The organism is Providencia rettgeri, from assembly GCF_041075285.1.
GTDB lineage: Bacteria > Pseudomonadota > Gammaproteobacteria > Enterobacterales > Enterobacteriaceae > Providencia > Providencia rettgeri_G.
Genome location: NZ_CP163512.1, coordinates 2881520 through 3112205 on the forward strand (window position 1 = coordinate 2881520; position 230686 = coordinate 3112205).

Genomic DNA, 230686 nt, shown 5'->3' on the forward strand with positions numbered 1-230686 from the left:
ACTCTTCGCTGTATTATGCTCTTGCTGTTCAAGCACAGCTCCCAAAGTGAAATGCCCTATGGCACTGATGGCATAAAGACCTGTTTTTAACGAAAAGCCACTGTCGAGCAAAAATTTCAGCTGTGCTTCGACCGTTGAATATTGGTCAATGCCGGGTCGAGTCCCTAAATGTACTTTTGCTCCATCACGGTAACTCAACAATGCTCTGCGAAAACTCAATGCATTATTGCGTAAAAAATCCTGCCAAGATTCACCTTCACGCGGTAAAGAGTGGTCATGAAATCGCTCCATCATTTCTATCGCTAACAGATCCAATAGTGTCCGTTTATTTTTTACATGCCAATAGAGTGTAGGTTGCTCCACACCAAGCTTTTGAGCCAGTTTGCGTGTCGTCAAACCATCAATCCCCACCTCATTTAATAACTCAAGTGCCGCATCAACGATGGTTTTTTTATCAAGTCGAGCCATAGGTCCTCCTTATTTTTACTCTTGACACTCTATCATTGATAGGGATACATTCCAACTCTATCAGTGATAGAGAAGCTAATTATGAATAAATCCGCAATTATCGCCTTAACCATTACGACCCTTGATGCCATAGGTATTGGGTTGATCATGCCTGTACTCCCCGCATTGTTGCGCGAATATGTATCGGTTGAAAATTTAGCAAATCATTATGGTATTCTGCTGGCACTGTACGCTGTCATGCAGGTATTTTTCGCTCCGGTATTAGGAAAATGGTCAGATAAGTTTGGTCGTCGTCCGATATTATTGCTCTCCTTAGCTGGTGCGGTGATCGATTACACCTTGCTCGCTTTTTCCAGCACATTATGGATGCTTTATTTAGGGCGATTAATTTCAGGGATCACTGGCGCAACGGGAGCAGTTGCCGCCTCTGTTATCGCAGATAATACCGAGCCCAATGAGCGTACCTTGTGGTTTGGTCGTCTTGGTGCAGCGTTTGGTCTCGGCCTTATCGCCGGACCGATGATCGGTGGCTTTGCAGGTGAGTATTCCCCGCATATGCCGTTTATCATTGCTGCCATCTTAAACGCAGGGACTTTTATTGGCGTCTTTTTGATTTTTAAGGATCAGCAACTTCAAAGTAAACATGAAAATACGCATGATGCACCTTCGATATCCACCTCTTTTTTACAAGTGGCAAAGCCTATCGCACTGCTAATATTTGTCTTTTTTATGGCTCAACTGATAGGCCAAATCCCCGCAACAACTTGGGTACTATTTACCGAAAGCCGTTTTCAATGGGGTAGCATGGAGGTCGGGCTCTCTTTAGCAGGACTCGGTGTGATGCATGCGTTATTTCAAGCATTCGTTACTGGAGTAATTACCAAAAAGTTCAGCGAAAAGACCACCATTATTGTCGGTTTCATTGCAGATGGCAGCGCATTTTTAATTTTATCGCTACTCACTCAAGGATGGATGATTTACCCAACCCTTATCTTACTGGCAGGAGGTAGCATTGCCCTGCCTGCACTTCAAGGATTAATGTCAGCTCAAGTAAGTCATGAAAATCAGGGGAAATTGCAGGGCGTTCTCGTCAGTTTAACCAATGCGACAGGGGTTATTGGTCCATTATTATTTAGCTTTATTTTTGGCCAAACATTGGCGATTTGGGATGGCTGGGTGTGGATAATAGGTGCACTGATGTATGTTTTATTAACGGTTATTTATTTAACTTTTTATAGAGATGCTAAACGAGTAGAAAAGAAAGCAAAATTATTGACGAGCTAAATTTTAGACTATGGTATTTAAATGCTATGATATCCCCATCAGATTTGCTTTTGGAACATGATGTTAAGAGACATTTCAATGACAAAACAACCTAAAAAGCCAAGAACCAAGCCTGCAGAAGAAAGACTTGATGACTTGATGAATGCGGCGGAAAAACTCTTTCTTTCTAAAGGCTTTGTAAATACCACCGTCAGTGAAATTGTTCAATTTGCTGATGTGGCAAAAGGAACCTTTTATCATTATTTTCAATCTAAAAATGATATTATGGAAGCCCTACGTACTCGCTATATGGATTGGTATTTAGGTTATATTCAAACTGCTTTAGATAGCCAAGCAAGTGCCTGTGAGAAATTAAAAGCATGGTGCGAAAATAGCGTCAAATACTATGTTGAAAAGCAAAATATTCACGACATGTTATTTCACGATGAATACCATGGGCGTGTCAATGACCATGAAATCAGGGCCATCGAACAAATCAAATCCATCTTAATGCTTGGTGAAAAAAACCAAGAGTGGCCGGTTTTACCGCCTGAACTGATGGCAACAATGATTTATCATTCGATGCATGCCGCGGTTGATAACTTAGCGAATAGCACGGAATACAATCAACATAATCTAGGCGAAATTCTTTACCAACGCTTTAGCCAACTTCTAAAATAAGTTTGCCATCCATGCAGCGATACCTCGCTGCATTTCTAATATTATGTTCTTCGCTTATCTATTTTTATCTTTAAAGATCAAATTGTTATTTAATTCTTTTTGATAAACTCAATATCCCCCCTTAAATAAAAATGATTATATTGGTCGACGGCTGGTTTACTATCTGTGCTAGGGGCTGTTTATCTTTGATGATTAATTTTTCTTCGAATTAAAGCCATTTTAGGCAAGGCGAGAGGTTCGCCGCGAGTGAACTCGGCAAAAGCCTCTCAACGCAGCATTAAATGAGTGAGACATGCTTTAATCAAACACTGCGAGCACAGCTGTCTAAACGGATGTATTGACCGTCACTTCCAACGAAAATAATGATGATTGGCCCAGAAGATATACCAATAAAAGCCTATCTACCTCAACAAAATGCTCAGCCACCTTATAAGAATCGCCGCACGTTGTTTCGCTAATTAAACGCTAACAGATGGATACCTTACCTTCTGAATCAACCAAGCCTTATGCTATAGCGCAGATGTAGATGCCTTTTGCCTTAACCATACTAGATTGCACAAAAGCACCACCGTCGGCGGTCGAACAACATAGATTTTGTAGCGGACCTTATTACTCTAAAAATAATCCACATCCCCTCATTCAATTAATTGAGCGAGGGGATAAATGGAAAAAAGACTAAGTATGAGCAGGATTTGGTAAAAAATAAGAAATAAAATACGATAATCCACAAACAGCAATAAATGCCCCAACATAAACTAAGTGATATTGGCTGAGGTAGCTGACAATTAAAGGTGTTATCCCCCCAAGAGAAGCCGAAGCACCGTTGTAACCAATGCCTAAAATAGCTGCCTGACCATTTGACTTACTCATAAGAACCGCTGATAAATTGCACAGTATCATTGCTGAATAAACGGACATTAGCAGTTGGGCTATTAACACAAGTAATAGGTTATTCATTTGTAATATGAAATAAAGCGGTGCAGAGCAAAGAACCATTAACATGACGCCCATATTAAAAACCTGCTTAGCTGAACTATATTTATCCGTTAGCCAGCCACATATTAACATGAGCATTAACAGCAAACCTGACGATAAGATTGCATAAAAACTTTTTATTTCCTCAATCTTTAATTGCTCTGTAATCAATGAAGTAGATAAATTCTGCGAATAAAATGTGACTGTTCCTGGGATAGTAAACACAAATACCCAGAAAATACTCTGCCAGATTATTGTTTTTTTAACGGTATGAGTTACTTGATGATTTGGTAGTTTAATCCTAAACCAAAAACTGATTAATATATTCCCAACACCGATAAGTAAGGGGATACGCCACCCTATTGATTGCATCATTTCTTCACTCATGGTGTTTTTTAGTAAAAGGACAACGCCAAGAGAGACAACAACACCAAATAAAGAACTGGCAACGATAATAGAGGAAACCTTAGCTTGCTCTCTCGTATGTGCATCTTTAAATAAGTAGGTAATTAATGATGGAAACTCCCCTGCAAAACTAAATGATAATGCGAGTTGTAAAATTAATATTGCAAATGGCGTATAGTTACCTAATAATTCAATAGGTAATAATGCCATCATTAGAGTTGCTATCCCTGTAATAAAGCTAGTTAAGATTAAAGCTGATTTTTTCCCCGAAATATCAGCATAGCGACCTATAATATAACCACCTATTGGACGTATTAAAAAACGTAATGCAAAAATTCCCCAAACCATTTCTGTTGCTTGTGTATAACCCAACTTTGTTAATTCAGCACTTAAATAGGTCGATATCGCTGCAAAAACTGCAATATCATAATACTCCAGCGCATTCCCAGCGACTGCGCCAAATCTGAATTTCCATTTCATGTTATTTCCTTTATCTATCCCTGAAACTAACCGATTTAAATTAAGGATAACTAACAAGAGTTTCTAAGCATGCCAAGGTAATACCGTTTTCCTTTAATGCACTAAACAACCCGCTAGAAGATGTATGAGGACACGCGAGTTTCTCTTTAATTCGTTGAATTCTTTTATGCTCACAAGCTTCTGAACAACCTTGAATATAACTAATTTCTTTAACTTTACAATGAGATAACAACAACCGTATAGTAATAATTTCCTTTCGAGTAAAGCGAATATTCCCAAAACGCATATATTGATGTATATCCAAAATTTCCGTTTCTTGATTGCTTATAATAGGGCTATTTACTTTTGAAATTTCAATATTTTCCCGTAATGGCAAGTAATTATCGTCACTTTGTTTCCATACCCCATGCGTATAATCAGCAATTATAGGACGACATTTACATATAGCCATCATATCTTTTATCGATATTTTTCTTTTTGAGTTAATTGAAGTAATTTCATATACACTGCCATACTTTGCACAGAAATCTACTTTAACTTCGCTTTTGTTCGTTTTTGTCAATGTATCCATATATACTTTTGAATAATTACTCCAATATTGGATACCAGAAGATAATCTTTCACTAATTAATTTATCCAAATCCGCATCCCAATAAACTAACAACCATTCATAGTTACTTGATGAAATACTAATTTGCTTATTTAAAATATCAATTCTAGAAAAAGATAAATCAATATCATTCCAATCAAAATAGTTAGAAAATGTATTATTCAGCCCTGAACACATATCTTCTAAATATTTACTCTCAACATTCATAATAATTCCTTTTAATTTAATTAAATATTTAACCAAAAACACAAACAAAGAGGAAACATATTTAACACAAGATAAAAAACAATAAAAGTATAATTTAATAGGAGTATTAAAATTAAGAAATAAAAAATAGAATAAAAATAACTCGATGCAGAACATAAATAATTTAATAAATAACTATTGGAGATAAAATGAAAAAAGATTGGCACCCTGCGGATATTATTGCGGCAATAAAGAAAAAAGGATCTTCCCTTTCAGAATTATCACGACAAGCAGGCTTAAATTCATCGACACTCAATAATGCACTTTCAAGGCGATGGCCAAAAGGAGAAAGGATTATTGCTGAATTTTTAGGCGTCGCCCCTACAGAAATCTGGCCCTCTCGTTATCACAGACACAAACAAGAGGACTAAGCTTTCATATGCCTATCGCTGTTCAGCATAAAGCCATAAAGGCGGATAGCTATTGAACTTATCCGCCTATTTTATATTGAATGACTAACTCGATACTTTAAGGCCAATTAACCCTGTAATAATCAAGGCAAGGCTTAATAAGCGGAACATATTGGCAGATTCACCGAGGAAAATAATCCCAACAATTGCTGTGCCGACAGCGCCAATGCCTGTCCAAATTGCGTAAGCCGTTCCCACAGGTAAGTCACGCATCGCGTAAGCAAGTAACCCCATGCTGGCAATAATCGCGATAATCGTAATAATGCTGGGTGTTAAACGTGTAAAACCATGGGTATATTTTAACCCTACAGCCCAAACAACTTCGAGTAAACCTGCAAATAAAAGGACGATCCATGCCATGGTCGTAGCTCCCGTTACTAACTCGGGGTCGTCCCCATAATTGAATGACGTGATCCAGGTCGTCCTGAATACGTGTGATGAGAACCTCATTATAAACATTCGCTAGCACGGACTCAAGCAACAAAAAATAACAAATAAGCGTAAATTAGCGATCTTATTTAACCTATTTATGCTGTTTTTTGCTAATAAGCATCATTACCATCGCACTAAACAGTATGCAGAGGTAAAGTAGGAAATCCTATCAGGCCTATTCATCGAGAAAATAGCATGAGTTTCAAAGATATATTACTTGCCCTTTGCGTAGTGATTATTTGGGGCGTTAATTTCGTGATTATTAAGCTCGGTGTGACCGCGCTTCCCCCATTACTCCTCGGAGCGTTACGCTTTGTTTTTGTTGCCTTCCCTGCCATTTTTATTTTTAAGCGGCCTAAAATTCCGTTCAAATTATTATTATTGTATGGGTTAACCATCAGCTTTGGTCAATTTGCTTTTTTATTCTGTGCTATCCGCGTTGGTATGCCTGCGGGGATCACATCGGTGATCTTACAATCTCAAGCCTTTTTCACGTTATTACTAGGCGCTATGATTTTAAAAGAAACACTACAACCGACCCACTTTATTGGTATGTTTATTGCCATTGCAGGGTTAACAGTATTAGCAAATGGAGCCACTAGCGGAGGATTGGATGACATCCCATTACTTGGCTTAGCCTTTACATTAATAGCAGGCTTATCTTGGGCTTGTGGAAATATTACCAATAGAATCATCATGCAAAATCAAGGTGTTGAAAAGTGTAGTGCGCTATCTTTAGTCAGTTGGAGCGCTCTGATCCCCATCATCCCTTTCTTGATCAGTTCTTGGCTTCTAGAAGGTGAAGATGCAATTGTGGGTGGGTTATCTGGTTTCAATTGGTCTGTGCTTGGTGTGATTTTATACTTGGCTTATTTATCCACTTTTGTTGGTTACGGCCTGTGGGGTATATTGCTCGGCCGCTATGAAGCATGGCGTGTTGCGCCCTTTTCATTATTAGTCCCAGTGTTCGGCCTAAGCAGTAGTGCATTATTCCTTGGAGAACACATTAACGGAATACAAATTGCTGGTTTAATTTTAATCATGTTTGGTCTCATTACGACGCTTTTTGGTAAAAAAATTATTCAACGCCTAAGACATATTTAAGATAATTCATTTGATTACCGAAGGTTTTCAACTTTCGGTATTCACAACTACCGTTATCCCTTTCTCTATTATCCATTATTTCCCATCAGAGATTTATGCCATGCAAATGCCAAAATAAAGATAATTAACCAACTTAACAACTATTTGTTAGCTTAAAACCAAATAAAATCCAATAAATGATATTGAATTAGTGATATTCGCAGCAATTATTGAATTTATCTCAAATTTCAATTGGGTGTCTCGTTTTAGCTACTTTTTCTTTAGCCTAACTATGGCTATATCTTCCTCAGTTTTATTTAAATAAATAACGGATATCATTCATTGAACAGATGGGGATGGCTATGGGTAAACAATTTATTTGGATTGTGCTCGCTCTGCTCGGTGCTTTTTCACTCGGTTATATCGCCTTATATCGTGGGGAGCAGATCAATGCACTGTGGATTGTGGTTGCAGCGGTGTGTATCTACCTGATTGCGTATCGCTATTACGGGCTATTTATTGCCAAAAAAGTTCTACAGGTTGACGAAACACGTATGACACCCGCAATTCGTCATAATGATGGATTGGATTACGTTCCAACCGATAAAAAGATATTATTTGGTCATCACTTTGCGGCCATTGCAGGTGCTGGTCCTTTAGTTGGTCCTGTTCTTGCAGCACAAATGGGTTATCTCCCTGGTATGCTATGGCTCCTTGCTGGGGTGGTATTAGCGGGTGCCGTACAAGACTTTATGGTGCTGTTTGTTTCTACCCGCCGTGATGGTCGATCACTTGGCGAGTTAGTGAAAGAAGAAATGGGCAACACTGCGGGTGTGATAGCATTAATTGCCTGCTTTATGATTATGGTGATCATCTTAGCCGTACTTGCGATGATTGTCGTCAAAGCCTTAACTCATAGTCCTTGGGGGACTTATACCGTCGCTTTCACTATCCCATTGGCGATTTTTATGGGGCTTTATACCCGTTATATACGCCCAGGTCGCATTGGTGAGGTCTCTATTATCGGGCTAATATTCCTTGTTTTTGCCATTATTTCCGGTGGATGGGTTGCCGAAAGCGAAACATGGGCACCCTATTTTGATTACACGGGTGTGCAATTAACGTGGATGCTTGTAGGCTATGGCTTTATTGCGGCTGTACTCCCTGTTTGGCTGTTACTCGCGCCACGTGACTACCTCTCCACCTTCTTAAAAATCGGGACAATTATTGGTCTTGCAATTGGTATTTTAATTTTAAATCCTAACCTGCAAATGCCATCACTGACGAAATATATTGATGGTACAGGCCCTGTTTGGGCTGGCGATTTGTTCCCATTCTTATTTATTACTATTGCCTGTGGTGCCGTTTCGGGTTTCCACGCACTGATTTCTTCAGGTACGACGCCGAAAATGTTAGCGAATGAAAACCAAGCTTGCTTTATCGGTTATGGCGGTATGTTAATGGAATCATTTGTTGCCATCATGGCATTAGTCGCCGCTTGTGTGATTGATCCTGGTGTATATTTCGCCATGAACAGTCCAATGGCAATGCTAGCCCCCGCAGGCACACAAGATGTCGTCGCATCTGCTGCACAAGTGGTGAGTAGTTGGGGCTTCCAAATCACTCCTGAGGTGCTCAACACCATTGCCAATGAGGTAGGGGAAACCAGTATTATCTCCCGTGCTGGTGGTGCACCAACACTTGCGGTTGGAATGGCTTATATTCTCCATGGCGCCCTTGGCGGCCTGATGAATGTTGCTTTCTGGTATCACTTTGCCATTTTATTTGAAGCCTTGTTTATCTTAACCGCCGTTGATGCAGGAACGCGTGCCGCGCGCTTTATGTTACAAGACTTACTCGGTGTCGTATCACCTTCATTAAAACGTACCGATTCACTTCCAGCAAACCTAATTGCAACGGCGCTGTGTGTGCTCGCATGGGGATATTTCCTTCACCAAGGTGTTGTGGATCCACTCGGCGGTATTAATACTTTATGGCCACTGTTTGGTATCGCAAACCAAATGCTGGCAGGTATGGCATTGATGCTGTGTGCTGTGGTACTGTTCAAAATGAAGCGTCAAAAGTATGCATGGGTTGCACTCGTCCCAACGGCTTGGTTATTGATTTGTACCATGACCGCTGGCTGGGAAAAGACCTTCAGTGAAGATGCCCGCGTTGGTTTCTTAGCTGTCGCGAATAAATTCCAAGCGATGATTGATAGTGGCAATATTCCAGCACAATATACGGAATCTCAGCTCACGCAGCTGATTTTCAATAACCGTTTAGATGCTGGCTTAACGATTTTCTTTATGATTGTCGTGGTGTTACTGGCTCTATTCTCCATCCGCACTGCGTTGAAAGCATTAAAATCTGACCAACCAACGGCGAGTGAAGTGCCTTACGAACCAATGCCAGCTAACTATGAAGAGATTGTGGCGAACACCCGCCATCATTGATTTCAGCGGAAAAGCTTTTCATTGTTTTGGGTACATGTTCTTTTTCCAAAATAATTCACGTTGGAGCAAGGCGGCAAAGAAGAGAATCCCTAGTAGCATACACCTGTATGTGACTAGGGTTAGCGAATGAAGCCAACGCAGCAACCGCGTGGAGTATGAAGGAGAAACTAGGAGCATACATAAGTATGTAACTTGGGTAGCCGAGAGCAGTCAATAACGCTGTAGCGCGAAATAAGAAGGAGAAAAAAATGTTTGGGAACTTAGGGAAAGCGGCGAAGTATCTAGGCCAAGCGGCTAAAATGATGGTCGGCGTCCCTGACTATGACAATTACGTCGCCCATATGCAGCGGACTCACCCTGATCAACCCCCCATGACTTACGAGGAGTTTTTTAAAGAACGCCAAGATGCGCGTTATGGAGGAAAAGGTGGGTTTAAGTGCTGTTAGTCCTTAAAAATATGCAAAAAAAAGCCGTGGCACTCGACCACGGCTTTTTATTTTTAACCATTCAGTATAGGATACGCCGTTATTTTACACGTGCGACATATTCCCCTGAACGAGTATCAACACGGATAACTTCACCGATCTGAACAAACAGAGGAACCTTAACGACTGCGCCAGTGCTCAGTGTTGCAGGTTTTCCGCCGGTACCTGCGGTATCACCTTTCAGACCTGGATCCGTATCGGTGATTTCTAACTCAACAAAGTTAGGTGGAGTTACCGCGATAGGACGACCGTCCCACAGTGTTAAGATACATTCTGCTTGGTCAACTAACCATTTCGCGTTATCGCCAACGGTTTTTTCATCCGCTGCTAACTGTTCGAAAGTTTCGTTGTTCATGAAATGCCAGAACTCACCGTCGTTGTACAGGTAAGTTAAGTTCATATCCATGACATCTGCACCTTCAACAGAATCAGTAGATTTAAAGGTTTTTTCCAACAGTTTGTTAGAAATCAGTTTGCGAATACGCACACGTGCGAACGCTTGACCTTTACCTGGTTTTACGAATTCGCTTTCTAAAACGACACAAGGCTCGCCATCTAACATGATTTTAAGACCTGAGCGGAATTCATTGGTACTATAAGTAGCCATGGTGATCCTCTAATTTATAAACTAAAAATGGCATAGCCAAAAAATGGTCGATATTGTAACTCAAAATACCTCATCCAGAGAAGTCTGGATACAACAACTTGCTGAAGCAATCACTAATCCAGATGAATTGCTGCAAATACTTAACTTGGAAAATCATCTTGATTCGCAAGAAGGTCGTGAAGCACGTAAATTATTTCCATTACGTGTCCCAATGCCATTTATCTCACGAATGAAAAAAGGCGATCCACTAGACCCGCTGTTATTGCAAGTATTAACCGCAAAAGCCGAGTTTGATGTACATCCTGGTTTTTCTACTGACCCGCTGGAAGAGCAGGATAATGAGATCCCAAGCTTACTGCATAAATACCACAACCGCGCATTACTGCTCGTTAAAGGTGGCTGTGCAGTAAACTGTCGCTACTGTTTTCGCCGGCATTTTCCTTATGAAGATAACAAAGGAAATAAAAATAACTGGTTGATGGCTGTGGATTATATAAAAAACCACACCGAACTCAATGAAATCATCTTCTCAGGTGGTGATCCGTTAATGGCAAAAGACCATGAACTCGATTGGTTGATAAGCCAACTGGAAGCTATTCCCCATATCCACCGCTTGAGAATTCATACTCGTTTGCCTGTTGTGATCCCTGAGCGGATCACCGATGCATTGTGCGAAAGATTAGCACGCTCACGCTTGCAAGTCGTTATGGTAACGCATATCAACCACGCTAATGAAATTGATGAAGCATTAACGAAATCAATGCAAAAGCTCAAAAAAGCGGGTGTCACATTATTAAATCAAAGCGTTTTACTACGACAAGTGAATGATAACGTGACTGCGCTGATGAATTTGAGTAATGCCTTGTTTGATGCGGGTATTCTGCCCTACTACTTACATGTTTTAGACAAAGTGCAAGGCGCTGCCCACTTTTTAGTCAGCGACATGGAAGCAAGGCAATTGATACAACAATTATTAAGCAAGGTATCCGGATATCTCGTACCTAAGCTTGCACGGGAAATTGGTGGAGAACCCAGCAAAACATTGCTCGATCTCAACTTAAGGCAGAGCTAATCAGCAAAATGCCCAAATAAAGATTATTTGGGCATTGCTAATTCATTTTAGGGGCACTTATAGACTTGACCAACCATTTTACTATCTAGCGGGATAAAGCTAGAGAGCACGGTTTCACTCGGGCTGGTTGCACCAAAAATCACATTTCCGCCCATGTCAGCCGCTTTATTACGCAAATCATTCGCTGCACTGCGCATAGAACTGGATTCATTGTTTACACCGCTCAACCAGTTGCTTTGTGTCCCTACAACCTGACCGAGAAGTTGACAATCACTTCCAGGTTGATTCTCAACAAAACGAACTTGTGAGCCTGCCGCAGTCAAGTTAGTTGACGTTGAACAACCCGCTAAAAGCAGTAATGCAGCAGCACCAAGCAAGACTTTAATTCGCATGTTTTCCCTCATTTTTCATTGTGTTTTTGCAGCTGGTTTGAAATTCATTAGCCCTAATACGGTATATCACAAATAGCTAAGAGGTGATCCACACACTGCGTCACAATTGCCGCACATCACCAGTCGCATAGAGTCTATCACAAATTAACCGAGAACCTGCTTTATTCTTTGCTAATTCAAACCATTTTACCTTACGTTAAATATAACCCGCTAAGCAATGCTGACGCAAAAATAAATCATATATCGCATCAATTGTATATTGATTTGGTTCACTAAATATTGATTGAAGCCGAAAAAAAACCGACACGATAAGATAAACTCACCGTGCCGGTCTTATTCAGGCTAAGTCACGAGTTATCGTGATTAAGCGTGATGTCGCCAAATGGCTTACATCATGCCGCCCATTCCACCCATGCCGCCCATACCAGCAGCACCTAAATCAGGGGTATCTGATTTTGGCAGATCTGTGATCATCGCTTCAGTGGTGATCATGAGGCCTGCGATAGACGCTGCAAATTGCAGAGCAGAACGTGTAACTTTAGTTGGATCCAAGATACCCATGTCGATCATGTCGCCATAAGTGTCTGTTGCTGCGTTGTAACCTTCGTTACCTTTAGACGCTTTAACATTGTTAACCACGACAGATGCTTCTTCACCTGCGTTAGTCACGATTTGACGCATTGGCGCTTCCATCGCACGCAGAGCAACACGGATACCCACGTTTTGTTCTTCGTTATCGCCAACCAGTGATTCCAGTTTCGCGGCAACGCGAACCAGTGCAGTACCACCACCCGCAACAACACCTTCTTCAACCGCTGCGCGAGTTGCATGCAGAGCATCGTCAACACGAGCACGTTTTTCTTTCATTTCAACTTCAGTTGCTGCACCGACTTTAATTACCGCAACACCGCCAGCTAATTTCGCTACGCGCTCTTGCAGTTTTTCACGGTCATAATCTGAAGACGATTCTTCAATTTGTTGACGAATTTGAGCAACACGACCTGCGATCGCATCTTCTTCACCAATACCATCAATGATAGTGGTGGTGTCTTTGTTGATCACAATGCGTTTCGCTTGACCTAAATCTTCTAGTGTTGTTTTTTCTAACTCCATACCGATCTCTTCAGAGATAACAGTACCGTTAGTCAGAATGGCGATATCTTGCAACATTGCTTTACGACGATCACCGAAGCCCGGTGCTTTAACTGCTGCAACTTTAACGATACCACGCATGGTGTTAACCACTAAGGTTGCCAGCGCTTCACCTTCAACATCTTCTGCAATGATCAGTAATGGTTTACTTGCTTTCGCAACGCCTTCCAATACTGGCAGTAATTCACGGATGTTAGAGACTTTTTTGTCAACTAACAGGATGAATGGATTTTCGAGTTCAACAGCACCAGTTTCTGGTTTGTTGATGAAGTAAGGAGACAGGTAACCGCGGTCAAACTGCATACCTTCAACCACATCCAGTTCATCTTCCAGACCGGTACCTTCTTCTACGGTGATAACGCCTTCTTTACCGACTTTATCCATTGCTTCTGCAATTAAACGACCTACAGTTTCATCGGAGTTTGCAGAAATAGTCCCCACTTGTGCAATCGCTTTAGTATCTGAACATGGAACAGACAGTGCTTTCAGTTCTTCAACTGCAGCAACGACGGCTTTATCAATACCACGTTTCAGATCCATTGGGTTCATACCCGCAGCAACCGCTTTTAAGCCTTCAGTAATGATAGCTTGAGCTAAAACTGTTGCTGTTGTTGTACCGTCACCCGCAGCATCGTTTGCTTTAGAGGCAACTTCTTTGACCATCTGAGCACCCATGTTTTCGAATCTATCTTCTAATTCGATTTCACGTGCAACAGAAACACCATCTTTAGTGATAACTGGTGAACCAAAAGATTTGTCTAAAACAACATTACGGCCTTTAGGACCTAAGGTTACTTTAACTGCGTCTGCCAGAATATTCACACCACGAAGCATTTTCGTACGTGCATCACTACCAAATTTAACGTCTTTAGCTGCCATTGTCTCTTTCCTTCAAATTCTTTTCGTTCGTTGAGAAGTTTTAAGTGAAAATTACGCTTCAACAATTGCCAAAATGTCGCTTTCGGACATGATCAGGACTTCTTCATTGTCGATTTTTTCAGCTTTCACGCCATAACCGTCGTTAAAAATAACGATATCGCCAACTTTCACATCCAGCGCTTTGATTTCGCCATTTTCGAGGATGCGACCTTGGCCTACTGCCAGAACTTCACCACGCGTTGATTTGCCTGCCGCAGTACCGGTCAGGACAATGCCCCCCGCGGATTTAGATTCGACTTCTTTACGTTTAACGATAACACGGTCATGCAATGGACGAATTTTCATTAATAGTTCTCCTATAAATAAAGTCCACACTAGGTAAAAGGACGATACCAGCATGTCTTAAATAAACTAGTACCATGTTTGAGCAGATTGGGGCTAGGCGAAAGGACTTCAAGGGGGGGAGATAAAAATTTTTTCATTTTTATCTCCCTGCAAATAAAAGGGATTTACGGTTTTGAGCGATCGTCTTTATCTGATATATCTGATTTCTCTGTGTTATCAATGGTAAAAGACGGATCATCCTGCTTACGTTGGAATTCGCCTTCAAATGTATTACCGTTTTGATATCCACCATTTCTCGACTGATTAAAACCCGCACCTGGTTGGTAAAAACGAATATGCGGAATTAATCGCATAACGATAAGTTTTTGTACTGGAGGAAGTAGTAATAATAAACCAATAAAATCAGTGAAAAATCCGGGGACGATTAATAAAAAACCGGCTAAAACGAGTGCAACACTTTTGATCATTTCTGCCGCAGGGCTCTCACCAGACGCTAATTTTTGTTGAATTTGCAAAACGTTTTTCATGCCTTGGTTTTTCACCAAAGACACACCTAAACAGGATGTTAGCACCACCAAAATCAGTGTCATCAAAACACCCACTTCGGAAGCCACCCTCACGAAAATGACGGACTCAATGTAAACAAGAATACCTATCAGAATTAGTGGTAACCAGCGCACAAGTTCTCCTTTATTTCAATAAGCTATCGACTATTTTACGCCCCTCGGAAAACCTTTGTGAACTGCATCTAAGAGACAACTATCAATATTCGCTTTTTTCTTTAGTATAGCCATAATAATTGGGGCAAAGATATCGCTTTTCAACTCACGGATTTTTTTGATTAATCCGACTTAACTGTGATGAATATCACACAACGCGAAATCTGTTGCATAAATCAAACTATATAGTGATCTAGATTCAAGGCATTGTTTCATTAAAAGCATATCATCTACCCATAAATCAGTAGATCATAATGCTGATAACGTAGTAAAAGGTGTTAATTGCTTGTAAAGTTTTATTTTACAATATTAATCTCCTGTGAAGTTTTGTTTTTACGATATATGGATTTTTATAAGCGCATACATAAACGGACAGTAACTGTAATCTAATTAAGAAGGTTCTCATGTCAAACAATACTCGTATCGAAGAAGACCTGTTAGGTAAAAAAGAAGTTCCAGCTGATGCCTATTATGGTGTTCATACTCTGCGTGCGATTGAAAACTTTTATATCAGTGACCGCACTATTAACGATGTCCCAGAATTTATTCGTGGCATGGTTATGGTTAAAAAAGCGGCTGCTTTAGCCAACAAAGAACTAAAAACGATCCCACGCAATATTGCAGAAACCATTATTAAAGCCTGTGATATTGTGTTGAATGAAGGCAAGTGCATGGATCAGTTCCCTGTTGACGTATTCCAAGGTGGTGCGGGCACATCACTGAATATGAATACCAACGAGGTCCTTGCAAACATCGGTCTTGAACTGATGGGCCATAAAAAGGGTGAGTATGAATTCTTAAATCCTAATGACCACCTAAATAAAAGCCAATCCACTAACGATGCATACCCTACAGGGTTCCGTATCGCAGTGTACAACTCTGTACTGAAGTTAATTGAATCTGTTGAATACCTGAAAAAAGGCTTTGAAGCTAAAGCTGAAGAATACAAAGACATTCTGAAAATGGGACGTACCCAATTACAGGATGCCGTCCCAATGACCGTCGGCCAAGAATTCCATGCTTTCGCTACCCTTCTGAAAGAAGAAGAGAAAAACCTGAAACGCAGCATTGAATTACTGCTCGAAGTTAACTTAGGTGCAACTGCTATCGGTACTGGTCTCAACACAGCGCCTGGTTATTCTGAGCTAGCCGTTAAGAAATTAGCAGAAGTGACTGGCTTACCATGCGTTCCCGCTGAAGACTTAATCGAAGCAACCTCTGACTGTGGGGCTTACATCACTGTTCACGCGGGCTTAAAACGTCTGGCGATGAAACTGTCTAAAATCTGTAACGACTTACGCCTGTTATCTTCTGGTCCTCGTGCAGGTCTTAAAGAAATCAACTTACCTGAGTTACAAGCCGGTTCTTCTATCATGCCAGCGAAAGTTAACCCTGTTATTCCAGAAGTGGTTAATCAAGCTTGTTTCAAAGTTATCGGTAACGATATCTGCGTCACAATGGCAGCAGAAGCGGGTCAATTACAGTTAAACGTAATGGAGCCTGCAATTGGTCAAGCGATGTTCGAATCTATCTCACTGATGAACAACGCATGTCGCAACCTGCAAGAAAAATGCATTAGCGGCATTACCGTGAATAAAGAAATCTGCGAAGCGTTTGTATTTAACTCAATCGGTATCGTCACTTACTTGAACCCATTCATTGGTCACCACAACGGCGACATCGTAGGTAAAATTTGCGCAGAAACAGGTAAGAGCGTACGTGAAGTTGTTCTTGAACGCGGTTTACTGACCGAAGCAGAGCTGGACGATATTTTCTCTGTTGAGAACTTAAAACACCCAGCTTATAAAGCAAAACGTTTTGATGACTAAAATTTTATGTTTATCATAAATAATACTTAAAAATAAAGGCACGCCTCTCATCAGAAAGCGTGCCTTTTTTGATTCATGCACACACAAATAATTAACATAACAGTTTCATAATTTTAATTTTCATTTTGTCGAGGAGTAAACACTATGTTAGCCGTAGAATTTATTATTGTTCTGCTGGCCATTTTTTTGGGGGCCCGTCTTGGTGGGATAGGTATCGGTTTTGCCGGTGGCCTTGGTGTACTGGTACTCGCTGCAATTGGCGTGAAACCAGGGACTATTCCATTTGACGTTATCTCCATTATCATGGCTGTTATCGCCGCTATCTCTGCAATGCAAATTGCTGGCGGTTTAGATTATTTAGTTGCTCAAACAGAAAAATTACTGCGCCGCAATCCTAAATACATCACCATCCTTGCACCTATCGTGACCTATTTCCTGACGCTATTTGCAGGTACAGGTAATATCTCATTAGCAACGCTACCCGTTATTGCAGAAGTGGCAAAAGAACAAGGTGTGAAACCTTGTCGTCCACTGTCTACAGCGGTCGTTGCAGCTCAGATAGGTATCACTGCCTCGCCAATTTCCGCTGCGGTTGTGTATATGGCATCAGTCATGGAAAACCCTGCGATGGTTGGTGCTGGAAACACAGTTAGCTATATCACGCTGTTAGGTATTTTATTACCCGCTACCTTCTTAGCTATCATTCTGATGTCTTTCATTATCTCTTGGACATTCAATTCAAAACTGTCTGATGACCCAATCTACCAGAAACGTTTAGCTGAAGGCCTTGTTGAATTGCGCGGTAGCCAAGCAAAAGAGATCAAGGCAGGTGCTAAATCGTCTGTACTGTTGTTCCTACTCGGCGTTATTGGCGTCGTTTGTTACGCAATTATCAACAGCCCAAGTTTAGGCATTGTTGAAACACCGCTGATGAACACCACCAACGCAATTTTGATTATCATGTTAACCGTAGCAACGTTAATCACTATTCTGTGCCGTGTAAACACTGATGCTATCTTGAATTCAAGTACCTTTAAAGCAGGTATGAGCGCATGTATTTGTATCTTAGGTGTCGCTTGGTTAGGTGATACTTTCGTACAGCATAACATCGACTGGATTAAAGAAACTGCGGGTGACCTGATCCACGAGCATTCATGGATGTTAGCCGTTATTTTCTTCTTCTGTTCTGCGCTGTTATATTCTCAAGCAGCAACAGCCAAAGCACTGATGCCAATGGCTTTAGCACTCAATGTTAGCCCATTAACCGCTATCGCTTCATTCTCAGCCGTATCTGGTCTGTTCATTCTGCCTACTTACCCAACTCTGGTTGCGGCAGTACAAATGGATGACACAGGGACTACGCGCATTGGTAAATTTGTCTTTAACCACCCATTCTTTATTCCGGGAACCATTGCCGTTGCACTAGCAGTTACATTTGGCTTCCTATTCGGTGGAATGATCCTCTAGTACTGTGTAAAGCCTGATTTATAGCTTGAAAACCCGTGGCATGGTTCACGGGTTTTTATGTTTAAATGTCATTTTTAATTATCACTACTATCATGATAATTAATATTAAGCCTAAAAAATAAACTGCCTATATTATTTCTTTTCACACATTCAATTTAATAATTTTCGTAAAATATATTAATTATAGCCTTCCAATATCTATTCAATATCCACATTTCACGCTATATAAGAAGAATAAAAAAACCAAATTTGTCCAATGAAACATTTATATTAATAATGTCTATATAAGTGTAACAAGCAATGAATATATTGATTAAAAACCAGCTAAATAACACGAGCTTTTCCTAAAAAAAACAAAAGAAATATATCTTCAAAGAACCGCAATACTTAGAATATAACACCAAGTTAAATAGTCAAAAGCAATAGCTTTGCAATAAAAACCCAAAATAGAGGCACTTAAAACTCTTTTTATGAGTACAACGAATAGGTGTTATCTATTGATCAACTAAAATCAATCCGCAATAAATATTGGTAATAACGCGCTCATCCTTGTTTAATAAATATCAAAAATGCCGTCATGGCTTTTTTGCCATCTTTAAATCGATACTTAAGATATAAAATAAAGCCATTAGTTTAATAACTAACCTTAAAAACATCAATTTATTTGGAGGAGGAATGTTAAATACTCAGAGAAATAACAGTACCGATATTTCTAGTTATATTGGAACCTATTTAAAACAGCGTAGAAAAGCGGTTGGTTTAACCGGAGCGCAGCTTGCTTCACGATTAAGTATTAGTCAACAGCAAGTGTCGCGTTATGAAAGAGGCAAAAACGCCATTACCATACAGGGGCTATTGGAGATTTTACAAGCTCTTGAACTCAGAAAACATGATGTCGATGACTTTATGAAAAAAATATTTCAGTTCTACTATATCGATGTTGCGTTAGAAGCGAAGTTGATTAATTAAGGTTCTAATCTAAATTTGAAGTAATCCATTCATTTAGATTCAGGGGGGATTATTCCCCCTCCTGTTTTTTTCATTTTTAAGATCATTATGTTACATAAAAAAAATAGTAATTTTGCGAGCTACGTACCTTCCCGGCAAATCCCTTGCTTACATAGTAAAGCGCTATAATTCAGCATTGATCATTGCTATGATGGAAAAAATAGACCTCATGGTGATGGAGTTGATTATGCCTATTCAGCGCGAAACGATTTTAAATCATGCTTTAAACCAATTGGAAATTCAGGGTTTATCCGCATCTACAGAAAATTTACTCAGTGAAATTGAGTCTGATTTTTCGGCTATTCGCCAATTTTGGCCTGATGATGAAGCTCTCATTTATGATTGCTTACGTTTCCATGGGCAGCAAATTGAAATATGGCAGCGCCAAACTCTGCTAGATGAGTCTTTAAGCCCACAACAAAAATTAATGGCACGCTACCAACAATTATCAGAGAAAGTGAGCGAAGGTCGATTCCCGGGTTGCTTATTTATCTCCGCATGTAATTATTACCCAGATCCCGAGCATCCAATCCACCAGCTTAGCCGTTTGCAAAAAGATAACTCGTTTAACTTCACGAAAGATCTACTGGATGAACTAGATATTGAGGATTCTGAGCTTGTTGCCAACCAAATGGAACTCGTTCTTGAAGGGTGTTTAAATCGATTATTGATCCAACGTGATATAAAGGATGTCGAAACAGCTCAACACCTTTCTGAAGATATTTTGACGATTGCGTTATGCCGTAAAAAAGGGGCATTAAGCTAAAAAAGCCCCATTCGTGCGTTAAACAGCCATCTTTTGTTGAAAAAGAAAACACTCAGCAAAAAAAAGCGTTTTTTTATTAAAAACTCATTGACGCAAACAGCTATATACGGTTTAATGCGCCCCGTTGCCCGGATAGCTCAGTCGGTAGAGCAGGGGATTGAAAATCCCCGTGTCCTTGGTTCGATTCCGAGTCCGGGCACCACGCATTTATAACCCTCGCTTCGGCGGGGGTTTTTGCTTTTTAACGCTTTAAAACCCTTTCATTTTGTTCTTATCGCTTTATTACTTTATTAAGAAAAATCCATAACTTAACACTTTGAGACTATTTGCCCTATTTTCGCATCTATTTACAAGTATTATCGCTCCACGACTTTATATCGATATAATTAATGGATGAAAAATGGAACAGAAACCATACTCTAATAAATGGCAAAAGCGCTTTGAATTTTTTGATACCCATGGAGCCCCCGATACCCCTGCGTATAAAGACGCATTAAAAGCAGAATCATTCGGCGGACGGATCCTGATTAGTATGAACTTTTTTGCTTTTTTCTTTGGCATTATTTATTTTTTAATTCTCGGGTTATGGAAAAAAGGTTTAGTGTTATTGGGGATATCTATTGGTTTGGGTATCGTTCTTAATATCATTGATTTTATGATTGGTGGAACCATTCCTAACGGGGTTTATTCTGGGCTATCTATCGGTATCTCAGCACTTTGGGCGATGATTGCCAACTATGCATACTATCTAAAAGAAACCAAAGGGCTTGATGGCTGGAACCCGTTTGAAGGGATCCGTATGGTGTAACGCTAAAACATCACTACAAAATGGTTAATAAAAACCCCCAGTAATTGTTTTCCAACTATTGGGGGCCACTGTGGATTAAACCACTTTTTCTATATCAAGTAATCTTTAACTTCCTGGCGTAAAATATATTGGTGAGCCTGGACCAACAGGAATACCTAAAACAAATACCCAAACAATAAAGAATAATGACCAACCGATCAGGAAAATGATCGAATATGGTAGCATCATCGAAACTAACGTTCCGATACCTGCATCTTTTTTATATTTCACCACTATTGCCATAATCAAACCAAAATAGCTCATCATTGGCGTTATGATATTGGTAACGGAATCCCCAATTCGATATGCCGCCTGAATAGTTTCTGGGGCATAACCTGCGAGCATCAACATTGGGACAAAAATAGGCGCGGTCACCGCCCATTGTGCCGATGCAGAACCAATCATTAAATTAATAAATGCACAAATCAGAATAAAGCCAATAAACAATACACCACCATGCAGATCGATACTGTTTAAAAAATTGGCACCTTTTACAGCAATAACTTGACCAATGTTTGTCCAGTTAAAAAATGCAACAAATTGAGCTGCAAAGAAAATAATAACCAGATATAAGCCTAACGTGCTCATCGATGCAGCCATCGCATCAACGATGTCTTTATCGGAACGCATGCTTTTGGCAATAAACCCATAAACAATACCGGGGATCGCAAAAAAGATAAAAATAAAGACAACAATCCCTTTTAAGAATGGCGAATTACTGACTAATCCCGTTTCTTGATTACGCAAAATACCATTTTCAGGTATCACCATCAGCGCTAAAATCGCGGCTAATCCCCAGAATGTCACTGATGCCCAAAATAACGCTTTTTTCTCTAATGACGTTAACTCTGCGGAAGCCCGCAAGTTATCTTCGTCAGCATCGACACCTCCACCGGTGTATGGCCCTAGCTGTGGTTCTACGATTTTTTCAGTAATAAAATAACCTAAAATGGTAATTAAAAAGGTACTGGCGAACATAAAGTACCAGTTCGCTTCTGCGCCAACGATATAAGTTGGGTCAATAATTTGAGCCGCTTGTTGTGTGATCCCTGAAAGTAATGGGTCGACAGTACCTAATAATAAGTTTGCAGAATACCCCCCGGATACCCCAGCAAATGCAGCTGCAAGGCCTGCTAATGGATGACGACCTAAAGAATGAAAGATAATCGCCGCTAAGGGAATTAATACAACGTAACCAAGCTCTGAGGCAGTATTTGACATAATACCTGCAAATACAATTGCTGCTGTGGTTAATTTACGTGGCGCTTTAATCACCACTAAACGCATTGCCGCGGAAAGTAGTCCAGCGCGTTCTGCAATCCCTACCCCAAGTAAAGCGACCAACACGGTACCCAGAGGCGCAAAGCCAGTAAAGTTGGTCACGATATTGGCAAGAATTTTACGGATACCTTCGGCATCTAGTAAGCTAACTATATGAATAATACCGTCTTCTGCCCGTCCTTTAGCCCCTTCTGGACGAGGATCAACAACACTAACCCCAAAGTACTGACCAATTGCTGAGGAAACTAATAAAATAGCAATCAAAATAATAAACAAAATAACAGGATGTGGCAGAGCATTTCCTAACCACTCAACCGTTCGCAAAAAACGGCTTCCTTCTTGTTTCTTTAATTCCATATTTTCTCCTTATAAACAAGAAAAATGGACATTACACAATGTTTTTATTTTTTGCTATTTACAAATAGATAACTAGAAAACAACAAAATTCATGCAAACTGGACATAAAATTCAGCACAATAATAAATAAAACAATCTATTTAGATATTAATTTCATATATTTAATTAAAGACAAGCATTAAATCCAGATTTAAAACTAAAAATTATTTTCCATAAATGTGCTCAATATAACAATTTTCACATTATTTAGAGTAGGTTTTCACTATTTATCACTAAAAAAACTTCAACTTTTAGCCACTTCACCCTACAAAAATAGTTAACCCTCTATTTGTTAATGCTCGATAAAACCTTGGTAATTATTCGAAATAAATATCTATAACAAGCATAATATCGCGCATTTTGATCAGTACATAGGCAAGGTTATAATAGGTTAAAATGCGTTTTTGGAGTCACAATTATGTCTGTTATCGATCTCTGGGCGGAACGCCATATCCAAGAGGCTTTAAATAAAGGCGAATTGTCACAGCTTAATGGTGAAGGCAAACCGCTACATCTTGAGGATGATAGCTTAGTTCCCCCTGAGCTCAGGGCGGGATATCGTCTATTAAAAAATTCAGGGTATTTGCCCGCAGAATTACAGCAAAGAAAAGATGCGTTAACGCTTAGTCATCTACTTCAGGGGCTTTCGGTTGAAGACCCGAATTATGCCAATGTGAGTAAGCAGCTAGCATTACTCGAATTAAAATTAAGGCAAGCTGGTATCAGTACCGATTTTTTACGGGGTGAGTACTCTCAAGCCATTTCAACACAGATCACAAAGCAGACAAAATAGCATTAACGAGGTAGTGTAGCTTGCGTTCGATATTCCAGAGGGGTTTTGCCATAGTATTTTTTAAATGCATGGCTAAATGCAGAATGAGAATCATAACCCACGCAAAGGGCTATGGTTTCGATACTGCTATTGGTGAGTAATAAACTCCCTGCGGCTTCCATTCGTTTTTGTTGAATGAATTGCATTGCAGTTAAGTGTGTTTCTCCCTTAATTTTTCGTTGTAGCGTGCTGACTGACATACAAAAAGCAAATGCCATATCTTCACAACTAATTGGCAAGTGTAGCCGGGTCTCAATCCACTGAGAAACCGCATCTATCCACTTACTTTCTGGTTTTAATTGCGCGAGTAATAAACGCGCCACCGCAAAATTATTTTCTGGCGCTTGCGGAAAGCTTTGCAACCAATGGAGTAGACCAATGGCAGAAGGCGTTAACGCAAACTGCGTCATTTTTTCGTCCAATGCCCACTGTGCCGTGTCTGGCATCTCTAATACATAGTTTTGATTACCCTCTTTCCCACTAAACGCATGGCTCACACTGGGTGGGATCACGATCCCCTTCCCTGCATTTAATTGGAAATGCTGCCGATGCATGTTGATTTCCATTTGCCCAGATAACGACAATACGACTTGCCACTGCCCATCATGTTGATGAGAAATCACTTCGTCAGAATATTGTCGAAAATGCAATTCAGGTAAGCGCAAAGGGTAACTCCTATTCACTGATTGAATAAAAGTATACCACTTTTTGAAGGGGCGATCTTAATCGCTGTATTTAACCGTTTAACAAGTTGATTTAGCTTATTTTCATACTGGAATAAGGCTAAATATCACGTGATAAATTAGTCATGTTATCGTTAGGTGTAACCCTCAAAGAACAGACAATTATGTCGGTGAGCACAGCCAACATCGCGATAACATGAATTATGACAAGTATTAAGCTAAACGCGCACCATTAGGGAGAGGTAAATTGAATTCAGCAAGCACAATCGCCCCTTTCTCGTCTGGTGCCCCCGTAATTAGCACCTCGGATTTAATCCCTGCGATACGTTTGGCTGCAAAATTACACACACACAAAATACGTTTACCAATTAAACTTTCAGGCGTGTAGTTTACTGTAATTTGTGCACTGGAGCATTTGATGCCTAATTCACCAAGGTCAACCTCCATCACATACGCAGGCTTCTTGGCTTTGCTGTTCAATTCCGCACTAATAATGGTACCAACACGCATTTCAACACGAGTAAAATCATCCCATTCAATAATTTGCATATTTTCATTCCTAAACTCATTCACTATTGAGCATTAAACTAGCATAGGACAGACAAAAGCCATTATCGCCAAGCAATCATTTTATATTGAGAAAAAATCAATCGACTTAGGTAACCTGCAAAAAATAGCCCTCAATAAAAAACAATTGAAGGCCAACAATGAACGAGATAAAGAAGCAAATAAAACTTACATGGTTGAGAATGTATTCATAATAATCCCACCTGAGATAATTAACCCCATGGCAAATACAGCTGGGAAGTCAGGTTTTTGTTTATATAAAATCATGGAAACTAACGTCACACCAACAATACCAAATCCACACCATAATGAATAAGCAACACCTACAGGAATATACCCCATTGCACGGGTAAGTGCGAAATAACATAAACAATAGGCAATAATGACTAAGATGGATGGTCCTAATTTACTAAAGCTATTGGTTTTTTTTATCATTGAAGTTCCGGTTATTTCAGAACCAATAGAAAGTGCTAACCATAAAAATCCAGTAAACATGATGTTTCCCCTTAAATTTTAATTAATGAACGGCTTTATTATTGGCGGATAACAGTGACTCTTTTGTTTCTTGTTTTGGTTTATCGCTCTCTTCTTCATCTGCCCCCATTTTGGAGAACAGATTCATGATCACAATACCACTTGCAATCACAACCATACCAATTATGGCCGCTGTATCAGGATGTTGCCCATAAAATAACATCCCAAGGGTAGATACCATGAGGATCCCGGTTCCTGACCATGTGGCATACGCTAAGCCAACAGGGATATATTTAACTGCTCGTGAAAGTGAGTAATAGCAAATAACATACAATACGACAATTAATGCCAATAGTAAGGATTTTGTAATTCCTTCACTATTATCAAACATTTTCAATGTAGAGGTTGCTGAGGTTTCTGAAATAATAACCGCCAGCATCCAAAGCCATGATTTTGCTTTAGGGGACATAGATAATACTCCTACAATAAATAGATAAATTAAAATTAATTAATTTTGATATTTTATTTCTTTAAAGACTTTAAATAATCGATAGCTGAATCTGTTAATTTATTATCATTCGCAATATACCCTCCAGGGTTTTTCATTACTTCATTTAAAGTAATGTAGCGACTTTCATGATGGTTATTTTTAGGTTCCATTTTTTGACTAAATTTATTTTTTAATAACTTATCTTCTATTTCATTTAATGTATTAAATTGCACACCCAATGAAATTAATTTCGTCATATTTTCTTTAATAAGATTGTTATATTGGTTATTTTTATCTAAACCTAGAATTTGGTTGAGTTCACTTTCAGGGCAACAATGGTTTTTTAGTGCGAATACAGGTATATCTTTCGCAAGAGCATGCAAAATAAGTTGGCTTTCTTCCCTGGTAAATAAACCGTTGGCGACCTCCCCAACTACCTTAGCATCAATAAATGGCAAAAATACGCAGTGATAGTTTCCTAACGCACTTAATTGCAACGTGTCTTTATTTAAAATGGTTCCCAATGTTGACCACTGTGCGAAATAAGGGGTCGTTGACATTGATTGGGTGGCATAGAACGAAAAAGATACCAATGAAAATTGCGTTAGCCTTTGATAAATCGCCTGTTGGTAACCTTCTACAGGGGATAACACCACAAGAACCCGTTGGTTTAACTGCCGTAGAACTTGTTCAATTATCTGCTCAATCTGTTTTTCGTTCACCTTGCCACCATCCCTTAACCGACAATAAATACGCTGTCATTATTGCGCAGACCCGCTGCATTGGCTTCGTCCGTATCAATATGAAATTCAAGGGAAAACCGTTCATCCACACGAATAACAACTTCATCAAATACTAAACGGCGTTCACCTTCAGTACGAATATTGACCGTCTGACCATTCACCACATTTAATGCTCTGGCATCTATCGTGTTCATATGAATATGTCTTTGCGCGCAAATAACTTGAGATACAAGATTGACATGCCCCGCAGGACCTATCAGTAATGCACTGCCTGAATTGGTTAAATCCCCAGATTCTCTTACAGGCGCTTTAATGCCTAAGGCAAAACAATCGGCTTTTGACACTTCTAGCTGGCTTTTGGGGCGTACAGGGCCTAAAACTCTCACTTTATTGATTGAGCCTTTTGGCCCAACGACCATCACGCATTCTTTCGCGGCAAATTGCCCAGGTTGCTTGAGATCTTTAAACGGTGTGAGCTGATAGCCTTGACCAAATAGGGCTTCGACATCCTGCTGCGAAAGGTGCACATGGCGATTAGAAACCCCTACAGGGATCGCAATCGCTGATTGCATTTCGTTTACTGGGTTGTATGTTGAAAGGCGAGACAGTATTTTGCCCATCAGTTGCTCATTGATCATGACTTTTTACCTTTTCGCAGATCGTTTTTCGACTCTTTAACGCTATTTTCCGTCACTGCTGGCTCAGCTTTTGTCTCAGCCATTGGCTTTTGTTGTGGCACTTCAACATGTTCAATGCTTTTTGCTAACTCGCCCTTTTGGCTTTTCACCGTTAGCAATTTTGTAATTACACTTTCTTCAGGGCGTGCAATCACTAATGAGCCGACCAATAATGAGTTGTTGGCGATGACAGCAATACCGTGATCGACGGCAGTACGCACTGCACTGATCTCGCCTTGAAAACAAACGGATACCAAACCTGAACCAATTTTCCGATAACCGACAATTTCTACACTAGCCGCTTTACACGCTGCATCAGCAGCCTGTATAGCGGATGTCAGTCCCCGAGTTTCAATCACACCTAAACTTTTCATCTGTCTCTCCTACTTAGTGACGGACCAGTCGAATATCAAAATCAAACTGTTTAAAAAACGCTTCCAATTGGTCTAGCTCTTGGGCGCTATAGGTTGGGTCTTGTTTCACTGGGTAAATCATGTCTAATTTGTCATATTTACCTCGCCCCAACTGGTGATAAGGTAGAATATCAATCCGTTTTACGTTACCGCGTTTGGATAGCGCCATTGCGTATTCAATAGCCCCCGTGATCGCATCGTACGAATCGTTATAACCGCGAACCAAAGGCATCCGCACGACCACATTTGCACCTAGCTCAATGAGCCTTTCAAGGTTTCGGCGTACATTTTCGTTACCAATGCCAAAAATATTTTTATGCTGCGCACTATCAATGTGTTTGATGTCATACAAAAATAAGTCGACGACTTCAGCGAGCTTTTCATAATTTGCTAATGATGTTGTACCTTGGGTTTCGACTGCGGTATTGATCATCATTTTTTTACATTCACGTAGCAGTTCAACGGCGAAATCGGTTTGCAGGCTCATTTCCCCGCCCCCAATCGTGACACCTCCACCAGAAGAAATATAAAAATCATAATCCTGCATAATGATTTCCATCATTTCAGCGACCGTGACATCTTTGCCCATAATGTCTAGCGCTCCACCAATACACACCTCTTCACACTTACGGCAACCAATACAATCAATGCTGCGATTAACACGGTGAATTTGTTCACCATGATCATGGGTTGTCATGTAATGGATACCCGTTGGACAAACATCAACACACTTACCACAATTGACGCATTTATCATGGGAGAACATCACTTGAAACTGGCTGCTTAACCCTTCAGGGTTTGCACACCAAGGACAGCGAATATTGCACCCTTTAAGAAAGATCAGCGTGCGGATACCATCGCCGTCATAAATGGAATATTTTTGGATATTAAATATCCGACCTTTAATATCTGCCGCGCTCATCATCGCACCTCAAAACCACGAAAAGATGTATTGTTTTTATTTTGAAATGGCAGGTATGGCGTCATACCTGCCAATATCGGTTTAGAACTTCTCAATCACGGTACGGCTGATAATTTCGTCTTGAACTTCTTTGCACAGTTCAACGAAGTAAGCACTGTAACCAGCAACCCTAACGATTAAATCACGATATTTTTCAGGCTCTTGCTGTGCTTTTTTCAGCATTTCATTATCAACATAGCTAAATTGCATTTGCCCGTTACCTAAAATAGAGGCGGTTCTTAGCAATGTAATTAAGCCGTGGCGGCCTTCAGGGGTATCCAACAAGCCTTTTAAGAACTTGAAGTTATGCACCATACCGATGTTCATTGTTTCTACATTCATCTTACTGATGGATTTAATGATGGCGGTTGGCCCTTGTTTATCCGCACCTTGCGTTGGGCTGATACCATCAGATAATGGCATCCATGCTAAACGCCCGTTGGCACTCGCTGCGGTTAGTTCACCGATTGGTGTATTATTCGAAATCGATAAAGTTCCGTGACTGAATGTGGAATACAACATCTTGTATTTACGGCATTCACGCTCTGTCCACTCAGTAATATCCAGCGCATATTGGTCAACATAGTTGTCATCGTTACCAAATTTTGGTGCATTCAAGCAGTCGCGACGTAGTTCGTCATAACCTTCAAAGTTAGCTAACAGACCGTCACGCACTTGCTCAAGGGTGTAGCGCTTATCTTCATAAACCAGTTTGCGAATTGCTGCCATAGAGTCGACGTAAGTCGCAAGACCAGAGAAAATCAATCCTGGACCGTGGTTAACCATCGCCCCACCTGCCGCAACGTCCTTCCCTTTTTCCATACAGCCTTCCACCAGCAAGGACATTAATGGTTTTGGCGCAACGTCACGGTGTACGCGTTGGCTGATCACCGTACCCACGGCGGATAAGCGGATAATATGAGCAATTTGCTCTTTTACTGCCCGATCAAAATCTTCAAATGTTCTCAGTTCACGAAGATCCCCCGTATCTAAGCCTTGGTAGCTATCGAATAGCACCATACGACCACGGTTTAATACAAACTCAATGGCAATTGGCCATTGTGTGTAACCTGTTGATGTCCATTGATAAATTCGGCCTGATTTTTGTGGTTCAACACAGCCCATCAAGCAGTAGTCCCGTGCATCTTCAAAATCAAAACCTTTGCGTAGCATCATTTTGATATGGGAATCATCGAAGTGGCAGGCAGGGAACCCCATACCGGCTTTTACAACATCGACAATTTTTTCCATGTATTTTTGTGGTGATTGGTTATGAATACGGCAAGCCAGTGATGGCTGGTACACTTTAACGAAGCGCACAGCGTCCATAATTAAATAGGTCAGGTCATTACAAGCATCGCCGCCTGAACGTTTTTGCCCGCCGACCGTTAAGTTGATAAACGGCTGATAACCTGCGAAATATTTCGCACCTAACTCACTGGACATCCACATTAACTCAGCACATTTGATGATAAACGCCTGCATCATTTCTAAAGCTTGGTCTTGCGTTAAGCGACCTGTTTTGATGTCATTTTCATACATTGGCAAGCAGTATTGGTCGAGACGACCTAAAGATAGTCCCGTTTGGTTTTCTTCAATTTCAAACAAGGATTCTACTGTCCAAATGCTTTGCAGTGCTTCTTGCAAGGTTACTGGCGGGTTGGCAGGCACATTTTGGTTTACTTGTGCAATAGTCAGTAACTCTTCACGGCGTTTATGATCCGTTTCTTTTGCTGCCAATTCACGCGCATGTTCTGCAATGCGGTGTGCGTAAGCCACAACACCTTCACATGTTTCAATGGAGGCTTTATAGAAATAGATACGGTCGATATCATCCGGGTTTTCCATGCTGAGCTCAGCCAGTTTCGCCTGAGCATCTGCTTTAATGCCATTCATACCTTTGGTAAATAGCAAGACGTCATAACCTGGGCAAGTGTCACCACCACCGTTAATTTGGTGATACGACAAGTCACTGACAAATGTTTCACCGCTAAACTCCCACACACCTGCTTCACGGTATTGGGCTTCACAGATTTCATCTAATGAGCGACCTTTCCAGAATGGTGCTATCTCTTCACGGATCACTTTTTTGTCTTCTTCAGAGATAACAAATGGGTCTTGTGGACGAGTGCTCATGGTGTCAAGTTCATCGACTACCCAACGCCATGCGATATCAGGGGAGAACGCACCTGCACGTGGTTTACCACATGGATGTCCAACAATTAACTCTTCTGGTTGAATTAAGATAGGTGCCGTTTCACATGCGCGGCGAAATGCTTTTGCACGTAATAAAATAGGCGGTAAACCAGGATTATTTTTAACAACTTCCGTAAACGCTAATGCGCGGTAAATAGAGACGCTTGGGCGCGCTTCCAAATAACGGTTACGCAGGCGTTGTAAACGAGGCGTCAGCCCTTCCATAACGTTGAATTCAGCCTCAGCGTGTGCAGATGGTGCAACATAACTGGCATTCGGCGCAGAATATTGCGGCTGGGTACTGACTTGGCCACAATATAAGCGTACTTTTAAGCTATTATTAACGGCCATGATATTTTCATGCGCCGATAACATCATGGCGGATAATTCGTTAATGCAGACTCGAGGGTCGGTTAAATACACGCCACCTTTTAATGCATCAAACATTGGGTAACCATCCACCATTTTTGTCGAGCGCACTTCGGAAAGTTCAGCCAATTTCAGCCATAAACTTTCAACCACTTCATACGCTTGTGCAGGGGTTAAACGACCTTGTTCAATATCCCGTTGGTAGAATGGATAAACCGCTTTGTCAAAGCCCATTGGATTAACTGCGTAGCTGCCATTTTCTAGATGTAAAATAAGCTGTAATAAGTAAAACGCTTGGCAAGCTTCTTTAAAGGTTTGTGCAGGTTTAGCGGGTACATTACGTAAAATCGCCGCACTTTCTTGCAGTTCTAACCGACGATACTGGTTTGATTCAACCGCGGCCATACTTTCGGCTTTAGAGGCAAGGGATTGCGCAAAGTGAATAGCAGCATCACATGCATAAATTGCAGCTCGGCAATTATTTGCCTCATCAATACTATTGCGACTGACTGCGCTGCCGATGTTTCTGACTCGGTTTTCCAGTTGAGATTTAATTTCTAAAAAACCGATATTCAGCACCGCTAAATAGTCAGGGGAATCCACTGTACTGTCCCCGGCTAAGAATGTGTAAATGCTGTTACTGTGAATTTCGTTTTCAGTGAAAAAAATTGCACCACGTGGTGTCGACGATTGGCTACCAATAATCAATTCATCTTGCGCAATAAATACAGGAAAATGGCGAATAAATTCATAAAAACGTTGAGCTGGTTTAATTGCCTGCGGTGCACCTGAAAGCTGGCTTTCCAGTGCTTCTAAAATATTGGCGCGTTCAGTAATAATTGAGCTATTGCGGGCAGTTAAGCGTTCAGCCAGCATTTTTACGCGTGGGGTCAGAGCATATTTAGTCATGTTAGCTTATCCTGATGTTCGTTCTAGTTTGTTGTTCATCACCTAACAGCATTTGCTGTTAAAAAGATTGCCGATATAGCGTTTCAAGTTGCACTTGGTTCACATCCCGTGGATTGGTCGGAGTGCAACTATCACGCAGTGCTTGCCCAACCATTTCCCCTAAACGGGCGTTAAAATCGGTTTCACAAATCCCTGTAGCTTGAATGCCTTTTGGCATATTCATTTCATCTTTCAACACGTTGATTGCCATAATTAGGCTTTCAACACCTTCTCGTACGTTAGAAGCAGGTAAATTCAAGCACTTCGCAAGGTGCGCATAACGCTTCGCCGCATCACTATCACAACGCCCCTCTAACTCGGCATTAAATGCCACTACGTGCGTCATCAATAGGGCATTGGCACGACCATGAGGAATATGAAATACACCACCTAATGCATGGGCTAAGCTATGTGTGATCCCCAAAGACGCATTGGTAAATGCCATTCCTGCAATGCAAGAGGCGTTATGCATTTTTTCGCGAGCAAGTAAGTTGCCGCCTTCGCGGTAACAGTCAATCAAATGACCAAAAACCAGCTGCACGGCTTTTTCTGCTAGCGCATCAGAAAAATCAGATGCAGTACGGGAAACGTAAGCTTCTAATGCATGGCAAAGCACATCCATGCCCGTATCCGCAGTAATTGAAGCAGGCACGGATTTCACTAAAACAGGGTCAAGGATCGCCACATCGGGCAACATAAACTCATCCACTAACACCAGCTTTTCAGAGTGAGATTTAATCACTGAAAAGCTGGTGACTTCAGAGCCTGTACCGCTAGTCGTTGGGATCGCAATAAACTGCGGTTTTGCCCGATTGGCGTCGTTTTTCGTGTGCCATAAGGAGTAAATAATGGCTTTCGCCGCATCAATCACTGAGCCACCACCCAAGGCAATCACCACATCGGGGTATTGCACATCCATGACTTTCATGCCTTTTACGATGGCTGAAATATCCGGATCAGGCAGAACATCGTCATACATTGAAAAAGCAATGCCTGAACGAGTTAATCGACGAGTCACTTCATCGGCTAGGCCAAATTTCACCATGGCTTTATCGGTGACGATAAATACCTGCTGAGCCTGCATTTGTGAGATAAAATCCAGTGCGTTAGCACCGAATTGGACTCGCGGTTTAATGAGAAATTGATTCATGCTGTTCTTTACTCCTTGGTATAAACCTTCTCGACAATAGCAACCACTGACATGGCCTTGTATTTGTCTTTGTTCAACGCAAAGTACGCTTCTGCTAACACAATGTCGTTGATACCGGCACCGACGCTGTCTACCGCCACATACGTTCGGTCTTTCAACGGTTCAAGGTCATCCCCTAGCGCTGCAACCATCAGTAAGTTGCTTCCACTAAGCTCTTGGCATTTCTGCGTTGCGACAACATGTCCGATTACTTTTGCCAAAATCATGGTTTATACCGCCTTATTTCAATGAGTTACTTATTTAGGCGACCGAGAACGGCCTTGATAATTTGCTCAACGTTTTCCTCGGTGATATCACCTTGGGACACAAGGGCTTCCGTCATTGCCGCCGGACTAAAACGGTCATCTGCCGAGTTAGAAACCGGTGAAGATGCCGCGACAGGTTGGCGGAAACGATCATCATCTAAAATGCTGATTTGCGATTGATTCCCCCCTATTGATGCTGCCGGTTGAGCAACTGCACACGCCTTCGCAGGTTGCCTTAAATCATCAATAGAACGCACGCCATAGCCCACTTTACGAATGTTTAGCAAGTTCATTGGCCCGACGTTATCTGAACTCGAGCCCCCCCCCACTGCACCGCAACCTAACGTTAATGCCGGTGTAATATTGGTTGTTGCCCCAATACCACCTAGTGCCGCAGGGGTATTTATCAAAATGCGGTTAACGGGTTTTTCAAGAGAGAATTGGCGGATCACATCTTCATTTTGCGTGTGGATCACCAAGGTGTGGCCTAACCCTTCGTTAGTCAGCAAATCCACAACACGATGGCAGGCAGATTGCCAATCTTCTTCAATATACATCCCTAAAATTGGGCAGAGTTTTTCACGTGAATACGGGTTTTTAGGTGAGACGGTTTCCTGTAAGGCAATAAGAACGCGCGTATTGGCAGGTACCGAAAATCCTGCTCGCTGACTCAAAGTAATAGCATCTTTTCCAACCACTTCAGGGTTGATGGTGCCGTTTGCCCGCAGTAACATTGATGCCATGCGCGCCGCTTCGTCTTCATTCATAAAGTAAGCGCCTTGTGCGAGCAACTCGCGATGCACTTCGTTATAAATGCAACGTTCAACAATAATCGATTGTTCAGACGCACAAATCACACCGTTATCAAACGTTTTGCTGGTGATAATGTCATTCACCGCTTGTTTGATATTGGCACTACGTTCAATAAAGGCAGGACCATTTCCTGGACCACCACTAATTGTCGGCGTACCCGATGCATACGCTGCACGCACCATGCCTTCCCCACCCGTGGCTAAAATTAAGGAAACATCTTTGCTGTGCATCAACTCTTTAGTCGCTTCGAGAGTCAACATCGTGATGCCATCAACGATCCCGGCTGGAGCCCCCGCTTCTAATGCCGCTTTTTTCACAATATCTAACGTGCGCAAGCTACAAGCTTTAGCATTGGGATGAGGGGAGAAGACAATTGCGTTACCTGCTTTTAAGGCAATCAACGTTTTGTAGATGATGGTAGATGTCGGGTTTGTCGATGGCACCAGTGCCGTGATCACCCCTAAAGGAACCCCCACATCCATGACTTTGTTGATCTTGTCATCATTAATGATGCCAACGGTTTTCAGATCTTTTATGTACTCATAAACACGCATTGAAGCGAAGGTATTTTTCAGGACTTTATCTTGCCACTTACCAAAACCAGTCTCTTCATTGGCCATTTTCGCCAGCTCTTCAGCGTGAAGGGCGGATTCAATAGCGATGTGTTTAACGATACTGTCGATTTTTTCCTGCGAAAACGTCGCAAATACCTTCTGCGCTTGTTTCGCATTTCTCACTAGCTCTCTTGCCAGTTGTCTGGATTGCAGATCTTTATCTAATGCAACCATGTCTTCCCCCGTATCGGAGTCAAAATTAACTCATTAACTTGTGGTTTTATTGACTGATTAGCCAACAACTTAGGCTTTGTGCTGCTGCGCAATTTTGCCGATATCGTTATGTGGTCTTGCGATCACCCGTGATGTCACGACAGTACCAACACGTTTTGCCGCTTCAACGCCGGACTCTACCGCTGCGTTAACCGCACCGACGTCGCCTTTGACCATCGCAGTCACCAGCCCTGAACCGACATTTTCATAACCAATCAGTTCTACATTGGCGGCTTTGCACATGGCATCAGCGGCTTCAATACAGGCCACTAAACCTTTGGTTTCGATTAACCCAAGTGCTTCTTTCATAAGTGATTTCCTTTTTATTCCGAGACTTTATACTGGGCGACGATTTTCTGAATATCGCTGTGAGGACGTGCAATAACCAGAGATGTCACAACCGTGCCAATACGAGACGCTGATTCAACCCCTGAATCGACCGCGGCTTTTACCGCACCGACATCCCCTTTCACCATTGCTGTCACTAAACCTGACCCAACATTTTCATAACCAATCAGTACAACATTTGCGGCTTTACACATTGAGTCAGCCGCTTCAATACAGGCAACTAACCCTTGAGTTTCGATAAGACCTAATGCGTCACCCATGTTTTTTCCTCCGGAAAAAGTTATGCCTTATGTTTAATCACGATTTTGTTGATATCGTTATGTGGACGAGCAATAACGAGCGATGTCACGACTTCGCCAACACGCTGAGCAGATTCAACACCTGAATCAACCGCTGCTTTGACTGCGCCAACGTCACCTTTGACCATTGCTGTCACGAGGCCTGAGCCCACATTTTCATAACCGATTAGCTCAACATTTGCGGCTTTACACATGGCATCCGCCGCTTCGATGCAAGCCACCAAACCTTTAGTTTCGATAAGACCTAATGCATCACCCATTGTTATTTCCTCCGAGAAGCCTTCTTTATTTTTCTTTACCGCGCTCTTTAAGTTGATGTGTCCGAATACATGTTTCTTGAAGAACCGAGGTAATCATTTGCGCCAACAGTATCTGCGCGGTGATTAATTGAACGCAGCCTTTGGCTTCAAATTCACTATAGAGTCGAAAAATAAAAACAAAATATAAATTGGCAAAAGGAAGATATTCAGAATATTAAACTAATATTTATATTAAAATGATGGTTCATTTATATAACTATGCTGGAAAAATAAAAAATTCACGTATCTATCTGGTGAATAAAAAGCAGCAAAATTAGCTTAGGTATTAATCAAGGGAGATTGTTAACAAGATATTATTAAGCTGATACCGAGGGGTAATTTACGCGATCATAACTGTGGAATGGCTCACTGGTTTATAAGCTTTACTCGCAAATGAAGATCATCTTTTACATTTAACGCCAAGAAAAATAGACTTAACCGAAGCAAGAAGTTCACCGGATAATCGTGCACGAATAACGTTAAAGGTACAGATCACTTGAGGCAATTTTAGAGCCCAAAGAAGGAGAGAAGAGCTAAAGAATAGACAGGATAATAGGCGTCTTTTTACACACTAAGGCTCTATTCAATTAATCAAATTTGCTACCTGGCTTTAATGTGCAGATATAGAGCGGGGAGTTTATTGAACTTAATAGCAATGCTTTATCATTTAGCTTTTGAGCGTTAAGAAATAAGCCATCATGGCTATCTGACATCTCCCGCATAAAGTAGTCAAAAATTACATCAGGAGATTCATCAATGGAAGAGGCGCTCGATTCCCATTGGCTAATATTATAATGGCGTTCCGTTGGGGAAATGCGTTTAGTCGTATAATTAAATTTCACATAGCGCTGTAGATACAACCATCCCGCTTTAGAATCTGTATAACCTTCAACAACAATAGAGCCTTTGCCATTCCCCCCAAAATTAAAATGAATATTGCCATTGACGTTTTCGTCTTTCATATTTTCAAAACGCATGATGCCTTTGGTAGAGCACACCATTAAGCCATCTTGCTTATTGGAAAATAAAATGGATTGCGTGTAAATCACCACCACAATGAAAAGCAACGCACTCAGTAAACATAACACTTTTCCGGGTATTTTCATGATGGCTTCCAAGAATAATAAAAATAATTATCACAATAGCTAAATGGATTGTCTTCATTTACCGCGCAATGGGCTAAAAATACGCGACCGAGTCCATTGGTTTGCAATTTATCCCCATAAAAGAAAACGAATCGCTCTTTTTCAACACCGGCCAGATTTAAATTATTTCTTACCTTGTCAAAATTTTGCACGTAATTTTGCGCAACAGTGGCGTTGATCATTTTTTCATTTGAAAGCACATCACAATTAGCATGTTCTAGCACGGTCATATTAATCGGTTGGGATGGCTGGTTAGATAAATAAGCCATGACTAATAATAAGATAGAGCACAACAACAATGCGCCACTGGCAAAATACCAACACATTTCTTTTTTGGCTTTCGTTACTGGTTTAGGAGGGTTTACCGGAGAAGTCGTTGCTAATTTAGGTTCAGTTAAGGGGGGATTAACGGAGACAGGTTCAATAGCGGGCGATAATACAACTGCGGCATCCTCTATTTCACTCAAGCTTTTAATCAATTCTGCGGGGTGCGTTTTAGCCGCATTCAGCCTTTCTAACGTCACTTCTGAATTAAATTCTAATCGCCCTCTCGCCACCGTAACAATAATATTTTCAATACCATACTGACGAAATGCTTTTCGTAATAAACTCAAATATTGGTTCAAATTACTATTGGATGAGACTAACCCATTATCATCCCACACCGCTTTTAATACCTCATCACGGGATACCACCCCCCGATTTTGGATAAAATAGTAGAGTAGTGCATTGGCGGTAATAGACAATTGTGTATCCACTTCGTCTTCTTTTAAAGATAAAGTGCCATCAGCTGCATCATATATAATGAAAGCATTGATTTTATATTTCACTGTCGCCCCATGTTTTTATTATATAATGACGGTGTTTTTCGGTATTTACGTATCGGTATTAAGGTAATTTTTCAAACGAAATTGCCGTTAAACGGCTGATAATGGCATCACGCTCTTGTTTCGATAACGTTTCTCCCTCCGTTAATGAGGATAACCACAAACCATCCGCCCCATACCGCACCAGCGCCCCTAAATAGCTATTATCGAACTCATCTCCTTTTGCTAAGTGACCCAGTACCCAATCACGCCAACATTTGCGCAATACGGGCTCATTTGGCATTGCTAAAGATAGTAATGCGAGTTGGAAACTTTCATCTGACGCTTTAAGCTCGCTGATATAGTGCAAATACGCACGGGAAAAACGGCCATAAGCATTAGGATCGTTTTCCATGATGAGGCTAATGCGCTCATCCATAATGCTCAGTAATTGCAAAAATAGTGCATGGATAAGTTCTTGCTTGCTCGGGAAATGGTGCATCAGTCCCCCTTTGCTGACACCCGCTTCCCGCGCGACCGCATTAAGCGATAACGCAGAAATCCCTTCCCTACCCGCAATAATTCGAGCCGCTTTGAGTAACTCCACTTGGAGTTTAATAGGATCTTTTTTTCTGTGTTGCGCTGTTTTGTTCATGCAATGGATGATACCGACCAGTCGGTATGTTTCATTTTGACCAAAATCAAGTAACCCTAATTTGTTCAAGGTTAAATCAAAATAGTGGAAGAGGACTCACAATATCCATTTGAGATAAGCCACAAATCTATAATTTATTTGAATTTTTCAAATAAATTATAGGTATTTTAATTTTCCAGTTTTGGCTAATTGAAAATTGAGCTTATTTTTACACCTATACGGGTTATGATGTTTAATAATGGGTGTAAAATAACATTCTGACAAAGTACCAATTATTTGCCATATTTGTGACTAACCGTCGATAAAAGAGGTTTTACCATGTCAAAACAATATAATATTGGTGTTATTGTGGGTAGCTTACGTGCGGATTCTTACAACTTAATCGTCGCTAAAGCTATAACTAAGTTATTTCCCGCCAATTTTTCATTCAACTTTATCAACATTGGCGACCTTCCTCTCTACAATCAAGATGCTGACCAAAATGTACCCCCTACCGTCGCCAATTTTAAATCTCAAATTAAAGCCTGTGATGGCATTATTTTTGCCACCCCTGAGTACAATCGTTCTATCCCCGGCGTGCTAAAAAATGCCATTGACCAAGGCTCACGTCCTTGGGGAGATAACTCATGGAATGGGATTCCGGCAGGAGTGTTAGGTGTCTCTATTGGGAATATCAGTACGGCAGTTGCCCAACAGCATCTGCGCAATAGCCTCGCCTTTTTAAATATGCCTACCATGAACCAACCTGAGTGCTACCTCAAATGGTATGACGGCATGGTGGATGAGCAAGGCAATATTTCACCGAAAAGTAAAGATTTCTTACAGCCGTGGGCGGATACTTTTGTTCAGTTTGTGGCACATAATGCGGTGAATAAATAAGCCTATCATGTCCCCCCGCTGGGTCACTGAGCTTGGCGGGGTCAGTTTTGGTGTGTGAAGGAGTAGTTGTTTCAGTATACTGCTAGGGGTTGTTTATCTTTACCGCTAAAAAAGGTCAAAAAGCAATCCAAAAAATGGATAAATGCATCCGTCGTGCTAACTGACGACGATTTGAATCAAATAATTTACCTAAACGCTGACCCCACGAGTTCGATTAAAGCACATTTCATTCATTTGATGCTACGTTGAGAGGCTCTTGCCTTGCAACGAACGCAGAGCTACTCCATAAATATTGAACACAGCGCATCCTATTTAGACGGTCTAAAATTGATTGCCTTTGAACTAAATTGATAACACAAAGAAAAAATAAGTATTTTAGGCTAGGTAATTTAACTTATTAAAAATAGAACTACTGTTACCATTCAAATTAAATGAAACATTTTGACACACCTTAAGTCAAAAGCGATAACTGAAAATAAAATTGCAACCAATTGAAAATAAAGTACTAATATATTAAAAAAAGATAGTTTTATGACACTAAGGTATTGATTCACTCACATCTTGATTACCAGTTGTTAAAAAATGTAAAACTTAGAATTTTATTCTTTTTTACACGTCAAAATATAACTTTAAAAGACTAAATCACTAGCAAATAAAGATGGTCTTAAATGGTTTACCCTGCTTAAACCCGTCCATTGCTAGATTTATTATTTTACATTACTCACCATAAGAGTTTAATCCGATATTTTCACTTATCACTCTATATTTGCGTTATTTGATTTTATAAAAAACGTCACGTATATTAGCTGGAAGATAACGGAGTGAAATTATTTCCTTATATAATGTTTTCACCAATCCTTCGTATTCACCTAAATACGATTTTTATTAAGTGATGCAGTTTGGAAGGAATGTATACAATGATAGAAATAGATGATAAAAACCCTTCTCATAAAAGGGGAATAACTATTTATACAAAAGCTGTGGGATATGAAATTTATTTATTACGAAAACGTCGTTTACTCAGTGGAAAAGAACTAGCTAATTTGCTCAATATTTCACAACAACAAGTGTCTCGTTATGAACGAGGAATCTGTAACATCACGATAGATATGCTAATACAAGTTTTAAGTGTACTAAAGATGCCTATCCAAGATTTTTTAGAGCGAGCAATCAGTCGAGTTTCCATCATGAAATTTAAACTAAGCAGTGTTGATAGCAAAGATATCTCATTGCTAAAAAATAAATTTATGGAATAGATATATCTCCTTTGACTTTTACCACAAGTATATTCAAAAACATAACCAGTTGATTTTAAATAACCAATAATATTAATCATTAACCCATATTAAAATAATTGATGCAATCCATTCATATTAATAAATATAAATTTTATTAATGTGATGAGTTGCGTTTTAAACATGCTTTATGTCAAAAATACAATGAAGTATTAATTTGGGATAAAGGTAATATTCTCTTTATAAAAAAAGAGAATAACCCCTTTATATCTAAGAAATAGAATAAAGGAAATTAGTAATCTTTAAATTGAATGTTTATAACTGACACAATCTAAATTCGACTTAGATGAATAGATAATATTGAGCGTTATATGCATATATATATCTATTGCAAAACTGCGACATGGAATATGACCTTTATATCATCAATTTAATTATTTAACTTTATAAAAATAGGAATCTTAATTATGTCATTTAAAACAACGGCACTTTCTACTGCATTATTTATGGGTCTGTCTGCAGTAAGTCTAAATACATTGGCAGCACCTTCTGCGGAAGTCACTTTGCAAGGCATTCTGACCAACACAACCTGTGACGTCACCATTAATGGCGGTAAGTCCGTTTTAAACGTAGGGGTTTTAAAAACGTCTGTTGGTGAAACGGACTCTGACTTCTCAGCGGTAAACGCAATGTCCTCTAAAACAGTGGATATGCCAGTGACTTTAGTCGGTTGTGCTGAGGGTGAAGAAGGTAACTTAATCATTCAAGGGATCACCTCTGTAGGTAACAACCAACAGGACGTCTTTGTAGCGACAGATTCACAAACTGTTGGTTTCAAGATCGAAGATAAAGACGGTAATACCATCACCAACGGTAATGGTGCAAAAGTTGAAATTGGTGCAGGTAAAACCGCTGCGCAATACACCTTCAAAGTCGGTATGGCGACAACAACAGATGCTCCAAAGGCCGGCTCTTACAGCGCTCCAATCTTAGTAGCTTATATCGTTGACTAATTCGCTTTAGTTAACTTTATCAATATAGGTAAGACAGCATCACCGTCTTACCTCATTTTTATTATGAATGATATGAGGATAGACAAATGCGAAATAACCGATTTATGCAAGGGATCTGCGGTGGCTTGCTATTGCTATCTGCCTCATCGATAGCAGGGATCGCTATCGACACTACTCGAATTATCTTTTCAGAAAGTGATAACGCCACCGGAAAAAGTGTGGGGATCACCAGCTCGAACCAATCTCTCACGCCTTATTTGGTCAAAGCACAAATTTTGCTTAACCCTTATGGAGAGCAAGGAGAAACCCCTTTTGTGGTGACACCATCCTTATTCCGCTTAGAAAAAGGGTCGACCAATCAAGTTCGCATAATGAAAAACAGTGTGGCACTGCCTCAAGACAAAGAATCTATTTTTTATTTTCGCACCGTCGCGATGCCGACCAGCGAAAAAGGGCTGAATACGCCACAAAATAATATTGATGGCGCAGTGCAAGTATCCACGGGTAACGTCATTAAGCTGTTCTATCGCCCTAATAACTTGGGAATGACTCAGCAACATGCAATGAAATCACTGACATTTTCGAGGGTGAATAATGGGGTTAAAGTGTCCAATCCTTCCCCGTATTACATCACCTTAGACAGCGTAAAAATTGCTAATAAACCCGTTTCTCTAAGCGCGACCAAGGGAAATAACATGATTGCCCCATTTAGCAGCATCACCTACTCCCATGTTCAACAGCAAGGCTCGGTTGAATGGAGGGCCATCAATGACTACGGTGGGAAGGATAAGTTTTATGCGCAAATTCAATAAATTACCCATTGTTTTGTTTGCAATATTACTGAATGGGTGGCAAGTCGCACAGGCAGAAAATACCGAGATAAAAGCACGTATTACAGATGATGTAGGGTGCGAGATCCGCATTCCCAATTCATTGCAATTTACGCCTAAGCGGACATCCGATTTTACCGGTGCCATTACCACCCATGAAATTAAATCATTAAAAGCGCAATTTATCTGTGTGGATAAAACCGGAAATCTAACACCTAAAATTACATTACAGGGAAATACCCCCTATAACGAAAGGACCATTTTCCTAGACGGTACCCCAAACAGTACGGGGTTTATGTTACGTCTCAGTGATGGCACGCCGCTCTCCCTGAGTGATTTTTATGACACAAGCAAAGCCTTTAAACGGGGTGAACAGATTGCCTTAACGCCCTTGACTAAAGATAACGCTCATCAAACCGAAGAGACCTTTCTGGTGGGGTTAGTGGGACCCGTGGATGGGGAGGCTATTCCTGGTGAATTTTCAGCGTCTTTAACATTTAACCTTATTTTTCAGTAACCCCTAAAAATAGGAACGCACCATGATATTGACTAAAAAGTCACTCTATTCCCTACTCATCCCAACCGTATTCTGTGCGGCAAGCTTGGGGCAATCTGCGATGGCAGCAACAACAGCGACCACTAAAATCAGCGCCAGCATCGTCGGCGGTGGCTGCCAAATTAGCGCGCCTCCGACCGTTGCTATTCGTAATGGGGATCTGATCCCTGCGGAAGATATCACCGAGACAAGTGATATCAGCGAAACCTTTGATCTCACCATTGCTGACTGTAAAGGTTACGGGTTAACACCCTCGATAACCATCGAAGGGGACACCGACAATACCTCAGGAAAAGCGCTGTTTGTGAGCGCCGGCAGCACCAGCACAGGCTACGGCATTTTATTGTCAACAGAAGGCAATACTAACTTCAACGAGAATAAAAACCTCGCAACAGATAAAAAAATCACAGCACTAGCCACCAAAGAATGGAGCAAAACCTTTGCCAGCACATTGGATGGAACCATTCCACTGAAAGCAACCGTCAGTTGCGGAAGCTGTACCGCCGATGACTTACAAGGTGGCGAGTTAACAGCCTCTTTAACGTTTAATTTTTTCTACAACTGATCCCGTGCCTATTGGCTGGCATTCGCAATAATTTGATTTCTAAGGCTGTTAATAACAATGATACGAAAATTTTCTTTCTTTAGCGTAATTGTAGGGTTGCTATTTCCAGTCGGTGAATTACAGGCGGGAAGTACCTCAACGACACTCTCATTTTCAGCCTTTTTTTATGGTGGCAGTTGTGATGTAAAGGTGCCAAGTACTATCACTTATAATAATGGAGCGCCATTACCTGACGATGCCATTCCAAACAATAAACAAAATAGTCAATTCACCTTAACCCTATCCGGCTGTCAGGGCTATTTTTTAACACCAAGAATTGCGGTCCAAGGAAATACCTTCACGGCGGATAACAACGAGCAACTCTATGCCGATGCTTCCAGTACCACAAAAGGCTATGGAATTAGGTTATCCACGCCCGGAAATGCGGTTTTTAATGCAAATGACAACACAGCGAAATTGGGGAATGAGGTTATTACCATCAAAACATGGCCATCTGCTGGAACCAGTGATGTGGCGAGATTAAATAGCGCACTCAATTTTAATGCCGTTCTTGCCTGCGGCACCTGTACTGCAAGTGACAATTTACAAAATGGTGAACTCACTGCAACCGTCACGTTTAGTTTCTTATATGACTAGTTGGGTAATCAGTATGTTTTCGACTCGTTTTTCTTACTATCACACTCTTATTATTTTATTGATATGCGGTGGTTTTTCTGTCTTGGCTTCTGCAACCGAAGGCGGTCTACGATTAGCCCAAACTCGTCTTGTATTCGATGCAGGCAACGTAAATACAAAGATTGCCATAAAAAACAGCAGTCCACAGGTTTATTTGATCAAAGCGGATGTTATGAATACGCCTGATGGAAATGTACAAAGACCAGCACCGCCTTTTATTGTGACACCACCGATCTCTCGCTTAGAGAAAGAGAGCCAAAACACGTTATTAATTGTTCGTAATGGTACGGCTGAGCTCCCAACAGACAGAGAGTCGGTGTTTTATTTAAGTTTATTAGCTATCCCTTCCACCACAAAAGTCAACGCACCGGAAGGTGAAATGACCAGTGCTCAAGTTGCTGTAGGGATCCGTAATGTCATCAAACTGTTTTATCGCCCTAAAGGGTTACCGATAAATGTTGAAACGGCCTCAAGCCAACTGACGTTTCGCCATCAAGGTCAACAGCTCGAAGTCCGTAACCCAACGCCGTACTACATAACGTTGGCGCAATTGAGTGTTAATCAGCACCCTATTGATGTACGCGAACTTGGGCCTATGATTGCGCCCTTCTCCACACAAACTTACCCCGTAAAAGGGAACGCCACGCACGCAGAGTGGCGAGTCATTACCGATTATGGGGATATGAGCACTGTGTATCAGAGAACTATTCAATCAGGAGCTATCAGCGATGAACAACAGTAATTTATTAAAGATTAAAAAATCTGTGCTATATCGCTTGGTTAGCGGGGGCGCTTTATTGATGGCACTATTTAGCCAGCCTGCGTTGGCAAATAACATCCAAGATCAAATCAACGGGCTAACACTGCATTCTACGCGTATTGTTTACCCTCATGATGCCAAAAATGGGGTGACTTATACCATCACCAATAATACAACGATGCCTTATTTGTTGCAGGCACGCCTATTACCTTGGAAAGGAAATTCATCAAACCAAGAAACTAATGCTAATACAGACTCAGTCGGTGAAGACCAGACGGCATTTATTGCATTGCCACCGTTACAACGTTTCGAACCGGGCGAAACGCTCACATTACGTATTCTGCAAAAACACAATTTACTCACGCAAGATAAAGAGTCGATTGCCCTGTTGTCACTGACTGCTATCCCCGCGCAGTCAAAAGAGGCGGCTGAAGGCGCGCAAATGGTTCTTGCCGTACAAAATAACTTGAAGCTGTTTTATCGCCCAGCAGGATTACCAGAGCATAATCTCGACAATATCGCCGAACAGCTGCAATTTCAGCGTACGAAAAACACGCTAACCCTGAAAAACCCGACGCCATTTTATGTCACGTTAGCGTCACTGTCGGTGGGGAAGAACGCCCTGAATTTAAGTTCCTCACGCATGATCCCCCCCTTTGGGGAGGCGCAATGGTCCCTTGATGCCAGCCATGTCGCAAACGACATTCATTGGCAGCTCATGGAAGACGATGGCGGAACTGACAAAATGAGAACACGCCGACTCTCAGCAATGTAACCACAACCGACAGATAAACACATTCACCCGATGCACATTGGCAACGGGGGGATTCTTGCGTTTGCAAGATTAAGGAATACCATGAAAAAAGCTCATATTATTGCTGAAAATCAGCCAAAACTACCTTTTTTCCGTTATCACCCGCTAGCGTGTGTATTGCTATTTGCGGTCACCCCGACCCTTGCAGAAGATTACTTCGATCCCAGTTTTTTAGGTGTGGCGGGTGAAAATACTGATGTGGATTTATCTGCATTTTCACAAGTAGGAGGGGTCGCCGAAGGTGAATACACCGTTTCAGTGTTTGTTAACCAACAGGACGTCGGGCAATTCACACTTAATTTTATCAAAAATGCCCACGGTGAAATCGCACCGGAATTAACCCCTGAACAGCTCGACACGTTTGGTGTCAATGTGCCACAGATCCCTGTACTGAAAGACCTACCGAAAGGCGAATTTATCTCAGATTTAGGTGAACTGATCCCACAAGCGACAGTCCGCTTAGACTTATCACGCTTACGGTTAGATATCAGCGTGCCACAAGTCGCAATGCAATCTCTCGTTAGTCGCAATGCCGATCCATCATTATGGGATGATGGTATTCCTGCACTCATGGCAAACTATAACGTCAGTGCAGGTCGCACCACGAGCCGCTATGATCACGGTAAAAAAAACCAAAATACCAACGTCTTTGCCTCTGCACGATTAGGGGCTAATGCGGGACCGTGGCGCTTGCGCAGTAACCTCACCCATTCCCGTTTCGAATACAGTGGGGGTTATAACCAATCCGCCACGACGAATACGCAAACCTATTTTTCCAATACCACGCTATCACGGGATATTCGTGCATTGCGTTCCACCCTATTAATGGGTGAAAGCAGTACGGGCAGTGATGTGTTTGATGGCGTGCCCTTTAAGGGCGTGCAGTTGACCTCCAACGAACAAATGTTACCGAGCCAATTACGCGGCTATGCCCCTGCCATTAGCGGCGTTGCTAACAGTAATGCCCGTGTCACTATCCGACAAAATGGTAACATCGTGTATGAAGCCTATGTGGCACCCGGGCCTTTTTATATCAATGATATCCAACAAGCGGGGTTATCGGGGGATTATGACGTCACCGTGACAGAAGCCAATGGCGCTGAACGCCAATTTGTGGTGCCCTACTCATCTTTACCCGTGATGCTGCGCCCCGGCGGCTGGAAATATGAGGTGGCATCCGGTCGTTATAATGGCAACTTGACCACCCGTTCACGCCGCTCTGACTTTATTCTCGGCACCGCCGTCTATGGGCTGCATAACGATATCACGGTGTATGGCGGCACCTTGCTGGCGAAAGATTATCAATCACTGAGTACGGGAACTGGGGTCTCTTTAGGGGATTTCGGCGCCGTCTCCACTGACGTGACTCACTCATCGGCTAAATTTATCTATTCCAACCAAGTTGCCAGCACCAGCGAGCGAAAAACCGGGCAATCTTACCGTATCCGTTATTCAAAAAGCTTAATGGCAACAGGCACCTCGGTGGATTTAACCGCATTACGTTACTCCACTGAACATTTCTATAATTTCAGTGAATTTAACAGCCAAGGCTATCGCCTTGAAGATGGCCTCAGCCCGTGGACTTTGCAGCGTCGCCGTAGCAGTTTCCAAACTCAACTTAGCCAACAGATGAAACAGTATGGTTCACTGCATTTTCGCGCTAACCGCGATGACTATTGGGGAAGCAGCCGAACACTCACGGGCTTGTCCATGGGCTACAGCAACAGTTTTAAAGGGATCAGCTACAGTGTTAACTACAATATCGACCGCGTAAAAGACAGCCGCAACAATTGGCCGGAAAACCGCCAGCTGTCCTTTAACTTAAGCGTGCCGTTTAGTGTGTTTACTCAAAACCGCGATTTGCAGTCGATTTATGCTACTTACTCCATGAGCCATGACCAAAATGGACGTACACAACATAACAGCGGTCTCAGTGGCAACATGCTGGATGGCAAACTGTCTTATAGCGCGTCACAAAGCTGGGGAAATCAAGGGCAAATTGCCAACACCAACCTGAATATGGGTTACCAAGGTGACAAAGGCAGTATCAGTACAGGTTATAGCTATAGCAATAACTCTCAGTCTATCAATATGAGTGCCAGCGGTGGTGCCTTACTTCACTCCGAAGGGCTGACCTTAAGCCGCTCGATGGGGGATTCCGTTGCCTTGGTCAGTGCACCGGGTGCCGAGGGTGTTAGCGTCAATGGCGGAACCGCCGTGACCGATTGGCGAGGCTACGCCGTGGCGCCTTATCTCTCCGACTATAACAAAAACAGCATTGGCTTAGACCCAAGTACATTGCCTGAAAACGTCGATTTGCCGCAATCCAATACCAACGTTTACCCAACCAAAGGTGCGGTGGTGAAAGCCGATTTCCGTACCCGCATCGGCTACCAAGTGTTAATGACCTTAAAACAGGGTGCCAAATATGTGCCATTTGGGGCGATTGCCACCTTAATTTCGGATAACAGCGCTGAAAATATCAGCAGTATTGTTGGGGATGCAGGGCAGGTGTACCTCACCGGTTTACCAGAAACAGGAGAGCTGTTAGTGAAGTGGGGAGAGGCTGCGGCGCAGCAGTGTCAGGTCAATTTTGATTTACGCCATGTTAACGTCTCTGCGGATATGCCCATCCGCCAAGCTTCTTATCGCTGTGTCAGTGGTCAACAGCACGCTCAGCCTGTGGTATCGAACACGCCAGAAACGGCGCAGCAAATCACCATGCCGATGAAAAATAGCGAGCCATTAGCTCAAACACCAAAGAAAACGCGTTGGTTACAGTCACCAGCAGGAGAAAAATAATGAAACTGAACAATCAAAAACGTTGGAAAAAAACCTATTTAGTCACGATAGGCTTCGCGATATATAGCGTATTGACAGCGGTGAGTTACAGTGCGTTTCCTTCTGGGATAGTGTTTAAGGAATCAGGAAAAATAGTGTGGGAAAGTGATGCTATCACTGAAACAGAGACTCCCTACTATAGTGGAACTGCTGGTTATGTTGTTCATGGAAGAGTGCTGTCCTATGTTTCTGATAGTTACTGGGGGGTTGTAGATGGCTACCATGGTGTGGTCCTAGCCCCTGGTATAATACTCACTTTTTCAGGGATGTCTTACGCAGCTTCTGCCAGTTACAACGTTAGAATTGATTACCAATATAAGGCAGAACCCAAAGTATCCAGTACACAAAATGATTATAAGGTTACCAAAGATGATGGAATATATAAGTATAGTGGTAGATTAAATGATAGTGTGTTTTATCGTAACATTTCCGGAAACAACCGATATCAGACTAGTAAATTAAAGGCTGCACTCTATATTAGTAACTCTGTGAAATCTGGGACTTACTCATTCCCAGGAAATACTTATTTTGAAGTGGGAGAAATGCGTGTTTATCCCGCTGGGAGTATTGCTTTTACCTTAGCCCCACCAATCGAATGCACTATCAATACCCCACCTAAAATTGATTTTGGCAAGGTGAATATTTGGGAGTGGGAAGGGAATACTTCTGGCACGCCTGGGGGAGTTCGTAAGGATATTTTAGGGGTAGTTGATGGGAATTTTACGATCAACTGCACTGGCAATACAGATGCTCATGCCACCGCAAAATTGACGCTTAAGGGGGCTACTCAGGGGTATACAAATGACTTGAAGATGACGATGGATGATACCGGTGAAGTTGCTCCTGCAACCGTACGAGCATCGATCAAATCCATAAAACCACCCTGTGATAATGGTGGTATTAATTTTGCTCCATCAAAAACGAACGCCCTCGCAAATATCGTTGATATAGATGAGCTCACCGTTGGTTCACATCAAATCCCTTACCGTTTTAGCCTTTGCGCTCTAGGTCAAGGTTTTAAATCTGGCGCGGCGTCTGCCACAGCCACCGTCACCATTGATTGGGAATAACGCGTCTAACGGCTTAGTGGTTTTCACCACAAACCACTAAGCCTTTATCACTCTACGATGAGAATGCCATGATAGCCACTCACCGCCACCGTTTGTTCACATTATTGCTAATGGGGATTTCGCTTCTGTTATGCCGCCCCGCACTGTCAGCAACACCATCGACCTCCCTTGAGCAAATTCACGACCTCGGCGTGCAATCCATCAATGGCGATGGCGTCCCTGTTGACCTCGCTAAAGGGCGTTACTATATTCAGCAATCCGCTTTGCAGGGCTATCCCCTCGGTCAGTACCATTTGGGGATTCTGTTTTTCACGGGTGAAGGCGGTCCTCAAAACTCAGCCTGTGCAATGTGGTGGCTGGAAAAAGCCATCGCCGCGAATAATGACGTTCGTGAAATGGCACAGCAAGCGTTAAATGAGATACGGGAAGATATCACTGCCACAACAGAAGTGGCTGATGAACAACGTTGCCAACAATATTCGTACAACTTAATCAGCTTACCAATTACCGAGCCAGTTAACGCTGAACCGCAAGTTAACGTTATTGAACTCTCCGACAAGGGAAATCAGGCACTACTCGAGGCATTAAACAACCATAAGCCACACCTGCTTTATACCCACATTTGGACATTACAAAGCGAACTGGCTAAGATATGGCAACCTATTGCCGAGCACCGTGAACGCCTGATGCTCGCCGCGGCACATAAAGCCCATATTCAGCAAAAAGCTGCCCCCGTAATCGATGAAGCGGAGTCTGATGCCCCCTCTGAAGTGATCATTACTCTTGTATTACCGCCGTCAGAACAAAAAGGTGAAACTGAACAAGTAGAATCGATGCCAGTCGATATGCCTAGCAAGCCGATAGAAGTCACGATCCCCGCGACAAAAAATGCCTCTGTGCATACTAATTTAGGTGGCGACATTCGCTCAGCGCCACCTCGCCATTACACATTACAATTAGGCAGCGCTGGCAGCCCTGAAGGGCTTGAAGCACAAGCTCGTCGATATAAATTACGTAATTATTTGGTCTATGAAACAGTGAGAAATAACCGCCAATGGTATGTTTTAGTGTACGGCGAATACCCAACAATCCGCGCGGCAAAACATGCCATACAAGTCTTACCTTCTACATTTCAACGCGATAAACCATGGGTGCGCAGCATACAGCAGGTTCAATCTGAACTGAACTAATGTACCGACTGTTAGGTAAGTGGACCTCACTTACCTAACCTATTCGTCTCAAAAATAATCACAACAATATGTTCATGCGTAATGGTCGGGGTAGGGTTATCCCAAAGACAGATACCCCCCCACACAAGGGGCATGGGGATATCTTATTTATCATTATCAGCAAGTTTTCATCAAACTTATCAAGCTGATAAAAGCCCTTTTATCAAAACATATACGATCAGCAAACCATTAACGACCGGCTTTTAGTTTTTGGAAATACTCCTCATACAGAACATTGGCATTGCCAACATCGCTTTGCCATTCGCCTTTTTTCAATACCTCTTCACTCGGGTAAAGTGAGGGGTCATTGGCAATCTCAGCAGGTAGCATCTTCTTAGCCGCCAAATTCGGTGTTGGATAGCCAATGGACTGTGCAACTTGTGCCGCGATTTCAGGGCGCAGCAAGAAGTTAATCAGTTTATGGGCACCTTCAACGTTTTTTGCATTGGCAGGAATAGCTAAGCTGTCCATCCAGAAAATGCCGCCTTCTTTTGGCCACACCACTTCAATTGGTAAGCCTGCTTGCCTTGCAACAAACGCAGAACCATTCCATAGCATTCCCACATCCACTTCCCCTTCAATAAACGGCGTAGCGGGGTTATCCGAGTTAAAGGCTAAGATATTCGGACGCAGTTTTTGCAGCTCTTTATAGGCTTCTTCAATTTGTTTCGGATCCGTGGTATTGCCTGAATAGCCCAGTTTGTTTAACGCGACTTGGAACACTTCCCGAGCATCATCCATCATCAGTAGGCTATTTTTATATTCCGGTTTCCAAAAATCGGCCCATGAGGTTACTGAGCTTGGGTCAACAGCTTCACCATTAATACCGATCCCTGTGGCACCCCAAATATAAGGCACGGAATAGTCGTTATTTGGGTCAAATTCTTTGTGAATTAAATTCGGATCGAGGTTTTTAAAGTTGCTCAATTTACTTTGATCAATCTTTTGCAGCATCCCTTCTTTGCTCATTTTGGCAATAAAGTAAGTGGATGGCACCACCAAATCATAAGCCCCTTCTTTATAGGTTTTCAATTTGGTGTACATGCTTTCGTTGGATTCATAGGTGGAGTAAATCACCTTGATGCCCGTTTCTTTGGTAAATTGCTCTAATAAACCTGGGGGAACATATTCTGTCCAGTTATAGAAATACAGTACGTCTTTGTTATCGTCAGCGGCAGTTGCCGTGCCAATACTTGCAGCCATTAAACCCGCTGCCAGTAGATAGGACCATTTTTTCATGACTGAGTTTCCCTCAATAACGTGTTTTTATCCCCGCCTGCATCAAGCCGTAACTTGCATGATTTAGGGTCGATATCTTATAGGCTCAATTGGAGCCCACCCTCTCGCCTTATGGCACTTAAAAAGCACAGCAAAAATGCTGTGCCATCCTATCAGTTGTTACTTCACTTTTTTGGCGTATTTATCTCGCATCACCCACTGGCTTAAACAGACCAGCACCAGTGACATAATCAGTAGCACCGTGGCCAATGCATTTACTTCGGGGGACACCCCCACTTTGACCATTGAGTAAATTTTTAACGGTAAAATTTCATAACTTGGCCCAGTGACAAACGACGATACCACGACATCATCCATCGATAATGTAAAGCTGAGCAGCCAACCCGCCACTATCGCGGGGAGTGCTAATGGCAGGATGATTTTACGTAAAATGGTAAATTCACCAGCACCAAGATCACGTGCAGCTTCTAACATTTTCACATCAAAGTCTTTTAATCTTGCATACACCGTTACCACCACAAAAGGCAGGCAGAAGGTAATGTGCGAAAATAGCAGCGACCAGAAACCCAGTGAAACGCCCAAGATCATAAACAGCACCAGTAAGGATATTGCCATCACGATATCAGGAGACATCATCACCACAAACAGCATTCCCCCCACAAAAGGCTTGCCCCGAAAGCGGTAACGAAATAGCGCAACTGCAGTTAATGTGCCAATCACCGTGGCAAACGTAGCGGATAATACCGCCATGGTTAATGAGTGCCCCGCCGCTTCTAATAAGCTGTCATTATTGCTTAAAAGTTCATACCATTTTGTTGAAAACCCTTGCCACTGAATACCAAAACGCGATTCATTGAAGGAGTTAACAATCAAAATGATGATTGGAATATAAAGATACGCATAGACGATGGCCATAAAGCCACCCCGCAAAGTACGCCCGATCATTCTTCATACGCCTTTTTATTCAAAAGCTTAGCTGCTCGGTAATACACATACAGCAATAACCCCATCATCACCGTGAGGAAAATACTGGTTGCTGCCCCAAATGGCCAATCGCGAATATTAAGAAACTGACTTTTAATCACGTTACCAATTAACAGGTTTTTCGCGCCGCCCATTAAGTCAGCGACATAAAATAGCCCCATTGCGGGTAATAGCACCAATAAGCACCCAGCAATAATACCCGGCATCGTTAATGGAATGATGATTTTCACAAAGGTCTGAAATTTATTGGCACCGAGATCTCTGGCGGCTTCTAAATACGATTTATCCAATTTCTCAATACTGGAATACAGTGGCATTACCATAAAAGGTAATAGGATATAAATCAGCCCCAGTACCACCGCTTCAGGGGTATACATTAAGCGCATTGGTTTATCGATAATGCCAATCCACAGCAAAAAATCATTCAGATAGCCTTTGGTACTTAAAAAGACTTTCAAGCCATAAATACGGATCAGCGAGTTCGTCCAAAACGGGACAATCAGCAAAAACAGCATCAGCGGCTGAAGGCGTTTGGGTAACTTCGCCAAAATAAAGGCGAATGGATAGCCGATCACGAGGCAAAAGAAAGTGGCGATCAGTGCCATATTGAGTGAATGCAGCATCACTTCCGCATACATTGGGTCGGATAAACGAATGTAGTTATCCCATGTGAAGATCAGATCCACTAAGTTGGTATCACTCCGCGTCAGGAAACTAGCCCCAATGATCATGATATTTGGCAAGAAAACAAACAACACCAACCAAGCGACAATCCCAGTGATGATCACATTTTGCAAGATTTTGTGTTTACGAATGATCATCCAGAACCACCTCCCAGCTTTCCACCCAAGTTACAGCAACTTTTTGATCCAAGGAGTGGTCAACATCGGGGTCGTCTTCATTAAAGAATTCGCTCACCATGACAATTTTGCCGTCTTCCATCTCAACCACAGAATCCAAAGTCATGCCTTTGTAGTTACGTTCACGCACATAACCGATCAGCCCTGGATGATTTTCTGTATCATTCACCTCTTCCACACGTAAGTCTTCAGGGCGTAAAAGCACACTAACATGCTGCCCCTCTTTGACGGAAAGCTCAGTGAAAATATCGCATTCATGACCTTCAACATTGGCACGAATACGTTTGTCATCAATGCGATACAACACTTTCGCATCAAAAATATTAATTTCACCAATAAACTGAGCAACAAACAGATTTTTAGGCTCCTCATAAATTTCACGAGGTGTACCATCTTGCTCAATTTTCCCTTCACGCATGACGATGATCCTGTCAGACATGGCTAAGGCTTCTTCTTGGTCGTGGGTAACAAAAATAAAAGTAATTCCCAGCTTCCGTTGAAGGGCTTTGAGTTCATTCTGCATTTGTTTGCGTAGTTTGTAATCCAGCGCAGACAACGATTCATCCAGTAATAAGACTTTCGGGCGATTTACCACGGCACGGGCGATTGCCACGCGCTGTTGCTGCCCACCTGAGAGTTGATTTGGCCTTCGCTGTGCAAAATCTTCCAATTGCACCATACGCAATGCCTGATCAACCCGCTTTTGAATATCGGCTGTGGGCGTTTTTTGCATACGCAAGCCAAAAGCGACGTTGTCATACACCGTCATATGAGGAAAGAGTGCATAGCTTTGGAATACGGTATTAACGAAACGTTGTTCCGCAGGAATATCCGTAATATCTTGACCATCAAGAATAATTTGACCTTCATCGACATCTTCAAGGCCCGCAATAAGACGTAAAACCGTCGTTTTGCCGCAACCAGAAGGCCCCAGAATAGTCAAAAACTCACCATTTCGAATGGTTAAGTCAAGTTCAGAAATAATTTGTTTGCCATCAAAACCTTTATTCAAAGATTTTAATTCGACGAGTGGTGTCAGAGAGGTTGTCTCAGTCATTTATAATACACTCTATCCCTAGGAATAATGCAGATAGAACCGCCACCGTTAAAGACTGTATAAGCTTATCGGAGATATACTCTTCATCCTTCCCCAGCAAAGCCCAAAACCAGTAGCGCCATTTTTCAAATTCATTGAGCCCTGCATGATAAACACTGTTTTTATAAATTGAAAGCCATTTTCGACACTTCGTTTGCCTTTCATTATGAATTTACAATAAATAAAACTGTTTTTTGATAAAAATAAGCAACATAGCGATATATATTGTCACTTTGCTTTTATCTATAGGTTTCGCTGATACACTAAATCATAAGACTTAAGCAAAATATTATAAAATTCACAGAGTTAACCGCTTTTACATTATTCAATTAATTAATTTGAAAAATAATTTTTTCTTAAAACCCAATATAATAAATATATCTTGATACACTTCGACTGAATATTTTCCTGTTTAAAAACAAGATATCAAAAAACTGAATCGTTTAAATTCAAAATTTATTTACAAAGATGATATCATTCAAAAACAGATCATCCCTAACGGGGGAACAATAAGTCAATTTGCCATCAAATATATTTTTATGTGATTTATCTCTAATTTTTTCGGGGAAATGATTTTTATTTCGATAACTTTAATCAATATCATGTTATCAATCGCATCCCTTTGAATATAATGGCCAAATTGGTATAATCCCAACCTAATTTGTGACTTTTCGTGATTGCTTTTGTAGTTTTGTTTCATTATTACACTTATACGTTTTACTTTGTTCCTTTGTACTGAATTTATTAAAGAATAAACATAAGCCTACGGGTGATTATTTTCGGATCTTCCACTGAAATTAATATGTGAGTGAGCAAAATGGCCAATAAAGAGTTTTTTTATCAAGAACCTTATCCTCTATCTGAGGATAAAACTGAATATATCCAAGTTTCTGATAAATATGTTTCTGTCGAGCAATTTGCCGGAAAACCAATTTTAAAAATTGAACCTGAAGCCCTAACACTACTTGCTGAACGTGCGATTTATGAATCACAGTTTTTTCTAAGAGCCGCCCACCAAAAGCAAGTTGCGGCTATCTTGCATGATCCAGAAGCCAGTGAAAACGATAAATACGTGGCATTACAATTGTTGCGTAACGCTGAAATTTCAGCAAAAGGTATCTTACCAAACTGCCAAGATACAGGAACGGTTGCGGTTGTTGGGAAAAAAGGCCAGCAAGTTTGGACGGACTGTGATGATGAAGAGTATCTCTCTCGCGGAATTTATAACGTCTTCCAACAGGAAAACCTACGCTTTTCTCAAAATGCCCCCCTTGATATGTTTAACGAGGTGAATACAGGCACCAACCTACCTGCACAGTTTGATATTTTTGCCACCAAAGGTGATGAATACCACTTCCTGTTCGTCAATAAAGGTGGTGGCTCTGCCAATAAATCTGCGCTTTATCAAGAAACCAAAGCAACACTAACCCCCGCTAAATTAAAAAATTTCTTAATTGAAAAAATGCGCAATCTGGGAACAACCGCATGCCCACCTTATCATATTGCCTTTGTTATTGGTGGAACTTCGGCAGAAACCACTCTGAAAATAGCTAAACTGGCCTCTGCAAAATACTATGACAATTTACCGACTACTGGTAATGAGTATGGTCGTGCTTTCCGTGATATTGAGCTAGAAAATGAGTTATTAGAAGCCTCACGTCACCTTGGCTTTGGCGCACAATTTGGCGGTAAATATTTTGCTCACGATGTCCGCGTTGTGCGTTTACCTCGCCATGGTGCTTCTTGCCCAATTGGCTTAGCCATTTCCTGTTCTGCTGACCGTAATATCAAGGCGAAAATCACCAAAGATGGTTTATGGCTTGAGAAAATGGAGCACAACCCAGCGCAATATATCCCTGAATCGATGCGTACTCAAACAGAGGGTAAAGTGGTGCATATCGATCTTAACCGCCCAATGAAAGATATTTTAGCGGAGTTAAGTAAACACCCTGTGTCAACCCGTGTATCCCTGAGTGGTCCACTTATCATCGCCCGTGATATCGCACATACCAAGCTAAAAGAGCGTTTAGATAACGGCGAAGAATTACCACAATACTTCAAAGATCATATGGTGTATTACGCGGGGCCGGCGAAGAAACCGGAAGATATGGTATCAGGCTCGTTAGGCCCCACTACGGGTAACCGTATGGATCCTTATGTTGATCTGTTCCAATCTCACGGTGGCAGTATGTTGATGCTGGCGAAAGGTAACCGTACTCAAGCCGTGACAGATGCCTGTAAAAAGCACGGAGGTTTCTATTTAGGTAGTATTGGGGGATCTGCGGCGATCTTAGCGCAAGAATATGTTAAGAGCCTCAATTGCTTAGAATATCCAGAGCTGGGCATGGAAGCGATTTGGAAAATGGAAGTGGAAGGGTTACCAGCCTTTATCCTTGTTGATGACAAAGGCAATAATTTCTTTGAACAAGTTCAAAATGAAACTTGCCAAAAATGCATCAAATAAAGTGAATAAACGGAACTTTCACTGATACATTGACAGTTAAACGCAAAAGAGCAGACATTTAGCCTGCTCTTTTTGTTATGTTCACGCTATCACTCAATAATAGTTAATACGAACAATCGTTGATGCTTTAAATCCGCCTGTCTTTACTGTTCCTGTTTTCTTAACGGTTGCACTGTAATCTCGGGTTACAGACGTACTGCCTTGCGGTAAATTCCCGAAAAATTGGAAGTAATTAAATCTAACGTTATTGTTTTTATCATCCTGAATCGTTAAGTTTGTGCCATTTTTTAAATCAATTGCATATTCACCATTTAATGAGTCAGTGGTTTCAAAATTAACATTCATGGAAAAGTTATCAAGACAGCCTCTTTTTACCGCTTGAACTTGAAAGTCTTTTTTAAACTCTTTACCTTGATTAAGCTCTGTGACCATCAACTGGCCAAAGTCTATTTGCTGAGATTCAGGGAAAACCTTAATATCAGCGCCACATTTTAAAAAGCGGATCCCTTGAAGCCCTGAAATAGAATAGCGCAGGTTTTTAGCACCAGGGGTGATATTAAGCCCTCCGCTTCCATCAAATTGGAAAACAGTAAATTGGTCATCCCCCATATAATGTCCAGATGGCGGTACATTCCCCGTGACTTTAATGTATAACGTAAAAGTCACAGTGACGGTCACATTTTGCTTACCGCTAATCGGTGGTGTGCCTAAGCTAACTCTTTGTTTGTTATTTTCAAGTTGCTCCCCTTGATAGTTAGCCCCAAGCAACAAGCCTGTCCCTAGCTTTTGCGACGTTGGGTTAAAATACATATGAACAACGTCAATCTTATTCCCTAATACGTTATCGCAAAATACCGTTACGGTCATCGGGTCAGATTGCCAAATCACTGTTCCCGGAGGAATATCAGCAGGAATAGCAAGCTGCCCTACTGGGACCGGGGGTTTAATCACAACCCCAGATCCTTTTTCCACACAGTCTAAAGCAAATACTTTCGGGCTCATAAAAACAAATAAGAATAAAAAGTAGACACCATATTGCTTAAAAAATTTGTGTATCATGATTTATACACCTTTATATGTAAGTAATATTTAAGGTAATTTGCGTCTTAATATTACCTACTGTTAATTCACTTCTTGGACGATAACTTTCCAACATGGAATAGATAACAATCTGTTGATTATCATCAAAATAGATTGGGTAGTTACGATATTCCCCATTCGGGATGGTATTACCTTGTTTATCCAACAACCGAATACCATAACCGTCTAAAATTGTTTTACCGCCAAATAAATTACGGTCAGTACTCTCCGTCGGTTCAGATATAAACATGATCCTAACAACTGGATCTCTATCATCACGATCCCGCTTCGGAAATAGGCAATCATCAAACTTAAGTTTGATCTCATGTTTAGGACTTCTGTCGCCAATGTGATTAAAATAATTAAGGGAAATTGAGCCTAATTCAATATTTTGGTCAAGGGATGAAAATGTGATTTTACACGGCAATGCCACTACTTTGCCGGTAAAATTGAGATCCCCTCGCATCATACTGCTGTCTGCATAAACATGACACCCAAACAGGGATAGCATGAAGAGGCATATTGAAAGGCAACAATTTCTCATCTCTAACGTCCTATTGGTTTTCTTTTGATAACTGACATATCGATGCTGAACACTGATAGGTCAACATTTTCATTCCACCGTAATCATCCATATACCCTGCATAAAGTTGGCTGAAATTTGCACTCGGCACAGAAACACTTTCTTTTGATAATGGCGCAACCATGGCACTATCAAAACCAGGAAAATTATTCTTATTATTGTTACTTAGATACCCTAATGTGATGTAATATTTCGTTGGGTTTTCAATAAGTAATTGTCCTCCCGTATGAGTGAACTTTAATTGTTTCGCCCAAACTTTATCGCTGTTGTTTTCAATTTGAGGTGGTCGATAAAACATTTTTAAACGGCTCTGGATTGCAATTTGCACCACATTTTCTTTATCGGAAACAGGGGGAATTTCACGGACATTTAAATAGAATAACGATTCTCTATCTTGGGGAAGTGCATCAATCCCTTCGGTTTTAATAATTTTAATTTGGTTTTTAGCATTCGGTTCAACGCGCTGCATTGGCGGCAATACCGTAAAAGGCTCTGAAACCTTATTCCCCTTTGCATCTTCCATCCATGATTGCGCCAGATACGGCATTGTTTTACTTTGGTTATTAATAACCAAACTAATGGATTTATCTTTACCCGGAAAAACAATACGAGTGCGGTCAATATTGATTGCCGCAGAGGCAACTTGCATGCCGACAAAGACGAATGAAATCCCGAGGGAAACAGCATACTTTTTACTCATACATCATTCCTTATTGGCAAGGGATCAAGACTTTACCTTGATGTTTTTCACTAATATTCGGTAAGTTCAAGCGACATTGACTTTCACCATTCGCCCACTTAACGATGTAGCTCTCTTCAGGAGCTACCCCAGTCAAATAAGCAACACCACTGTCCGCAATAATGCCCACTTCTCTGCCTGTATTGATTTCAATAACGCTCGTCCCCAGTGGAGGGTAATTTCCGTTATTCAAACGGATCATGGCTAAAATACGCTTTCCTTGGTTTGCTTTTATTTTTTGATAACCGATTGAGCCTTCCGTTAATGTCTTAGCAATGATGTTGTCATTGATATCAACATCATCTGGCAAGCTATTCATATCAATGTACACATCTGAATTTGAAAAGCTGTTCAAGCTTGTTGCTACACCAATTCCAAAGCGATTTGTCACTGACTCGCCATTATCAATGGAAATACCCGCAACGTTATCGCTATCAACCATGACACGTGGCTCATTATTTGTGCCGTTACGGTGCAGAGCAGCACCGTATTTAGTGGCTGTCATAGAGCCATACCAACTGCCCCCCAATGCACGATAAGAGTTCACATTTTCCGTAGCATTCACGTTTAATACCCCATAAGGCGTGGAACGTTGATAACTACCACTAATATTAGGCTCAGCACGACCAAGTTCATGTTGATCCCCCCCAACGCGCATACTCCAATAATTATTTTGCTCATTAGGGCTATAATAGGCGACAGATTGTCCAAAATTATGGCCGTTATCCGCATATTGAGCGTCATAACTGACCGATCCCCCATTTTCTAACGGCACTGACAAAGATAGATAGATTTGGTTGTCATCGGTTTCTTCGTATTTAATTTTATTCAGTGACAATGTGGCTGAAATATTTCTAATCTGACCAATACGAAACAGTTTACTGAGACTCATCCCAAAGCTTGTTGTCGACTCACTGTTCCAAAATTGATGGTGAGAAGCATTAAAATAAATCGTTAAATCCAATGGGCTGACATATTGGTTAAAAGAGGCGGTATACACGTTCTTGTCACGTCTGAAATTAAGGATGCCATTTGCCGCGTCAATGTATTGCGGCATGGTTAAAAATTCTTTTTCAGAGAATTTGTATCCCGCAAAAGTCACTTGTGAATTGGTGGATTCAAAACGTTTTGAATAATTCAAACGATAACTGTTACCTGAATAAGAGCCTAAATGGTTTAAATCTGCATGGGTGCGTGTAATATCAAGGGATATTGCCCCAAACACATTCATATTCTGTCCAATACCCAAGTTTACAGCTTGGTAGTTATTATTATCGACCGTGGCAATTAGTCCCCCGAAAAGGGAGGTATTGCCAAATAACCCATATGACATTTCGCCAGCAATAAACCGTGGCTCAACTTTTTGCGAACGTCCAAATGGGTCAGATTGCCCTACCGTCAGTTTATAGAGAAGCTGCCCTTGGCGCGTTAAAAATGGCAATGATGCAGCGGTGACTTGATACGTCGTTTTCGAACCATCTTCTTCCTCGATAGTGACATCTAATGTCCCTTGTACGGCCTCTGTAATATCTTGAATATTAAAGGGTCCTGGTGCGACCTTGGTTTGCTTAATCACGCGCCCATTTTGTGAAACAATCACCACCGCATTGGTTTTGGCAATCCCCGTCACCTGCGGTGCATAGCCTCGTAATGACGGTGGAAGCATACGATTATCGCTAAATATCGATGCACCAATAAAACGGAAACTATCAAATAAATCTGTTTTTAAATACGATTGTCCAAGTAAAACTTTAGCGCCCATTTCAGGTAATGCGCGAAATGCATAAATCTGAGTCCAATCGAATCGCTTATTGGTTTTGCCGTGAGAACGATTATATTGGTATTGGTAATCAGCACGAAAACGCCAAGCCCCCAAGTTGACTCCAGCAGTACCATTACTGCTGCCACTGAATGTATCACTGGTATTTTTAGGGGATGTGTAATTTAAAAACAGGTTATAATCAAAAATTACGCCTGCAATGCCATTTTCCCATTGAGATGGGGGAACCCAGTATGGGTCGTCGTATTCTAACCAAGCTTGGGGAATAGAAAATAAAATATTCTGATTTTCTTTATCAAATCGATAATTAATATCTAATTTTTTAGGTAGTTCAATACACTGGTTATTATTTTGCAGAAGTTCTTCCTTAATCTTCTTTTTTAATGCAAAAATATTGACCATCTCCGGAGTAATACAGAGTATTGATTTATCTTTACTCTCTTCAATAAATTTAATTAAATGCTGGCCCGCTAATTTTCTACCATTAAGTGTAATATCCGTCAGATACTCCCCTGCTGGAATAAAATCAGGATTTGAAAACTGACTTAAATCAATATTATCTCTATCTTTTGCATCAATAATGTTCATATTAAATTCGACTGCATTGGACATTCCTGAAAAAGAAAATGCCAATACCATCGAAAGTAATATTTTATTCATTCTAAATTGAGGCAATAAAGACATTATGTTCCCTGTCAAAAAGATAAAAATAAAAAGGGAAAATAACAGGCGTTTATCTGCCTGTTATTTAAAGTATGATTAGAGGTAATTTAAAGCATAAGTCGCTTGAGAAATGATGCTACCTGTTTCTACTTTATCACCATTTGCTTCGACTCTAGCACTAAATACTAACTTGTTAGGGCCATCAGCTAATGGCAGATCAACACTGGTATCACCAACTTTCATTGTTGAGCCATCAGCGTTCATTAGGCGAACACCAACACCTCTAGATGTCCCCGTATTCGCTAACAGTTCTTTTGCTGTTGAGTCTGGAGTCCCTGTGAAGGTAACCTTAACTTTGCTAACGGCAGGGAAAACAACTTGGTCTGAAGCATCTTTAACTTCACCCAAATCACAGTTCTCTAATTGAATACTGTATTGAACGCTTTGGCTAAATTTATTACCAGTTTCTAATACTTTATTAGCAACTTGGCCAAGATCAACGTTAATTGTACCATCACCTGGGATTGAGCAAGGTGCGTTGATAACTTTACCCGTGAAGTTAATAATACCGCTACCTTGATCTACTGTTGCAGCATTTGCAAAACCGAATGAAGAAGCGATAATTGAAGCTAATGCAATCTTAGTTAATTTCATTTATTTTTTCCTATAAAAAGACGACAGTTCTACCAATCACCTAATAAAAACAATTATTAAGCTGATATGCTTTTGCTGAGGGTGTAATGCATATATATCCACTCTTATATTTAATAAATAAGATAGCTTTTTTCGTTTAATTTATGTTAATTTGACTTTATTATTAACTTACTTTTTATATTATCTGTAAGTAGAATACTCTTAATGAGTTTTTAATTACTTTCTTTATTTAAGAATACATCATCGATAAAAAAACAAATCATCTCTGTTTCTAGGGCATTAGCTAATAGATGTAAACTCTCTATATTAATGTTGCACTCCCCTCTTTCATAGCGCGAGATCTGTTGCTGACTCACACCGATAAGCTTTGCAAGCTCAATGCCAGAAAGCCCTAAATGCTTTCTTCTTTTTCTTATTTCTCTACCTACAATACGGTTTACATTTATCATCAACTATAGCCCAATAAACTTAGAATATTAAACGGCTAAACTATATAACAGATCAAAAAGCTTTAGCATATCAAAATTTATTTTTTGGAATGCAAATTAAAATATAGCAAATCAGAAACAACACGGAATTTGAGTTAATTATAATTTTCAGAATATAAAAGTAAAACTGTTTCTAACGATCAATAAAATTGATTAAAATCAGCTAAACCTATCAAAATTAAAACATTTTAATTCTAATCCATCGCCAATGGAAAAAAAACAAACTCAATTAACCATACAACTATTTACTCATGCATAAATAACAACTAACCTTTTGATTTATCTTAATTAAATAAGTGTTACCATTACCAGTGGTAACATGGATAAATAACCGTTTATTTATAATTAATCTAGCTAGCTGGGTATTATTTATTATTCAAAATCGAGAAGTTGATTAATAAGCATTTTTTATAAACGCTATGTACACAATTAATTTTTGTTTACATTATTTTATTAAATTATAAAAAAACCATTATTAGTGGTTTTTTCATTTTTATGAGTTATTCAGAAGTAAATTGGTAGGATTTTCATTAACACAATAAACGAGTACGATATATAAAAAAGAAACACTATCACCGTTTATCTAACTTTAAGTGTAAAAAATTTAGCATATTCTTACCCTTTTAGAGAATAGTGTTAACGATATGATTAAATAGACAACTTTCAAGAAAATCAGTAACAGTAAGAAATTTAAATGTTTTAAATAACATATAGTTATAAATGTTACAAAATGTAATAATTTAATAGATATTATTAATGGGATTAAGTCAAAAAAAACCACCTAACAAAAATAAAACATAATATTTATACAATACGAAACGAATTAAGTGTAAATCGGATATTTATATTTGCAAAAATAGTTAATCACAGATAAAAATGCTTAATTTTATCCGCAGAAGGAAAATCCGCCTAATCAGTATAGTCGATGTTTGAGAACACTCAATCATCGGAATACAGCACGCTTTGACGTCTTATTATGCTGTTTTCAGGCTTTTAATTAACAAATAAGGATTAATACATAGTTTATTTTTTATATCGCCATATTATATAGGAATATTTCTCCTGTTAAGAGACTTTTTTCGAAGAATATAAGGAATATCAACTTTTTTACTCAAGGTTAACCATCAATATCCCCATTTTTGCCTCTAACGCTAACTTTTGATAACCAATCGTTATCGAAAGGGAAAATAACTCATTATTTTTCTTCTTCGCAATGTGCTCTTATTTTGCTAAAGAAGGAGATACTTATGAATACACAACCATTACTTCGAGTCGCAACTGTACAGTTCCAACATAAAGCAGGAGATAAAGCCTATAATCTAGCTTGTATCCACGACTTTATTACACAAGCTGTGCAGCAGCAGGTCAAAATACTGGCCTTTCCCGAAATGTGCATTACGGGATATTGGCATGTCCCAAAACTCTCTAATGAAGAAGTTTATCAACTTAGTGAAACCTTACACGATAGCCCGTCACTCGCCCTTATTCGCCAACGGGCTATCGAATTAGAGATGCTCATTGGTGTAGGGTTAATAGAAAAAGGGTTAGATGGTAAATGCTATAACACTTGGGTTGCTTGCATGCCTGATGGGCAGTTGCATGCACATCGAAAATTACATGCTTTTGAACACCCGATTATTCAAAGCGGTGATAACTACACCGTGTTTGATACCCCTTGGGGAGTGAAAGTGGGTATTTTAATTTGTTGGGATAACAATTTAATTGAAAATCCTCGAGCAACTGCGTTACTTGGTGCTGATATTATTCTTGCGCCACACCAAACGGGTGGAACGAACTCCAGTAGCCCTTACGGCATGAAACGCATACCACTGCACTTATGGGAAAATAGAAAACAAAATCCACAAGCGCTGATTGATGCATTTCAAGGTGAGCATGGTCGTGGCTGGTTATTACGCTGGTTGCCTTCACGCGCCCATGATAATGGGGTCTTTTATGTGTTTAGTAATGGTGTGGGTCGTGATGATGATGAAATTCGCACGGGGAATGCGATGATAATTGACCCTTATGGTCGAATTATTCAAGAAACAGCGGCGATTGAAGATGATATGGTCATCGCTAATTTAGACCTTAGCTTACTCCCCACCTCCAATGGACGACGTTGGTTAATGGGAAGGCGTCCTGAGCTCTATCAGATCCTCAATACAACAATGGGTTACGAAACGGATATTCATCAGGTTCGCTTCGCGTCTCAATCGACACCTTTTATCGAAAAATAAGTCAGTCATCAATCTAATCACTAACGCTATAGTGATTTATTCATTATATAGATACTATAGCGTTTATTATTTTCAGTGAGAGGTAACGATCAGACATTATGGATACTCGACTTCTTCACGCCTTTATTGTGCTTGCTGATACGCAAAATTACCGAGAAGCTTCAGCACGCTTATGTATTAGCCAACCTGCATTAACAAAGCAAATTAAATTATTGGAAAATCAGCTTAGCTTACGACTGTTTGAACGTGGGCGTCATGGTGCAGAACTCACCGAAGAGGGTCTTGCATTACTACCGAGTGCTAAACTGGCGTTGAACCATATGCAAGCGTTTCGAAACCATGCATTGAAACTCAACCAAGAGCTCCCCAAGATTTTAAATGTCGGTTTTGGGATCTCCGCCTTTGAGGAGGCCTCTTTATTTGTGGCTCGCCTACGGGAAAAGCTACCAAACGTTGCCATCCAACTGGACGATATGCCTTCATCTGTTATGAGCGAAAAGTTAAAAGCGCATCAACTTGATATCGCGTTTACTCGTCATGATAACCAAGCGTCAATAGAAAACCTGTTTAGCCAACCGTTAAAAACTGAAGTGTTAGCCCTCGCCATTGCGAAAGATTATCCACAAAATAGTTCAATACGCGATTATTTAACACAATATCCATTACTGATGTTACGTGCAGAGCGTGGACTTGGGCTTTATCAACAAATTCAATGTTATTTGCACTCTGAAGATCTTCATATCACCCCCTTACAAGAGGCAAACGATATACAAACACTGATTGCACTGGTTGCTGCCAAAGTGGGTATTAGCCTTGTACCTTACAGCGCAAAGTATATTGCGAGAGACGATATTCATTTAATTCCGCTGCATCATCATAAAGCGGCTAGCTGGCAAATCGACGTTATTTGGCAGGCGTCATTACCAACCTTATGGCAAAGCACTATCCGTACTTTAATCAGTAAGATCCATAAAGCCCCCCTCGAATGATAAGCAATAAGAATAACTCCGTAATTCCTATATATTAAATAAATGAACTCTGATATTTATTGTTATTATCTTGGTTAGATAGGCACTTTTATATGTCCGATAACAGGTCAATTGCACCACTTAAAATCATCGCTTCTGGCGTTGCTTTACCTGAAAATAAAATTTACTCCTCAATGCTTGATGAAAAACTCAATAAATCAACCGGGTTTGTGGAGAAACATTCTGGTATCGAATATCGCTATCATGCAAATAACACTGATTCACAAGCACAACTTGCTGCACAGGCGATTGAAAATGCATTACAACAAAATGGGTTATCGCCAGAAAGTATTGATATGTTGATTAATGCCTCGGCTATCCCAGTTCAAGCTTTGCCTTGTTCTGCATCCCATATCCTTCAACAATCTGATTTAAATGATGGTATTGCCTGCTTTGATATTAATTCAAGCTGCATTAGTTTTATTACCGCATTACAAGTGGCGGCAGGGATGCTGTCAACCAGCCAATTTCAACGAATAGCCATTGTTTCTGCCGACATTGCTTCACGTGGTATTGACTGGCAAGACAGAGAGTCATCACTCATTTTTGGTGATGGCGCAGCTTGTGTGATTGTTGAAAAAGGCGATGGTCGCAGTGGCATCATTTCGTACACTCATACAACCCACACTGACGGAATTGATTTTTGCGAAATTCGTGCTGGTGGAACACGGAAAAATCCGCGCTCGGGGATGGTCGATGATGATTTTCTGTTTCATATGCAAGGCAAAAAACTCTTTCGCATGGCATCAGCCTTAATTGAAGAATTTATGCAACGGGTATATACAGAATCAAACTTACGCCTCGAACAGATTGATACGGTAATCCCTCACCAAGCAAGCCATCTATCATTAGAACATATGCGCCAGCGTGTTGGCGTCACATCGGAACAACTGATTGATATCTATCGTCACCGAGGTAACCAAGTGGCGGCGTCAATTCCATCCGCACTGCACGAAGCGATTATTACTGACCGTTTTTATGAAAAACAACATGTGATGCTAATTGGTACTGCGGCTGGATTAGCCTTATGCGCCATGGTGCTCGTGCCATGAAGATCTTAGTCACAGGTGCCACTAGCGGGCTTGGCAGAAATGCTAGTGAGTACTTACTGGGGCAAGGATTTGACGTTGTCGCTTGTGGGCGAAACCCACAAGCGGCAGAACAATTGGTTCAAATGGGGGCAAAATTTGTCCCTTGTGAACTGGCTGAGCTTTCTTTGCAACAGGCCAAAGAGATGATGGCAGGCTGTGATGCCATCTGGCATTGCGCAGCACTTTCTTCCCCATGGGGCAAGCGGCAAGATTTTGAAAACATAAATCTTGAGGCGACTCGCACATTAGCCACCGCAGCAGGCCAGTTGGAAATAGCTCGCTTTATTCATATTTCGACACCTGCAATTTATTTCAATTTTACCCACCAGCGGAACATTGCCGAAACAACCCACAATACTCATTTTGCCAATCAATATGCACGAACAAAATATTTAGCCGAGACAGCTATTTGGCAATGTGTTGAACAATATCCTGCAACACGTTATACCCTTTTACGTCCCCGAGGCTTATTTGGTCCCCATGATCGTGTGCTTTTACCCAGATTATTGGCGCAAATTAAATCTCGCCACGGTAAGTTGATCCTCCCTAATGGAGGGAATAACTATTTTGACTTAACCTATGTTGGGAATGTGGTTCACAGTATGCAACTTGCCACCGATAAAGAAGGGTTACAAAGCGGTGCGACATATAATATAACCAATCAACAGCCACAAGCGCTGAAACACACCTTGCAACAGCTATTTACCGAACTTTCCCTAGCATGTGAAATTCGCTCAGCACCGTACCCACTATTATATGGCATTGCTACGCTGTTAGAGGGTGTTGGTCATCTCACCGGAAAAGAGCCACTTTTCACCCGTTATAGTCTTGGTGCAGCCTATTTCACCATGACACTGGATAACCAAAAAGCTCAACAAGAATTAGGTTATTATCCCGTATATTCGATGGAACAAGGGATCCATTTAACCGCTAACTGGCTAAAACAGCAGGAGAAGTGATGTTAACCATTCACCAATATGATGTCGGATACTGCACCCATCCAGGCTGTGTTGCCCTCAAAGGTGCCAGTTTTAAGTCTTGCAAGTTCCCTGCCCGAGCCTGGTTAATTGAAGATGAAAGTCAGCGTTGGTTATTTGATACGGGGTATGCTACCCATTTTTATGACCATACGCGTAAAGGGATCATGCGGTTATATCGTGCGGTAACCCCTGTGTACTTCGAAAGTAAAGATGCATTAGTCAACCAACTCGCTCATGACGGTCTCAAACCGAAAGACATTAATGGGGTGATCCTGTCTCATTTCCACGGCGATCACATCGCTGGTTTACGAGATTTTCCAGCAATACCAATCATTTGCTCAGGTGATGGTTGGGCAAAAACGCGCCCTTTAACCGGCTTTGCTGCGCTAAAAAGTGCTTTTGTTAGCGGGCTATTACCCGATGATTTTGAGCAACGCACTGTCTTTTATGAAGGTTTTGAACGTGTTGCTCTTCCTAGTGAATTGCAAATACTGGGTGAAGGTTATGCCGTGGATCAATCAAAAAAATTATTGATCGTACCACTTCCTGGGCACGCCGCGGGTCATATTGGCTTATGTGTTTTAACTGATTCAGGATGGGTACTGCTTGCGGGTGATGCCGCATGGTCGCCAAGCAATTATCGAGAGTTACGAGGCCCGATGGCTATCGCCAATATCATCATGGATGATAAACAGGCATATTATGAAACACTGAATAAATTGCATGAAATTGATAAGCAAAAAATTGTTATTCAGCTATGTCATGAAGGTGATTTACAGTGATTTTGTCAATGCTCTGGCACTATTGGCGAGCCCGCCGATTGATGTTCAAAAACCGAGAGGATTTAGACGCTTACCAACAGAAGCGGTTAGCCCAATTTAAACGTAAAACGTTGGCAAAAAGCCCCTATTTTCGCGCTTTTTGCCATCGCCCCTTACATGAGTTTCCTATCATGAATAAATCCATCATGATGGAACATTTTGACCAAATGAACACGGCGGGGTTGTCGAGCCAAGTGCTTCTTGCATGTGCACAAAAAAGTGAACAATCCCGTGATTTCGCACCGAAAGTGGGTCCCTATAGCGTTGGATTATCCTCTGGCACATCTGGGCGACGCGGTGTGTTTGTGGTGAGTCCGCAAGAACAAAACGTTTGGTCTGGCAGTATGTTAGCTAAAATGCTGCCCAATGGCTTATTCCATGGTGAGCGGATTGCCCTGTTTTTACGCGCCAACAATAATTTGTATGAAAGCGTGAATAACCGTTGGATCGCCTTGCGGTTTTACGATCTTTTTGGGGATTTTAACCAGCAATTAGCCGCCCTCGAAGCTTATCAGCCTTCAATTATTGTCGCTCCTGCGCAAGTGTTGTGCGCCATTGCCGATGCCATCAACCACCAGCAACTTCAGTTAGCCCCTCATAAAGTGATTTCAGTGGCAGAAGTCCTAGAGCCACAAGATAAACAGAAACTTAAGCGCTGTTTTCCACAAGTGGGTGAAGTGTACCAAGCAACAGAAGGCTTTTTGGGATGCACCTGCTCACACGGCACGCTACACTTAAATGAGTGTTTCCTTCATATCGAACCTAATTGGCTCGACGAAACACGATTTTCGCCGATAATCACCGATTTTACTCGCCAAACACAACCAATTGTCCGTTACCAGCTTGATGATATCTTAGTGGTCAAACAAACTCCCTGCCCTTGCGGATCCGCAGAACTGGCTATTGAACGTATTGAAGGACGCTGTGATGATTTACTACAACTGCCTGATCAGCAAGGTAATAAGGTGACAATTTTTGCCGATCCTTGCGCACGAGTGATCGTGAATAATTTACCGCTAACAGCGGATTTTCGCCTGATCCAGCAAGGTCACCGTTTGCGTTTGCAAGCCGAATGCAGCACAGATGAACTCGCCCATTGCCATCAACAACTTGAAAACTACTTAACCAGCCAACATGTGGATATTCAACAATTGCATTGGGAATTATTAGCCGAGCCTATTGAACAATCACTTTCCATCAAAAAACGCCGCATTACCCGCAAGGATCCTCAATGACAAACAAGGCTTTATTTATACGCTTAATTTACTGTTTGATTGGCTGGGGCACCGTCGGCATTGTTTATCGCTACACAGGCCAGGTTGTCGATAATGCCAATGTACTTACCCCCAGCAGTATTGATAACGCAGTACAATTCTCCCCTAATGCGATTTGGCTTTATCTGTCGTTTTTTTTATTTATTCCACTGGGCTATTTTTGTAGCCCCATGGAGCGCACGCGTTCATTAATGTTTGCGATGCAACTGTGTGCGTTGGTCTCGGGTGGCGTTTATTTGCTGTACCCAACCACCATGCTGTACCACCAATATGATTTAACAACATTTTCTGGTCGTGCATTATCTGCCTTAATCAATATCGATAGCCCACAAAATTTATTACCTTCTCTCCATGTCTCATTGACTCTTGTGGTGCTCAATGCATTATGGTCAGTAAAATATAAAATCCGTACACTCACTTATTGTTTATGGGCTACCGCCATTTGTGTATCCGTATTGGTGTTAAAACGCCACTTGTTTATTGATGTTGTCACTGGAGCAGTAACAGCTTGTGCTGCGTTGTTGGTTGTCTACGCCACAAAATACCGCTTAGAGAGAAAACGTTCATGAATGAATTAACCTTTCCCATTATTTTTATGTTAGTGGTCGTTATTGCTGAAGGCTTGGTGATCGCCAAAACACAAAAGGGCACAGTAAGTTGGCAAGAACTGGTATTCAACCTGAACTCTGGTCATATTATGTTGTGGTTATTTAGAGGGTTAGAGATTTTTTGCTATGGGTTTGTGGTCACTCACTACTCCTTCAATCTCGTTGAAAATTGGCCAACGGTGTTAGTCTGGATTTTTACGATTTTAGCGTGGGACTTCGGTTTCTACTGGCTACATCGTTTGCACCATACCTACCGTGTATTATGGGCAGTGCATGTTGTGCACCATCAAGGGGAACATTACAACCTGTCATTGGGGGTTAGAAACTCTTGGTATTCATCGCTCACATCAATACCTTTCTTTATGTTATTGGCATTAATGGGGATCCCGCTAGACATTTTTCTGACGGTGTCCATTTTGCACTATACCATCCAGTTTTTTAACCACAGCGCCCTGATCCCGCGTTTAGGTTGGCTAGAGAAATTTATGGTGACTCCGCAGCACCACCGTGTGCATCATGTGAAAGAAGGGCATTATTCCAACCGTAATTTTGCAGGTAGCTTTATTTTTTGGGATAAGCTGTTTGGTACATTTGCTAAGTTACCTGAAACTGAACATCACTTTGGTATCAAAGGAGCTCCAGCCTCGGAAAATCCATTTATTGATAGTAATTTACCTTTTTGGCGTATCGTTAAACGCAGCAGTAAACCCGCGCAAAAGCCCGCGCCGCTATTTCGCGTGAACCAAATGGCTTTGGTGATAGGTACGATACTCTTATTTACTCTAGTTATCGGTTACGTCTACCTTTACGGATATGGTTACCAAGGCACCACACAGCAACAAATGATTTTATTTGTACTTTTGGCTCTGGGTACCGTCGCGCTTTCAGGGATTTCTGATGGGCGAAAATCTGGGCTAATAAGCTGGTTTTTTATCGCCTGCTTATTACTGATTTGCGTGGTATTTATTTGGCAATGGACAACACCATTTTGGATCCTTTTCACCAGTGCATTGTGGCTGCACAGCTTCTTGATGCTCATTGGCGTTGGCCGAAAACCTGTCGCGGTGGCAAATGTCACTTAAGCCACTTAGACCACTGGGTTACCAGCACCGTCACGATCAAGATTTCCAGAAAGCCTTGAATAAGGCGGCGAAACAGTATTTACATGATAACGCCGACCACCGCTTTGCTGACGGGCGTTTTTATGCCAAAAGTGCAGCATTGATACTGTGCTGTTTAGGTAGCTATTTTGCAGCGTTGTCTATCAATGCATCGTGGGCTTTTTTTGTTTTTTACCCCTGCTTTATCTGCTTCGCTTTATTATTAGCAATTAATTTAGTGCATGATGCCTCGCACAATGCGATTTTTAAGCACGCCAAAGCCAATTATTGGCTCAACTTTTGGGTGACGCTTCCCCTTGGCTTAGACCCCGAATGTTGGCGTGTGCGGCATATTATTTTTCATCATGCTCACACCAATATTCGCCATTACGATTTGGATATTGAAGAGAATTTTGTCTTACGGCAAACCCCTTACCAACGCTGGTATCCGTTTATGCGAGCCCAACATGTGTATTGGCCATTAATTGCAGCAATGACATTCCCTGCTCTCATTTGGTTCTTTGATTGGAAGGATCGGTTTCATTTTACCCATGTAGCCCCCTATATGCGTCATCAAGGACGGCAAGGTATTTTGGCGTTTATCATGGCGAAGCTGCTACACCTAGTCATCGCTATCCTGATCCCTGCGATGGTTTTGCAAGATATTAGCCTCAGCACACTGTTTTTGACCTACATTCTCAGCCAAATGTTTGCATCATTAATATTTGTTGTGCTGATACTTGGCACCCATTGGGCAAAAGCCACTTTTTATACCTCACCCAAAGAAGGCAATATGCCCCATGGTTTTTATACTCACACCTTTTCAACCACCTATGACTGGCAAACAACTCCCCGCTGGCTAACCTATTGGCTTGGTGGGTTAAACCTCCATCTAACTCACCACTTATTCCCTAACTGGAATCACCGCCATTACCCTGCCCTTGCAGAAATAATTAAGCAAACGGCGCAGCAATTTTCGATGGACTATCACTGTATTAGTGCTAAACAGTTGTTTATATATCAACAACAGTTCTTAAAAGAGATGGGATCAGGCAAACAAGCGGATAAACACTGAGTTTTGATGATGTAAAACTCAGTGCGTTGTCACACCCCATTTACCTATCAATAATAATGTTTTGGTTCACGACGTTTTGCTCGCTATTTCCTACCATTTTGGCAAATTTATCCAGTGGGTCGGTACGAAACGCATATAAGCGTTTTAAGGCAAATGGGTTATCTCCCAGCTTCACTTTTCCTTGGATAGTCGTAACCGCAAGATGTAATCCGGCTTCTTTCGCTGCTTCCATCGCCGATGCGTTATAACCACCATACGGGTAGGCTAAATAACGTTGTTCCGGCTCGAAGCGGCTCAAGATCCTCATAGAACGTTTAAAATCCAGCATGATAGTGTGTTCTTTGCGACTAAACAGGATCGGGGAGTTATGATTATCTAAACGATGTAAAAAGTGTGTATGCGACTGAATATTAAACACATCTTGACTGTTTTTAATTTCTTGTTTACTCATAAATTGCAAAGAGTCTGCCGACCACTTTTGCGGTTGTGTTTTAATCCGTGAAGAAATCACAAATAGCGTCGCTTGTTGCTGATTACGCCTTAAAATGGGCAGCGCATAACGGTAAACCGATTTCAAACCATCATCAAAAGTAAGTACTACGGCTTTCCCCGGCAGGTTGGCTGTTTTATTTAAATAATCTTCCACATCTTCGAGAGACAAGGTTTGGTAACCTGCATCTTTCAGGTAATTCATTTGCTCGCTAAATGCCTCAACCGATGTTGTGGTTGAGGTATGGCGAAAGTTTTTATTTTCGCTGTCTTGCAAAATATGGTGATACGTTAAGATAGGAATGCCTTTATCTAGCGCCACATCTTGCAAACGCACATACCCTAAACGATCCCCAAGACGGATGGTTAGCCATGCGGTTTTCTCACCGCTTTTATCTGTTTTAATCATTCGAGATAAAACCGGGTAGCGCAAATTATCCCATAAAGAGGCGATTTGTGGGCTATGACTATCTGTTGTGCGATAAACTGGCGTTTTTTGATGGGTGATTAAATAATCATAAATCGGGTTTTGTAAATCATTGAGCCTGTCAGCTTCTGGCACATAACGGGGCTTTTGATGAGCTAAAGATGTCGTTTTAACAAAAGCATAATCATGACCAAATTGCATCGCACAATAGTCCCCTGCGGGGGAATAAGCATAAAAACCGTGATCTGCATTTAGCTCAGCGACAGCACGCATTTTACCGGCAATGGGGGAAAAAATAATCTCATTCTCTTTGGTTTGCACTAGTTTAGGCGGGATTTCCGCAAGCTTCCAATCATCGGTATTGTTTATCTCAGCCGCCAACGAAAGAGAAATTGAATTTATAAATAATACGCAAAGCAGTAAGAAAAATCGTTTACACATTTATCATCCATCATTCGCTGAGTTATACCGCGGTTATTCTAAACTGAGTCAATAACTAACCCTATACCCTGATAAAAATTTTTATTTTTAATTAAATCAAAAGATAAGGTATATCGCTATACACTCCGCAATTTTCCCTTCTTAGATGACATATTTCAAGGTAAGTTGTTATACCAATTCCAATGTTTATTTATGAGTTATCATACAAAATAAAGAGATCTTGCTCATATTTATCATTAAAAAACGACGCATCGGCACAATCTGTAAATCATTTGACAGTTAATTCCAATTCTCGCTGTTAGATTGACCTTCAAGCACTTTTCAACACCTGGGAATAGCAATGAAAATAAAAGAAATTAGCACCTTTATCATGCACGTACCGGTCACTAATGACCTAATTGGTGACTCAACCCATAGCATTACCCATTGGGGAATGCCGGGTGTGATGATTAAAACAGAATGTGGTTTAGTCGGTTATGGCCACACAGGAACACACGCCGACATTACAACAGACCGCTTAATTACCACCATCATTGAAGATGTGTTTGGGCCAATGCTTCTTGGAGAAGATCCAACTGAAGTGCGTTATTTACACCGTAAACTCACTCGCAGCTCAACCAACATTTGGGTGGGACGCGGTGGTTTAATGCAAATGGCTATCTCAGCCATTGATATCGCCCTGTGGGATTTAAAAGCCAAAGCAGCTCAACAGCCCCTGTGGCAACTATTTGGCGGCTCCAAACACAATAAAGTGAATGCATATAATACTGACTGCGGTTGGTTAGTGCGCAGCCAAGACGATCTGGTTGATGATTGTAAAAAAATGATCTTCGAAGAAGGCTTTAAAGCTATCAAAATGAAGATCGGTAAACCCGACCCACGTGAAGATTTACAACGTATCGAAGCTGTTCGCAACGCAATCGGCGACGATATTGACTTAATGGTCGATGCTAATGGTAAATGGGATATCAGCATCGCTAAACAATATGGTCACCGTTTAAATGATTTCAATATCAAATGGTTTGAAGAACCATTGTGGCACGATGACGTGGCGAGCCATAAGCAATTAGCCGCTTATATGGATACGCCAATCGCTTTAGGTGAATTACTGTATCACAATGATTCATTTAAAGAATTTGTACTAGCTGGTGCCGTTGACTATTTACAACCGGATGCAACGCGTTGTGGTGGTTTAACCGCAGTTTGGGAGATTGCCGACTTAGGTATGGCATTTAACCTGCCAGTCACTCCGCACCATGGCGATATGATGCAGGCACAATTGCATCTTGTTATGGCGCACCCTGCCTGTTCATTATTGGAGTTTATTCCATGGACACTGGATTGCTTTGTTGACCCAGTGGAAGTGGTTGACGGTGTGTACAGCACCCCAACCGCACCGGGAGCAGGGACAACGTTAAAACCTGAAGCATTAGCGAAATTTAACGTGAAATAATAAAACATCCCTTTCCCGATATTTTAATTATTTACAGCACGGGAAAGGGAAATATAACAAGAATTATTCATTTTAAATTACTTATTTACACCCTAAATAATTCATGGTGCAGTTAGACGACAAATGAATGAGACGCTAGGAGCCGACATCCGTAGGTGACTAGTCCGAATGAGTGCAGTCAACAACACTGCAACTTGAAGAATGACGAGTATTTTAGCTCTATACTCTACTCTGCTGGTTATTCAGCGGTGGGCTAAACACGTAATAAAAATGAATAGATAACATCATTACCTTATAAAAAATACTGGGGTGAACCATGTCCACCAATATTGATCACTTATCATCAGCGACCAGCAAAGCGATACGAAAAATAATACCGATGGTGGTATTAATGTTTATATTGGCTTACTTAGATCGCTCGAATATTGGCTTTGCTAAACAAGAATTCCAACTAACAACAGGGTTAAGCGACGCAGCTTATGCATTTGGCGCAGGGATTTTCTTTATCGGTTACGCTTTATTTGAAGTACCAAGTAATATCTTATTATACCGCATTGGCGCGCGAGTTTGGCTCTCGCGGATCATGATAACTTGGGGGTTAATCTCCGCAGCGATGATGTTCGCCCATGATGAAACCACCTTTATTGTGTTACGTTTCTTACTGGGTGTGAGTGAAGCGGGCTTCTTCCCTGGGGTTATTTTATATTTAACCTTCTGGTTCCCGCAAAATATCCGTGCACGTGTTACTGGCTACTTCCTGTTTGGTGCACCACTGGCGTTTATTATTGGCGGTCCATTATCAGGATCATTATTGGCCTTAGAAGGCTCGTTTTTTGCTTTCGGGTTGTACGGCTGGCAGTTAATGTTTGTTGTGGAAGGTCTATTAGCTTCCATCGTCGGGGTATGGGTATTCTTCTACCTTGATGATCGCCCAGAAAAAGCGAAATGGCTGACAGAGGATGAAAAGAAGGCCCTGACAGCGAAACTCGCCTTAGAAGAGGACGCGAAAAAAGGCCACAGCCCAAAAGGTGCGCTGAGAGCCCTGTTAGATATGCGTGTTCTATACCTCTGTTTGATTTGGTTCACCGTTCAAGTGTGTGGATACGGCATCTATTTCTTCTTACCAACACAAATCGGAACATTATTAGGCAGTAAAGTCGGTGTATTAGTCGGCTTTGTAACGGCAATTCCACCTCTGTGTGCGGCTATCGCTGTTTACTATGTACCACGTATTTCTGAGCGTTTAAAAGAGCGCCGTAAAGTGGCAGCGATCACCTTTATGCTCGGGGCTGCGGGGATTGCGGTATCCGGCTTGTTCGACAGTATTCCCGTCATTGCTATCATCGCACTGTGTGTGGCAGCGGCAGGTCACTTAGCGATGCAACCGTTATATTGGAGCTTTCCATCCGCTTACTTAGGCGGAACCGCTGCGGCATCGGGAATTGCCTTAATTAACTCCGTGGGTAACTTAGGCGGTTTTGTGGCACCAAATTTAAGAGTCTGGGCAGAAACCACCTTTGAATCCGCACGAGCTGGCTTATATTTTATTGCCTTAGTTGCCTTTATCGGTGGTCTGTTAATCCTTACCTTAAGAAGACTTGGCATCGAAAAGAAATTTGAAGATTAAAATCAGTTGATGTGAAACCTTCCCGAGTCATATGTGGTGGCTCGGGATTTTCTATTTTTAGCTCAAAGGCATTGAATTACCTGTTGCTGTTGTTCATGATTGAACATAACCCCACCCAATGTCATGATAAGGTCCACGACTCGTGCAGGGAGCATTCAAATGAACATTGCTGTACAAAACAGTCAGTCAGTTATGACGCATGACGATATACTAGACGTTTTACAAACCAATAGTTGGTTCAGTAACTTACCTAAGTATTTAATTACCGCCTTGCTGGAATGCGCCACACTGCGTTTTTATCATGATAGTGAAATGGTCCATTACCAAGGTGATCCCGCCCGTGGATTGTACGCAGTCATTCAAGGCTCGGTAAAAGTCAGTTCTATCTCCACCGATGGACGTGAATGCGTATTTCGCTACCTTTCTCCAGGTAACTGGTTTGGTGAAATTGCCATGTTGGATAAATCCGCACGCACTCACGATGCGAAAGCCATTAGCCCTACAATTCTGCTGACAATTTCCCCGAAAGATCTCTCACTGATCTTGGAAAAATACCCCGTTTTCTACCAATTTTTAAATATTTTGCTCTGTAAAGTGATCCGTAATGCGTTCACCATTATTAATGATAGTGCCCTACTTTCTGTTTCGGCAAGGCTTGCAAAACGCCTTTTAAGTTTAGCGCAAGGATATGGAGAACCCCATGAAAAAGGTATCCAACTGAGCTTATATCTCACTCAAGATGACCTTGCGACCATCATTAATACCACTCGCCAAACCATTAATAAGCGCTTGGTGGCATGGGAAAAATTGGGCTGGATTGATGCAAAATATGGGAAGATTGTCTTAGTCAACCTTCCCGCATTAAAGCAGATTTCAGAAGATGATGAAGATTAGCTAGTCGTTTTGGTCAACGGGTGGGCTATCTGCAAAAAAATAGCGATCCATGGTGAATTCAAAATCATCACTCGTGGCGTTAAACAACATCTTTTTGGTGTTTTCCAAATGTTGCCACATCGCTTGTCTTGCACCTTTTGGGTCACGGCGGGCTAAGGCCTGTAAGATTTGGTCGTGCTCATCACACCAACTTTCAATAGAACGGTTATCAATATGTTCATGGAGCTTTAACCAGTATGGGTTGCGCAACCGCTGGCTCCACATCTGTTCAACAATCACCACCATCGCGCTGTTATGCGTCGAAGCCGCAATTTGCATATGAAATGCCAGATCCCACGCCGAGTCACGAAACCTATCTTCTTTACGTGCATTCTTTTGGATCTCAAGCAATTTTAAAATATCTTCTTTGGTAGCTTGGGTCGCGGCAAACTCAGCAATATGGCTCTCAATCAACTGCCTTGCTTGTAATAGTTCAAATGGGCCACAGCGGCTAAACTCTAACCCACCTTCGGTATTCACTGAGTTGTTAGACCGATTGCTAATTACATGTATACCAGACCCCTTTCGCACATCCACATAACCTTCGACTTCTAACATGATAATGGCTTCGCGGATCACGGTACGACTGACATTCATTTCATCCGCTAATAGCCTTTCAGCGGGTAACTTAGTGCCAACTGGGTACTCATCATTTTCAATGCGTTCTTTCACCAGTGCAGCCACTTGCTGGTACAAGCGCGGTTCGCTCTCAGATGAGCTCATGATTTTCTCCTTTTGCAGCATAACCTAACTTGGCAACCCTTTATTGAGCTCCAGTATAGCGAAATTCCCCAAGGATGGGGAAGCGAGAATAGGGCAGAAAATTATTCCACCTTAAATTGGTATAACATCTTTTAAAGTTATAAACCATGCCGTATAATGCATGAAAATTAGGCAATAAAATTAACGCTCATCACCCTCTTGATCTTTTCAGTCTGATGTACTGCTCAGGGAGCAAACATGCAAAAAGAAATTATTAAAATACACGCAAATGACAATGTCGCTGTGACATTAATTGACAGGCTTGCTGGAGATACCTTCACCATTGAAGACAAAACGATCACATTAACGCAAGATGTAGGTCGTGGTCATAAGATTGCCTTAACAACAATAGAAGAGGGCAAAAATGTCATAAAATATGGTGCCCCTATAGGGCATGCAACTACAGAGATCCGCGTTGGGGAACATGTACACACCCACAATACTGCAACTAACCTCAATGCGTTAAACGATTACCAATATCACCCCGAGCACAGTACCGTTACCAGCACAGTTGCAGATCCTGACGTTCAACTCTATCGCCGCGCTAATGGTGAAGTGGGCATTCGTAATGAAATCTGGGTGATCCCAACCGTAGGGTGCGTCAACGCCCTTGCCCGCAAAATGATCGAACGCTTCGAAAAACAAAATAGCAATGCAGATGATATTGACGGCGTGTATTTATACAACCACACATTAGGCTGCTCTCAATTAGGGGATGATCACTTAACCACCCGCACAATTTTGCAAGATATGGTGAAACACCCAAATGCAGGGGGGGTGTTAGTGATTGGATTAGGCTGTGAAAACAACCAAGTTGCCGCCTTTAAAGAGACCCTTGGTGAATTTGACCCAGAGCGGGTTAAATTTATGGTATGCCAACAATTGGAAGATGAAATTGAAGCTGGTGTTGAGCACCTAAATGCACTTTATCAAATCGTTAGGCAAGATAAACGTGTCGCAGGTAAGCTCAGTGAGGTTAAATTTGGTCTCGAATGCGGCGGCTCCGATGGACTATCGGGGATCACCGCCAACCCATTGTTAGGTTGTTTTTCTGACTTTTTAGTGAGTCATAATGGGACGACCGTGTTAACAGAAGTGCCAGAAATGTTTGGCGCAGAACATATTTTAATGAACCACTGCCATGATGAAAAAACCTTCCAAAAAACGGTCAAAATGATCAATGATTTCAAACAGTATTTTATCGCTCATGATCAACCTATTTACGAAAACCCATCACCCGGTAATAAAGCCGGTGGTATTTCAACCCTTGAAGAAAAATCCCTTGGTTGTACACAAAAAGCTGGCACCAGCCAAGTGATGGATGTATTGAAATACGGTGAACGCCTGACAACGCCTGGCTTTAACTTATTAAGTGCGCCGGGTAACGATGCCATTGCCACCAGTGCGTTAGCTGCCGCTGGTTGCCATATGGTGTTATTCACCACGGGTCGCGGCACACCTTATGGCGGTTTTGTCCCAACCTTAAAAATAGCCACTAACAATGAATTAGCCGCCAAAAAGCCCCACTGGATTGATTTTAATGCAGGTGCATTACTAACTGGCAAATCCATGAAGCAACTGCTGGATGATTTTATTCAGCATGTGGTGAAAATCGTCAATGGCGAACAAACCAAAAATGAAATCAATGATTTTCGTGAATTAGCCATTTTCAAAATGGGCGTTACCCTTTAATATCAATCATCTCCCTATTGTTTTACTACTATAGAACAATAGGGTTCCTCTAACGACCTCGCCAAATGTTTGACGTTTTACTTGATAGCCATAATAGCTGATTATTCAGCGTGAGAGGCTATCGAAAAAATGCACCAGAACAACCATGTTTTTGATTATTGATATTTATTGATTGATGCCCAAAAGGCGTTTTATGCTTAAAAGGGTCAATGTGATGGACGATATTTCAAGCTTAATAGAAAATGATATTAACGATAACACAGTCCCTAGTAAGGGGATCAAAAAATTAAAGCTTATTTATTTAGAGTAATATTCCACAAATAATTTAAATAAAAAGTGATTGATTTAAATTATCAACGTTAGTTTTTTATTAAAAAATAAAAATAGCCACATAGTATTTCTCTTTGTAGCTATTTTAATTAAAAAAAAGCAACAATGATTTAATGGCTAAAATCATTATCCAATATTTTTATATTAAATTTTTTACGCTTAAAAATTAAATATCACTAATTTATTTCTGACCATAATAAGCATTTTTACCGTGCTTACGTAAATAATGCTTATCTAACAGCACTTGCTGCATAGCACCCACCGTAGGCTGTAATTGGCGCGTAAATAAATTCATATAGGCAATCTCCTCTAAGACAACTGCATTGTGTACCGCATTGTCAGGGCTGGTTCCCCATGCAAAAGGGCCGTGGCTATTGACTAATACCGCAGGCACATCTTTTGCTGTAATGCCTTTTTCTTTAAAGGTTTCAATGATGACGTTGCCCGTTTCCCTTTCATAATCACCCGCAATTTCACTTTCCGTCATTAGACGCGTACAGGGAATTTCGCCATAAAAATAATCAGCGTGTGTGGTACCTAATGCGCTTAGTGGTTGCCCTGCTTGCGCCCAAATGGTTGCATGGCGCGAATGGGTGTGCACGATACCACCAATTTCGGGAAATGCTTTGTACAGGACTAGGTGAGTATCCGTGTCAGATGATGGTCGGTATTTCCCTTCAACCACTTTACCTGAATCTAATGAAACAACGACCATGTCTTCTGCTTGCATGGTTTCATAATCCACACCAGATGGCTTAATCACCATCAATCCAGCTTCACGGTCAATACCGCTGACGTTTCCCCATGTGAATGTCACTAAGTTATGTTTCGGCAAAGCGAGGTTCGCTTCAAAGACTTGTTGTTTGAGTTTTTCTAACATAATGATCCCCTAGCTATAAAATTTGTTTAAATATCAACAACAAAAATTTATTCTCTGGGTGTGTTTTGTGTGTTGATAACCTATCTTTACCCATTAAGGTAAACAGATTTTGCTGATTTAAAAAGCAGGCACATTTACAAACTCGCAACAAATCAGACTAACTCAGTCATAGTCGGTCATAAATAAACATAATTAGTCAATTTTAAGCTGTGAAAAAATGACTGAATTAGACCAAGCATTTTTGTTACTCAGGCAAATCATCAAAAAATAACGCAAATAACATGATGCGCATCACGCAAAAATGTAATGCTTATATTTTTATTTCAAATATAGTCATCAAAGATCACTTTAAAATGCTTTGTATTTTTCAAAAAAGGATTACTTGAATCTAGTCACGACAAAAAAAAAGCAACACTGGCAGAATAAATATCGTGGAAAGAATAGGAGCTAAAAATGTTACAAGCCGAACGCCATAAACTAATTTGTTCCCATGTTGCACAAAAAGGTTCGGCATTAGTGCGTGAATTGGCTCAGTTATGTCTGGTTTCCCAAGAAACTATCCGTCGTGATTTAACCGTCTTAGCACGGGAAAATCGGATCATTCGTAGCTTCGGCGGTGCTGTGGCCATTGACCAAGAAGAAATGCCGATGGTCAATGTGATGCCCTCTTCGGTCAAACTCAGTCAAATGGTCGATGGGGCAGAATCTTTTCGTAAAAGAACCGAAGAGCACCCAGATGCAAAAATGAAAATTTCCAAAGCTGCGTTGAAATTTATCCAGCCCGGCGACTGTATTATGTTAGATAACAGCAGTACTTGCTGGTTTCTGGCAAGGCAAATTCCAGACATCGATATTACGGTAGTGACGAATTCCGTCAAAATTATCCAAGCCTTAGCATGCCGTGACCGAGTGCGTGTTATTGGCATTGGGGGAGAATATTCAGAGCGCCACGATGACTTTCATGGTCCGATTGCTGAAAGCATTATTCGCAGTTTTCAAATTAAAACCCTATTTTTATCATGCCAAGGTTTTAATATTGAAAATGGTATTCGTGATGGTAGCGAAATAAACTCAAAACTAAAAAATATTATGCTGCAAGTTTCAGAGAATACCGTTTTGCTCGCCGATAATAGTAAACTCGGGAAATATGCATTTAGTCAAGTTTGTACATTCGATGATATTAACGTATTAATTACCAACAAACTTGATGATACACGTTTTCAAAAACAATTCCCGAATTTAAATATTATTGAATGTGATAAGTAATTTATAAAAAATAAAAATCCGTAACCGTGATGTAAGTAAAAAATAATCGTTTTTAATTTATCCTATTAATTTTCTGTATTAAATAAGTGCAGGGATATTGTTTACCTACAATTCCTTAGCAATTAATTATGCTTTAAATAATTCGAGGTGCAACTAGGCAACAACGCTGCAGCTTGAAGTATGACGAACTTTTACTCTAAATAATTCGAGGTGCAGCTAGGCGACAAGTGAATGAGTCACTAGGAGCTTACATAAGTAAGTGACTAGTGCGAGTGAACGCAGTCAACAACGCTGCAGCTTGAAGTATGACGAACTTTTACTCTAAATAATTCGAGGTGCAGCTAGGCGACAAGTGAATGAGTCACTAGGCGCTTACATAAGTCAGTGACTAGTGCGAGTGAACGCAGTCAACAACGCTGCAGCTTGAAGTATGACGAACTTTTACTCTAAATAATTCGAGGTGCAGCTAGGCGACAAGTGAATGAGTCACTAGGAGCTTACATAAGTAAGTGACTAGTGCGAGTGAACGCAGTCAACAACGCTGCAGCTTGAAGTATGACGAGTAATTCTACACTAAGGAATACCACTATGAATACTAAGAAACTAGTTTTACCTTGTTTAATGAGCGTTGCATTGTTGTCAAATGTTGCAATGGCTGAATCTCAAAAAGCGCAAAAACCATTTACTATGGGCGTTGTGGTGAAAGTCGGTGGTATTCCTTGGTTTAACGTGATGGAGCAAGGAATTACAGAAGAAGGGAAAAAACTTGGTGTGAATGCATTCCAAGTTGGCCCAACAACCGCTGATCCTGCGGAACAAGTTCGTGCAATCGAAGATTTAATCGCGAAAAAAGTGGATGTGATCGGTGTCGTTCCTAACGATGCTAAAGTCCTTGAACCTGTATTAAAACGCGCTCAAGAAGCCGGTATTAAAGTAATTACTCACGAATCGCCAAACCAAACTAACGCAGACTGGGACTTTGAATTACTTGATACTCAAAGTATGGGGGCTAACCATATGAAAGATATGGCGGCCTGTATGGGTGAAGAAGGCAAGTATGCCATGTTTGTGGGCAGTTTAACCGTTCCTCTAGTGAATGAGTGGGCAGATGCCGCTATCGCTTACCAAAAAGCTAACTACCCGAAAATGCAAATGGTTGATGACCGATTTGGTGTTGCGGAATCTGTTGATGATTCTATGCGTACCGCCAATGACTTGTTGTCTAAACATAAAGACCTAAAAGGCATCATGTCCTTCGGTTCACAAGGACCGATTGGAGCGGGTCGTGCTATCGATAAACGCCGCAAAAATGACGAAACGTGCGTATTCGGTACCTTTACGCCAGGTCAAGGCATCAAATTACTGGAAAAAGGCGCTATTGACGGCGGTTATATTTCCAATCCAAAAGTGGCAGGGCAAGTTTTCGTCCAAGTCGCAACCGCAATGATGAACGGGGAAGAGATCAAAGACGGCATTTCAATCGGTGATATGGGCGAAATTAAAGTCAGCGGTAACACAATTTTAAGCGATAACCCCGTTAACTTAAATATTGAAAATACCAAAAAATTGGTCGACGTCGGCCTGTAATAACCTTCTGTAAAATACCTTATAAAACAAAAAATAAGATGTAATCCAGCTTGATATTTTCTGTTTTCAAACTGTTCGAGTTGTCATTAATAACACGGCAACTCGAACATTGAAGAACAAGCCAACACCAATTTATTTGCAGTAGGAATTGTACTTATGACAGCCACCTCAAAAGCTGACAAATCCGATCCACTCATTACCTTGCGCGACCTATCCAAAAGCTTTGGTGGTCACCGCGCGTTACGCAATATCGATTTGACGCTCAACAAAGGTGAAGTGCACTGTTTAGCAGGCACCAATGGGTGTGGGAAAAGCACATTAATCAAAACCATCAGCGGTGTCTATACCCCTGATGATGGTAGTAAAATCGAAATTGACGGCAAAAGCTATCACCGTTTAACACCCGATAAAGCCCGCGAATTGGGCGTACAGGTTATCTATCAAGATTTGTCCTTATTTCCAAACTTAACTGTTGCGGAAAATATCGCTTTTGAACTGAATCTCAAAGGCTATTTTGGTTGGTTTCGTCAACAGCAGCTGCGTAAAAAAGCATTAGAGATCCTAAACGAGTTGGCTTTCACCATTAATCCAGACACCCCCGTCCAGTTTCTCCCTATCGCGCAGCGCCAACAAGTGGCCATTTGCCGTGCTTTAGTGGCAGATGCACGCCTCGTCATTATGGATGAACCAACCGCTTCATTAACTCGAACAGAAGTCAATCAGCTATTATCAACGGTTAATTACCTAAAAGATAAAGGTATTACCGTTGTATTTGTTAGCCACCGTTTGGAAGAAGTTAAAGAGATTTCTGACCGCATCACCGTGATCCGTGATGGTCAAAAAATTGGCACGTGGCCAGCAGAGGGGCTCACCACACGTAAAATTACTGAACTCATGACGGGTTTAGACATTGTCCATACACGCAAACCGCCCAATAATGCAGAAGAGCGCCGCTCAGTATTAGAGCTGAAAAATTTCAGCCGTGCGGGGCAATATAGTGATATTTCCCTAAACTTAAAACGTGGTGAAGTACTGGGTCTATGTGGGTTACTAGGCTCCGGTCGTACTGAACTTGCCTTATCACTGTTTGGGATCACCCACCCAGATAGTGGCGAAATGAAGATTGAAGGCAAGCCAGTTAAGCTAAAAAACAATACCGACGCCATTAAACACGGCATTGGCTATGTTTCTGAAGATCGCCTAACGTTAGGGGCTATTTTGCAGCAATCCATTGCAGACAATATGGTGATTTCGATTCTAGAAAGCCTTAAAACGCCACTGCATTTAATCGATGAAAAACAGTGCCAAGAAATTGTGCAAAAGTGGATTGCCGACTTAGATATCAAAGTGACTGATCCCAATAACCCCCTCTCGACTTTATCAGGGGGTAATCAACAAAAAGTGGTGTTGGCAAAGTGGATTTTGACGCGTCCTAAAGTGTTGATTTTAGACTCCCCCACAGTTGGGGTCGATATTGGTGCAAAAGACAGTATTTATAAGCTTATCCATCGTTTATCCGGAGTGGGTATTTCCATTTTGTTGATTACCGATGAAGCCTCCGAAGCATATTACAACTGCGACCGAATTTTACATATGAAACAAGGCACTATCGTCAAAGAAATTGTGACGGATTCCATCCATGAGCAGCAATTGGAGGAAATCATCAATGGTTAATTGGCAAAAACTACGCCCCCAATCTGTCGAAGGTTGGTTAATCTGGGTCATCCTGATAATGGTGGTTTTCTTCACCACCATGAGCCCACAATTTCTGACACTCCAAAACTTACTCGACCTCAGTGAAAGCTATGCGGTAACCGGTATCTTTGCTTTAGGGTTATTTGTCGTGTTGGTCACTGGTGGGATTGATATTTCCTTTGCCGCAGTGGCTTCTGTTGTGCAATACGTGATTGCCACATGGCTACTGCAAGGCTTTATTGCCAGCCCTGCATTAAGTATCACACTGGCAATTATCATCGGGATCACTTTCGGCTTAATCAACGCTATTTTAATTTACTCTCTCAATGTGGTTTCGATCATTATTACCATCAGTATGCAATCACTGCTATTTGGTATGTTGATGTGGCTAACCAACGGGCACAGCATTTACGACCTGCCTGATTGGTGGATCGATCCTGTGACCATCTTACCGTTTGAAGTAGACGGGGAGTATTACCAAATTGGTCTGCCACTGGTTGTCATGTTAGGAATTGCTTGTTTAACGTGGATTTTGATGAATAAAACCCACATTGGTCGCCAACTGTACGCGGTTGGAGGTAGCCAAGAATCGGCATCTCGTATCGGTATCCGAGTATGGGTTATCTACCTGTTTGCGTACGGTTACCTTGGTGCAATGGCCGCCATTGGCGGCATGTTGCAAACCTACCGTATGAGTGAAGTGGTACCCAGCGCCCTCGTTGGTGGTGAGCTAGATGTCCTCGCTGCGGCAGTATTAGGGGGTGCAAGCTTATCCGGCGGGCGCGGAACGGTAATCGGCACGCTGATGGGGGTATTCCTGATCGGTATTTTGAAAAACGGACTTAATCTGATTGGTGTCTCAAACTACTTCGTCAATATCGTCATCGGTATGGTTATTCTTATTGCGATTTGTATTACCCACTACAAGAAACGCAAAGAGACGGACGTAGGTTTTGTTTAACAGGAATATCACCATGAAAAAACAAGCTTTTTTTAAAATTGATGGCTCTGTTATCGGACTGCTTTCAATCTTTGTACTGGCTATCGCAGCCTTTAGTATCGCCATGCCAGGGCATTTTTTCACTCAAAACACCTTTTTGAGTATTACCTTTCAACTCCCTGAATTGGGCTTACTGACGTTTGCCATGTTTGTGCCCATGTTAAGTGGCGGATTGAATCTAGCAATTATTAGCACCGCCAACTTAACTGGATTATTTATGGCGTGGGTATTTATTAATTACCTACCCGTCGATGCCGGCACAGGCACGCAGATTATGTGGCTTGCTATTGCTTTAGTTGGCGCGACCGTGATCGCCGTGATTATCGGTAGTTTAACAGGACTAATGATTTCCCATATTGGTGCGCACCCTATCCTCGTGACCTTAGGGACAATGACTATCATCAGCGGTATTGGGGTGTATTTGACCAAAGGCGCGGCGCTCAGTGGCATGCCACCAATTGTGCGCGCTATCGGCTCTGATACTGTTTTGGGTGTGCCGATTGCTATGATTATCTTTATTGTCACCGCCGTTTTATTGGCACTGTTCTTAGGCTGCACTCGCTTAGGTAGGAACATTTACATGAGCGGCAGCAATATCAACGCAACCTGGTTTAGTGGCATTCGAACTGACCGTGTCATGATCGCCATTTATACCCTTTCTAGCCTGCTGTGTGTACTGGCAGGGCTGATTATGATGGCACGCTTTAACTCTGCGCGCATGGGCTACGGTGACTCTTATCTATTACTGACCATCCTTGCCATCGTATTAGGCGGAACTAACCCATTTGGGGGAGTTGGTAAGGTGAGCCGAGTCTTCTGTGCACTCTTGGTTTTGCAGGTGATTGCAACGGGCTTAAGCCTACTCGGTATTAGCCTGCACTTTAACCTTGCGGTTTGGGGTATCACCTTAATTTTGGCATTAGCGTTCAAATTCTTCAAAGAAAAGTGGAGCGCCAAACGTGCTATGACCCGTAATCAAAAATGTAATAAAGCATCGCCACAAAGTTAAATTTTTCAGGGAGATTATTATGCGCAAGCATCCGATTGGGATATATGAAAAAGCCTTACCGAAAAACAGCAGTTGGTTAGAAAAGTTAGCTATCGCCAAAGCCGCAGGGTTCGATTTTGTTGAAATGTCAGTGGATGAAACTGACGAACGCCTTGCTCGATTAGACTGGAGCCAAGCAGAGCGCTTAGAACTGGTTAAAGCCATGCAAGACACGGGAGTTCGCATTCCAAGTATGTGTTTATCCGGTCATCGCCGCTTTCCATTTGGTAGCCATGACGAAGGGACACGTTTAATGGCATATACCTTAATGGAAAAAGCTATCAAACTCGCTCAAGACCTTGGTATCCGCACTATCCAGTTGGCTGGCTACGATGTGTACTATGAAGAACAAGATCCCCAAACCATTGCAAACTTCGAAAAAGGCATGCAATGGGTCAGTGAAATCGCCGCAGCATCTCAAGTGATGTGCGCAGTGGAGATCATGGATACACCATTTATGAACTCTATTAGCAAATGGCAAGCCCTGTCTGACAAAATTCGTTCTCCATGGTTCAACGTTTATCCTGATGTCGGTAACCTAACAGCTTGGGGTAATGATGTGGAGCAGGAGTTTACCAAAGGTATTGAGCGTGTTGCGGCTATTCATTTGAAAGATACTTACGCCGTCACCGAGACCTGTAAGGGCCAGTTCCGTGATGTGCCATTTGGTGAAGGTTGTGTCGATTTCGTGAATTTATTCAAGCTGTTAAAACGTCTCAATTACCGTGGCACTTTCCTGATTGAAATGTGGACGGAAAAAGCCGATGAGCCACTAATGGAAATTATTAAGGCGCGTCAGTGGATGGAAGACAAAATGCAGCAAGCGGGTTGGAACAACGCGTAAAGGAGCCCAACATGAGCACATTTTTTATGGGTGTTGACCTCGGCGGAACGGTAATTAAAGCGGGGATCTACACACCTGAAGGCCAAGAAATTACCGTTGCTGAACACCCGTTTCCTACCGAAAGCCCTGAAGCGGGTTTCAGCGAACGAAATATGGATGAATTGTGGCAAGCCACTTGCCATGTTATCCGTGATGCCATTAAAAATAGCCGCTTAAATGCTTCTCAAATTTCAGGGGTCAGCTTTTCTTCACATGGAAAAGGCCTCTACTTACTGGATAAAAAAGGGAAACCAGTTCGAAAAGGGATTGTGTCGTCGGACTCACGTGCCCAAGCGATTGTTGACGAATGGCAGCAAAATGGCACCGCAGACCAAGCTTACCCGCTGAGTTTACAGCAGCTTTGGGCGTCTCACCCAGTGGCGTTACTGCGATGGTTAAAAGACTACGAGCCCGATAGCTACCGAGATACAGGCCATGTTCTTATGGTACACGACTATATTCGTTATCGACTCACGAACCAAATTGCCTGTGAAGAAACCAATATTTCTGGCAGCCAACTGTATAACCAAACACACTCAAATTATGATCCTAAACTCTGCCAACTGTTTGGCATTGATGAGGTAAATGACAAACTTGCACCTGTTATCAATTCCGCCGAGCTTGCAGGCACAGTCACACAGCAAGCCGCTTCAGAGTCAGGTCTTGTAGAGGGTACGCCCGTGTTTGGCGGTTTTTTTGATGTCGTTGGCGCTGCATTAGCGTCTGGTGTCAGTCAAAAAGACAAACTGAGTGCAGTTGCGGGGACATGGACTATTTCCACCCGAGTGTTTGATGAAATTGTTCCCTCAGACTACCCGTATGTTTGGAGTAAATACTGTATTCCAGGCAGCTATTTTGTCCATGAAGGTAGCCCAACATCAGCCAGTAATTTAGCTTGGTTTACCCGCCATTTCTTCAACCAGCGGCTGCAAGATTATCACGTACTCAACCATTGCGTGGCCGAAGGGGCAACTCGGAAGAACGATATTTTGTTCTTCCCATGGTTGTATGGTTCAAACTACCACAGTCACTTGCATGGTGGGTTATTGGGGTTAAGTTCACACCACACTGATGCGGATATTGTTTATGCGATTTATCAGGGGATCGTGTTCTCGCACCTATTGCACCAAGACCGCATAGTTGCCCTTGATAATACCACTGAGTCCATCCGTTTTACGGGGGGACCAACACAATCGCCACTGTGGATGCAAATGTTCTGTGATGCAAGTAACTTGCCGCTAGATGTTGTGAACGTGCAGCAATCCGGTTGCCAAGCCGCTGCACTGTGTGCCGCAGTAGGAACTGGCTATTATTCAGGGTTTGATGCGGCGATTGCTGCGAGCACCCCCAAAATCACCACTTACCAACCAAACGCGTCAGGTCACCAGCAATTGCGTGATAAGTTTGCGCGTTTTAAAGCGGTTGCGGATGCATTAGCCAGTCATTAAATACACAAAAACACTAAAGGCAGCGCTTGTATTAAGCCCTGCCTTTTTTGTTCAATTAATCAGCCACAACCTTTGTGTTAACCGTTGCAGGAGAAAGTACGGTATCTTGCGGCAAGCTATCGTACTTCACAAACTCATCTCTTGGGAAAACGAACACATCAATATTTTTCTCTGGTGTAATTTTATCTGCCACAATCGTTTTTTCTGGGGCAGTTAAGTTAGTCTCAACCCCTAACCAAGAAGCAAAGTAGTCAAATAAATTCCATTCACTCAGGATTTCATCACGGAACTCACGCTGTGTATCATCCGAATTTATCACCACTAATGGAATTTGATACGCCCCTTTGACCAATTGGCCGTGGCGTAGATACAAGTTCCCCGTTTTAATGAAGCCTTTATATTCTGCCTCCAAAGCCGCAACGTGTTGCTTATTCGCTTTCACTAAACCTTGCCCATGGTCAGCAAAATACAAGATGGAAAATGGGTTTTCGTCATTTTTATTATTTTCTTGCAAAATGTTATACACATCACCAATAAAATCATCACTGAGTTTTATCCCTGAGACATAACAATTCACCAGACTGCCCCATCCTGTATCAAACTGTTCAGGGTTGATATTGTAGTTCTCTTTGATAAGCCCACATGCACCTTTTGGCCAACCATCATGATGCGGTCCCCACATATGAATAAAAATGACTTTTTCTTTATCTGACGGGTTATTTAGCGCTGCTTTAAATGCGGGGAGCATTTTAAAATCATTGGTCAGCTTATTCACGTTATCGTCAACGACAAATTTTTCTTGGACAAATAGGTTATCAAACCCAGCTTTACTGTCTCTTACCGGTAAGAAATAGTCAGCTTTTAAAAAATAGTTAGTAAACCCTATCTCATCATCACCAAAACTACCATTGTTCCCGATATAGTAAGTTTCGTAGCCTGCTTTATTTGCTAAATCGACAATCGAATTATTATTGTAATAAGGTTTTTCATGGTGCTCTGTAATCGTATTTAAATCATTCTTCGCTAAAGCACGAGTTAATGTGGGCACCGTATTGGATGCTGCACTGATAAAATTATTAAAAAAACGCCCATTCACTGAAGATAAAAATGGCGTGTTTTCCAGTGGGTAACCATAAACATTCATGTAATTTTTATTGGTACTTTCGCCAATAATCACCACTTTAATTTTATATTTAGGATCATTTTTTTTGGTGATCTGAATATCGCTAGGTGTTTCCACGCCATAACATAAGTCTGCATTGGTTTTTGCACCTTGAATTAATTCTGGAGTACACGCTTTCTTATACACACCCATGCTTTCACTGGCATTCCCTTGGGACAACGAAACGCTGGCTAACAAAAATGCACTATAAAGTGCGGTCATTTTAATTACTTTCATGTTCAGAACCTCATCTTCATAACTTATTATTTTTTTAAGTTGCGGTGGTGTAGTCAGGGTAGAGCTTGTGAAACCAGCCAATGAATGAACTAAAATTTCATTTAAACATTAATATACTGAAATAATATTTCATTAAAAGATCCTAAATAAGAAATTGGGATACAGATAGCAATAATAAAATATGCGAATTCACCCCATTATCTCGTATCTGGCTATAGCACTTTATTTGCAAAAACAAAAAAATACATTTAAAAACATAAGGTTATAAAAATCTATTTTCATCAGATAAAACATAAAGAACGTTACATTCTTTGCATAATGAATTGTGATAGGGATCGGCTATTAGGTTTTTGCCTGAGTTTGATTAGTGATATGGCTCTGATTTTCATTTTTTGTCACTTAATAGTATCAAATTTGATACTACGATGCTTTTTTAGTCTATTTGCTCACCAGCACTTGCTAACAAAGCATAAAAAAGTATCATATTTGATACTTTTATCTTATATGTATACTTATTGGACTAATAAACAACATCAAACTACTAAATAGTATCAAAAATGATACTTTTCATATTTAGAGCCATCGTATAGTATATAAAATATCCAGTAAAACGATGGAAATCCCAAAAATGAATCTTGATGAAATCGTATCCGCTGTGAAAAACCTTTCTGATGAAGAAAAGTCATCTTTATCTTATGTTTTAACTGACTCTTTTCCCTTGCCTATACAACAAAATGAGTACGTTTATCTTGCTTCCTTACAAAAGAAAGAGTTACGTCAGTTGATCATTCAAGAGCTAAAAAAACAAGGGATAACTTATGAAGAAATGGCGATGCAAATTGGTGTTTCTATTGCCACATTTAAGCGGATCATCTCAGACCCGTTAATGGCTAAAGCGATTAACCTTCATCGGTTACTGAATGAATTAGGGCTCAAAATATGTCTCGAAAAGTAGAGGTTTGGCTTTATGATGCCCCCGTTGGCATTTTGAGTGAAGAAGTCGCAGGGTTTTGCTTTACATATTACCCAAATTACCATGGACAACCTGTATCTCTTAGCATGAAAGTCAGGGCAGAACCCTATTGGAGCAAAGAATTGCACCCGTTTTTTAAAGGGTTAGCTCCTGAAGGCTGGCTGCGAAAGCGTTATTCTGAAATTCAAAAAATAGACGATAGTGATTTATTCGGCATGCTAATACAAAATAGTAATGACTTGCTTGGCGCTATTATATTTAAGAGGATTATGCATGAATAAAGAACATTGCCTCATCAATCTAACGCCTTTAAAAGCATCAGAACACAGTTTCGGCTATTCTCAAATAGGGATTAAGCAGCTATTTGGTAATAAGAACATTAACCTCGAATTACCTTTTACTCGCCATCAATTTATTCAAGAACAGCCTCAACACCAAAAAGGCATGAGTATTTCAGGCTACCAACCTAAACTCTCCTTACGAATAGAGAAAGGTGAATTTCAAGTAGTGAGTGATAAAGGGATGTATATCCTCAAACCCTCTCCGGAAGCCTATCCCTATCTTGCAGAAAATGAACATGCAACCATGAGAGTGATGCAACGGTTAGGATTTGCGGTTCCCCCCTTCGGCCTTATCTACTTTAAACGAACAGAACATATTGCAGACGAACTTGCTTTCATTGTTAAACGTTATGACCGTCTTGAGCCCAATGGCGAAAAAATACATCAAGAGCAACTCGATGGTGCGATGGAAATTGATGATAAATATGGCAATGTTGCAGGCAGAAAACGCGTCAGTTATGAAAGAGCAGCTAAGTTTTTAATTAAAGCAGTGAGTGATAGCCTAGCAAGTAAACGAGATATATTTTTACGTACTGTCTATGCTTATGTTCTAGGCAATAATGATTATCATCTGCGAAATATGGGTATTATACATCCTTATAATGGAAAACCACGCTTAGCCCCTATTTATGATTTTATTAGTGTTGTCCCTTATGCTTCTGTGTTTAACGAATACTTAGCGCTACCATTGCTTGAAATAGAAGAAAACAACAACAATATTTCACCGGGTCTCGATTCTGTATATGGCGAATATATTGGCGCTGATTTTATTCTTTTCGCACAAGGTATGGGACTAAATAGCAAGTTAGCTAAAAAGCTCCTCTTAGATGTCATCAAAAGCCATCCTATTATTATCGAGACTTATACCGCTAGCCATATGCAAGCTGAAGATAGGGAGAAAATATTACGTTATGTTGCCCGCAGAATGACATTGCTTAATATTACCGAGCTCTAGATAAATGCTTATTATTCTAATCTCATTATTCTTTGCTATTCCTTTTTCTTAACCACTCAGGTCTATCTCAATCACGGATTATTGGTAAAGGTGACTCCTTCTCTGGGTAAGGACTCCCTTCTCCATTTCATTTATTACATGATGAATTGTGATAGGGATCGGCTATTAGGTATTTGCCTGAGTCTGATTAGTGATATGGCTCTGATTTTCATCTTTTGTCACTAGCAAGCATTATGGAACCGATTCCATAATGCTTTTATTCGCAATGACAAGGGGGAAATCCCCGTGAATAAACAGAGGAAAGTCATGAGCAAAGAGATTATTGTGGTCACCGCAGCCTACGGCACACAAACCGTAAAACAACTGGGTGGACAACTGTCCTTGTTAGACACCATCCAAGGAGCAAAAGCAGATGGCGTCGAGATCCGTCAAGAACTTTTGCTGCCTAATGATAACCTGATGGACATTGCTAACGGATTACAAGCAAGGCAGTTAAAAGCTGTCTATTCCGTCCCTGATACGCTATTTCAGCAACATGCTCCTATCGAACTCAATAAGTTAAAAGGCTATTTCGAACAAGCCAAGCAACTTAACGCCCGTTTTTTAAAACTATCACTCGGTGAGTTACCGGAACAGTATGACTTGTCTGAGGTGATTAACGTCATCAATCAATATACAACACAACTCGTAATAGAGAATGACCAAACCGAAGTAGGTGGTCATATTGCCCCATTGGAACGCTTTTTTAATGATGTGACGACACAAAACATGCCAATTAAAATGGCTTTCGACATGGCCAACTGGTACTGGCACCGTGAAGATCCCCTCAAAGCAGCCCATATTTTTACCCAGCAAGTCGCTTATATTCACGTTAAGGCCTGCCTGTTGCGTGCTGGTAAACGTGTTGCGGTTGCCCTTGATGACAGTGATGGTTCATGGAAAGAGGTGCTGCATGTTTTACCTAATAATGTGCCACGTGGTATTGAGTTTCCGTTAGAAGGCACTGACCTACGAGCGGTAACCGAACACTATGTTTCTCTGTTAAAAGCGATTTAACTCATGAAAAATCAATTAGATGTTATAACTCTCGGCGAAGCCATGATGATGTTTGTGGCAACCAAAACGGGTGAACTCCATGAGGTTGAAAGCTTTGTCCGCCGCGCCGCAGGGGCGGAACTGAATGTGGCGATAGGACTTTCCCGTATCGGCTTAAAAAGCGGTTGGATAAGCCGCCTTGGCAATGACTCTTTTGGCCGTTTTATCCAAGATACGCTAAATAAAGAACATGTTGATAATCAGTGCGTTAAGTTTGATGATAATTATCCAACAGGCTTTCAGCTCAAATCTAAAGTCGAAAATGGAACCGATCCCAAAGTGGAGTACTTTCGCAAAGGTTCTGCCGCAAGCCATTTAGATCTTACTGATTTCAATGAGGATTATTTTTCTTCTGCTCGCCATTTGCATTTAAGTGGTGTCGCGGCGGCCCTTTCTGCCACCAGTTATCAATTATCGCTACATGCGGCAAAGTGGATGCGTAAAGCGGGAAAAACGCTCTCTTTTGATCCCAATTTGCGCCCATCGTTATGGCGTAGTGAAGATGAAATGATCACTCAGTTAAATCAACTTGCCTTTCATGCGAATTGGGTCTTACCGGGCTTGAAAGAAGGCAAAATTCTCACGGGTTTTGCACAACCCGAAGCCATTGCCGATTTTTACCTTGCTCAAGGAGTGCAAACCGTTGTGATTAAAACAGGTGAACAAGGGGCTTACTACAAAACATCAAATAATCAACAGGGTGTTGTGCCCGCTTGTGTAGTGAAAAATGTGGTCGATACCGTCGGTGCTGGCGATGGCTTTGCCGTTGGGGTGATCAGTGCACTCCTCGAAGGCTTACCTTTACCTCAAGCCATCGAACGAGGAAACTTTGTGGGGGCAAGAGCCATTCAAGTGATTGGCGACAGTGAAGGCTTGCCAACAAGAGCACAGTTACAGCAAGAAATGATGGCATTTTCTCCCTCAACTATCGCAGATACTGCATGCTAAGAAGGAATCAATTATGACAACCAGAGCTCCTGCAATATCACGCTGGTGGCGCATTATGCCCATCGTGTTTATCACCTATAGCCTTGCCTACCTCGACCGGGCTAACTACAGTTTTGCCGCCGCCGCAGGGATCAACGCCGATTTAGGGATCACCAAGGGAATGTCTTCTCTGCTTGGTTCCTTGTTTTTCTTGGGATATTTTTTCTTCCAAATCCCAGGCGCTATCTATGCAGAAAAACGTAGCGTCCGCAAACTGATTTTTGCCTGTATTTTTTTATGGGGTTTATTTGCTAGCTTGACAGGTATGGTCAGTAATATTCCTATGCTAGTGATTATCCGCTTCAGTTTAGGTGTGGTCGAAGCCGCGGTAATGCCCGCTATGCTTATTTACATCAGCAATTGGTTCACTCAATCGGAACGTTCACGTGCCAATACCTTTTTAATTTTAGGTAACCCCGTAACGGTATTATGGATGTCAGTGTTATCGGGTTACTTGATCCAAGCTTTCGGCTGGCGTGAAATGTTTATTATTGAAGGGGTTCCTGCGATTTTATGGGCATTCTTCTGGTGGAAAACTGCGCGTGATAAACCGAGCCAAGTCAATTGGTTAAGCCAGCAAGAAAAAACCGACCTAGAAAAAATTCTCACTGATGAACAGAAAAATATCAAACCTGTGCGTAATTACCGTGAGGCGTTCAAATCACGTAACGTTGTGCTGCTATGCGCACAGTATTTCTGCTGGAGCATCGGGGTGTATGGCTTTGTATTGTGGTTGCCATCCATTATTCGTGGTGCCTCGAATTTAGGAATGGTGGCTACAGGTTGGCTTTCCGCGGTGCCTTATCTTGCCGCCACACTGGCAATGATCTTAGTATCATGGGCTTCAGACCGTATGCATAACCGTAAATTATTTGTTTGGCCAATGCTCTTAATCGGTGCTGTTTGCTTCTTGGGCTCTTACTTGTTAGGCAATTCGAATTTCTGGTTATCCTATACATTACTGGTGATTGCAGGGGCTGCTATGTATGCCCCTTATGGCCCCTTCTTTGCGATTATCCCTGAGATGTTACCAAAGAACGTGGCTGGGGGTGCAATGGCGTTGATCAACAGCATGGGAGCCTTAGGATCATTCTTTGGCTCGTGGTTTGTCGGTTACCTCAATGGTGCCACAGGCAGCCCAAGTGCTTCCTATATGTTTATGGGACTGGCATTATTAGCCTCTGTGTTCTTTACGCTAATTGTGAAACCCAACCAAGGATCGAGTGGTGGTTCTGCCATCGTCAAACACGCTTAATAAGGGGCGACCATGAAGAAGAATGTCATTTTGTATAAAAAAATCCCCGATACGCAACTTGCACGCTTACAACAGCAATTTAATGTCACTGCTTTTGATGATATTACTGAGGAAAACTTGGCGAGTTTCCATCAAGCGTTAAGTACCGCAGAGGGAATTATTGGCGCAAGTTACCCAATTACCGCCAAAGAGCTCGCTCTTGCACCACAATTAAAGGTGGCCTCGACGATTTCCGTCGGCGTTGATCAGTTTGATATTGATACCATGAACGCGCGAAAAATTGCGTTGATGCACACCCCCAATGTGCTCACCGAAACCACCGCAGATACCATTTTCACCTTAGTACTTTGCAGTGCCCGTCGCATTATCGAAATGGCGGAAATGGTGAAAAATGGTCGATGGACGAAAAGTATTGGTGAAAGCGATTACGGCAGCAACGTCAATGGTAAAACTATCGGTATTTTAGGTATGGGTCGCATTGGCTATGCCGTTGCAAAGCGAGCAAATGCAGGTTTTGGCATGCCCGTTCTCTACTATAGCAACCATGCACACAGCGAGGCAGAAACACGGCTTAATGCTCGCCGCTGTGATTTAGATACGCTACTGAAGGAATCTGATTTTGTTTGTGTGGTAGTCCCATTGCTGCCATCCACTGAAAAATTGATCGGTAAAGCCGAGCTCGCGAAAATGAAACCGAGTGCATTTTTAATCAATGGTTCTCGTGGGAAAATTATCGATGAGGCGGCGCTGATTAGCGCACTCGAAAATGGCACAATACGCGGTGCGGGCTTAGATGTATTTGAAGTGGAGCCACTGCCAACGGATTCTAAACTACTCAGATTACCGAACGTCGTTGCCCTGCCACACATTGGCTCCGCCACCCATGAGACACGCTATGCAATGGTGGAATGTGCAGTGGATAACTTAATTGCCGCGCTAAACGGCGATCTTAGCGAGAACTGCGCTAATTTAAGCGCGATGCAACTACAGGCGCGTTAACCTGCGACACGCCTTATTGCTCACACAAAGAGAGAGAACCCTTATTCTCTCTCTTTGCTTAAATGACAGCTACAATGTGGTGGAATTTCTCACCACCAATTCTCCGTGAAATAAGTACTGTGTTGGTGCTTTTTCGGGGTTTTCCAGCTTCTCTAATAAACATTCAACGGCTTTATGTCCCATTTCAGCGGTAGGCTGTGAAACAGAGGTGATCCCTTGCCCTGCAAAAGCGGCCCATTCGAGATTATCAAAACTGAGAAAGCCAATATCGGCTCCCCAGCGTAACCCTTGCTGATGCATCACATAAGCTAACTGCAAAGTTAACACACCATTGGCTGCAACAATGGCTTTGCGCATACCACGGTGAGATGTACAAAAATCAGCAACAATGGTATTTAATCGCTCAGGGTCCGGTAAAGTAACTTGGTGGAACTCGCCTTTTATCTGCCCTTGTTTATTGAGCAACCGCGAAAAGGTTTGCAGGCGTTCTTTGCGGGCACTGTTATATTCAATGGGTTCAGTCACAAAACAAATAGCTTCAAAGCCTTGCTCTATCAAATGGTTAAATGCCATTTCAGCGGATGCGGGATTATCTAAGCCCACCATATCACACGGAAAACCATCGATTTTTCTATCCAATAAGACGAAAGGAAGCGTGGTTTGTTTCAGCACTTCAATAAATTGTGTATTCACTCCCGCTGAATTAATAATTAACCCATCAACTCGATAGCCTTTTAATAACTGAATAAATTGGCATTCCAATTCAATGCTATTGTTTGCATTACACACCACCGTCATAAAGCCTTGCTTAATAGACTCTGACTCAACCCCTTTAAGCACTTCAACCGAAAAGGGGTTCCCAATATCCGCAATAATCAACCCTATCAACCCCGTTCGGCCGTGTTTTAAACTGCGAGCCATTTGATTCGGGCGATAATTCAGCGCTTGAATAGCGGCTTCAATACGTTGACGCATGTTATCGGACAGCAAATGGAATTCACCGTTTAAATAACGAGAGATACTGGTTTTCCCAGCCTGCGCTTTGGCAGCTACATCTTTAATTGTTGCCACTTTTTTATTTTTAGGTGCCATCGCTAGCGTTTTTTCCATATATTGAAAACAAAGGCGAATGCATCATCTTACTCGAATTAACGACAATTTACTCGCATATTCATCTAACTTGCTGTTTTAGCCACTGAATAAAAATATCCGCTTTGGGGTTACGCCGCTCATTTAACATCGCAAAATAGTGGCGCTGTTGGCACTTGAGCGCAACGTCCCCAAAGGGCATGACAAGCTCTTGGCGCTTAATCCGTTTTTCAACCAACTGCTTACGCCCCATTGCAACACCAGCATGGTTCATTGCTGCCACTATCGCCAAGTCTGAGCGATCAAAACAGAGGTTCCGTCGGTGTGGAAATAACGATAACTGGTAGTGTTCACTCCACGCTTTCCATTCATCATAGTCGGAGTTACTGCTCCAAGCCTGCCGATCATGTAGCAAAGTGCAATTTTTAAGTTGATGAAGATTGTTTATGAGATCATGTTGCTTGGCATATTGGGGGCTGCAAACAGGCACGATGGACTCTGGCATTAAATCTTCGCAATACAAGTTAGGTCGCGTAATATCATCATAATAAATTGCGACATCAATACCATAACCCCGAAAATTGACATCGTCGTTCCCTGTTAATAAATTGAGCTGAATTGACGGATATTGGTTAGTAAAATCAGCAATTTTAGGGATAAGCCAACACTGGGCAATGGAAGGCCGTGAATACACCGTCAATTCCCCTGAAATTTCTTGGTTTTTAATATCCAGAATTTCTTGGTTGATATCATCCAAATTTTTACGCAGCGCCCAATAGATACGTTCACCATCCGCAGTTAATTCAATACGTCGATGAAAACGTTCAAACAATTTAAAACCTAACTCCTCTTCGAGGGTATTGATTCGGTGGCTTACTGCGCTCGGGGTTAACGCGAGCTCCTGTGATGCGAGGGCGAAGGAACAATGGCGAGCCGCTGCTTCAAAGGTGTGTAAGCGAGATAGCTGGTAGCTCGACAGCCGTTTATGCCATTGAATAAAGCCAGATTGCTCAAATGAATTAAGATTAAGTGCCATCGCTCCCCCTCAACAAGTTCCGTATCTCTCCAGAATAATGCGTTTAACATGAATTGATATGATGCTAATCGTCAAAATGTCATTTTTTATGACCAATATCACGCCATTGAGTTAATTGAGCTCATCTAACCTCTCACTTTCATCGTTTGTCACCCCTGCATATTTATTATCCAATAGCGGTACAACAACAAAATAATTAGGGGTAGGATATGGACTCTACAATGTGGATGCTCGGTACGCTGGTTATTAGTATCTTGCTGATCATCATTTCAATTATTAAATTTAAGTTTCACCCTTTTTTAGCCCTTTTACTCGCCAGCTTTTTTGTCGGTATCGCCATGAAAATGAACCCGTTAGAAATGGTTAATGCCATTGAAAATGGGATTGGTGGTACGCTTGGTTTCCTTGCCGCCATTATCGGTCTGGGAACCATCCTCGGAAAAATGATGGAAATTTCCGGGGCAGCGGAACGCATCGGTGTCACCTTACAAAAAAGTCGCTGGTTAACCCCCGATGTCACCATGGTGTTGATCGGTTTAATCTGCGGTATCACACTATTTGTTGAAGTCGGCGTCGTGTTATTGATCCCACTGGCTTTTTCCATTGCTAAAAGAACCAAGACCTCATTATTAAAACTTGCGATCCCACTGTGTACTGCGTTGATGGCTGTGCACTGCATTGTGCCACCGCACCCTGCGGCACTGTTTGTTACCAATGAATTAGGTGCTGATATTGGTACTGTAATTGTCGCTGGGCTTGCTGTCGGGCTAGTCGCTTCATTAGTGGGTGGACCACTGTTCCTTAAATTCTTAGGAGAACGATTACCCTTTAAAACTGTGCCTGAGGCGTTCTCTGACTTAGAAGTGCGTGAAGAAAAAGATTTACCTTCTTTAGGGGCTACGTTATTGACGGTTTTACTGCCGATTATTCTCATGTTGATCAAAACGACGGCTGATTTAAACATGAGTAAAGACAATCAGCTATATGCCTTCTTACAGTTTATCGGCAACCCAATTACGGCCATGTTTATTGCCGCGTTTGTCGCTTATTATATGTTAGGTATTCGTCGTAATATGGGGATGAGCGTATTACTCAGTAAAACCGAAGAAAGCTTCAGTTCAATTGCCAATATTTTACTGATTATTGGTGCTGGTGGCGCATTTAACGGTATTTTAAAAGGCAGTGGACTCAGTGACTCTCTGGCACTAGTGCTTTCAGGTATCGATATGCACCCAATTTTACTGGCCTGGTTAGTCGCCATTATTTTGCACGCAGCCGTCGGCTCTGCGACGGTTGCCATGATGGGTGCAACCGCCATTGTTGCCCCCTTGATGCCAATGTACCCTCACATCAGTCCAGAAATTATGACCTTAGCCATCGGCTCAGGTGCGATTGGTTGTACTATCGTCACTGACTCCCTGTTCTGGCTGGTTAAACAATATTGTAATGCCACCTTGGCTGAAACATTTCGTTTTTACAGTGTCGCCACCCTTATTGCTTCCCTTGTTGCGCTGGCAGGCACCTTTGCACTTTCATTTGTGATTTAAAAGAGAGTAATTATGACTCAGATAAACGTGAATAAGTTAATTGCTGACTACCCTTTAGTTCAGGACTTAATCAATTTAAAACACGTAGTATGGTTTAACCCTAAGGTCACGACTACAGAAGCGGGTTTACCTTATGTGGGACTCACTCTTGCCGATGTGCAAGATGCCGAAGCACGTTTAAACCGTTTTGCGCCGTATTTGATGAAAGCGTTCCCAGAAACGCAAATCACTCAAGGGATTATCGAGTCGGATGTCGTGGCAATAGCCAAGATGCAGGCCGCTCTCGAAGCTCGTTACCAAACGCCAATCACCGGGAAAATATTATTAAAAAAAGATAGTCACTTGCCCATTTCAGGCTCAATCAAAGCGCGAGGAGGAATTTATGAGGTGCTCACTCACGCCGAAAAATTAGCGTTAGAAGCTGGGCTATTATCCATTGATGATAATTATGAGGTCTTATTTTCTGATAAATTCCGCCAATTCTTCAGCCAATACAGCATCGCGGTCGGTTCAACGGGTAACTTAGGGATGTCCATTGGAATTATGAGTGCCAAGTTAGGCTTTAGCGTAAGCGTGCATATGTCGGCGGATGCAAGGCAGTGGAAGAAAGACAAACTGCGTTCACACGGTGTTAATGTCGTTGAATATGAACAAGATTATAGTATTGCCGTGGAACAAGGTCGTAAAGAAGCGGAACAAGACCCAAATTGTTTCTTTATTGACGATGAGAACTCCACCACCCTATTTTTAGGTTATGCTGTGGCAGGGCTGCGTTTAAAAAAACAATTTGCAGAACAAGGTATTACCGTCGATAACCACCATCCATTATTTGTCTATCTGCCTTGTGGTGTGGGGGGTGGCCCTGGTGGTGTTGCTTTTGGACTAAAGCTGGCGTTTGGTGATGCTGTACACTGCCTATTTGCAGAGCCAACACACTCACCATGTATGCTTTTGGGCGTCCATACGGGGCTACATGATGGTATTTCTGTACAAGAAATTGGTATTGATAATATCACCGCGGCAGACGGGCTTGCTGTTGGGCGTGCCTCTGGTTTTGTGGGGCGAGCAATGGAACGACTGATCGATGGCTATTACACCCTTGATGATCAGGAGATGTATAACCTATTAGGGTTACTCAATCAAACAGAGTCCATTAAATTAGAACCTTCCGCACTCGCGGGTATGACAGGTTGTATTCATGTCAGCCAAAATACGGACTATTTACAGTCTAACTCCCTAACACCAGAATCGATGACTAATGCCACTCACCTTGTGTGGGCAACGGGCGGCGGTATGGTGCCAGCAGACGAAATGGCAAAATATTTAGCACAGGCTAAGTTGAGTTAAGCCTTTTTTACCGACTTCATGCCCTTTTCTATTGATAAGAAAAGGGCATGAAACTTAACCAGAGGATTATGCTGGTTTTTTAATTCTAATTCCCACAGGAAATGACTATATCGCTAATCATTGACTTCAGCACAATGCATATCCACTAATAGAGTAAAATAGCTAAATAATATATTCCTTATTATTAGATGGCTATTTAGCCACCTGATTTATAGATGATTAATATCTTTGTGTTTTTATTACGATATATCTCATAACAATCTTATTAACCAATAAATTCATTAATGATATTTAATCAAATAGCTCAGTGATTAATATCACTCGGATCGTTAATCTATCTTACCTTCTGATATATCTAATTGTTTGCTTAAATAAACAACACATTAGTTATATTTATTTTTCATCGCAAAATAAATCATTTTAAAAACTTTAGATGATTACCCCTAGTAAATAATAGGTTTATCATTTTTAATGAAACGACAAAGATAAAGATAAATTAAAAATCATTATTTATCATATTATTATATTTAAAAATAAGCATAAAAAGTCGAGAATGCGCATTTCATGCATTAAAATTCAAAAGGTTAAACACTGTTGCTTAATTCACCACAAAAAGAACAAAATTAATACATCCATTTAATTGAGAAACAATTTTTGTATTATTTTTTATCCTATATGACTTAACCCATATTTAGCATTTTCTTCTGTCATTGGTTATTTTAGTTTTTTTACTCAACTAACCTAAAAAACACAACTTAAGCAAAATAATTAAGTTTACACCTGTACACTTTTAGTGACATCATTATTTCAAAATCATTAGTTTGCTAATATACAAATTATAGAAATCTTCGACAAACCCTTTACAGCACTGACTATTTCCATTTACGTTCACCTTCATTTCGTCGACCTTTATTAACAAATGCTACCACCACTTAACAATATAAAAATATATGATAAGATCATTATCTCAATTTGAAATTATTTACTATATAAAAAACAAGATTGTTATTGAGGTTATAGATGAAAATCTCGAGAAGAAAGCTATTATTAGGGGTTGGTGCTGCTGGTGTTTTAGCAGGGGGGGCGGCTGTCGTTCCGATGATCCGTCGTGAAGGCCGTTTCGAATCTACACCATCACGCGTACCCGCTGTCGCTGGCACTGAAGGCAAATTACCCGAGTCTGCGGATGCAGTTATTATCGGTGCCGGCCTTCAAGGGATCATGACAGCAATTAACCTTGCTGAAAAAGGCTTAAATGTTGTTATCTGTGAAAAAGGCGTTGTCGGCGGTGAGCAATCAGGTCGTGCATATAGCCAAATCATCAGCTATAAAACCTCACCAGCGATTTTCCCTTTACACCACTATGGGAAAATTCAATGGCTCGGTATGAACGAAAAAATCGGTGCTGACACTAGCTACCGTGTTCAAGGCCGCGTTGAAGTTCCGTCAAGCGAAGAAGATTTAGAAGTTGCAAGAGCGTGGATCAAATCTGCCTCTGAAAACCCAGGTTTCGATACCCCATTACGTACCCGTATGATTGAAGGTACTGAGCTGGCAAATCGTCTGGTTGGCGCTCAAACCCCATGGAAAATTGGTGGATTTGAAGAAGACTCCGGTAGTCTTGACCCAGAAACCGTCACCCCAACCATGGCAAACTACGCAAAATCAATTGGTATCCGTATCTATACCAACTGTGCAGTGCGCGGCCTTGAAACCGCAGGCGGTAAAATTTCTGATGTTGTGACTGAAAAAGGGGCTATCAAAACCTCTCGTGTCGTTCTGACTGGTGGTATTTGGTCGCGTCTGTTTATGGGTAACTTAGGTATTGACGTTCCAACACTGAACGTTTACCTGTCACAACAACGCATTTCAGGCGTTCCAGGTGCGCCGAAAGGTAACGTCCACTTACCTAATGGTATCCACTTCCGTGAACAAGCTGATGGTACCTATGCTGTTGCACCACGTATCTTTACCAGCTCTATTGTGAAAGATAGCTTCCTGTTAGGTCCAAGATTCCTACACGTATTAAGCGGCGGAGAATTACCATTAGAATTCTCTATCGGTAAGGATCTCTTTAACTCCTTCATGATGGCGACATCCTGGAACTTAGATGAGAAGACACCATTTGAAGAGTTCCGTACAGCGACCAATACGCCAAACAACGAACATTTAGATGGCGTTCTGGAAAGACTGAGAAAAGAGTTCCCTGTATTTAAAGAGTCTAAAGTGGTTGAACGTTGGGGTGGTACTGTTGCACCAACAGATGATGAAATTCCAATTATTTCAACCGTTGAGCAGTACCCAGGTTTAGTCATCAACACCGCGACAGGTTGGGGGATGACTGAAAGCCCTGCCTCTGGTCGTTTAACGGCTGAATTATTAATGGGTGAAACACCATTTATCGATCCAACACCGTATAAACTTTCTCGTTTTAATTAATAAACGAAAAAGGCGCGTTTTTTTACTGGGATCTATCAGTCAATGGAATTAGACTAAACTAAAATTTAGTTTTAGGTAAAACCGATAGATCCTCTTTACTTTGATAATGTTAAGGAGTTTACATGCGCTATAAAACTTTATTGCTTTCTCTGCCTTTGATTTTAGGTGTAGCAAGTGCGAATGCAGCTGAAGATGTTAAACGCGTTCCAGTGAAAGGATTCCCTATCTCTGAATCAGTAGAAATCAGCGCGGGCAACCTTATTTTCCTAAGCGGAAAAGTACCTTCTAAAATCTCTCCAGATGCAAAAGAAGGCGTTTTAGAGTCTTATGGTAATACCGAAGCACAAACTATCAACGTGTTAAAACAAATCCAAGCTAACCTTGAAGGCATGGGTTTGACCATGAACGACGTTGTTAAAATGCAAGTTTTCTTAGTTGGTGGTGAAGAAACTCAAGGCACTATGGACTTTGCTGGCTTTATGGCTGGTTACAACAAATTCTATGAGTCTGAAAAAATCACTAATCTGCCAGCTCGTTCAACTTTCCAAGTCGCAAAACTGGCAAACCCAGCTTGGAGAGTCGAAATTGAAGTCACAGCGGTTCGTCCTGCTGCGAAAAAATAAGTTATTCTGACGAAGAATACATAAATAATGGGGCATAGTGATATGCCTCGTTATTTTTAGCACCAACCATCCTCTGTTTACTGCAATATTCTCCAACCTTATTTCACAGTTTGTCACGACCGTTTCCTATATGCTATAGCCTTAAATACCTTAGCAAATAAACATGCTATGCTGCCATTATCTAAGCAGTCGCTAAAAATAAAAATATGACAACATCAAAGGCAAGATATGATTAAAGAGTCTCTCAAGATCCACGGGAAAAAACAGTTTGAAATCAAACAAAAGGTTTTATTTCCACGCAAATCTAAAGAGATCCGCTACCAAGTTGAAACGTTTTTCTTTTTACCTTCTTCACTGCAAGTCAACCCAGACCTTTACACCGCCTCAAACCTACAGCGTAGCCTAAAAAACTATATTAGGCTGCGCCCACCCACTGTAAAGCTATCATCATTACCTGCCGAAAATGGGGAGTTAGATGAGCTTAAGCAATGGTTAGAAAAATGTGACCTACTCAACCCCCCATCACTGGATGAATATGAGAATAAGCTTAAACGGTATGCATTAACCTTTAAGCGAACCGTGCGCCTGAATCTTAAAATGGTAAGCCAAAACCCACAGCGGCAAACCGTTGAATACCTGACAGGTCTCATGGCTGATATTGAAAAATGCTTAAATACATACAGAGCATTACTTCCACTTGCGACAAGCATAGAAGAAACCATCCACTCTAATGCATTTTGCTATTGTGATGAGTTTATGACTTACTACGCCATGAGCTATCTGCACGATTTGCTGGCCGATAAACAAATACCATTACGCGAAGAAATGCGCCATTTTTGGTATCAAGAGATTCGTTACTTAAAAAAACATTATCCCGACTGCTTTCCAAGTGATGAAGCCGATGCAGAGTTAGTCACTTACCGTCGCAACTTATTAAAAAAATATGTTAATCGCTATTTGTATCTGGATATCCGCCATAAAAGAGGGTTACCACTACTGCTTCACTCTATTTATGGTATCGCCGCTGCAATTTCGATGATTTTTGCCACCTTGATAGCATTTCTTTGGCAAGGTAAATACGGAGCCTTAAGTGCTAACCTCTTTTTAGCAATGGTCATTGGTTATATCTTCAAAGATAGGCTTAAAGAAATTGGTCGAGAGCAACTGTATCGCATTTTCCAAAAGTGGATCCCAGACCGCCAACTGCGCATTTATCGTGAGGGAGTTAAAGCACCAGTGGGCGTATGTAAAGAATCTTTTCGGTTTATCAGTGAAGGGATGCTATCCCCTGATATTCGTGAAATGCGCCAACAGTCCCACTGGGTTAATTTAGTTAACGTGCAGCGCATGGAGGATATTTTATATTACCGAAAAGATGTGTTACTGCATAATCGCCAAGCGGTATTTGAAAAGAACCAATCTTCGATAGCTGATATCACCCGCTTTAATATTTCTGATTTTTTAAAGTACATTGATATTAGTTATGAAGAACTCACCATGAATGACGACGAACCAGCAATTATTGGTGAAAAGGTCTACCATATTTACCTCTGCCGCCGCGTCACAATGGATAAACAAACCTACAATGAGCTAGCGCGATTAGTGGTTAATGCCGATGGGATCAAACGCTTGGAAGTGCTTCAATCGCTGGATTTACTCACCACCGACGAAGATATTGAGATTTTATCGCAGTAGCCCTTTGAATTGTCTAAATCATTCGAACTGTAGCAAGGCGGCAAATGAAGATATCTCGGGGAGCACACACAAGTATGTGACCCGAGTAGCTGAACGTAGCCAACACAGCTACAGCTCAAAGTATGACGAAAATGACGAAAATTTAGTAATACAATGCAATAAACTGATCATCCACCTGCTTAATTTCAACTGGTGTATCAAAAATATCTTCAATAATCTCCGATTTCATAATCTCTTCTGGTTTACCATGGTAAGACAGGCGACCGTTTCTTAATGCCACAATATAGTCTGAATACACGGATGCAAAATTAATATCGTGGATCACTAAGATAATGGTTTTGCCTAATTCATCTGCCGCACGACGCAACAGTTTCATCATAATAACGGCATGTTTCATATCGAGATTATTCAATGGTTCATCCAGCAGAACATATTCTGTATCTTGGCATAAAACCATTGCAACATAAGCACGCTGGCGCTGCCCACCCGAAAGTTCATCTAAATAGCGGTGACGTAAATCTGACAGATTTAAAAATGACAAGGACTCATCAATTTTTTGTTTATCTTCAAGGTTTAAACGGCCTTTAGTATACGGATAACGGCCAAAACCCACGAGCTCTTCCACCGTTAAGCGGCTCGCAAACTGATTTTCTTGGCGTAGCACGGATAGACACCTAGCCAGCTTGTCACTCGCCGTTGTCGAAACATCTAACTCATTGACCTTAACATGACCGCCTTCATCCGGCGTTAATAAGCGCCCTATAATCGACAATAAGGTAGATTTACCTGCACCGTTTGGGCCGATAATTGAGGTGATACCGCTATTTTTAATCGTTGTTGTGACGTTATCTAAGACTTTAGTATCCTGATAACTTTTCGATATCTGACTAATTTCAATCATGCTAAAACCTTCTTAACACCATATAAATAAAGAATATTCCACCGACAAACTCAATAACAACGGACAAGGTTCCCGCCATATTTAGGCCATATTCAAGGACAAGTTGCCCACCTATCAGCGCTATCACTCCCAACAAGAAAGAAACGGGTAGTAAATAACGGTGCTGGCTGCTACCACTGATAAAATAGGCCAAATTTGCCACCATCAGCCCTAAGAAGGTCAATGGCCCAACCAAAGCCGTTGAAACCGCCACTAAGATGGAGATCAGAAGTAAAATTACAGTAACTTGCTGGCGATAGTTAATACCGAGATTAATAGCATTCGCCTGTCCTAATGCCAAAACATCAAAGCAATAGCGCATCCGCCATAACAACACCCCAACAACCACAGTAATCAGCAGGGTAAAGAAAATAAGCTCTGGTGTGCCACGTGTAAATGTTGCAAACATACGGCTTTGTAAAATGGAAAACTCATTGGGATCCATTAAGCGCTGAAGTAGCGTTGCCACACTGCGAAATAGAGTGCCTAAAATAATACCCACCATCAATACAAGGTTGATATTCATTTTCACAGAGACAAATAACCAGCGATAAAGCAACACCGAAAACAGCACAAGCAAGGTCGATTCCAACAAGAATTTACCGATATTTAATAGCCATGAGGCGGGGAAACTGTCGGTATAAAAAATAAAAATGGTTTGCAGCAAAACAAACAGAGCTTCAAGCCCCATGATTGATGGTGTCAGTATTTTATTATTTGCGATAGTTTGGAACAGTACCGTCGACACCCCAGCAGCAAACGCGACAACGATCATCGTCAACACAATATAGCCACGATGTGGCAGAATATATGCAAGGTTATTACCGAGGTTAATGGTCATATACAGCACAATGGAAAGCAGCGATAAAGCTAGCAATATCCCTATTCTTTGCAAAGGCGTTAACCCCTTTTTCGGTTTTGCTAACGCAATTGCGGAATTAACTTTTTGCATAACGTTGTTGCTTCAACAGTAAATATAAAAAAATAACCGCGCCAACCACACCTAAAATCACACTTGCTGGTATTTCAAATGGATAGCGGATTAAACGCCCAATAATGTCGCACAATAACACTAAGCTACCACCCGCAATACATATCCATGGAATGGTTTTGCGTATGTTATCCCCCATCACTAAACTCACAAGATTTGGAATAATTAAGCCAAGGAAAGGTAAGGCCCCAACCACTACCACCACCACTCCGCTAACTAGGGCGATAATGGATAAGCCGACAGTCATGACTTTACGATAATTGAGCCCCACATTGATGGAAAACTCACGCCCCATGCCAGCGACAGTAAAGCTGTCTGCAATCCAACACGCGATTAGCGTCAGAATGCCCACCAGCCAAAGTAGTTCATAGCGACCTTGAATGATGCTCGAGAAGTCACCACTCATCCATGCCCCAAGGGATTGGAGTAAATCAAAATAATAGGCAGTGAAGATAGTTAATGCGCTAATGACGGCACCTAACATGATCCCAACTAATGGGACAATCAACGCGGACTTTAAAATCACTCGGCGTAATAACATCATAAACAGCATTGTGCCGATCAGGGCAAAGCCACTCGCAACGACCATTTTGGTCATAATACTTGCCGCAGGAAACAGGATCATTACGGTCAGTAAACCTAAGCTTGCAGACTGTGTGGTTCCAGCAAGAGAAGGCTCAACAAAGCGGTTTTGTGTGAGTAACTGCATGATAAGCCCTGCAACACTCATGGCACTACCCGCTAAAATTAAGGAGACAGTTCGGGGAATTCGGCTAATAAAAAAGATGTCTTGCATCTCTGGGTCGGTGAAAAGCGAAACGGGTGACACATCACCCGCTCCAACAAACAAGCTTAAAACCGCTAAAACCAATAAAGCGATAATTCCACAAAAAAGATAAAGCGTTTTCATGGGTTATTTTGCTTGGCTCTTCTCTAATGCAGTATTGATATCATCCATTAATTGAGAATAAGTTTGGATACCGCCTGCGATGTATACCGCTGTTGGGTCAAGGTAGGTAATTTGGCCTTTTTCCCACGCTGCTGTTTTTCTTACTAATGCGTTATCAAGGACTTCCGCTGCGGGTTGCGCATCTGCTTTACCAATCGCACTATCACGGTCAATGACAAACAGCCAGTCTGGGTTTAACTTCACGAGTAGCTCGGCATTAACGATATTACCGTGGCGCCCTGTATTTTCTTCAAATACATAAGCAGGTTCAAAACCTAACACATCAAAAATAAAGCCGAAGCGTGAACCTGGGCCATAAGCTGAAATCTTACCGCCACTCACTAAAATCACCATTGCTTTACCGGCTGTGGGTGCCTTGGTTTTGATACCATCAATTTTCGTGTTGAAATCAGCAATCAACTTTTTAGCTTCATCTTCTTTTCCAAATAACATACCTAGTTCATTAGTACGTTCAGTTAAGCTGCCAATGAAGTTTTTGTTATCAATATCTAAAGAAATGGTTGGCGCAACACCACTTAGCTTGTCATAGGCATCACGAGCACGGCTACCGCCTAAAATCAGATCGGGTTTTGCATTACTTAATGCTTCATAAGCGGGCTCAAACAGCGTCCCGCCATTAATATATTCTGAACCGCTATATTTGGTTAAAAACTCAGGGAAACGGACGTTGGTTTGTGGAACACCAGCCACTGGAGCACCTAATGCATCCATGATATCCAGCGTTTCCATATTCATCACAATCACTTTTTGCGGATGACGAGGAATTTCAGTCTTACCTTGAACGTGCTCAATCGTAATCGTTTGTTTCTCAGCAGGTTGGGTTGTTCCTGCCGTTTCTTTCGTGTCATCACAACCCGCCAAGACTAAAGCAGATAATAAGGCAAGGCCTGAAACTAATGATTTTGCAAACATCTCATTTCCTCCATCCATCTATAAAAGTACTGATGATAAAATCCCAACGTGTCAAAGAGGAGGGTATCTTACACGTTATTAAGCGCTAATGATATTAGTTTGCATTTGCATTTACTAAAAAGGTGTCAGACCGCACAAAATCCTCAATTTTAGAGATGGATGTCAACCAAGGTAACGATTTGCAATAGAAAATAGTAGAACGGAAATGATTAAAATTACGGATAGTCAATGCGTTCAGTATTAGGCAAAAAATAAATAGGCTGAGTCTTCGACTGTGTTTGCTTTCTGATAACTTTATGACAACGAGTAGCAGAAAACGTAATCCCAGCCTATTTATCATTAATACTGATTTAAACTTTCATCAATGGATGTCGTCTAATCGCCCATTTTCATTGAGCTGCGAACTGATATCTTCAAGGAACCAATCAATCGGTGTTCCCATCAAAAATGAAAGCTTAAACAGATGGAATAGGTCAATTTTGATCTTCCCTCTTTCATAACGAGAGATTTGTTGCTGGCTTACACCTAGCAGTTGAGCCAGTTGAAAGCCGGTATACCCCAGCTCTCTCCGTTTCTCTAAGATCCTTTGACCGACCATATAATGGATTTTTTCACTACCGTTTTCTGAATACATATTTTCACCATTTATTAAGGTACAGTTAGAATTAAGGTACAGTTAGAATAAGTGCCGCAGAACCATTGAATGGACCCGGCTTAACACGACCATTAGTTCCTAATGTCGCATAAAGTTTTACATTGTTTATACCATCCTTTGGAACGTATAATTTAAAACCATTCTCACTTGGTGTGTTATTGTCACCTAAAGTTAGATTTGCATATAAGCTACCATCACTTCGTAAGTTTTCTCGGCTACCCATCCCAGATTTCCCTGTTGCAATTACCATTACATCCATCGCTAAGTTACAAGTGACATTGATGGTGACATCGGCCTTTTTTCCAGCTAGTTCACCTTCACTAATTCGGCCGAAATTGATAATAGGAGTAGTGTTAACAATCTTACAAGCCCCTACAGGAGGTGGTGCTATTCCGCATAAAGACCCCCTTAGCATTTCCCCTTCGGAACCATTTTGACCTGTCGTCTTACCTTCAGTCGGTTGGAAAAATAACCCCACACACTCTTGAGTTGGTTCTAGTTGTTCGCCAAAATGCTTTGTTTCGCCAGGAAAAGGAATACGGTGGACTCTTGTAAAGGCTCGTTTAACATCATTCATTGTACTAAGCCTTGTCACCTCTACTGCTGGGTATGTTGATGCACCGGGTCTTCCACTTTTCGTGTGTTTATGGTTAATCGTGATATAGCATTTGTTTGGATATTTATATGGGCACTCATTTGGTGTCGTGGGAGGATAATCATCCCAACGTGCAATTTCAAAGTAATAGGTAGCGTTATCCGACGTTCCAGTAGATTTAGTTATATAAGAAAAAATTGCCGCTGATGCAGATGATGAAAACATGACTGCACAAAATAATACAGATAAGAACACTTTCATGTTAATTCACAGCCTCATTATTCATAATCGAGTTTAAATGTTGCTACTGCACTGTAAGGGCCGACTTTAATTGACTTATTTGCAATCGCGTCTGGTTCCCCCTTTAAATAAGCATAAAAACGTAATTGGTTAATCCCATCTTGTAAGGTGATCTTGGCACCTTTTTCTTCAATATTCAGTGGTGATTTATCTGCGTTTTGTAAACCAATCGCAAATCCTGAAGCCACACTACCCGCTGATAACGCTAAAAAACCAGGCAATGCCAAGCTTGGTGTTCCCGAAAACGTAACTTCTACTCTTTTTCCTAGGGTGGTATCACACTCTACTAATTTAATAACAAATTCTTTACTCTGTGTTTTTCCGTAGGAATAAAAGTTTTTTTCTGGTGTATCAAAAAATTCCATTTGAATATTTTCATCACCGGGTAAAATGATACAAGGCTCTTCTACGAGGTTACCAGTGATTCTTAAGTTATCAGGTACAGCTAACACGTTACTGGCATTAATAAGTAAAGCACCGGCGACCATATATTGAATTAACCTATTCATTATTGGTACTCCGCAAGCAATGTCCCGACTGCGCTAAATTGTTTTTCAGGCAATGTGGTTCCAGGTCTTTTTACTGGCACAACCTCTAAGACAGGAGGCTGACCATAGCTAATTTTTAGTGGTTTATTGATTTCGAAGCCAATGCCATTTTGTGTAATGCGCATACCAAGATCTTTAATTTTTGTTTCAAGTGCTGACTTATCAAAATCGGTTGAAATTCCTTTAATGGTCAACATTAAATCCCACCCTTTTAAGTTGTCATCGCACTTAAGTGCATAGTTAATGGTTTTCGTAAAATTAACACCATCAACCTTATGTAAACCAATATCTTTATATTCAATTACGTAGACTTTATCCTCAAATACCGTACAAGGTGGCGGAATAAGCAGAGTACCAGTAAACTCAACATTATCAGCCGCAAACGCTATGCTGACTGGAAATGTAAGCAAACTAACTATCATAGGAAGCTTTTTCATTAAGATATGCATTTTCCAGCCCCTCACTGATAATCAAGTTTAATTGTAACACCGGCGGTAAAAGGACCACCGATATTCAATACGGTTGACATATCACGAACAGGTACAGCCTCAAATTGAGGTGCATTTGGATAAACAAACTTCACTTCTTGTTTTAATTTAAGTCGGCTTCCGTTATAAGTAAATCCAACACCTAAACCAGGAATATTCGTTCTTACCGCCCGTGTTGGATCAAAATACGCAGGATCTCCCTCTAACGTCATTTTCATTTGTTCCGTCGGTCTTTTGTCACACACAATGTTGTAATTAATCGGCTTACTGTATGCAACGCCATCAATACGCGTACTCATCACGTCTTCAAAGTCTACCGTAATCACATTACCGCCATTGATTTTGCATGCGGGTGGTTCATCCACCACTCCTTCTATCTGTACCCAGACTACACCTGATGATGTTGCACGTGTATTTGATAGCGGTGCTAAACGTGATTCAGGCAAAGCTGCATTTGACACTGATGTTAAAAGTACTCCAGCGAGAAATGATACTGGCAGATACCACTGCTTTTTAAAATCAATCATAATCCACCTTAAAGTCCATGACTGCGCTAAAACTACCTTCCGTCAGTTTTTCAGGAGTTCTTACTGGCGTGACAAAATACTGAAGAGTCCCCTGCGGTGCATCAAGAAACTGAGGGCGTCCTTGGCTTCCAAGACGAATATCTTCGCCTTGTGCATCAGTGACTTCTAACGCCAAGCCAGATACGCCTTTCACACTGAGCATTCCCGGATAATCTTTGTTAGATACCGCAACAAAAGAAATAGAAATGACAGGTTGAATGGCATCCCATGTTGGCGTGTCCGTTCTGATATCCCTTAATCGGCTTTGAGTTCTAATGCAGTTTCGAAACTCTAACTCGAATGACACTGGTTCTGCTCTATCACCCGGGTTACGCAGTAAATAAGAAGGGATCTCCCCCAGAGACACTTCTTGGCTTATAGACTTCGTCACATCCATTGAGCAAGGTGCTTCTGTCATCATGCCATTTACTGTCAATGTTCCATGTAATCCATCGATATCCCAAGCATCCGCTCCTGATGCAAACACTGGAGTTGTGCTGAGTATGATAGTACTTATCAGGAGAGTCCTTTTCATTCGTTAATCTCCGTTATTGATTTGTCGCGGATTCAACTTTACACGTTGAACCTGAGCAACTAAACGTCAACTTAGGTCGACCACCATAGTCATTGATGTATGTTAGGACAGGCTTTGCACCCATTGCGCTGGCGCTGCCTTTAAGCATTCCGTTACTTTTTGGCGATATCATTAATGGTTCAAATTGGCTGACCGTATCACCACCCACTTTTGAACTCGCATCCACAATTGTGACAAAATACGCTGTTGGATTCGTCACTTCATAAGCATCACCTTTACGCGTCAGCGTAATTTTCTCTTGCCATGGATTTTCTAAATCAGTACGAGTCGCATATAGTCCTTTCGGGCGATAGAACAATTTAATTCGTGTTTGTAATGCAATCTGCAATACATTCGCTTCTTTGCTACGTGGTGGAATTTCACGCAGGTTAAAGTAAAAAACACTTTCTCTATCCTGAGGCAACTTATTAACATCAGGTAAAGATTGGATTTTCACTTGGCTACTTTCGCCAGCTTCAACACGTTGTACTGGCGGTAAAACGACTAACGGTGATTCAATTTTGTTACCATCAATATCTTCAATCCATCCTTGAGCGAGGTAAGGTAACTCCTTATTTTCATTTTTAATATTTAAACTGATGGTTTTATCGCCACCATTGAAAATAACACGCGTTCTATCCAATGCAATGGCTGCCAGAGCTTGGCCACACAAGACGGCAGATAAAGTGAGTGTTGTTGTAATAAACGCAATCTTTTTAATGTTCATAATTCCTAACTCTTTAAAAAATTGAATAACTCGGATTACTCTACAAAATCAACATGTTGAGCAAGATCCGGTGGCTTCAATAACCAACGCTGACTTGGTGCTACCCCCTGTTGAATCGGGGCTGGAGTCACTCGCTTAGCGGGCTGCCCTACTGGTACACTTTTCGCTGGCACAAACCCAGGTACTGTAGTTGGGGCGTTTGTACATGGAAGTAAGAGTGAATTGAAATCCGCAGTTTCAATATTTTCAGGTATTTGTATTTTGCACTGAAGGCTACCATCCCAATACACATCCAAAACTTCATTCACCTTCACTCCTGAGAGATAAATCGAGCCATTATCAGTAACGATACCCATTTCTCTATTTTTCTCATTTTTGACTGTTGCACCAAATGGAGGATGACTTCCATCTGCTAGCGCCAATCTCACCATGGTTTTTAAACCTGCTAATACCTCAAACTCACGATATGCAACCGCCCCTTCCGTTAGCGTTGCCTGCTGAATAGTTCGCACAGCCTCAACATTTTCAGGTAGTTTGTTAACATCAATCTTGGCACTAGTACGGTAGTACTCACTCACATCAGCAACAACCGCTTTCCCGAAATGGTTCGTTCTGGTTGTCGCACCAAACCCTTGTACAGGGACATTCACGGCATCTTCTGTACTCACCATAATTCGGCTGCCACCAGGTACTGTAATACGGTGTAATGCCGCACCATGCCCTGTCACCGTTGCCCCACCTTGCATTGAGAAAGCAGCCGATACACTGTCACCATTGATATAGCTGGTACTTGCCGTTAGACTTGCCAAATCTGCATCACGGTTATAGTACGCATCAACCGTCCCACGCCCTCGAGTACTAACGCCCGAACCAATTCGATAACTACTCTTATCGTCAAGGCGGTCGTAGTAGCTAACCGTGTGTGAATTACCATCTTTTGAAACATAATTACTGTAGTTAACTGTAGCGGCATCCGCCCAAGGCATGGATAGGTTCATATACATACCGTCATCGTTCTTACTGTTATCAAACTTGTTGCGAAACGCTGTTAAACTTAAGTTAATGTTTTTAAAGCGACCAATATCAAAGTATTTTGCGATAGAAACGTTATAACGTTTTGAAGCAGGTCGGCTCCAATAGGTTTCATGGCTGTAGTTGAGATATGCCGTTAAATCCGCATTCGTAAAATATTTATTGAACGTAATCATATATAGCTCTTTACTGTTATCGAATATGACACCTCGATAACGACGGTCTAAATACTGATTCATACTCATAAAATCACGTTCAGAGAATCGATAACCTGCAAAGGTGACCTGACTGTCATATTCTTCAAAGCGCTTTGAATAGCTCAGACGGTAAGAAGCCCCGGTATAAATTTTGTTTTCTGTTTTAAGCTTTGCGCGTGACTCTGTTATATCAAAAGAGATTGCACCAAAGGCCAGTAAGTCACGACCAATACCGAGTGATAATGCGTTATAGTCGCCAGCACCCAGTGCACCACCAAATAATGACCAACCGTTCGAAACCCCCCATGTGAATTCGCCCATGACAAACCCTTGCCCTTCCGTTTCGTGCTCCATATTATTGGGACGCCCACCCGCAATTTTAAATAACACTGATCCGGGCCGTGTTAAATACGGAATTGAAGCTGTATTCATTTGGAATTCTTGTACAGAGCCATCTTGCTCTTCAACACGCACATCTAATTTGCCACTGACAGCATCGCTTAAATCTTGAATACGAAAAGGACCTGGGGCAACTTGTGTTTCATACAACACTCGCCCTTGCTGTGAGACAGTAACTTTCGCATTAGTTTTTGCCACGCCCGTCACTTCAGGCGCATATCCACGTAGATTTGGAGGCAGCATTCTCTCATCAGAGATCAAGCTTGCCCCCATATAACGGAATGAATCAAATAAACCCGAACGTAAAAATTGCTCCCCCATGGTCAGTTTAGCGTTCAGTTCTTTAACTGCTCGATAAGCGTAATATTGGCTCCAGTCCCAATTTTTATCTGTAGACTGCCCGTTAGTACGATTATAACTTGCTTGCCAATCCGCTCTAAAACGCCATGGACCTAAGTTAAAGCCAGTTGTCCCATTTCCCGTTAATGAGTGCGTATTTGCAGAGTCTGTGGGTCTTGTAATATTCGCATTCAAGTTATAGTCAAAAATTAGGGCGGGTACCCCTTCATCCCAACGTGACGGTGGATCCCAATTATCAGATGTATATTCAACGTATGCCTGTGGAATAGTGATCGTAATCGTTTCTTTTGGTAAAGAACCATTCACTGTCATTCCTGGAATGCTTTCTATATTTAAGCACTGTCCATTATGAGTAAACTGAACAACTTTTTTCCATTCACTACGCAAAGAAAGATGGTCGACGATTTCTGACGTTAAGCATGGCTCAGTCATGCTTTCATCATCAACTATAGGCATATATTCAATATCATAAATATCCGCCAGCTCGTGGCTATTTAGATTAATCTTGAATGGATATACCCCCGGCATAACATAACCAGCACGAGAGAACTCACTTAAAGAAATATTTCCTTTATCCTGAAGATCTAAAATATCAGTATTAAACTCAATACTATCATTATCCGCATTAGCTAAATTAATATGAGCAATCGCAAGAAACACCATCGTGGCAACAGGTGTTAAAAAATAACTTACTGAGTTATGAGATACTTTATTTTTACTTTTTAATAACAGAGCCATAATAGTCCCTTAGTAATAACTCAGTAATAATCCATTTTAAAACGGATTGTGGTCTGGTAGTTTCCTGGCTTTAAACGTTTATTATTAGATACGGCTTGGACGTTATAATTAAGCGTGGTTTCACCTGCTTTAATGGGGAAACTAGGCATTGCCTTACCAGGTATTGCAACATTTCCATTAGAATCTGTGATTTTTACTGACAGACCATTTGCGTGTCCAAAAACATCAAAATTACGACCATCCGTCGGACCATCAAATACGATATTGAAAGATTGCCAATTCGGTTTTCCAGGTGCTGTCGGTGTTAGAACACAATTGATAAGACGAATAGAAAAATTACTCGTAGGACTTTCTCTATCCTGTATTATCTGGCTAATAGGTACCGTAGTTATATTAACTGATTGATCTCGGCTATCTGCATCAATCGCACAAGGGGTTTCAATAATAGATCCCCCCATAGTCACAGTCCCATCTATAGGTTCCTGTGCCCGAGAAATCTGGTATTGCGCACTAACAATTGGGGCAAACAATATTCCTGAAAGCACCATGACAATTATGCCAAAGTGATTCATAGCGACTCCATTTCAACTTAATGACAAGTTTCAATTCATTAAAATTAATGCCCATACATCCTTGTACGGGCGATACCAATTACTGGTAGCTCAGAGCAAATGTTGCAACTGCAGTAAATTCACCAGGAACAGCTGCGTTAGCTGAATCACCTTGCAGGTAAGCATAGTATTCCAGTGTATTCACACCAGAATTTAAGTTTTGTGGGGTTGATTTATCACCCAGCTTGATTTGATTACCGCCAGCATCAGTAATTACGATAGCTGCGTTTTTAGCAGTACCGTTGATTGCTAATGAGCCAGCTTTAATTGGGCTTGGAATACCAGTAAATGTAGTGCTTACTGAGCTCAGAGTACTGATATCACAATCTTCCAATTCAATTTTAAAGCTACGTGGAGTACTTGATTTCCCTGCATTCAATAATACAGTTGAGATCGCACCGATTTTAACTGCATCGCTACCGCTCAGATCAGTATTCTTGATAGAGCATGGTGCATCAATAATGCTACCTTCAAAAGTGACTTTACCTGTTCCTTGGTTTGCAGAAGCAGAACCCGCAGCAACTGCCATACCTAAGCCGAATACTAAAGCAAGTTTATTTAATTTCATTTTATACATTTCCATTAGATAAAAAGACGACACAAATTAAAATAACGAGTTATTATTAATCTGATTATTTTAATTTTTTCTTAAACTATGTATTTCTGGTTAGCAAATATTAAGGATTGATACAAATAACCATTTTGCCTATCAAATTCCTTTAATAAACCAAATAATTAAACAATGTATCAACGCGATGCCATTATTATATCTCATTTAAGTTATGTCAACTTTTGAAAATAAAGTACAATTTAACATGTAACTTAGTGATATATATATAATAACTCATAAGATATACCCATAAAATACACCAATACAGGATAAACAAGTGAATATTTTATAATTCACACACTGCATTATTAATAAAAAACAACAAAATAACAAACTCACCTAATAATAAAGTTTTTTATACCCATAAAACGGGTTTTTATTAGTGAAAAAAAACAACACCAGAGAATATATGAATGAAAAATAAGTATAATTAATTAAATTAAGATTTTAATGATACCTACTAATTAATAAGAAATATCTCAAAATAAATAAATAATTAATTTCATAATGTTTCTTAATTTACCAACTGTTACATTTATTAAATTATAATAAAAGAAAAAATTTAAAAATAATTCAACAAAAATAAAACATTACAGGCGGTAATTTAAATAAGTAATTACCCAAAGTAAATATACATAAAAAAGCGAGTGGATAAATAACTCCAGAATATTATTTATAAATAAAAACCATTACAAATCCTTACGATAAGTAATCAACAATAATCTAGTATAAATTAATCACACTATCATTATATCAATCTTTAGACAAAAAATAAGCAAAAATAACAATGCTATTGTTACTATTTTTTCAACAATTATTGCATTAGACTTTCATATCTCTCCTACTCTAAAACAGAGAAAAATAAGAATATTCAACAAAGTCATGTTATTCACTACGTTATTAAAATTAATTACGTAAGTATTTCACTCTAATTTTAAAGAATGGAAGGTATAATATCTACGAAGAAATACGCTGTTTATTTTGGCTATTTTCACCATGTTTCAGTAATACAAATTTAACTTATAACTTTTTTAGCTAATTACAGCTTACCTTTAGCATAAGTCTAATCTGCTGATTTAAATAGTAAAGTAGCGATAGCTAGCTTGAAACATTTATTGAATGTTGATTATATAGCCTACCCTATATGGATAGGGGCTATATAATCAATCCTTAATCATTCAGAAAAGTAACTAAGTGTGTTTCCTTAAGACAAAGGCGATAATGTTAACGAGCCTAACACCGCAAGGTTTTCCTTCAGATCCATTTTTGATGAAGAGGCAAGCTTTTCTAAACCTGATGTAATGAAAGGGATCAAATAACTACAGGCTTGCTCTTTATCTTCAACGGAACAAAGACCTTTCGCTAACCCCCCAATACGATCAACTTCTGAAAATGTGTTACACATCACTCCAACCATAAAATCGAATCCCCACTGCACATTTTCCTCTTGTGCACTGTTCATTGCTCGGCGCAGCTCCTGTAAAAAGGCATAAGCTCCCTCATCAAATTGCTCTTGCAATAAAGAAAGATTATAACCCAATAGGGAAGAAACAATACGCGCGTAATTGCGCCATCCTTCACCACCATTTAAATGCCAATAGAGGTAAGGTAATACAAAAGCCTGAACAATTTCCTCAATGGGCAATGGCTGCCCACTGTTTTGTGCTAAAAAATGATTGAGCAATTGAACGCGCGATTGGCTAAGTTGACCAATACGCCGTTTAACAACGGCGTCAAATAACTCTTTTTTTGTTCCAAAATGGTAATGAGCAAGCGCTAATTTTACGCCCGCTTTCTGGGTAATATGTCGAATAGAAACAGCATCATAGCTACTTTGAGCAAATAGCTCCTCCGCAGCATTAAGAATTTTTTCCGATGTCGATGTTTGCATAGCTATCCTTAACCTGCACCTAATAAAGAGAGTTGATAAGCTTTCACCGTATTTATCACGCTAATATTGTGCCATCTATTATAAGGCTCATCACTGAAATTGCTTTAGCTTTTCAAAACTCTTTCTATTTTTTATAGCTATCTGATTTAAAAAACAGAAAAATACTTTAAATTCAGCAAATTAATCAAACTGACTACCCCATCACACTTTTGCTTATTTTTCGATCACCTTCACGTAATTGATAGATTAATTTGGACGATTGTCTAAATTACATATAGGTTGGACGTACGACCAATAAAAAGTGAGACTATAGATGAAAATTATCGATTTGAGTGTCACCATTGAACATGAAACGCCTTGTGATCCCCCTTCCATGCCAACAAAAATAGATTATTGGGGACATGATAAAGGCGCTGAACACATGCGCCAATTTTTTCCCACGGCAACAGAAAAAGACCTTCCAGGCGGACTTGGTTGGTCTATTGAGTACGTACAACTCACCACTCACAGTGGGACTCATCTTGATGCACCTTGGCATTATCATCCCACGATGAACCACGGTGAACTCGCTCGCACCATCGACCAAGCTCCCCTTGAATGGTGCTTTTCTGATGGTGTGAAACTTGACTTTGCCACCATTCCCGGCGATGGCGGTAAGATCACCGTTGAGCTGTTAGAAGCAGAGCTCAAGCGAATTGGCTATACCCTAAAACCCCTCGATATCGTTGTTATCCATACGGGGGCAATGAAGCATTGGGGTACCAGCGCTTATTTGAGTGCGGGTTGTGGAATGACTCGTGAAGCTACCCTCTATTTATTAGAACGAGGCATAAAAGTAGTAGGCACCGATGCTTGGAGCTGGGATCGACCACTATCACTCATTGCAGAAGAATTTGAAGAAACAGGTGATTCCTCCTTAATCTGGGAAGGGCATTTCGCCGGTATTGAGCGTGAATATTACCATATGGAAAAGATGGCTAATCTTGATAAATTACCGCCCTTTGGTTTCAAGATTGCTTGTTTTCCCGTCAAAATTAAAGCAGCCAGCGCTGGGTGGTGCCGAGCAGTCGCTATGTTTGACTTCTAGCGGGAGATAACCTCATGACACAATTACATGACACTACTGTCGGTAATCCAAAAGTAAAATGGCATGTACTTATTGGCGGCTTCTTTGGCTATATGTTCGATGCTGTTGATATTTTACTCCTTGCAGTGGCAATGCCAGTCATCATTGCCGATCTTGGTATCTCTACAGCGGATGGAGGACTGCTTGCGACTGCAACAATGGTCGGCATTGGCTTAAGTAGTATTGTGGTTGGTTGGTGCGCAGATACTTATGGACGACGCAAAACTCTGTTTTGGAGCCTAATGTTGTTTAGTGTGCTTACTGCTGCTATTGCCTTTACGAATACTTGGTTTGAGATCTTAGTGTTACGTTTTTTAGCTGGGTTAGGTCTCGGCGGAGTTTGGAGCATTATTGTGGCCTATATCGCCGAAACATGGCCAGCGAAGCAACGCGGTCGTGCTGCTTCATTTGTTTTAAGCTCTTTCCCTGCGGGAGCTGGTTTAGCTGCCTTCCTCGCTTACTTAATTATTCCAGCCTATGGTTGGCGTGCGCTGTTTTTATGTGGCGCAGGTGCCATATTTGCTGCCTTCTATTTCCTTATTTTTGTCCCTGAATCAGAAAGCTGGAAAAAAGAAAAAGCCGCCCAAGCCAAACGAGGCGAAAGAATTCGCATCAGTGAAATTTTTTCCAAAGAAATGGCGCGTAATACACTCCTTGCAACGACGGTTGCTAGCTTCGGGTTAATTGGTTATTGGGGATGTACCACTTGGCTACCGATGTTTTTAACTAAAGAGCGTGGGCTTACCATGGAGAGCATGTCACTGTTTTTTGTCGTCCTAAATATAGGCATGTTTGTCGGCTATAACGTCTTCGGTGTTATGGCAGATAAAATCGGGCGGCGAAATGCCATCATCATTTCGTTCATTGGTACCGCAATCACCTTACCTATTTACGTCAATATGACCAGTCATACTGCCTTACTTGTAATGGGGCCAGTTTATGCCTTCTTTACTGCCTTCGTTGGCTTAATGGGCTCTTATTTCCCTGAGTTATTCCCCACACGAGTACGCACGATCGGTGCAGGTTTTTGTTTCAATATTGGTCGAGGAATCTCCGCTTTCGCACCATTTGTGATGGGCTTCATTGCCCTGAGCTATGGCTTAGTCACAGGACTGATTATCTGCGCCGTTTTTTTCTGCTTAGCAGGCTTAATGATGTTCACCCTTCCTGATATCGATAAAACCAGACGTTCAATTGACAACACCAGCCCAAACACGGCCTCTCATCAGGAAATTTAATTTCAGGAGTTTCTAATATGACAAATAAAACAATAATTACTGTTGCCACCACTGGGGCTTTTCCAACAAAACAAGATAACCCGAATATTCCTCTCACCCCAAAAGAGATTGCAGAGGACGTCTACGAATGTTGGCAGGCCGGTGCATCTATTGCCCATTTGCATATGCGTGATGATGAAGGGCGTGGAACCATGGACATTAATAAGTTTCGCGAAACCGTCGCCTTAATCCGCGAAAAATGTGACATTGTGCTTAATCTCACGACTTCTGGAGATTTAAATGCAACGGACGAAACACGCATGATCCATGTTGCAGAGTTAAAGCCTGAACTTGCCTCCTATGACTGCGGTTCAATGAACTGGGCACATTCAGGTTTATTCATTAACCATCCCGCTTTTTTAGAAAGGTTAGGCCAGTTAATGATTGATAATGACGTTCGCCCTGAAATTGAGATCTTTGATGCTGGTATGTTTTATAACTCACTGTACTATATAAAGAAAAATCTCATCAAAACCCCCGCGTACTATCAATTTGTTCTAGGTGCTGCAGGCGGTATAGCCGCTACAGTGGAAAATCTTATTTTCTTACGCAACTTACTCCCAGCGGATGCACACTGGTCTGCATTTGGCATTGGTAAAGGGCATATGCCTATTTTAATGACAACCTTAGCAATGGGGGGACATGTCCGAGTTGGTATGGAAGATAATGTCTATTACAGCAAAGGCCGATTAGCTCAATCTAACGCTGAATTTGTGGCTCGTGCTGTTCGTCTTGCCAATGAAGTCGACAGAACCCCAGCTACCCCCGATGAAGCACGCAATATTTTAGCCTTGAAAAGGAAGCTCTCATGAATGATATCGTGATCGTCAGTGCTGTACGTACTGCTATTGGTAGCTTTGGCGGATCGTTAGCGTCAGTGAAGGCCACCGAGCTCGGTGCGATAGTCACAAAAGCGGTACTTGAGCGTACAGATATCCAACCTATTGAAATTGATGAAGTCCTATTAGGCAATGTGTTACAGGCGGGTCTTGGGCAAAATCCTGCTCGTCAAACCGCTCTCAAAGCAGGGCTCCCGGATACAACACCAGCGACAACATTAAATTTGGTGTGCGGCTCTGGTCTACAAAGCATCATCATGGCAGCCCAAACCATTCATGCTGGTGATAATAATGTCGTCTTAGCTGGGGGTATGGAGAATATGTCAGCGGCTCCCTACTTACTGGATCAAGCGCGATTTGGTTATCGGATGGGAAATGGCAATTTAATCGATAGCGTTGTCCACGATGGACTAAGCTGCGCGGTCAATCATTACCACATGGGCATTACCGCAGAAAATATCGCAAAGCGCTATAACATTAGTCGTGAAGAGCAAGATGAAGTCGCCCTACAATCACAGCTTCGTGCTCAAGCTGCAATTGAAAAAGGAGCATTCAACCAAGAAATTGTCCCTGTTACAGTGAAACTGAAAAAAGCAGAAGTTATTTTTGAGCAAGATGAATATGTTCGCTTCGGCACTTCTTACCCGTTACTAAGCCAGCTTCGTCCAGCCTTTGATCCGGCAGGAACCGTCACTGCGGGAAATTCGTCAGGGATCAACGATGGAGCCGCAGCCTTATTAGTGATGTCACGGCAACATGCTGAAAATTTAGGGCTAAAACCATTAGCCCGCATCCGTAGTTATGCCACAGCGGGGGTTGATCCCAGTATTATGGGTATGGGTCCCGTACCTTCCACATTGAAAGCCTTAGATAAAGCAGGGCTTCATATTAACGACCTTGATCTCATTGAAGCTAACGAGGCTTTTGCTGCACAATTTATTGCCGTTGGACGAGAGCTTAGACTTGATCCACAAAAAACCAATATCAATGGTGGTGCTATTGCGCTAGGTCACCCCATAGGTGCATCAGGAGCACGCATCTTAGTCACATTGTTACATGCTCTAAAAACGCAAGATAAAACTTTAGGGCTTGCCACATTATGTGTGGGAGGGGGGCAAGGTGTTTCCGTTATTGTTGAACGCCTTTCTTAATAAGGAGATGGACAATGAAACATAAAGTCATAAAAAAGGATAGCGTCATTAGTCACCTCCACGATGGAATGAGTATCATGTATGGTGGCTTTATGGGACAAGGAACCCCATCTAGCCTAGTGAGCCTCATTTTGCAATCAGGCATCAAGGACTTAACGTTAATTGGTAACGATACAGGTGTACCTGGGCTCGGTGTAGCACCGTTAATTGAAGCCAAAAGAGTTAAACGTTTAATTAGCTCTCACATTGGCCTTCTACCTGAAACAGGAAAGCAAATGATCTCCGGTGAATTAGATGTAGAGCTTGTTCCCCAAGGTACACTTGCAGAGCGCATACGCTGTGGCGGTGCTGGCCTTGGGGGAGTTTTAACCCCTACTGGCGTTGGCACTGTTGTGGAAAAAGGTAAACAAAGGCTCACCATTGAAGGTAAAAACTATTTACTTGAACTTCCATTACGCGCTGATCTTGCCATTATCCATGCTCATATTGGAGACACTGTGGGTAATTTACATTATCGACTTGCCTCTCGTAATTTTAATCCATTGATTGCACTAGCTGCTGATACCGTATTTGCCGAAGTAGAACAGCTAGTTGACGTGGGTAGTCTGGCTCCAGATACCGTCATGACACCTGGGTTGCTAGTGACCGGTTTATTTCAAGGAGATCAATGATGGATGCCAAAACAATTATTGCACGCCGCGTTGCACAAGAGCTAAAAGATGGTGATGTTGTTAATCTTGGGATCGGTTTACCCACTATGGTTGCGAATTACCTTTCCGATGATGTTGATATTTTACTGCAATCTGAAAATGGTTTTCTAGGGATTTGCCCTGCAAATGCACAAAATCCGGATCCTGATTTAGCTAATGCAGGGGGACAACCTTGCGGTATCATTACTGGTGGAGCGACCTTTGATAGCGCTTTCTCCTTCGCATTGATTCGAGGTGGCCATATTGACGCTTGTGTATTAGGCGGCTTAGAAGTTGACCAGCAAGGTAATTTAGCAAATTGGATGATCCCAGGGAAAATGGTTCCAGGTATGGGGGGCGCGATGGATTTAGTGACAGGCTCTAAAAATGTCATTGTCGCAATGGAACATTGCACAAAAACTGGAGAAGCGAAAATCTTGCGTCAATGCCGGCTTCCGCTTACAGCACAAAATTGTGTGTCTACAATTGTCACCGAACTCGCTGTTTTTCGTTTTATTAATGGGCAATTAACACTAGTGGAGCTTGCACCAGAGACTAGCGTAGAAACAATCAAAGCCTGCACAGAAGCGGAATTTGTCATTTCCGCAAACTTACAAAAAACTCAATTAATATAAACAATAATGCCCCATTATTTGGGGCTTTTATTCCTTAGTTTTTTAACTGTAAAGCAATATAAAGTAAAACTTTGCTTTCGATATTGAGCAAATTTAATTTTGTTATCTCTGATATTTTTTTTAATCGGTAATCTAGTGTATTTCTATGGATAAATAACTCATTTGCTGTTTCATTTACTAATAGATTATTTTTAAACCATGTCGTTAGTGTTTTAATTAAAATGCCATTGCTATCTTCGTGTAACAATATATTTAAAGGTTTCAATAATTCTTCAGAGGACCATTTAAAATTTAAACCATATAATAAAACGGGCAACATAATATCCTGATAACAATAAATAGTTAGTTGCGGTTTTTTCGCTTTACCAACTTGCATAGTTATTTTCGCCGTTTCATACGATTTTTTTACTGATTCATCGCTAGAGTCTAAAAATAAATTCCCTAATGCAATTTTAACTCTTAATTTAAAAAACTGTTTAATATCAGATTCTAATTTTATTATTTTCTTTTTTTGTTCATCCATACTCCAGCGATTAAATTGGTTTAAAGCTGGGCTTAAATAGACTATCTCTGTTAGTGATTGTATTGCTACTAAATTATCGGTATTGTTATACTCGATCAGTTTTTTAATCTCTTGTAATTCACTAAATGCGCTATTAACACCTAACTGACCGCTATCAACTTCAATAATAATCGCTACCCTTGGAATAGAAAAGTTGATGTTCAACTTTTTCGACCATTCCGAAATATTATCAGGGATCGTACCACTATCGATATAAGCTAAAATAATTTCCTCTTTGAATCTATCATTAAGATTCAAGTGGTTATATAGCTCAGCCTGCTCTAGCATCATTACCGCAGTCATAGATACAAGTTCGCCAAATTGCTTTATTTTCGTTGGCTCTCCCGTTAATCCAATAACACCGACTATCTTACTATTAAGATAAAGAGGTAAATTTACCCCTGGTTTAACACCGTGCAAATTATTTGCTGTCGCTTCATCAATAACAACAGTTCGTTTTTGTTTGATAGCAAGTAAAGCTCCTTCATGAAATTCACCTAAACGATTACTATCTCCACTCCCTATAATACAACCATTTTCGTCCATCACATTAATATTACAATCAATGATTCTCATTGTTCTATCAACAATTTCTTGAGCTAATTGGGAGGTAAGACAATAATCATACATATTTCAACCTCTCTTGCTGGCGTTATAAAATAAAAGCAAAGCTTTTAATACATAAGTTTTAATAATGTTTGTTTGTATTTTGTCTTTCCAGTATTCAATAAACAAAAAAAAAATCAAGATAAAATATTCACCCTTAAATAAATTAAACAAAGCTAAATTAACAATAATTTAATTCAATATATTAAGCGCTTTTATATTTAAAGTACTCGCAATATTTTTCGTGCAATTGAATAAGTTTTTTTCTGCATTACTTAATGCTTCTGAAAGAGAGCTTATTTTATGTAAAATACTAAAGGCAGAATCGATACCATATTGATGCAAATGGCTCAGATCATCTCCCATGCTGCCAACAATCGCGATGACCGGAATGTGATGTTTTTTCGCTAATTGAGCCACACCAAATGGGACTTTGCCATTTAAACTTTGACTATCCAATCTCCCTTCCCCAGTGACCACTAAATTTGCTCCTTGCATTAACGATTCAAGGTTTAACATTTTTGCAATAATATCGAACCCTGGCTTTAGATCTGCATGAAAAAAAGCCAGCAAAGCAGCCCCCATACCACCAGCAGCACCAGCTCCAGCAATATAATGCACTTCTACATCAAGATCCCGTTTAATAATGTCTGCAAAATGCTCTAAATTATGATCCAATATCTTAATATGCTCATTTGTCGCCCCTTTTTGTGGGCCAAATATAACCGATGCTCCATTTTTACCAATTAGTGGATTTGATACATCACAAGCAATACTAAATTGACATTCTTTAATTCTCGGATCCATCATGCTGACATCAATATGCGCAATATCTGAAAGCGCTTGACCACCCAATTTAATTTGCTCTCCATGTTTATCTAACAATTTAGCACCTAAGGCTTGTAACATTCCTGCACCGCCATCATTCGTTGCACTTCCGCCGATACCGATAACAATATGTTTAACTCCTGTATCTAGACAGGCTTTTATTAATTCACCAGTGCCGTATGACGTTGTTAATAAAGGGTTTCTTAAATCTGGAGGAACAAGTTCTAAACCACTCGCCGCAGCCATTTCGATAAACGCTTGCTGTTTATTTTGAGAAAGCCCATAAAATGCGGTAACACCGTTTCCTAATGGACCAATCACATCAATGTGACAAATTTCGCCATTGGTGGCTTCAACCATAGTCGCAACGGTTCCTTCTCCACCATCTGCCATTGGACATTTAATGTAAGTGGCATCTGGAAATACCTCTTTGAATCCTCTTTCGATAACTGTTGCAACTTTCAATGCAGATAAACTCTCTTTAAAGGAGTCAGGTGCAATGACTATTTTCATAAAATAATCCTTTTGAAATTTAATTATCAATAATTTGAAAATTCAGGTGAGCAGCATACTCACCTGAAACAACTTTTTAATTATTTTGGTTCATCAAGTAATAGGATCATAATTAAGCCAATCACTGCACAGACACCAAAGTAAGAAAATACGGCATCAAATTTTCCTGTCATATCTAATAAAAATCCAGCCATCATTGGGGATACAAACCCGCCTAAATTTCCGCCACTGTTTACCACTGAAATTGCTATTGGGTAATTATTATTATCCGCTACACCCATTGGGTATGCGGTAAACGCAGGCCAACCAATATTTAAAAATAAACCAACAGAAAATAGCGCAACTGCTACAGCTGTCGTGCTTTCGGGAACATTAAGCATGATTAGCATCATAACTATCGTTGCAACTGCGGTAAAAAGCATGGTAGGTTTACGACGGCGGCCTAAAATTTTATCGGAGATCCAGCCACCGGTGATAGAGCCAACAAATCCACCAACAAAGGGCATCGAAGCAACAAACCCCATTTTCATAAATGAAAAACCTTTTTCATTTACAAGATAAGAAGGAATCCACGTCAAAATGCCATATAAAATACTCACCATCATGAAATAAGCAATTGTGTTACACCAAATATTTTTAGATTTAAATACTTGAGATGCTGAATTTAATGGTGTTACTGATTTAACACGAATTATTTTATCTAATTTATTAAATTTATCACTAAGGACTATATTACCTTCAATTTTCTTTTCTGCTATTTCCGAATTATCTGCTCGAATATAATCTAATTCACTTTGCGAAACAAAACGACTCTCTTCTGGTTTTGTTCTAACAAATAAATACCAAATAATCGCCAAGAAAATACCTGGAATAGCAAAGAGAATAAAGACCCAACGCCAACCATAAGTTAAAGCTATCCAAACAACCAATGGTGGGACAATAATGGGAGCAAACATAGTTGATGCTATATAAACACCCGTTGCCGTTGCCTTTTCTTTTGCTGGAAACCAATTATTAATTGTGGATGTCAAGCCTACAGGTGTTGGTGCTTCAGCCATTCCTAACCCTAAACGTAACCACTTAATTGCAAAGGCAGATTGAGCTAATCCGATTAACCATGTCATCGCAGAGAAGCCAAGAATGGATAAAGATACCATTCCTCTTATCCCTCGTTTCGCCATCCAAAAACCTGCTGGAATTTGACACAATGCATAACCTAAGAAAAACATGCTTGCTAAAGAACCAGCTTCTAAATTTGTTAATTTAAACTCATCTGTAATAAAAGGTAAAACAGCTCCAATATTACTTCTATCAGCATAGTTTACAGCATAGACAATAAAAATCAGGGCCAAAACCACCCAACGATAATTAGTCTTTGGATTAATTGAATTTATCATTATTTATACTCCAGAGCGGATTATTATTTTAATACACGTTTTGTTACCTGCTTTTTTTTAGAATGAAGCCACCCTGCTAATTAATTAAAATTAACATTTCGGACAGCCGTTACAGTAGAAATCGTTAGCTATTTTATTTATTTGATAAGCTATACATTGTTTCCTTTAATAAAGGATAAAGCCCATCATAAATATTAAATTGCTTATTATAAATTTCTTGTATTTTTTTATCTTTATTCGGGGTAAATACCATATCTTCCGTTTTTATAATTGGTAAATCTGGGTCATTGATACCGCAAAAAAAACCTGCACCAGTTGCCCCGACCATCGCTGCACCAAATGCGGCTGCATCCGCGGTTTGTGCAATACTATATTCAACCTGAAGAATGTCTGCTTTTATTTGGGTCCATAATAAGCTACGAGAGCCACCACCCACGCTTAATAGCTCATCCAACACAACCCCCCATTTCTCATTAGCAATAGTCAATATTTGTTTTAAGCCATAAGCAGTGCCTTCAAAAGCCGCCCTTACCATATCGTCTCGATTATGATTTAAACGCAACCCAATCCATGCTCCTGATGCATTCACATCCCAAATAGGACTACGCTCTCCGGCTAAATAAGGTAAATAAATTAATCCATTCGCCCCTGGTGTTGATGCCTTTGAAAATTCTTCGAGTTGTTCATGATCATTAATTTCAGGCCAAACTGCATGGTTAAGCCAATTAAAAGTCCCCCCTGTTGTAGACATTGCTCCGTGAGCCAACCATTGATTCGGTACAATGTGATATCGATTCATAAAGCGGTGATCAAAGTTGGGTTCCTCCAAGCAAAATGTAATAACACCTGAAGTACCTGTCGATTCAAAAGCCGTTTCAGAATCAAGCAGCCCGACAGCAAATGCCGCCGCTGCAGTATCCGCTGACCCCAAAATAATTGGCGTTCCTACCTGTAATCCGGTCTCTTGTGCTGCTGTCTGATCCACTTGCCCAACGACAGAAGTACAAGGGTAAATCGGCGGTAAAATATCGTGGTTAAATCGCCAATATTGCAATAATTCCTTTGACCACTTAGGCGCTTTTGATAAAACAACAGCCCCTGAATATGCGGCTTGTGTTGGGTCAATTGCCGCTTTTTTACTACCCAGTTTTAATGATAAAAAGCTATTTAGTAGTACCACCTTATGTACTTTTTGCATCAGTTCGGGTTGCTGCATTTGTAGCCACCCGAGTGTGCCAACCCAGCAAGCTGATGGACTAGGGCTATTGCAAGATAATGCTTGAACCTTATTAAGGTCTTTCCCTAATGTTTGCTGAATAAATCCTTCTGAACGGCCATCAAGATAGGTTATCCCGTTCGTGACAGGTTGGTTATTTTTATCCAATAAAACAAGCGTTGGGCAAGCAACAGAAAAACTCACAGAAACAATCTTCTTCACTTGTGAAGAGACCTCTCGTATTGCTTCTGCAGTCTTTTTCCAAAAATCATTTAGATTAATTTCATGACTTCTGAGAGACTTGGAAATAATATTGGTATCACGCGATGCTTTTGCTAATAATTCTCCATGAAAGTTAAAAGCACACACCTTTACACTGCTGCTACCTGCATCTACTCCCAAATAGACACTGTCCATCATATTGCCTCCAACGCGTATTTTAATTGTTGTGTATAATGATTTTGATTGCGTCACCTTTTTGGGCGGTTACCATGGCCTCATTGATTTCATCCAATGAAAAACGGTGGGTAATTAATTTTTCAATATCAATTAATCCAGATGAAATCAGTGTTAATGCTTGTTGGTAGCCATTTCGACTTAATGCACTAGCCCCTGTAATGATAAGCTCGTTATAATGGATGATGTTGACATCAATTTGCGCCATATCATCTTTAGAAAAACCCGCGAAGAGGTTAACTCGCCCACCTTTTCTGGCGAGTTTGAAAGCAGGATCTACCAGCTCAGGAATACCGATAGCCACAATGACAACATCTGCACCAACACCTTCGGTTACATTTTTGACAACATCTAACAGGTTGTCCTTCTGGCTATTCACTACATGGGTTGCACCACAATTTAGTGCTGCTTGCTGGCGCTGTTCACTAAGCTCACTCACAATAATATTTGTTGCACCAGAAAGACGCGCTAATAACACATGCATTAACCCTATTGGCCCTGCACCAATGACAACGACTGTATCACCAAGTTCAATACCCACATTTTTTTGTCCATTGATACAGCAAGCTAACGGTTCCGCTAGTGCAGCCGCTTCATAAGACATACCCTTAGGAATTTTAAACACATTTCCTGACGATAATGCGACCTCAGGTATCCGTACATATTCAGCAAAAGCCCCATCAAATTCATAACCTATTGCTTGGCGATTTAAACATATGTTTTCTTTTCCAATGCGACAATAGACACAAGAACGACATGGAATAACTGGGTCAATAGCAATGGCATCTCCAATATTTAACCCCGTAACCTCTTCTCCTATTTCAACAACTTCCCCCGAAAATTCATGCCCAATGACAGATGGGTAGCGGACACCCTTAGTTTTCTTACCTGAAATAATTCGACCATCCGTTCCACAAATCGCCGCTGCTTTAACTTTAATAACCACATCACCTTTACCAACTTGTGGATATTTAATCTCCGTCACTTTTAATTCATTCGGTGCGTACAATACCGCTGCTTTCATTCTGCCCTCCCAATGCATAATGCTTAAAGATATGGGTTAGCGACCGCCTGCTTGCTTATACTCCGCAATCGCTTGGTCAACTGAGTAATCATCATTAATCAATGCGTTTAATGCTTTAATCACTGCTGTTGGATTCTCATGCTGCCAGACAAAACGACCATAAGTGACACCACCAACCCCAATATCTAATGCCTTACGCGTATTTGTTAAGAAGCTCACAAGGTCATTGCCCATGTCTCCTCCCGCCAAAGCGACCATGGCAGGACAGCTATCAACCACGGATTTAAACGTTTCAGGAGAGCCTGACCATAACGTTTTAATGACATCAACCCCTAACTCCGCCCCAGCACGCACACAGTACGCTAAATTTTTAGCATCAAAACTGTCTTCAATCATTGGACCTTTTGGATAGATGTGTGCAATTAAAGGCAGACCTGCGGACGCAGCTGCTTTTGATACTTGTCCTAAGAACGTTAGTTGCAGCGCTTGTTCCGGTCCTCCCATAATACAACCAACTGAAATGGCATCAGCACCTAAGCGAATAGCTTCTTCAACATCTGCAACAGGAGTGTCATAAGCCTCGTGGTAAGGAATGGAATAACTGGTGGCTTTCATGATGATAGAGATGTCGGATGCCGTATACGGAGGAAACACTTTTTCAATAATTCCTTTATGCATCGTAATCGCATCAGGTTCCCCAGCAACAACATCCTTCATAACAGATTTAATATCACCAATTCCTGGCAGTACACCACGTGTAATTGGATGATCCATCGTAATCGCTAAAAGACGCCCAGACTTTTTATTTAATAATCTTTTTAAACGGATCTCTTTTCCTATAAACATATTGATAACCTCTTTAAATTAAGGAGTAAATTAATTAACTAAATTTTTAGGGTGACCAGATAAAAAAGCATCTATATTATCCATCATCATATCTGACAGTGTTTGTATTGCTTCAAAACTTGCCCACGATATATGTGGAGTAAGAATAAAATTGGATAATTTCGTTAATTTCATTATAGGGCTTTCAATTTTAGGTGGTTCTGAAACACAAACATCAAACCCTGCACCTAATATTTTATTATTCTTTAATGCATCATATAATGCTTCTTCATTCACAATGCCCCCCCGTGCTGTATTAATTAAAATACAAGATGGCTTCATCTGTTCAAATTCAGAATAACTAATTAAATCTTTAGTTGAATTTAATAATGGACAGTGGATGGAAATAATATCACTTTGTGCAATAACTTCTTCAAATGGTGTATATAGAGGTCCCATATTATTGTTCCCTTTATATGTTGAAAATAATACTTTCATCCCAAACGCTTTTGCGATTTCCGCAACGGCTTTCCCAAGCACCCCATCACCAATAATACCTAGCGTTGAACCTGATAAGTTATTAATTTTATAATCAAAGTAGCAAAATTGACCTGACTCTTGCCAGCGTTCTTTTCGCACTGACTCCGCGTATGCTAATAAACTTCGGCGCAACGCTAAAATAAGAGAAAATGTGTGCTCAGGAACGGTATTAATTGCGTAATTTCGGATGTTAGACACTAAGATATGGTGATCATTACAGGCTTCGATATCAATCACATCTGTTCCCGTTGCAGCAACAGAAATAAATTTTAAATTACTTGCTGATTCGATTATCTTTCTTGTTATTTTTACTTTATTTGTAATAATAACATTAGCATCTTTAATACGCTCAATGACTTCATGACTTAGCGTTTTTCCATATAGTACTAATTCATAATCTTTATTTATTTTCTTAATTTTTATCCCTTCCGGAAAAGTATCGTGATCAAGGAATACGATTTTATTTTTCATACCTGTTACCTCCAAATTAAGAAAATAAATAATTATTAGAAATTTCTATTTAATAGAATTATATATTTTGCTTAATGAGAAGGCATTGTGATAATGGCTAATTTTTATAGGATGAAATGCGATATTTTTGTGCACATGCATAAATTGTTATGAATTCGATCACAAGAATATTTTTTATCAATTTTTATTATATTTTCTCAATATTTGTTATAACACATAAAAAATCAGCCACTGAAAACTCAGTGGCTTATCATACACGGATAAATACAAAGTATTGTTTAAAAATAAGTTGGCATATCTTCTAACACATTATAAGCATCATCAATTAGATAAATCACTTTCCATTTATCAAACGTGATACATGGGTGAGAAGTCCCGAAGATTAGTATATCGCCCACTTGAAAATCACAGCTTTCATCGAATGATAAAATAGCGTGCTGATCCATTAAACCAACGGTTTTAGCCGCGCCTTTTTGAAAAGCCACTTGCTGGCCTTCCCGATATAACATAAGAGGCTGTGGTAAGCCCGAATCAAATGCAACATCCCGTTTGCCAAAGTTGACTATAGCGCGCCCTTTTTCAGGCAGAGACTGAATTAACGCCACAATTTCCATTGCAGGCATTAAGTCACCATCTAATTGGCAAGCCACATTGTCTCTAGCTTTTAAGGCTTGCTGGGCTTCATCATAAATACCGTGGTCATGGGTGATATAGCAACCGGGCCGGATCACAAAACGAAAAGGCTTAGAAAAGCGAAACGTTGTCATTTTTTGACTGACAAGGTCATACCAAACAGAGCCTGCTCCTGTTAGTAAGATTTCACCATGATGTTTATCAAACATCCCCAAGCTATCCAGTTTTTGGCTCGTCGTTAACACTCGCTGTAAGAATCGCTGTACCTCATTAATATCTTTTTCTGCATTATCGCTATGAATAACGCCTTCATAAAATTCAATTCCGGATACCACTAAAGAGGGTAACAATTTTAACTCTTCAGCTAACAGCAAAGCTTCATCTTCTGTACGGCAGCCACAACGTCCACCACTAATGCCAAGTTCAATCAGAATATTCAGTGTCTGGTTTTCGTATGAAAAGACCTCTGCAAGCTGTTTAGCATTTTGAATACTATCAACACAGCAATACAGATTGGCTTGATTGAGCTTAACGAGCTCTGCAAGTAACCGAATATTGGTTTTTCCCACAACCTGATTAGCAATAATGATATTCTTAATACCCGATTCAATTGCCACCTTTGCCTGATAAGCCGTCCCAACACTTAATCCCCAAGCGCCTTGTGCGATTTGGCGTTTGAAAATTGCGGGGGTCATGGTCGTTTTACCGTGAGGCGATAACGAAACATTCACTGCATTTGCATAATATTGCATCCATGCAATATTATTTTCTAATTCACGCTGTTTCACAACGACTGCCGGTAGGCATACATCTTCGAGCAAAATGTTTATCTGCACGCTCTCTGAGTTATGTAACTTCGTCGACTTGTGTTTTATCCCTTCGAGAAAATTATGTTGTGTCATTTGTATCTCTCAACTTGAAAATTTAGTTACTTTTTGCGGTATTTTCTCTTTCATGAGTAATGTTTTCCAAAACAGCCTCACGACTGAGTTTATTTTTGGGTGTCACTAAGGTCACAATAACCGCACAAACCAAACTCATTAATAATGCAGGGATCACTGGATTTCCTAATTTTGCTGACCACTCAGGTGTTAAAATAACTGTTAATGATGTTGAGCTTCCCGCCACCAGTGCTGCGATACAGCCTTGCCAATTAAATCGATGCCAGAATTTACCTAATAACACCGTGACACAAAGCCCTGACATAATCATTGAAATCATTTTAGTGATATAGCCAATGATGTCATTTGAGGTCAATGCGAACACGAGTGCTAATAAAATAACGCTAAGCAAGAAGATCCGAGACAAATTAATTGCTTTCTCTGGTGGTGGCATTTTTCCTGTCACCATCGTATAAATATCACGTAAGATTATCGAAACCCCTGCGATAGCATCTGAACTACCAGATGACATATTGGCAGACATACCTGCAATCAATACCACCATAGCCAACACATGAGGTAGCGCATTGGTTGCATATAAGAAAGCAAAACTGCTGTTTTCTAAATTAGGCTCCATTACATGGGTCGCCATACCAATGATTGCAGGTAAAAACGAGAACCCCATATACAAGACACCCGTAATAATGAACGATTGGCGAATGGCTTTTGTCGATGCTGCTGAATAAATACGCTGGCGATATGAAGGTGTAGCCAGAACACCGATACCAATCACGATGGCAAGTGAAATTGCAGGTAGCATACCAAGCTTACCAATCCCAAAGAGAGTAAATGCTTTTGGATCTGTATGTTGGACAACAACATCCCATCCGCCAACGTAGCTCACTGAGGCGACTGCAAGAATAATAAACCCAAGGAATAAAACAATAGATTGCAATGTATCAATCCATGAAACTGCTTTATAACCCCCAATACCAACATAGAACACAAAGCCTACGGCAATAATGATCTTAGCGACCGTGATATCAATATCTGCGGCCCATGCCAAGTACAAGCCACCACCGAGGATATGCGCACCTAGCCAACCAATAGATGCTAAGAAAATTAATATCGCCACTAGATTTTTAACTAAACGGCTGCCACCTGTGTAGTAACAAATTTCCTCGCTCATTGTCATAAAGCGATAGTTTCTTACTGGTGCAAATAACCAAGCTGTTAACAAAATGCCCGTCGCACCGCCAATACCATATAGCATACCAGCCCAACCATTCGAGTAACCAAAACTCACTGCGCCAATACTTGACCCTGTTCCGACCATCGTACCAACAGTTGAACCTAAGGTGAGTAACATCGGTAGTTTTCGACCACCTAGAATGAAATCTTCACCGGTCTTTTGGTGCCTCGTCACATACCAACCAACGAACATCATGACGAACGCGTACACTAAAAACCACATTAAGAAATTATTATGTTCCATAATAGCCCCTCATCGTCTCAGCGATTAAGATTTGAACTTGCTGTTAAAGCAGGTAATGTCCACTTCAACCATGCAGTCAACAACGAGATCCGCGACAAAACAGACCCTCGCTGGTGGATGTTCCGCAAAGAATTGCTGAAACACTTTATTAAAGGACTGAAAATAGCGAGCATCACTCAAAACCACTTTCATATGCACAATATCTTGGCGTTCAAATCCCGCATCCTTCATAATGTTTAAACAGTTTTCGATAGCCAATTTTGATTGTGCGATAATACCGCCATCAATCACTTCGCCATCAATCATCGGTGTTTGCCCTGACACATATAACCAGCCGTCCGCAAGTACAGCTTTCGAAAAAGGTAATGACTGTCCACCAGTCCCTTTTGAACCTTCAACGCCAAATCGTTTAATCATTGTATTTTTCTCTCTTTTATTTATTTCTTTCTAGGAATTTACCTGCTCTATCTCCAGTCATTTCCTTTGCGATATAAGTCAGAACACCATTAACAAACACATATTCAATACCATCTGCTTTCTGTTTTGGATCTTGGAATGTGGAAGTTTCATTGATTTTTATTGGGTCAAATAAGACGATATCCGCAAAAAAGTTTTCTTGGATAAGCCCCCTATCTTTCAAACAAAAACGCTGAGCAGACATACCTGTCATCTTGTGAATCGCTGTTGTCATAGGAAAAAGTTTTTCATCACGACTGTAATGACTTATAACCCGTGGAAATGTGCCCCATAGACGTGGGTGTGGATTAGGATCGCGAGGTAATCCATCTGAACCGACCATACTGCTTGGGTGTTGCAATACGCGGCGAACATCATCTTCGTGCATTTGAAAATAAATAGCGCCCGCGGGAACAATTTTTTCGGCTACTTGATAAATATCGATATCCCACATTACGGCAATATCTTTTAGTGTCTTACCTGCAACATCAGGGAATGGTGTTGACCAAGTGACTAAGATGTCATAGTCTTCAGTGACTTGAGTGATATCTAAGTTTGAAGAACCTGCTCTATAAGGATAGCAATCACAGTTAATATCTTGTATTTTTTGATATTTTTCGATTAACGCTAATGTCTCTTTCGTGCGTCCCCAGTTTTTTGCTCCCGCACACTTATGATGAGAGATCTGCACTGGAACTTTTGCATGACGACCAATATGAAAAGCTTCATGCATTGCATCAATAATCCCATCATATTCAGTACGCATATGCGTTGTATAAATACCCTGATATTCAGCTAATAATTCAGCTAATTCACAGATTTCTTCTGTCGATGAATTAATAGCATTTCCGTAAGACAAGCCAGTACTAAGCCCTAAAGCTCCGTCCTTTAGCGCAGCCTCTAAAACTTGCTTCATCTGTGCGATATTGCTGGTGCTGGCCGGTTTTAATAAATCCGAAACACAGTTATTTCTTAACGTAGTATGACCAATTAATGTCGCCACATTGACCGTCGGTGTAATTTCATTAATTTTTTGTTTATAACTGGTTAAATCTGCAAAATTAAATTCGTTTAATTCACCCAATAAATTAATAGGATCAGGAACTTCATCTTTTAATGTTGCGCATGCAGCACTGATGCCACAGTTACCGACAATAATTGTCGTAACGCCTTGTGATGTTTTTTCAATATATTCAGGTTTATCAATGACAATTAAATCATCATGTGTATGCACATCAATAAATCCAGGAGATAAAATCAGCCCTGAACAATCAATTATTTTTTCAGACTCTTCACTAATATTCTTAGAAATTTTAATAATGCGGTCATTTTTAATTGCCACATCGCTGATATATTCATTTTTACCACTGCCATCAATAACAGTGGCATTTTTAAAAACATAATCGAATTTCATTTTAAGATCTCTTTTAACTTAATAAGTTTGATTTTTAAATGCGATATATGCAGATATAAATGCTTTCGCGTTCTCTCTCGTTTTCTCTGGTGATTGGCCTATACGGTAAAGATCGTTCCCAAGTCCTGCGCCATAACAGCCAATACTTAGGTACTCATGTAAATTCTGTGGTGTCACGCCACCGACCGCATAAATAGCAATCTCTTTGGGGAGCACTGACATCAACGATTTAACATAGTTAACACCCAGCGGCACGGTAGGAAATATTTTTAAATTACGGGCACCAGCATCAATCGCTGTAAATGCCTCAGTCGCTGTTGCACACCCTGGATATATTTCCATCTTATTTTCTAATGTTGATTTAATTACCGAAACATTAATATTCGGTGTGACAATTATTTTGGCATTCATTGCCGCTAATATTTCGACATTTTTTTGATCCAGAACAGTTCCAGCTCCTATTTTTAATTGATTGCCATAATGCTGAATAGCCAATGGAATGCTTTTTTCCCACTCTTGGGAGTTCAATGGAATTTCTATATATTGAAATCCTTCTTCAGCAAGTATAGAAATATGCTCTAAGACTTCTTCAGGTTTAATTCCACGTAATATCGCAATTAAGGGAATGTCATTTTCAGAATTCATACAATCACCTAATAACAAATCATTAAGAATACTTATTTATATTCTGTTAGGTTTAATATTGAAATTGCACCTAATCCAGAATATGGCTGTTCCTTTTTATCTTCCAATAGGCTAATTTCACCCGTGAAATAACTATCATTTTTAATTAATAATTGAAGCGCATTCGCTAAGATAGGCTTTCCACTAATCACAACCTTTAGGTCGTTAGTCATACATAAGGCTTGGCTGTTTTTTATCGCGAGTAAATCCGATGCTAAAATCGCGCCTAATAAAAAACTCGATTTTTGGTTCAGTGAGGCATCCGTAAAAAGGTCTAATAGCCTGACTGAAAAACAGCTTCTCGCTATCCCCACTTGTTGGCTTAACTTAGCGCCTTTAAGCAAATATTCAACATCAAGTTGCTGAGCAAATTGGTGATCTAATGAGCTTGCCAGTATCGTTTGATGCGTTAATGTATCGAAGATTTCTCCCGCCATTGTGGTCGCAATCGCAATCACATTTTTATTGTCATCAATGCGAACAAACTTTGAATGTGATCCGGGTAAGATCACCAGAGAAGCCTCTAAATCCGGTTGCTGCGCTAAAATACCAAAGATCTCAACTTCTTCACCACGCATCACATCCATGCTTTCAATGGTGTCAAATGTTAAATCCGCCGTTTTATTTTTAATTCCTGGAATAAAAATAATGGGTCTTTCACTAATTTCATTTATCACACACGCTCTGGCTTTTTGCGCGAGCTGTCGTACAGAAACAGGTGTCACTTCATGAGGTAAATGGTATAACCCAATTTCTGAAGTGATCATGCCCGATGCTACTAAACGATAATTTTCCTTTTCTTTATCACTAAATTTTTCCAAAAGCTGCGTCAAAAGCGTTTTTATCGATTGAATTAAGCGCGTATTACTCCCATTTTTTGCACAATCCCGAATACCGACTTCCGTGCTCAGTTCACCAATAACCGTGTTATTTCGCCATGCTCTCACGCGGGTATTTGTTGTCCCTGTATCAATGGTCACTATCAACATATCTATCCCTTCAAAAATAACGGAACGACGTTCCTTTTTTAATAAAATACATTAAAATAAAGGAATGTCGTTCCATTTATTCGAAAATAACGATCATGATCACAATCAATAACGTAAAGACACGTCTTTTCAACTAGTTACAAGCTCTCTGCCGTTACACACAAAAAAGTCAGCATCAGGAGAAAATGGAACGACGTTTAACTCACGTGAAATTATGCGTACAATGGCTCCAGCGCAGGTAAGGAGCCAACAATGACGAAAGACAGCCAAGCAAACTCATCCAACATTGATAGAGTACTAACTATCCTCGAAGAGATAAGTAATCATTCCGATGGAATTTCATTGGCAGAATTGGTTAAAAACACAGGGATAGCCAAAACAACCGCGTTTCGGATATTAGAAACGCTAAAAGAACGCCAATATGTTAGCCTTGATCACCTTACAGAGCGTTATAATCTTGATTTAAAAAGCCTTGAGCTAGGAATTAAAGGTTTAATGAATGTCAATTTAGTTGAAGTTTCAATTCCCTACTTAAAGACTCTCTCAAGCTCGACATTCGAAACCTGCTTTTTGGGCGTCTATAACAGTGGGCATGTCGTGTATTTATATAAAAGTGAAGGCACCCTTTCAATTCAAACAACCGCAAAATTAGGCGCAAGGTTACCAGCATACTGCACAGGGATTGGGAAAGCACTTTTGGCATTCCAACCTTTAGAAGAAATTGATGAGGTTCTAGAAAAGCCGCTGGTTAAATATACGGAAAAAACCGTTGTGGATAGAATGAAACTGTATGAATTATTGGCAGATATTCGTTTGAAAGGCTTTTCGTTAGATAATGAGGAAAATGAAGAAGGACTGACTTGTGTTGCACGACCAGTATTTAACTATACCGGAAATATTGTTGGGGCAATCAGCGTTGCAGGACCAACGCATCGTATGTTACCCAAAATAGATAGGGTAAATGACGAACTTGCCCACGTCTGTTTACTGATTTCCCGCCGTCTTGGCTATATCGAACCTGCCACCAGCAAATAAACGCAATAAACCCCGTCTAGCGTGGTGGACGGGGCTCTAATAGCAATATTTGTTGTTTACATAAGAGCAATATACTGGCTCACTTCCCTGTAAAGCCAGAACTCAGTGGCGATTTCTCACCAACTGATACTGACGATTTAAGACTTAGCTATTCAATAGGTGCACTCCAAATGTGCACTAAACAGCAGAATGGGAAGAGTAAAATAGGGGCATCCCCAATAAACAACTCGCCAATAAATCAAGTATTACGGAAAGTACCGTTAAAGTGCATGTGAAGCATTTGCTGAAAAAACTGAATTTAACATCACCTGTAGAAGCGGCTATTTGGGTTTTTCAGCCCAAATAGCCTTTGTCGTTTATTACGTTAATGCATCTAGCCATGGCTGTTGTTTTGGGTAACGTCGGCGATAGCCATGCATTGCTACGGACAATTGAATTAAATCGGTAAATTTTGTGGGGTCTAACCCCGTTTGCTTTTTAATTTGTTGTAGCCGGTAACTTAGCGTGTTGCGATGAATGCCAAGCTGCAAGGCGGTATTACCAATTTCGCCATTTTGCGATAAAAACAGTTCTAAGGTTTCTAACAAAATTTCCCCGGAATCATGCGCTAAAATCTTATTGCAAATATCCAAAAAGAAGTTAAATAAGTAACTGTTTTCTAACTCATTAAATAAACAAAATGACGCCATTTCCTTAAATAAGAAAACTTGTTTTTCAGGAACCGTTTGACGCCCCACATCAATGACTGAACGTGCGAAATGTACCGCATCTCGCACATGTTCTTCGCTGTCTGCTTGTACACCAACACCAATATAATACTGGCTAAGTTGACTATCTAATATAAAATGAAGATGAGGGATAAATGACTCATTTTGATAGTGTTTTGAAGGAAATAGCATCAACACTTCACGGCTATTGAGTAGCAACACATCACTTTTTTCCATCGCCGATAATTCCGTAATGATGGTATCCAAAATCTCAGGACGATACTGAATAGCCTCAATGTTAATAATCACTGGGATGGTCGGTAAAGAAAACGAAAAACCTGAATTATGCAGTTTTAATAATGCACTACGCCCTTGGTTCGGCGTGCTACTTTCAATAAACTGAACAAATAACATATCCCGTAACCGGTGCTGCCAATTGATACTACGGCGTTCAATTTCTTGCTTAATCAATAACTCAGCAGTAAGGATTGCTAATTCTGCATAACGCTGAATAACCACGGGATCGCCACTAACACCAATCACTAACTCCACTTTATCTGCCACGATAATCGGGTGATTAATCCCCGGTGCAACATTCAAATACGCACGCGCTTCATTTTCATTGTAAATAGTGATCCGTTTACCGCAGCGGATCACCTCCACTGCGGCCTCATGCGTTTCACCAATACGTTTTTTCTCCCCCGAGGCGATAATCACGCCCTGACTGTTAATCACATTGACGTTATGATGGATAATGCCCATTGCACGCGTCACAATATCATTAGCTAATTTTTCAGTCAGTAGCATATTACCGCCTCATCTTATTGTTTTATCTGATTTTTTGGCTTGATAATACAGTTCTTAGTAAGTTTTCAGCGGTATCCGCTAAGTAACGTTCTCCGTTAACTATCGCTTGCTCTAAAGAGACGGGGCCCGGGCAAAGTGACCACATCGCCGTGATGCCGTGTTGGTACAAAATTCGGCTATCTTCACTGTAACCACCACATAGAGCGATTGTCGGTATACCATAACGACTTGCCATACGAGCAACGCCGACAGGCGCTTTACCGTTGGCACTTTGGCTATCCATCCGCCCTTCACCCACAATCACCAAATCTGCCTGTTGGATATACGTTTCAGCATCCAATAGCCCTAGAACAAGGTCGATGCCCTTTTCAAGTTTGGCATCAACAAACCAGCGTAGCCCAGCACCTAATCCCCCCGCCGCACCACTTCCTGCCTCTAATGAGACATCTTTTCCTAAAGTGCTCGACATTAATTGTGCATAATGCGTCATTCCCGCTTCCAACTGGTCTAGCATGGTAGCGTCCGCCCCTTTTTGTGGACCATACACATACGTTGCACCATTTTTACCAAGCAAAGGGTTTTCCACATCACATGACACGTTAAATTCAACCGACGCGACACGTGGATCGAAATTATCTAAGTCAATTTTTGCAATATTAATGAGATCTTCACCATTGATTGGCGAACGGATCAACTGCTGGTTTTTATCATAAAACTCTGCCCCCAATGCTTGTGCAAAACCTGCACCACCGTCATTAGTTGCACTTCCGCCGATACCGACAATAATGCGCTTGCATCCCAAATCGAGGGCGTATTTAACCATTTCCCCCAGACCGTACGTTGATGCCTTTTCAGCATGGCGGAATTCAGGTTTCACGAGCTCTAAGCCACAGCATTGTGCCATTTCAATAAAGGCTGTTTTTCCTTCCAACACTAACAGCCGTGCATCAACTTGACTACCATAGGGTCCAGTACACGTTAATATGTAAGGCGTTACACCAGATAAAACCGGACTGTGCTCCAGTGACTCCAACAGACCTTCTCCACCATCAGATATAGGCAATAATGTCATATCCAAATCGGAGGATACACGCTTGAAACCCTCAGCCACCGCTTGGCATGCCAGCTGTGCTGAGCAACTTCCTTTAAAGGAATCAAGTGCGATAACAATTTTCATGTAGACTTTCCTATTGTAAATGGCGGTGTTGCATTATTTCGCTTGTAGCGATGTTGGTGTTTGCACTTTCTCGCTGTCACTCATGCCACTGGTTTTTACCCGCGAAGCGATAAGTGTCCCAATAACGAGCAAGCCGACACCAAACCATAATCCTGAAGTCGCTGTGCCTGTGTAATCCTCAAAGAACCCTAAAATAAAGGGCCCTAAGAAGCCGCCAAACAGCCCTAAACAGTTCAGTAGTGCTAAGCTTCCAGCCAGCATACTACCACTCATATAAGTCGGTGGAAGCGAGAAAATAATGGATTGCACCACAAAGAACATAAAAGCAGTTAAGCAAAACCCGATTAATCCAAGGATAGGCCCACCTAGTGCGCCAATAACCAGCCCGACCGCCATCAAGGCATAACCTGAAATTAAGATACGGGATGAACGGCGTGGGGTATTGGCTTTTCTTGCCACAAAAATACCGCCAATTGCCGCTGAAATCCAAGGTATTGCCGTTAATAAACCAATTTGAATTGGCGTTAATTTGCCGTATTCACCAATAATCGTCGGCAAGAAATAACTTAAACCGTACACTGAGAATTGGTGGGTAAAGTAAATGGCGACGATCATCATAAATGCTTTGTTTTTAAACGCCGCTTTGAGTGAAAATTTGTTATTACTGATGCTAGTGCTGTTCTGATCTTGCTCGTGTTTATATTTAATATACTTCCGATCGTCTTCATCTAACCATTTTGCGTCTTCGGGTTTATTCGGTAAAACAAACCACACCACAAAAGCCAAAATAACCGCTGGTAAGCCTTCAATGACAAACATCCATTGCCAGCCATGGAACCCTAATAGCCCATCCATACTTAATAATAAGCCACTCAGTGGTGCACCAATAATATTGGCAAGACACACCCCTAATAAGAATAACCCCGTTGCTTTGGCACGCTCTTCTTGGCTAAACCAATAGGTCATATACAGGATCACTCCAGGATATAACCCTGCCTCGGCCGCCCCTAATAATAAGCGTAGAATATAAAAGGAGGTTGGTCCTGTGACGAAAGCCATCGCCGCAGATAAGAGCCCCCAAGTGATCATGATCCGCGTGATCCAAAAACGCGCACCGACTTTTTCCATGATCAAGTTACTGGGGATCTCAAGAATTGAATAAGTCAGAAAAAACAACCCTGCACCAATTCCAAATGCCGTAGCGGATAAGCCCAGATCTATCGACATGGCATTTTTTGCCATCCCAATATTAGTACGGTCAATAAAGCTAATAATATAAGCCAAAATCAATAACGGCATCAGGTTACGATATATCTTTGCGTTGGTCTTTTTACCCTGTGCCGCATAATCTAACTTTGCATTTGTAGAAAACATAGATAAGATCCTCATGTTGCAGTGAAACAGGCTTGGTGCTTTATCCGGTTCCCATACCTGTTGTTATTACCTCAGCAACAGCCCGACGCCCCACGTCGGGCTTTTTGCTTGCAGTATTTCTTATTCTCTTTCGAACAACATTGATATCCCTTGACCACCACCGATACACATCGTTACTAACCCTGTAGTAACTTGACGGCGTTCCATTTCATACATTAGCTTAACGGGTAAAATTGCCCCACTCGCACCCACTGGGTGACCCAGTGCAATCGCCCCGCCATTCACGTTGATCCGCGAACTGTCTAATGACAAATCATTTATAACTGCGATTGCTTGAGCGGCAAAAGCTTCATTTAATTCAATTAAATCAATATCTTTGACATCCATTTTCAGCTTTTCCATTAAACGACGTGTCGCCGGCGCTGGACCAAAGCCCATAATGGCCGCTTCACATCCGGCAACTGCCCAATCCACGATTTTCATTCTGGGTTTCAATCCGCGTTTTTCCGCCTCTTCGCGGCGCATCATCACTAATGCCGCCGCCCCATCATTAATGCCTGAAGCATTAGCTGCCGTGATCACGCCATCGGCTTTAAATGCAGGACGCAATTTAGCCAGTTTTTCCCGTGGGGTATCTCTTGGGTGTTCGTCAGTATCGAAAATACGTGAGCCTTTACGCCCTTCTTGAATTTCCATCGGCAAAATTTGATCTTTAAAATAACCCGCTTCAATGGCTTTCAACGCTTTTTGCTGGCTATTCCATGCAAAATCATCCATTTCTTCGCGGGAAATATTGAATTGTTCTGCGACATTTTCTGCCGTCATCCCGTTGTGATACGGGCCTTCAGGCCAAGTCAAAATTGATGTTAATCCATCTTCTAAAACATCATTACCCATTCGGTAGCCATAACGCGCTTTGCGTAAGTAGTACGGTAGCATGGTCATATTTTCCGTTCCGCATGCCACAACCACATCCGATTGCCCGGTTTGCAGCAACATCATGCCATCCGCCAGTGCCTGTAACCCCGAGCCACATTGACGGTTAACAGAGTAAGCTGTTGTTTCTTTAGGTAAACCAGCACGTAACTGACAGATCCGCGCAATAAAACCGCTTTCTGCGATCTGCCCCACATTACCGACGATCACTTCATCCACATCTTCTGGGGCGATCCCCGCTCGTTTTACCGCTTCGCGGATCACTTCAGCACCGAGATCGTGCTGATGGGTATTTGCAAAGCTGCCCCCCATAGAACCTATCGCGGTTCTCACCCCACTAACAATCACAATATCATTTGCATTTTTCATTATGTCCTCCTACAGCACCATGCCGCCGCCAACGTTAATCACTTCACCATTGATATAGCGTGCTTTATCTGATGCTAAAAACGCCACACATTGCCCAACATCCCGCGGATCACCTGCAAAGCCCGCTGGAATTTTGCTGATCATCAGATCCCACACTTTTTCAGGTACGCCGCGCGTCATATCGGTATCAATAAACCCCGGGCAAATCGCATTGACAGTGACACCTTTGCGAGCCAATTCGCGGCAGGCAGTTTTCGTTAAACCAATAACACCCGCTTTTGATGCGGCATAGTTAGCTTGCCCCACATTCCCAAGCCAGCTTGCTGAAGAGATATTCACAATGCGACCACGCCCTTGTTCACGCATCAGTTTTGCCGCTTCTTGCATGCAGTGAAACGTGCCTTTCAAGTTAATGTCGATAACCTTGTCCCAATCTTCGTCACTCAGCTTATGCAACATGCCATCACGGTTGATCCCTGCGTTATTCACAATCACATCAATACCGCCAAAGTGTTCTTTAGTTTGAGAAAAAAGCGCATTGACTTGCTCGCGTTTGGAAATATCACAAGGGATAAACACGGCTTCAAAGCCTTGCTGCTGTAACTGTTTTGCGCTTTCTTCCCCTGAGGATATCGCGAGATCAGAAATCACCACTTTAGCCCCTTCTTCTGCCAGCACCTGTGCAATAGCAAAACCAATACCTCTTGCTGAACCTGTGACGATGGCAATTTTGTCTTTGACTAACATAAATAACGTCCTCTTTAATATTGAGAATATAAATACGAGACCAGACCAAAAGGCGCTTCTTCAAATAACGAAGAAGGCATCACCTTCAAATCCGGGGAAATTTCTGGCATAAAGTCCATATGGGCAAGAATGTCACGCTCAAGGTCAATCCCCGGTGCGATTTCAATCAGCACAGGGACTTTTCCACCCAAGGTAAATACCGCCCGCTCCGTCACAAAATGCATGGTTTGGTTAATCTGGCGTGCCACATCTGCGTTCCAAGAGATCTGCCTAACGTTGTCTACTAGCTTGCGGATATCCCCTTCACGAATAATCTTTAACTGACCATTTTCACAGCGGATATCTAATCCTTTGGCGGTAAATGTTGAGCAAAAAACCACGTGGCGAGCATTCTGCGTGATATCAATAAACCCACCAGCCCCCGGGCAAATATTGCCCAACAACGTGGCATTAACGTGGCCGCAAGCGTCCATTTCCCCTGCGCCCATATAGGTGATATCTACCCCTGCACCGTTGTAGTACAGCATTTGGTCTTGATGACTAATCATCGCAGAAAGGTTACGACCGATCCCAAAATCGATACCACCTGCTTGTACACCACCCCAAATGCCAGATTCCACTGTAATATCAACGTGTTTGCTGGCATTTTCTTCTTGGATAATTGAACCAATTACATCGTTAGGGATCCCTGTCCCTAGGTTGATCACACAGTTTTCAGTAAGATAACGGCAAGCAATGCGCCCGATCAGCTTACGAATATCGAGAGGCAGTGGCGTGGTCTGCTGAACAGGTGTACGAATATCGCCGCACAATGTTGGATCAAAGAACCAACTTGAGGATTGACGGTGATCCTCTTGCGGGTTATCGCAGATCACAATGTGGTCGATAAAACTGGCGGGAACGGTGACACGTTTTGGGTGCAAAGTACCTTCTTCCACACAATACTTCACCTGAGCAATGACTTTCCCACCGAAGCGTTTTGCGGCTAAAACGGCATGCAAAACTTCCAGCGACATCGCTTCTTCATCCGTGGTCAGGTTACCCTTGCTGTCTGCGTGTGTACCGCGGATCACCACAACATCCAGCGGAATTTCGGGGTACCATAGCCACTCTTCACCTTTGAAGCTAACTTTTTCAACCAGTGGCGGCAGCGCTAACGTTTTGGCATTCATGCGTCCACCCTCTAAATCAGGGTCAATAAATGTGCCTAAACCCACTTTAGATAAACGACCAGGAAGACCCGCCGCCATTGCACCATACAAATGCACCATTTGCCCCTGAGGTAAGCAATATGCTTCAACTTGATTGTCGTTGATCATCTGCATCCAGCGTGGCGCTAGTCCCCAGTGAGAGCCTATAATGCGTTTCACCATACCTTGGTGGGCAAAATGTTGATTACCGCGAATACGGTTACATTGCCCTGCCGCATGCACTAGCGTTAATTGTTTTGGCGAACCTTCTGATAAAAAGCGTTGTTCAATAGCGGACAAAATAGACTCTGCCGCACTCGTTAATGTCATTCCTACAGTGCAAATGGTATCGCCATCATTAATTAATTCAGCGGCTTCTTGTTTAGTAATAAACTTATTATTCATGATAAAACCTGCCTAAGGCTAATATTTCATAGCCCTTTATTTGATAAATTAAACGAATTAGATGTTAACTATTTAAAGAATAATATCGCTGTTTTAAATCTTTCTTACTTATTTTTCCATTCCAGGTTCTTGGGAAGCTACGTGCAAATATAATTTTTACTGGAACCTTATAATTAGGTAAGCGTTCTTTTAACCATTCCATGATTTCTTTACTTGTTAAGCAAACTTGGCTTTCAGGAATAATAAACGCAATAGGTTCTTCGCCATAGATCGGGCTTTCTACTGGAATGACCGCCACTTCATTAACGCCGGGATAATTAGAAATTAAATCTTCCACTTCAATGGAATAAATTTTTTCTCCACCTCGGTTAATCATGTCTTTAATTCTATCTTGGATATATAGAAAACCATCTTCATCGATATACCCGATATCCCCAGTAAAAAACCATCCATCCTGAAATGATGTGGTATTCGCAGGGCTATCAGGCCAATAACGTTGGATCACCACATCCCCTTTAACCCAGATATTACCTGTTTTATTTGCCTGTTTTTCTTCACCATTTTCACTTCTAATCGACACTTTTAGCCCTGGGACAGGAGTACCTGAACTGGCTTTTTTAGGGCTGTTACGAATATCATCTAAATATACCGTTGCAGGAGATGACGTCTCCGTTAGACCATATATAGAGTGTATCGATGTTTTTGGAAAAATATATGAAAGTTCTTTTATGGTGCCTTCATTTAAATGCCCAGCACCGCAAGCAATCATCTTTAATGAATTAAATTTATCCAAATTAATGCTTTTATTTTCTTTTATCTTTTGGATTAATAAAATAAATACCGTCGGTGAACCATGTAAGAAAGTAATCTTTTCTTTTGCGATGGTTGAAATCATATCCTCAGCATTAAATTTTTTATGTAGAAAAATTTTTCCACCAATATGAATAAATAATGCCAAGATAGCAGATAACCCCGTAATATGATAAATGGGTACCGCTAATATCGTTTTATCATTTTCAGTTAACTTTAATGTTTGTTGATAAGCATAAACCGCTGACAATATATTTTTATGAGTGATGACTGCGCCTTTTGGTGTCCCTGTTGTTCCTGAGGTAAAAATAATGACAGCAGGATCATCCCCATTAACTTGATTAACAAAGGTCATTTCCTCTGTTAGCGCTAATGCTTTCCACTGAGAAAGGCTAATCCCTTTTGCATTAAGCTCTCCTAACCACGGCTGGTAGCTATCATCCCAAAAAATCGCATCCGCCTGAATACGAGAAAGATGTTCTTTACCTTCAAACTCCTTCATTTTGGTACTTAATGGAATAACTTGAATGCCTAGCCCAACCGCAGCATAAAACAGCTGGCAAAATTCAATGGTATTTCCCCAACCCAAAATAATACGGTCACCTTTTTGTAATTGCAGGGTTGATGTTAGCCAAAACATAGTTTGGTTGACCTTCACCAATAACTGACGATAACACCAATGTTGCTCTTCAAAAACAATGGCCACTGCATCAGGCTGTGTATTTGCCCTGTATAATAGGCTTTGATAGATATTTGAATTTGACGCAAGCATGAGCACACTCCAACCAACGGATATCACTTATTGGTATTCAATGTATAAAATGCCCCCCTCGAAATTAGTGCCAATGTTCACATATTGTTCACATCTTTTTTTTAATTGGATTAGTGATTTGCACAATCGACTTGTTAATTATTTTTTGCTTAAGTGTCATTTAAATGTGCCATTTTGATCCTAAGGGTAAATATTTACCTTTGGTTATCAATTTTATGCTAAAGCTATCTACGCCTCTAAACTATTTTTTAGTTAGCAATTGTGCGTATTAACAATACGTCCGTCATCGCCCCCGTTAGATATTATGCAACAATAAAAGCTCACGCTGTTTTAAGGTCAGTTCCATGCACTCTGTGCGATCCGCAACCTAAGCCCAGCAAAAATGGATGAAAAAGGTGGCGAATTGATGGCAGATTGCTACAGTGAGATCGTCAGTAACGGGATTATTGAGTCTAATTCTTCGAAATGATTAAGGAGATAATCAATGGCAGACACACCCTATGTTCCACCAAAGGTATGGCAATGGGAGCAAGGTAATGGCGGCAAATTTGCCAATATAAACCGCCCTGTTTCCGGTGCAACTCATGAAAAAGCCTTGCCTGTAGGTAAGCACCCACTACAGCTCTATTCCTTAGGCACACCTAATGGTCAAAAAGTAACGATCATGCTCGAAGAGCTGTTAGCGTTGGGTATCAAAGAAGCGGAATATGATGCTTGGTTGATTAATATTGGTGAAGGCGATCAATTCAGTTCAGGTTTTGTTGAAATCAATCCAAACTCAAAAATCCCTGCATTAGTGGATAGAAGTGGCAAAGAACCAATCCGCGTGTTTGAGTCGGGTTCAATTCTGACCTATTTGGCAGAAAAATTCTCCGCCTTTTTACCCACTACACAACCTGAGCGCGCCGAAACATTATCGTGGTTATTTTGGCAGATGGGTTCTGCGCCATTTGCAGGGGGTGGCTTCGGGCATTTTTACGCTTATGCCCCTGAAAAATATGAATACCCAATCAATCGATTTGCCATGGAAACGAAGCGCCAACTTGACGTGCTTGATAAACGCTTAGCTAACAATCGATTTGTCGCAGGGGATAACTACACTATCGCCGATATGGCCATTTGGCCGTGGTATGGCGCTTTAGTCAAAGGCTGGCTATATGACGCCGCCGAGTTTCTATCAGTGCATGAATATAAAAATGTCATTCGCTGGGCAGACGAAATTTATGCACGCCCTGCGGTACAACGCGGCCGCCGAGTGAATCGCTTACAAGGCGACCCCGCACAGCAAGTGCGCGAACGCCACGATGCGAGTGATATTCGCGAGTAGATACTCCTTGTCGCTAAAATAAAACTGAGGTTTATGCATTTAAATCTCAGTTTGTTATCATTAGCAAAAATACGTAATCCCAACCAAATACCTTATTTAAAAATAAATCTAGTCCTCTTTAGGGTTGTTTATCTTTGATGGCCAATTTTCAATCGAATCCGTAGGACTACATTTCATCGTCATACTTCATTCAAATATGAGTCTGTCAGCTTAATTGATTCTTCAATTTTTCGGGTTGTTTGCTTGACCTTTTTAGCCTGAAAAATTAGCAGAAAAGATCAACAACTCTTAGCTTAAGAAGTAAGGCGATTTAAGTTAGTCATAAGCAATTAAATCACCTTATTCATTAGTAATAACTATCTACTCTAATCTATACAAATTTAATATTTCTTTTCTTCCCATCAAATCTATTAGCCTGCTAGGAAATTACTATCAACAATAAATAAGAATTAAAAATAAACAAAATAACCATTTGAATTATAAGTCTTTGCATTAATTACAAATGAGCGTTCTAAATAAAATATTATTGAAGGATTGTCCTGTGAATATTCGAACATCGTCAGGGAAACGCACTGCTATGCAGTTAGAAAATGGTGATAATGAAATTGTCATTCAATTCCGTAATGTCACTAAGTCTTACTCCTCAAAATTGAAAACGGAGCAAAAGCTAGCGGTAAATCACGTTAGTTTAAATGTCTATCGAGGGGAGATTCTATGTTTAATGGGCACATCTGGCAGCGGAAAATCTACTCTGCTACGTCATATTAATCGATTAATTGATTCAAGCAGTGGCGAGGTTTTTATTGAAGGTCAAGATATCAGCCTACTAAACCAAAAATCGTTACGTAAATTACGTTCAAAACGTATTGGCATGGTTTTTCAGCACTTTGGATTATTGCCTCATAGAACAGTGATTGAAAATGTGGCTTTTCCCCTTGAGCTAGAAGGCAAACCTGAAGCGGTTCGCCTTGCGGCTGCTCGAGAACAACTTAAAGCTGTCGGCTTAGAAGGTTGGGATAATCACTACCCACATGAGCTCTCGGGTGGCATGCAACAGCGGGTGGGCTTTGCTCGCGCCCTTATCACTCAACCTGAAATTCTATTAATGGATGAACCTTTTAGTGCCCTTGACCCAACGATCCGCAGAGGCTTGCAGCATCACATTTTGAAACTAGTGCGTGAAAGAGGGATTACGACATTATTTGTCACTCACGATCCCAGTGAAGCACTACGCTTAGCCGATAGAATAGCAGTAATGCGCCATGGTGAGATAATTCAAGTCGCAAGCCCAACTGAACTTCTTGAAAACCCAGTAGATGATGAAATTGCTGAGTTTTTTCAAGAGTACTCTTCATCTCCCGTTCGGATTGCTACTTTAGCTACTAATGCATCTGCTAGCGCCACAAAAACTCCCCTATCTGACGTATCTAAAACGACTTTTGCTCGCTGGAAAATACTATTATTAGGCCCAGCTAGCCATGCTGAATATGGCAAGGGGGGATTATTTTGGCTAACGGCAGCAATTGAATTAGCCGCAATAAACCTAATCATACAAGGTTTGCCATCGAAAGTTGAATTATGGTTGACGGGATTCATTTTAATGATTGCTAGTCGCATATTTACATTATCCACAGTTCAGCATACTCGAAAAAAAACGCATTCAGGTTGGAAACTTCCATTATCTATGCTGTTATTTAGCCAGTTCTTGGTTATCTGGCGAGCCTTTTCCAATGACGCTGAAACACTTTTTTTTACCTTTCCAGCCAATAGACCGCTTTTCACTGAAACATCACAACTAATCGATAATATTATTGATTGGTCACAAAGCACTTTTGAGAGTACTTTTGTCAGTATCATTGTCTTAGTCAGAACGGTTATTGAAAGTATTGAAATCACATTGAGCTGGTTGCCTTGGCCCGTCAGTGCCGCCGCATTAATTTTACTTTCATGGCGTGCCGCAGGATTAGGTCTAAGTCTATTAAGTCTCTTAGCTGTTATTTATATTGGTCTATTTGGCTTTTGGGATAGAACACTTTCCACACTCGCACTCGTTGGTTCCTCAGTTATTATTGTATTAATTCTGGGTATTCCACTCGGTATTTTAGTTGCTAAAAAATCCCTTGCTCGCAAAATATTGACCCCCTTACTTGATATTATGCAGACCTTACCAACCTTTGTGTATTTGATCCCAGCCGTCGCCTTTTTTTCAATTGGAAAAACACCAGCAGTGATCGCCACCGTTGTATTTTCTCTGGCTCCAATGATCCGTTTAACCGCTTTGGGATTACAGGAGGTTCCAAAAGAATCCGTCGAAGCTGCTATTGCACATGGTGCAAATCCCTATCAGGTATTAACCAAAGTCCAACTACCATTAGCAAAACGGTCACTCCTGCTTGGCATCAATCAAACCATTGTCATGAGCCTTTCGATGGTGGTTGTGGCGGCTCTTATTGGTGCTGGCGGATTAGGGTATGACGTCATGGCGGCACTACGCAACATTAAAGGAGGAGAAGGTGTTCTTGCAGGTATCGCTATTGTACTTTGCGCACTCATTCCAGATCGTATCATTCAATCAAAGCTCCACAAGCAACAATAATAACCAACTGTCATAAAGGTCAATTATGAAAAAAACAATGTTCCAACAATTCGGTGCGGCTTTACTATTTGCCGCCCTGTCATTTCCAACACTAGCAAAAGATAAAATCGTCATTGGTGAGCAAAATTGGACAGGAGCCATTGCAATCCAACACATTTTAGGGGAGGTCATTAAAAGCCGATTAGATGGCGATGTAACCTATCTAGCAGGCGATCTACCTGTATTATTTGCAGCTGCTGGTAAAGACGATGGTACTGTAGATGTCCTAACTGATGTTTGGCTGCCAAACCAATCAGCAGCTTGGGAAAAATATATCACGGGAAGTAAAACACTTGTCCCGACGAAGAATCCGTATATTGGAGAGCAAGGATTTTATATTCCAGGATATTTACAAGACAAATATAACATCCAATCTGTCTATGATTTACAAAAACCAGAAATTGCCGAACTTTTTGCACCTTTAGGAGGCGGAAAACCCGAATTATTGGTAGGGCCGGCAGGCTGGGAATCAACATATATCGGTGAAATTAAAGCTAAAGACTATGGTTTTGGTGATAACTTCGCTCCTATTTCTACTGAAGCATCAGTGACTTATGCAAAACTAGCTGCGGCTTATAAGGCTAAACGTGGTGTAATTTTCTATGCTTACACCCCAGATTGGATATTTGCTGCTTATGACTTACGCCGTTTAGAAGAGCCTGCTTTTGATGGTTATGCACAAGATAACAAAAAAGACGATCCTGCATACAAAGCCGATGGTTGCTGGAAATTTATTAGCCCAACGGTTGATCCCGACTGGCTAAATAAAAGCCATATTACCTGTGCTTATCCAGATGCAAAAGTGTATGTTCTTCATGCGGCAAGTTTAGAAAAACGTTCCCCGCGTATCGCCACATTTTTGCGAAATGTAGCAATCGAACCCTCGGAGCTAAACCAACTTATTCTACAAATTGAAAAAGAAAATACTCCCCCAGCTATCGCGGCTAAAAACTGGGTTAAAAATAATTCAGCTACCGTTGATAAATGGCTAGCAGCCAATCAATGAAAAACTATATGTATTAATGACTATGATGAGGTTACGATGAGTGAAATTACATTACAACAAGCAACCTTTGGTGCTGGTTGTTTTTGGGGAGCAGAAGCTGCATTTCAAGCGCAAAATGGAGTAATAGCGAGTCGTGTAGGCTATGCTCGATCAACGGATAAAACATCCCCATGGATAGAGGCCGTGCAAGTCGATTTTGATCCTCTTCAAATCAGCTATGATGAACTTTTATCTCTTTTTTGGAAGATCCATGATCCACTTTCAGTTGATAAACAAGGTGATAATGTCGGTGAAAAATACCGTTCTGCCATTTTTACCCATTCGACGACTCAGACTAATGATGCTATAGCATCCAGAAAATTATTGGAGCAACTACAGTATCAAGGTAAAGCTGTTGTAACTGTTATCGCCACGTTAGCAGAGTTTCAATTAGCGGATGAAAAAGATCAGCATTATATACAGAAGCATGGTGTCAGTGCTTGCTCAATTTAGACCAAATATGCAAGGTGGCAAATGCCACCTTGCATACAACAAAATGACTCTCGACTATACCGCCCCTGTATCCATTGCGCGCACAACATTAGACTTAAACTGATCAACACAGCAATGCAGGCCATAGCCATACCACTGCCGATTGAACCTTGTTCAAACTGCCGCCACACAAAGATAGAGACCGTCTGCATCCCGGCCAGCGCCAGTAGCCAAGTGAGTGAGTCACCACTTCTGCCCCTTTCCCTGTGGTGGTCGCCACGTTTTTCCCTGACACGAAAGAACGCTGTAATGTATAAGCAAAAATCGCCACACTGGCCAAAATCAATGATAATGAGGCAGCTCCAAGTAAATCAATCGGCCAATCTGCCAAGCGCTGCTCAATATCCGTGGTTAACACACTTTTTCCACGGTTAAATCGATACCATTGAGCACATATTGTTGTGAAAAAGCCTGTGATAAGTTTTGTATTGCGATCATAGGTAAGCCAATCGGAGTCTGCCTAAAAGGAAAAATAGCCGATGGCTCACTCAATGAAGAGAGAGTCTGTTGCACCATCATTTTGTTATCCTCTTTGGGACTTAATCGTTAGCGATGATGCCACGATGGCAATACGTCAGATTGATGAAGATTTTGCGACTGAAAAATGACAACCTAACCAATTATCTTTTTGTTTATTTAAATACAAAATTAACAAATATAAAACATTGAATTTGAATTAAGTCACAAATTCAACTTTATTATTTAATAATAAAATTAAAACACAAATTTATTTTTTAAATATACTCTAAAAACAACATTAATTTACCAATTAGCAACGCGTGCTATCACATAAAAGTAGCTTTGTTGAAACGCAATCAACAATCAACCATCCCATTGATGAATACTTTTTAAATGGATTCTATTTCATACCAACTGTTGCTATGCTGGCTATACCTTAAAAACAAAACCCAAAAATCAATCAATTACAGGTTAATAAAAAGTTTTATTTACCCTAGTATTTATTTTCTTTAATCCATTTATTCACATTAATTAAATTCAAATTAAAAAGATTAATTATTATTTTTTATAGGTACTCCAGTTAATTTTAATTAAAATAAGGTTCACCTAATATGTCCAATCATAAAGAAAAAGATAATATTTTATTAGATTCCGAATATGAACATATTCCTGTCCCGTTGGCGCATCGTAAAAGTTTTGCCTCAGTCTCCGCTGTTTGGTACAGCTTTCCATTAGTCTTAACCAGTGCCGTTATTGGTGGTGTAGTGACCGCTATGTTAGGGTTTAAAATGGGTGTTACCGCCATTTTAGTGGGTAACTTATTGTTGTGTTTAGTGATTGGTTCTTTGAGTTATTTGGCTGGAAAAACAGGGGAAAACTTCGCGATCTCAGCCAAAAGAACCTTTGGACAACGTGGTTATATCGCAGTCTCAGGTCTGCTTGCCACTGTTGTTATCGGCTGGTTCGCGCTGATGGTTGGTCTGACGGGGGATACCATGTTCCGCTCATTTGGGCAGGACTTATTACTGATGACAATTTTAGGGGGCGTGTTGTATGTGGGCGCAACATTTATCGGGATCAAAGCCCTCGCCATTTTAGGGTATATTGCTGCACCAATGTATTTGATTTTAGGGTTAATCTCCGTTTACATTGCGATAAAAAGTGGCTCTTCCGATATCCTCAATTACCAACCACTGGCGGGGGCTGGAGCGCTATCATTTGGTGTTGCGGTTACCATGATCTTCTCCACATTTACCGACTCCGGTACCATGACGGCTGACTTTACCCGCTGGGCGAAAAACGGTAAACAAGGCTTTTTTGCCGCATTTACTGCCTTCCCGATTTCCAAATTTTTTGCAGAAGTGATAGGGGCAATGATTGTCGCAACTGGCGTGGTCATGCACCCTGAAGTGACTGGCGGTGATTTCATTACTATTTTAGCCAATTCAAGCCCTCTGCTTTCTGTCCTCGCGATTATTTTTGTGTTTGTTAACTTGGGGGTAGGTTGTACTCATTGTTTATATAATGGTGCTGTTGGTTGGTCCCATATTACAAACGGCAAAATGAGAACCTTAACCATTATTCTGGGTGTCATTGGAATTATTGTTGCTGTGACAGGGATTTGGAATGCATTCCAAACTTGGTTGAATTTATTGGGGTTAATTGTCCCTCCCATCGCTGCCATTATTATCATGGATCAATTAGTACTTAAGCGTAAAAATAACGAGACAAAAAATTGGCAACCTTTAGCGTTCATCTCTTGGATACTCGCCTCTGGCATTGCTTTGGTCGTTAATGCTTATGCACCTGAGCTTTCCGTCGTCGTGGCTGGGTTAGTTTCGTCCTCTATTATCTATTTGATTGGTCATCTATTTCTCAAATAACCTCTATCCTTTCCTTGAGGGAGCATTCACTCCCTCAATTTCTTTGCCATTTCAATTTCATTTCACCACTCCCTTATCAAAAACATAACTACATAATAATGATGACTTTTTTTGATTAGACTGTTTTCATCTAACTCATCCCTAACTTTTATTTGACATTCATCACATTCTCAATTACTTTGGCGGTACAGACGTCTAGATATCTATTTTTAGTTCTACGAAATAACCCATTTACCCAAGGGGATCCGCGTGATAACACTTAAGAATGTCAGCAAGATCTACAACCGCAATAAAAAACAGACTGTCGCGGTTGATAACATCAACCTCAATATTGCTGCTGGGGATATTTTTGGCATCATCGGCTACAGCGGTGCAGGCAAAAGTAGTCTTATTCGTTTGTTAAATCGCTTAGAAGACGCCACAAGTGGTGAAGTGATTGTTGGGAAACATAATATTACGCTCAGTGATGAAAAAGCAGTTTTGCAAATACGCCAATCTATTGGCATGATTTTTCAGCATTTTAACTTGCTGTGGTCGCGTACCGTGCGGGAAAACATTGCATTTCCCTTGCAGATTTCAGGGTTTGACAAAAAGAAACGTCAAGCACGGGTTGAAGAGTTGATGGCATTGGTTGGACTAACGGATAAAGCGGATGAATACCCTTCTATGCTCAGTGGCGGGCAAAAGCAGCGGGTCGGCATTGCACGTGCCCTTGCCAACAACCCTGATGTATTGTTGTGTGACGAGGCAACGTCAGCATTAGACCCAAAAACTACGCAAACAATTTTGCAATTATTGGCACGGATTAACCGCGAGCTGAATATCACTATTGTGTTGATCACTCACGAAATGCAGGTCGTCAAAAGTATTTGCAATAAAGTTGCCGTCATTGATAAAGGCCGAATTGTTGAGGAAGGGCTAGTCAGCCAAGTGTTCCATAATCCCCAACATGCCATTACACGGCAATTTTTATCACAAAGTGAAATTGCGACAGATACCCAAGAAGACTTAAAAACCCTATTAGCCGATGGCCCAATTATTCGCGTCGTTTTAGATGAAGAAAAACAAAGTCACTATTTACTGTATGACTTAATTTCTCAATTTAATGAGCCCATTAAACTGGTTAAAGGGGCATTTAATCAAGGCGCAGGCTTCTTATATCTTCAATTTTTGCCTGAAACTAAAAAATTAACGGATGCCGTTGAGTATCTTAAAAATAAAAGAAATATTGTTGTTGAGGTGATTTAGTCGTGGATGAAATACAGCGTTGGGTCAATGGCTATTTACCCTATTTAAAATTACATGTTTTAGGTATTGAAACCCTCAATACCTTATACATGACATTGGTCTCTGGTGCGTTATCTGGCATTTTCGGGATCATAGTTGGCACTTTTTTATTTTTAACCGCGCAAGATGGGAAAAAAGAGAATATTACGATTTACCGTACGCTTTCCTTTATTGTGAATATATTTCGCGCCGTACCATTTATTATTTTAATTATTTTATTGTTTCCAGTAACCAAATGGATCGTCGGTACTATCTTAGGGGTTAACGCTGCGCTTCCTGCCTTGGTTATTTCAGCGAGCGCTTTCTATGCACGGTTAGTGGAAATTGCCTTACGTGAAGTCGATAAAGGGGTTATCGAAGCCAGCCAATCCATGGGAGCCAAACTGCATACGTTAATTTTTAACGTGTTGATACCCGAATCTTCACCAGCCTTAATTTCGGGTTTAACGGTCACACTGATTTCGTTAGTAGGCGGTACCGCAGTTGCGGGAGCAATTGGTGCCGGTGGGTTAGGAAATCTAGCCTATTTAGAAGGCTTCCAACGTAGTCATATGGACGTCGTTTGGGTCGCTACTTTAGTGATTTTAGCCATTGTCTTATGTATTCAAGTAATAGGAGACACCCTAGTTCGGTGGATTGATAAACGTTAATAACATGAACCTAACCCCACAAATTATTAATTTTATCTAAACACAGCTAATTAGGAATAACAGCATGAAATTATCATTATTCACCCGTTTTGGGGCATTATTAATTACCAGTTTAGCACTAACTGCCTGCCAACCAGATCAACAGGAAAAAAGTAATAAATTAACGATTGGAGCATCATCGACACCTCATGCGGAAATATTAGAGTTTGTAAAACCCCAATTAGAGAAAGAAGGCATTAATTTAGATATTCGTGTTTTTAATGATTACATTATTCCAAATCAAGCATTGGCGGACAAAGAATTAGATGCAAACTTTTTCCAACACGTGCCCTATTTAAATAAAACATTAGCCGACCACCCCGATTGGCAATTAGTGTCTGTTGGCGCAGTGCATATGCACCCGTACCGTTTTTTCTCACAAAAGTATAAGAGCCTGCAAGATTTACCTAATGGAGCAAAAGTGCTGAGTAGTAACAATATTTCCCAACACGGACATATTTTAAAACTGTACCAAGACGAAGGCTTAATTAAAATACGCAGCGATATTGACCCTGATGATGCAACTATTGATGATATCGTAGAAAATCCACGCAATTTGCAGTTTTTATTTACCTATGATGCACCGCTAATGCCGCAAATTTATAAAAATGGCGAAGCTGATGTTGCCTCTATTGATAGCCATTTTGCCGTTAATGCCGGTTTAGATTTAACGAAAGACGTCATTTACAGTGAACCAGCTGCTAACAGTAAATTTGCTAATGTGGTGGTAACACGGGTAGAGAACCAACATGATCCACGCATTGCCAAACTGATGAGCGCATTGAAAAGTGATGAAACAAAGAAATTTATTTTAGACAATTACAAAGGGGAAGCCGTACCGGTTCCTTAAGCTTGCCACTCATCATGAGGTTAAAAGGTGTTGAATAAATAATCCCATTCAACACCTTTTAATTATGGCTAGGTCCGGTAATGGCGTTTATCCAAACCGTATTTTTTCATTCGCAAATATAACTTTTTACGTGGCATTTGCAGGTATTCTGATACGTCATTAATTCGCCCTTGATGAATGTTAAGCGCTTCCGTAATAATTTGTCGTTCATAATTTTCAATTTGCTGATCTAACGCCGTTGGGGTAACGGAAGCCAATAATGGATTTACCGTTTCCCCCATCGGCATAATGCCAACAGCGTAAAGTTCTGCCGCATTCGCCAATTCACCCACATTTCCAGGCCAATGACGTCGCGTTAATTTTTTAATAAAGGCGTCATCCAGCACGGGGAAATGTAGATTCAAGCGAGTACATGCCAATTCAAGGTAATGCTCAAAAAGCGGTGCGATATCAGCCTTCCTTTGTGATAACGGCAAACAGTTAATTTGTGTCATTGAAAAACAATAATAGAGTTCAGCAATTAACTTTTGCTGTTTCGTTAAGAGAATTAATGGCGTTTCTGAAATACCAATTAAGCGAAATTGGCGGTGTTCCCGCTGAAGATGCTGCGCTAAAAAACGTTGCTGAGCCAATGGCATCAATTCAATATTTTTTATGACTAAAGTGCCACCGACAACATCATCCAACCATATGTCTAATGGTATTTCTTGCTCATTTAACAGCGTTTTAATCACTAGAGGAGCGCTTCGGTTAGTACTAATTTGGTGCAAATAACGGGACAAATAAACCCGACCTGTCCCTAACGCTCCATGAAAGAACACGGCGGCATGGGTTTCTGCTAACCCCTGTAATTGTAAATGAATTTGCTGCGTCCATTCACTTTGACCGACTAGATTGAGTGTCAGTTGCTTTTGTCCCCAGCGCCGTTGAATAACCCGTTGTTTACGCGCAGCAAGGGCTTTTCCCACTTCCAATAACAGATATTCAGGATTGATAGGCTTTTGAATAAAGTCCCACGCACCTAATTTAACGGCTTCAACCGCCATCGGCACATCCCCATGACCAGTGATCAGTAAAACAGGTAAATGTTTATCTTTTTCAAGGAATAAGCTCATCAAATCAATGCCAGAACAGTGGGGCATGCAGACATCGCTCAAAACAATACCACACCAATCCCGATGAATAAGATCTTTTGCAGCTAACGGGTCATCACAACAGAATACACGGTAGCCAGCCTGCTCAAGCAGTAGACAATAGGCTTCAAGTACATCTTTGTCGTCATCTATGAGTAAAATATCGTTATTATCATCAAGCATGTTCTTGCACCTTCTTAAAACTTAAAATGACACATCCATTGCGGGTAAGGGTTGAAGCAATTCGCATTTCTCCCCCCAATTGCTGCATAATCGAGGCGCTAATCGATAGCCCCATTCCTAAACCAATTTCTTTACTGGTGGTAAACGGCTTCATTAACGAGTCCGCCAGTTCTATAGGCCAGCCCTCGCCGTTATCAGTAATGTACACCGTTAAATTATCTATCGATTCACTGTAATCGATAGAAATAACGGCATGGTTTGGGCTAGCATCCAATGCATTGACCAATAAATTCACCAAAACTTGCGAAATACCGATTTCATCCCCCAATACCAAGGGTATTTTCTCCGGAAGATGCAGCGCAGCCTGACGAGTTTTGCGTTGCAATAACAAAATATCCCACGCATTTTGCAGGCTTTTAACTAAATCGATAGCCTGTAGTGTTTCTTGGCTATCTCGCTTGCGAGCGAATTGACGTAATGAACGAATGATCCCATCCACACGTGCAATCAATGACTCGGACTTATTAAGTGAGGTAATAACTCCTTGCTGATCCTGCCGTTGCAGGGCTTTTTTAGCCATATACACATGCATCGATAACGCATTAAGTGGTTGGTTAATTTCGTGTGCCAATGACGTCATGGTTTGTCCAACCACTGCTAATTTTGCCGTTTGGATCAATTCATCTTGCGTGGTTCTTAAATTCTGCTCAATCACCTTGCGATCGCTAATCTCTTGCTCTAACTGATGTTTTTGCTGGTTGATTTGCTCCAATGTTCGTTGTAGCAACATTGCGATACGTCCTAATTCATCACGACCGCCAACCGGAATTTGCGTCGTTAAGTCTCCAAGGCTAATTTTTACCACTGCTTGGTTCAACAAATTAAAACGTTTAACCAACCGTGAGCGGATCACAAAGTAGTTAAATAATACCGCCAACAATAATGCCAATAAGGCGGTAATGATAATGACCGTCCCGCTCAGTGACATAATGTCCGATAAATGGTGGTTTAGGGTCTGTAGTTGTGAATGGCTATTGCCTAATTGCAGGTCAAGTTGGGTTCGAAAGCGGGCGAGAATGCGGTCTTTTTCCGTCGTCATTTCTGATAACGCGTTTTTAGCACTTTGGTAATTTTGCAGTGCTGACGGCATATTGCTCTCTGATAGGCCAATATCTAAAAGTTCATCAATCGTTTGATAGAGCGTCACCGTGCTTGGGTATTGGTTTAATGCGCCTTCATGTCCAGCTATGTTGGTTTTTAAGTAACGTAAGTAACGGATATAGCTGTTATTTTCCTCTTGTGCATCCTGTGAGACATTACTCTGCATGCTTTTTAGCCGATTCACCAACACATTCACAATTTGGTCTTCTAAGCGTGCTAAAGTATAAATTAATTGCAGTTCGCTTTGCACACTGCGTAATCGGCTTTGCAAAGCTTTCGCTTGATTGGGTTCTTGCTCAAACTTATCTAATAACGACCCTTGCTGTAAGCTAATATCTTGCGATAGTGACGTCAATTCCGTATTAAAATCATCATGTAACCAACTGATACGGGCCGATAGCGTATTCACTTTTTCGTTGGCTAAAAACAGTGTGTAGAGCGCTTTATCAAGCTGAGAAAGTAAATCTTGGCTTTCAGAAATGATTTCAGCAATTTGCTGATGATCTCGCCCCGTTAAATTCTGATTTATTCCATTGATTTTACTCAAGTGTTCTGTAATTTGGTTACGCAGTTGCAGTCGTGTCGCGGTATTGGGGGCTTTTAAAAACTCATTGAGTTCTTCAACTAAGGTATTCAATTGACCATCAATTAAAAATGATGATTGAATACGCGGAAAGTAATCACCCAGCGCATAACGAATTTGTTGGTTTTGTTCGTGCCATGCATACAAGCTTGCCCCGCTGACAATCAATGTCATGAAGGTCACCGCAATAAATGCGCTGCGTAAAATACCGCTTAAACTAAATAAGCCTAAATAATTGATTATCCAGCGCTTCATTTAACTGTTTCCAAATAGGCAATCGCACGGCGTTGTTGTTCCTGAAAGAAGCGCTGCCAGCGCATATATTCCACTTCCGCTTTACCGCTATCCTCGAAACGTGAATAGTAATCCGGATCACGACTTTCCGCCTCTGTGACTGGCACCGCAGTCAGTAATGCACGTGCTTCAGGTAACGGTTTTTTTAATTGGGACTCCGCAATATAAACCGCACGCCATGCATCTTTAGATTCCATCAAGCGATAAGTAATCGCATAATCAAATAGTTGCTGAACTAGGCGTTGGCGTTTTAACACTAAATGTTCATCTAACAGTTTTGGCTGGTTTAATAGTTGGCTTTGTTGCACTTTGCGTGGATCACTGTCCGGCAATGGTGTCACTGGGTATTTTCCCGTATTGCTATCTGCTAATATTTTTTGTCCCTGCTCACTCAATAAAAAGTTGATAAATTGCTGGGCTTTTTCCTGATGCAAACTATATCGAGTGATAGCAATAAAGGTGGGTAATGTCGCTGAATCCGGTAAATAATGGAATTCAAGATCAGGCTCTCCGAGCAACAAGTTAGCGTAGTTATCAATAATCGGTGCCGCACCACCTAATCCTGTTTTAATTTTGTCTGCGACACCAAAGCTACGAGATGAAACTGTCGCTAAGTTCCCAGATACATTGAGTAAAATTCGCCACCCTTCATCCCATCCCCACTGCTGTAACAGTGATTCGATCATAAGGTGATATGTATCTGAGCGTGACGGGCTACTGATCAATAACATACCTTGGTAGCGGCTATCAGTTAGCGCGTTCCAGGTTTTCGGAATGGGTAATTGGTTTTCCGCCATCCAGTGGCGGTTAGCAAAAATGCCATAACCGGAAAATGCCACTGCGGCAACAGTCCCTTTTAATGATGCAGGCACTAAGTTTTGTGAGATATCTGGGGGATTGTGTAACGCGGCTAAGCGGTCATGCTGCTGTAAATGCTGCATTAGCATTGGAGAAGAGGTTAAAACCAAATCCACATTTTCCATCACTTGGGTATCGAGCAAGCGCTCTAAAGAGGCGCTGGTTCGGTTAATGGTTCGAATGGGTATGGCATCTGGTAAGGCATTCCAACTGTCCATGATATGGATCGTCGCTTCAGGAGAAAGTGTCGTTGCAATCACCAATTCGTCATTTTGTATAGCAGCCAAACGGCTAGAAAAAGCTAACCCTATGATAGGTATTAGCAATATTAAAAACATCACCTTAAATCGAATTATTTTTTTTTGCATGGGATGCTCCTAAGCCCGGTGTGTAGATGTGATTTACATCAAGAAAGTAACAATTTTTTTATTTGTGCTAAAAAAGTGTTTGAGACATTTTTTACCCTTTTATCTTCATTTTCTTATTTATTTGAAATCACTAAAAAAAACTAAATATCATTTATGTGAATTATTAAGATGTTTTAAATAACTAGAAATACCGCTGAAATAGGAACAAAAATTAGGAATTAAATAAAACAACGGTAATAAGTTTATCGTATTTTCTTTTTTTGTTCCTCTCATTACGTCATTAATGTAACCGCTAACACATTCTGAATAAAAATAAATTCTGCCAATGATACTCATGGGTCAAATTGACTCTTACCTTTCCAAAATTGGGTCAAAATTGACTCAAACTCATGATATTGAGATCTTTTTTAAAGAAGAACATGATGAGCTGGTCAAAAACAAAAACGACAAAAATTCAAAAAATAATTTTTTAATATTATTAATACAGGTGAATTTATGCTGCCATTTTTAAAACCCGCTACGGCCAAAAATAGTGTTGCACCTGAAAAAGTCTCCGCAACATATAAACGTTATCGTGTTCAAGCGCTGCTCAGTGTATTTCTGGGTTATTTAGCTTATTATATTGTTCGTAATAATTTCACACTCTCCACACCTTATTTAAAAGAAAATTTAGATTTAACCACAACGCAAATTGGTATGTTAAGTAGTTGCATGTTAATTGCATATGGTATCAGTAAGGGTGTTATGAGCAGCTTAGCGGATAAAGCTAGCCCAAAAGCCTTTATGGCATTTGGTTTGATCCTCTGTGCCATCGTTAACTTTGGCATGGGCTTTAGTCATGCATTTTGGCTATTTGCTGGCTTTGTTGTTCTTAATGGCTTATTCCAAGGGATGGGCGTTGGCCCTTCATTTATTACCATTGCCAATTGGTTCCCGCGTAGAGAACGTGGTCGCATAGGCGCTTTTTGGAATATTTCCCATAATGTCGGGGGCGGCATCGTCGCACCTATCGTCGGTGCAGCTTTTGCTGTACTTGGGACTGAACATTGGCAAAGCGCCAGTTATATGGTGCCTGCGGTTATCGCTATTCTGTTTGCTGCTGTCGTCTTAATTTTAGGTAAAGGCACACCTGTTCAAGAAGGCCTGCCAGCCCTTGATAAAATGATGCCTGAAGAAAAAGTGTTACTTACCACAGAGCAAAAAGACAAATCACCGGAGAACATGAGCGCATTCCAAATTTTCTGTACTTATGTGCTGAAAAACAAAAATGCATGGTATATCTCATTTGTGGATGTTTTCGTCTATATGGTGCGCTTTGGTGTGATCAGTTGGTTACCCATTTACTTACTGACAGAGAAAAATTTCTCTAAAGACCAAATGAGTGTGGCTTTCTTATTCTTCGAATGGGCGGCTATTCCTTCCACCTTATTAGCGGGTTGGTTAACAGACAAGCTGTTTAAAGGTCGCAGAATGCCATTAGCCATTATGTGTATGGTATTGATTTTCTTCTGCTTGGTGGGTTACTGGCAGAGCCAATCCCTTGCGCTCGTCACTTTCTTCGCAGCGGTTGTTGGTTGCTTAATCTATGTACCTCAATTCTTAGCTTCTGTACAAACTATGGAAATTGTACCGAGTTTCGCTGTTGGCTCAGCAGTAGGTTTACGAGGCTTCCTAAGCTATATTTTAGGAGCGACTCTGGGAACAAGCTTGTTTGGCTTTATTGTTGACCGCATGGGTTGGCATGCCGGGTTCTACCTACTTTTAGGTGGGATTGTTTGCTGCATTATCTTCTGCATCCTGTCCCATTTAGGTGCATTAGAATTAGAACGTAATCGCCAAAAAGCATTAAAGCCTATTCAATTAGCAAATGCATAATTGATAACTGATTCATCGTGCGTATTTATTCACTACGCACGATGAATACGCTAAGATTTACAGATGGACCCCAATATACCGTTGATAGCGTGTAGGTTTGAGTTTAGTTAAATCCACCAGCACCAAACCATCAATACAATCATTAAATGATGGGTCAGTCCCAAAATCCATAAATTGCACACCACCAGGCTCACACAACTCAGTGTATTGCTTATAAAGTGTCGGAATAGAACAGCCGATGTTATTTAATAAGCTTTTAAGTTTCACCAAATCGTCTTGGTAATTATCACCCGCGAATTGCGCCAACACCTGCGGTAAAGAGGCTGGGTAAGGCTGGTGAGATTGTGCCATTGATTGTTCCGCTGAAAAATATAAGCGATAGAAAGCAATCAGTAGATCTCGCGCCGCAACAGGCATCGCCCCCGAAATGGAGACGGGACCAAATAAGTAACGGTATTGGGGGTATTTCGCTAAGTAGGCCCCAATCCCTAACCATAGATAATCAAGCCCACGTTTTCCCCAATATTTTGGCTGAATAAAACTGCGACCTAACTCAATACCTTGAGCAAGGATGGGGAACATACCTTCATCATAGTGGAATAAGCTAGCACTGTAGATCCCCGCTAGCCCTTTGGTTTCAATTTGCTTTTCGGTGGGTATAAAACGATATGCACCGACAATATCCAATTCATCTTCATCCCACAACACCAGATGATAATAGTCATCATCATAACTGTCTAAGTCTCGACGTTTGCCGGAGCCTTCCCCCACTGCGCGAAACGCAATCTCACGTAACCGCCCTAATTCACGCAATATTGGCGAGCGAATATCTTGATTGCGTTGGTAAAGATAAATCGCTTTACCATCGGGAGATGTGCCTAAACGCTCACAAAGTGCTATGGCTTTTTTCAGTTCGAGTCTATCTTCAGGTAAAGCTATCGCCGCTTCGCTGGTAAATAGCCCTTCTTTTCCTTTTCCTAACAAATAGATGTGACGGCGAAAACGCTCGGCTAATTCGTGGGCTTTGGTGTGGCCATCATACCAATGGCTAAAGGGAATACGCCCCCCAATGCGAATGTTGAGTTTTTTGCCGCGCTGCTTAAACATCTCTCTGACTAGCATCAATGTAGATAAGGGTTTGTAAACCAATGAGGTGAGGTAAAATAAATGGCTATTTCGCCCCTGAATATGAATAGGCACAATCGCTGCTCGCGCTTTGGCGGCTAGACGTAAAAAACCAGTGCGCCAGTGGCTATCGCGGATCCCTTTACTACTGAGCCTTGAAACTTCCCCCGCAGGGAATACAATCAATGCTCCTCGGTTAACTAAATGTTGCTGCATCGCCTCCACTTGCTGGCGATTGGTTCGGTTATTCATGTTATCGACAGCAATAAATAGACTTTTGAGTGGTTCAATATAATTAAGAAACTGGTTCGCCACGATTTTCACATCCGGTCTCACTGCGGCCACTGTGCGCAATAACGCCAAGCCATCCAATGAACCAATCGGGTGATTTGCCACTAAAACAATGGGGCCTTCTGCGGGAATATTTTCTAAGTCACCTTCCGTTAATTCACAACAAAGATGAAAATGCTCAATAATTTGCTCAATAAGATCCAACCCTTTTAAATGGGGGTGTTCTTGAGCAAATTGGCTAAACTCTTTTTCAAAAAGCAGGTGCTTTAACAAACTGCGTTTCCATGCAGGTGGGGTTTGATGCGGATATATATCGTGGAGTAAGGTATCGATACTAAACATCATATTGTCTCCATCCGAGCTGAGTTACTGCGAACATAAGTCAAATGAGTGACAGCATGATGGCAGTTTTATGACAATATAATGAAGTGATAAAAATGCCCTATCCCCATATGCACTCCATCATTTCGTGATTATCTTCCCAGATCGTTGAGCCGTTTCTCGAACACTTCACTCGTCAATAACGGTCGACACTTTTGACGATCACAGTAGGCGTTAAGCCTCTAGACAGTGCAATAATTATTTCAAGATTAGCAAATTCAATATGTTAGCCATTAATAAATAGCGCTTAAAAATTGGCATAAACCCTGCATTAGCTTAGGTGTTAAGGCGGCAATGACCGCTAAATAAAAACATAGGAGCAATGTTGATGGAAAAAGTCATCACCGTCTGCCCGTATTGCGCCTCAGGCTGTAAAATTTACCTGAAGGTGGAGAACGGGAAGATCATCGGCGCAGAGGGCGCAAATGGTCACACCAACGAAGGGGAGCTCTGCCTAAAGGGCTATTATGGCTGGGACTTCATTCACGATACTAAAATCTTAACGCCTCGCTTAAAAAACCCGATGATCCGTCGTGAGCGTGGTGGCAAACTTGAAGTGGTTTCATGGGAAGAGGCCATTGAATTTGCGAGTTCTCGATTACTGGCAATCAAAGAAAAATACGGTCCTAAAGCTATCATGACAACCGGCTCATCCCGTGGTCCAGGTAATGAAGCCAACTTTGTGATGCAAAAATTTGTTCGCGCGGCAGTCGGTAGTAATAATATCGACTGCTGCGCACGTGTCTGACACGGCCCTTCGGTTGCAGGTCTGCAGCGTTCGGTCGGTAATGGCGCAATGAGCAACTCAATTGTCGAAATTGAGGATACCAAATGTATTTTTGTCTTCGGTTACAATGCCGCGGACTCACACCCTATTGTCGCTCGCCGAATTTTAAAAGCGAAAGAAAAAGGGGCTCAAATTATTGTTTGCGATCCGCGTTATATTGAAACTGCGCGCATTGCAGATATTCATTTACCTTTGAAAAACGGTTCAAATATTGCGTTACTGAATGCGTTTGCCCATGTGATCATCGAAGAAAATCTGTATGACAAAGCGTTTATTGATGCACATACTGAAAAATTCGACGAATATCGAGCCATCGTTGCTTCTTATACCCCTGAATCTGTCGAGGAAACCACGGGTATCAAAGCAGAAGATATTCGTAAAACTGCTCGCATGTACGCGAAAGCAGAAAGTGCAACGATTTTGTGGGGTATGGGTGTTACTCAGTTCTATCAAGGTGTTGAAACCGTACAATCCCTCACTAGTCTTGCGCTCTTAACGGGGAATTTAGGTAAACCAAATGTTGGTGTTGGTCCTGTTCGTGGGCAAAACAACGTACAGGGGGCCTGTGATATGGGGGCTTTACCAAATACCTTACCTGGTTATCAATATGTATCGGATACCGCGGCGTTGGAAAAATTCGCCAAGTTCTGGGGCATTGAAAGCATGCCTACTGAGAACGGGATCCCACTGAGCGAAGTACCGCACTTTATTGATGAGGGGGTGTTGAAAGCTCACTATGTGATGGGGGAAGACCCACTGCAAACGGAGCCCGATCTCGCCACTATCCGCCGTACTTTTGATAAGCTTGAGCTGTTGATCGTCCAAGATATCTTCATGACTAAAACGGCGTCAATTGCTGACGTGATTTTTCCTGCCACTTCTTGGGGGGAACATGAAGGGGTTTATACCGCCGCTGACCGTGGTTTCCAACGTTTCTATAAAGCGGTTGAGCCTGTCGGTGATGTAAAAACAGACTGGGAAATCATCAGTTTAATGTCAACCGCCATGGGTTACCCAATGCACTACAACAATACCAAAGAAATTTGGGATGAGTTGCGTGAATTGTGTCCTATTTACTATGGTGCGACCTATGAAAAAATGGCGGATTTAGCCTATATTCAATGGCCATGTAAGACCTTAGAAAGTCCCGGTACAGAGTATTTGTACAAAGGTGGTCAATTTGATACACCAAACGGTAAAGGCCAATTCTTTACCTGTGATTGGCGTCCACCGATTGATCAAGTCAGCCCTGAATATCCGTTGGTGTTAGCAACGGTGCGTGAAGTGGGACACTACTCTTGCCGTTCAATGACAGGTAACTGCAAAGCTTTGGCGTCATTAGCAGATGAACCCGGTTTTGTACAAATCAATACCGAGGATGCAAAAGCATTAGGGATTAAAAACCAAGAGCTGGTTTGGGTCGCATCACGGCAAGGTAAAGTGATTACCCGTGCTAATATCAGTGACCGACCGAATAAAGGCGCGGTGTACATGACGTATCAGTGGTGGATTGGTGCTTGTAATGAGCTTGTGGCAGAAAATCTTAGCCCAATTACTAAGACCCCTGAGTATAAGTACTGTGCCGTACGTGTTGAGCCAATCGCTGACCAACAAAAAGCTGAGTATTTTGTTGTTCAAGAATACACGGGAATTAAACGTCGGCTACGTGAGGCTGCTGAAGGCCTCTAATTTGCGATAAGCCAACAATTAAGCCAATGGTTGACATTAAGCCATTGGCTTTTTTATTTGGTTAATTAACAATAATTATATTAATAAATTATTGATAATTTGTTATTCAATCTGTTTTTAAAAATAATTATTTTTTTTAATACATTTAATAACAATAATAATGTTTAAATATAAATAATAATGAATTTCATTAAGAAATGTATTTTCTATTTTTTATTACTTATAATTATGTGCAAATAATTATGTGCTCGCTAACGAATATAATCAAAAAATAGAAAATTAGAATAAATCTTGAACCGAGATGCCTAAGCGCTGCATTCGCGATAATAATGTGGTGCGTTTTAACCCTAGGCGAGTAGCAGCCCCCCTCGCCCCTGCCACCACACCATTCGTTGCACGTAGTGCTGCAATAATTCTATCCCGCTCTTCGTCATCACTTTCGGGGGCCCCCGTTTGCATGCGCTTTTCTATGGCGCTGGTTTTTTCGAAGGCATTTTTAAGGCGTGATGGCTTAGGAATATTGAGTTCATGTAATTGTAAATTCAAGGTATTTCCTCGAGTTAAAATTACAGCTCGCTCAATGACATTTTCTAATTCTCGCACATTACCCGGCCACGGATATAACGATAACTGCGCAAGAGCATCACGCGGGATACACTCAATTTTACGGTTCATACGCTGAGCAATTTTTTGTGTAAAATGGGTAGCAAGTAACGGAATATCTTCAGGTCGTTCCCGCAGCGGTGGAATAATAATAGGGAAAACATTCAGCCGATAATAGAGATCCTCGCGAAACTCACGCTCTTCAGTCATGCCTTTTAAATCACGATTGGTTGCTGCAATCAGGCGTACATCCACAGGAATAACTTTATTGCCACCAATGCGTTCAATCTCACGCTCTTGCAGTACACGAAGTAATTTTGGCTGTAATTCTAATGGCATATCGCCAATTTCATCTAAAAAAAGCGTGCTCTTATCCGCCATTTCAAAGCGGCCAATGTGGGTGGTGGTTGCCCCAGTAAATGCTCCTTTATCATGACCAAATAAGTCACTTTCCAATAAACCAGACGGAACAGCAGCACAATTCATTTTAATGATCGCACGACGGTGGCGATCACTTAAACGGTGAATAGCGCGAGCAATCAACTCCTTACCTGTTCCGGTTTCCCCTAAAATCAGCACGGTGCTGTCGCTGCGTGCCACCAAATCCACTTGATCGAGCACATTGCGCATTGCGGCGCTCTGAAAAATGATTTCGCTGAAGCTTTCATTGCGGTGGATCTGCTCATTCAGCCAGAGGTTTTCATTTTTTAAACTGTCTTTCAAGCGTGTAATTTCACCATACGCCGCCGCATTATCCACCGCAATCGCAAAACGCGCCGCAATCTGCTTAAGTAAATTGCAGTTATCGTCGGTGAAAATGCGGGTATCTTCATGGGATAACATTAAAACCCCCAAGGGTTTATGATTAAATGCCAACGGCAATAATAAGGTTTCTGTCATCCCTTGGGCGCAAACTTGTTGGTACAGTGGGTCTTGAGTTGAGCGGTCAAGTGTCAAGCGCATAGATTGATTGTTTTCAAGCACTTGCGTTAAGTCAGGGTGTAATTCGTTTAAATGGTATTGGGTCTTTTCAACGGGTTTACCGCGACGATAATAACTTGAATAGCATAGATAGACCGCCGAACTATAATTATCACATAGGGCGATGCTAATTTGGCTAATACCGAAAAAACGGTAAATCTCCCGAGAAACTTCTGCAACTAATCCATCCATTTCTAAATGCGATAAGACGGAATTAGTAATATCTACCAGTATTCGATATTGGTCGCGTTCATGGCGTATACGTTCATTGCTTTCAGAGATCCCCACAAATACCCCATTCTTTTTTTATCATTTCCTTGAGATGTTATAAACACTCAAACTAATGGCCATTGATATAATTAAATATCAATACGACACCAAATATGATTATTGTAATGACTCTTAAAGGAAAATAATATCATTGACTGATTTAACTTTGATCCAATCCCCTATTTTTTTATTATTAATTAAACTGTAATATATATTTCTATATAACGATTAAAATTCCACTTCGTCAATATTGTCGAAAACGTGACGAATCGTTTTTTCCACTACAAATAAAATATCTCTTTATTTATTAATACACTGATTTCACTGGATTTAATTATTTTTTCAATTTGGCACGATCCATGCTTATACCTGAGTATCTAAATTGAAAGCAATTACATCGGAACGTTGAATGTATTGTCATCATCTATCATTCAGGAGAGTAGGATGAACCGTTTCATCATTGCAGATCCCAAAAAATGCATTGGCTGCCATACCTGTGAAGTCGCGTGTGTGGTGTCCCACCAAGAACAAGAAACGGGGATCGCCACTGTTATCAAAGATGAATTTTTTCCACGTATTCACGTATTAAAAGGCTATACCGTCAGTACTGCGGTAGTATGCCGCCAATGTGAAGATGCCCCGTGTGCCAATGTATGTCCAAACGGTGCGATCAGCCGTAAAGACGATTTTGTCTATGTCGACCAATCAAAGTGCATTGGTTGCAAAACCTGTGTGATCGCCTGCCCTTACGGCACCATGGAAGTGGTCAGTCGCCAAATCGATCAACAAGTGACCGCCCTGAATACTATTCCACAATATCGTGCTGAGGCACATAAATGCGATTTATGCCATACCCGCGAAGCTGGCCCTGCCTGTGTGGAAGTGTGCCCAACAGAAGCGTTAATGATTGTTGATAGAAACCGTATGGATGAGATCGTTAAAGAGCGTCGACGCCGCGCCGCCTTTGAAATCCCACCAGATATCTTACTGTAAGGAGCGTGCGATGCATGAGGTTGCACTATGCCAAAATGCCTTTGAGATCATTGAACAGCACGCCAAGCAGAATCATGCACACCGAGTTACAGGGGTTTGGCTTGAATTAAGCGCAGTCTCTTGTATCGAAGAGTCCGCCGTGCATTTTTGCTTCGATATTATTTGCCGTAACACCCTTGCCCAAGGGGCTGCGCTCCATGTATCTATTGTGCCTGCTCAGGCACAATGTCGCGATTGTCGGCGCACAATCCAGATCACCCAGTTTGAGGCCGGCTGTCCACACTGTGGCAGCCGGAATTTGCACATTGACAGCAGCGGCAGTATGCAGGTCAAACAGATTGAAGTTGAATAAGACGATGTTTAGGAGTTTATTATGTGTTTAGGCATCCCCGGAAAAGTCGTCGGCGTAGGTAGATCGCCGATGGATACCGCGCAAGTTGAAGTCTGTGGCGTCAAACGCGATGTGAATATTGCGCTGGTTTGTGAAGGGGAAACCGCCACAATGATCGGTAAGTGGGTACTCGTTCACGTGGGTTTTGCCATGAGTATCATTGATGAACAAGAAGCCCACGATACCCTTGCGGCCTTAATGGCGATGGAAGAAGTCGAGGAAGACGTTGGCTACTTTTTACGAGGTAATGCTTGATAGGTAATACCATTTGGCATTGACTGAGTTGCTTTACGCTATTCCCCCGCCTTAATATCGGCGAGGGCTTTGCGTTTTTTCCGTCGCGCTAACTAAAATGGTTTCAACCTTTCCACATAGCGCCCAACCAATAACCCGATCAACATGATCCCTAAAGCAATTAAAAATGTGCTGATAATTAACAACCACATATTTTGATAAACATAAGGTTGTACAATACCATAGGCAAAAATCAGTAACGGAAAATGCAAAATATAAATCGTATAAGAACTTGGCGTGAGTTGCTTACCCGGCAAGTAAAAACGCACGTAATGAAAGCTCATTAAATAAAAGAGGTAGCAAAAGCTAATTCCACATAAAGTGCCATACAACGCCAGCAGATACCGTTGCTTATCAAAATAGAATGGAAAGTAACAATAGCCACCAACCGCGAACCCAATTAATAACAATGTGATCAGGCTATAGCTGGTCACGATTGTTTTTCGCTTCAATTTGTATTGATGATTATGTAACAGTGCGGCAATCACACCACTACACCAAATTAAGGCATACAGAAAAAACGTATAGTTTAATACACTCAATACAATTAATAACAAAATTCCTATATTGGCACAACACCGGTTATTCGGCACCATAAGTAAGGCAAATAAAGTGTAAAACCAGATCTCAAAGGGTAATGACCAAAATGCAAAGTTACTTGGTGGCGTATCAGTAATAAAACCATTCACAAATAACAATACCCCCATAAAGCTCTTAACATCTAATGCCATGCGAGCCTGCGTCATGGTATCGCTAATAATATTAATTTCTCGGCTTCCAGTCGCAAAGAAATAAGGGGCGATAAAATATAGAATAAGTAAAATAATACAGCCTAAATAAAAAGGCGGTAAAATCCGATTTATTCGTGAAATGGCATATCGTTTCACAACGAATCGATTATTTTTTTGAATATTATAACTAGCTGATTTACATATCAAAAAACCACTTAATGCAAAAAATGCCATCACACAGCTATGACCAAACAGATATAGCGGTAACATCACCCCTGGCCATACCGGATATAAAAACACCAAATACGCATGACCAAAGAGTACCGTTGCTGTACAAAAGCCTCGAAGCATATCGAGTTGCTCTGAAACATCCGAGTCAATTGGTGTGAAACGCTGAAATAACTTATTCGATATCATTCGCTTTAATCGGCTCGTGTTGAAATAGCTTGAGGCACAAACTGTAAAACCTTACTGCTGTACCATTTGGCTTGCCCTTGCGCACTAAAGGGAAGGTTTTGATATTGGCCACTTAACCAATCTTCAATATTATCGGAATAATGTGGACTGGCTGGATTTGCGGATTGTCCCGTATTGTTCATTACCCATATAGAGTCTGGTTGGCTAAAATCCACAATCAAACGCATTGCCGGGATCAACAACGTATCAAAATTAGCGCCCATACTGTAACTTGCTATATTTACCGTATTCAGATTGCCACCCGCAGGATAAGGCCCGCGATCTAGATAACTAGCGAGTCGCTCAATGGTTCGTCGCTGTTGTTTTGGCAAATATGCCGCCATTTGTGACGACAAGCTGTTCCATTTATATCGATGTAATTGTCCCCATTCCCAGCGTGAATAGTCTTTACCTAACTGCTGCTCCCCTTGCTGATGTGCCATTGCCAGTGAGTAAGCGATAATCGATGCTTTACCGCTGCGAGCGCGAGTCGCTTTTTGCCAAAAAGGACTGGTCTTAATCCCTTGATCATTTTGAAAAAGTAAATGATCTGCTTGAGCTGAATAAGATTTAGAACTTTCAATAAATGCCTTCCAAGCCTGCGGAGAATGCGCAAACTTATCGGCAAACAGTTGCTGACTAAAATTGGCTAAAAATAAGTTATACAACGCAGCGCCAGCACTATTTGCATGTAAATAACCGTCAAAAGCGAATAAACGTTGCTGCGCGAGTCGGGCCTGTTCTTGCTCCGGTTGCGGCATCTGAGAAATAGCCGTTTCTAACTCAGGTTCCTTTAAATAGTGCTGCAATTTGGCAACCATCGGATCTAACTGGTCATACTGTATCTGTTGCATCGTCGCAACATCATGTTGACGCGTCCCATTCAATAATTCAGAAATTCGCTCGAAACGTTCTGGATGTGCCCATGTTTGTGAAAAATTAATGGGATAGTCTTTCTCAACCACTCGCTGGTTAGCTGTCGCAAGCCACGCACTACGGTGCTTAATTGATGAAGGATAATCTTGGTTAGATACTGTCCCAATCCAGTCATATTCGCCATTCCATCCCGGAGAAGGAAATAACCCCAGCCCCATTTTGCGTAGTGGATAACTCCCTGTCAGTTGCCAGCCAATATGTTGTTTGTCGGCAAACAACATATTGACAGAAATAACTTTAATTTCTTTTGCTAATTCAATCGCTTGAGTCACTTGTTTTTGTTTGGGGATCTCCATCAGCGCATTGATACTAATATCATCTTTCTGTGGCATCAGGGTACTCAGGGCTATGCCATATTGAGATTGCACCTCAAGAGGTTGCAGTAGATAACTTTGTTCTTTCAGTGACTCATTGAGTAACGTGCCATGCTGCGTATGATAGATATTTTCCACAACATCGGGTTTACCTCTTAGATGAAACACCGCTTGTGTCTGTTTAACTGGGTACCATTTTTGTTGATATAAGTATTCAAACCCGCTATCCGTTTTTCTTATTTGCTCTAAAAACAGGTCTTGGTTATCCGCCATCACCATGGTATAGCCCCAAGCCAAATCAGGTGTTCCACCCAATACAATGGCAGGGATCCCCGGAATTGCAGCGCCAGCCATAGCTAATTCAGGCGTATCAATTTGAATAAAACTCCACAACGATGGCAAACCAATTGGAAGATGCGTATCGTTCGCCAGTAATGTCCCATTATTTTTCGTAAGATCACGGGTAACAGCCCAGTTATTAGATGCCATAACATCATGAAAATTAATATTTTTTAAAGATTGACTGGCAAGTGTTAGCGGTTCTATTTCAGGCGCTAATGGGCGCAAGTCTAACCCCTGTAGTTTTTTCGCTTCTTGATGGGGAAGCGGCTCATCGGGATAGGTAGGAAATAACCAAGGAAGCAGGTTTGCATCTAATTGTTGGGCGATAATTAAGCTATCTATCTCTTCGTGTAGGTTGCCTGCCAAGCCAAAATTAGCAAGAGATAAAATAAGGATTGCGTCATCAGGTCGCCATTTGGGTACGTTATAATTAGCAGCTGATAAATCCATAGGCAGCTTATCTTGATGACTATCAAGCCAAGCGTTTACCCCATTTGCATACGCTTCGAGGTAACGGCGGTTTTGAGGGCTAACATTATGATATAAGGTATCTGCCGCTTCGCGAAAATGCATTTTACGCATAAAACTGTCAATACCAATGGCTGGTTCACCCAGATACTCCGTTAAACGCCCTTGTGCGGTTAGCCGCATTAATTCCATATGACTAATGCGTTCAGATGCGTGAACATACCCCCATACCAGATAAACATCTTCAAGGTTTTCCCCTTTAATTAAAGGAACGCCCATTGAATTATAACGCACGCTAACGGGGGATTTTAATCCCGCCAAGATAACCTGGCCTTCTGTTTTTGCAAGGGTGTCCGCATAGTAATGATTGAGTAAACTATGGCAACCTGAAAGTAAGAATAACCCGCTGATTAAAAAAGATAAAAGTAATCCCTTACCCCGCATTATTAGCTCCATGGGTTGAATTTTGTTCATGAGCCATTATAGGTGTGATTAAGTGAAATTAAATAAGGGGATTCTTATCGTGAGGCGAAAGAGTAATAAGCGGTAGAATCGAACACTACCGCCTGATGTAGATGGATAGAAACAAAATTTATTAATCACCTTTTTTGTGATTATGCGGTTTTAGATCAGGATGCTTGTCCTTGTTTTCAGGGGCAACCCTTTGCCTTTTATCCTTTTCTCCAGTCGTTTTTGCGATTGGCTTTGGACCCGTTTTAATCCCCATACACTCTCCTCTATTTTCAATAGACGCGGTGAAATCCTGCTAACCAATTGGGATTAACCCAAACATCAATAAAAGAAACTATTTTTTCCTTTAGCAGCCTTCTTCGCCTTCAAACACACGAAACTCACTTAGAGACTGCCCATTAGCAAGCGCTTGATAAACTTGCTGCACAGCAGCAACGACAGGCTCTGTCATCGGCAGATAAAACCCCACTAAATCAGGTTGAATACCTAAGAAAACAATCTCTTCGATATCCTCTTTTAATTGGTCGATTAAAAAATTCAGCGGTAAATTATGAGTGCTCATAATAAACATTTCTGCGATATCATCAGGGTCAATAATCCGTATTTCCCCCGGCGCTAAACCAATATCTGCCGCATCCACAATTAATAAACGCTGGGGTTTTAATGCGCGCACTTGGTGCGACACACTTTCAGGGCTGCTCCCACCATTAATCCCTTGCCAACCGTCAATCGGATTGGCTTGCATTAAATCGAACAACATCGGACCCGCACCATCGTCCCCCATCATGCTATTGCCCACAGCTAACATCAGGTTTTGCGCAGGCGCTTGATGTGGTGCGGGCGATGGATCTTTTAAAAAAGGTTCATCGACGAATGATAGGGAACTTTGTCTAGTTGTATGACCCGCCCCCTGCCGTTTCACAATCAAATAAATCGCCGGTTCACGTTCAATTTCCCCCAATAGCCGAATTAAGGTTTCGCTCCAGCCTTGGTAAGGGGAGTGCGGATCTTTGGCAAAACCGTCTAATGCCAATGCCAACATATTGGTATGAGTGGCGTCGATATTAATTTCCCCAAAGGTAATTAACCCTTGTAACTTGCGGCGAGCCTCCCCCTCCGGTAACGCTTGTACCCAAGATTGATAACCTGACAGCGGGCAAACTAACTCGGTTTTCAAGCAATCAATCATCCCAACGTGGTGACCAATTGCTAACGAGTAATACATCACCTGCTGGGCATCTTCAGGAATATCATCATCACTGTCGACAAATTTTTGGCGTAAAGACCAAAAAAAGACTTCGCCATCCGTTGGCAAAGGGCTAGCCGAAGCAGGACTAGTCATGAATGCCTCCTTGCTTCAACACAGCGACTAATCGGTTAACAATGTCACGCAGACGGGGATCTTGCTCTTCATTCAGCCACGTTTGCAATGTCGTTTGAACTTGATCAGGACTTGCCCCTTCCAGTAAGGATAAAAATCGATCACTGATTTCGCGACCTTGGTAATAACCTGCTTGTCGGCGTGCTTCACGTTCGATCATCACCCGAGTCGCTAAAGGAATGGATGGTAAAAGAAGCTCCACGCGCTCCCCTTCTGCCTCATGATGATCTTGTGCTGACAATTTTTGCTTCAGTAACCCAAGCGCGACCGCAAAACCATAAATAGTGGCGGCAGGTGTAGGAGGACAACCCGGGATCCACACATCGATAGGCACGATATGTTCACTGCCGCCCCACACGCAATACAAATCATGGAAAATACCGCCACCACAACCACACGCCCCATAAGAGATACAAATTTTTGGATCAGGTGCCGACTCATAAGCGCGCAATGCGGGCATGCGCATCGCACGAGTGACAGCCCCAGTAAACAGTAAAATATCTGCATGGCGTGGCGACGCAACGACCTTGATACCAAAACGTTCTGCATCAAAAACAGGGGTAATTGCCGAGAAAATTTCGATTTCACAACCATTACAACCACCGCAGTCAACACGGTACACATAGGCGGAGCGCTTGATGTCTTTTAGCAGTGTGCTTTTCAGTTTCGCCACGTGTTCATCAAGTTGGAGAGGTTGGCTAACATGATGATTAATAGGAATATCTGGTAGACTCATTATTTATCTCCCTCAATGTGCAAGCGGAAATTTTGGCGACCATTGTTCAGTAAATTATTTTTTTGTTTGCAAGATGGGCAGGTTTCATACATCGGGCGTAGCGCTTCAATAGCGCTTTCTTCGATACCTGACGCCACCATTAACGCCATCGCATAATCTACCGATTTTTTAGGCGCAAATGCTTCGCCACATTGACGGCAATGTTGTAATCGAAAAGTCCCTTTCATGTACAAGTCTGCCTTGTTCATGACCGCCGTTTCGAACTCTTCCGTTAAATGGATCGCACGAGTTGGACACACCTCTTCGCAACGTGCACAGTATATACAACGCCCAAGAAATAACTGCCAACGGCGCTCACCACTTTCTAAGTCAGTTTCCATGGTTAATGCATTGGCAGGGCACGCCGAAATACACGCGCCGCAAGCGATACATTGCTGAGGATCATATTCAGGTTTACCGCGAAATCCGTGTGCGACTTCGAGGGGCTTGAACGGATATTTCACCGTCGCTGCACCTGCGTTTTGAAGGGTTTTAAATAGTTTAAACATAATATGCCCTCCGCCTATTTCATTATCGACTGTTTACGGTCGATGCTGTGCTGCTCAAGTTCTTTGTATGCCACGGTTTTGGCTTTGCGTTTTTTCACATCCACCAGCGTCACACGGTCGGTACAAGAGTAACAAGGGTCAAGACTACCGATGATCAACGGCGCATCGGAAACCGTATTGCCTTGCAACATATAGCGCAGTACAGGCCAATTGGCATAAGTTGCCGCACGGCAGCGCCAGCGGTACAGTTTTTGGTTATCCCCTAACATACTCCAGTGGACATCTTCCCCACGCGGCGCTTCGGTATAACCCAGCGCAAATTTATGTGGCTGGTAGGTAAAGCCTTCCGTGAGGATTGGCCCTTCTGGCATGTTATCCAGCGCATATTCAATCATCGACAGAGAGTCCAACGTTTCTTTAATACGCACCATTACTCTTGAATACACATCGCAACCATCAAGACTGAATAAGGTTTTTGGTAGATTGCCATAATCCGCAAATGGGTGGTCAAAACGCACATCGCGTTTAAAACCACTCGCACGGATCATTGGTCCCACAGGGCTGTAATCGCGAGCAACTTGTGGCTCTAGACGACCCACACCCACAGTACGCTGCTCCATATTCGGCGTGCTCAATAACATATCCACTAATTGCGTGACATCGCGGCGCATCTCTTGGACTAACTGAATGGTTTTCACACGCTGTTCTTTGAGGAAATCACGGCGAACACCACCAATCAAGTTGGTGCCATAGGTTTTGCGCGCCCCAGTCAGCAATTCCGCCATGGTCATGGACTTTTCACGTACGCGGAAAAATTGCATAAACCCCGTGTCAAACCCGGTAAAATGGCTGGCTAAGCCGATATTCAATAAGTGGCTGTGAAGGCGCTCAACTTCTAAAAGTACGCTGCGAATGGTGTGCGCCCGTTGCGGTACATAGATACCCAGTGCATTTTCCACCGAAGAGGTGTATGCCACGCTATGGGTGAAGCCGCAGATACCGCAGACACGATCGGATAAAAACGTGACTTCGTTATATCCCATACGGGTTTCCGCCAGCTTTTCCATCCCACGATGGACATAGAACATGCGGTAGTCCGCATCAACAATGCGTTCGCCATCAACAAATAAGCGAAAGTGTCCCGGTTCATCAGAGGTGATATGCAGCGGGCCAATTGGCACCACGCGGCTTTGGGTTTTACTGTCGTTGATAAACTCGTAGGTTTCCGTGTCTGTGGTGGGTGCTGGGCGTTGGCGATAATCCATCGTGTCTTTGCGCAGCGGATATAAATCTTCAGGCCAATCATCGGGTAAAACCAAACGGCGTTCATCAGGTAAACCAACAGGACGCAGACCGTACATATCACGGATTTCCCGCTCCCCCCATACCGCTGCGGGTACACGTGGCGTGACCGACGGAAATTCTTGGGTAATTGGGTTAACAAACGCTTTCACCGTCACCCAGCATTTCTCCCCCTCTTCCATTGATAATGCGTAATACACCGCAAACTGACCATTAAGTGGGCGCTCATCATTGCCCCATAAAACAGGCAACCACCCGCCGCAGCCGTAGTAAAGGAACTCCACCACCTCAGGCAGCATATCTGTTTTCACCGTGATGGTGAGCTGGTTAGCGGTTTGCCACTCTTGTTCTAGCACCGCATGCGGAAATTTCTCACGCACTTGTGTCAGGTAGCCAACGCCTTTACGAACGCCTTGAAGGGTATCTGTATAGTTCTGATAGCTCACGTTATTTCTCCTGCACTGATGCTGTCGAGGCACTCACACCCCACGGCCATTGGTAATGTAATTGAGTTGATTCTGCTGATGCTGCCGCGCTATCGGTTAATACAATAGTGGCGGCATTTTCTAATAAACGGCTAACTGGCTGCGGAATATGCGTCCCCATCACTAACATCAATACGATGAGAATGGCCATTGGCAGTGTGGTTAATAGCCCTAACTCGCCACGAGACACACAATCCGGTTGTTCCCCAAATAAGGTTTTCGAAATCATGCGCACCAATCCGCCTAATACGATGGTGATTAATACTAAAACCAGCAGTGTGAGCCAAAAATGGTTCGCCGCAATCCCTGCCACCACAATCATGAATTCACTGAGGAAAATATTGAATGGTGGCATACCACCCAGCGCTAACGCGCCCCCGGCAAATACCACGGCCGTAAATGGCATTGTACGCAGTAAGCCTTTCACTACGGTGATATCCCGCGTGCCATATTTCAGTAAAACATTCCCAGAACCGCAGAACAGCAGGGTTTTACCCAAACTGTGGTTTAGAGTGTGCAGCAAAGCGGCCAACACGCCTAATGGTCCCCCGATGCCTAATGCCACGGCTATTAGCCCCATATTTTCCACACTGGAATAGGCCAGCAGACGTTTCATGTCTTTTTGCACTAAGATAAAGAACGCCGCGACCGCCACTGAGAGTAAGCCAAATACAAGAAGCAGTGTCTGAGTGAATGCGCCACCGATCGCTGAGGTCACGATGATGTAATAGCGAATAATGATAAGCAGCGCGCAGTTAAGCAGCACCGCAGAAAGTAATGCAGACGTTGGGCTTGGTGCTTCACTGTGCGCATCGGGTAACCAAGCGTGCATTGGGAACAAACCCGTTTTGGTACCAAAACCAATCAACACAAAGACAAACGCTAAGTGCATCAAGGTGGGATCAAGTAACTCGGTGTATTTCAGTACCTCTGTCCAAAAAATGGCCAACTCAGGGTTTGGCATCACATTGACTGCGTTCGCATACACCAAAATCGTACCGAACAGACCAAACGCTACCCCTACGCTACAAATAATGATGTATTTCCACGCCGCTTCCAATGAAGAACGCTGCCCATAAATACCCACTAAGAAAGCCGAGCTGAGCGTGGTTGCTTCCACCGCCGCCCACATTAAGATCAGATTATTACTGGTGATCACCAATAACATGGTGAATAAGAAGAGATGGAAGAAACCGTAATAATGACACAGCGTTCTTACACTAATTTCCCCGTCTGCCACTTCATGGTTCATATAGCCGATGGAATACAGACCGGTTAAGAAGCCGACAATCCCTAAGATGGCGAGAAACAACCCTGCCAGACTATCTAGGTGGATCCAATATCCTGCCATCAGTAAATCACCGACCTCACTGATGGTGTTGACCATCCACAATGACAACACCAATAGCGCGACAATACCAACAGTATGCACCAGTGTGACTGCGAATTTTGCGCCGCTACCCAGTAAGCGGCATGCAAAGGCCAGCAGTGAAATTACTAGCGGCGTTGCCATTAATAACGTTAACAACATGCTTTGACTCATCTCATCACCCCTTCAGCGCGGTCAGTTGATCCACGTTCAGTGTGTTGAGCGTGCGATAGATTTTACGCGCCAGTACCGCCATGATAATCACGGCAAAAATCGCATCGGTAGCGATACCAATTTCCACCAGCTCCGGCGCTTTGTAAGCGAGTAAGGCCAAGGTCAGGTGAGAACCGTTTTCCATCAAGCAGTACCCAAACGCCTGTTTGAGAATATTGCGCTGCGTGACGATGCACAGTAGGCCTAACATAAAGTGACCGAGGGAAACCGCCAAGGCGGGTTTAAGCTCAGTAGCAATCGGCAGTTTGATAGGTTCGACCACAAACCAGCACAGCACCACAATCACCGCCGCTGCTAACATCAACCATGCTGGGCTAATTACCCCACCATTGGCAGATGGATCTGACAGTTTGCGAAATGCATAACCTAAAATCACCGGTACTAAAATCACTTTGGTAATCAACGCCGAACCCGCCCACATAGCTAATTCAGGAGCATCGAGGGTCTGGGATAAGGTGCCAAAAATCGCCACTAATACTAGCGATTGCAAGGCATAGAACCAGCACGAGGCCACAGGGCGTTTCACCCCAATAACTAACAGCGAGGTGATCATCATCAATCCCGCTAAATTATTCACAATCATGGAACCAGTCATACTCTCTCCCCCTTAACCGAGCCAGATGACAGCGATGACACTCGAACAGAAGGACATCACGATCAGTAAACCAATCACCCACTGCATCGCCCATGGCACAGCACTACCATTCGCCACTTCTTCACTTGGCTCACCGGGCACCACTTTGCCAAACCAGTACAGCAGCCATGCAAAGCTAGCGACGGACTCAATCAACACCAACACCATGATTGGCGTCAGGATCCAGAAGTGTTCGGAAAGGGCGAAGCCTGCCGCAAAGATAGGGAATTTACTGAAGAAACCGTTAAGCGGTGGTACACCAGCAATGGCCAGTGCGGCAACGCAAAACCCAACACCCAATAGTGGGTAACGTTTTGCTAATCCGCGTAAACGTGGCAGCATCCGTGTTCCGCAGCTATAACTGAGCGCACCCGCGACAAGGAAGAACAAGCTTTTGGCAAAAGCGTGGTTGAAGATATAGGCGATTCCGCCTTGGAAAGCCTCTTTCGACCCAAATACAGATAAAGACAGCGCCAAGAAGATATAAGCCAGTTGGGTGATTGTTGACCATGCCAGCAGACGTTTCATGTCTTTTTGCGGCAAGTACATCATAAAACCATAAACCAACGTGATGACGGCCATCACCACACCCACCCAACCAATGATTTCCGGCACATGATCAGAAGACATTAAGCTACGGGCAAAGATATACACCCCAACCTTCACCATCGAAGCCGCATGTAAGTAAGCACTCACTGGGGTAGGTGCCTCCATGGCATCGGGTAGCCAAGCTTGTAAAGGAAGTTGGGCTGATTTCCCCCATGCAGCAAATAAAATACCGCCAAACACCATTAAACTTGCTGGCTGATTGAGCTGACCGATAGCACTCAAGGCGAATGTGCCTGTGTTAATAAATAAGGTGGCAGCGGCCAAATACAGCCCTAACGAACCGATATGGGTAATCAACAGCGCTTTCATGGCACTGCGTTGGGATTTCTCTGTCTGGTAATACCCAATCAGTGCCCAAGAACATCCTCCCGTAATTTCGAAGAACACCAACTGACCTAAAATGGTGGAAGATAACACCACTCCCGCCATTGCACCGATAAATACCAGTAAAAATGCATAGTAGCGGCGAGTAGGCCCATGGGCGTGTTCACGATTTCCTTCGGTTAAATAACCTGTTGAATATAAACAGATTAAAAACCCCAAAAATACGACAGCAAAAGCAATTAAGGTGCTAACGCCGTCAATGGTGAAACCAAATAACTCGACCTCACCAGCTTGGACAAGCACCAGCGAGGTGGCGACTTTACCGCCTGATAAATACAACCAGCCGAGGATCCCCGTACCGATTGAGGCAATTAGCGCAACAAGGGTACTCAACCACGGTGCCATGCGGGTGGGTAAGCTACTCACCAGTAACGCGCCAATAAATGGAATAAGTAGCGTGGCGAGTGCAATATTTTCTAACATGCTGTGTCGCTCCTTATAGACCGGTGAGATAAAAAACGAATCCGAGTGCTGCAACACCGAATCCTAACCAAGTCACATGGTGCGTTAGTAAGAAACGACCACGCGCCAAACTGTTTTCCACCAACGACGCCAGTACAAAAATCACCAGTAATTTCACCAGCAATAGCACCAACGCCATCAGCAGGCTGCCTACCGTCAACACACTGGCATTACCAAATGGGAAAAAGATAGATAAAAACAGCACGGCAACAATAACTTGTTTGAGGCCTATGCCCCACTTCACCAAGGCTAAGCCTGAACCTGAATACTCCGTTAATGGCCCTTCTTGTAGCTCTTGCTCCGCTTCGGCCACATCAAACGGGATTTTCCCCATTTCAATAAAAGTGGCAAAACCGCAAGCTAACAGCGCTAAAAAAGTGGCGGTGGGCGAAATCCAACCTTCACTCATCACCGAACTGATCGTGCCGATATTGGTTGAGCCGGCGATCAGTGCCACCACCAATAGGCCAAGGAATAAAATCGGTTCAACTAACACCCCAAGAGTCAGTTCACGGCTTGCCCCAATCCCTGCAAATGGGCTACCTGTGTCTAAACCGGAAAGTGAAAAGAAAAAACGAAAGAGCGCAAAAATATACAGCACGATAATTAGGTCACCCGCACCACTAAATAACGAGTTCAAGGTGAAAACGGGTAAAGCCATCGCTAACAACAACATGCTGCCAAGCAGCACATACGGCATGATGCGAAAAATGATCCCAGAATCACGTGGCGCAACAGACTGGCGTTTTAGTAACTTGGTGATATCGCGATAATCCTGCCAAATACCTGGGCCTTGGCGCGAATGCATTTTGGCGCGAATTTGCCGTGAAATACCGGTAAATAATGGCGTTAGCAGCAGCAAAATCACGGCTTGGATTACGGCAAAGAACCCCATCATCAATGTTGGTGCTTCTTGAATTGTCATGGTTTCTCCCCCTACGCCGCGATCACGACAAGCAACACCACCAACGCAGCAACAACATACAGGCAGTACAGCCTGAAGTCTCCGCCTTGTAAGCACTGCATGCGCTTCGCGATCCGATTAATACAACGGACAAATGGGTAAATAATCTTCTCATCCCAGAAAGGCTCAACATTACCCGCCCCTGTTTTCGTCATCTCTAAGGTTTGCGCTAAACGATCCGATGGGTCGAGTTGCTCACGCATACGGTAAAGCGGTGCAAACATAGAACGCAGCGGTTGAGTAAAGCCCCCCGCAGACACTGACATGTCTTTTTCCCATGCATAACCACACGCCCACGCATCCCCTTTGCGGCGATAGCTCATTTGCTTGCCTTTGAACACCAGATAAATAATGAAAGGAATAAGCGGTAAAGCGAGTAACAGAACGAAAGTCATCGCTGGGGAAATCATTGCTTGTGCTGCGCTATCAGGCATTAACATCGCCCCTTGGGCAACCGTGATATCTGTTGCACTGGTTAATGACATCGCCACATTCGCCAATACAGGGGCAATCACACTAGCCCCCACGCCTAAAATGACGCAGATAGCGGCTAAAACCAGCATGGCTGCGGTCATTGTCCAAGGAACTTCCCGTGCTTTTGTCGCTTGTTCACTGCGCGCACCGCCACAGAAACTCACACCATACACCTTGACAAAACACATCGCCGCCAGCGCCCCTGTGATGGCTAACATCACGATGGCGATAGGACCACTGATACGCATGATGAATGTGCCTTCATGGCTCATTGAGAAAAGGGATTGATAGGTGTACCACTCACTAACAAAACCGTTTAAGGGGGGTAAAGCAGAAATCGCCATACAGCCGATTAAAAAGGCGGTTGCCGTCAATGGCATTAATTTGGCTAATCCCCCCATTTTTTCCATATCGCGGGTATGTATACGATAAATCACCGCCCCTGCGCCTAGGAACAACAGCCCTTTAAATACCGCGTGGTTAAGCAGATGGTAAACCGCGCCGAGCAGACCTATGGTCGCGAGTACCGGCATATTATTTGCCATACCGACCATACCAACGCCGACACCCATCAAAATAATGCCGATATTTTCAACGGTATGCCATGCTAGCAAGCGCTTAATGTCGTGCTCCGCCAGTGCATACATCACACCAAGAACAGAAGAGACAGCACCAAAGGCCAACACCACAATGCCCCACCAACCTTGAGTTGCACCTAGCAAGTCGATAGCCACTTTGCTGATCCCAAAAATACCGATTTTCACCATTACCCCTGACATCAACGCGGAGGCATGTGACGGTGCTGCGGGGTGAGCTTGTGGTAACCAACTGTGTAATGGAAGCATCCCTGCTTTGGCACCAAAGCCAAAAAATCCCAATAAAAACACTATCGATGCCATCGTTGGCGAAAGCGTAAGTTGACGGAAGGAGTCGAAGTCTAAGCTGCCACTTTGTCGCCACATTAAGAAGAACGCTATCATGATCAAGATCGAACCCGCATGGGCGATAAAGAAATACAGCAAGCCAGCGCGAATGGATTTGTCATCTTGATCAGCAATAACGAGGAACCAAGATGCGAGTGACATCATTTCAAATAAGATAATGAAATAAAACGCATTATCCATCACCACCAGCGCCACCATGGAGGCGATAAAGATATTGAGGAAGAAGCCCATGCTCCAAGCCCCACGTCCACAATACTCCTGAACATAATTCAATGAATATAGGGCGCTGACGGTAACCAGCAACGAAATCACCATCACCATAAAGGCGGCTAAGCCATCCATCCGAACGACAAAATGAGCAAATGGGAACGGCCCTTGTGCCATATACGTCAGGACTTCACCATTCATTAAAACTGGAATGGCGCTAAACAACCCTAATAAGCCACCGATAATCGCCGAAATCCCTGCCACATAAATGGCGATTTTTTCTTGGCGCTTAAACAGCAACGAGGCAAACCCACCGACGGTATATAACGCAATTGACCACAAAAGTAATTGAAGCGCTGTCATGTTAGAGGTTCTCCTGCCGTGAGACAAAAATGTCGAACTCTGGCGGCATTGCATCGACAGACGCATTGCGGCGTTTCGCACTTTCGTTTTCCAATTGGCTTTCCTCAACCAGATGGAGGGCATCCGTTGGGCAAACCTTCACACATGCAGGTCCATTTTCGCTAAAATCACATAAATCGCATTTCACGGCGATATTGCGAATGCCCGCATTCCACGCTAAAAATGGGTTCATGGTCGGTAAACTGTCTGGTACATCAAGCAGCATCTCTTTCGGTACATATTGCTCAAAGAAATCAGGCATATTGACAGGTTTACTACCGGATGGTGTGATCGCCCCAAACGGACACACCAAGCCGCACAGCTTACAACCAATGCACAGGCTCTCATTCAACACGATCATGCCATTGTCATGTGTAATCGCGTTCACTGGGCACACCCGCGCACACGGTGCATCGTCACACTGACGACACAACATCGGGGCGGTTAGCTCTCCTACTTTCACCACATTTAGTCTCGGATGTGATTGTAATCCCTGTGCCTTGTGTGTTTCTGAACAGGCTGCCATGCAGGTATTACATCCGATACATAATTGCGGGTCGGCAATCACAAAGCGATTCATTCGCCTTACCCTCCAATCAAATTGGTCGAATTATTAATATTGATATAGCTGTCTTAGCATATTTCATGCCATGATTATTTTTATTAATTATCAATTAGTTAACTAAATAAAAAAGGAAGATCGACACTAATGACGATAAGATTGGAGGGTAAATGCTCTTATCGACACTCGCTTGTCGTGGGAAAATATCTTGAGAAAATATGTTTAAACGGGGGAATTTACTGATTTTCACTATTTCGCTGTGATGGGATAAAAATAAAACACCATTTTCGTCTTATTATTTTTTGCTTTACACTTTATTTATTTCTTTATTTTATTCATTTTAAATAGGCATTTAATTTACAACAAAGATAAAACTGACCTTAAGTTATATAAAAAACGGTTAAAATTACTTAAATTATTTGAAATAATAACGAAGTCATCATTACTGACTTGTCAATAATAAATGATGATTTAAAATAAAAACGAAATTATGAAAAAATAAATAATCCATTAAAATCAAAGCAATAGATAGAAAAAATCATTATAAAAATATATTTTAATTCCATTGATAGGCAAATCTTATTTCAGCAATCGATTAAACCAATGGACATCATTGATAAAAATCAAGAACAAATTCACTTTAATTATCCATCATAGTCCGGCTGTAGGATTATATTAACTAAAAATATTTAACTATATTTGACCGCAATCTTCCAAGGATAGTGTAATGAAAAAACTTACTCGCATTACGGTCGCTGTCATATTTTTACTTTTACTCGGTTACTTTGGGTTATCGGGATATGTGTGGTACCACGATGATCAACGAAGAAAAAATAATGACATTCAGACATCTAAAATTGCAGAAAATAATCAAGTCCTCCAATTCTTTGCTGAAAAAGGATGCGATTACTGTCACACGCCGTCAACGGATTTACCTGCTTATGCCTCATTTCCAATTGCTAAACAATTGATGGAATACGATATTCAGCTCGGTTATAAATCCTTTAACCTTGAAGCTGCCCGCGCTGCATTAATTGCGGGAGAACCCGTTCCTCAGAGTGAATTAAATAAAATTGAGTGGGTGATGCAAAACCACACAATGCCACCAACACGCTATGTCGCACTGCACTGGGCTGGCAGCGTGAGTGACGAAGAGCGCACTAAGCTACTGAGCTGGATTGCGAAGCAACGTGCAGAGCATTATGCCACTGAAGATACCGCTGCTGAGCACCGCAACGAACCAATCCAACCTATCCCTAAATCACTAAAAGTAGATGATAAGAAAGTGGCGCTAGGTTTTCGCCTATACCACGATGCGCGTTTATCTGGCGACAGCACCATTTCTTGTGCTCACTGCCACGCGCTGAACGCGGGTGGGGTTGATGGTCGTAAGACTTCTATTGGTGTTGGGGGTGCCGTTGGCCCAATCAACGCACCAACAGTATTTAACGCCGTATTTAACGTCGAGCAATTCTGGGATGGTCGTGCTCCTGATTTACAGGCACAAGCCGGAGGACCGCCATTGAACCCAATTGAAATGGCATCTAAATCATGGGATGAAATCATTGAAAAACTGGATAAAGACCCGGTATTAAAACAGGATTTCAATGCCGTTTACCCTGAAGGGTTCACGGGCGACAACATCACCGATGCTATCGCGGAATTCGAAAAAACGTTAATCACCCCAGACTCACCATTCGATAATTGGTTACGCGGTGACAACACGGCACTGACAGCGCAACAATTGCATGGTTATCAGTTATTTAAAGAGAATAAGTGTGCAACATGCCACGGCGGCATTATTCTCGGTGGTCGTTCTTTCGAACCATTAGGCTTGAAGAAAGACTATGAATTTGGTGAAGTCACCGCACAAGACATTGGTCGTATGAATGTGACTTCTGACGAACGCGATAAACTACGTCAGAAAGTCCCGACACTGCGCAATGTTGAGTTAACCGCCCCATATTTCCACCGTGGCGATGTGGCAACCTTAGATGAAGCCGTCAAACTGATGCTACGCTACCAAGTGGGTAAAGAATTGCCACAAAAAGATGTCGACGATATTGTCGCCTTCCTGAAGAGCCTAACGGGGGTTTACACACCCTATGTGCAACAAAGTGAAGCACAATAGTCATTAATTGAACAAAACCTAAATAGCACTGTAAGCGTTGACTACAGTGCTATTTTTTTGTCAGTTTAGCCTTCCCCCATAACCAAAGACCCAATCTTCATAACACACTATTCGCCCCCCTCGAAAATGATTATTTTCAATCAAAACATATTGGTTATGATTAATAATCATCACGATAATCAATAAAACCATCATAAGAATAAGATAAAAAACCAATAAAGTCGGAATTAACCCTATAAAAAACACGAATACGTACTATTGGTCAAATTGCGATCGCGATCACTGTCAATTAATAATGATTAAATATAATCAAAATGACTAAAATAAATCATGGCGGAGAAAACCATGCAGATAAAAAAATCAATCGAACGTATTCCCGGTGGGATGATGGTTGTCCCATTAGTGCTCGGTGCTTTAATCAACACCTTTGCTCCTCAAGCCTTAGAAATAGGTGGCTTTACGACTTCATTATTCAAAAACGGTGCCCCAGCGCTAATTGGCGCATTTTTGCTATGTATGGGGGCAGGAATTAGCTTTAAAGCTGCTCCCCAAGCCTTATTACAAGGTGGTACTATCACTCTTACTAAACTCGTCGTTGCCATTGCTATTGGCCTTAGTGTCGATTATCTATTTGGCATGGAAGGGATATTTGGATTAACAGGCGTTGCCATTATTGCTGCAATGAGTAATTCAAATGGCGGGTTATATGCCGCACTTGTTGGAGAATTCGGTAATCAGCGTGATGTGGGTGCAATTTCCATTTTATCCCTCAATGATGGCCCATTCTTTACCATGATTGCATTAGGTGCAGCAGGCATGGCCAATATTCCACTAATGGCACTGGTTGCGGTCTTGATCCCGCTTGTCGTCGGGATGATCCTGGGGAACCTTGACCCACAAATGCGCGATTTTCTAACTAAAGGCGGACCAATCCTGATCCCATTTTTTGCCTTTGCACTAGGCGCTGGTATCAACCTTGATATGTTACTACAAGGTGGCTTAGCTGGGATTTTATTGGGCGTGTTAACCACATTTGTTGGTGGTTGGTTCAATATCCGTGCTGATCGTCTTGTAGGGGGATCAGGAGTTGCGGGGGCAGCGGCATCCAGTACCGCAGGTAACGCCGTGGCAACACCGCTTGCTATCGCTCAAGCCGATCCTTCTTTAGAAACTATCGCCTTAGCCGCAGCACCATTGATCGCAGCTTCCGTGATCACCACAGCAATATTGACTCCCATTTTGACGTCATGGGTAGCGAAACGCCAACAAGCAAAACAACCGCAAGCCGCTGAATAAGGAGCCGAATATGAAACTTCTCGTCATTGCGGATGATTTTACGGGGGCAAATGACACAGGTGTACAATTTGCGAAAAAACAAGCGCGTACTGAAATTTTATTGGATAGCCAACAAAAACACTCATGGTTTGCTGACGTGGTGGTACTGAATACGGAAAGCCGCGCACTAACACCAGAAAATGCCTCGGAAATCATCCGAGGTAGCATCAAGCCCTTTTTGACTACACCACAGCCCCCTATTATTTATAAAAAAATCGATTCAACATTTCGAGGGAATATTGGCGCAGAAATTGAAACAATCATGAAAGCAGCGCAGCTATCAGTGGCAATTGTTGCAGCGGCTATTCCTGCGGCTGGGCGTACAACCGTTAATGGGGAATGCCTCGTCAATGGTGTTCCTTTGCTGGATACCGAATTTGCATCTGATCCAAAAACCCCAATTATTTCATCACGCATCAAAACTATCATAAACCACCAATCAAACCTTGGTGTACAAGAAGTGGACTTAGCGGTCGTTCGCAGTTCCCATTTGCAACAAAATTTACAGGAACTCGCGGCAAAACAACCCGTAGTTATCGTTATTGACGCCCAAAATGATGATGATCTTAATTTGATCGCAGAAGCTACCTTAGCACTCAATCAACCTTGTTTGTTAGTCGGTGCCGCGGGATTTGCTAATGCTTTACCAAAACACAGTTATACACAAGAACGTAGTGAACTACCTCTATTTATCGTTGCGGGTTCGATGAGTAGCGCAACGATTGAACAAGTCAGTTATGCACAAAAGCACTGTAACGCTAGTGTGATTGATGTTGAAATGAAACAAATCATTGACGCTGCCACAAGCGAGGACTATATGGCGGTGTTGATAAAGAAAATAGGTCAAGAATTAAACCAAAAAAAACATACCATCATACGTACATGCCGTGATGTTGAAGAACGTCATCATATTGATGACTTGTGCTCAACTTACGGTTTAACGCGTAATGAATTGGGAAAATCTGTCAGCAATTTCATTAGCTTGCTGACATTAAATACGCTGTCTGTTGCCAGCATCGGGGGTCTTTTTTTAACAGGTGGAGACATTGCGATTGCAGTTGCCAACACCTTGGGCGCTAAAGGTTATCGGATCCAATCAGAGGTTTTGCCCTGTATTCCATGTGGCACCTTTATTGATAGTGAGATAGATGATTTACCCGTCATAACTAAGGCGGGCGGATTCGGTCAAATCACAACTTTATGCGAAGCAATCAAATACATCGAGGAAGTTTATCGTGAAAAATAATGTTGTCGCCATTACGATGGGTGATGCTGCGGGTATTGGCCCTGAAATTATTATTAAATCATTAGCTGAGGGAGAACTCGTAGGAGCACCTGTCGTCGTCATTGGTTGTGCGGCGACCTTCCAACGGCTAATCAATTTAGACATCGTTCCGAAAATCACTATTAATGTGATAAACCAAGTCAGTGAAGCACAATTTGCTGAAGGAGTGATTAATGTCATTAATGAACCATTAGAAAAGCCCGAAACGCTAATACCAGGCAAAGTACAAGCCCAATCTGGGGATCTGGCTTTTCGTTGTATCAAACGAGCAACCGAATTAGCACTCGCTGGGGAAGTCAAAGCGATTGCAACTGCGCCTTTAAATAAAGAAGCATTACATTTAGCAGGGCATAACTACCCTGGTCATACTGAATTACTTGCACAACTCACCAACACCAAAGATTACGCAATGGTGTTATATACTGAAAAATTGAAAGTGATCCACGTCACGACTCACATCGCTTTACGAACATTTTTAGACACCTTAAACAGTGAGCGCATTGCAACAGTAGCACGTATGGCGGCACAATTTTTACAACGTGTTGGTTATGACAAACCTCGTATCGCCATCGCAGGCGTTAATCCGCACGCAGGGGAAAATGGCTTATTTGGTAATGAAGAAATCGTATATTTACAACCTGCTATAAAACAGGTAAGGTCTGAGGGTATTGATGTTTATGGTCCTTGTCCGCCGGATACGGTGTTTTTACAAGCTTATCAAGGGCAATATGACATTGTTGTTGCCATGTACCATGATCAAGGGCACATCCCATTGAAATTATTAGGTTTCTATGATGGTGTCAACATCACGGCTGGTTTACCTTTCCTACGTACCTCTGCGGATCATGGAACCGCATTTGATATTGCATGGACAGGTAAAGCAAATCCTGAGAGCATGGCTATCTCCCTTAAATTAGCAATGAACGTAGTGTAACCAATGAGTGGAATGGATAGACTTGATTTAATCCTTGAGTATCTGAAACAACATAACCTAGTCACTGTCGAAGAACTCGTTCAGGCGCTATCCGTTTCCGCTGCAACCATCCGCCGTGATCTGATCAAACTCAATGAACAAGGGGTGATCACTCGCACTCATGGCAGTGTTAGCCTTAACCGCTTTATCCCTGTTCAGCCAACTACTTTTGAAAAAAACCAACTCAATTTAAAAGAAAAACGAGCAATTGCAAAAGCGGCTGCACGTTTAATTTCACCGGGTGACACCGTGCTATTAGATGCGGGAACCACCATGTTAGAGTTAGCGCGTGAACTCACTCATATGACACTTCGAGTGGTCACTGTCGACCTCCACATTGCGCTGTTCTTATCTGAATTTAAGCAAATTGAAGTCACCATTATTGGTGGACGAATTGATGATAGCAGCCAATCCTGCATAGGCGATCACGGTCGGGTGTTACTTCGTGGCATCTACCCTAATATAGCTTTTATTAGTTGCAATTCTTGGAGTTTAGAAAAAGGGATCACAACACCGACAGAAGAAAAATCTGGGTTAAAACATGACCTGATTGCCAATGCCACTCGCTCTGTCATGTTGGCTGATAGCAGTAAGTATGGAAAGTGGTCGCTATTTCGTGTTGCACATATGGATGAACTTACCCATATTATCACTGACAGTAATCTCCCACCGGACATTCAAAAACAGTTCCAAGCACAGTGTGGTGCAGAACTGATACTTGCCCCTGCAATTAAAAACAGTTAATTACCCTCCACCAAATAGTTATCCTAATTTTTAACTTGGTTAGTTATTTTTTGCTGGAAATTGACAAATAGTCCTATAATTGTTGCAGAATTGTCTTATTATGTTACTCCCAATAAGAGTATAAAGTAACTCTGGGTTTTATACTCTCTAAATGGAGCTTTATATATGCGTAATACTCGAATTCTTTCAGCTATTGCTTTAGCATCTATTTTTCTATCACAACCTGTATTCGCTGCAAAAACGGATACCTACAACTGTGAAGGACAAAAAATAAAAGCATCATTCCCAAATGATAAAACTGCTGTCATTCTGTATAGCGATGAACTCATCGTGTTTAAAGAAGCACCGAGCGCAAGTGGAGCTCGTTATGTGGGTGAAAACTTCCAAATCTGGACAAAAGGCAACAATGAATTTAATTTATCCACCATTTCAGAAGAAGATGTTGTGAAAGGTCGCGCTACTGACGATAAAGGCCGCACCTGTAAGTTAGTCAAATAAGTATCACTCTCTACTCCATGTTTAAGGTTACATATTGTGTAGCCTTAAACATTCAATCTAATATCTCCCTGCCGCAATACCTATTTTCAAATTATGGGTAATAGTAAATAAAGAAAAATGATATTAAATGAATTTGGTCATTTAAATATCACCACTTATAAGTTAATCATTTGATAAATATTTACGTACCAATTATATCTGCAATTATACAAATAAAACAAAGAGATAGTCATATTAAATCGTGGCTATCTCTTTTTAAATTGCCATTAAAAAAAAATTCTTGACCTTCCCCTTAAGGTAAACATTAGGCTTTATGCATGATGATACTAAGAGGATAACTACATGACTAATCTATCTCAATCTTCAGTCAATAGACTAAGCTTACCCGTTGAAGGGATGACCTGCGCATCCTGTGTGGGCCGTGTCGAACGCGCCTTAAAAGCAGCTGAAAATATTGACACCGCGGTTGTTAATTTAGCCACTGAACGGGCAGATATTACGTTTAAAGGGCCTGTAAATGTCGAAGTGGCTATCCAAGCTATTGAGAGCTCAGGTTATAAGGTCGGAGAAGAAACAACCGATTTGGGCATCGAAGAGATGACCTGTGCATCTTGTGTGGGTCGCGTTGAAAAAGCGCTTTCTCAAATACCCGGCGTAATTGAAGCCAATGTCAATTTAGCGACAGAGCGCGCACATATTCGTCACCTATCAGGCGCAGTGACAATAGCAGATTTAGAAGCTGCGGTTGTGCAGGCAGGTTATAAACCTCGCCGTTTATCCGAGACAAGCACCAACGGAAATGACCAAGCTGATGATCGTCGTGAGCAAGAAGAACGTTCTTTACGTCGGTCGTTATATACTGCGGCAATATTTACATTGCCTGTCTTTATTATTGAAATGGGTTCTCACTTTATTCCAGGTATCCACCACTGGGTTGCTGATAACCTCGGGCAACAACTTAATTGGTATATCCAATTTATATTAGCCACTATTGTCTTATTTGGACCAGGCTTACGCTTTTTCCAAAAAGGTGTTCCAGCATTACTCCGTGCCGCACCTGATATGAATTCATTGGTTGCCGTAGGGACAGCGGCCGCATATGGCTATTCTGTTGTCGCCACATTTACGCCGCAAATTCTCCCCGCAGGGACAGCGAATGTCTATTTCGAAGCTGCGGTCGTGATCGTGACATTAATTCTACTTGGTCGCACATTAGAAGCTCGCGCTAAAGGGAAAACCTCTCAGGCAATTAAACGCCTTGTTGGTCTACAAGCTAAAACAGCTCGAGTGCAACGTAATGGTGAAATGATTGAAATTCCCCTTGATCAAGTCGCAATGGATGACATTGTTTTTGTGCGACCTGGTGAAAAAATTCCTGTCGATGGTACCGTCATCGAAGGAGCTTCTTATGTTGATGAAAGCATGATCACTGGTGAACCCATCCCTGTCTCAAAAGAGATCGGTTCTGAAGTTGTCGGTGGCACCATCAATAAAACGGGAGCATTTAGTTTCCGTGTTACTCAAATTGGTTCAAATACCGTTTTGGCGCAAATTATTCGTTTAGTTGAAGAAGCCCAAGGGTCGAAACTTCCTATTCAAGCACTCGTCGATAAAGTCACGATGTGGTTTGTTCCCGCAGTAATGGCTGGTGCCATCATCACCTTCTTTATTTGGCTAATTTTTGGTCCAAATCCTGCACTCACTTTTGCCTTAATTAATGCCGTTGCGGTTTTAATTATTGCATGTCCTTGTGCGATGGGACTTGCAACGCCAACATCGATTATGGTCGGTACTGGGCGAGCAGCAGAATTAGGAGTTCTTTTCCGTAAAGGTGAAGCATTACAGGCTTTGCGTGATGTTAGTGTTGTCGCTTTGGATAAAACAGGGACTTTGACAAAAGGTCGTCCTGAATTAACCGACCTGATCCCATCTGAAGGGTTTGAATATAACGAAGTTTTAGCCTTAGTCGCTGCCATTGAAACTCGCTCTGAACACCCCATTGCTGAAGCGATTGTTGCTGCGGCGAAAGAGAAAGGGATCACACTTGCGACCATTGAAGAATTTGAAGCTATACCTGGATTTGGCATTTCAGCACAAGTTGGCGGTCGTTCGGTTTCGGTAGGAGCCGACCGATTTATGAAACAGCTTGGTTTAGAGGTCAGTCAATTCCAACAAACTGCTTTACGTTTAGGTGAACAAGGTAAAAGCCCACTATATGCCGCAATTGATGGACGTTTAGCTGCCATTATTGCCGTCGCTGACCCTATGAAAGAAACCACACCAGACGCCATTAAAGCACTGCATGATTTAGGGCTCAAAGTCGCCATGATCACCGGTGATAATGCAGCGACCGCTGCCGCAATCGCAAAACAACTTGGTATTGATGAAGTGGCAGCGGAAGTCCTACCTGACGGTAAAGTTGCCGCTTTAAAACAGTTCCGTAGCAATGGTAATAAAGTCGCTTTTGTGGGGGATGGTATTAATGATGCACCAGCACTTGCAGAAGCCGATGTTGGATTAGCCATCGGAACAGGAACAGATGTTGCTATTGAAGCTGCCGATGTTGTCTTAATGTCAGGTGACTTACGTGGCGTTGTTGATGCGATTGCGTTAAGCCAAGCTACCATCCGTAATATCAAACAAAATCTGTTTTGGGCATTTGCTTATAACGCACTGTTGATCCCAGTAGCCGCTGGCTTGTTGTACCCAATTAATGGAACGTTGCTTTCACCAATCTTAGCGGCAGCAGCAATGGCGCTTTCTAGTGTCTTTGTATTGGGTAACGCCTTACGCCTTAAACGCTTTCAAGCACCGATGACAACAATCTCGGCTAAATAGAAATCCACAAGCCAGACAGTAATTTCGTTCTGGCTTCCATTATCTAAGGAGAACGTAATGGCATTAACTTCGCAACCCCATATTACAATTTATACCACCCCTACCTGCCCAGATTGCCACTCGTTAAAAGAGTGGTTGATTAAACAGCAACTGACTTTTGAAGAGCGAGATCTCACAGACCCAGAAATTATGGCAGAAGCAAAAGCACGAACTGGCGTTCGTGTCGCGCCAATCACACTCATTGGAGAACAGGTATTTTACGGCACTTTTTTATCACAAAAACCAAACCTTATCATGGCGCTTCAACACGGGCATGAGAAGTAATAAATACCGAGTTCCAAAGGATATCATACTGTTAAAGGGGGAATAATGATGAATATTGGTCAAGCAGCCAAACTTTCCGGTATCTCAGCAAAAATGATCCGTTACTATGAGCAAACAGGTTTGCTGCCAAAGGCAAAGCGAACAGATAAAGGTTATCGTCATTATACGCAATCAGATCTTGAAAGTTTTCGCCTCATTCGCCGTGCTCGCCATTTAGGCTTTTCCAGTGAACAAATCGCTACCTTACTGGTGTTATGGAAAGATAACCAGCGAGCGAGTGCTCACGTGAAAACAATGGCACTCACACATTTAGCGGAACTTAATAAAAAAATCAATGAACTACAGGATATGGCTAAAACACTTGAACATCTAGCACTCAATTGCCAAGGCAATGATCAGCCAGACTGTTCGATTATCGCTGAGCTTGTTAAACCTGTCAGTGACAAAGTGGAAAACAATCCCAAATTTCCACGATTTACTCCTCCTACACCTACGTAACCATCATTTTTTAACGCATAGCGATATCTACTATTGACCTTGCCACGATGGAAAGGCGTAAATTAATCAGTAACCCTCAACAAAATAAGGAAAACAATATGATGAATTTTACTATCCCCAACATGACCTGTGGTGGCTGTGCAAAATCAGTCACAAAAGTCATATTAGAACTCGATGAAAAAGCGATCGTCGAAACCGACCCGGCTAATCGCAAGGTGCAAATACAGACCCAAGCTGAGGAGAATGTCTTACGCACAGCTTTAAAAGAAGCTGGCTATCCTGTTGATCCTGCATAATTATCTGTTTTAATTAATCAACACAGTAAAAACTGATCTTTAGTTTTTACTGTGTATCTCTTGGCACTGTTGATCTTTCCTGCTGATTTTTACCGTTAAAAAGGTCAAAAAGCGATCCCAAGAATGGCTATATGTCTCCGTCGTGCTGACTGACAACAATTTGAATTAAGTATTGTCCCTAAACGCTGCCCTATGGGTTCGATTAAAGCACGTTTCACTTATTTGATGCTATGTTGAGAGGCCCTTGCCGAATTAACTTGGCGGTGAACCCCTCCCCTTGGCTAACATAGCTTTAATTCGAATAACAGTTGGCCATCAACGATAAACAGCCTCTAGCAATCCCTCCCATAAGTCTTAATGATAAAAATTTAGATAAACTGCACTTTTATAAACAATCTCAGTGTAAACATTGTTAACTCGCTCATACTTTTCGCTCAATGGTATTTAAAAGGTATTATTAAGTGGTATTGTCATTCTTGTACTCTACAACACCTATAATTAGTCATATAAAGGAATGAAAGATGAAAAAAAACACAGCAAAACTCTCATTCATGATGTTCATTGAATGGTTTATATGGGGCGCTTGGTTTGTCCCTTTATGGCTATTTTTGAACAAAAGTGGCTTTACGCCATCACAAATTGCTTGGTCTTACGCGTGTACCGCTATTGCAGCCATTATCTCTCCAATCCTTGTTGGCTCAATAACTGACCGCTTTTTTGCAGCCCAAAAGGTGCTGGCTATATTGATGTTTGCAGGTGCTACACTGATGTACCTAGCTGCACAACAAACTGAGTTTTCAACCTTTTTCCCGCTTTTACTGGCTTATGCATTAACTTATATGCCTACCATTGCACTCACCAATAGTATCGCATTTTCTAACGTTGAAGATGTTGAGCGTGATTATCCTCGGATCCGTGTGATGGGGACTATTGGCTGGATTGCATCAGGGATTGTATGTGGCTTCCTACCGACTATGATGGGCTATGGCGATATTTCAGCAACCAATATTCCATTATTGATCACCGCTGCTAGCTCAGCTTTACTTGGCTTTTTCACGTTCTTTTTACCTAACACGCCGCCAAAAGGCACGGGAAAGATGAGCGTCAAAGTCATGCTTGGATTAGACGCTATCGTTTTATTAAGAGATCGCAATTTCTTAGTCTTTTTTGTGTGTTCTTTCCTCTTTGCTATGCCTTTGGCGTTTTATTACATTTTCGCTAATGGCTATCTCACTGAAGTTGGAATGAAAAATGCGACAGGCTGGATGACACTAGGGCAGTTCTCTGAGATCTTCTTTATGTTAGCCTTACCATTTTTCACCAAACGCTTTGGTATTAAAAAGGTATTATTACTAGGGTTAATTACTGCCGCAATCCGCTATGCATTCTTTATCTATGGCGATGCCGATCATATTTTTACTTACGGATTATTGTTCTTAGGTATTTTATTGCACGGCGTAAGCTACGATTTTTACTATGTAACCGCCTACATTTATGTCGACAAAAAAACACCTGTTCATATGCGCACCGCTGCTCAAGGCTTGATAACACTGTGCTGTCAAGGATTTGGTAGCTTACTAGGTTATAGCTTAGGTGGGCAGATGATGGAAAAATTATTTGCCTATGGAGAGCCCGTTGGCGGCCAAACCTTTAATTGGGCAGGTATGTGGGGCTTCGGTACCGCCATGATCGTTATCATTACGATTATCTTCATACTGATGTTTAAAGAATCCGATCGTGATATTCAACAAATTAATATTCACAAAGATGAAGCAAACCCGATATCCCATTAATCAGTAAAGGTGTTTCCCTTATTACCATGGGTTTAATATCACTAAAAAAAGCCAAGTAATCGTTAAAATTTAAGGAATTACAATGAACAAAGAGAACCGTATTTTAGGCACGTTTTATGGCCAAGCATTAGGTGATGCAATGGGAATGCCCTCTGAATTATGGCCCCGTTCACGGGTAAAATCTCATTTTGGTTGGATTGATCATTTCTTACCCGGACCAAAGGAAAATAATGCGGCTTGCTATTTTAATACGGCAGAATTTACCGATGATACTTCCATGGCATTAGCACTTGCTGATGCCATTATCGAACGTGGCGGTGAAATTGATCCTGAACTAATTGGTCGTCATATTTTAACCTGGGTGGAGGCATTCGATGCCTTTAATAAAAATGTCTTGGGGCCTACATCTAAAATTGCGTTAAATGCGATAAAACAAGGGACACCGATTGCTCAACTAGACAATAATGGTATGACAAACGGCGCTGCCATGCGGGTTTCACCTTTGGGCTGTCTATTACCTACCCATTCTATTGATAATTTTATTGATCAAATTGCGCTGGCGTCCTCCCCTACACATAAATCAGATGTCGCAATTGCAGGCGCGGTGGCTATCGCTTGGGCTATCTCGAAAGCCATCGATGGAGAAAATTGGCAACACATTTGTGATCAGCTCCCCACAGTTGCCAAAATAGCACAAGAGAAACGCGTAACTACATTTAGTCCATCAATGGCTGCTCGCATTGAATTAGCATTACAAATAGCCAGAAATTCAATGGGGGTTGAACAAGGTATGGAGCAGATATATCAATTAGTTGGCGCAGGAACGAGTACTATCGAATCGGTTCCGGCAGCAATTGCGATGGTGGAATTATCTGGGACCGATCCTAATCGCTGCGCTGTATTGTGCGCAAACTTAGGTGGAGATACAGATACTATTGGTGCAATGGCTACCGCAATTTGTGGTGCTCTGCACGGCATTGATGCCATCGACGCACAGCTAAAGCAGCAATTAGATGAGGCCAATCAACTTGATTTCACCCACTATAGCCAAGCCTTTATGGTATTTCGGGCAAAAAGAGAGGATTTATGAAACCCATTGAATTAATGACTCATATTCCTCATCTTACAAATCAACGACCTGTCTGTGTGGTTGGCGCAGCAGTGATTGATGTCATTGCCGATGCCTATTCGCTGCCTTATCGAGGTAGCGATATCGAATTACACCAACAGAGCGTCAATATTGGGGGTTGCGCGCTGAATATCGCCTTTGCTTTGCACCGTTTAGGCATCAAGTCGTTAAATGCATTGCCCATCGGTCAAGGTATCTGGGCCGATATTATTCGTAATAACCTCAGTAAAAATGGTGTTAGCTCGGTAATCGAAACAGATCAAGGGGATAATGGTTGGTGTTTAGCGCTCGTGGAACCCGATGGAGAAAGGACGTTTCTCTCAATCAGTGGTGTAGAAAACCATTGGGATCGCCACAGATTAGATAACCTCCCTATTCAGGACAACACTATCCTGTACCTTTCTGGCTACCAATTAGCGGCTAAATGTGGGGATGTTTTGCTTTCATGGGCTGAATCAATTGCAGATAAAACCACCTTATTTATCGACTTTGGTCCACGAATTGCTGACCTTTCCAGCTCACAATTTTCGCGCTTAATGGCATTAGACCCCATTCTTTCATTAAATCGCCAAGAAATAGAGCATATTACTACCTTGTTCCCTGAATTCGCTCATTCAACAATGGATACGGAAGAATTAGCAAATGTGTGGTTTGAGCAATTTGCTTGTCCACTAATCATCAGAGTGGATAAAGAAGGTGCATTCTATCGCGACGCGCTATCATCAGGTTGGGTTCCTCCATTTGAAACAACCGTTGTTGACACCATCGGTGCCGGTGATAGCCATGCGGGCGGGGTTATTGCGGGGCTGGCTTCTGGCTGGTCAATGCATGATGCTGTGCTCTTAGGGAATGCCGTGGCGTCCTATGTCGTCAGCCACCGCGGAGGCGACTGCGCACCGTTTACAGAACAACTCATTAGCTATTTACAGCGATATTAATTCCTTGAAGAGAAAGAGCACGCCCTTTCTCTCGAGGTTGTTGACCAAGTGGGATAAAAGCGTGGTTTTTCCCACTTGGTGTTATCAGGCGAAAATCAACGTATTGATTTTCCTTGTTTATTTTCAAAACCTATCCAACCTGCCGCCAAACATGTTATGTTTGTCAGCAGTCTGAAGAGAAAGGGCACGCCCTTTCTCTTTTATTCTTCAGAAACAAAAACATACATATCACCCCGACATTGATTAACGCTGTATTCAATCGGAATATTTTGATGATCAAAAGCGACCTGTTTTATCACTAAAATTGGCACCGTATTTTCTAGCTGAATATGCGTTTGAAAATCAGCATCTGGCATCCGTGCACTCACTTTACTTTTTGTTCTCACAGGGAAAATATTCTGACGACGGAAGTAATCGTACAAGGATAAACCGATATCATCGACATCATCGATTAACCCAATAGGTACATAAGACTCTTCTATAGATACGGGCTGTTCATCCACATAACGAATACGTTTTAGCATGAATACTTCGCTATTGACGGGAAGCGATAAAAACTCAGCGACCTCCTGTGAGCATTGCACCACGCTTTTATTAATCCATAAGGTATCTGGTTTTTTACCTAATAAAACAACTTGTTGAGAAAAACCTTTCGCTTCCTTTAATGAATATTCAAACTTATCACTGATTTTAGTGCCATACCCTTGCGTACGGATAATCACACCTTCTTGTTCAAGTAATTCCATCGCTTTACGAACGGTAATACGAGAAACCCCTGTTTGCTGCCCCAATTCCCTTTCACTTGGCAACATATTCCCTTGATGTAAAATCCCCGTTCGAACGGCAAGTTTAACCGTCTCAGCAAATTTGACGTAGAGGGGCGTGTTATCCGTTTCGGCCAGGCGAGTACAAAGCTGTTGGATCAGTGATAAGTGCGCATCATTCATATTGGGTCAGTTACCTAAAAATTACAGCAAAAATCAATCATACCATTATCCATAAGCTTAGGGGCTGTTTATCTTTGCTGCTGATTTTTATCGCTAAAACAGGTCAAAAAACAATCCAAACATGGCTAAATGTATCCCTCGTGCTGACTGACAACGATTTGAATTAAATATTGTCCCTAAACGCTGCCCTATGGGTTCGATTAAAGCACGTTTCACTTATTTGATGCTGCGTTGAGAGGCTCCTGCCGAGTTAACTTGGCGACGAACCCCTCCCCTAACATGGCTTTAATTCGAATAAAACTTGACCATCAAAGATAAACAGACCCTAGAGCAACCAATTGAATTTGATAGTTTTATTGATGAATTGTTTTTTATAAAACCGAAACTTAAACAACATAGAAATCACTCAGGCGAACTGCCTTTGTAATACACCGTTTTTTGCGCAATAGGCAAGGAGAGTTGGGATTGTATCCCTTCAAGAGTGCCTTGAGTTAACTTTGCAAGCCCACGATAGAAATCACTGTTTGCCTGCGCAATAAACACCTCAAGAAAGCGCCCAGACCAAGGTAAAAGGTGCCAAGCCAGTAATTCTTCAAGGTCATTGCGTCTGTCTTGCTCCGCCAGCCATGCTGCTAACATTAAAATTAAACCGATGTGATCTTCCGGCTCTTTTTGCGTTGTGGCAGGCTCAATTCCTTTTGCTCGCATCCATTGGCGCAATTCAACGGTAGAGTCCCCAAAAACAATATTTTCTTTATCTAACCACACCGAGCCCCAAGGCGGTGCAGGTAAAGCATACGGCCCAATAAATAACCGCTGCCATGCTTCATCTAATGGCTCATTTTTCTTTACCGAATCGTCAAATAATCCGTTAATCTCACAAAGTGAAGACAAGGGAAATGGCCACTCTTCATGCCATGTCGGCTCTCGCATAATCGCGATCAGCTCCGCATTATTCTCACTGTCGGGAGCAAAATAAAATAAAGAACCTAAAACCCGCCCCGTTACAGCAACGTGCTCAAGAAATTGCCCATTATGCATATTGATTATCTCTACGTTTTCAACGTAGGGAACTGACGCCCTACGTTGCGATATTTTATCGATTAGGCGACTGCCATTCCTACAGTCATATGTAGACCATAGAACAGCCCACGTCCAATGAGTTCACCAAACAATACCAATAATGTGCCAATGAATAAACTGATAACAGATGGCTGATTTTGCTTCATCAATGGTAAAATCCATAACATCAAGCCAAGGCTTGTTGCCACTAAACGTACCATTTGTAGCATACCAAAGTCTGGAACTAGAGCACTCGCACTTTGAACTGATGTCGCTATCAGTGAAATTTCACCACTTTGTACCAATACGGAAGCAATTGTAATGACATACGCTACGATGCTAATCAATGCGAGTCGTCCACTGTGGCACGGGAACTTCGCAATACGTAGCAGCAGCGTGCCTAATATCGGTCCGACGACAAAGACCGTCATAAAGAAGCCTATCGTGGTGTGTGGGGTATTCCATGTTGGCACTGTGCTTATCATATACACACGTGTCATAGCCCAGACAAATAACAGCCCCATCACCATGGTGATAAGCAAGCCAATTTTACCGAGTCCTTCAGGCATTTTTTTCAGTACAGCCAACAGCCACCATAAGCCACCTAGCGCAAAAAAGATTGAACCAAACAGCACTTCGTTACTTAATGATGATGAAAAAACACGGTTCATTGAGTTAAATGCTCGCAGCGGTGACCCCATGTGCATCATTGAAGCCAAAAAGCCTAAGCCCATCAATACCCACAACGCCAACATTGCATTCACAATGCGTTGCTTTTGCAGCTTATCCTCCGTCGATAACCATGCGAGACCTGTCACAATCACTGCCCCCGCAATACTTTGCCCTAATACCGTAAACAGGATCAACGGCCATTCATGTAATCCATTGCCCATCTTATACCTCCCTTGGGTTAGCTAAGTGGCCCGTGGTGTCGTTCACTGGGCGGCTATTGGCATTCGGCTTAATGACAATATTGGGTTTGGTGTAATGCGCTTCTGGCAATGGGGCGATTTCCGCCAGTGTGCCATAGGTGTTACGCAGCTCTTCGATTGGGCCAAAATCCAATGCACGCAACGGGCAAGATTCAGCACATATCGGTTTTTTCCCGTCCGCCACACGCTCATAGCAACCATCACATTTCGTCATATGCCCTTTTTCGGCATTAAATTGCGGTGCGCCATATGGGCAAGCCATGTGGCAGTAACGGCAGCCGATACAAACACTTTCATCCACCACCACAAAACCATCTTCACGTTTATGCATTGCTCCACTTGGACAAACTTTGACGCAAGCAGGATCTTCACAGTGGTTGCAAGAGATTGATAGGTAATAGCTAAAAACATTTTGGTGCCATACGCCATTGTCTTCTTGCCAGTCACCGCCGGTATACTCATAAATACGCCTAAAATTCACTTCAGGAGATAAATTTTTGTAGTCTTTGCACGCAAGTTCGCACGTTTTACACCCCGTACAACGGGCTGAATCAATATAAAAACCATATTGCGTTGTCATGATTTATCTCCTCCCTATACCCGAGCCACTTCAACAAGATTACTGTGCTGCGGGTTACCTTTTGCCAGCGGCGACGGGCGCTGCGTGGTCAGAACGTTAAGGCTTCCCCCATGATCTATCTTGTTTTCATCTGGTGCATACCATGCCCCTTCCCCCATCGCCACAACGCCCGGAATGATCCGCGGCGTCACTTTCGCATTGATACGAACTTCACCCCTATCATTAAAAATGCGCACCATATCGCCGTTTTTAATATTGCGACGCGCGGCATCAATTGGGTTGATCCACATTTCTTGCAAGCACGCAGCTTTAAGCACATCGACGTTGCCATAAGTCGAGTGAACGCGGGATTTATAATGGAAGCCACTAAGTTGCAGTGGGTATTGCTCGGTCAGTTTGTCCTCATGACTTTCAAAACCTGGTGAATACATTGGGATCGCAGAGATCAGATCCCCTTCTTCAAGGGTCCACGTTTTGGCAATATCCGCTAAACGAGAGGAATAAATCTCAATTTTACCTGACGGGGTATTTAATGGGTTTGCAATGGGATCTTCACGGAAGGCTTTGTGTGCCACAACATGCCCCTGCGGATTCATTTTTTTGTAGATCCCTTGCTGTTGGAAGGTCTCAAAATCAGGTAACTCCGGCAATTTTTCCCTTGATATTTCATATAGGTGACGCAACCACTCTTCTTGTGTACGCCCTTCCGTGAATTTGTCTTCAACCCCCATACGGCGGGCAATTTGCGTGCACATCTCGTACACCGTTTTGCTTTCGAAACGCGGCTCAATAGCTTGGCTCGCAAAAATCACATAACCCATATTACTGGCTGCACCATCAAGACAAAAATCCATTTGTTCAGATGCCGTGCAATCTGGCAGAAGGATATCCGCATATTTTGCCGATGCTGTCATGTGGTTATCAATCACCACAATCATTTCACATTTTTTATCATCCTGAAGAATATCGTGCGTCTTATTAATGTCAGAATGCTGGTTAATCAGGCTATTACTGGCGTAGTTCCAAATAAATTTAATCGGCACATCCAGTTTATCTTTACCGCGAACACCATCGCGGGTTGCTGTCATTTCAGGACCACGTTCAATCGCATCGGTCCATAAGAATACAGAAATACTGGTTTTAACGGGGTTCTCAAGTGTTGGCATCCGCTCAAAAGGAATATCGTAATTTCCTTCACGTGCCCCGGTGTTTCCCCCGCTGATCCCCACATTCCCCGTTAAGATTGGCAGCATGGCAATCGCTCGTGCAGTTTGTTCGCCGTTAGAATGGCGTTGAGGTCCCCAGCCTTGGCTAATATAAGCCGGTTTGGCACTACCTATTTCACGCGCTAGCTTGATAATTTTATCGGCAGGGATACCAGTGATTTTGGCAGCCCATTGTGGCGTTTTCTCAATGCCATCGTCCCCTTGCCCCAAAATATACGCTTTATAATGACTATTTTTCGGCGCATTCGCGGGGAGCGTTTTTTCATCATAACCAACGCAATATTTGTCTAAGAATGGCTGGTCAACCATATTTTCGCTAATCAACACATGAGCAAGCCCCGCCACTAATGCAGCATCCGTTCCTGGGCGGATTGGGATCCATTCATCTTCACGCCCTGCGGCTGTATCTGTGTATCGAGGGTCGATCACAATCATTCGGGCATTTGAGCGCTCACGGGCTTGTTCCAACTGATAAGTAATCCCACCACCGCTCATACGAGTTTCTGCGGGGTTATTTCCAAATAACACCACTAATTTTGAATTTTCAATATCAGAAATGCTGTTACCCGCACCACTCCCGTAGGTATACGGCATTGCACAGCTGATTTGCGCCGTACTGTATGTTCCATAGTGATTTAAGTACCCCCCCATACAGTTCATTAAACGCGCAATGGGTGAGTTCGCAGGTGGCCATGAACGTGCAACAGTACCGCCTAAGGTCCCGGTACCATAGTTTAAATAGACGGCTTCATTGCCATAATCCGCAATAATGCGTTTTAGATTACCGCTAATCAGATCGTAAGCTTCTTCCCAACTGATTTGCTTAAATTTTCCCTCGCCACGCGCACCAACACGCAACATTGGATATTTTAAACGGTCAGGGTTATACACACGGCGACGCATAGAACGCCCGCGCAAACAGGCTTTGACTTGGTGTTTGTCACCATAAACATCATCCCCTGTATTATCGGTTTCAACGTATTTGATTTCACCATCCACCACGTGCATTCGCAATGGACACCGACTTCCGCAGTTAACGGTACACGCACTCCAGACAATTTTCTCTTCGGGGGTTGATGCCGCTTCATTAGCATTAGCGACATGACTAAAAGGTAAGCTCAAAGCACCGCTCGCAAGCGCAAGCCCACCCACTGTACTTGTTTGCATTAATTTTCGACGGCTGATCTCCGATTGGAGTATCCCATCAGATAATGCTTTATCCATATCTGCCTCACTTAACATTGCTTCTTAAAGTTAACCATAATTTTTTTGGAATTCTTTTTTTGCGTTATTCACATCTCTGATTTCAATGGTTATTTTATAGAGGGCGTATGAATGGATATTGTGCGTGATCAACAATGCATTACAAATAATGTGGTTTTTAGCTTAATTCAAATACGGTTTTTTATTAAATTTCTGAGTCATTCGTGATAAAAAACACATGATAAGTATTCATCACTATTTATTAATCGTGATTTGTCGAAAATAGATAAATATTATGAAGCTTTAATCTCAGATAAAAAGCTTAATATAACTAAGAATACAACATAGATTTATAATGTATTGGCTCTACTTTGTTCTCTTATCATAAAAATATTAGTAAGTTAGCTAATATTTTTTCTCGTTCACTTTCAGCGAAACCGTAAAACAAAGCGTCTCTAATACAATATTAAATTATTTATATGGTTACATTGCTCAGGTAGCATTTATGAATTAGGTATCGTCATCGAATCTATGTCGTCATGCGAGGGGAGAAATTGAAAAAACATATCAATATTATTGGCTATTTTGCTGTTTATTTTAGTGCCCAAATACCCAATATTTTAATAGCAAATAAAGTAACACCTAAAGATCCCAAAAAACCCAAAACCCATTATGCATTTTTCCTTTCAATCGTTTCTTCCCCCAATATAGCCTATCTGCTGTGGTCTTCGAAAAAGCTAAAGGTAAAAGCTTATCAACCCCTTCTTTCCAAATTTGCTCGACCAATACTTCATCATTGTTCGCGCCTAATTAAGTGATACCAGTAAAAATACTGAGAGATTTCAACTTTGTGAATAAGATCACGACGACTTTTAATATATTGCCATTTTTCTTTTTTGGTGGCGCTCCATTAAACGCACTTACTGTTCTCTATTTCTAGTATATGACGATAAGTTAAGTAATAGAGAATAAAAAGTCATGAATATTCGCCATGTTGTTGCTATTGATTTAGGCGCATCTAGCGGTCGTGTCATGTTGGCTTGCTATGATGTGCATAACCAAAAATTATCATTAGATGAAATACATCGTTTTACAAACCATTTGATCACCGAAGATGATCATTGCTATTGGGATCTGGATGATCTTGAAGCTCAAATATTGATTGGTTTACACCGTATAGAACAATCTGGCATCAACATTGACAGTATTGGTATCGATACTTGGGGGGTTGATTATGTCCTACTTGATCGAGATGGTGCTATTGTTGGTCGCAATTTCTCCTACCGTGACAATCGTACTCAAGGTGTCATGGAGCAAGTTCAAACAGATCTCGGCATTCAAAATATCTACCAAAAAACAGGGATCCAATTTCTTCCTTTCAATACGTTATATCAATTGAAAGCGCTACAACAATCGCATCCCCAATGGCTAGAACAAGCACAGCATCTATTATTGATCCCTGATTATTTGTCGTATCGTTTGACTGGGCAGATCAACCACGAATATACCAATGTTTCCACCAGCCAAATGGTTAATCTGCAAACGGGCGACTGGGATGATGAGTTGGTCGACTATTTGCAATTGCCGCGCCATTTATTAGGTGAAATCAAGCAGCCAGGTAATACCATTGGTTACTGGCGAACCCTCAAAGGTCAAGAAATCCCTGTAATTGCCGTGGCAAGCCATGATACTGCCAGCGCTGTTATTGCTGCACCGATAACTGATAGCCATAGTGTCTATTTAAGTTCAGGGACTTGGTCATTAATGGGCCTCGAACGCACTGCCCCTTGTACTTGCGAAAATGCATTTGCTGCCAATATTACCAATGAAGGCGGGGTTAATGGTCACTACCGCGTTCTAAAAAATATTATGGGGTTATGGTTATTCCAACGTATTTGTCTTGAGCACAATGTACAAGATATTTGCAATCTAATTGTATCAGCAGAAGCTGTCCCTGCATTTACTTCCCTTATCAACCCCAACGATAATCGGTTCTTAAACCCCGAATCGATGAGCCAAGCCATTAAAGAGGCTTGTCAGGAAAACCAACAACCGCTCCCCAATAGTGTCGCTGAGCTGGCTCGTTGTATTTTCGACAGCTTAGCGCTGCTTTATCGCCAAGTATTTCTTGAATTACAGCAAATTAATCATTCCCCATTACAACAACTGCATATTGTCGGTGGCGGAAGCCAAAATGCCCTACTTAACCAACTATGCGCCAACACTTGCGAAGTGCCTGTAAGTGCAGGTCCGATTGAAGCCTCCACCTTAGGAAATATTGGGTATCAGTTGATTGCCCTGAAAACCATTCCAGATGTCCCCACTCTGCGCACAATTATTGCGCAAAACACCGAGCTTTGTTGGTTTCAACCACAAAGTATCGCGCTGGATGAACCTTGGAAACGATTTAAAACCATTACGGGCTAACTCAGGTTATTAACCGTATATCGATAAGTTATAAGGAAAATTTCATGTCTAATTACAAAGAAAGTTATCTTATTGCCAAACAACGTTTTGCCGACCTTGGTATCGATACTGACCTGGCGATGCAAGCCATGGCTGACTTGCCTGTATCCATGCATTGCTGGCAAGGTGATGATGTCGCTGGCTTTGAAAAGTCTGCAACTGCCTTAAGCGGTGGTATTCAAGCAACAGGAAACTACCCCGGCAAAGCCACCAATGCGATTGAATTACGTGCAGACATGGATAAAGCAATGAGCTTAATTCCTGGCCCTAAACGCGTTAACCTGCATGCCCTTTATCTCGAAGCCGATACCGTCGTCGAACGCAATGAAATTGAACCTCGCCATTTTGCCAATTGGGTGGATTGGGCGAAAAAAAACCATATCGCCCTCGATTTTAACCCCTCTTATTTCTCCCATCCGCTAAGTAACGAAGCAACGCTGACTCATCAGAATAAAGAAATTAGAGATTATTGGATTGGCCACGGACAAGCTTGCCGCCGTATTTCTGCGTATTTTGGCGAATCATTAAATAGCGCTTCCGTGATGAATATTTGGATCCCTGACGGCATGAAAGATCTCCCTGTTGACCGCTACGCTCCACGTCAACGTTTAGTCGAATCATTGGATGAAATTATTAGTGAAAAAATTGATATTAAATATCATATCGATGCCGTTGAAAGTAAGTTATTCGGTATTGGTGCTGAATCTTACACCGCGGGCTCTAGTGAGTTCTATCTGGGCTATGCCATTACACGTAAAACGGCATTATGTTTAGATGCAGGGCACTTCCATCCCACCGAGGTTATTTCAGACAAAATTTCAGCCGTCATTCCTTATGTTGAACGCCTATTACTGCACGTCAGCCGTCCTGTACGTTGGGACAGTGACCACGTCATTTTACTCGATGATGAAACTCAAGCCATTGCCAATGAAATCATTCGCCATAACTTAAAAAACCGTGTGCACATTGGCCTCGATTTCTTTGACGCATCGATTAACCGTATTGCCGCTTGGGTCATTGGGACTCGCAATATGAAAAAAGCGTTACTACGCGCTTTGCTTGAACCAACCGCAAGACTACGCCAACTCGAAATTGAAGGGGACTTCACGGCTCGCCTCGCGCTGTTGGAAGAACAAAAATGCCTGCCATGGCAAGCTGTTTGGGACGAATACTGCGAACGTAACAATGTTCCTGTCGGCGAAAAATGGTTAGATGAAGTTAAACAATACGAAAAATCAACATTATTAACACGTTAAGGTGAATTGTATGCAAGATATTCTGACATCTTGGTTTGTTCAAGGGATGATCAAAGCCACCAGCGATATGTGGCTCAAAGGCTGGGATGAACGCAATGGTGGTAATGTGAGCTTACGACTTACCGAAGACGATGTTGCCCCATTTAAACACGCTTTTTACTCTGAGCCACGTTATATTGAGGCGACTGAGCCAGTTAAAGAGCTTGCAAATCACTATTTTATTGTCACAGGTTCAGGTAAATTCTTCCGTAATGTTGCCTTAGACCCCGCAGATAACCTTGGTCTAGTTCGTATTGATAGCGAAGGCCAGGGCTACCATATCGTTTGGGGCTTTATAAATGGCGCAATACCAACCTCTGAATTCGCTGCTCATTTTCAATCCCATATCACACGTATGCAAGTCACTAACGGTACTAACCGCGTCATCATGCACTGCCATGCAACCAACATTATTGCATTAAGCTACGTTTTACCACTCGACAGCGCATCAATCACTCGCCAGTTATGGGAAATGAGCACCGAATGTTTAGTGGTTTTCCCTGATGGTATCGGTGTACTGCCATGGATGGTGCCCGGCACCGATGGTATCGGTTTAGAAACTGCGGAACAAATGAAGCGACATAGCTTAGTTCTTTGGCCATTCCACGGTATTTTCGCCTGCGGTCCAACCTTAGATGATGCGTTTGGTTTAATTGATACCGCAGAAAAATCGGCGGAGATCCTTGTAAAGGTTCTCTCCATGGGCGGTAAAAAACAAACTATTTCAACAGAAAATCTGATTGCGCTTGCTAAGCGATTTAACGTCACACCAATGTCTGATGCATTGAAATAAAACCTGTTTCTCTGTGGATAGATATCATCTTTCACAGAGAAATTAAAACGATAATAAACAGTGAGGAATAGTTCATGGGCAGTGGAATTTTACTCGGTATTTTTTGGCATTTTGTCGGCGCAGCTTCTGCGGCCTGCTTTTACGCACCATTAAAGAAAGTTAAAAACTGGTCATGGGAAACGATGTGGTCCATTGCCGGTATCTTTTCATGGATCATTTTACCTTGGACCATCAGTTATATTTTACTTCCTGACTTTTGGGCCTACTACAGCTCTTTTAGTGCAAATATTCTGATCCCCGTTTTTTTATTTGGTGCTATGTGGGGGATTGGTAATATTGGTTATGGTCTGACTATGCGCTATTTAGGCATGTCAATGGGGATTGGGATTGCCATTGGCATTACACTTATTGTCGGTACCTTAATGACCCCAATTATTCAAGGCACATTTGGTGAACTTATTGCCTCTACAGGCGGAAAATTGACGATTCTCGGTGTTTTAGTGGCCGTTATCGGAGTCGCTATCGTCTCCTATGCAGGGTTATTGAAAGAGAAAGCCACCGGCGTACAAGCTGAAGAGTTCAACCTGAAAAAAGGCTTATTACTGGCCGTCATGTGCGGTATTTTCTCAGCAGGTATGTCATTTGCCATGAGCGCAGCCGTCCCTATGCACGAAACTTCCGCTTCCCTTGGCGTTTCACCTCTCTATGTGGCGTTACCTAGCTACGTCATCATCATGGGGGGAGGTGCATTAATCAACCTAGGCTATTGTTTTATTAGACTTGTTTACCGTCAGGAGATCTCTTTCAAATCAGATATCTCCGTGCCTAAAGCCCTGCTAATCAGCAATATTTTATTTGCTATTTTAGGGGGCGGTATGTGGTACTTCCAATTTTTCTTCTACGCATGGGGTCATGCAAATATTCCGTCACAATATGGCTTTATGAGCTGGATGTTGCATATGAGCTTCTATGTTCTTTGTGGTGGGATCGTCGGATTAGCCCTAAAAGAGTGGAACGGCACTGGTAGAAAACCCGTCCGAATTTTATGTTTAGGTTGTTTAGTAATTATCTTAGCAGCAAATATTGTTGGCTTGGGAATGGCATCCTAACGTAACAACTTTTTATTTTAATCGATTGGGAGGTCAACCATGACCCATAGAATGATACTCAATGAAACCTCATACTTTGGCGAGGGAGCCATCACTCATCTGGTAGAGGAAATTCAAAAACGTCAATTTAATAAGGCACTGATTGTCACAGATACGGAGCTGGTTAAATTTAATGTTGTCAGTAAAATTACCCAACTATTAGACAACGCCAAATTGGACTACGCCATTTATGATGCCGTTATTCCTAACCCAACCATTGATACTGTCCAACAAGGGGTAAAACACTTCAAACAAGCTAATGCAGATTATCTGATAGCCATCGGTGGAGGTTCTCCACAAGACACCGCCAAAGCAATTGGCATCATTATTAATAATCCACAATACCAAGATGTGATGAGCTTAGAAGGAGTCGCCCCAACCCAAAACCCGGCTGCCCCTATTATCGCCATTCCAACTACCGCAGGAACCGCAGCGGAAGTCACTATTAACTATGTCATTACTGATAGCAAGCAGCGCCGTAAATTCGTGTGTGTAGATCCCCATAGTATCCCTGTCGTTGCCATTATTGACCCATCAATGATGGCATCCATGCCCGCTAAACTAAAAGCCGCCACTGGAGTCGATGCTTTAACTCACGCGATTGAAGGCTATATCACTAAAGGAGCTTGGGCACTGACTGACGCTTTACACCTTAAATCCATTGAATTGATCAGCAACTCGTTACGACAATCCGTTAAGGGCGACCCACAAGGCGTTGAAACAATGGCTCTCGCACAATATATGGCAGGAATGGGCTTCTCTAATGTTGGATTAGGACTCGTTCATGGCATGGCTCACCCACTTGGCGCGTTTTACAATACTCCCCACGGTGTTGCCAATGCCATTTTATTACCCCATGTTATGGCGTATAACGCGGAATACACTGGGGAAAAATACCGTGATATCGCTCGTGTAATGGGGGTAAAAAATATTGATCGCCTTACACTCCAAGAGGCCAGAGATGCCGCTATTGCCGCTGTCTTTTCACTAAATAAAGATGTCGGCATTCCGAGCAAACTTCGTGAAATTGGCATGAAACCGGAAGATATCCCATCCCTTTCTCAAGCAGCTTTTGATGACGTGTGTACTGGGGGCAATCCACGTAACGCAACATTAGAAGACATCGCTGAATTATATCAAACGATTTATTAGAGGGTAACATCATGATAAAAAAAGCCTTTGTGATGCAAGTCGCTCATGACGCCCACCAGGAATATCAGCGCCGACATACTGAAATTTGGCCTGAACTAGTGCTAACTCTCAAAGAGCATGGTGCGCATCATTATTCTATCTTTCTAGATAATAAAAGAAATTTACTGTTTGGTTATGTGGAAATTGAATCACAAGAACGCTGGGAAAGCATTGCACAAACCGACGTGTGCCAGAGATGGTGGAAATATATGTCGGATATTATGCCATCAAATTCCGATAATAGCCCAATTAGTGATGAGTTAAGATCGGTATTTTATTTGGATTAATCTCCCCACGAGGCAGTGCTAGTCTCTTGGCTAGGGGCTATTTATCTTTGCTACTGATTTTTACCGCGAAAAAAGGTCAAAAAAACAACCCAAAAAATGGCTAAATGTATCCGTAGTACAGACTGACGACGATGTGAATCAACTATTGTCCCTAAACGCTGCCCTACGAGTTCGATTAAAGCACGTTTCACTCATTTGATACTGCGTTGAGAGGCTCCTGCCCGGTTCACTAAGCGACAAGCCTCTCACCTTGCCTAAAATGGCTTTAATTCGAATAAAAATTGACCATCAAAGATAAACAGCCCCTAGCACTTACCTCAATTTATTCTGTTGTAAAAAACAGCGACGATATTCACTTGCTGTCATATTCATTTTTTTATGGAAAACACTCGAAAAATAATTACTGTCCTCATAACCACATTGCCCAGCGATTTCACTGATCGACAACGAAGTGCTGCGTAATAATAATGCTGCATGGCAAAGGCGCAATTGCTGCAGGTATTCCATTACCGTCATTCCGGTTTTCGACTTAAATAAACGCTGTAATGAGCGTGCAGACATTTGATGTTTCTGAGCAAACTTTTCTAATGAAAATGGTGTATTAATACTTAAATTTAAACAGTTTATTAGCAGATCCATTTGATGTAATAAACTTATTGGCGCTTGATCAGGCTGATAACGTAAACGATAAATATAAATCGCCAGTTGTAAGAATAGCCCTTCACAAAGATGAATGGATGGGATATCCGGCTTTTGACACTCCAATGCCATTTTTTCAATGATTGGCGTTAACGTCGATAAACTGGAAGGCGGTAATTTCCAATGCCTAGATATTGTTGGCTGGTGACCAAGTGGCACATATTTTTCAATAGATTGTTTAATCAAAAACTCATTAGGTTTGTATAAGACATTCACCAATTTTAAATTATTGACGGAATGATAACCATGGTGATCCTCTGCGTTAATATAAAACATATCTCCACAAGTAATCGGGTAATCATCACCATTCCAATGGTGTAAACCATTTCCTGAAAAAACAATCACAAACTCATTAAAATCATGGCTATGAATAATAAAATCTTCCTGAGAATCCCGCTTTTCTATCGTCACGGTATTTTCAGGTCGAATAAAATAATCGCTGCTGCTGAGTGACAGAATTTTTTGTATCATGGCCACCTCAAAAAAGGGTAACGGTGATCATGACAATCTTTGCTAATTGCTGCAATGACGCAAGTCACGTGGTGTGAAACTATACTCACTTTTAAAACGCGTCGAAAAATACGCGCTATCATTGAAACCACTCTCCAACGCTATGTCGGTAATGGACTTATCTGAAAAACGAATTTGATAATAAGCTTCAGATAACCGCAGTTTTATTAAATAGTTTTGCGGCGATATACCTAAATTATTTTTCATATAGCGATGAAAAGTACGCAACGAAACCGAAAACTGAGCCGTTAAACTTTCCCAATCAATTTCTTCCGTGAAATTTACCTGCAACCAACGTAGCATCTGGATAATACGTTGTTCATTATTTCCTTCACCTATATGGTTATAACGACCCTCTTGTAAATTGACAATTAACTGTAAGAAAAGACTTTCAGTATAAGCAGGGTCAGAGTCACCACTTTCGTTTAGTTTATCAATAAGTTGCTGTGCCTTATTGTAATGTTCTTTATTTAATAGCCAATGGGAAATATTTTTTTCAGCATCGGCAGGGAAAAAATGGCCAATATTATTTAAATACGTAAAGCTAGAATCTGATCGATAAAGTACGTTAGTTAAATTGAGATTAGAAACATTATCAAATAGGTGATAATCGCTGGATTTAATATAGCACACCATACCTGGGCATAAGGTATAAGGTCGCCCATTAAGAACATGCAGGCCAATACCTTGGGTCACCAAAAAAATCTCGCTAAAATCATGTGTATGCTCAGGGAAAATAGGCTGAGGCGCTCTCGGTTCTACTGCAATGTGTTGTTGTGGTGTGATAAAAAAATCTTCGCTATAGAGTTTCATGAAAGATCTCCCGATATGCACGCCCCATTGATAAAACTGACCACCAAGTTTATGTCTTGATAATCAATTTATCGTAAATACCCTTATCTCCTCATTCTAGTGATCTCATTTAAAATCACCTTGAAATTTCAGCCACGTCTTTGCCAACGGCGGGTAAAATAATCAAGAGTTGCCCGAGTAAATGTGCAAAATGTGACCTTGTAAGCACAAAGTTCATCTCCCCCAAAATCATCATTTCGCAAATCAACGCTTTATTTATAACAACATTTATAACAACATAAAGTGATTATTTACAGCGTAAATAACCATAGATATGACGACACGTCTAAATTATCAATCAGATAGTTTTCGATAATAGGGCAAATAATTGCCTCTCTATCAATAAAAAAAGATCCCTTAAACCGAAGAGTAACGAAAAGTTTAAGGGATAAATGCGCAAGTCTAATTAGAAGTATAAGAAGTAAAAAGTCACTACAAGGTTAACTATCGCGGCAACAGCCATTGGAATTGCCGTTCGTTTGACTATTTGGAATGGTGACACCCCTGCAATACCTGCAATTGCAACAATCGCAGCAGTTATCGGTGAAACGGTACGCCCAAAACTGGTCATGATTTGCATCGGCAAAATGAGCGTCACCACATCCACTTTAAGAAAAGCGGCAATTTTCGGTGTCAATGCAGCAAAAGAGAAAAATGCCGCATTCCCTGACCCCATCAAAAATGCCGCGAGTGCAAGAATGGCACTCATAACAATAATCATCGCACCGATACCAAAACCAGCATCTTGGGCAGCACTAATTAACGTATCCACCGCACCACTTTTTAGTAATCCATTAGCGAAAAACTCCCCTGAAACAATCAAAGAAACGACTAAAACAAACTGTTTCCCCATGCCTTCAAAGAACAACATAAAGCTATCCATCACAGCTTTTGCATTACGTAAGCGGACATATTCAAAAATCAACGCAATGACAGTACTAATAATCATCGCCGTGGTGACTTCCAACTTGATATATGGGTGCAATAATGGGCTAAAACCGATAATCAAGATTAATGGAATAACTGGTAATAATGCATAAGACAATGGAACTTTATTACCGCCATCTTCTTTAATGGTATCAATTTTGCTCAAATCGAAAACAAACCCTTCACGCTTATCCCACCAGCGCTGGACAAAGAAATGTGTGATTGCCACTGCAATAATAATAGGGATTGTCACGGGTAATTGGTGTTGAACAAAGTAAACAGCAGGTTCAATATCTGCTGTTTTCGCCGCCATAATGACATTACCAGAGCCTGGTCCATGATCGATAAACTGGCAGCAACCGATAACCGCTAGTGCAGAGAGTGGGCTGATACCTGAACGAATTAATATTGGATACATCGTCACCATTAATAACATCCCCAGCCCGGCATGACTTGGAATGAAAATAACGAGGACTTGCGTCACCAAAAATGAAATCACTAATAATAAATAAGGTGACTTAATGGTCTTTAGCGGTTTTTCAAAAATAGCGAATAATGCACGACTGGCTCCCACATGCTCCATATAACGGGAAAATCCAGCAATCGCCATTAATGTTAACCCTAATCCAGCCAATCGAGAGCTCATGATATCAGTGAAAATTTGGAAGATATCAAAGTACTTAAAATGTGTGGTTTTGTTTTCTGGTAACAGTGAATTAAGATCTAAAGATGCAGTTAGGAGTAATAAAAGCAAGCCCCCTAACAATAAGACTGGCTGAGGTTTATAACCTCGAGCCAGCAGGTAAATAACCAGCGCTGTAACTAGCCCGGCAATAATTAAACCTGTCATAGAAAAATTCCCCAGTATTGGTGCCGCTTTATGGTTATTGGTTTAATGTTGAAAATGCTTGTGTAATATCCGCTATCAAATCATCCACAGACTCCAAGCCAATATGTAAACGAACAAAAGGACCATGACCTTCGCGCCAATCTGATGCCGTTCTTGCACCGACGACGTTAGCGGGGAGTGCGAGACTCTCAAATCCACCCCACGACGCGCCGATACCAAACAGGGCTAAAGCATCAATAAAGTTTTCTGCTTGCTTCGCGGTATATTGTTTTTTGAATTCAATGGTTAATAACCCGTTACTTCCTTTGCAGTCACGTTTCCATAAGTCATGACGAGGGTGAGATGGCAATTCAGGGAACCAAACTTTTTCCACTTCATGGCGAGTTTCCAGCCACTGCGCAATCGTCAGAGCGGCTTTGCCATGTGCAGCTAATCGCTGCCCTAAAGTACGCATCCCACGTAAAACTAAGGCTGCATCATCAGGGCTACTGGCTTGTCCTAATGCTTCTGGTAAGGCCCCAATTTGTTTCCACGCTTTTTCTGTGGCGACCATAATGCCCATCATCACATCGGAGTGCCCACAAAGGTATTTTGTTGCGGCAATCACCGAAACATCTGCCCCCAACTCCAACGGGTTATATAGCCATGCTGAGCCCCACGTATTATCAACACCGACAGGAATATTTTTTTCATGGGCAATACGGCATATTTCGGGTAAATCTAACATTTCATAAAGAAGTGACCCCGGAGACTCAACAAAAATAAGTTGTGTATTGCTTTGAATTTTTTGTTCAAAATCTGAGCCATCTGTTTTAAAGAAACTGAAAGCAATGTTATTTGGTTTTAAAAAAGCATCGGCTATTTTACGAACGGGTTCATAAACAGAATCTGCAAACAACACATGACCAGCGCTGTGTGCATACCCCATGATAGTGACTGCAATTGCGGCTAAGCCCGTAGGAAACAATTGCGCTCTATAGCCCCCTTCTAATTCCGTCACAAGACTTTCAAGTGCAAAGGCGGTTTCTGTACCTCGCGCACCGTAACTTAAAACACGTTCCGTTGCGCGACGATCGCGAACATCCCGCCAACTTTTAATGGAGTCAAAAATGATCGTACTTGCACGCATGACTGGTGGATTGATTGGACCTGATGTTGTAATAGATTGTCGTCCACTATGTATTAATTTTGTATATTTATTTAATGTCATTATGTATTACTCCAAATATAGGAATAGATTCCCTGATAATTAAAAGGATGGTTATTTATTTTTTAAACTTTGAATTCATATTATGTATAGCAAATTAGTTTTCTTTTAAAACATGACTTATATAAAAAGATGATCTTCATCATATAAATGAGCATTAATTAAATTAATGAAAACTTAAGAGAAAATTAAGAATTAAAAACGATAAAGAACAAATAACAAAATGACATTTAACTTATTGATTTTATACACAAAAATAAACATATAAATAAATCTTTAATTAACATTAGTCTTATTAAGGTGTTTATTTATATTTTTTATTGCATAAATAATAAAACTCTCTAACAAATAATTGCCTTTTAATTTTCAATATTATTCTTACAGGGGAATATTATGGGTACCAGTGTTTTTGATTCTGTATTATTAAAAAATTTATGGTCCACTGAAGAAATGCGCGCCATTTTTTCTGATAAAGTGAGAATGCAAAATTGGCTTGATTACGAAGCTGCATTAGCAATTGAACAAGCTGAATTAGGGTTGATCCCAAAGCAAGCCGCCGAGGTTATTGCTGATACCGCAAAACTTGAAAAGTTAGATATGGATTTCATCTTAGAACAGGTACGTTTAACCCGTCACCCACTTGTTCCAACCATCCGTGGTTTAGAGCATGCTTGCCCTGAACATTTTGGTGAATACGTTCACTTTGGCCCCACAACACAGGATGTTATGGACACCGGCTTAGTCCTTCAACTTAAAGAAGCTCATAAAGTTTTTTTACGTGATATCAAAATATTAGGACGTTCTTTATTGTCTTTAAGTGAGAAGCATCGCAATACACCAATGGCTGGACGTACCTTAGCCTTACAAGCCCTGCCAATCACTTTTGGCCATAAAACCGCAATTTGGTTAACGGAATTAGCACGCCATTATCAGAGATTAAAAGAAATCGAACCGCGTTTATTCGTTGGTAGCGTTGTTGGCGCCGTTGGAACTAAAGCCTCACTGAGTGACAAAGCGGATGAACTAGAAGTTCGAGTATTAAATCGGCTCGGTTTAGGCACACCAGAAATTTCTTGGCAGCCAGCTCGTGACCGATTTAGTGAATATGGCATGCTGATCGGTTTAATTAGCGGCACATTAGGGAAAATTGCTAATGAAATTTTATTATTGGCTCATAATGAAATTGATGAACTTTCAGAGCCTTTTGGTAAAGGTCAAGTTGGGTCCTCAACCATGCCACACAAGCGTAACCCTGCAATTGTAGAAAATGCAGCATGTGTCAGTAATACATTGAAAGCTAACCTTTCTGTGCTTACCGACATGATGAAACACCAACACGAAAGAGATGGTGCAATTTGGAAGATGGAATGGAAAGTGATGCCCGAGATGTGCCTGATGCTTTCAGTTATCTTTGACAACATGAAAACAGTATTAGGGGGATTAAACGTACATGTCGATAAAATGCGCCAAAATTTAGATATTTTAGGTGGGTTTATGTTAGCAGAGCGTGTCATGTTTGCTCTGTCAGACAAAGCTGGTAAACAAACTGCACATGAAATTGTTTATGAGGCTTCGATGTCGGGTCAAGAAGAAGGTATCACCTTTATTGAAGCGATTAACCGCGACACCCGTATTCGTGACCATATCACACAAGAAGAGCTCAATGCCTTATTAGACCCAACTACATATGTGGGTAATGCCCCTGAACAAGTCACTCGAGTAATAGAACAAACTAAAGCATCAGGTTGGCTTAACGACTAATTCATTTTAGCGAAGTTTAAATCTCTACTCTCTTAAAGCCAGTCAAGTGCTGGCTTTTTCATTACATTCATCAGAGGTATCTATGACATTAAGTCAACAACTAAGCCAATTTATCACACACCTATCATTTTCTGATATCCCTCCACAAATTGTTGAACGCGCTAAATATCACTTACTCGATACATTGGGCGTGGCACTTGCTGGGAGTCTCCAACAAAGCGCGACACAATGTCGTCAGGGGATCACTTGTTTACCGGATCATCAAGGTACTATTCCAATTTGGGGAAGCAACCAAACCGTTTCTACGACTGCCGCGGCTTTAGCAAATGGCATTTCAGCACATGCATTAGATTTCGATGATACACATACTGACTCCATCACTCACGGTAGTGCCGTACTTACCCCTATAGCCTTTGCACTCGGTGAACATTTACAAGCGACAACAAAAGACATCCTTATTGCATGGATAATTGGCTGGGAAGTCGCCGCTAGAGTGGGATTAGCGAGCCACAGTGGATTTCATCAACGCGGTTTCCACTCTACAGCGATAGCCGGTATTTTTGGCGCGACCGCTTGTGCATCTTCATTACTCAAATTAACTCAAGAACAAACCGTTCATGCGATTGGGCTAACAGGAAGCCAAACCAGTGGTGTTGCCGAATACCTAACCAATAGTTCGT

At 41.6% G+C, this 230686-nt stretch carries 208 protein-coding genes, 1 tRNA gene and 2 pseudogenes (2 of these 211 cut by a window edge); 101 read left to right on the plus strand and 110 right to left on the minus strand.

What is annotated here, in order from left to right:
* Window positions 1-468: the 5' portion of a tetracycline resistance transcriptional repressor TetR gene (gene tetR / locus AB6N04_RS13110; RefSeq protein ID WP_369308748.1), read on the minus strand. It extends 132 nt beyond the left edge of the window; 468 of the gene's 600 nt are visible here — the first part of the coding sequence; the start codon lies at window positions 466-468; its stop codon lies beyond the left edge, outside the window.
* Window positions 469-549: 81 nt separating this feature from the next.
* Between tetR and tet the strand changes: the two genes are divergently transcribed.
* Entirely contained in the window at window positions 550-1752 is a 1203-nt protein-coding gene (gene tet, locus AB6N04_RS13115) for a Tet(A)/Tet(B)/Tet(C) family tetracycline efflux MFS transporter (protein ID WP_369308749.1), read from the plus strand.
* Window positions 1753-1830: 78 nt separating this feature from the next.
* Complete coding sequence (locus tag AB6N04_RS13120; protein WP_369308750.1) at window positions 1831-2412, plus strand: TetR/AcrR family transcriptional regulator; 582 nt, start codon at window positions 1831-1833, stop codon at window positions 2410-2412.
* Window positions 2413-3087: 675 nt separating this feature from the next.
* Here the strand turns inward: AB6N04_RS13120 and AB6N04_RS13125 are convergent.
* Window positions 3088-4272 carry an MFS transporter gene (locus tag AB6N04_RS13125; protein ID WP_369308751.1) on the minus strand — a complete coding sequence of 395 codons (1185 nt, stop codon included), beginning with the start codon at window positions 4270-4272 and terminating at the stop codon, window positions 3088-3090.
* Between the two features lie 40 nt (window positions 4273-4312).
* Window positions 4313-5089 carry a hypothetical protein gene (locus AB6N04_RS13130; protein ID WP_369308752.1) on the minus strand — a complete coding sequence of 259 codons (777 nt, stop codon included), beginning with the start codon at window positions 5087-5089 and terminating at the stop codon, window positions 4313-4315.
* Between the two features lie 188 nt (window positions 5090-5277).
* Between AB6N04_RS13130 and AB6N04_RS13135 the strand changes: the two genes are divergently transcribed.
* On the plus strand, window positions 5278-5499 hold the full coding sequence (locus tag AB6N04_RS13135; RefSeq protein WP_369308753.1) for a helix-turn-helix domain-containing protein: 222 nt from the start codon (window positions 5278-5280) through the stop codon (window positions 5497-5499).
* Between the two features lie 84 nt (window positions 5500-5583).
* Here the strand turns inward: AB6N04_RS13135 and sugE are convergent, their stop codons facing one another.
* Window positions 5584-5898, minus strand: coding sequence for a quaternary ammonium compound efflux SMR transporter SugE (gene sugE, locus AB6N04_RS13140; protein ID WP_004258648.1), 315 nt, complete (start codon window positions 5896-5898; stop codon window positions 5584-5586).
* 267 nt (window positions 5899-6165) lie between these two features.
* Between sugE and AB6N04_RS13145 the strand changes: the two genes are divergently transcribed.
* The 3 genes from AB6N04_RS13145 to AB6N04_RS13155 all read left to right on the plus strand — a co-directional run bounded on the left by AB6N04_RS13145 (window position 6166) and on the right by AB6N04_RS13155 (window position 9955).
* Window positions 6166-7074, plus strand: coding sequence for an EamA family transporter (locus AB6N04_RS13145; protein ID WP_369308754.1), 909 nt, complete (start codon window positions 6166-6168; stop codon window positions 7072-7074).
* A gap of 341 nt (window positions 7075-7415) precedes the next feature.
* Window positions 7416-9509 (plus strand): pyruvate/proton symporter CstA, encoded by a 2094-nt coding sequence (gene cstA / locus AB6N04_RS13150; protein ID WP_369308755.1) that lies wholly within the window; start codon window positions 7416-7418, stop codon window positions 9507-9509.
* Window positions 9510-9757: 248 nt separating this feature from the next.
* Entirely contained in the window at window positions 9758-9955 is a 198-nt protein-coding gene (locus tag AB6N04_RS13155) for a YbdD/YjiX family protein (protein ID WP_369308756.1), read from the plus strand.
* Window positions 9956-10034: 79 nt separating this feature from the next.
* Here the strand turns inward: AB6N04_RS13155 and efp are convergent, their stop codons facing one another.
* On the minus strand, window positions 10035-10601 hold the full coding sequence (efp, locus tag AB6N04_RS13160) for an elongation factor P (protein ID WP_369308757.1): 567 nt from the start codon (window positions 10599-10601) through the stop codon (window positions 10035-10037).
* A gap of 43 nt (window positions 10602-10644) precedes the next feature.
* Between efp and epmB the strand changes: the two genes are divergently transcribed.
* Window positions 10645-11673 carry an EF-P beta-lysylation protein EpmB gene (gene epmB / locus AB6N04_RS13165; RefSeq protein ID WP_369308758.1) on the plus strand — a complete coding sequence of 343 codons (1029 nt, stop codon included), beginning with the start codon at window positions 10645-10647 and terminating at the stop codon, window positions 11671-11673.
* A 47-nt stretch (window positions 11674-11720) separates the two neighbouring features.
* Here the strand turns inward: epmB and AB6N04_RS13170 are convergent, their stop codons facing one another.
* The 4 genes from AB6N04_RS13170 to AB6N04_RS13185 form a co-directional block, all read right to left on the minus strand.
* Window positions 11721-12065 (minus strand): DUF4156 domain-containing protein, encoded by a 345-nt coding sequence (locus tag AB6N04_RS13170; RefSeq protein WP_369308759.1) that lies wholly within the window; start codon window positions 12063-12065, stop codon window positions 11721-11723.
* A 387-nt stretch (window positions 12066-12452) separates the two neighbouring features.
* Window positions 12453-14096, minus strand: a complete 1644-nt coding sequence (groL, locus tag AB6N04_RS13175; protein ID WP_369308760.1) for a chaperonin GroEL — start codon at window positions 14094-14096, stop codon at window positions 12453-12455.
* Between the two features lie 51 nt (window positions 14097-14147).
* Complete coding sequence (locus tag AB6N04_RS13180; protein WP_206083465.1) at window positions 14148-14441, minus strand: co-chaperone GroES; 294 nt, start codon at window positions 14439-14441, stop codon at window positions 14148-14150.
* A 164-nt stretch (window positions 14442-14605) separates the two neighbouring features.
* Window positions 14606-15121, minus strand: coding sequence for an FxsA family protein (locus AB6N04_RS13185; protein ID WP_369308761.1), 516 nt, complete (start codon window positions 15119-15121; stop codon window positions 14606-14608).
* Window positions 15122-15564: 443 nt separating this feature from the next.
* Between AB6N04_RS13185 and aspA the strand changes: the two genes are divergently transcribed.
* The 6 genes from aspA to AB6N04_RS13215 all read left to right on the plus strand — a co-directional run bounded on the left by aspA (window position 15565) and on the right by AB6N04_RS13215 (window position 21038).
* On the plus strand, window positions 15565-16989 hold the full coding sequence (gene aspA / locus AB6N04_RS13190) for an aspartate ammonia-lyase (protein WP_369308762.1): 1425 nt from the start codon (window positions 15565-15567) through the stop codon (window positions 16987-16989).
* Window positions 16990-17133: 144 nt separating this feature from the next.
* Window positions 17134-18456: an anaerobic C4-dicarboxylate transporter gene (locus tag AB6N04_RS13195; RefSeq protein ID WP_369308763.1), complete on the plus strand. Its 1323-nt coding sequence runs from the start codon at window positions 17134-17136 to the stop codon at window positions 18454-18456.
* 675 nt (window positions 18457-19131) lie between these two features.
* The gene (locus AB6N04_RS13200; protein WP_369308764.1) at window positions 19132-19425 is read left to right on the plus strand and encodes a helix-turn-helix domain-containing protein; all 294 of its coding nucleotides are present in this window, start codon (window positions 19132-19134) and stop codon (window positions 19423-19425) included.
* A 226-nt stretch (window positions 19426-19651) separates the two neighbouring features.
* A complete protein-coding gene (locus AB6N04_RS13205; RefSeq protein WP_369308765.1) occupies window positions 19652-20230 on the plus strand; it encodes a transcriptional regulator in 579 nt (192 codons plus the stop codon).
* 126 nt (window positions 20231-20356) lie between these two features.
* Window positions 20357-20432 (plus strand) — tRNA-Phe (locus tag AB6N04_RS13210).
* Between the two features lie 198 nt (window positions 20433-20630).
* On the plus strand, window positions 20631-21038 hold the full coding sequence (locus AB6N04_RS13215; RefSeq protein WP_369308766.1) for a DUF2628 domain-containing protein: 408 nt from the start codon (window positions 20631-20633) through the stop codon (window positions 21036-21038).
* A 105-nt stretch (window positions 21039-21143) separates the two neighbouring features.
* On the opposite strand, the gene AB6N04_RS13220 is transcribed toward AB6N04_RS13215, so the two are convergent.
* Window positions 21144-22715 carry an AbgT family transporter gene (locus AB6N04_RS13220; RefSeq protein ID WP_369308767.1) on the minus strand — a complete coding sequence of 524 codons (1572 nt, stop codon included), beginning with the start codon at window positions 22713-22715 and terminating at the stop codon, window positions 21144-21146.
* 457 nt (window positions 22716-23172) lie between these two features.
* Between AB6N04_RS13220 and AB6N04_RS13225 the strand changes: the two genes are divergently transcribed.
* Complete coding sequence (locus tag AB6N04_RS13225; protein ID WP_369308768.1) at window positions 23173-23547, plus strand: DUF1992 domain-containing protein; 375 nt, start codon at window positions 23173-23175, stop codon at window positions 23545-23547.
* 2 nt (window positions 23548-23549) lie between these two features.
* On the opposite strand, the gene AB6N04_RS13230 is transcribed toward AB6N04_RS13225, so the two are convergent.
* The 18 genes from AB6N04_RS13230 to AB6N04_RS13315 all read right to left on the minus strand — a co-directional run bounded on the left by AB6N04_RS13230 (window position 23550) and on the right by AB6N04_RS13315 (window position 38754).
* Window positions 23550-24251, minus strand: coding sequence for an AraC family transcriptional regulator (locus AB6N04_RS13230; protein ID WP_369308769.1), 702 nt, complete (start codon window positions 24249-24251; stop codon window positions 23550-23552).
* A 231-nt stretch (window positions 24252-24482) separates the two neighbouring features.
* Window positions 24483-24818 (minus strand): tRNA-binding protein, encoded by a 336-nt coding sequence (locus tag AB6N04_RS13235; protein ID WP_369308770.1) that lies wholly within the window; start codon window positions 24816-24818, stop codon window positions 24483-24485.
* A gap of 186 nt (window positions 24819-25004) precedes the next feature.
* Entirely contained in the window at window positions 25005-25331 is a 327-nt protein-coding gene (locus tag AB6N04_RS13240; RefSeq protein ID WP_206083448.1) for a multidrug efflux SMR transporter, read from the minus strand.
* Window positions 25332-25353: 22 nt separating this feature from the next.
* On the minus strand, window positions 25354-25779 hold the full coding sequence (locus tag AB6N04_RS13245) for a multidrug efflux SMR transporter (protein WP_369308771.1): 426 nt from the start codon (window positions 25777-25779) through the stop codon (window positions 25354-25356).
* A 53-nt stretch (window positions 25780-25832) separates the two neighbouring features.
* A complete protein-coding gene (locus AB6N04_RS13250) occupies window positions 25833-26522 on the minus strand; it encodes a hypothetical protein (RefSeq protein WP_369308772.1) in 690 nt (229 codons plus the stop codon).
* Between the two features lie 14 nt (window positions 26523-26536).
* Window positions 26537-27181 carry a phosphate propanoyltransferase gene (locus AB6N04_RS13255; RefSeq protein WP_369308773.1) on the minus strand — a complete coding sequence of 215 codons (645 nt, stop codon included), beginning with the start codon at window positions 27179-27181 and terminating at the stop codon, window positions 26537-26539.
* The gene (locus AB6N04_RS13260) at window positions 27178-27594 is read right to left on the minus strand and encodes a BMC domain-containing protein (protein WP_369308774.1); all 417 of its coding nucleotides are present in this window, start codon (window positions 27592-27594) and stop codon (window positions 27178-27180) included. Before AB6N04_RS13260 ends, AB6N04_RS13255 begins: the two co-directional genes overlap by 4 nt.
* Window positions 27595-27607: 13 nt before the next feature.
* Entirely contained in the window at window positions 27608-28558 is a 951-nt protein-coding gene (gene cutD, locus AB6N04_RS13265; RefSeq protein ID WP_369308775.1) for a choline TMA-lyase-activating enzyme, read from the minus strand.
* Between the two features lie 78 nt (window positions 28559-28636).
* A complete protein-coding gene (gene cutC / locus AB6N04_RS13270; RefSeq protein ID WP_369308776.1) occupies window positions 28637-32068 on the minus strand; it encodes a choline trimethylamine-lyase in 3432 nt (1143 codons plus the stop codon).
* A 58-nt stretch (window positions 32069-32126) separates the two neighbouring features.
* Complete coding sequence (locus tag AB6N04_RS13275; protein ID WP_369308777.1) at window positions 32127-33257, minus strand: iron-containing alcohol dehydrogenase; 1131 nt, start codon at window positions 33255-33257, stop codon at window positions 32127-32129.
* An 8-nt stretch (window positions 33258-33265) separates the two neighbouring features.
* Complete coding sequence (locus AB6N04_RS13280; RefSeq protein ID WP_047757248.1) at window positions 33266-33523, minus strand: EutN/CcmL family microcompartment protein; 258 nt, start codon at window positions 33521-33523, stop codon at window positions 33266-33268.
* Window positions 33524-33549: 26 nt separating this feature from the next.
* Window positions 33550-35163 (minus strand): acetaldehyde dehydrogenase (acetylating), encoded by a 1614-nt coding sequence (locus AB6N04_RS13285; RefSeq protein WP_369308778.1) that lies wholly within the window; start codon window positions 35161-35163, stop codon window positions 33550-33552.
* 69 nt (window positions 35164-35232) lie between these two features.
* Window positions 35233-35511, minus strand: a complete 279-nt coding sequence (locus tag AB6N04_RS13290; protein ID WP_006658501.1) for a BMC domain-containing protein — start codon at window positions 35509-35511, stop codon at window positions 35233-35235.
* A gap of 14 nt (window positions 35512-35525) precedes the next feature.
* Window positions 35526-35810, minus strand: a complete 285-nt coding sequence (locus tag AB6N04_RS13295; protein WP_369308779.1) for a BMC domain-containing protein — start codon at window positions 35808-35810, stop codon at window positions 35526-35528.
* 20 nt (window positions 35811-35830) lie between these two features.
* On the minus strand, window positions 35831-36109 hold the full coding sequence (locus AB6N04_RS13300) for a BMC domain-containing protein (protein WP_004249182.1): 279 nt from the start codon (window positions 36107-36109) through the stop codon (window positions 35831-35833).
* Window positions 36110-36735: 626 nt separating this feature from the next.
* The gene (locus AB6N04_RS13305) at window positions 36736-37254 is read right to left on the minus strand and encodes a FidL-like protein (RefSeq protein ID WP_369308780.1); all 519 of its coding nucleotides are present in this window, start codon (window positions 37252-37254) and stop codon (window positions 36736-36738) included.
* Window positions 37251-38123 (minus strand): winged helix-turn-helix domain-containing protein, encoded by an 873-nt coding sequence (locus AB6N04_RS13310; protein WP_369308781.1) that lies wholly within the window; start codon window positions 38121-38123, stop codon window positions 37251-37253. Before AB6N04_RS13310 ends, AB6N04_RS13305 begins: the two co-directional genes overlap by 4 nt.
* Before the next feature lie 58 nt (window positions 38124-38181).
* A complete protein-coding gene (locus tag AB6N04_RS13315; RefSeq protein WP_369308782.1) occupies window positions 38182-38754 on the minus strand; it encodes a TetR/AcrR family transcriptional regulator in 573 nt (190 codons plus the stop codon).
* A 318-nt stretch (window positions 38755-39072) separates the two neighbouring features.
* Here AB6N04_RS13315 and AB6N04_RS13320 point away from each other — a divergent pair, with 318 nt between their 5' ends.
* The 12 genes from AB6N04_RS13320 to AB6N04_RS13375 all read left to right on the plus strand — a co-directional run bounded on the left by AB6N04_RS13320 (window position 39073) and on the right by AB6N04_RS13375 (window position 51182).
* Window positions 39073-39633 carry an NADPH-dependent FMN reductase gene (locus AB6N04_RS13320; protein WP_369308783.1) on the plus strand — a complete coding sequence of 187 codons (561 nt, stop codon included), beginning with the start codon at window positions 39073-39075 and terminating at the stop codon, window positions 39631-39633.
* Window positions 39634-40550: 917 nt separating this feature from the next.
* Complete coding sequence (locus tag AB6N04_RS13325) at window positions 40551-40889, plus strand: helix-turn-helix domain-containing protein (RefSeq protein ID WP_369308784.1); 339 nt, start codon at window positions 40551-40553, stop codon at window positions 40887-40889.
* Between the two features lie 446 nt (window positions 40890-41335).
* Complete coding sequence (locus tag AB6N04_RS13330) at window positions 41336-41881, plus strand: fimbrial protein (RefSeq protein ID WP_369308785.1); 546 nt, start codon at window positions 41336-41338, stop codon at window positions 41879-41881.
* A gap of 86 nt (window positions 41882-41967) precedes the next feature.
* Window positions 41968-42693, plus strand: a complete 726-nt coding sequence (locus AB6N04_RS13335) for a molecular chaperone (protein WP_369308786.1) — start codon at window positions 41968-41970, stop codon at window positions 42691-42693.
* Window positions 42677-43228 carry a fimbrial protein gene (locus tag AB6N04_RS13340; RefSeq protein WP_369308787.1) on the plus strand — a complete coding sequence of 184 codons (552 nt, stop codon included), beginning with the start codon at window positions 42677-42679 and terminating at the stop codon, window positions 43226-43228. Before AB6N04_RS13335 ends, AB6N04_RS13340 begins: the two co-directional genes overlap by 17 nt.
* A gap of 22 nt (window positions 43229-43250) precedes the next feature.
* Complete coding sequence (locus AB6N04_RS13345; RefSeq protein ID WP_369308788.1) at window positions 43251-43832, plus strand: fimbrial protein; 582 nt, start codon at window positions 43251-43253, stop codon at window positions 43830-43832.
* A gap of 57 nt (window positions 43833-43889) precedes the next feature.
* A complete protein-coding gene (locus AB6N04_RS13350; protein WP_369308789.1) occupies window positions 43890-44468 on the plus strand; it encodes a fimbrial-like protein in 579 nt (192 codons plus the stop codon).
* A gap of 13 nt (window positions 44469-44481) precedes the next feature.
* Window positions 44482-45249, plus strand: coding sequence for a molecular chaperone (locus AB6N04_RS13355; protein WP_369308790.1), 768 nt, complete (start codon window positions 44482-44484; stop codon window positions 45247-45249).
* The gene (locus AB6N04_RS13360) at window positions 45236-46042 is read left to right on the plus strand and encodes a molecular chaperone (RefSeq protein WP_369308791.1); all 807 of its coding nucleotides are present in this window, start codon (window positions 45236-45238) and stop codon (window positions 46040-46042) included. The genes AB6N04_RS13355 and AB6N04_RS13360 overlap by 14 nt, the downstream gene beginning before the upstream one ends.
* An 81-nt stretch (window positions 46043-46123) precedes the next feature.
* Window positions 46124-48883, plus strand: a complete 2760-nt coding sequence (locus AB6N04_RS13365) for a fimbria/pilus outer membrane usher protein (protein WP_369308792.1) — start codon at window positions 46124-46126, stop codon at window positions 48881-48883.
* Window positions 48883-49992 carry a hypothetical protein gene (locus AB6N04_RS13370; protein WP_369308793.1) on the plus strand — a complete coding sequence of 370 codons (1110 nt, stop codon included), beginning with the start codon at window positions 48883-48885 and terminating at the stop codon, window positions 49990-49992. Before AB6N04_RS13365 ends, AB6N04_RS13370 begins: the two co-directional genes overlap by 1 nt.
* A gap of 68 nt (window positions 49993-50060) precedes the next feature.
* A complete protein-coding gene (locus tag AB6N04_RS13375) occupies window positions 50061-51182 on the plus strand; it encodes an SPOR domain-containing protein (RefSeq protein ID WP_369308794.1) in 1122 nt (373 codons plus the stop codon).
* Between the two features lie 228 nt (window positions 51183-51410).
* Here AB6N04_RS13375 and potD read toward each other — a convergent pair whose 3' ends face one another.
* The 4 genes from potD to potA all read right to left on the minus strand — a co-directional run bounded on the left by potD (window position 51411) and on the right by potA (window position 55361).
* A complete protein-coding gene (gene potD / locus AB6N04_RS13380) occupies window positions 51411-52460 on the minus strand; it encodes a spermidine/putrescine ABC transporter substrate-binding protein PotD (protein WP_369308795.1) in 1050 nt (349 codons plus the stop codon).
* Between the two features lie 159 nt (window positions 52461-52619).
* Complete coding sequence (potC, locus tag AB6N04_RS13385) at window positions 52620-53405, minus strand: spermidine/putrescine ABC transporter permease PotC (protein ID WP_369308796.1); 786 nt, start codon at window positions 53403-53405, stop codon at window positions 52620-52622.
* Window positions 53402-54265 carry a spermidine/putrescine ABC transporter permease PotB gene (potB, locus tag AB6N04_RS13390; RefSeq protein WP_369308797.1) on the minus strand — a complete coding sequence of 288 codons (864 nt, stop codon included), beginning with the start codon at window positions 54263-54265 and terminating at the stop codon, window positions 53402-53404. Before potB ends, potC begins: the two co-directional genes overlap by 4 nt.
* The gene (gene potA / locus AB6N04_RS13395; protein WP_369308798.1) at window positions 54252-55361 is read right to left on the minus strand and encodes a spermidine/putrescine ABC transporter ATP-binding protein PotA; all 1110 of its coding nucleotides are present in this window, start codon (window positions 55359-55361) and stop codon (window positions 54252-54254) included. Before potA ends, potB begins: the two co-directional genes overlap by 14 nt.
* 856 nt (window positions 55362-56217) lie before the next feature.
* Between potA and AB6N04_RS13400 the strand changes: the two genes are divergently transcribed.
* Window positions 56218-57864: a fumarate hydratase gene (locus AB6N04_RS13400; protein WP_369308799.1), complete on the plus strand. Its 1647-nt coding sequence runs from the start codon at window positions 56218-56220 to the stop codon at window positions 57862-57864.
* 93 nt (window positions 57865-57957) lie between these two features.
* On the opposite strand, the gene AB6N04_RS13405 is transcribed toward AB6N04_RS13400, so the two are convergent.
* The 6 genes from AB6N04_RS13405 to AB6N04_RS13430 form a co-directional block, all read right to left on the minus strand.
* On the minus strand, window positions 57958-58923 hold the full coding sequence (locus AB6N04_RS13405) for a fimbrial protein (RefSeq protein ID WP_369308800.1): 966 nt from the start codon (window positions 58921-58923) through the stop codon (window positions 57958-57960).
* Between the two features lie 13 nt (window positions 58924-58936).
* A complete protein-coding gene (locus AB6N04_RS13410) occupies window positions 58937-59413 on the minus strand; it encodes a fimbrial protein (protein WP_369308801.1) in 477 nt (158 codons plus the stop codon).
* A gap of 85 nt (window positions 59414-59498) precedes the next feature.
* A complete protein-coding gene (locus tag AB6N04_RS13415; RefSeq protein ID WP_369308802.1) occupies window positions 59499-60227 on the minus strand; it encodes a molecular chaperone in 729 nt (242 codons plus the stop codon).
* 10 nt (window positions 60228-60237) lie between these two features.
* On the minus strand, window positions 60238-62730 hold the full coding sequence (locus tag AB6N04_RS13420; RefSeq protein WP_369308803.1) for a fimbria/pilus outer membrane usher protein: 2493 nt from the start codon (window positions 62728-62730) through the stop codon (window positions 60238-60240).
* A 75-nt stretch (window positions 62731-62805) separates the two neighbouring features.
* Window positions 62806-63363: a fimbrial protein gene (locus tag AB6N04_RS13425; protein ID WP_369308804.1), complete on the minus strand. Its 558-nt coding sequence runs from the start codon at window positions 63361-63363 to the stop codon at window positions 62806-62808.
* A 212-nt stretch (window positions 63364-63575) separates the two neighbouring features.
* Window positions 63576-63812 (minus strand): helix-turn-helix domain-containing protein, encoded by a 237-nt coding sequence (locus AB6N04_RS13430; protein WP_369308805.1) that lies wholly within the window; start codon window positions 63810-63812, stop codon window positions 63576-63578.
* Window positions 63813-65098: 1286 nt separating this feature from the next.
* On the opposite strand from AB6N04_RS13430, the gene AB6N04_RS13435 reads away from it, so the two are divergent.
* The 9 genes from AB6N04_RS13435 to AB6N04_RS13475 all read left to right on the plus strand — a co-directional run bounded on the left by AB6N04_RS13435 (window position 65099) and on the right by AB6N04_RS13475 (window position 74065).
* Window positions 65099-66088, plus strand: coding sequence for a nitrilase family protein (locus AB6N04_RS13435; protein ID WP_369308806.1), 990 nt, complete (start codon window positions 65099-65101; stop codon window positions 66086-66088).
* Between the two features lie 98 nt (window positions 66089-66186).
* Window positions 66187-67077 (plus strand): LysR family transcriptional regulator, encoded by an 891-nt coding sequence (locus AB6N04_RS13440; protein ID WP_369308807.1) that lies wholly within the window; start codon window positions 66187-66189, stop codon window positions 67075-67077.
* 92 nt (window positions 67078-67169) lie between these two features.
* Window positions 67170-68168 carry a 3-oxoacyl-[acyl-carrier-protein] synthase III C-terminal domain-containing protein gene (locus tag AB6N04_RS13445; protein WP_369308808.1) on the plus strand — a complete coding sequence of 333 codons (999 nt, stop codon included), beginning with the start codon at window positions 67170-67172 and terminating at the stop codon, window positions 68166-68168.
* Window positions 68165-69166 (plus strand): NAD-dependent epimerase/dehydratase family protein, encoded by a 1002-nt coding sequence (locus AB6N04_RS13450; RefSeq protein ID WP_369308809.1) that lies wholly within the window; start codon window positions 68165-68167, stop codon window positions 69164-69166. Before AB6N04_RS13445 ends, AB6N04_RS13450 begins: the two co-directional genes overlap by 4 nt.
* Complete coding sequence (locus AB6N04_RS13455; RefSeq protein ID WP_369308810.1) at window positions 69166-69969, plus strand: MBL fold metallo-hydrolase; 804 nt, start codon at window positions 69166-69168, stop codon at window positions 69967-69969. Before AB6N04_RS13450 ends, AB6N04_RS13455 begins: the two co-directional genes overlap by 1 nt.
* A gap of 8 nt (window positions 69970-69977) precedes the next feature.
* Window positions 69978-71243 carry a F390 synthetase-related protein gene (locus AB6N04_RS13460; RefSeq protein WP_369312108.1) on the plus strand — a complete coding sequence of 422 codons (1266 nt, stop codon included), beginning with the start codon at window positions 69978-69980 and terminating at the stop codon, window positions 71241-71243.
* Window positions 71240-71851 (plus strand): phosphatase PAP2 family protein, encoded by a 612-nt coding sequence (locus AB6N04_RS13465; protein ID WP_369308811.1) that lies wholly within the window; start codon window positions 71240-71242, stop codon window positions 71849-71851. The genes AB6N04_RS13460 and AB6N04_RS13465 overlap by 4 nt, the downstream gene beginning before the upstream one ends.
* Window positions 71848-72972 (plus strand): sterol desaturase family protein, encoded by a 1125-nt coding sequence (locus AB6N04_RS13470; RefSeq protein WP_369308812.1) that lies wholly within the window; start codon window positions 71848-71850, stop codon window positions 72970-72972. The genes AB6N04_RS13465 and AB6N04_RS13470 overlap by 4 nt, the downstream gene beginning before the upstream one ends.
* Window positions 72962-74065 (plus strand): fatty acid desaturase, encoded by a 1104-nt coding sequence (locus AB6N04_RS13475; RefSeq protein WP_369308813.1) that lies wholly within the window; start codon window positions 72962-72964, stop codon window positions 74063-74065. Before AB6N04_RS13470 ends, AB6N04_RS13475 begins: the two co-directional genes overlap by 11 nt.
* 40 nt (window positions 74066-74105) lie before the next feature.
* Here AB6N04_RS13475 and AB6N04_RS13480 read toward each other — a convergent pair whose 3' ends face one another.
* A complete protein-coding gene (locus AB6N04_RS13480; RefSeq protein WP_369308814.1) occupies window positions 74106-75422 on the minus strand; it encodes a polysaccharide deacetylase family protein in 1317 nt (438 codons plus the stop codon).
* Between the two features lie 340 nt (window positions 75423-75762).
* On the opposite strand from AB6N04_RS13480, the gene AB6N04_RS13485 reads away from it, so the two are divergent.
* From AB6N04_RS13485 to AB6N04_RS13495, 3 genes are all read left to right on the plus strand, one after another.
* Window positions 75763-76875: a mandelate racemase/muconate lactonizing enzyme family protein gene (locus AB6N04_RS13485; RefSeq protein WP_369308815.1), complete on the plus strand. Its 1113-nt coding sequence runs from the start codon at window positions 75763-75765 to the stop codon at window positions 76873-76875.
* Window positions 76876-77191: 316 nt separating this feature from the next.
* Window positions 77192-78502, plus strand: coding sequence for an MFS transporter (locus AB6N04_RS13490; protein WP_369308816.1), 1311 nt, complete (start codon window positions 77192-77194; stop codon window positions 78500-78502).
* A gap of 159 nt (window positions 78503-78661) precedes the next feature.
* Window positions 78662-79396 carry a Crp/Fnr family transcriptional regulator gene (locus AB6N04_RS13495; RefSeq protein WP_369308817.1) on the plus strand — a complete coding sequence of 245 codons (735 nt, stop codon included), beginning with the start codon at window positions 78662-78664 and terminating at the stop codon, window positions 79394-79396.
* Here AB6N04_RS13495 and exuR read toward each other — a convergent pair whose 3' ends face one another.
* Window positions 79397-80158 carry a transcriptional regulator ExuR gene (gene exuR / locus AB6N04_RS13500; RefSeq protein ID WP_369308818.1) on the minus strand — a complete coding sequence of 254 codons (762 nt, stop codon included), beginning with the start codon at window positions 80156-80158 and terminating at the stop codon, window positions 79397-79399. It lies immediately after the preceding gene.
* Window positions 80159-80395: 237 nt separating this feature from the next.
* On the opposite strand from exuR, the gene AB6N04_RS13505 reads away from it, so the two are divergent.
* Window positions 80396-81889 carry a UxaA family hydrolase gene (locus AB6N04_RS13505; RefSeq protein WP_369308819.1) on the plus strand — a complete coding sequence of 498 codons (1494 nt, stop codon included), beginning with the start codon at window positions 80396-80398 and terminating at the stop codon, window positions 81887-81889.
* 511 nt (window positions 81890-82400) lie between these two features.
* Here AB6N04_RS13505 and araD read toward each other — a convergent pair.
* Window positions 82401-83099: an L-ribulose-5-phosphate 4-epimerase gene (gene araD / locus AB6N04_RS13510; RefSeq protein ID WP_369308820.1), complete on the minus strand. Its 699-nt coding sequence runs from the start codon at window positions 83097-83099 to the stop codon at window positions 82401-82403.
* A gap of 453 nt (window positions 83100-83552) precedes the next feature.
* Between araD and AB6N04_RS13515 the strand changes: the two genes are divergently transcribed.
* From AB6N04_RS13515 to AB6N04_RS13545, 7 genes are all read left to right on the plus strand, one after another.
* Window positions 83553-84365 carry a DeoR/GlpR family DNA-binding transcription regulator gene (locus AB6N04_RS13515; protein ID WP_369308821.1) on the plus strand — a complete coding sequence of 271 codons (813 nt, stop codon included), beginning with the start codon at window positions 83553-83555 and terminating at the stop codon, window positions 84363-84365.
* A gap of 588 nt (window positions 84366-84953) precedes the next feature.
* Window positions 84954-85952 carry a substrate-binding domain-containing protein gene (locus AB6N04_RS13520; RefSeq protein ID WP_369308822.1) on the plus strand — a complete coding sequence of 333 codons (999 nt, stop codon included), beginning with the start codon at window positions 84954-84956 and terminating at the stop codon, window positions 85950-85952.
* A 156-nt stretch (window positions 85953-86108) separates the two neighbouring features.
* Window positions 86109-87626 carry a sugar ABC transporter ATP-binding protein gene (locus tag AB6N04_RS13525; protein ID WP_369308823.1) on the plus strand — a complete coding sequence of 506 codons (1518 nt, stop codon included), beginning with the start codon at window positions 86109-86111 and terminating at the stop codon, window positions 87624-87626.
* Complete coding sequence (locus AB6N04_RS13530) at window positions 87619-88608, plus strand: ABC transporter permease (RefSeq protein WP_369308824.1); 990 nt, start codon at window positions 87619-87621, stop codon at window positions 88606-88608. The genes AB6N04_RS13525 and AB6N04_RS13530 overlap by 8 nt, the downstream gene beginning before the upstream one ends.
* A 13-nt stretch (window positions 88609-88621) precedes the next feature.
* Complete coding sequence (locus AB6N04_RS13535; RefSeq protein ID WP_369308825.1) at window positions 88622-89656, plus strand: ABC transporter permease; 1035 nt, start codon at window positions 88622-88624, stop codon at window positions 89654-89656.
* Between the two features lie 19 nt (window positions 89657-89675).
* Entirely contained in the window at window positions 89676-90539 is an 864-nt protein-coding gene (locus AB6N04_RS13540) for an L-ribulose-5-phosphate 3-epimerase (protein WP_369308826.1), read from the plus strand.
* Window positions 90540-90550: 11 nt separating this feature from the next.
* Entirely contained in the window at window positions 90551-92026 is a 1476-nt protein-coding gene (locus AB6N04_RS13545) for an FGGY-family carbohydrate kinase (RefSeq protein WP_369308827.1), read from the plus strand.
* 55 nt (window positions 92027-92081) lie between these two features.
* On the opposite strand, the gene AB6N04_RS13550 is transcribed toward AB6N04_RS13545, so the two are convergent.
* Window positions 92082-93425: a phosphoethanolamine transferase gene (locus tag AB6N04_RS13550; RefSeq protein ID WP_369308828.1), complete on the minus strand. Its 1344-nt coding sequence runs from the start codon at window positions 93423-93425 to the stop codon at window positions 92082-92084.
* Window positions 93426-94053: 628 nt separating this feature from the next.
* Between AB6N04_RS13550 and AB6N04_RS13555 the strand changes: the two genes are divergently transcribed.
* From AB6N04_RS13555 to AB6N04_RS13585, 7 genes are all read left to right on the plus strand, one after another.
* On the plus strand, window positions 94054-94380 hold the full coding sequence (locus tag AB6N04_RS13555; RefSeq protein ID WP_369308829.1) for an XRE family transcriptional regulator: 327 nt from the start codon (window positions 94054-94056) through the stop codon (window positions 94378-94380).
* Window positions 94365-94679: a HipA N-terminal domain-containing protein gene (locus AB6N04_RS13560; RefSeq protein WP_369308830.1), complete on the plus strand. Its 315-nt coding sequence runs from the start codon at window positions 94365-94367 to the stop codon at window positions 94677-94679. Before AB6N04_RS13555 ends, AB6N04_RS13560 begins: the two co-directional genes overlap by 16 nt.
* Window positions 94672-95694 carry a type II toxin-antitoxin system HipA family toxin gene (locus AB6N04_RS13565; protein ID WP_369308831.1) on the plus strand — a complete coding sequence of 341 codons (1023 nt, stop codon included), beginning with the start codon at window positions 94672-94674 and terminating at the stop codon, window positions 95692-95694. Before AB6N04_RS13560 ends, AB6N04_RS13565 begins: the two co-directional genes overlap by 8 nt.
* Window positions 95695-96000: 306 nt before the next feature.
* Complete coding sequence (locus AB6N04_RS13570) at window positions 96001-96750, plus strand: sugar phosphate isomerase/epimerase family protein (RefSeq protein ID WP_369308832.1); 750 nt, start codon at window positions 96001-96003, stop codon at window positions 96748-96750.
* Between the two features lie 3 nt (window positions 96751-96753).
* On the plus strand, window positions 96754-97737 hold the full coding sequence (locus tag AB6N04_RS13575) for a sugar kinase (protein ID WP_369308833.1): 984 nt from the start codon (window positions 96754-96756) through the stop codon (window positions 97735-97737).
* A gap of 13 nt (window positions 97738-97750) precedes the next feature.
* Complete coding sequence (locus tag AB6N04_RS13580) at window positions 97751-99031, plus strand: MFS transporter (protein ID WP_369308834.1); 1281 nt, start codon at window positions 97751-97753, stop codon at window positions 99029-99031.
* Window positions 99032-99043: 12 nt separating this feature from the next.
* Window positions 99044-100030: an NAD(P)-dependent oxidoreductase gene (locus AB6N04_RS13585; protein ID WP_369308835.1), complete on the plus strand. Its 987-nt coding sequence runs from the start codon at window positions 99044-99046 to the stop codon at window positions 100028-100030.
* Window positions 100031-100099: 69 nt separating this feature from the next.
* On the opposite strand, the gene AB6N04_RS13590 is transcribed toward AB6N04_RS13585, so the two are convergent.
* On the minus strand, window positions 100100-101140 hold the full coding sequence (locus AB6N04_RS13590; RefSeq protein WP_369308836.1) for a LacI family DNA-binding transcriptional regulator: 1041 nt from the start codon (window positions 101138-101140) through the stop codon (window positions 100100-100102).
* A 61-nt stretch (window positions 101141-101201) separates the two neighbouring features.
* A complete protein-coding gene (dsdC, locus tag AB6N04_RS13595) occupies window positions 101202-102155 on the minus strand; it encodes a DNA-binding transcriptional regulator DsdC (protein WP_369308837.1) in 954 nt (317 codons plus the stop codon).
* A gap of 209 nt (window positions 102156-102364) precedes the next feature.
* Here dsdC and dsdX point away from each other — a divergent pair, with 209 nt between their 5' ends.
* The 5 genes from dsdX to AB6N04_RS13620 all read left to right on the plus strand — a co-directional run bounded on the left by dsdX (window position 102365) and on the right by AB6N04_RS13620 (window position 109806).
* Window positions 102365-103702 carry a D-serine transporter DsdX gene (dsdX, locus tag AB6N04_RS13600; protein ID WP_369308838.1) on the plus strand — a complete coding sequence of 446 codons (1338 nt, stop codon included), beginning with the start codon at window positions 102365-102367 and terminating at the stop codon, window positions 103700-103702.
* 12 nt (window positions 103703-103714) lie between these two features.
* The gene (locus tag AB6N04_RS13605; protein WP_369308839.1) at window positions 103715-105049 is read left to right on the plus strand and encodes a D-serine ammonia-lyase; all 1335 of its coding nucleotides are present in this window, start codon (window positions 103715-103717) and stop codon (window positions 105047-105049) included.
* A 1020-nt stretch (window positions 105050-106069) separates the two neighbouring features.
* On the plus strand, window positions 106070-107488 hold the full coding sequence (locus AB6N04_RS13610) for an NAD(P)/FAD-dependent oxidoreductase (protein WP_369308840.1): 1419 nt from the start codon (window positions 106070-106072) through the stop codon (window positions 107486-107488).
* 122 nt (window positions 107489-107610) lie between these two features.
* Window positions 107611-108111: a RidA family protein gene (locus tag AB6N04_RS13615; protein WP_047756849.1), complete on the plus strand. Its 501-nt coding sequence runs from the start codon at window positions 107611-107613 to the stop codon at window positions 108109-108111.
* A gap of 228 nt (window positions 108112-108339) precedes the next feature.
* The gene (locus tag AB6N04_RS13620; RefSeq protein ID WP_369308841.1) at window positions 108340-109806 is read left to right on the plus strand and encodes a hypothetical protein; all 1467 of its coding nucleotides are present in this window, start codon (window positions 108340-108342) and stop codon (window positions 109804-109806) included.
* Window positions 109807-109948: 142 nt separating this feature from the next.
* Here AB6N04_RS13620 and AB6N04_RS13625 read toward each other — a convergent pair whose 3' ends face one another.
* The 15 genes from AB6N04_RS13625 to AB6N04_RS13695 form a co-directional block, all read right to left on the minus strand.
* Window positions 109949-110707, minus strand: a complete 759-nt coding sequence (locus AB6N04_RS13625) for an ABC transporter ATP-binding protein (protein ID WP_369308842.1) — start codon at window positions 110705-110707, stop codon at window positions 109949-109951.
* A gap of 1 nt (window position 110708) precedes the next feature.
* Entirely contained in the window at window positions 110709-111698 is a 990-nt protein-coding gene (locus AB6N04_RS13630) for an iron chelate uptake ABC transporter family permease subunit (RefSeq protein ID WP_369308843.1), read from the minus strand.
* Window positions 111685-112647: an ABC transporter permease gene (locus tag AB6N04_RS13635; protein ID WP_369308844.1), complete on the minus strand. Its 963-nt coding sequence runs from the start codon at window positions 112645-112647 to the stop codon at window positions 111685-111687. The genes AB6N04_RS13630 and AB6N04_RS13635 overlap by 14 nt, the downstream gene beginning before the upstream one ends.
* Before the next feature lie 3 nt (window positions 112648-112650).
* A complete protein-coding gene (locus AB6N04_RS13640) occupies window positions 112651-113619 on the minus strand; it encodes a siderophore ABC transporter substrate-binding protein (protein WP_369308845.1) in 969 nt (322 codons plus the stop codon).
* Between the two features lie 361 nt (window positions 113620-113980).
* Window positions 113981-114253: a helix-turn-helix domain-containing protein gene (locus AB6N04_RS13645; RefSeq protein ID WP_369308846.1), complete on the minus strand. Its 273-nt coding sequence runs from the start codon at window positions 114251-114253 to the stop codon at window positions 113981-113983.
* Between the two features lie 31 nt (window positions 114254-114284).
* The gene (locus AB6N04_RS13650) at window positions 114285-115130 is read right to left on the minus strand and encodes an adhesin (protein WP_369308847.1); all 846 of its coding nucleotides are present in this window, start codon (window positions 115128-115130) and stop codon (window positions 114285-114287) included.
* A 17-nt stretch (window positions 115131-115147) separates the two neighbouring features.
* Complete coding sequence (locus tag AB6N04_RS13655) at window positions 115148-115678, minus strand: fimbrial protein (RefSeq protein ID WP_369308848.1); 531 nt, start codon at window positions 115676-115678, stop codon at window positions 115148-115150.
* Window positions 115678-116166 (minus strand): pilus assembly protein, encoded by a 489-nt coding sequence (locus AB6N04_RS13660; protein WP_369308849.1) that lies wholly within the window; start codon window positions 116164-116166, stop codon window positions 115678-115680. The genes AB6N04_RS13655 and AB6N04_RS13660 overlap by 1 nt, the downstream gene beginning before the upstream one ends.
* A gap of 11 nt (window positions 116167-116177) precedes the next feature.
* A complete protein-coding gene (locus tag AB6N04_RS13665) occupies window positions 116178-116732 on the minus strand; it encodes a fimbrial protein (RefSeq protein ID WP_369308850.1) in 555 nt (184 codons plus the stop codon).
* Window positions 116725-117306, minus strand: a complete 582-nt coding sequence (locus AB6N04_RS13670; RefSeq protein ID WP_369308851.1) for a fimbrial protein — start codon at window positions 117304-117306, stop codon at window positions 116725-116727. The genes AB6N04_RS13665 and AB6N04_RS13670 overlap by 8 nt, the downstream gene beginning before the upstream one ends.
* Window positions 117307-117319: 13 nt before the next feature.
* The gene (locus AB6N04_RS13675) at window positions 117320-118072 is read right to left on the minus strand and encodes a fimbria/pilus periplasmic chaperone (RefSeq protein ID WP_369308852.1); all 753 of its coding nucleotides are present in this window, start codon (window positions 118070-118072) and stop codon (window positions 117320-117322) included.
* A 35-nt stretch (window positions 118073-118107) separates the two neighbouring features.
* Window positions 118108-120798 (minus strand): outer membrane usher protein, encoded by a 2691-nt coding sequence (locus AB6N04_RS13680; RefSeq protein WP_369308853.1) that lies wholly within the window; start codon window positions 120796-120798, stop codon window positions 118108-118110.
* Window positions 120799-120818: 20 nt separating this feature from the next.
* Complete coding sequence (locus AB6N04_RS13685) at window positions 120819-121370, minus strand: fimbrial protein (protein ID WP_369308854.1); 552 nt, start codon at window positions 121368-121370, stop codon at window positions 120819-120821.
* A gap of 79 nt (window positions 121371-121449) precedes the next feature.
* Window positions 121450-121977, minus strand: coding sequence for a fimbrial protein (locus AB6N04_RS13690; protein ID WP_369308855.1), 528 nt, complete (start codon window positions 121975-121977; stop codon window positions 121450-121452).
* 1246 nt (window positions 121978-123223) lie between these two features.
* Complete coding sequence (locus tag AB6N04_RS13695) at window positions 123224-123910, minus strand: TetR/AcrR family transcriptional regulator (protein ID WP_369308856.1); 687 nt, start codon at window positions 123908-123910, stop codon at window positions 123224-123226.
* Between the two features lie 313 nt (window positions 123911-124223).
* Between AB6N04_RS13695 and AB6N04_RS13700 the strand changes: the two genes are divergently transcribed.
* From AB6N04_RS13700 to AB6N04_RS13725, 6 genes are read left to right on the plus strand one after another with little or no spacing between them, the layout of a single operon-like run.
* The gene (locus AB6N04_RS13700) at window positions 124224-124997 is read left to right on the plus strand and encodes a cyclase family protein (protein WP_369308857.1); all 774 of its coding nucleotides are present in this window, start codon (window positions 124224-124226) and stop codon (window positions 124995-124997) included.
* Between the two features lie 14 nt (window positions 124998-125011).
* A complete protein-coding gene (locus AB6N04_RS13705; protein WP_369308858.1) occupies window positions 125012-126274 on the plus strand; it encodes an MFS transporter in 1263 nt (420 codons plus the stop codon).
* Window positions 126275-126291: 17 nt separating this feature from the next.
* Entirely contained in the window at window positions 126292-127125 is an 834-nt protein-coding gene (locus AB6N04_RS13710; RefSeq protein WP_369308859.1) for a 3-keto-5-aminohexanoate cleavage protein, read from the plus strand.
* Entirely contained in the window at window positions 127122-128303 is a 1182-nt protein-coding gene (locus AB6N04_RS13715; RefSeq protein WP_369308860.1) for an acetyl-CoA C-acetyltransferase, read from the plus strand. The genes AB6N04_RS13710 and AB6N04_RS13715 overlap by 4 nt, the downstream gene beginning before the upstream one ends.
* Before the next feature lie 14 nt (window positions 128304-128317).
* A complete protein-coding gene (gene atoD / locus AB6N04_RS13720) occupies window positions 128318-128974 on the plus strand; it encodes an acetate CoA-transferase subunit alpha (protein ID WP_369308861.1) in 657 nt (218 codons plus the stop codon).
* Window positions 128974-129627 carry a 3-oxoacid CoA-transferase subunit B gene (locus AB6N04_RS13725; RefSeq protein ID WP_369312110.1) on the plus strand — a complete coding sequence of 218 codons (654 nt, stop codon included), beginning with the start codon at window positions 128974-128976 and terminating at the stop codon, window positions 129625-129627. The genes atoD and AB6N04_RS13725 overlap by 1 nt, the downstream gene beginning before the upstream one ends.
* Before the next feature lie 34 nt (window positions 129628-129661).
* Here the strand turns inward: AB6N04_RS13725 and AB6N04_RS13730 are convergent, their stop codons facing one another.
* The 13 genes from AB6N04_RS13730 to AB6N04_RS13790 form a co-directional block, all read right to left on the minus strand.
* Entirely contained in the window at window positions 129662-130819 is a 1158-nt protein-coding gene (locus tag AB6N04_RS13730; RefSeq protein WP_369308862.1) for a sugar diacid recognition domain-containing protein, read from the minus strand.
* 168 nt (window positions 130820-130987) lie between these two features.
* Entirely contained in the window at window positions 130988-132136 is a 1149-nt protein-coding gene (locus AB6N04_RS13735; protein WP_369308863.1) for a glycerate kinase, read from the minus strand.
* 80 nt (window positions 132137-132216) lie between these two features.
* Complete coding sequence (locus tag AB6N04_RS13740; protein ID WP_369308864.1) at window positions 132217-133533, minus strand: MFS transporter; 1317 nt, start codon at window positions 133531-133533, stop codon at window positions 132217-132219.
* 133 nt (window positions 133534-133666) lie between these two features.
* The gene (locus tag AB6N04_RS13745; RefSeq protein ID WP_369308865.1) at window positions 133667-135169 is read right to left on the minus strand and encodes an FGGY-family carbohydrate kinase; all 1503 of its coding nucleotides are present in this window, start codon (window positions 135167-135169) and stop codon (window positions 133667-133669) included.
* Window positions 135170-135188: 19 nt separating this feature from the next.
* Window positions 135189-136229 carry a zinc-dependent dehydrogenase gene (locus AB6N04_RS13750; RefSeq protein WP_369308866.1) on the minus strand — a complete coding sequence of 347 codons (1041 nt, stop codon included), beginning with the start codon at window positions 136227-136229 and terminating at the stop codon, window positions 135189-135191.
* A gap of 36 nt (window positions 136230-136265) precedes the next feature.
* Window positions 136266-137075: a class I fructose-bisphosphate aldolase gene (locus AB6N04_RS13755; protein ID WP_369308867.1), complete on the minus strand. Its 810-nt coding sequence runs from the start codon at window positions 137073-137075 to the stop codon at window positions 136266-136268.
* A 30-nt stretch (window positions 137076-137105) separates the two neighbouring features.
* Complete coding sequence (locus AB6N04_RS13760) at window positions 137106-138065, minus strand: D-2-hydroxyacid dehydrogenase (RefSeq protein WP_369308868.1); 960 nt, start codon at window positions 138063-138065, stop codon at window positions 137106-137108.
* 278 nt (window positions 138066-138343) lie between these two features.
* The gene (locus AB6N04_RS13765; RefSeq protein WP_369308869.1) at window positions 138344-139600 is read right to left on the minus strand and encodes an amino acid deaminase; all 1257 of its coding nucleotides are present in this window, start codon (window positions 139598-139600) and stop codon (window positions 138344-138346) included.
* Between the two features lie 22 nt (window positions 139601-139622).
* The gene (locus tag AB6N04_RS13770; RefSeq protein ID WP_369308870.1) at window positions 139623-141074 is read right to left on the minus strand and encodes a sodium:solute symporter family protein; all 1452 of its coding nucleotides are present in this window, start codon (window positions 141072-141074) and stop codon (window positions 139623-139625) included.
* A gap of 24 nt (window positions 141075-141098) precedes the next feature.
* Window positions 141099-141491, minus strand: coding sequence for a RidA family protein (locus AB6N04_RS13775; RefSeq protein ID WP_369308871.1), 393 nt, complete (start codon window positions 141489-141491; stop codon window positions 141099-141101).
* Window positions 141492-141507: 16 nt separating this feature from the next.
* Window positions 141508-142944 carry an amidohydrolase family protein gene (locus AB6N04_RS13780; RefSeq protein WP_369308872.1) on the minus strand — a complete coding sequence of 479 codons (1437 nt, stop codon included), beginning with the start codon at window positions 142942-142944 and terminating at the stop codon, window positions 141508-141510.
* 18 nt (window positions 142945-142962) lie between these two features.
* Window positions 142963-143589: a 2-dehydro-3-deoxy-6-phosphogalactonate aldolase gene (locus tag AB6N04_RS13785; protein WP_369308873.1), complete on the minus strand. Its 627-nt coding sequence runs from the start codon at window positions 143587-143589 to the stop codon at window positions 142963-142965.
* A gap of 32 nt (window positions 143590-143621) precedes the next feature.
* Window positions 143622-144617, minus strand: a complete 996-nt coding sequence (locus tag AB6N04_RS13790; protein WP_369308874.1) for a 2-dehydro-3-deoxygalactonokinase — start codon at window positions 144615-144617, stop codon at window positions 143622-143624.
* A 252-nt stretch (window positions 144618-144869) separates the two neighbouring features.
* On the opposite strand from AB6N04_RS13790, the gene AB6N04_RS13795 reads away from it, so the two are divergent.
* Together AB6N04_RS13795 and AB6N04_RS13800 are read left to right on the plus strand one after the other, a co-directional pair.
* Complete coding sequence (locus AB6N04_RS13795; protein ID WP_369308875.1) at window positions 144870-145652, plus strand: IclR family transcriptional regulator; 783 nt, start codon at window positions 144870-144872, stop codon at window positions 145650-145652.
* Window positions 145653-145857: 205 nt separating this feature from the next.
* Window positions 145858-145998: pseudogene (locus tag AB6N04_RS13800) on the plus strand (LuxR C-terminal-related transcriptional regulator); the annotation flags it as partial.
* Window positions 145999-146011: 13 nt separating this feature from the next.
* Here AB6N04_RS13800 and AB6N04_RS13805 read toward each other — a convergent pair.
* From AB6N04_RS13805 to AB6N04_RS13835, 7 genes are all read right to left on the minus strand, one after another.
* A complete protein-coding gene (locus AB6N04_RS13805; protein WP_369308876.1) occupies window positions 146012-147166 on the minus strand; it encodes a CdaR family transcriptional regulator in 1155 nt (384 codons plus the stop codon).
* Window positions 147167-147188: 22 nt separating this feature from the next.
* Entirely contained in the window at window positions 147189-148343 is a 1155-nt protein-coding gene (locus tag AB6N04_RS13810; protein ID WP_369308877.1) for a glycerate kinase, read from the minus strand.
* A gap of 33 nt (window positions 148344-148376) precedes the next feature.
* Entirely contained in the window at window positions 148377-149717 is a 1341-nt protein-coding gene (locus AB6N04_RS13815; protein ID WP_369308878.1) for an MFS transporter, read from the minus strand.
* A gap of 120 nt (window positions 149718-149837) precedes the next feature.
* On the minus strand, window positions 149838-151022 hold the full coding sequence (locus tag AB6N04_RS13820) for an acetyl-CoA C-acyltransferase (RefSeq protein WP_369308879.1): 1185 nt from the start codon (window positions 151020-151022) through the stop codon (window positions 149838-149840).
* Window positions 151023-151031: 9 nt separating this feature from the next.
* Window positions 151032-151769 carry a 3-oxoacyl-ACP reductase FabG gene (gene fabG / locus AB6N04_RS13825; RefSeq protein WP_369308880.1) on the minus strand — a complete coding sequence of 246 codons (738 nt, stop codon included), beginning with the start codon at window positions 151767-151769 and terminating at the stop codon, window positions 151032-151034.
* A 14-nt stretch (window positions 151770-151783) separates the two neighbouring features.
* Entirely contained in the window at window positions 151784-153364 is a 1581-nt protein-coding gene (locus tag AB6N04_RS13830; protein WP_369308881.1) for an acyl CoA:acetate/3-ketoacid CoA transferase, read from the minus strand.
* A gap of 64 nt (window positions 153365-153428) precedes the next feature.
* Entirely contained in the window at window positions 153429-154946 is a 1518-nt protein-coding gene (locus AB6N04_RS13835; protein ID WP_369308882.1) for a class I adenylate-forming enzyme family protein, read from the minus strand.
* Between the two features lie 484 nt (window positions 154947-155430).
* On the opposite strand from AB6N04_RS13835, the gene yghU reads away from it, so the two are divergent.
* The 4 genes from yghU to msrA all read left to right on the plus strand — a co-directional run bounded on the left by yghU (window position 155431) and on the right by msrA (window position 160406).
* On the plus strand, window positions 155431-156273 hold the full coding sequence (yghU, locus tag AB6N04_RS13840; RefSeq protein ID WP_369308883.1) for a glutathione-dependent disulfide-bond oxidoreductase: 843 nt from the start codon (window positions 155431-155433) through the stop codon (window positions 156271-156273).
* A gap of 541 nt (window positions 156274-156814) precedes the next feature.
* Window positions 156815-158869, plus strand: a complete 2055-nt coding sequence (locus AB6N04_RS13845) for an ATP-binding cassette domain-containing protein (protein WP_369308884.1) — start codon at window positions 156815-156817, stop codon at window positions 158867-158869.
* A 25-nt stretch (window positions 158870-158894) separates the two neighbouring features.
* Window positions 158895-159914, plus strand: a complete 1020-nt coding sequence (locus tag AB6N04_RS13850) for a glycine betaine ABC transporter substrate-binding protein (RefSeq protein WP_369308885.1) — start codon at window positions 158895-158897, stop codon at window positions 159912-159914.
* A 36-nt stretch (window positions 159915-159950) separates the two neighbouring features.
* A complete protein-coding gene (msrA, locus tag AB6N04_RS13855; protein ID WP_369308886.1) occupies window positions 159951-160406 on the plus strand; it encodes a peptide-methionine (S)-S-oxide reductase MsrA in 456 nt (151 codons plus the stop codon).
* Between the two features lie 103 nt (window positions 160407-160509).
* Here the strand turns inward: msrA and AB6N04_RS13860 are convergent, their stop codons facing one another.
* Both AB6N04_RS13860 and AB6N04_RS13865 read right to left on the minus strand, forming a co-directional pair.
* Window positions 160510-160803: a hypothetical protein gene (locus AB6N04_RS13860; protein ID WP_369308887.1), complete on the minus strand. Its 294-nt coding sequence runs from the start codon at window positions 160801-160803 to the stop codon at window positions 160510-160512.
* Window positions 160797-160964: a hypothetical protein gene (locus tag AB6N04_RS13865; protein WP_369308888.1), complete on the minus strand. Its 168-nt coding sequence runs from the start codon at window positions 160962-160964 to the stop codon at window positions 160797-160799. The genes AB6N04_RS13860 and AB6N04_RS13865 overlap by 7 nt, the downstream gene beginning before the upstream one ends.
* 551 nt (window positions 160965-161515) lie before the next feature.
* Here AB6N04_RS13865 and AB6N04_RS13870 point away from each other — a divergent pair.
* The 4 genes from AB6N04_RS13870 to AB6N04_RS13885 all read left to right on the plus strand — a co-directional run bounded on the left by AB6N04_RS13870 (window position 161516) and on the right by AB6N04_RS13885 (window position 165613).
* Entirely contained in the window at window positions 161516-162787 is a 1272-nt protein-coding gene (locus tag AB6N04_RS13870) for a cytosine permease (protein WP_369308889.1), read from the plus strand.
* A 249-nt stretch (window positions 162788-163036) separates the two neighbouring features.
* Window positions 163037-164035 carry a methionine ABC transporter ATP-binding protein gene (locus AB6N04_RS13875; RefSeq protein ID WP_369308890.1) on the plus strand — a complete coding sequence of 333 codons (999 nt, stop codon included), beginning with the start codon at window positions 163037-163039 and terminating at the stop codon, window positions 164033-164035.
* 65 nt (window positions 164036-164100) lie between these two features.
* Window positions 164101-164724, plus strand: coding sequence for a methionine ABC transporter permease (locus AB6N04_RS13880; protein WP_369312112.1), 624 nt, complete (start codon window positions 164101-164103; stop codon window positions 164722-164724).
* Between the two features lie 64 nt (window positions 164725-164788).
* Entirely contained in the window at window positions 164789-165613 is an 825-nt protein-coding gene (locus AB6N04_RS13885; RefSeq protein ID WP_369308891.1) for a MetQ/NlpA family ABC transporter substrate-binding protein, read from the plus strand.
* A 68-nt stretch (window positions 165614-165681) separates the two neighbouring features.
* Here the strand turns inward: AB6N04_RS13885 and AB6N04_RS13890 are convergent, their stop codons facing one another.
* Genes AB6N04_RS13890 through AB6N04_RS13900 form a run of 3 tightly spaced genes read right to left on the minus strand, consistent with a single transcriptional unit; the run spans window position 165682 to window position 170163 of the window.
* Window positions 165682-166929: a sigma-54-dependent transcriptional regulator gene (locus AB6N04_RS13890; protein WP_369308892.1), complete on the minus strand. Its 1248-nt coding sequence runs from the start codon at window positions 166927-166929 to the stop codon at window positions 165682-165684.
* On the minus strand, window positions 166922-168928 hold the full coding sequence (locus AB6N04_RS13895) for an ATP-binding protein (RefSeq protein WP_369308893.1): 2007 nt from the start codon (window positions 168926-168928) through the stop codon (window positions 166922-166924). The genes AB6N04_RS13890 and AB6N04_RS13895 overlap by 8 nt, the downstream gene beginning before the upstream one ends.
* Window positions 168925-170163, minus strand: a complete 1239-nt coding sequence (locus AB6N04_RS13900) for an ABC transporter substrate-binding protein (RefSeq protein WP_369312114.1) — start codon at window positions 170161-170163, stop codon at window positions 168925-168927. The genes AB6N04_RS13895 and AB6N04_RS13900 overlap by 4 nt, the downstream gene beginning before the upstream one ends.
* 525 nt (window positions 170164-170688) lie before the next feature.
* On the opposite strand from AB6N04_RS13900, the gene pgtP reads away from it, so the two are divergent.
* Window positions 170689-172068: a phosphoglycerate transporter PgtP gene (pgtP, locus tag AB6N04_RS13905; protein ID WP_369308894.1), complete on the plus strand. Its 1380-nt coding sequence runs from the start codon at window positions 170689-170691 to the stop codon at window positions 172066-172068.
* Between the two features lie 57 nt (window positions 172069-172125).
* On the opposite strand, the gene AB6N04_RS13910 is transcribed toward pgtP, so the two are convergent.
* The gene (locus AB6N04_RS13910) at window positions 172126-173826 is read right to left on the minus strand and encodes a lysophospholipid acyltransferase family protein (RefSeq protein ID WP_369312116.1); all 1701 of its coding nucleotides are present in this window, start codon (window positions 173824-173826) and stop codon (window positions 172126-172128) included.
* A 367-nt stretch (window positions 173827-174193) separates the two neighbouring features.
* Here AB6N04_RS13910 and fdhF point away from each other — a divergent pair, with 367 nt between their 5' ends.
* Window positions 174194-176341 (plus strand): formate dehydrogenase subunit alpha, encoded by a 2148-nt coding sequence (gene fdhF, locus AB6N04_RS13915; RefSeq protein WP_369308895.1) that lies wholly within the window; start codon window positions 174194-174196, stop codon window positions 176339-176341.
* A 279-nt stretch (window positions 176342-176620) separates the two neighbouring features.
* Here fdhF and AB6N04_RS13920 read toward each other — a convergent pair whose 3' ends face one another.
* Window positions 176621-178213 carry a sigma 54-interacting transcriptional regulator gene (locus AB6N04_RS13920; RefSeq protein ID WP_369308896.1) on the minus strand — a complete coding sequence of 531 codons (1593 nt, stop codon included), beginning with the start codon at window positions 178211-178213 and terminating at the stop codon, window positions 176621-176623.
* 426 nt (window positions 178214-178639) lie between these two features.
* Here AB6N04_RS13920 and hydN point away from each other — a divergent pair, with 426 nt between their 5' ends.
* From hydN to hybG, 3 genes are read left to right on the plus strand one after another with little or no spacing between them, the layout of a single operon-like run.
* Window positions 178640-179188: an electron transport protein HydN gene (gene hydN, locus AB6N04_RS13925; protein WP_369308897.1), complete on the plus strand. Its 549-nt coding sequence runs from the start codon at window positions 178640-178642 to the stop codon at window positions 179186-179188.
* 10 nt (window positions 179189-179198) lie between these two features.
* Entirely contained in the window at window positions 179199-179540 is a 342-nt protein-coding gene (hypA, locus tag AB6N04_RS13930) for a hydrogenase maturation nickel metallochaperone HypA (RefSeq protein WP_369308898.1), read from the plus strand.
* 21 nt (window positions 179541-179561) lie between these two features.
* Window positions 179562-179834: a hydrogenase maturation factor HybG gene (gene hybG / locus AB6N04_RS13935; RefSeq protein WP_369308899.1), complete on the plus strand. Its 273-nt coding sequence runs from the start codon at window positions 179562-179564 to the stop codon at window positions 179832-179834.
* A gap of 92 nt (window positions 179835-179926) precedes the next feature.
* Here hybG and AB6N04_RS13940 read toward each other — a convergent pair whose 3' ends face one another.
* The 14 genes and pseudogenes from AB6N04_RS13940 to AB6N04_RS14005 form a co-directional block, all read right to left on the minus strand.
* A complete protein-coding gene (locus AB6N04_RS13940) occupies window positions 179927-181021 on the minus strand; it encodes an acyltransferase family protein (protein WP_369308900.1) in 1095 nt (364 codons plus the stop codon).
* Between the two features lie 5 nt (window positions 181022-181026).
* Window positions 181027-183564, minus strand: coding sequence for a penicillin acylase family protein (locus AB6N04_RS13945; RefSeq protein WP_369308901.1), 2538 nt, complete (start codon window positions 183562-183564; stop codon window positions 181027-181029).
* A 151-nt stretch (window positions 183565-183715) separates the two neighbouring features.
* On the minus strand, window positions 183716-183847 hold the full coding sequence (locus AB6N04_RS13950) for a hypothetical protein (protein WP_369308902.1): 132 nt from the start codon (window positions 183845-183847) through the stop codon (window positions 183716-183718).
* 90 nt (window positions 183848-183937) lie between these two features.
* Window positions 183938-184399: a hydrogenase maturation peptidase HycI gene (gene hycI, locus AB6N04_RS13955; RefSeq protein ID WP_369312118.1), complete on the minus strand. Its 462-nt coding sequence runs from the start codon at window positions 184397-184399 to the stop codon at window positions 183938-183940.
* Window positions 184400-184561: 162 nt separating this feature from the next.
* Window positions 184562-184933, minus strand: a pseudogene (locus AB6N04_RS13960) (formate hydrogenlyase maturation HycH family protein); the annotation flags it as partial.
* Entirely contained in the window at window positions 184926-185708 is a 783-nt protein-coding gene (locus tag AB6N04_RS13965) for an NADH-quinone oxidoreductase subunit B family protein (RefSeq protein ID WP_369308903.1), read from the minus strand. The gene AB6N04_RS13965 and the pseudogene AB6N04_RS13960, both read right to left, overlap by 8 nt.
* Window positions 185708-186256, minus strand: a complete 549-nt coding sequence (gene hyfH, locus AB6N04_RS13970) for a hydrogenase 4 subunit H (RefSeq protein WP_369308904.1) — start codon at window positions 186254-186256, stop codon at window positions 185708-185710. Before hyfH ends, AB6N04_RS13965 begins: the two co-directional genes overlap by 1 nt.
* A gap of 14 nt (window positions 186257-186270) precedes the next feature.
* Window positions 186271-188004, minus strand: coding sequence for an NADH-quinone oxidoreductase subunit C (locus tag AB6N04_RS13975; RefSeq protein WP_369308905.1), 1734 nt, complete (start codon window positions 188002-188004; stop codon window positions 186271-186273).
* 1 nt (window position 188005) lies between these two features.
* The gene (locus tag AB6N04_RS13980) at window positions 188006-189586 is read right to left on the minus strand and encodes a hydrogenase 4 subunit F (protein WP_369308906.1); all 1581 of its coding nucleotides are present in this window, start codon (window positions 189584-189586) and stop codon (window positions 188006-188008) included.
* Window positions 189587-189590: 4 nt separating this feature from the next.
* Window positions 189591-190241 (minus strand): hydrogenase 4 membrane subunit, encoded by a 651-nt coding sequence (hyfE, locus tag AB6N04_RS13985; protein ID WP_369308907.1) that lies wholly within the window; start codon window positions 190239-190241, stop codon window positions 189591-189593.
* Window positions 190242-190253: 12 nt separating this feature from the next.
* Complete coding sequence (locus tag AB6N04_RS13990) at window positions 190254-191696, minus strand: hydrogenase 4 subunit D (protein WP_369308908.1); 1443 nt, start codon at window positions 191694-191696, stop codon at window positions 190254-190256.
* A gap of 13 nt (window positions 191697-191709) precedes the next feature.
* Window positions 191710-192660, minus strand: coding sequence for a respiratory chain complex I subunit 1 family protein (locus AB6N04_RS13995; RefSeq protein ID WP_369308909.1), 951 nt, complete (start codon window positions 192658-192660; stop codon window positions 191710-191712).
* Between the two features lie 11 nt (window positions 192661-192671).
* Window positions 192672-194687 (minus strand): hydrogenase 4 subunit B, encoded by a 2016-nt coding sequence (gene hyfB / locus AB6N04_RS14000; RefSeq protein ID WP_369308910.1) that lies wholly within the window; start codon window positions 194685-194687, stop codon window positions 192672-192674.
* A gap of 1 nt (window position 194688) precedes the next feature.
* On the minus strand, window positions 194689-195306 hold the full coding sequence (locus AB6N04_RS14005; RefSeq protein WP_369308911.1) for a 4Fe-4S dicluster domain-containing protein: 618 nt from the start codon (window positions 195304-195306) through the stop codon (window positions 194689-194691).
* 709 nt (window positions 195307-196015) lie between these two features.
* Between AB6N04_RS14005 and AB6N04_RS14010 the strand changes: the two genes are divergently transcribed.
* The 13 genes from AB6N04_RS14010 to AB6N04_RS14070 all read left to right on the plus strand — a co-directional run bounded on the left by AB6N04_RS14010 (window position 196016) and on the right by AB6N04_RS14070 (window position 210070).
* A complete protein-coding gene (locus AB6N04_RS14010; protein WP_369308912.1) occupies window positions 196016-197419 on the plus strand; it encodes a cytochrome c peroxidase in 1404 nt (467 codons plus the stop codon).
* Window positions 197420-197764: 345 nt separating this feature from the next.
* Complete coding sequence (locus tag AB6N04_RS14015; protein WP_369308913.1) at window positions 197765-198715, plus strand: 2-keto-3-deoxygluconate permease 1; 951 nt, start codon at window positions 197765-197767, stop codon at window positions 198713-198715.
* Window positions 198716-198725: 10 nt separating this feature from the next.
* Window positions 198726-200000, plus strand: a complete 1275-nt coding sequence (locus AB6N04_RS14020) for a four-carbon acid sugar kinase family protein (protein ID WP_369308914.1) — start codon at window positions 198726-198728, stop codon at window positions 199998-200000.
* Window positions 199990-200973, plus strand: coding sequence for a D-threonate 4-phosphate dehydrogenase (locus tag AB6N04_RS14025; protein ID WP_369308915.1), 984 nt, complete (start codon window positions 199990-199992; stop codon window positions 200971-200973). Before AB6N04_RS14020 ends, AB6N04_RS14025 begins: the two co-directional genes overlap by 11 nt.
* A 3-nt stretch (window positions 200974-200976) precedes the next feature.
* Window positions 200977-201756 carry a DeoR/GlpR family DNA-binding transcription regulator gene (locus tag AB6N04_RS14030; protein ID WP_369308916.1) on the plus strand — a complete coding sequence of 260 codons (780 nt, stop codon included), beginning with the start codon at window positions 200977-200979 and terminating at the stop codon, window positions 201754-201756.
* A gap of 165 nt (window positions 201757-201921) precedes the next feature.
* A complete protein-coding gene (locus AB6N04_RS14035) occupies window positions 201922-202254 on the plus strand; it encodes an MliC family protein (RefSeq protein ID WP_369308917.1) in 333 nt (110 codons plus the stop codon).
* Window positions 202255-202596: 342 nt separating this feature from the next.
* The gene (locus AB6N04_RS14040; protein ID WP_369308918.1) at window positions 202597-205092 is read left to right on the plus strand and encodes a copper-translocating P-type ATPase; all 2496 of its coding nucleotides are present in this window, start codon (window positions 202597-202599) and stop codon (window positions 205090-205092) included.
* Between the two features lie 57 nt (window positions 205093-205149).
* A complete protein-coding gene (locus AB6N04_RS14045) occupies window positions 205150-205416 on the plus strand; it encodes a glutaredoxin family protein (RefSeq protein ID WP_369308919.1) in 267 nt (88 codons plus the stop codon).
* Between the two features lie 48 nt (window positions 205417-205464).
* Window positions 205465-205914, plus strand: a complete 450-nt coding sequence (cueR, locus tag AB6N04_RS14050; RefSeq protein WP_369312120.1) for a Cu(I)-responsive transcriptional regulator — start codon at window positions 205465-205467, stop codon at window positions 205912-205914.
* A gap of 101 nt (window positions 205915-206015) precedes the next feature.
* Window positions 206016-206210, plus strand: a complete 195-nt coding sequence (locus tag AB6N04_RS14055; RefSeq protein ID WP_369312122.1) for a heavy-metal-associated domain-containing protein — start codon at window positions 206016-206018, stop codon at window positions 206208-206210.
* A 521-nt stretch (window positions 206211-206731) separates the two neighbouring features.
* On the plus strand, window positions 206732-208003 hold the full coding sequence (locus AB6N04_RS14060) for a nucleoside permease (protein WP_369308920.1): 1272 nt from the start codon (window positions 206732-206734) through the stop codon (window positions 208001-208003).
* An 82-nt stretch (window positions 208004-208085) separates the two neighbouring features.
* Window positions 208086-209093 carry an ADP-ribosylglycohydrolase family protein gene (locus tag AB6N04_RS14065; RefSeq protein WP_369308921.1) on the plus strand — a complete coding sequence of 336 codons (1008 nt, stop codon included), beginning with the start codon at window positions 208086-208088 and terminating at the stop codon, window positions 209091-209093.
* Window positions 209090-210070 (plus strand): PfkB family carbohydrate kinase, encoded by a 981-nt coding sequence (locus AB6N04_RS14070; protein ID WP_369308922.1) that lies wholly within the window; start codon window positions 209090-209092, stop codon window positions 210068-210070. Before AB6N04_RS14065 ends, AB6N04_RS14070 begins: the two co-directional genes overlap by 4 nt.
* A gap of 200 nt (window positions 210071-210270) precedes the next feature.
* Here AB6N04_RS14070 and AB6N04_RS14075 read toward each other — a convergent pair whose 3' ends face one another.
* The 6 genes from AB6N04_RS14075 to AB6N04_RS14100 all read right to left on the minus strand — a co-directional run bounded on the left by AB6N04_RS14075 (window position 210271) and on the right by AB6N04_RS14100 (window position 216806).
* The gene (locus tag AB6N04_RS14075) at window positions 210271-211017 is read right to left on the minus strand and encodes a GntR family transcriptional regulator (RefSeq protein ID WP_369308923.1); all 747 of its coding nucleotides are present in this window, start codon (window positions 211015-211017) and stop codon (window positions 210271-210273) included.
* A gap of 402 nt (window positions 211018-211419) precedes the next feature.
* Window positions 211420-212058: a Tat proofreading chaperone DmsD gene (gene dmsD / locus AB6N04_RS14080; RefSeq protein ID WP_369308924.1), complete on the minus strand. Its 639-nt coding sequence runs from the start codon at window positions 212056-212058 to the stop codon at window positions 211420-211422.
* 62 nt (window positions 212059-212120) lie between these two features.
* Window positions 212121-212972 carry a DmsC/YnfH family molybdoenzyme membrane anchor subunit gene (locus AB6N04_RS14085; protein WP_369308925.1) on the minus strand — a complete coding sequence of 284 codons (852 nt, stop codon included), beginning with the start codon at window positions 212970-212972 and terminating at the stop codon, window positions 212121-212123.
* 1 nt (window position 212973) lies between these two features.
* Window positions 212974-213591 carry a DMSO/selenate family reductase complex B subunit gene (locus AB6N04_RS14090; protein WP_369308926.1) on the minus strand — a complete coding sequence of 206 codons (618 nt, stop codon included), beginning with the start codon at window positions 213589-213591 and terminating at the stop codon, window positions 212974-212976.
* A gap of 14 nt (window positions 213592-213605) precedes the next feature.
* The gene (locus AB6N04_RS14095) at window positions 213606-216041 is read right to left on the minus strand and encodes a DMSO/selenate family reductase complex A subunit (RefSeq protein WP_369308927.1); all 2436 of its coding nucleotides are present in this window, start codon (window positions 216039-216041) and stop codon (window positions 213606-213608) included.
* A 621-nt stretch (window positions 216042-216662) separates the two neighbouring features.
* A complete protein-coding gene (locus AB6N04_RS14100) occupies window positions 216663-216806 on the minus strand; it encodes a YccJ family protein (protein WP_369308928.1) in 144 nt (47 codons plus the stop codon).
* Window positions 216807-216998: 192 nt separating this feature from the next.
* Here AB6N04_RS14100 and rhaB point away from each other — a divergent pair, with 192 nt between their 5' ends.
* The 6 genes from rhaB (at window position 216999) to rhaM (ending at window position 223200) form a co-directional block, all read left to right on the plus strand.
* Window positions 216999-218447 carry a rhamnulokinase gene (gene rhaB / locus AB6N04_RS14105; protein ID WP_369308929.1) on the plus strand — a complete coding sequence of 483 codons (1449 nt, stop codon included), beginning with the start codon at window positions 216999-217001 and terminating at the stop codon, window positions 218445-218447.
* A gap of 44 nt (window positions 218448-218491) precedes the next feature.
* Window positions 218492-219742 carry an L-rhamnose isomerase gene (locus AB6N04_RS14110; RefSeq protein ID WP_369308930.1) on the plus strand — a complete coding sequence of 417 codons (1251 nt, stop codon included), beginning with the start codon at window positions 218492-218494 and terminating at the stop codon, window positions 219740-219742.
* A 10-nt stretch (window positions 219743-219752) separates the two neighbouring features.
* A complete protein-coding gene (gene rhaD / locus AB6N04_RS14115) occupies window positions 219753-220574 on the plus strand; it encodes a rhamnulose-1-phosphate aldolase (protein ID WP_369308931.1) in 822 nt (273 codons plus the stop codon).
* Window positions 220575-220648: 74 nt separating this feature from the next.
* On the plus strand, window positions 220649-221683 hold the full coding sequence (gene rhaT / locus AB6N04_RS14120) for an L-rhamnose/proton symporter RhaT (RefSeq protein ID WP_369308932.1): 1035 nt from the start codon (window positions 220649-220651) through the stop codon (window positions 221681-221683).
* A gap of 39 nt (window positions 221684-221722) precedes the next feature.
* Window positions 221723-222874: a lactaldehyde reductase gene (gene fucO / locus AB6N04_RS14125; RefSeq protein WP_369308933.1), complete on the plus strand. Its 1152-nt coding sequence runs from the start codon at window positions 221723-221725 to the stop codon at window positions 222872-222874.
* Window positions 222875-222885: 11 nt separating this feature from the next.
* A complete protein-coding gene (rhaM, locus tag AB6N04_RS14130; RefSeq protein ID WP_369308934.1) occupies window positions 222886-223200 on the plus strand; it encodes an L-rhamnose mutarotase in 315 nt (104 codons plus the stop codon).
* A gap of 312 nt (window positions 223201-223512) precedes the next feature.
* Here the strand turns inward: rhaM and AB6N04_RS14135 are convergent, their stop codons facing one another.
* From AB6N04_RS14135 to metC, 4 genes are all read right to left on the minus strand, one after another.
* Window positions 223513-224370, minus strand: coding sequence for a helix-turn-helix domain-containing protein (locus tag AB6N04_RS14135; protein ID WP_369308935.1), 858 nt, complete (start codon window positions 224368-224370; stop codon window positions 223513-223515).
* A gap of 42 nt (window positions 224371-224412) precedes the next feature.
* Complete coding sequence (gene rhaS, locus AB6N04_RS14140; RefSeq protein ID WP_369308936.1) at window positions 224413-225222, minus strand: HTH-type transcriptional activator RhaS; 810 nt, start codon at window positions 225220-225222, stop codon at window positions 224413-224415.
* A gap of 445 nt (window positions 225223-225667) precedes the next feature.
* Window positions 225668-227038 carry a C4-dicarboxylate transporter DcuC gene (gene dcuC / locus AB6N04_RS14145; RefSeq protein WP_369308937.1) on the minus strand — a complete coding sequence of 457 codons (1371 nt, stop codon included), beginning with the start codon at window positions 227036-227038 and terminating at the stop codon, window positions 225668-225670.
* 34 nt (window positions 227039-227072) lie between these two features.
* Window positions 227073-228248 (minus strand): cystathionine beta-lyase, encoded by a 1176-nt coding sequence (metC, locus tag AB6N04_RS14150; RefSeq protein WP_369308938.1) that lies wholly within the window; start codon window positions 228246-228248, stop codon window positions 227073-227075.
* A gap of 390 nt (window positions 228249-228638) precedes the next feature.
* On the opposite strand from metC, the gene purB reads away from it, so the two are divergent.
* Together purB and AB6N04_RS14160 are read left to right on the plus strand one after the other, a co-directional pair.
* On the plus strand, window positions 228639-230006 hold the full coding sequence (gene purB / locus AB6N04_RS14155; protein ID WP_369308939.1) for an adenylosuccinate lyase: 1368 nt from the start codon (window positions 228639-228641) through the stop codon (window positions 230004-230006).
* Window positions 230007-230088: 82 nt separating this feature from the next.
* Window positions 230089-230686: the 5' end (the start) of an MmgE/PrpD family protein gene (locus AB6N04_RS14160; protein WP_369308940.1), read on the plus strand. 782 nt of this gene lie beyond the right edge of the window; only the first 598 of its 1380 coding nucleotides appear in the window; it begins with the start codon at window positions 230089-230091; its stop codon lies off the right edge, out of view.

What these genes read in the sequence shown, in the direction of transcription:
- tet (WP_369308749.1), top strand. Translation starts at nt 550, where the DNA reads ATGAATAAATCCGCAATTATCGCCTTAACCATTACGACCCTTGATGCC.
- AB6N04_RS13120 (WP_369308750.1), top strand. Translation starts at nt 1,831, where the DNA reads ATGACAAAACAACCTAAAAAGCCAAGAACCAAGCCTGCAGAAGAAAGA.
- AB6N04_RS13125 (WP_369308751.1), bottom strand. Translation starts at nt 4,272, where the DNA reads ATGAAATGGAAATTCAGATTTGGCGCAGTCGCTGGGAATGCGCTGGAG.
- AB6N04_RS13130 (WP_369308752.1), bottom strand. Translation starts at nt 5,089, where the DNA reads ATGAATGTTGAGAGTAAATATTTAGAAGATATGTGTTCAGGGCTGAAT.
- AB6N04_RS13135 (WP_369308753.1), top strand. Translation starts at nt 5,278, where the DNA reads ATGAAAAAAGATTGGCACCCTGCGGATATTATTGCGGCAATAAAGAAA.
- sugE (WP_004258648.1), bottom strand. Translation starts at nt 5,898, where the DNA reads ATGGCATGGATCGTCCTTTTATTTGCAGGTTTACTCGAAGTTGTTTGG.
- AB6N04_RS13145 (WP_369308754.1), top strand. Translation starts at nt 6,166, where the DNA reads ATGAGTTTCAAAGATATATTACTTGCCCTTTGCGTAGTGATTATTTGG.
- cstA (WP_369308755.1), top strand. Translation starts at nt 7,416, where the DNA reads ATGGGTAAACAATTTATTTGGATTGTGCTCGCTCTGCTCGGTGCTTTT.
- AB6N04_RS13155 (WP_369308756.1), top strand. Translation starts at nt 9,758, where the DNA reads ATGTTTGGGAACTTAGGGAAAGCGGCGAAGTATCTAGGCCAAGCGGCT.
- efp (WP_369308757.1), bottom strand. Translation starts at nt 10,601, where the DNA reads ATGGCTACTTATAGTACCAATGAATTCCGCTCAGGTCTTAAAATCATG.
- epmB (WP_369308758.1), top strand. Translation starts at nt 10,645, where the DNA reads ATGGTCGATATTGTAACTCAAAATACCTCATCCAGAGAAGTCTGGATA.
- AB6N04_RS13170 (WP_369308759.1), bottom strand. Translation starts at nt 12,065, where the DNA reads ATGCGAATTAAAGTCTTGCTTGGTGCTGCTGCATTACTGCTTTTAGCG.
- groL (WP_369308760.1), bottom strand. Translation starts at nt 14,096, where the DNA reads ATGGCAGCTAAAGACGTTAAATTTGGTAGTGATGCACGTACGAAAATG.
- AB6N04_RS13180 (WP_206083465.1), bottom strand. Translation starts at nt 14,441, where the DNA reads ATGAAAATTCGTCCATTGCATGACCGTGTTATCGTTAAACGTAAAGAA.
- aspA (WP_369308762.1), top strand. Translation starts at nt 15,565, where the DNA reads ATGTCAAACAATACTCGTATCGAAGAAGACCTGTTAGGTAAAAAAGAA.
- AB6N04_RS13195 (WP_369308763.1), top strand. Translation starts at nt 17,134, where the DNA reads ATGTTAGCCGTAGAATTTATTATTGTTCTGCTGGCCATTTTTTTGGGG.
- AB6N04_RS13200 (WP_369308764.1), top strand. Translation starts at nt 19,132, where the DNA reads ATGTTAAATACTCAGAGAAATAACAGTACCGATATTTCTAGTTATATT.
- AB6N04_RS13205 (WP_369308765.1), top strand. Translation starts at nt 19,652, where the DNA reads ATGCCTATTCAGCGCGAAACGATTTTAAATCATGCTTTAAACCAATTG.
- AB6N04_RS13215 (WP_369308766.1), top strand. Translation starts at nt 20,631, where the DNA reads ATGGAACAGAAACCATACTCTAATAAATGGCAAAAGCGCTTTGAATTT.
- AB6N04_RS13220 (WP_369308767.1), bottom strand. Translation starts at nt 22,715, where the DNA reads ATGGAATTAAAGAAACAAGAAGGAAGCCGTTTTTTGCGAACGGTTGAG.
- AB6N04_RS13225 (WP_369308768.1), top strand. Translation starts at nt 23,173, where the DNA reads ATGTCTGTTATCGATCTCTGGGCGGAACGCCATATCCAAGAGGCTTTA.
- AB6N04_RS13235 (WP_369308770.1), bottom strand. Translation starts at nt 24,818, where the DNA reads ATGCAAATTATTGAATGGGATGATTTTACTCGTGTTGAAATGCGTGTT.
- AB6N04_RS13240 (WP_206083448.1), bottom strand. Translation starts at nt 25,331, where the DNA reads ATGTTTACTGGATTTTTATGGTTAGCACTTTCTATTGGTTCTGAAATA.
- AB6N04_RS13245 (WP_369308771.1), bottom strand. Translation starts at nt 25,779, where the DNA reads ATGTCCCCTAAAGCAAAATCATGGCTTTGGATGCTGGCGGTTATTATT.
- AB6N04_RS13255 (WP_369308773.1), bottom strand. Translation starts at nt 27,181, where the DNA reads ATGATCAATGAGCAACTGATGGGCAAAATACTGTCTCGCCTTTCAACA.
- AB6N04_RS13260 (WP_369308774.1), bottom strand. Translation starts at nt 27,594, where the DNA reads ATGAAAAGTTTAGGTGTGATTGAAACTCGGGGACTGACATCCGCTATA.
- cutD (WP_369308775.1), bottom strand. Translation starts at nt 28,558, where the DNA reads ATGATGAGCGCGGCAGATATTAAAGGTCGGATATTTAATATCCAAAAA.
- cutC (WP_369308776.1), bottom strand. Translation starts at nt 32,068, where the DNA reads ATGACTAAATATGCTCTGACCCCACGCGTAAAAATGCTGGCTGAACGC.
- AB6N04_RS13275 (WP_369308777.1), bottom strand. Translation starts at nt 33,257, where the DNA reads ATGAATCAATTTCTCATTAAACCGCGAGTCCAATTCGGTGCTAACGCA.
- AB6N04_RS13280 (WP_047757248.1), bottom strand. Translation starts at nt 33,523, where the DNA reads ATGATTTTGGCAAAAGTAATCGGACATGTTGTCGCAACGCAGAAATGC.
- AB6N04_RS13285 (WP_369308778.1), bottom strand. Translation starts at nt 35,163, where the DNA reads ATGGTTGCATTAGATAAAGATCTGCAATCCAGACAACTGGCAAGAGAG.
- AB6N04_RS13290 (WP_006658501.1), bottom strand. Translation starts at nt 35,511, where the DNA reads ATGAAAGAAGCACTTGGGTTAATCGAAACCAAAGGTTTAGTGGCCTGT.
- AB6N04_RS13295 (WP_369308779.1), bottom strand. Translation starts at nt 35,810, where the DNA reads ATGGGTGACGCATTAGGTCTTATCGAAACTCAAGGGTTAGTTGCCTGT.
- AB6N04_RS13300 (WP_004249182.1), bottom strand. Translation starts at nt 36,109, where the DNA reads ATGGGTGATGCATTAGGTCTTATCGAAACTAAAGGTTTGGTGGCTTGC.
- AB6N04_RS13305 (WP_369308780.1), bottom strand. Translation starts at nt 37,254, where the DNA reads ATGAAAATACCCGGAAAAGTGTTATGTTTACTGAGTGCGTTGCTTTTC.
- AB6N04_RS13315 (WP_369308782.1), bottom strand. Translation starts at nt 38,754, where the DNA reads ATGAACAAAACAGCGCAACACAGAAAAAAAGATCCTATTAAACTCCAA.
- AB6N04_RS13320 (WP_369308783.1), top strand. Translation starts at nt 39,073, where the DNA reads ATGTCAAAACAATATAATATTGGTGTTATTGTGGGTAGCTTACGTGCG.
- AB6N04_RS13325 (WP_369308784.1), top strand. Translation starts at nt 40,551, where the DNA reads ATGATAGAAATAGATGATAAAAACCCTTCTCATAAAAGGGGAATAACT.
- AB6N04_RS13330 (WP_369308785.1), top strand. Translation starts at nt 41,336, where the DNA reads ATGTCATTTAAAACAACGGCACTTTCTACTGCATTATTTATGGGTCTG.
- AB6N04_RS13335 (WP_369308786.1), top strand. Translation starts at nt 41,968, where the DNA reads ATGCGAAATAACCGATTTATGCAAGGGATCTGCGGTGGCTTGCTATTG.
- AB6N04_RS13340 (WP_369308787.1), top strand. Translation starts at nt 42,677, where the DNA reads ATGCGCAAATTCAATAAATTACCCATTGTTTTGTTTGCAATATTACTG.
- AB6N04_RS13345 (WP_369308788.1), top strand. Translation starts at nt 43,251, where the DNA reads ATGATATTGACTAAAAAGTCACTCTATTCCCTACTCATCCCAACCGTA.
- AB6N04_RS13350 (WP_369308789.1), top strand. Translation starts at nt 43,890, where the DNA reads ATGATACGAAAATTTTCTTTCTTTAGCGTAATTGTAGGGTTGCTATTT.
- AB6N04_RS13355 (WP_369308790.1), top strand. Translation starts at nt 44,482, where the DNA reads ATGTTTTCGACTCGTTTTTCTTACTATCACACTCTTATTATTTTATTG.
- AB6N04_RS13360 (WP_369308791.1), top strand. Translation starts at nt 45,236, where the DNA reads ATGAACAACAGTAATTTATTAAAGATTAAAAAATCTGTGCTATATCGC.
- AB6N04_RS13365 (WP_369308792.1), top strand. Translation starts at nt 46,124, where the DNA reads ATGAAAAAAGCTCATATTATTGCTGAAAATCAGCCAAAACTACCTTTT.
- AB6N04_RS13370 (WP_369308793.1), top strand. Translation starts at nt 48,883, where the DNA reads ATGAAACTGAACAATCAAAAACGTTGGAAAAAAACCTATTTAGTCACG.
- AB6N04_RS13375 (WP_369308794.1), top strand. Translation starts at nt 50,061, where the DNA reads ATGATAGCCACTCACCGCCACCGTTTGTTCACATTATTGCTAATGGGG.
- potD (WP_369308795.1), bottom strand. Translation starts at nt 52,460, where the DNA reads ATGAAAAAATGGTCCTATCTACTGGCAGCGGGTTTAATGGCTGCAAGT.
- potC (WP_369308796.1), bottom strand. Translation starts at nt 53,405, where the DNA reads ATGATCGGGCGTACTTTGCGGGGTGGCTTTATGGCCATCGTCTATGCG.
- potB (WP_369308797.1), bottom strand. Translation starts at nt 54,265, where the DNA reads ATGATCATTCGTAAACACAAAATCTTGCAAAATGTGATCATCACTGGG.
- potA (WP_369308798.1), bottom strand. Translation starts at nt 55,361, where the DNA reads ATGACTGAGACAACCTCTCTGACACCACTCGTCGAATTAAAATCTTTG.
- AB6N04_RS13400 (WP_369308799.1), top strand. Translation starts at nt 56,218, where the DNA reads ATGGCCAATAAAGAGTTTTTTTATCAAGAACCTTATCCTCTATCTGAG.
- AB6N04_RS13405 (WP_369308800.1), bottom strand. Translation starts at nt 58,923, where the DNA reads ATGATACACAAATTTTTTAAGCAATATGGTGTCTACTTTTTATTCTTA.
- AB6N04_RS13410 (WP_369308801.1), bottom strand. Translation starts at nt 59,413, where the DNA reads ATGATGCGAGGGGATCTCAATTTTACCGGCAAAGTAGTGGCATTGCCG.
- AB6N04_RS13415 (WP_369308802.1), bottom strand. Translation starts at nt 60,227, where the DNA reads ATGAGTAAAAAGTATGCTGTTTCCCTCGGGATTTCATTCGTCTTTGTC.
- AB6N04_RS13420 (WP_369308803.1), bottom strand. Translation starts at nt 62,730, where the DNA reads ATGTCTTTATTGCCTCAATTTAGAATGAATAAAATATTACTTTCGATG.
- AB6N04_RS13425 (WP_369308804.1), bottom strand. Translation starts at nt 63,363, where the DNA reads ATGAAATTAACTAAGATTGCATTAGCTTCAATTATCGCTTCTTCATTC.
- AB6N04_RS13430 (WP_369308805.1), bottom strand. Translation starts at nt 63,812, where the DNA reads ATGATAAATGTAAACCGTATTGTAGGTAGAGAAATAAGAAAAAGAAGA.
- AB6N04_RS13435 (WP_369308806.1), top strand. Translation starts at nt 65,099, where the DNA reads ATGAATACACAACCATTACTTCGAGTCGCAACTGTACAGTTCCAACAT.
- AB6N04_RS13440 (WP_369308807.1), top strand. Translation starts at nt 66,187, where the DNA reads ATGGATACTCGACTTCTTCACGCCTTTATTGTGCTTGCTGATACGCAA.
- AB6N04_RS13445 (WP_369308808.1), top strand. Translation starts at nt 67,170, where the DNA reads ATGTCCGATAACAGGTCAATTGCACCACTTAAAATCATCGCTTCTGGC.
- AB6N04_RS13450 (WP_369308809.1), top strand. Translation starts at nt 68,165, where the DNA reads ATGAAGATCTTAGTCACAGGTGCCACTAGCGGGCTTGGCAGAAATGCT.
- AB6N04_RS13455 (WP_369308810.1), top strand. Translation starts at nt 69,166, where the DNA reads ATGTTAACCATTCACCAATATGATGTCGGATACTGCACCCATCCAGGC.
- AB6N04_RS13460 (WP_369312108.1), top strand. Translation starts at nt 69,978, where the DNA reads ATGCTCTGGCACTATTGGCGAGCCCGCCGATTGATGTTCAAAAACCGA.
- AB6N04_RS13465 (WP_369308811.1), top strand. Translation starts at nt 71,240, where the DNA reads ATGACAAACAAGGCTTTATTTATACGCTTAATTTACTGTTTGATTGGC.
- AB6N04_RS13470 (WP_369308812.1), top strand. Translation starts at nt 71,848, where the DNA reads ATGAATGAATTAACCTTTCCCATTATTTTTATGTTAGTGGTCGTTATT.
- AB6N04_RS13475 (WP_369308813.1), top strand. Translation starts at nt 72,962, where the DNA reads ATGTCACTTAAGCCACTTAGACCACTGGGTTACCAGCACCGTCACGAT.
- AB6N04_RS13480 (WP_369308814.1), bottom strand. Translation starts at nt 75,422, where the DNA reads ATGTGTAAACGATTTTTCTTACTGCTTTGCGTATTATTTATAAATTCA.
- AB6N04_RS13485 (WP_369308815.1), top strand. Translation starts at nt 75,763, where the DNA reads ATGAAAATAAAAGAAATTAGCACCTTTATCATGCACGTACCGGTCACT.
- AB6N04_RS13490 (WP_369308816.1), top strand. Translation starts at nt 77,192, where the DNA reads ATGTCCACCAATATTGATCACTTATCATCAGCGACCAGCAAAGCGATA.
- AB6N04_RS13495 (WP_369308817.1), top strand. Translation starts at nt 78,662, where the DNA reads ATGAACATTGCTGTACAAAACAGTCAGTCAGTTATGACGCATGACGAT.
- exuR (WP_369308818.1), bottom strand. Translation starts at nt 80,158, where the DNA reads ATGAGCTCATCTGAGAGCGAACCGCGCTTGTACCAGCAAGTGGCTGCA.
- AB6N04_RS13505 (WP_369308819.1), top strand. Translation starts at nt 80,396, where the DNA reads ATGCAAAAAGAAATTATTAAAATACACGCAAATGACAATGTCGCTGTG.
- araD (WP_369308820.1), bottom strand. Translation starts at nt 83,099, where the DNA reads ATGTTAGAAAAACTCAAACAACAAGTCTTTGAAGCGAACCTCGCTTTG.
- AB6N04_RS13515 (WP_369308821.1), top strand. Translation starts at nt 83,553, where the DNA reads ATGTTACAAGCCGAACGCCATAAACTAATTTGTTCCCATGTTGCACAA.
- AB6N04_RS13520 (WP_369308822.1), top strand. Translation starts at nt 84,954, where the DNA reads ATGAATACTAAGAAACTAGTTTTACCTTGTTTAATGAGCGTTGCATTG.
- AB6N04_RS13525 (WP_369308823.1), top strand. Translation starts at nt 86,109, where the DNA reads ATGACAGCCACCTCAAAAGCTGACAAATCCGATCCACTCATTACCTTG.
- AB6N04_RS13530 (WP_369308824.1), top strand. Translation starts at nt 87,619, where the DNA reads ATGGTTAATTGGCAAAAACTACGCCCCCAATCTGTCGAAGGTTGGTTA.
- AB6N04_RS13535 (WP_369308825.1), top strand. Translation starts at nt 88,622, where the DNA reads ATGAAAAAACAAGCTTTTTTTAAAATTGATGGCTCTGTTATCGGACTG.
- AB6N04_RS13540 (WP_369308826.1), top strand. Translation starts at nt 89,676, where the DNA reads ATGCGCAAGCATCCGATTGGGATATATGAAAAAGCCTTACCGAAAAAC.
- AB6N04_RS13545 (WP_369308827.1), top strand. Translation starts at nt 90,551, where the DNA reads ATGAGCACATTTTTTATGGGTGTTGACCTCGGCGGAACGGTAATTAAA.
- AB6N04_RS13550 (WP_369308828.1), bottom strand. Translation starts at nt 93,425, where the DNA reads ATGAAAGTAATTAAAATGACCGCACTTTATAGTGCATTTTTGTTAGCC.
- AB6N04_RS13555 (WP_369308829.1), top strand. Translation starts at nt 94,054, where the DNA reads ATGAATCTTGATGAAATCGTATCCGCTGTGAAAAACCTTTCTGATGAA.
- AB6N04_RS13560 (WP_369308830.1), top strand. Translation starts at nt 94,365, where the DNA reads ATGTCTCGAAAAGTAGAGGTTTGGCTTTATGATGCCCCCGTTGGCATT.
- AB6N04_RS13565 (WP_369308831.1), top strand. Translation starts at nt 94,672, where the DNA reads ATGAATAAAGAACATTGCCTCATCAATCTAACGCCTTTAAAAGCATCA.
- AB6N04_RS13570 (WP_369308832.1), top strand. Translation starts at nt 96,001, where the DNA reads ATGAGCAAAGAGATTATTGTGGTCACCGCAGCCTACGGCACACAAACC.
- AB6N04_RS13575 (WP_369308833.1), top strand. Translation starts at nt 96,754, where the DNA reads ATGAAAAATCAATTAGATGTTATAACTCTCGGCGAAGCCATGATGATG.
- AB6N04_RS13580 (WP_369308834.1), top strand. Translation starts at nt 97,751, where the DNA reads ATGACAACCAGAGCTCCTGCAATATCACGCTGGTGGCGCATTATGCCC.
- AB6N04_RS13585 (WP_369308835.1), top strand. Translation starts at nt 99,044, where the DNA reads ATGAAGAAGAATGTCATTTTGTATAAAAAAATCCCCGATACGCAACTT.
- AB6N04_RS13590 (WP_369308836.1), bottom strand. Translation starts at nt 101,140, where the DNA reads ATGGAAAAAACGCTAGCGATGGCACCTAAAAATAAAAAAGTGGCAACA.
- dsdC (WP_369308837.1), bottom strand. Translation starts at nt 102,155, where the DNA reads ATGGCACTTAATCTTAATTCATTTGAGCAATCTGGCTTTATTCAATGG.
- dsdX (WP_369308838.1), top strand. Translation starts at nt 102,365, where the DNA reads ATGGACTCTACAATGTGGATGCTCGGTACGCTGGTTATTAGTATCTTG.
- AB6N04_RS13605 (WP_369308839.1), top strand. Translation starts at nt 103,715, where the DNA reads ATGACTCAGATAAACGTGAATAAGTTAATTGCTGACTACCCTTTAGTT.
- AB6N04_RS13610 (WP_369308840.1), top strand. Translation starts at nt 106,070, where the DNA reads ATGAAAATCTCGAGAAGAAAGCTATTATTAGGGGTTGGTGCTGCTGGT.
- AB6N04_RS13615 (WP_047756849.1), top strand. Translation starts at nt 107,611, where the DNA reads ATGCGCTATAAAACTTTATTGCTTTCTCTGCCTTTGATTTTAGGTGTA.
- AB6N04_RS13620 (WP_369308841.1), top strand. Translation starts at nt 108,340, where the DNA reads ATGATTAAAGAGTCTCTCAAGATCCACGGGAAAAAACAGTTTGAAATC.
- AB6N04_RS13625 (WP_369308842.1), bottom strand. Translation starts at nt 110,707, where the DNA reads ATGATTGAAATTAGTCAGATATCGAAAAGTTATCAGGATACTAAAGTC.
- AB6N04_RS13630 (WP_369308843.1), bottom strand. Translation starts at nt 111,698, where the DNA reads ATGCAAAAAGTTAATTCCGCAATTGCGTTAGCAAAACCGAAAAAGGGG.
- AB6N04_RS13635 (WP_369308844.1), bottom strand. Translation starts at nt 112,647, where the DNA reads ATGAAAACGCTTTATCTTTTTTGTGGAATTATCGCTTTATTGGTTTTA.
- AB6N04_RS13640 (WP_369308845.1), bottom strand. Translation starts at nt 113,619, where the DNA reads ATGTTTGCAAAATCATTAGTTTCAGGCCTTGCCTTATTATCTGCTTTA.
- AB6N04_RS13645 (WP_369308846.1), bottom strand. Translation starts at nt 114,253, where the DNA reads ATGTATTCAGAAAACGGTAGTGAAAAAATCCATTATATGGTCGGTCAA.
- AB6N04_RS13650 (WP_369308847.1), bottom strand. Translation starts at nt 115,130, where the DNA reads ATGAAAGTGTTCTTATCTGTATTATTTTGTGCAGTCATGTTTTCATCA.
- AB6N04_RS13655 (WP_369308848.1), bottom strand. Translation starts at nt 115,678, where the DNA reads ATGAATAGGTTAATTCAATATATGGTCGCCGGTGCTTTACTTATTAAT.
- AB6N04_RS13660 (WP_369308849.1), bottom strand. Translation starts at nt 116,166, where the DNA reads ATGCATATCTTAATGAAAAAGCTTCCTATGATAGTTAGTTTGCTTACA.
- AB6N04_RS13665 (WP_369308850.1), bottom strand. Translation starts at nt 116,732, where the DNA reads ATGATTGATTTTAAAAAGCAGTGGTATCTGCCAGTATCATTTCTCGCT.
- AB6N04_RS13670 (WP_369308851.1), bottom strand. Translation starts at nt 117,306, where the DNA reads ATGAAAAGGACTCTCCTGATAAGTACTATCATACTCAGCACAACTCCA.
- AB6N04_RS13675 (WP_369308852.1), bottom strand. Translation starts at nt 118,072, where the DNA reads ATGAACATTAAAAAGATTGCGTTTATTACAACAACACTCACTTTATCT.
- AB6N04_RS13680 (WP_369308853.1), bottom strand. Translation starts at nt 120,798, where the DNA reads ATGGCTCTGTTATTAAAAAGTAAAAATAAAGTATCTCATAACTCAGTA.
- AB6N04_RS13685 (WP_369308854.1), bottom strand. Translation starts at nt 121,370, where the DNA reads ATGAATCACTTTGGCATAATTGTCATGGTGCTTTCAGGAATATTGTTT.
- AB6N04_RS13690 (WP_369308855.1), bottom strand. Translation starts at nt 121,977, where the DNA reads ATGAAATTAAATAAACTTGCTTTAGTATTCGGCTTAGGTATGGCAGTT.
- AB6N04_RS13695 (WP_369308856.1), bottom strand. Translation starts at nt 123,910, where the DNA reads ATGCAAACATCGACATCGGAAAAAATTCTTAATGCTGCGGAGGAGCTA.
- AB6N04_RS13700 (WP_369308857.1), top strand. Translation starts at nt 124,224, where the DNA reads ATGAAAATTATCGATTTGAGTGTCACCATTGAACATGAAACGCCTTGT.
- AB6N04_RS13705 (WP_369308858.1), top strand. Translation starts at nt 125,012, where the DNA reads ATGACACAATTACATGACACTACTGTCGGTAATCCAAAAGTAAAATGG.
- AB6N04_RS13710 (WP_369308859.1), top strand. Translation starts at nt 126,292, where the DNA reads ATGACAAATAAAACAATAATTACTGTTGCCACCACTGGGGCTTTTCCA.
- AB6N04_RS13715 (WP_369308860.1), top strand. Translation starts at nt 127,122, where the DNA reads ATGAATGATATCGTGATCGTCAGTGCTGTACGTACTGCTATTGGTAGC.
- atoD (WP_369308861.1), top strand. Translation starts at nt 128,318, where the DNA reads ATGAAACATAAAGTCATAAAAAAGGATAGCGTCATTAGTCACCTCCAC.
- AB6N04_RS13725 (WP_369312110.1), top strand. Translation starts at nt 128,974, where the DNA reads ATGGATGCCAAAACAATTATTGCACGCCGCGTTGCACAAGAGCTAAAA.
- AB6N04_RS13730 (WP_369308862.1), bottom strand. Translation starts at nt 130,819, where the DNA reads ATGTATGATTATTGTCTTACCTCCCAATTAGCTCAAGAAATTGTTGAT.
- AB6N04_RS13735 (WP_369308863.1), bottom strand. Translation starts at nt 132,136, where the DNA reads ATGAAAATAGTCATTGCACCTGACTCCTTTAAAGAGAGTTTATCTGCA.
- AB6N04_RS13740 (WP_369308864.1), bottom strand. Translation starts at nt 133,533, where the DNA reads ATGATAAATTCAATTAATCCAAAGACTAATTATCGTTGGGTGGTTTTG.
- AB6N04_RS13745 (WP_369308865.1), bottom strand. Translation starts at nt 135,169, where the DNA reads ATGATGGACAGTGTCTATTTGGGAGTAGATGCAGGTAGCAGCAGTGTA.
- AB6N04_RS13750 (WP_369308866.1), bottom strand. Translation starts at nt 136,229, where the DNA reads ATGAAAGCAGCGGTATTGTACGCACCGAATGAATTAAAAGTGACGGAG.
- AB6N04_RS13755 (WP_369308867.1), bottom strand. Translation starts at nt 137,075, where the DNA reads ATGTTTATAGGAAAAGAGATCCGTTTAAAAAGATTATTAAATAAAAAG.
- AB6N04_RS13760 (WP_369308868.1), bottom strand. Translation starts at nt 138,065, where the DNA reads ATGAAAAATAAAATCGTATTCCTTGATCACGATACTTTTCCGGAAGGG.
- AB6N04_RS13765 (WP_369308869.1), bottom strand. Translation starts at nt 139,600, where the DNA reads ATGACACAACATAATTTTCTCGAAGGGATAAAACACAAGTCGACGAAG.
- AB6N04_RS13770 (WP_369308870.1), bottom strand. Translation starts at nt 141,074, where the DNA reads ATGGAACATAATAATTTCTTAATGTGGTTTTTAGTGTACGCGTTCGTC.
- AB6N04_RS13775 (WP_369308871.1), bottom strand. Translation starts at nt 141,491, where the DNA reads ATGATTAAACGATTTGGCGTTGAAGGTTCAAAAGGGACTGGTGGACAG.
- AB6N04_RS13780 (WP_369308872.1), bottom strand. Translation starts at nt 142,944, where the DNA reads ATGAAATTCGATTATGTTTTTAAAAATGCCACTGTTATTGATGGCAGT.
- AB6N04_RS13785 (WP_369308873.1), bottom strand. Translation starts at nt 143,589, where the DNA reads ATGAATTCTGAAAATGACATTCCCTTAATTGCGATATTACGTGGAATT.
- AB6N04_RS13790 (WP_369308874.1), bottom strand. Translation starts at nt 144,617, where the DNA reads ATGTTGATAGTGACCATTGATACAGGGACAACAAATACCCGCGTGAGA.
- AB6N04_RS13795 (WP_369308875.1), top strand. Translation starts at nt 144,870, where the DNA reads ATGACGAAAGACAGCCAAGCAAACTCATCCAACATTGATAGAGTACTA.
- AB6N04_RS13805 (WP_369308876.1), bottom strand. Translation starts at nt 147,166, where the DNA reads ATGCTACTGACTGAAAAATTAGCTAATGATATTGTGACGCGTGCAATG.
- AB6N04_RS13810 (WP_369308877.1), bottom strand. Translation starts at nt 148,343, where the DNA reads ATGAAAATTGTTATCGCACTTGATTCCTTTAAAGGAAGTTGCTCAGCA.
- AB6N04_RS13815 (WP_369308878.1), bottom strand. Translation starts at nt 149,717, where the DNA reads ATGTTTTCTACAAATGCAAAGTTAGATTATGCGGCACAGGGTAAAAAG.
- AB6N04_RS13820 (WP_369308879.1), bottom strand. Translation starts at nt 151,022, where the DNA reads ATGAAAAATGCAAATGATATTGTGATTGTTAGTGGGGTGAGAACCGCG.
- fabG (WP_369308880.1), bottom strand. Translation starts at nt 151,769, where the DNA reads ATGTTAGTCAAAGACAAAATTGCCATCGTCACAGGTTCAGCAAGAGGT.
- AB6N04_RS13830 (WP_369308881.1), bottom strand. Translation starts at nt 153,364, where the DNA reads ATGAATAATAAGTTTATTACTAAACAAGAAGCCGCTGAATTAATTAAT.
- AB6N04_RS13835 (WP_369308882.1), bottom strand. Translation starts at nt 154,946, where the DNA reads ATGCTTGCGTCAAATTCAAATATCTATCAAAGCCTATTATACAGGGCA.
- yghU (WP_369308883.1), top strand. Translation starts at nt 155,431, where the DNA reads ATGGCAGACACACCCTATGTTCCACCAAAGGTATGGCAATGGGAGCAA.
- AB6N04_RS13850 (WP_369308885.1), top strand. Translation starts at nt 158,895, where the DNA reads ATGAAAAAAACAATGTTCCAACAATTCGGTGCGGCTTTACTATTTGCC.
- msrA (WP_369308886.1), top strand. Translation starts at nt 159,951, where the DNA reads ATGAGTGAAATTACATTACAACAAGCAACCTTTGGTGCTGGTTGTTTT.
- AB6N04_RS13865 (WP_369308888.1), bottom strand. Translation starts at nt 160,964, where the DNA reads ATGATGGTGCAACAGACTCTCTCTTCATTGAGTGAGCCATCGGCTATT.
- AB6N04_RS13870 (WP_369308889.1), top strand. Translation starts at nt 161,516, where the DNA reads ATGTCCAATCATAAAGAAAAAGATAATATTTTATTAGATTCCGAATAT.
- AB6N04_RS13885 (WP_369308891.1), top strand. Translation starts at nt 164,789, where the DNA reads ATGAAATTATCATTATTCACCCGTTTTGGGGCATTATTAATTACCAGT.
- AB6N04_RS13890 (WP_369308892.1), bottom strand. Translation starts at nt 166,929, where the DNA reads ATGCTTGATGATAATAACGATATTTTACTCATAGATGACGACAAAGAT.
- AB6N04_RS13895 (WP_369308893.1), bottom strand. Translation starts at nt 168,928, where the DNA reads ATGAAGCGCTGGATAATCAATTATTTAGGCTTATTTAGTTTAAGCGGT.
- AB6N04_RS13900 (WP_369312114.1), bottom strand. Translation starts at nt 170,163, where the DNA reads ATGTTTTTAATATTGCTAATACCTATCATAGGGTTAGCTTTTTCTAGC.
- pgtP (WP_369308894.1), top strand. Translation starts at nt 170,689, where the DNA reads ATGCTGCCATTTTTAAAACCCGCTACGGCCAAAAATAGTGTTGCACCT.
- AB6N04_RS13910 (WP_369312116.1), bottom strand. Translation starts at nt 173,826, where the DNA reads ATGTTTAGTATCGATACCTTACTCCACGATATATATCCGCATCAAACC.
- hydN (WP_369308897.1), top strand. Translation starts at nt 178,640, where the DNA reads ATGAACCGTTTCATCATTGCAGATCCCAAAAAATGCATTGGCTGCCAT.
- hypA (WP_369308898.1), top strand. Translation starts at nt 179,199, where the DNA reads ATGCATGAGGTTGCACTATGCCAAAATGCCTTTGAGATCATTGAACAG.
- hybG (WP_369308899.1), top strand. Translation starts at nt 179,562, where the DNA reads ATGTGTTTAGGCATCCCCGGAAAAGTCGTCGGCGTAGGTAGATCGCCG.
- AB6N04_RS13940 (WP_369308900.1), bottom strand. Translation starts at nt 181,021, where the DNA reads ATGATATCGAATAAGTTATTTCAGCGTTTCACACCAATTGACTCGGAT.
- AB6N04_RS13945 (WP_369308901.1), bottom strand. Translation starts at nt 183,564, where the DNA reads ATGCGGGGTAAGGGATTACTTTTATCTTTTTTAATCAGCGGGTTATTC.
- AB6N04_RS13950 (WP_369308902.1), bottom strand. Translation starts at nt 183,847, where the DNA reads ATGGGGATTAAAACGGGTCCAAAGCCAATCGCAAAAACGACTGGAGAA.
- hycI (WP_369312118.1), bottom strand. Translation starts at nt 184,399, where the DNA reads ATGTTAGCTGTGGGCAATAGCATGATGGGGGACGATGGTGCGGGTCCG.
- AB6N04_RS13965 (WP_369308903.1), bottom strand. Translation starts at nt 185,708, where the DNA reads ATGAGTCTACCAGATATTCCTATTAATCATCATGTTAGCCAACCTCTC.
- hyfH (WP_369308904.1), bottom strand. Translation starts at nt 186,256, where the DNA reads ATGTTTAAACTATTTAAAACCCTTCAAAACGCAGGTGCAGCGACGGTG.
- AB6N04_RS13980 (WP_369308906.1), bottom strand. Translation starts at nt 189,586, where the DNA reads ATGAGTCAAAGCATGTTGTTAACGTTATTAATGGCAACGCCGCTAGTA.
- hyfE (WP_369308907.1), bottom strand. Translation starts at nt 190,241, where the DNA reads ATGACTGGTTCCATGATTGTGAATAATTTAGCGGGATTGATGATGATC.
- AB6N04_RS13990 (WP_369308908.1), bottom strand. Translation starts at nt 191,696, where the DNA reads ATGTTAGAAAATATTGCACTCGCCACGCTACTTATTCCATTTATTGGC.
- AB6N04_RS13995 (WP_369308909.1), bottom strand. Translation starts at nt 192,660, where the DNA reads ATGACAATTCAAGAAGCACCAACATTGATGATGGGGTTCTTTGCCGTA.
- hyfB (WP_369308910.1), bottom strand. Translation starts at nt 194,687, where the DNA reads ATGACAGCGCTTCAATTACTTTTGTGGTCAATTGCGTTATATACCGTC.
- AB6N04_RS14005 (WP_369308911.1), bottom strand. Translation starts at nt 195,306, where the DNA reads ATGAATCGCTTTGTGATTGCCGACCCGCAATTATGTATCGGATGTAAT.
- AB6N04_RS14010 (WP_369308912.1), top strand. Translation starts at nt 196,016, where the DNA reads ATGAAAAAACTTACTCGCATTACGGTCGCTGTCATATTTTTACTTTTA.
- AB6N04_RS14015 (WP_369308913.1), top strand. Translation starts at nt 197,765, where the DNA reads ATGCAGATAAAAAAATCAATCGAACGTATTCCCGGTGGGATGATGGTT.
- AB6N04_RS14020 (WP_369308914.1), top strand. Translation starts at nt 198,726, where the DNA reads ATGAAACTTCTCGTCATTGCGGATGATTTTACGGGGGCAAATGACACA.
- AB6N04_RS14030 (WP_369308916.1), top strand. Translation starts at nt 200,977, where the DNA reads ATGAGTGGAATGGATAGACTTGATTTAATCCTTGAGTATCTGAAACAA.
- AB6N04_RS14035 (WP_369308917.1), top strand. Translation starts at nt 201,922, where the DNA reads ATGCGTAATACTCGAATTCTTTCAGCTATTGCTTTAGCATCTATTTTT.
- AB6N04_RS14040 (WP_369308918.1), top strand. Translation starts at nt 202,597, where the DNA reads ATGACTAATCTATCTCAATCTTCAGTCAATAGACTAAGCTTACCCGTT.
- AB6N04_RS14045 (WP_369308919.1), top strand. Translation starts at nt 205,150, where the DNA reads ATGGCATTAACTTCGCAACCCCATATTACAATTTATACCACCCCTACC.
- cueR (WP_369312120.1), top strand. Translation starts at nt 205,465, where the DNA reads ATGAATATTGGTCAAGCAGCCAAACTTTCCGGTATCTCAGCAAAAATG.
- AB6N04_RS14055 (WP_369312122.1), top strand. Translation starts at nt 206,016, where the DNA reads ATGAATTTTACTATCCCCAACATGACCTGTGGTGGCTGTGCAAAATCA.
- AB6N04_RS14060 (WP_369308920.1), top strand. Translation starts at nt 206,732, where the DNA reads ATGAAAAAAAACACAGCAAAACTCTCATTCATGATGTTCATTGAATGG.
- AB6N04_RS14065 (WP_369308921.1), top strand. Translation starts at nt 208,086, where the DNA reads ATGAACAAAGAGAACCGTATTTTAGGCACGTTTTATGGCCAAGCATTA.
- AB6N04_RS14070 (WP_369308922.1), top strand. Translation starts at nt 209,090, where the DNA reads ATGAAACCCATTGAATTAATGACTCATATTCCTCATCTTACAAATCAA.
- AB6N04_RS14075 (WP_369308923.1), bottom strand. Translation starts at nt 211,017, where the DNA reads ATGAATGATGCGCACTTATCACTGATCCAACAGCTTTGTACTCGCCTG.
- dmsD (WP_369308924.1), bottom strand. Translation starts at nt 212,058, where the DNA reads ATGCATAATGGGCAATTTCTTGAGCACGTTGCTGTAACGGGGCGGGTT.
- AB6N04_RS14085 (WP_369308925.1), bottom strand. Translation starts at nt 212,972, where the DNA reads ATGGGCAATGGATTACATGAATGGCCGTTGATCCTGTTTACGGTATTA.
- AB6N04_RS14090 (WP_369308926.1), bottom strand. Translation starts at nt 213,591, where the DNA reads ATGACAACGCAATATGGTTTTTATATTGATTCAGCCCGTTGTACGGGG.
- AB6N04_RS14095 (WP_369308927.1), bottom strand. Translation starts at nt 216,041, where the DNA reads ATGGATAAAGCATTATCTGATGGGATACTCCAATCGGAGATCAGCCGT.
- rhaB (WP_369308929.1), top strand. Translation starts at nt 216,999, where the DNA reads ATGAATATTCGCCATGTTGTTGCTATTGATTTAGGCGCATCTAGCGGT.
- AB6N04_RS14110 (WP_369308930.1), top strand. Translation starts at nt 218,492, where the DNA reads ATGTCTAATTACAAAGAAAGTTATCTTATTGCCAAACAACGTTTTGCC.
- rhaD (WP_369308931.1), top strand. Translation starts at nt 219,753, where the DNA reads ATGCAAGATATTCTGACATCTTGGTTTGTTCAAGGGATGATCAAAGCC.
- rhaT (WP_369308932.1), top strand. Translation starts at nt 220,649, where the DNA reads ATGGGCAGTGGAATTTTACTCGGTATTTTTTGGCATTTTGTCGGCGCA.
- fucO (WP_369308933.1), top strand. Translation starts at nt 221,723, where the DNA reads ATGACCCATAGAATGATACTCAATGAAACCTCATACTTTGGCGAGGGA.
- rhaM (WP_369308934.1), top strand. Translation starts at nt 222,886, where the DNA reads ATGATAAAAAAAGCCTTTGTGATGCAAGTCGCTCATGACGCCCACCAG.
- AB6N04_RS14135 (WP_369308935.1), bottom strand. Translation starts at nt 224,370, where the DNA reads ATGATACAAAAAATTCTGTCACTCAGCAGCAGCGATTATTTTATTCGA.
- rhaS (WP_369308936.1), bottom strand. Translation starts at nt 225,222, where the DNA reads ATGAAACTCTATAGCGAAGATTTTTTTATCACACCACAACAACACATT.
- dcuC (WP_369308937.1), bottom strand. Translation starts at nt 227,038, where the DNA reads ATGACAGGTTTAATTATTGCCGGGCTAGTTACAGCGCTGGTTATTTAC.
- metC (WP_369308938.1), bottom strand. Translation starts at nt 228,248, where the DNA reads ATGACATTAAATAAATATACAAAATTAATACATAGTGGACGACAATCT.
- purB (WP_369308939.1), top strand. Translation starts at nt 228,639, where the DNA reads ATGGGTACCAGTGTTTTTGATTCTGTATTATTAAAAAATTTATGGTCC.